Annotated in this window: 188 protein-coding genes, 2 pseudogenes and 3 riboswitches (2 of these 193 cut by a window edge); of the genes and pseudogenes, 64 read left to right on the top strand and 126 right to left on the bottom strand. The window is 64.8% G+C overall.

Annotation, left to right across the window (positions count from 1 at the left end; all coding sequences use genetic code 11):
- From AB7535_RS07515 to hydA (AB7535_RS07485), 7 genes are all read right to left on the bottom strand, one after another.
- Nucleotides 1-327, bottom strand: partial view of an ABC transporter permease gene (locus AB7535_RS07515; RefSeq protein ID WP_008131147.1) — the 5' end (the start) only. It extends 522 nt beyond the left edge of the window; the window shows 327 of its 849 coding nt (coding positions 1-327); it begins with the start codon at nt 325-327; its stop codon lies off the left edge, out of view.
- Nucleotides 324-1,358: an ABC transporter permease gene (locus AB7535_RS07510; RefSeq protein ID WP_085403153.1), complete on the bottom strand. Its 1,035-nt coding sequence runs from the start codon at nt 1,356-1,358 to the stop codon at nt 324-326. The genes AB7535_RS07515 and AB7535_RS07510 overlap by 4 nt, the downstream gene beginning before the upstream one ends.
- A gap of 28 nt (nt 1,359-1,386) precedes the next feature.
- Nucleotides 1,387-3,006, bottom strand: a complete 1,620-nt coding sequence (locus AB7535_RS07505) for an ABC transporter substrate-binding protein (RefSeq protein WP_085403152.1) — start codon at nt 3,004-3,006, stop codon at nt 1,387-1,389.
- A 107-nt stretch (nt 3,007-3,113) separates the two neighbouring features.
- The gene (locus AB7535_RS07500) at nt 3,114-4,550 is read right to left on the bottom strand and encodes an NAD(P)-binding domain-containing protein (protein ID WP_085403151.1); all 1,437 of its coding nucleotides are present in this window, start codon (nt 4,548-4,550) and stop codon (nt 3,114-3,116) included.
- The gene (locus AB7535_RS07495) at nt 4,547-5,296 is read right to left on the bottom strand and encodes an SDR family oxidoreductase (RefSeq protein WP_085403150.1); all 750 of its coding nucleotides are present in this window, start codon (nt 5,294-5,296) and stop codon (nt 4,547-4,549) included. Before AB7535_RS07495 ends, AB7535_RS07500 begins: the two co-directional genes overlap by 4 nt.
- Nucleotide 5,297: 1 nt before the next feature.
- Nucleotides 5,298-6,272 (bottom strand): NAD-dependent epimerase/dehydratase family protein, encoded by a 975-nt coding sequence (locus AB7535_RS07490; protein ID WP_085403149.1) that lies wholly within the window; start codon nt 6,270-6,272, stop codon nt 5,298-5,300.
- A 16-nt stretch (nt 6,273-6,288) separates the two neighbouring features.
- A complete protein-coding gene (hydA, locus tag AB7535_RS07485; protein WP_085403213.1) occupies nt 6,289-7,758 on the bottom strand; it encodes a dihydropyrimidinase in 1,470 nt (489 codons plus the stop codon).
- 56 nt (nt 7,759-7,814) lie between these two features.
- On the opposite strand from hydA (AB7535_RS07485), the gene AB7535_RS07480 reads away from it, so the two are divergent.
- The gene (locus AB7535_RS07480) at nt 7,815-8,477 is read left to right on the top strand and encodes an aspartate/glutamate racemase family protein (RefSeq protein ID WP_085403148.1); all 663 of its coding nucleotides are present in this window, start codon (nt 7,815-7,817) and stop codon (nt 8,475-8,477) included.
- On the opposite strand, the gene AB7535_RS07475 is transcribed toward AB7535_RS07480, so the two are convergent.
- From AB7535_RS07475 to AB7535_RS07420, 12 genes are all read right to left on the bottom strand, one after another.
- Nucleotides 8,474-9,142, bottom strand: coding sequence for a flavin reductase family protein (locus AB7535_RS07475; RefSeq protein ID WP_201266220.1), 669 nt, complete (start codon nt 9,140-9,142; stop codon nt 8,474-8,476). The genes AB7535_RS07480 and AB7535_RS07475 overlap by 4 nt on opposite strands.
- A gap of 5 nt (nt 9,143-9,147) precedes the next feature.
- Nucleotides 9,148-10,080: an N-carbamoyl-D-amino-acid hydrolase gene (locus tag AB7535_RS07470; RefSeq protein ID WP_028148445.1), complete on the bottom strand. Its 933-nt coding sequence runs from the start codon at nt 10,078-10,080 to the stop codon at nt 9,148-9,150.
- 106 nt (nt 10,081-10,186) lie between these two features.
- On the bottom strand, nt 10,187-11,869 hold the full coding sequence (locus tag AB7535_RS07465) for a long-chain-fatty-acid--CoA ligase (RefSeq protein WP_354075049.1): 1,683 nt from the start codon (nt 11,867-11,869) through the stop codon (nt 10,187-10,189).
- Complete coding sequence (locus tag AB7535_RS07460) at nt 11,866-13,161, bottom strand: class-III pyridoxal-phosphate-dependent aminotransferase (RefSeq protein ID WP_085403212.1); 1,296 nt, start codon at nt 13,159-13,161, stop codon at nt 11,866-11,868. The genes AB7535_RS07465 and AB7535_RS07460 overlap by 4 nt, the downstream gene beginning before the upstream one ends.
- 10 nt (nt 13,162-13,171) lie before the next feature.
- On the bottom strand, nt 13,172-14,752 hold the full coding sequence (locus AB7535_RS07455; protein WP_085403146.1) for a hydantoinase B/oxoprolinase family protein: 1,581 nt from the start codon (nt 14,750-14,752) through the stop codon (nt 13,172-13,174).
- Nucleotides 14,749-16,758, bottom strand: coding sequence for a hydantoinase/oxoprolinase family protein (locus AB7535_RS07450; protein ID WP_085403145.1), 2,010 nt, complete (start codon nt 16,756-16,758; stop codon nt 14,749-14,751). The genes AB7535_RS07455 and AB7535_RS07450 overlap by 4 nt, the downstream gene beginning before the upstream one ends.
- A 425-nt stretch (nt 16,759-17,183) precedes the next feature.
- Nucleotides 17,184-18,731 (bottom strand): MocR-like pyridoxine biosynthesis transcription factor PdxR, encoded by a 1,548-nt coding sequence (gene pdxR, locus AB7535_RS07445; RefSeq protein WP_085403144.1) that lies wholly within the window; start codon nt 18,729-18,731, stop codon nt 17,184-17,186.
- Between the two features lie 153 nt (nt 18,732-18,884).
- Nucleotides 18,885-20,318: an NAD-dependent succinate-semialdehyde dehydrogenase gene (locus AB7535_RS07440; RefSeq protein ID WP_439037256.1), complete on the bottom strand. Its 1,434-nt coding sequence runs from the start codon at nt 20,316-20,318 to the stop codon at nt 18,885-18,887.
- Between the two features lie 179 nt (nt 20,319-20,497).
- On the bottom strand, nt 20,498-21,907 hold the full coding sequence (hydA, locus tag AB7535_RS07435; RefSeq protein WP_085403210.1) for a dihydropyrimidinase: 1,410 nt from the start codon (nt 21,905-21,907) through the stop codon (nt 20,498-20,500).
- An 11-nt stretch (nt 21,908-21,918) separates the two neighbouring features.
- The gene (locus tag AB7535_RS07430) at nt 21,919-22,659 is read right to left on the bottom strand and encodes a maleate cis-trans isomerase family protein (protein ID WP_085403143.1); all 741 of its coding nucleotides are present in this window, start codon (nt 22,657-22,659) and stop codon (nt 21,919-21,921) included.
- A 121-nt stretch (nt 22,660-22,780) separates the two neighbouring features.
- Nucleotides 22,781-24,202, bottom strand: coding sequence for a PepSY domain-containing protein (locus AB7535_RS07425; RefSeq protein ID WP_085403142.1), 1,422 nt, complete (start codon nt 24,200-24,202; stop codon nt 22,781-22,783).
- 12 nt (nt 24,203-24,214) lie between these two features.
- Nucleotides 24,215-26,587 (bottom strand): TonB-dependent receptor, encoded by a 2,373-nt coding sequence (locus tag AB7535_RS07420; protein WP_439037255.1) that lies wholly within the window; start codon nt 26,585-26,587, stop codon nt 24,215-24,217.
- Between the two features lie 115 nt (nt 26,588-26,702).
- Nucleotides 26,703-26,904, bottom strand: a riboswitch (cobalamin riboswitch).
- A gap of 71 nt (nt 26,905-26,975) precedes the next feature.
- Here AB7535_RS07420 and AB7535_RS07415 point away from each other — a divergent pair.
- Nucleotides 26,976-27,548, top strand: a complete 573-nt coding sequence (locus AB7535_RS07415; RefSeq protein WP_085403140.1) for a histidine phosphatase family protein — start codon at nt 26,976-26,978, stop codon at nt 27,546-27,548.
- Nucleotides 27,549-27,554: 6 nt separating this feature from the next.
- Here the strand turns inward: AB7535_RS07415 and cobT are convergent, their stop codons facing one another.
- The 8 genes from cobT to cbiT form a co-directional block, all read right to left on the bottom strand.
- Nucleotides 27,555-28,607, bottom strand: a complete 1,053-nt coding sequence (cobT, locus tag AB7535_RS07410; protein ID WP_085403139.1) for a nicotinate-nucleotide--dimethylbenzimidazole phosphoribosyltransferase — start codon at nt 28,605-28,607, stop codon at nt 27,555-27,557.
- 10 nt (nt 28,608-28,617) lie between these two features.
- Nucleotides 28,618-29,367: a precorrin-6A synthase (deacetylating) gene (gene cobF / locus AB7535_RS07405; protein WP_085403138.1), complete on the bottom strand. Its 750-nt coding sequence runs from the start codon at nt 29,365-29,367 to the stop codon at nt 28,618-28,620.
- A 46-nt stretch (nt 29,368-29,413) separates the two neighbouring features.
- Nucleotides 29,414-30,091, bottom strand: coding sequence for an energy-coupling factor ABC transporter permease (locus tag AB7535_RS07400; RefSeq protein ID WP_063984424.1), 678 nt, complete (start codon nt 30,089-30,091; stop codon nt 29,414-29,416).
- A 37-nt stretch (nt 30,092-30,128) separates the two neighbouring features.
- A riboswitch (cobalamin riboswitch) is annotated at nt 30,129-30,346 on the bottom strand.
- An 18-nt stretch (nt 30,347-30,364) separates the two neighbouring features.
- A complete protein-coding gene (gene cobA, locus AB7535_RS07395) occupies nt 30,365-31,123 on the bottom strand; it encodes a uroporphyrinogen-III C-methyltransferase (RefSeq protein WP_085403137.1) in 759 nt (252 codons plus the stop codon).
- Nucleotides 31,120-32,430, bottom strand: a complete 1,311-nt coding sequence (locus AB7535_RS07390; RefSeq protein WP_085403136.1) for a cobyrinate a,c-diamide synthase — start codon at nt 32,428-32,430, stop codon at nt 31,120-31,122. Before AB7535_RS07390 ends, cobA begins: the two co-directional genes overlap by 4 nt.
- Nucleotides 32,430-33,212, bottom strand: a complete 783-nt coding sequence (cobM, locus tag AB7535_RS07385; RefSeq protein ID WP_085403135.1) for a precorrin-4 C(11)-methyltransferase — start codon at nt 33,210-33,212, stop codon at nt 32,430-32,432. Before cobM ends, AB7535_RS07390 begins: the two co-directional genes overlap by 1 nt.
- Nucleotides 33,209-33,577 carry a cobalamin biosynthesis protein gene (locus AB7535_RS07380; RefSeq protein WP_085403134.1) on the bottom strand — a complete coding sequence of 123 codons (369 nt, stop codon included), beginning with the start codon at nt 33,575-33,577 and terminating at the stop codon, nt 33,209-33,211. Before AB7535_RS07380 ends, cobM begins: the two co-directional genes overlap by 4 nt.
- Complete coding sequence (gene cbiT / locus AB7535_RS07375) at nt 33,574-34,755, bottom strand: precorrin-6Y C5,15-methyltransferase (decarboxylating) subunit CbiT (RefSeq protein ID WP_085403133.1); 1,182 nt, start codon at nt 34,753-34,755, stop codon at nt 33,574-33,576. The genes AB7535_RS07380 and cbiT overlap by 4 nt, the downstream gene beginning before the upstream one ends.
- On the opposite strand from cbiT, the gene AB7535_RS07370 reads away from it, so the two are divergent.
- A complete protein-coding gene (locus tag AB7535_RS07370; RefSeq protein WP_439037254.1) occupies nt 34,754-35,500 on the top strand; it encodes a cobalt-precorrin-6A reductase in 747 nt (248 codons plus the stop codon). The two genes, cbiT and AB7535_RS07370, sit on opposite strands and share 2 nt — an antisense overlap.
- Here AB7535_RS07370 and cobJ read toward each other — a convergent pair.
- From cobJ to AB7535_RS07335, 7 genes are read right to left on the bottom strand one after another with little or no spacing between them, the layout of a single operon-like run.
- Entirely contained in the window at nt 35,476-36,210 is a 735-nt protein-coding gene (gene cobJ, locus AB7535_RS07365) for a precorrin-3B C(17)-methyltransferase (protein WP_085403131.1), read from the bottom strand. The genes AB7535_RS07370 and cobJ overlap by 25 nt on opposite strands.
- Entirely contained in the window at nt 36,207-36,938 is a 732-nt protein-coding gene (locus AB7535_RS07360; protein ID WP_085403130.1) for a precorrin-2 C(20)-methyltransferase, read from the bottom strand. The genes cobJ and AB7535_RS07360 overlap by 4 nt, the downstream gene beginning before the upstream one ends.
- A 2-nt stretch (nt 36,939-36,940) precedes the next feature.
- Nucleotides 36,941-37,570, bottom strand: a complete 630-nt coding sequence (locus AB7535_RS07355; RefSeq protein WP_085403129.1) for a precorrin-8X methylmutase — start codon at nt 37,568-37,570, stop codon at nt 36,941-36,943.
- Nucleotides 37,570-38,733 (bottom strand): precorrin-3B synthase, encoded by a 1,164-nt coding sequence (gene cobG, locus AB7535_RS07350; RefSeq protein WP_085403128.1) that lies wholly within the window; start codon nt 38,731-38,733, stop codon nt 37,570-37,572. The genes AB7535_RS07355 and cobG overlap by 1 nt, the downstream gene beginning before the upstream one ends.
- Nucleotides 38,730-41,978, bottom strand: coding sequence for a cobaltochelatase subunit CobN (gene cobN / locus AB7535_RS07345; protein WP_085403127.1), 3,249 nt, complete (start codon nt 41,976-41,978; stop codon nt 38,730-38,732). The genes cobG and cobN overlap by 4 nt, the downstream gene beginning before the upstream one ends.
- On the bottom strand, nt 41,978-43,027 hold the full coding sequence (gene cobW, locus AB7535_RS07340; protein WP_085403126.1) for a cobalamin biosynthesis protein CobW: 1,050 nt from the start codon (nt 43,025-43,027) through the stop codon (nt 41,978-41,980). The genes cobN and cobW overlap by 1 nt, the downstream gene beginning before the upstream one ends.
- Nucleotides 43,024-43,398: a DUF1636 family protein gene (locus AB7535_RS07335; RefSeq protein ID WP_028148471.1), complete on the bottom strand. Its 375-nt coding sequence runs from the start codon at nt 43,396-43,398 to the stop codon at nt 43,024-43,026. The genes cobW and AB7535_RS07335 overlap by 4 nt, the downstream gene beginning before the upstream one ends.
- Before the next feature lie 96 nt (nt 43,399-43,494).
- Nucleotides 43,495-43,716, bottom strand: a riboswitch (cobalamin riboswitch).
- 40 nt (nt 43,717-43,756) lie between these two features.
- Here AB7535_RS07335 and cobO point away from each other — a divergent pair.
- On the top strand, nt 43,757-44,392 hold the full coding sequence (gene cobO / locus AB7535_RS07330) for a cob(I)yrinic acid a,c-diamide adenosyltransferase (protein WP_354075063.1): 636 nt from the start codon (nt 43,757-43,759) through the stop codon (nt 44,390-44,392).
- Between the two features lie 23 nt (nt 44,393-44,415).
- Entirely contained in the window at nt 44,416-45,864 is a 1,449-nt protein-coding gene (locus AB7535_RS07325; protein WP_085403124.1) for a cobyric acid synthase, read from the top strand.
- Here AB7535_RS07325 and cobD read toward each other — a convergent pair.
- Complete coding sequence (cobD, locus tag AB7535_RS07320; protein WP_439037253.1) at nt 45,853-46,818, bottom strand: threonine-phosphate decarboxylase CobD; 966 nt, start codon at nt 46,816-46,818, stop codon at nt 45,853-45,855. The genes AB7535_RS07325 and cobD overlap by 12 nt on opposite strands.
- Nucleotides 46,819-46,829: 11 nt before the next feature.
- Nucleotides 46,830-47,771, bottom strand: a complete 942-nt coding sequence (cbiB, locus tag AB7535_RS07315) for an adenosylcobinamide-phosphate synthase CbiB (RefSeq protein WP_085403122.1) — start codon at nt 47,769-47,771, stop codon at nt 46,830-46,832.
- 121 nt (nt 47,772-47,892) lie between these two features.
- Here cbiB and cobU point away from each other — a divergent pair, with 121 nt between their 5' ends.
- The 3 genes from cobU to bluB are packed head-to-tail and all read left to right on the top strand — an operon-like array spanning nt 47,893 to nt 49,815.
- A complete protein-coding gene (gene cobU / locus AB7535_RS07310; protein ID WP_063984439.1) occupies nt 47,893-48,399 on the top strand; it encodes a bifunctional adenosylcobinamide kinase/adenosylcobinamide-phosphate guanylyltransferase in 507 nt (168 codons plus the stop codon).
- Nucleotides 48,396-49,178, top strand: a complete 783-nt coding sequence (cobS, locus tag AB7535_RS07305) for an adenosylcobinamide-GDP ribazoletransferase (RefSeq protein WP_085403121.1) — start codon at nt 48,396-48,398, stop codon at nt 49,176-49,178. Before cobU ends, cobS begins: the two co-directional genes overlap by 4 nt.
- A gap of 4 nt (nt 49,179-49,182) precedes the next feature.
- Nucleotides 49,183-49,815: a 5,6-dimethylbenzimidazole synthase gene (gene bluB / locus AB7535_RS07300; protein WP_085403120.1), complete on the top strand. Its 633-nt coding sequence runs from the start codon at nt 49,183-49,185 to the stop codon at nt 49,813-49,815.
- A 164-nt stretch (nt 49,816-49,979) separates the two neighbouring features.
- Here bluB and AB7535_RS07295 read toward each other — a convergent pair whose 3' ends face one another.
- The 3 genes from AB7535_RS07295 to AB7535_RS07285 form a co-directional block, all read right to left on the bottom strand.
- Nucleotides 49,980-51,674: a ShlB/FhaC/HecB family hemolysin secretion/activation protein gene (locus AB7535_RS07295; protein ID WP_085403119.1), complete on the bottom strand. Its 1,695-nt coding sequence runs from the start codon at nt 51,672-51,674 to the stop codon at nt 49,980-49,982.
- Between the two features lie 11 nt (nt 51,675-51,685).
- Nucleotides 51,686-68,719: a leukotoxin LktA family filamentous adhesin gene (locus AB7535_RS07290; RefSeq protein ID WP_439037252.1), complete on the bottom strand. Its 17,034-nt coding sequence runs from the start codon at nt 68,717-68,719 to the stop codon at nt 51,686-51,688.
- 71 nt (nt 68,720-68,790) lie between these two features.
- Nucleotides 68,791-69,546, bottom strand: a complete 756-nt coding sequence (locus AB7535_RS07285; RefSeq protein ID WP_085403209.1) for a hypothetical protein — start codon at nt 69,544-69,546, stop codon at nt 68,791-68,793.
- Nucleotides 69,547-69,842: 296 nt separating this feature from the next.
- Here AB7535_RS07285 and AB7535_RS07280 point away from each other — a divergent pair, with 296 nt between their 5' ends.
- Nucleotides 69,843-70,874, top strand: coding sequence for an ABC transporter substrate-binding protein (locus tag AB7535_RS07280; protein WP_085403118.1), 1,032 nt, complete (start codon nt 69,843-69,845; stop codon nt 70,872-70,874).
- Nucleotides 70,871-73,561 carry a hybrid sensor histidine kinase/response regulator gene (locus AB7535_RS07275; protein WP_085403117.1) on the top strand — a complete coding sequence of 897 codons (2,691 nt, stop codon included), beginning with the start codon at nt 70,871-70,873 and terminating at the stop codon, nt 73,559-73,561. Before AB7535_RS07280 ends, AB7535_RS07275 begins: the two co-directional genes overlap by 4 nt.
- Before the next feature lie 105 nt (nt 73,562-73,666).
- On the opposite strand, the gene AB7535_RS07270 is transcribed toward AB7535_RS07275, so the two are convergent.
- Nucleotides 73,667-75,814: an adenylate/guanylate cyclase domain-containing protein gene (locus tag AB7535_RS07270; protein WP_439037251.1), complete on the bottom strand. Its 2,148-nt coding sequence runs from the start codon at nt 75,812-75,814 to the stop codon at nt 73,667-73,669.
- A gap of 158 nt (nt 75,815-75,972) precedes the next feature.
- Nucleotides 75,973-76,884, bottom strand: coding sequence for a LysR family transcriptional regulator (locus AB7535_RS07265; protein ID WP_085403115.1), 912 nt, complete (start codon nt 76,882-76,884; stop codon nt 75,973-75,975).
- A gap of 129 nt (nt 76,885-77,013) precedes the next feature.
- Between AB7535_RS07265 and AB7535_RS07260 the strand changes: the two genes are divergently transcribed.
- Both AB7535_RS07260 and AB7535_RS07255 read left to right on the top strand, forming a co-directional pair.
- Entirely contained in the window at nt 77,014-77,952 is a 939-nt protein-coding gene (locus AB7535_RS07260) for a ring-cleaving dioxygenase (RefSeq protein WP_085403113.1), read from the top strand.
- Nucleotides 77,949-78,575, top strand: a complete 627-nt coding sequence (locus tag AB7535_RS07255) for an alpha/beta hydrolase (protein ID WP_085403112.1) — start codon at nt 77,949-77,951, stop codon at nt 78,573-78,575. Before AB7535_RS07260 ends, AB7535_RS07255 begins: the two co-directional genes overlap by 4 nt.
- Before the next feature lie 57 nt (nt 78,576-78,632).
- On the opposite strand, the gene AB7535_RS07250 is transcribed toward AB7535_RS07255, so the two are convergent.
- Nucleotides 78,633-79,811: a glycosyltransferase gene (locus AB7535_RS07250; protein ID WP_349642910.1), complete on the bottom strand. Its 1,179-nt coding sequence runs from the start codon at nt 79,809-79,811 to the stop codon at nt 78,633-78,635.
- 479 nt (nt 79,812-80,290) lie between these two features.
- Between AB7535_RS07250 and AB7535_RS07245 the strand changes: the two genes are divergently transcribed.
- A complete protein-coding gene (locus AB7535_RS07245) occupies nt 80,291-81,259 on the top strand; it encodes a glycosyltransferase family 2 protein (RefSeq protein ID WP_085403208.1) in 969 nt (322 codons plus the stop codon).
- A gap of 245 nt (nt 81,260-81,504) precedes the next feature.
- Here the strand turns inward: AB7535_RS07245 and AB7535_RS07240 are convergent, their stop codons facing one another.
- Nucleotides 81,505-83,079, bottom strand: coding sequence for a winged helix-turn-helix domain-containing tetratricopeptide repeat protein (locus tag AB7535_RS07240; RefSeq protein ID WP_085399438.1), 1,575 nt, complete (start codon nt 83,077-83,079; stop codon nt 81,505-81,507).
- Nucleotides 83,080-83,237: 158 nt separating this feature from the next.
- Here AB7535_RS07240 and AB7535_RS07235 point away from each other — a divergent pair, with 158 nt between their 5' ends.
- A complete protein-coding gene (locus AB7535_RS07235) occupies nt 83,238-83,480 on the top strand; it encodes a DUF1127 domain-containing protein (RefSeq protein ID WP_085399443.1) in 243 nt (80 codons plus the stop codon).
- Between the two features lie 222 nt (nt 83,481-83,702).
- Here AB7535_RS07235 and AB7535_RS07230 read toward each other — a convergent pair whose 3' ends face one another.
- Both AB7535_RS07230 and AB7535_RS07225 read right to left on the bottom strand, forming a co-directional pair.
- The gene (locus tag AB7535_RS07230) at nt 83,703-85,130 is read right to left on the bottom strand and encodes a DUF1254 domain-containing protein (protein ID WP_063984452.1); all 1,428 of its coding nucleotides are present in this window, start codon (nt 85,128-85,130) and stop codon (nt 83,703-83,705) included.
- Between the two features lie 387 nt (nt 85,131-85,517).
- Nucleotides 85,518-86,219, bottom strand: coding sequence for an alpha/beta fold hydrolase (locus tag AB7535_RS07225; RefSeq protein WP_085399436.1), 702 nt, complete (start codon nt 86,217-86,219; stop codon nt 85,518-85,520).
- Nucleotides 86,220-86,372: 153 nt separating this feature from the next.
- On the opposite strand from AB7535_RS07225, the gene AB7535_RS07220 reads away from it, so the two are divergent.
- Nucleotides 86,373-87,275 carry a LysR family transcriptional regulator gene (locus AB7535_RS07220; protein WP_063984453.1) on the top strand — a complete coding sequence of 301 codons (903 nt, stop codon included), beginning with the start codon at nt 86,373-86,375 and terminating at the stop codon, nt 87,273-87,275.
- A gap of 74 nt (nt 87,276-87,349) precedes the next feature.
- Here AB7535_RS07220 and AB7535_RS07215 read toward each other — a convergent pair whose 3' ends face one another.
- The 7 genes from AB7535_RS07215 to AB7535_RS07185 form a co-directional block, all read right to left on the bottom strand.
- A complete protein-coding gene (locus tag AB7535_RS07215; protein ID WP_135214992.1) occupies nt 87,350-88,990 on the bottom strand; it encodes an amidase family protein in 1,641 nt (546 codons plus the stop codon).
- A 262-nt stretch (nt 88,991-89,252) separates the two neighbouring features.
- Complete coding sequence (locus tag AB7535_RS07210; protein WP_085399435.1) at nt 89,253-90,749, bottom strand: ABC transporter substrate-binding protein; 1,497 nt, start codon at nt 90,747-90,749, stop codon at nt 89,253-89,255.
- A gap of 54 nt (nt 90,750-90,803) precedes the next feature.
- A complete protein-coding gene (locus tag AB7535_RS07205) occupies nt 90,804-91,808 on the bottom strand; it encodes an ABC transporter ATP-binding protein (RefSeq protein ID WP_085399434.1) in 1,005 nt (334 codons plus the stop codon).
- The gene (locus tag AB7535_RS07200) at nt 91,805-92,818 is read right to left on the bottom strand and encodes an ABC transporter ATP-binding protein (protein ID WP_167768070.1); all 1,014 of its coding nucleotides are present in this window, start codon (nt 92,816-92,818) and stop codon (nt 91,805-91,807) included. Before AB7535_RS07200 ends, AB7535_RS07205 begins: the two co-directional genes overlap by 4 nt.
- A 2-nt stretch (nt 92,819-92,820) precedes the next feature.
- Nucleotides 92,821-93,714, bottom strand: a complete 894-nt coding sequence (locus AB7535_RS07195; RefSeq protein WP_085399432.1) for an ABC transporter permease — start codon at nt 93,712-93,714, stop codon at nt 92,821-92,823.
- Nucleotides 93,711-94,661, bottom strand: a complete 951-nt coding sequence (locus AB7535_RS07190; RefSeq protein WP_085399431.1) for an ABC transporter permease — start codon at nt 94,659-94,661, stop codon at nt 93,711-93,713. The genes AB7535_RS07195 and AB7535_RS07190 overlap by 4 nt, the downstream gene beginning before the upstream one ends.
- 84 nt (nt 94,662-94,745) lie before the next feature.
- Nucleotides 94,746-96,167, bottom strand: coding sequence for an amidase (locus tag AB7535_RS07185; protein WP_354112458.1), 1,422 nt, complete (start codon nt 96,165-96,167; stop codon nt 94,746-94,748).
- Between the two features lie 134 nt (nt 96,168-96,301).
- Between AB7535_RS07185 and AB7535_RS07180 the strand changes: the two genes are divergently transcribed.
- Nucleotides 96,302-97,189, top strand: coding sequence for a LysR family transcriptional regulator (locus tag AB7535_RS07180; protein WP_063984460.1), 888 nt, complete (start codon nt 96,302-96,304; stop codon nt 97,187-97,189).
- A 12-nt stretch (nt 97,190-97,201) separates the two neighbouring features.
- Here AB7535_RS07180 and AB7535_RS07175 read toward each other — a convergent pair whose 3' ends face one another.
- The 15 genes from AB7535_RS07175 to AB7535_RS07105 all read right to left on the bottom strand — a co-directional run bounded on the left by AB7535_RS07175 (nt 97,202) and on the right by AB7535_RS07105 (nt 112,379).
- Complete coding sequence (locus AB7535_RS07175) at nt 97,202-98,137, bottom strand: carbohydrate kinase family protein (RefSeq protein WP_085399429.1); 936 nt, start codon at nt 98,135-98,137, stop codon at nt 97,202-97,204.
- 5 nt (nt 98,138-98,142) lie between these two features.
- Nucleotides 98,143-99,789 carry an FGGY-family carbohydrate kinase gene (locus tag AB7535_RS07170; protein ID WP_135214994.1) on the bottom strand — a complete coding sequence of 549 codons (1,647 nt, stop codon included), beginning with the start codon at nt 99,787-99,789 and terminating at the stop codon, nt 98,143-98,145.
- Nucleotides 99,790-99,827: 38 nt separating this feature from the next.
- Nucleotides 99,828-100,601 (bottom strand): SDR family NAD(P)-dependent oxidoreductase, encoded by a 774-nt coding sequence (locus AB7535_RS07165; RefSeq protein WP_085399427.1) that lies wholly within the window; start codon nt 100,599-100,601, stop codon nt 99,828-99,830.
- Nucleotides 100,602-100,641: 40 nt separating this feature from the next.
- The gene (locus AB7535_RS07160; RefSeq protein WP_085399426.1) at nt 100,642-101,649 is read right to left on the bottom strand and encodes an ABC transporter ATP-binding protein; all 1,008 of its coding nucleotides are present in this window, start codon (nt 101,647-101,649) and stop codon (nt 100,642-100,644) included.
- Nucleotides 101,650-101,664: 15 nt separating this feature from the next.
- Nucleotides 101,665-102,495, bottom strand: coding sequence for a carbohydrate ABC transporter permease (locus tag AB7535_RS07155; protein ID WP_085399425.1), 831 nt, complete (start codon nt 102,493-102,495; stop codon nt 101,665-101,667).
- A 3-nt stretch (nt 102,496-102,498) separates the two neighbouring features.
- A complete protein-coding gene (locus AB7535_RS07150) occupies nt 102,499-103,371 on the bottom strand; it encodes a carbohydrate ABC transporter permease (RefSeq protein WP_085399441.1) in 873 nt (290 codons plus the stop codon).
- A gap of 95 nt (nt 103,372-103,466) precedes the next feature.
- The gene (locus tag AB7535_RS07145; protein ID WP_441254555.1) at nt 103,467-104,720 is read right to left on the bottom strand and encodes an ABC transporter substrate-binding protein; all 1,254 of its coding nucleotides are present in this window, start codon (nt 104,718-104,720) and stop codon (nt 103,467-103,469) included.
- 347 nt (nt 104,721-105,067) lie between these two features.
- Nucleotides 105,068-106,018 (bottom strand): sugar-binding transcriptional regulator, encoded by a 951-nt coding sequence (locus AB7535_RS07140; protein WP_085399423.1) that lies wholly within the window; start codon nt 106,016-106,018, stop codon nt 105,068-105,070.
- 6 nt (nt 106,019-106,024) lie between these two features.
- Nucleotides 106,025-106,687 (bottom strand): HAD family hydrolase, encoded by a 663-nt coding sequence (locus tag AB7535_RS07135; protein WP_085399422.1) that lies wholly within the window; start codon nt 106,685-106,687, stop codon nt 106,025-106,027.
- Nucleotides 106,688-106,761: 74 nt separating this feature from the next.
- Nucleotides 106,762-108,681, bottom strand: a complete 1,920-nt coding sequence (locus AB7535_RS07130) for a nitric oxide reductase activation protein NorD (protein WP_354112457.1) — start codon at nt 108,679-108,681, stop codon at nt 106,762-106,764.
- Nucleotides 108,682-108,691: 10 nt separating this feature from the next.
- Entirely contained in the window at nt 108,692-109,504 is an 813-nt protein-coding gene (locus tag AB7535_RS07125; protein ID WP_085399420.1) for a CbbQ/NirQ/NorQ/GpvN family protein, read from the bottom strand.
- A 59-nt stretch (nt 109,505-109,563) separates the two neighbouring features.
- A complete protein-coding gene (locus AB7535_RS07120) occupies nt 109,564-110,910 on the bottom strand; it encodes a cbb3-type cytochrome c oxidase subunit I (RefSeq protein WP_085399419.1) in 1,347 nt (448 codons plus the stop codon).
- 67 nt (nt 110,911-110,977) lie between these two features.
- Nucleotides 110,978-111,430 (bottom strand): c-type cytochrome, encoded by a 453-nt coding sequence (locus tag AB7535_RS07115; RefSeq protein WP_085399418.1) that lies wholly within the window; start codon nt 111,428-111,430, stop codon nt 110,978-110,980.
- 110 nt (nt 111,431-111,540) lie between these two features.
- Nucleotides 111,541-111,801, bottom strand: coding sequence for a cytochrome C oxidase subunit IV family protein (locus AB7535_RS07110; RefSeq protein WP_085399417.1), 261 nt, complete (start codon nt 111,799-111,801; stop codon nt 111,541-111,543).
- Nucleotides 111,802-111,803: 2 nt separating this feature from the next.
- Nucleotides 111,804-112,379, bottom strand: coding sequence for a cytochrome c oxidase subunit 3 family protein (locus AB7535_RS07105; RefSeq protein ID WP_135214996.1), 576 nt, complete (start codon nt 112,377-112,379; stop codon nt 111,804-111,806).
- Nucleotides 112,380-112,551: 172 nt separating this feature from the next.
- On the opposite strand from AB7535_RS07105, the gene AB7535_RS07100 reads away from it, so the two are divergent.
- Entirely contained in the window at nt 112,552-112,707 is a 156-nt protein-coding gene (locus tag AB7535_RS07100; RefSeq protein ID WP_085965373.1) for a hypothetical protein, read from the top strand.
- A 29-nt stretch (nt 112,708-112,736) separates the two neighbouring features.
- Here AB7535_RS07100 and AB7535_RS07095 read toward each other — a convergent pair whose 3' ends face one another.
- The 18 genes from AB7535_RS07095 to AB7535_RS07010 all read right to left on the bottom strand — a co-directional run bounded on the left by AB7535_RS07095 (nt 112,737) and on the right by AB7535_RS07010 (nt 132,275).
- A complete protein-coding gene (locus tag AB7535_RS07095; RefSeq protein ID WP_085399415.1) occupies nt 112,737-113,942 on the bottom strand; it encodes a sensor histidine kinase in 1,206 nt (401 codons plus the stop codon).
- Nucleotides 113,943-114,106: 164 nt separating this feature from the next.
- Nucleotides 114,107-114,310, bottom strand: coding sequence for a hypothetical protein (locus tag AB7535_RS07090; RefSeq protein ID WP_038941914.1), 204 nt, complete (start codon nt 114,308-114,310; stop codon nt 114,107-114,109).
- A 104-nt stretch (nt 114,311-114,414) separates the two neighbouring features.
- Nucleotides 114,415-115,605 carry a multiple monosaccharide ABC transporter permease gene (mmsB, locus tag AB7535_RS07085; protein WP_085399414.1) on the bottom strand — a complete coding sequence of 397 codons (1,191 nt, stop codon included), beginning with the start codon at nt 115,603-115,605 and terminating at the stop codon, nt 114,415-114,417.
- Nucleotides 115,602-117,179, bottom strand: a complete 1,578-nt coding sequence (mmsA, locus tag AB7535_RS07080; RefSeq protein WP_085399413.1) for a multiple monosaccharide ABC transporter ATP-binding protein — start codon at nt 117,177-117,179, stop codon at nt 115,602-115,604. Before mmsA ends, mmsB begins: the two co-directional genes overlap by 4 nt.
- Before the next feature lie 101 nt (nt 117,180-117,280).
- On the bottom strand, nt 117,281-118,354 hold the full coding sequence (gene chvE / locus AB7535_RS07075; protein WP_063984479.1) for a multiple monosaccharide ABC transporter substrate-binding protein: 1,074 nt from the start codon (nt 118,352-118,354) through the stop codon (nt 117,281-117,283).
- A gap of 73 nt (nt 118,355-118,427) precedes the next feature.
- Nucleotides 118,428-119,306: an SMP-30/gluconolactonase/LRE family protein gene (locus tag AB7535_RS07070; RefSeq protein ID WP_085399412.1), complete on the bottom strand. Its 879-nt coding sequence runs from the start codon at nt 119,304-119,306 to the stop codon at nt 118,428-118,430.
- Nucleotides 119,306-120,382 carry an aldose epimerase family protein gene (locus AB7535_RS07065; RefSeq protein ID WP_085399411.1) on the bottom strand — a complete coding sequence of 359 codons (1,077 nt, stop codon included), beginning with the start codon at nt 120,380-120,382 and terminating at the stop codon, nt 119,306-119,308. The genes AB7535_RS07070 and AB7535_RS07065 overlap by 1 nt, the downstream gene beginning before the upstream one ends.
- 2 nt (nt 120,383-120,384) lie before the next feature.
- On the bottom strand, nt 120,385-121,311 hold the full coding sequence (locus tag AB7535_RS07060; protein WP_085399410.1) for a Gfo/Idh/MocA family protein: 927 nt from the start codon (nt 121,309-121,311) through the stop codon (nt 120,385-120,387).
- The gene (locus AB7535_RS07055) at nt 121,308-122,060 is read right to left on the bottom strand and encodes a FadR/GntR family transcriptional regulator (protein ID WP_028150313.1); all 753 of its coding nucleotides are present in this window, start codon (nt 122,058-122,060) and stop codon (nt 121,308-121,310) included. Before AB7535_RS07055 ends, AB7535_RS07060 begins: the two co-directional genes overlap by 4 nt.
- The gene (gene yjfF / locus AB7535_RS07050) at nt 122,057-123,037 is read right to left on the bottom strand and encodes a galactofuranose ABC transporter, permease protein YjfF (RefSeq protein WP_071915510.1); all 981 of its coding nucleotides are present in this window, start codon (nt 123,035-123,037) and stop codon (nt 122,057-122,059) included. Before yjfF ends, AB7535_RS07055 begins: the two co-directional genes overlap by 4 nt.
- Entirely contained in the window at nt 123,034-124,026 is a 993-nt protein-coding gene (locus tag AB7535_RS07045; RefSeq protein WP_085399409.1) for an ABC transporter permease, read from the bottom strand. The genes yjfF and AB7535_RS07045 overlap by 4 nt, the downstream gene beginning before the upstream one ends.
- Nucleotides 124,023-125,567: a sugar ABC transporter ATP-binding protein gene (locus AB7535_RS07040; protein ID WP_085399408.1), complete on the bottom strand. Its 1,545-nt coding sequence runs from the start codon at nt 125,565-125,567 to the stop codon at nt 124,023-124,025. Before AB7535_RS07040 ends, AB7535_RS07045 begins: the two co-directional genes overlap by 4 nt.
- Before the next feature lie 119 nt (nt 125,568-125,686).
- The gene (gene ytfQ / locus AB7535_RS07035; RefSeq protein WP_063984486.1) at nt 125,687-126,652 is read right to left on the bottom strand and encodes a galactofuranose ABC transporter, galactofuranose-binding protein YtfQ; all 966 of its coding nucleotides are present in this window, start codon (nt 126,650-126,652) and stop codon (nt 125,687-125,689) included.
- A gap of 458 nt (nt 126,653-127,110) precedes the next feature.
- Nucleotides 127,111-128,283 (bottom strand): fumarylacetoacetate hydrolase family protein, encoded by a 1,173-nt coding sequence (locus AB7535_RS07030; protein ID WP_085399440.1) that lies wholly within the window; start codon nt 128,281-128,283, stop codon nt 127,111-127,113.
- Between the two features lie 130 nt (nt 128,284-128,413).
- Entirely contained in the window at nt 128,414-129,391 is a 978-nt protein-coding gene (locus tag AB7535_RS07025) for a HEAT repeat domain-containing protein (protein WP_071915514.1), read from the bottom strand.
- 2 nt (nt 129,392-129,393) lie between these two features.
- A complete protein-coding gene (locus tag AB7535_RS07020; RefSeq protein ID WP_008141081.1) occupies nt 129,394-129,627 on the bottom strand; it encodes a 4Fe-4S dicluster domain-containing protein in 234 nt (77 codons plus the stop codon).
- A 31-nt stretch (nt 129,628-129,658) separates the two neighbouring features.
- Nucleotides 129,659-131,401 (bottom strand): fumarate reductase/succinate dehydrogenase flavoprotein subunit, encoded by a 1,743-nt coding sequence (locus tag AB7535_RS07015; RefSeq protein ID WP_085399406.1) that lies wholly within the window; start codon nt 131,399-131,401, stop codon nt 129,659-129,661.
- 100 nt (nt 131,402-131,501) lie between these two features.
- Nucleotides 131,502-132,275: a ferredoxin--NADP reductase gene (locus tag AB7535_RS07010; protein ID WP_085399405.1), complete on the bottom strand. Its 774-nt coding sequence runs from the start codon at nt 132,273-132,275 to the stop codon at nt 131,502-131,504.
- Nucleotides 132,276-132,482: 207 nt separating this feature from the next.
- On the opposite strand from AB7535_RS07010, the gene AB7535_RS07005 reads away from it, so the two are divergent.
- The 5 genes from AB7535_RS07005 (at nt 132,483) to AB7535_RS06985 (ending at nt 137,140) form a co-directional block, all read left to right on the top strand.
- A complete protein-coding gene (locus AB7535_RS07005) occupies nt 132,483-132,779 on the top strand; it encodes a gamma-butyrobetaine hydroxylase-like domain-containing protein (protein WP_085399439.1) in 297 nt (98 codons plus the stop codon).
- A gap of 223 nt (nt 132,780-133,002) precedes the next feature.
- Entirely contained in the window at nt 133,003-133,776 is a 774-nt protein-coding gene (locus tag AB7535_RS07000; RefSeq protein ID WP_085399404.1) for a Crp/Fnr family transcriptional regulator, read from the top strand.
- Between the two features lie 165 nt (nt 133,777-133,941).
- Nucleotides 133,942-135,363 carry an ABC transporter substrate-binding protein gene (locus tag AB7535_RS06995; RefSeq protein ID WP_439037250.1) on the top strand — a complete coding sequence of 474 codons (1,422 nt, stop codon included), beginning with the start codon at nt 133,942-133,944 and terminating at the stop codon, nt 135,361-135,363.
- Nucleotides 135,360-136,271, top strand: a complete 912-nt coding sequence (locus AB7535_RS06990; protein ID WP_187387763.1) for an ABC transporter permease — start codon at nt 135,360-135,362, stop codon at nt 136,269-136,271. The genes AB7535_RS06995 and AB7535_RS06990 overlap by 4 nt, the downstream gene beginning before the upstream one ends.
- Complete coding sequence (locus tag AB7535_RS06985; protein WP_085400672.1) at nt 136,268-137,140, top strand: ABC transporter ATP-binding protein; 873 nt, start codon at nt 136,268-136,270, stop codon at nt 137,138-137,140. The genes AB7535_RS06990 and AB7535_RS06985 overlap by 4 nt, the downstream gene beginning before the upstream one ends.
- A gap of 205 nt (nt 137,141-137,345) precedes the next feature.
- On the opposite strand, the gene AB7535_RS06980 is transcribed toward AB7535_RS06985, so the two are convergent.
- From AB7535_RS06980 to AB7535_RS06950, 7 genes are all read right to left on the bottom strand, one after another.
- Nucleotides 137,346-138,404 carry a YeiH family protein gene (locus AB7535_RS06980; protein WP_038941923.1) on the bottom strand — a complete coding sequence of 353 codons (1,059 nt, stop codon included), beginning with the start codon at nt 138,402-138,404 and terminating at the stop codon, nt 137,346-137,348.
- Nucleotides 138,405-138,514: 110 nt separating this feature from the next.
- Nucleotides 138,515-138,733, bottom strand: coding sequence for a hypothetical protein (locus AB7535_RS06975; RefSeq protein WP_063984492.1), 219 nt, complete (start codon nt 138,731-138,733; stop codon nt 138,515-138,517).
- Between the two features lie 165 nt (nt 138,734-138,898).
- On the bottom strand, nt 138,899-139,612 hold the full coding sequence (locus AB7535_RS06970) for an ABC transporter ATP-binding protein (protein WP_085400670.1): 714 nt from the start codon (nt 139,610-139,612) through the stop codon (nt 138,899-138,901).
- The gene (locus AB7535_RS06965) at nt 139,609-140,364 is read right to left on the bottom strand and encodes an ABC transporter ATP-binding protein (protein ID WP_085400669.1); all 756 of its coding nucleotides are present in this window, start codon (nt 140,362-140,364) and stop codon (nt 139,609-139,611) included. Before AB7535_RS06965 ends, AB7535_RS06970 begins: the two co-directional genes overlap by 4 nt.
- Nucleotides 140,365-140,366: 2 nt before the next feature.
- Entirely contained in the window at nt 140,367-141,386 is a 1,020-nt protein-coding gene (locus AB7535_RS06960) for a branched-chain amino acid ABC transporter permease (protein WP_085400667.1), read from the bottom strand.
- Nucleotides 141,383-142,285, bottom strand: a complete 903-nt coding sequence (locus AB7535_RS06955) for a branched-chain amino acid ABC transporter permease (protein ID WP_085400665.1) — start codon at nt 142,283-142,285, stop codon at nt 141,383-141,385. The genes AB7535_RS06960 and AB7535_RS06955 overlap by 4 nt, the downstream gene beginning before the upstream one ends.
- A 90-nt stretch (nt 142,286-142,375) precedes the next feature.
- A complete protein-coding gene (locus AB7535_RS06950; RefSeq protein ID WP_085400663.1) occupies nt 142,376-143,635 on the bottom strand; it encodes an ABC transporter substrate-binding protein in 1,260 nt (419 codons plus the stop codon).
- A gap of 173 nt (nt 143,636-143,808) precedes the next feature.
- Here AB7535_RS06950 and AB7535_RS06945 point away from each other — a divergent pair, with 173 nt between their 5' ends.
- The 4 genes from AB7535_RS06945 (at nt 143,809) to AB7535_RS06930 (ending at nt 148,634) form a co-directional block, all read left to right on the top strand.
- Entirely contained in the window at nt 143,809-145,302 is a 1,494-nt protein-coding gene (locus AB7535_RS06945) for an AMP-binding protein (protein ID WP_085400661.1), read from the top strand.
- Nucleotides 145,299-145,940, top strand: coding sequence for a TetR/AcrR family transcriptional regulator (locus AB7535_RS06940; RefSeq protein WP_071915527.1), 642 nt, complete (start codon nt 145,299-145,301; stop codon nt 145,938-145,940). The genes AB7535_RS06945 and AB7535_RS06940 overlap by 4 nt, the downstream gene beginning before the upstream one ends.
- A complete protein-coding gene (locus AB7535_RS06935) occupies nt 145,937-147,847 on the top strand; it encodes a flavin-containing monooxygenase (RefSeq protein WP_085400659.1) in 1,911 nt (636 codons plus the stop codon). The genes AB7535_RS06940 and AB7535_RS06935 overlap by 4 nt, the downstream gene beginning before the upstream one ends.
- A 151-nt stretch (nt 147,848-147,998) precedes the next feature.
- Entirely contained in the window at nt 147,999-148,634 is a 636-nt protein-coding gene (locus AB7535_RS06930) for a 2-hydroxychromene-2-carboxylate isomerase (protein ID WP_085400657.1), read from the top strand.
- Between the two features lie 3 nt (nt 148,635-148,637).
- Here the strand turns inward: AB7535_RS06930 and ald are convergent, their stop codons facing one another.
- On the bottom strand, nt 148,638-149,753 hold the full coding sequence (gene ald, locus AB7535_RS06925) for an alanine dehydrogenase (RefSeq protein WP_085400655.1): 1,116 nt from the start codon (nt 149,751-149,753) through the stop codon (nt 148,638-148,640).
- A gap of 141 nt (nt 149,754-149,894) precedes the next feature.
- Between ald and AB7535_RS06920 the strand changes: the two genes are divergently transcribed.
- The 6 genes from AB7535_RS06920 to AB7535_RS06895 all read left to right on the top strand — a co-directional run bounded on the left by AB7535_RS06920 (nt 149,895) and on the right by AB7535_RS06895 (nt 157,274).
- Complete coding sequence (locus AB7535_RS06920; RefSeq protein WP_028150288.1) at nt 149,895-150,374, top strand: Lrp/AsnC family transcriptional regulator; 480 nt, start codon at nt 149,895-149,897, stop codon at nt 150,372-150,374.
- 143 nt (nt 150,375-150,517) lie between these two features.
- Entirely contained in the window at nt 150,518-151,009 is a 492-nt protein-coding gene (locus tag AB7535_RS06915; RefSeq protein WP_085400654.1) for a (2Fe-2S)-binding protein, read from the top strand.
- On the top strand, nt 151,006-152,022 hold the full coding sequence (locus AB7535_RS06910; protein WP_085400652.1) for an FAD binding domain-containing protein: 1,017 nt from the start codon (nt 151,006-151,008) through the stop codon (nt 152,020-152,022). The genes AB7535_RS06915 and AB7535_RS06910 overlap by 4 nt, the downstream gene beginning before the upstream one ends.
- 7 nt (nt 152,023-152,029) lie before the next feature.
- Nucleotides 152,030-154,234, top strand: a complete 2,205-nt coding sequence (locus AB7535_RS06905; RefSeq protein ID WP_085400651.1) for a xanthine dehydrogenase family protein molybdopterin-binding subunit — start codon at nt 152,030-152,032, stop codon at nt 154,232-154,234.
- A 97-nt stretch (nt 154,235-154,331) separates the two neighbouring features.
- Nucleotides 154,332-156,689 carry an Orn/Lys/Arg decarboxylase N-terminal domain-containing protein gene (locus tag AB7535_RS06900; RefSeq protein WP_085400649.1) on the top strand — a complete coding sequence of 786 codons (2,358 nt, stop codon included), beginning with the start codon at nt 154,332-154,334 and terminating at the stop codon, nt 156,687-156,689.
- Nucleotides 156,690-156,695: 6 nt separating this feature from the next.
- Entirely contained in the window at nt 156,696-157,274 is a 579-nt protein-coding gene (locus AB7535_RS06895; RefSeq protein ID WP_085400679.1) for a GNAT family N-acetyltransferase, read from the top strand.
- Between the two features lie 3 nt (nt 157,275-157,277).
- Here AB7535_RS06895 and AB7535_RS06890 read toward each other — a convergent pair whose 3' ends face one another.
- The 3 genes from AB7535_RS06890 to AB7535_RS06880 form a co-directional block, all read right to left on the bottom strand.
- Nucleotides 157,278-157,490 carry a hypothetical protein gene (locus tag AB7535_RS06890; protein ID WP_028150282.1) on the bottom strand — a complete coding sequence of 71 codons (213 nt, stop codon included), beginning with the start codon at nt 157,488-157,490 and terminating at the stop codon, nt 157,278-157,280.
- Between the two features lie 140 nt (nt 157,491-157,630).
- Nucleotides 157,631-158,080: a flagellar basal body rod protein FlgC gene (locus tag AB7535_RS06885; protein ID WP_135215001.1), complete on the bottom strand. Its 450-nt coding sequence runs from the start codon at nt 158,078-158,080 to the stop codon at nt 157,631-157,633.
- A gap of 116 nt (nt 158,081-158,196) precedes the next feature.
- Entirely contained in the window at nt 158,197-159,246 is a 1,050-nt protein-coding gene (locus AB7535_RS06880; protein ID WP_063984507.1) for a hydroxyacid dehydrogenase, read from the bottom strand.
- Nucleotides 159,247-159,490: 244 nt separating this feature from the next.
- Here AB7535_RS06880 and AB7535_RS06875 point away from each other — a divergent pair, with 244 nt between their 5' ends.
- The 3 genes from AB7535_RS06875 to AB7535_RS06865 all read left to right on the top strand — a co-directional run bounded on the left by AB7535_RS06875 (nt 159,491) and on the right by AB7535_RS06865 (nt 161,102).
- Nucleotides 159,491-160,057 carry a thiamine pyrophosphate-binding protein gene (locus tag AB7535_RS06875; protein WP_085400646.1) on the top strand — a complete coding sequence of 189 codons (567 nt, stop codon included), beginning with the start codon at nt 159,491-159,493 and terminating at the stop codon, nt 160,055-160,057.
- Between the two features lie 8 nt (nt 160,058-160,065).
- Complete coding sequence (locus tag AB7535_RS06870; RefSeq protein WP_085400644.1) at nt 160,066-160,662, top strand: thiamine pyrophosphate-dependent enzyme; 597 nt, start codon at nt 160,066-160,068, stop codon at nt 160,660-160,662.
- A 77-nt stretch (nt 160,663-160,739) separates the two neighbouring features.
- The gene (locus tag AB7535_RS06865; RefSeq protein WP_085400642.1) at nt 160,740-161,102 is read left to right on the top strand and encodes a VanZ family protein; all 363 of its coding nucleotides are present in this window, start codon (nt 160,740-160,742) and stop codon (nt 161,100-161,102) included.
- 60 nt (nt 161,103-161,162) lie between these two features.
- Here AB7535_RS06865 and AB7535_RS06860 read toward each other — a convergent pair whose 3' ends face one another.
- The 11 genes from AB7535_RS06860 to AB7535_RS06810 all read right to left on the bottom strand — a co-directional run bounded on the left by AB7535_RS06860 (nt 161,163) and on the right by AB7535_RS06810 (nt 174,294).
- A complete protein-coding gene (locus AB7535_RS06860) occupies nt 161,163-161,546 on the bottom strand; it encodes a DUF1236 domain-containing protein (RefSeq protein ID WP_014496647.1) in 384 nt (127 codons plus the stop codon).
- A 112-nt stretch (nt 161,547-161,658) separates the two neighbouring features.
- Nucleotides 161,659-162,546, bottom strand: a complete 888-nt coding sequence (locus AB7535_RS06855; protein ID WP_085400641.1) for a 2-hydroxy-3-oxopropionate reductase — start codon at nt 162,544-162,546, stop codon at nt 161,659-161,661.
- A gap of 12 nt (nt 162,547-162,558) precedes the next feature.
- Nucleotides 162,559-163,344 (bottom strand): hydroxypyruvate isomerase, encoded by a 786-nt coding sequence (hyi, locus tag AB7535_RS06850; RefSeq protein ID WP_085400639.1) that lies wholly within the window; start codon nt 163,342-163,344, stop codon nt 162,559-162,561.
- Between the two features lie 13 nt (nt 163,345-163,357).
- Complete coding sequence (gene gcl / locus AB7535_RS06845; protein ID WP_085400638.1) at nt 163,358-165,148, bottom strand: glyoxylate carboligase; 1,791 nt, start codon at nt 165,146-165,148, stop codon at nt 163,358-163,360.
- Between the two features lie 152 nt (nt 165,149-165,300).
- Nucleotides 165,301-167,103, bottom strand: a complete 1,803-nt coding sequence (locus AB7535_RS06840) for an adenine deaminase C-terminal domain-containing protein (RefSeq protein WP_085400636.1) — start codon at nt 167,101-167,103, stop codon at nt 165,301-165,303.
- An 85-nt stretch (nt 167,104-167,188) separates the two neighbouring features.
- Nucleotides 167,189-167,989: an NYN domain-containing protein gene (locus tag AB7535_RS06835; RefSeq protein WP_038931674.1), complete on the bottom strand. Its 801-nt coding sequence runs from the start codon at nt 167,987-167,989 to the stop codon at nt 167,189-167,191.
- Nucleotides 167,990-168,043: 54 nt separating this feature from the next.
- On the bottom strand, nt 168,044-169,543 hold the full coding sequence (locus AB7535_RS06830; protein ID WP_085400634.1) for a tripartite tricarboxylate transporter permease: 1,500 nt from the start codon (nt 169,541-169,543) through the stop codon (nt 168,044-168,046).
- Nucleotides 169,543-170,025, bottom strand: a complete 483-nt coding sequence (locus AB7535_RS06825) for a tripartite tricarboxylate transporter TctB family protein (RefSeq protein ID WP_085400632.1) — start codon at nt 170,023-170,025, stop codon at nt 169,543-169,545. Before AB7535_RS06825 ends, AB7535_RS06830 begins: the two co-directional genes overlap by 1 nt.
- Nucleotides 170,022-170,990: a Bug family tripartite tricarboxylate transporter substrate binding protein gene (locus AB7535_RS06820; RefSeq protein ID WP_085400631.1), complete on the bottom strand. Its 969-nt coding sequence runs from the start codon at nt 170,988-170,990 to the stop codon at nt 170,022-170,024. The genes AB7535_RS06825 and AB7535_RS06820 overlap by 4 nt, the downstream gene beginning before the upstream one ends.
- A gap of 115 nt (nt 170,991-171,105) precedes the next feature.
- Nucleotides 171,106-171,948: an IclR family transcriptional regulator gene (locus tag AB7535_RS06815; RefSeq protein WP_063984517.1), complete on the bottom strand. Its 843-nt coding sequence runs from the start codon at nt 171,946-171,948 to the stop codon at nt 171,106-171,108.
- A 216-nt stretch (nt 171,949-172,164) separates the two neighbouring features.
- Nucleotides 172,165-174,294: an acetate--CoA ligase family protein gene (locus AB7535_RS06810; RefSeq protein ID WP_028150267.1), complete on the bottom strand. Its 2,130-nt coding sequence runs from the start codon at nt 174,292-174,294 to the stop codon at nt 172,165-172,167.
- A 347-nt stretch (nt 174,295-174,641) separates the two neighbouring features.
- Here AB7535_RS06810 and AB7535_RS06805 point away from each other — a divergent pair, with 347 nt between their 5' ends.
- From AB7535_RS06805 to AB7535_RS06790, 4 genes are all read left to right on the top strand, one after another.
- The gene (locus AB7535_RS06805) at nt 174,642-175,337 is read left to right on the top strand and encodes a GntR family transcriptional regulator (RefSeq protein ID WP_166105920.1); all 696 of its coding nucleotides are present in this window, start codon (nt 174,642-174,644) and stop codon (nt 175,335-175,337) included.
- Nucleotides 175,338-175,411: 74 nt separating this feature from the next.
- Nucleotides 175,412-177,145 (top strand): oxalyl-CoA decarboxylase, encoded by a 1,734-nt coding sequence (gene oxc, locus AB7535_RS06800; RefSeq protein WP_085400629.1) that lies wholly within the window; start codon nt 175,412-175,414, stop codon nt 177,143-177,145.
- A gap of 66 nt (nt 177,146-177,211) precedes the next feature.
- Nucleotides 177,212-178,489, top strand: coding sequence for a formyl-CoA transferase (frc, locus tag AB7535_RS06795; protein ID WP_085400627.1), 1,278 nt, complete (start codon nt 177,212-177,214; stop codon nt 178,487-178,489).
- Between the two features lie 350 nt (nt 178,490-178,839).
- Complete coding sequence (locus AB7535_RS06790) at nt 178,840-180,117, top strand: MFS transporter (protein WP_201266164.1); 1,278 nt, start codon at nt 178,840-178,842, stop codon at nt 180,115-180,117.
- A gap of 250 nt (nt 180,118-180,367) precedes the next feature.
- Here AB7535_RS06790 and bioB read toward each other — a convergent pair whose 3' ends face one another.
- On the bottom strand, nt 180,368-181,354 hold the full coding sequence (bioB, locus tag AB7535_RS06785; protein ID WP_085400626.1) for a biotin synthase BioB: 987 nt from the start codon (nt 181,352-181,354) through the stop codon (nt 180,368-180,370).
- Nucleotides 181,355-181,658: 304 nt separating this feature from the next.
- Here bioB and AB7535_RS06780 point away from each other — a divergent pair, with 304 nt between their 5' ends.
- Nucleotides 181,659-181,841, top strand: a complete 183-nt coding sequence (locus AB7535_RS06780; protein WP_063984522.1) for a hypothetical protein — start codon at nt 181,659-181,661, stop codon at nt 181,839-181,841.
- A gap of 206 nt (nt 181,842-182,047) precedes the next feature.
- Here AB7535_RS06780 and AB7535_RS06775 read toward each other — a convergent pair whose 3' ends face one another.
- The 3 genes from AB7535_RS06775 to AB7535_RS06765 form a co-directional block, all read right to left on the bottom strand.
- Nucleotides 182,048-182,272: a hypothetical protein gene (locus AB7535_RS06775; protein ID WP_028151477.1), complete on the bottom strand. Its 225-nt coding sequence runs from the start codon at nt 182,270-182,272 to the stop codon at nt 182,048-182,050.
- Nucleotides 182,273-182,326: 54 nt separating this feature from the next.
- On the bottom strand, nt 182,327-182,569 hold the full coding sequence (locus AB7535_RS06770) for a hypothetical protein (protein WP_063984523.1): 243 nt from the start codon (nt 182,567-182,569) through the stop codon (nt 182,327-182,329).
- Nucleotides 182,570-182,666: 97 nt separating this feature from the next.
- Nucleotides 182,667-182,876 (bottom strand): cold-shock protein, encoded by a 210-nt coding sequence (locus tag AB7535_RS06765; RefSeq protein ID WP_028151479.1) that lies wholly within the window; start codon nt 182,874-182,876, stop codon nt 182,667-182,669.
- A gap of 554 nt (nt 182,877-183,430) precedes the next feature.
- Between AB7535_RS06765 and AB7535_RS06760 the strand changes: the two genes are divergently transcribed.
- Nucleotides 183,431-184,120, top strand: a complete 690-nt coding sequence (locus tag AB7535_RS06760; RefSeq protein WP_085400676.1) for a hypothetical protein — start codon at nt 183,431-183,433, stop codon at nt 184,118-184,120.
- A 152-nt stretch (nt 184,121-184,272) separates the two neighbouring features.
- Here the strand turns inward: AB7535_RS06760 and AB7535_RS06755 are convergent, their stop codons facing one another.
- Both AB7535_RS06755 and AB7535_RS06750 read right to left on the bottom strand, forming a co-directional pair.
- Nucleotides 184,273-184,515: a helix-turn-helix domain-containing protein gene (locus tag AB7535_RS06755; RefSeq protein ID WP_071917595.1), complete on the bottom strand. Its 243-nt coding sequence runs from the start codon at nt 184,513-184,515 to the stop codon at nt 184,273-184,275.
- An 11-nt stretch (nt 184,516-184,526) separates the two neighbouring features.
- The gene (locus AB7535_RS06750) at nt 184,527-185,093 is read right to left on the bottom strand and encodes a DUF2975 domain-containing protein (protein WP_063984524.1); all 567 of its coding nucleotides are present in this window, start codon (nt 185,091-185,093) and stop codon (nt 184,527-184,529) included.
- Nucleotides 185,094-185,231: 138 nt separating this feature from the next.
- Here AB7535_RS06750 and AB7535_RS06745 point away from each other — a divergent pair, with 138 nt between their 5' ends.
- Nucleotides 185,232-185,669 carry a DUF2147 domain-containing protein gene (locus AB7535_RS06745; RefSeq protein WP_071915551.1) on the top strand — a complete coding sequence of 146 codons (438 nt, stop codon included), beginning with the start codon at nt 185,232-185,234 and terminating at the stop codon, nt 185,667-185,669.
- Between the two features lie 196 nt (nt 185,670-185,865).
- Complete coding sequence (locus AB7535_RS06740) at nt 185,866-186,309, top strand: SRPBCC family protein (protein ID WP_085400624.1); 444 nt, start codon at nt 185,866-185,868, stop codon at nt 186,307-186,309.
- Nucleotides 186,310-186,478: 169 nt separating this feature from the next.
- Here the strand turns inward: AB7535_RS06740 and AB7535_RS06735 are convergent, their stop codons facing one another.
- On the bottom strand, nt 186,479-187,810 hold the full coding sequence (locus AB7535_RS06735; RefSeq protein ID WP_135215005.1) for an Hsp70 family protein: 1,332 nt from the start codon (nt 187,808-187,810) through the stop codon (nt 186,479-186,481).
- Between the two features lie 347 nt (nt 187,811-188,157).
- On the opposite strand from AB7535_RS06735, the gene AB7535_RS06730 reads away from it, so the two are divergent.
- The 13 genes from AB7535_RS06730 to AB7535_RS06670 all read left to right on the top strand — a co-directional run bounded on the left by AB7535_RS06730 (nt 188,158) and on the right by AB7535_RS06670 (nt 203,609).
- Complete coding sequence (locus tag AB7535_RS06730) at nt 188,158-188,295, top strand: hypothetical protein (protein ID WP_166098301.1); 138 nt, start codon at nt 188,158-188,160, stop codon at nt 188,293-188,295.
- A 245-nt stretch (nt 188,296-188,540) separates the two neighbouring features.
- Nucleotides 188,541-189,833, top strand: a complete 1,293-nt coding sequence (gene oxlT / locus AB7535_RS06725) for an oxalate/formate MFS antiporter (RefSeq protein WP_071915554.1) — start codon at nt 188,541-188,543, stop codon at nt 189,831-189,833.
- A gap of 260 nt (nt 189,834-190,093) precedes the next feature.
- Entirely contained in the window at nt 190,094-191,431 is a 1,338-nt protein-coding gene (oxlT, locus tag AB7535_RS06720; protein WP_085400621.1) for an oxalate/formate MFS antiporter, read from the top strand.
- 179 nt (nt 191,432-191,610) lie between these two features.
- Nucleotides 191,611-192,039 carry a CBS domain-containing protein gene (locus tag AB7535_RS06715; protein WP_063984529.1) on the top strand — a complete coding sequence of 143 codons (429 nt, stop codon included), beginning with the start codon at nt 191,611-191,613 and terminating at the stop codon, nt 192,037-192,039.
- Nucleotides 192,040-192,138: 99 nt separating this feature from the next.
- Nucleotides 192,139-193,158: a 2-dehydropantoate 2-reductase gene (locus tag AB7535_RS06710; RefSeq protein ID WP_085400619.1), complete on the top strand. Its 1,020-nt coding sequence runs from the start codon at nt 192,139-192,141 to the stop codon at nt 193,156-193,158.
- Nucleotides 193,158-193,943: a fumarylacetoacetate hydrolase family protein gene (locus AB7535_RS06705; protein ID WP_085400618.1), complete on the top strand. Its 786-nt coding sequence runs from the start codon at nt 193,158-193,160 to the stop codon at nt 193,941-193,943. The genes AB7535_RS06710 and AB7535_RS06705 overlap by 1 nt, the downstream gene beginning before the upstream one ends.
- Before the next feature lie 615 nt (nt 193,944-194,558).
- Entirely contained in the window at nt 194,559-195,965 is a 1,407-nt protein-coding gene (locus AB7535_RS06700; RefSeq protein ID WP_085400616.1) for a hypothetical protein, read from the top strand.
- 272 nt (nt 195,966-196,237) lie between these two features.
- Complete coding sequence (locus AB7535_RS06695; protein WP_063984531.1) at nt 196,238-196,441, top strand: hypothetical protein; 204 nt, start codon at nt 196,238-196,240, stop codon at nt 196,439-196,441.
- A 60-nt stretch (nt 196,442-196,501) separates the two neighbouring features.
- A complete protein-coding gene (locus AB7535_RS06690; protein ID WP_071915558.1) occupies nt 196,502-197,152 on the top strand; it encodes a hypothetical protein in 651 nt (216 codons plus the stop codon).
- A 287-nt stretch (nt 197,153-197,439) separates the two neighbouring features.
- Nucleotides 197,440-198,435, top strand: a complete 996-nt coding sequence (locus AB7535_RS06685; RefSeq protein ID WP_063984534.1) for an NAD(P)H-dependent flavin oxidoreductase — start codon at nt 197,440-197,442, stop codon at nt 198,433-198,435.
- Nucleotides 198,436-198,460: 25 nt separating this feature from the next.
- Complete coding sequence (locus tag AB7535_RS06680) at nt 198,461-199,429, top strand: quinone oxidoreductase family protein (protein ID WP_085400614.1); 969 nt, start codon at nt 198,461-198,463, stop codon at nt 199,427-199,429.
- Between the two features lie 256 nt (nt 199,430-199,685).
- Nucleotides 199,686-201,059, top strand: coding sequence for a cation-efflux pump (locus AB7535_RS06675; RefSeq protein ID WP_085400612.1), 1,374 nt, complete (start codon nt 199,686-199,688; stop codon nt 201,057-201,059).
- 219 nt (nt 201,060-201,278) lie between these two features.
- A complete protein-coding gene (locus AB7535_RS06670; RefSeq protein WP_085400611.1) occupies nt 201,279-203,609 on the top strand; it encodes a PAS domain-containing sensor histidine kinase in 2,331 nt (776 codons plus the stop codon).
- A 215-nt stretch (nt 203,610-203,824) separates the two neighbouring features.
- Here AB7535_RS06670 and AB7535_RS06665 read toward each other — a convergent pair whose 3' ends face one another.
- Nucleotides 203,825-204,718 carry a LysR family transcriptional regulator gene (locus AB7535_RS06665; RefSeq protein ID WP_014496684.1) on the bottom strand — a complete coding sequence of 298 codons (894 nt, stop codon included), beginning with the start codon at nt 204,716-204,718 and terminating at the stop codon, nt 203,825-203,827.
- Nucleotides 204,719-204,942: 224 nt separating this feature from the next.
- Here AB7535_RS06665 and AB7535_RS06660 point away from each other — a divergent pair, with 224 nt between their 5' ends.
- The 5 genes and pseudogenes from AB7535_RS06660 to AB7535_RS06640 all read left to right on the top strand — a co-directional run bounded on the left by AB7535_RS06660 (nt 204,943) and on the right by AB7535_RS06640 (nt 210,910).
- Nucleotides 204,943-205,419 (top strand): formate dehydrogenase subunit gamma, encoded by a 477-nt coding sequence (locus AB7535_RS06660; RefSeq protein WP_354112452.1) that lies wholly within the window; start codon nt 204,943-204,945, stop codon nt 205,417-205,419.
- Nucleotides 205,416-206,968 (top strand): annotated as a pseudogene (locus AB7535_RS06655) (formate dehydrogenase beta subunit). Before AB7535_RS06660 ends, AB7535_RS06655 begins: the two are co-directional and overlap by 4 nt.
- A 10-nt stretch (nt 206,969-206,978) precedes the next feature.
- Complete coding sequence (fdhF, locus tag AB7535_RS06650; protein ID WP_028155556.1) at nt 206,979-209,852, top strand: formate dehydrogenase subunit alpha; 2,874 nt, start codon at nt 206,979-206,981, stop codon at nt 209,850-209,852.
- 4 nt (nt 209,853-209,856) lie between these two features.
- Nucleotides 209,857-210,687 (top strand): formate dehydrogenase accessory sulfurtransferase FdhD, encoded by an 831-nt coding sequence (gene fdhD / locus AB7535_RS06645; protein ID WP_085400606.1) that lies wholly within the window; start codon nt 209,857-209,859, stop codon nt 210,685-210,687.
- Nucleotides 210,674-210,910, top strand: a complete 237-nt coding sequence (locus tag AB7535_RS06640; protein ID WP_028151503.1) for a formate dehydrogenase subunit delta — start codon at nt 210,674-210,676, stop codon at nt 210,908-210,910. The genes fdhD and AB7535_RS06640 overlap by 14 nt, the downstream gene beginning before the upstream one ends.
- Here AB7535_RS06640 and AB7535_RS06635 read toward each other — a convergent pair.
- Complete coding sequence (locus AB7535_RS06635; protein ID WP_085400604.1) at nt 210,867-213,854, bottom strand: bifunctional [glutamine synthetase] adenylyltransferase/[glutamine synthetase]-adenylyl-L-tyrosine phosphorylase; 2,988 nt, start codon at nt 213,852-213,854, stop codon at nt 210,867-210,869. The genes AB7535_RS06640 and AB7535_RS06635 overlap by 44 nt on opposite strands.
- Nucleotides 213,851-215,305, bottom strand: a complete 1,455-nt coding sequence (locus AB7535_RS06630; protein ID WP_085400602.1) for a sensor histidine kinase — start codon at nt 215,303-215,305, stop codon at nt 213,851-213,853. The genes AB7535_RS06635 and AB7535_RS06630 overlap by 4 nt, the downstream gene beginning before the upstream one ends.
- 919 nt (nt 215,306-216,224) lie before the next feature.
- Between AB7535_RS06630 and AB7535_RS06625 the strand changes: the two genes are divergently transcribed.
- The 3 genes from AB7535_RS06625 to fcl all read left to right on the top strand — a co-directional run bounded on the left by AB7535_RS06625 (nt 216,225) and on the right by fcl (nt 220,631).
- Nucleotides 216,225-218,534, top strand: a complete 2,310-nt coding sequence (locus tag AB7535_RS06625) for a polysaccharide biosynthesis tyrosine autokinase (protein ID WP_201266163.1) — start codon at nt 216,225-216,227, stop codon at nt 218,532-218,534.
- A 68-nt stretch (nt 218,535-218,602) separates the two neighbouring features.
- The gene (gene gmd, locus AB7535_RS06620; RefSeq protein WP_085400598.1) at nt 218,603-219,673 is read left to right on the top strand and encodes a GDP-mannose 4,6-dehydratase; all 1,071 of its coding nucleotides are present in this window, start codon (nt 218,603-218,605) and stop codon (nt 219,671-219,673) included.
- The gene (gene fcl / locus AB7535_RS06615) at nt 219,654-220,631 is read left to right on the top strand and encodes a GDP-L-fucose synthase (protein ID WP_439037249.1); all 978 of its coding nucleotides are present in this window, start codon (nt 219,654-219,656) and stop codon (nt 220,629-220,631) included. The genes gmd and fcl overlap by 20 nt, the downstream gene beginning before the upstream one ends.
- A gap of 30 nt (nt 220,632-220,661) precedes the next feature.
- Here fcl and AB7535_RS06610 read toward each other — a convergent pair whose 3' ends face one another.
- From AB7535_RS06610 to AB7535_RS06570, 9 genes and pseudogenes are all read right to left on the bottom strand, one after another.
- Nucleotides 220,662-221,024, bottom strand: coding sequence for a helix-turn-helix domain-containing protein (locus AB7535_RS06610; RefSeq protein ID WP_085402783.1), 363 nt, complete (start codon nt 221,022-221,024; stop codon nt 220,662-220,664).
- Nucleotides 221,025-221,168: 144 nt separating this feature from the next.
- Entirely contained in the window at nt 221,169-222,707 is a 1,539-nt protein-coding gene (locus tag AB7535_RS06605; protein ID WP_439037248.1) for an undecaprenyl-phosphate glucose phosphotransferase, read from the bottom strand.
- A 224-nt stretch (nt 222,708-222,931) separates the two neighbouring features.
- Nucleotides 222,932-223,972, bottom strand: coding sequence for a peptidylprolyl isomerase (locus AB7535_RS06600; RefSeq protein ID WP_085402781.1), 1,041 nt, complete (start codon nt 223,970-223,972; stop codon nt 222,932-222,934).
- Nucleotides 223,969-224,562 (bottom strand): hypothetical protein, encoded by a 594-nt coding sequence (locus tag AB7535_RS06595; RefSeq protein ID WP_085402780.1) that lies wholly within the window; start codon nt 224,560-224,562, stop codon nt 223,969-223,971. The genes AB7535_RS06600 and AB7535_RS06595 overlap by 4 nt, the downstream gene beginning before the upstream one ends.
- A gap of 2 nt (nt 224,563-224,564) precedes the next feature.
- Nucleotides 224,565-226,382, bottom strand: coding sequence for a putative porin (locus tag AB7535_RS06590; RefSeq protein WP_439037247.1), 1,818 nt, complete (start codon nt 226,380-226,382; stop codon nt 224,565-224,567).
- Nucleotides 226,383-226,434: 52 nt separating this feature from the next.
- On the bottom strand, nt 226,435-227,154 hold the full coding sequence (locus AB7535_RS06585) for a TonB C-terminal domain-containing protein (protein ID WP_247308523.1): 720 nt from the start codon (nt 227,152-227,154) through the stop codon (nt 226,435-226,437).
- 9 nt (nt 227,155-227,163) lie between these two features.
- Nucleotides 227,164-227,564: pseudogene (locus tag AB7535_RS06580) on the bottom strand (ExbD/TolR family protein).
- Nucleotides 227,565-227,568: 4 nt separating this feature from the next.
- A complete protein-coding gene (locus AB7535_RS06575; RefSeq protein WP_085402777.1) occupies nt 227,569-229,509 on the bottom strand; it encodes a DUF2341 domain-containing protein in 1,941 nt (646 codons plus the stop codon).
- Nucleotides 229,510-230,686: the 3' portion of a ShlB/FhaC/HecB family hemolysin secretion/activation protein gene (locus tag AB7535_RS06570; protein WP_245344179.1), read on the bottom strand. Its footprint extends 617 nt past the window's final position; only the last 1,177 of its 1,794 coding nucleotides appear in the window; the start codon falls outside the window, past its right edge; it ends in the stop codon at nt 229,510-229,512.

The raw sequence follows: 230,686 nt of genomic DNA, 5'->3' as shown, positions 1-230,686 counted from the left end.
GCCGCCGGCATAGCCGCAGAACGCGCCGACGACGGCGCCGATCACGAAGGAGATGCCGACCGCGGAAACCGCAATGGCAAGATCGAGGCGCGCGGCGATGATGAGGCGGCTGAAGACGTCGCGCCCGAGCTGATCGGTGCCGGCGAGATGCGCCGCGCTCGGCGGCAAAAGAGCCTCCGAGACATTGGAGACCACGGGATCATAGGGCACGATCCACGGCCCGAAGATCGCAATCAGGACGAACAGCGCAACGCCGGCCGCGGCAACGGCGGTGAGCGGGTTGCCGCGCAGGATCCAGACCGAATGGCGGAGAGTTGCGCTGGTCATTCGATCGACACCCTGGGATCGGCGATGCCGTAGCAGATGTCGACCACGAGATTGACCAGCACGAACAAGCTGGCCATCAGCAGCACGAAACCCTGCACCGGCGCATAGTCGGAGGATAAGAGCGCATCGAGCGCATAGGACGCGACGCCCGGCCAGGAGAACACTTTCTCCACCAGGACATTGGCGCCCAGCATGGTCGAGAACACGATGCCGGCGATGGTGATGACGGGCAGGATCGCGTTCCGCAGCGCATAAGTGACGACCACCTTGTGCCAGGACAATCCGACTGAGCGCGCAGTGCGCACGAAATCGCTGCCGAGCGAAACCAGCATCGAGGCCCGCGTGATCCGCGCCAGCGGCGCGATCACGAACAGGGCCATGCTCACCGCCGGCAGAATCAACTGCTTGCAGGCCGCCCACCAGCCCTCGACATCTCCGGCGAGCAGGAAATCGATCGACAGGAACCCGGTCCGTTGCGGCGGCAGCGAAGTGAACACGTCGATCCGCCCGGTCGGATCAGGCGCCAGCCCGAGGAGATAGTAGAACACATAGATCAGCAGCAGGCCCGAGACGAAAGTCGGCACGCAGACGCCGAGCGCGCAGAACAGCCGCACGCCGTGATCGACCACCGAGCCGGGCTTCAAGGCTGCGACCACGCCGAGCGGTACCGCCGCGATCAGCGCGATCAGGAGCGCCGTGAAGGTGAGCTCCAGCGAAGCCGGCAGCCGTTCGCGCAGGTCCTTCAGCACCGGCTGTCCCGTCATCATGGAGCGGCCGAGATTGCCGTGGCCGATGTCAGAGAGATAGAACACGAGCTGCTCCGGCACCGACCTGTCGAGCCCCATCTGCTTGCGGATCTGCTCGATCTCCTCCTTGCCGGCATTAGGCCCCGAGGCGAAGAACACCGCGGGGTCGCCGGGCAGCACGCGCATCAGAAGAAAGGTGAACACCAGCACACCGAACAGCGCCGGCAGCGACGACAGAAGCCGCCTGCCCGCCCGCACCATGGTTGCACCAAGACCGGTCGTCACCTTTCGGAGCCTCTCTTGTTTGCCGCCATCACTTGCGGCTGACGTCGCGATAGTCGACCTGGCGGTGGAACTCGTAGGTGTAGCCTTCGACCGACGACGCCATCACCGCATCCTGGTTCGGCTGCCACAGCATGATCTGCGGCATCAGATCGACATGCATCGCGTTGAGCTTGCGGCCCGCTTCCTCATACTTCGCCTTGTCCGGCTCGAAACGCGCCTCCTGCGCGATCGCGGCAAGATCCGGGTTGTTGATCGAGCTGTAATTCCAGCGCTGATTACCGGTGTAGAAGTTGCGGTAGAAGTAATCGGTCGACGGCAGCCAGGCTACGATGCCCTCGGTGTAGAAGGGAAGCTTCTTCTCGTTGATCTGCGTCGACATCTGTGCATCCGGCAGCTTCTGGATGTCGACCTTGATCCCGATCTTGCCGAGCGATTCCTTCACCAGCGCGGCCATCGGCTCCGCGGTCGAGGACTGGCCGACGTTGAAGCTGAAGGTGGTCGAGAAACCCTCGGGGAGCCCGGCCGCCTTGAGATATTCCCTTGCCTTGTCGAGGTCGAGCTTCACCGGCTGCTGGAACGGATAGATGCCATTCAGCGGCTTGCCGTCCGGCCAGGTCGCGCCGAACAGCGGCGCGCCGCGGCCGAACAGCGCGGCCTTGAACATGTCGTCATAGGGCAGCGCGTAAGCGATGGCGCGGCGGACATTGACGTTGTCGAATGGCGGCATCTGGTTGTTCATCGAGACATAGGTGATCGCATTGTACTGCGGGGTCGAGACCACCTTGAGCTTGCCCTTGGCTTCGAGCGACTGCACGTCGCTGGCCTGGAGATCGACGACGAGGTCGGCATCGCCGCGCTCGACGAGATTGGCGCGGGTCGCCGGCTCCGGCACGGACTGAATAATCACGCGCTTGAAGAATGCGGGCTTGTTGGCCGAACCGCGGTTCCAGGTCTCGTCGCGCTTGAGGATGACCTGCTCGCCCGGCTTGAAGGTCTCGACCACATAAGCACCACTGCCGGCGGTATGCTCCTTCAGCCATGCGGTGGCCCAGGGATCATCCGGCGTCGCGTGCTCTTTTGCCACCTTCGAGTTGATGACCAGGGGATAGACGGTGGCGAGATTGGGCAGCGCGAGCTTGTCGGGTTTCGGCAGCGTCACCTCGATGGTGAGGGGATCGATCACCTTGAACTGGTCGGCCGACGTCAATGATCCCGTCAGGAGCTGGGCCTTGCCGAGGATCGGCGCGGTGACGCAGCGATCGAGCGACCATTTCACGTCCTCCGCCGTGACAGGCGAACCATCCTGGAACTTGGCGTCCTTGCGCAGACGGAAGGTCAGCTTCAGGCCATCGGGGCTGACGTCGTAGGATTCAGCGAGCTCGCCGGTGATCGTGTCGAGGTCGAACACCCATTTGCCGTTGAGCTGCTTGCGGCCGAACGCCACCAGCCGATCGTAGGTGCTCATGCTCAGCGCGAAGGATTCGCGCGTCGATCCGGGGATGTTGGGATCGAGCGTGTTGACCGCTGATCCCGTGACGTAGCGCAACGTCTCCGCCCTGGTCTGTGCCTGCGACGGCGCGGTGGCAATGAGCAACAGCGCAGTGGTGGCGAGGACTGAGGCCGCGGGCCTGAAAGACACAAAACGCATTCGTTTTCCCCAAAATTTCGGCAAGAACGCCAGCAAGGCAGGTCAAGAAAGAAGCAAGTTGCGCGCCAATCCCGCAGAGGCGCTTCGTCGCGGCGGTGCATGGATGATCATCGCGATTCTCCTATGTTTCGCGCGGGCCGCGCAACCACGGCCTGCGGCACGTCGTAGGCGCTGAGCGAAGCCCAGTGGCGTTCAACATCGGCGCGAAACAAGCCGCGCGTCAGGCCATTGACCAGCTTGGGAATGGCCGTCGTCATTGCATTGATCGACGATCCCGACGGACCAAAACTCATGGTGGAGGCAATGGCGAACAGATGGATGTCTGAGATCCACGACGTCTCGCCCGGCACACGTTCGGTGAAGGCGTAATCGTCGGCGAGATAGGGAAAGCGGCCGAGCCGCGCGTTGTGCTCGCTCGAAGGCGGCTGATAGCGATCGGCCCAGGTCGCGATATTGCCGGCAAAGCGGCGCAGCTCGCCGCGGCCAGCAAAGTTCATGTCGATGCCGGTGCCGCAAATGACGAAATCCGCCGTGATCGTGCCGCGTGGCGTGTGCAATTCGACACCGCCATCGGTCTGCCTGGTGCCCTCGACCGGCGCACCCTCGTGCAGCGTGAAATTGGCGTGACGCGCGCAGCGATCATAAGTCGGCTGCGGAAAGCCTTCGCGCATCTCGAGGATCTTGCGCATGAAGCGCCAGCGCCAGGCATCGTCGAGATCGCTGAGGTGGCGCAGGAAGCCGCGAAAGGTCAGCCAGCGATAGGGCTGGATCACCTGGATCTGAGCGCGGCGGCAGAGCAGATGCACCTCCGCCGCGCCTGCCTCCAGCGCGGTCGCCGCATTGTCGAAGGCGGACGCGCCGGCGCCGATCACCGCGACGCGCTTGCCGCGCAGGCTTTCGAAGTCGATGTCGTCGGCAACAGTTGCGACCGAACCTGCCAGCAGATCGCGCAGGGGCTCGGGAATCATCCAGTCGCCCATGCCCTCCTGCCCCGTCGCCAGCACGATCTTGCGTGCGTAGAGCGTCTCGATGGCATCGGCCCGTTTCACGCGTGCGGCGAGCAGACCGTCTGACGCAGGCGCGATCTCCAGAAGCTCGCAGCCGTTGCGCACGGGCAGACCGATCGTGCGTCGCAGCCAGAGCAGATATTCGGCCCAATGCTCTCTCAGGATCAGGTTCAGCTCCTGCCAGCTCTCCTTGCCGAGGCGGGCTTCGTGCCAGGACTGATAGGTCAGGCTGGGGATATCGAGGTCAGGTCCCGTATAGTCCTTCGGGCTGCGCAGCGTTGGCATGCGGGCGTAAGTGAGCCACGGGCCCTCCTTCCCCTCCTCGGCCTTGTCCAGCAGCAGGATGCTGCTGACGCGCGAGCGCATCAGGCCGAAGCCGATGGCGATGCCGGACTGGCCGGCACCGACGATCAGCACGTCGAGCGCGGGCTTGCCGTCCGGTCCCGTCTTCGGCTCGAGCCAGGCGGCGCCGGGATGCGCGATCATCGCGAGATCGGCGCGCACGGTCGCTTTAAGCTTTGCCAGCGCGTCGCTCATGCCGCGAGCCAGCCTCCGTCGACCACCATCACGGTGCCGGTCGTGAACGAAGACGCATCACTGGCGAGATGCAGCGCGGTCTGCGCGATTTCTTCCGCCTGACCGAAGCGCTTCATGGCGTGGCGGTTGCGGGAGGCTTCGCGCACCTCGTCCGAATTGGCGTGGCGGGCAAAGCTGCGGCGAAGCATCGGCGTGTCGATTGCGCCGGGCGCAATCGCGTTGACACGAATGCCGTCGGTCGCGAAATCGACCGCCATGGTGCGCGTCAGGCTGACGATCGCGCCCTTGGCGGCGATATAGGCACTGTTGCCCTTGCCGCCGGCGATCGCAAGCTGCGACGCCAGCGTGATGATCGAGCCGCTCTTCTGCTGCTGCATCTGCGGCACTGCAGCCCGCGCCCACAGCCAAGTGCCACCGACATTGGCGCGGAACACCGCGTCCCAGTCTTCCGGGCTCGTCGTCAGCACCGTGCCGCCACAGGAAAAGCCGGCGGCAGTCATGAGGACATCGAGCCGGCCGTGCCGCGCGATCACCTCGCCTACAACTGTTTCGGCGAAACCGGCATCGCCGACGTCCCCGACATGCGTCGTGGCGTTGCCCACAAGGCTCAGCGTTTCCTGAAGGCCCGCGGCATCGCGATCGACCAAAGCTAGATGCGCGCCCTCCTCCGCAAACAGCTTCGCGCTTGCACGACCGATGCCCGAAGCTGCTCCTGTGATGATGGCCGTGCGCCCCTGCAGCCGCATCTCAGATCCACTCCTTGTGCTGGGTCAACCAGGCGCTCATCGCGGCGGCGGATTCAGCGCAGCCGAGCTGCGCGCGCCAGCCGAACTCATCCGCCATCCGCGTCACCGACAGCGGCGCGCGATAGGATCCATGCAGCTTGATGGCCGTCTGCTCGCCGGGCGCCGCAAGCCGGCATTGCAGGCCGGGATGCAGCGCCGCAAAGGCCTCGCCCCATTGCAGCGCTGGCCATAGCCCACCGCGGGAGATGTTGTAGAGCCGATGGCGCGGCCGCTCCGCTTCGATGAGCAGTGCGACGGCTTCGGCCGCATCCGGCGCGTAGATCCAGTCTCTCATGCCTGCTTCAGGCATGACCGCCGGCTCGCCGCGCGCAAACGCAGCCAGGATCTGGTACTGGAGACTTGGCGTGTCGCGTACCGAGCCGGGCCGCTCCCATGGACCGAACACGGCGCTCAGACGCACGCTCAGGAAATCGCCGCCAAAGAGTTCGGCATGGCGAGCGACAGAGCGCTCCGAGGTGAACTTGCTGATCGCATAGAACGAGATGGGATCGCAGGGCGTCTCCTCGTCCAGAATGTCCACCCGCCCACCGGATGCGCCATAGGCCGATGCCGACGACAGATTGACGACACGGCGAACGCCATGACGGATCGCCGCGAGCAGGATGGGGATTTGCGCCATCACGTTAATTTCGAGAACGCGCGAGGTCGACGCTCGCTCGAGTTTATCGCCGGCCGTCACCGCCGCGCCCAGCGCGATCGCATCGCAGCCCGCGGCAATGAGGGCGTCGATGGCGTCTGCGTCGGTGATATCCCCCTGCACGGCTTTGAGCCGTGCACCGTAGTCAGCAAGCGATCGCCGCGCGGATGGCGGCAACTCCGCGCGGTCATACAGCGTGACGTCATGCCCGCGCGCGAGCAGTACCTCGGCAAGATTGAGGCCGACAAAGCCGGTGCCGCCGAAGATGACGATCTTCATCGCGCGCGATCTGCCGTCACAGCAGCTTTGCCCCAAAATTCCGCTCCGGATCCATGTCGGCGACGAGCCGCCCCGTCGGCTTTGCCGCCTCGCCGCCGCCGCGCGCCAGGAATTTGCCGCTGCCGGCCTCCGCGAGGCACTTGTTGCCGTCGATGATCACCCGGCCGCGCGAGAGAACGCTAACCGGCCAGCCCTTCAGCTTGCGGCCCGCGAACGGCGTGTAGCCGGCGAGGTCGTGCATCATCTCGTCGGCGATCACAGTCTCGCGATTGGGATCCCAGATCGCGATATCGGCATCGGCGCCGACCGCGATCGAGCCCTTGCGCGGATGCAGATTGTAGATTTTTGCCGGCGCGGTCGAAGTCAATTCGACGAACTTTTCCAGCCCGAGCCGGCCCTTCGACACCATCGCGTCGAACAGCAGCGGCAGCCGCAGCTCCAGCCCCGGCAGGCCGTTGGCCACCTGCTTGAAGTTCGGATTGGGACCGGCGCGCAGCTTGCCGGTCTCGTCGTAGCGATACGGCGCATGGTCCGACGAGATGGTCTGGAGATCGCCGAGCGACAGCGCCTGCCACAGCGCCTCCTGATCCGCATGCGTGCGCGGCGGCGGGCTGCACATCCACTTGGCGCCCTCGGCACCCGGCTTGTCGAGATCGTTTGCGGTGAGGAACAGATATTGCGGACAGGTCTCGGCGAAGACCTTCAACCCCTGCCCGCGCGAATCGCGGATGACCTTGGCGCCTTCGGCCGTGGACACATGGAAGATCATGATGGGCTGGTCGATCAGCGCCGCCATGCCGATCAGCCGGGTAAAGGCTTCCGCCTCCGACACGCGGGCATGGCTGACGGCGTGGTATTTCGGCATGGTGTAGCCGCGCGCAAGCAGGCGCTTCACCATCCAGGCGATGATGCCGTGATTTTCGGCATGGGCGCACAACATCGCGCCGGACTGGCGTGCGGCCAAGAGAATGTCGAGCAGCGGCTCATCGTCGACCTTGAGCCGGTCATAGGTCATGAAGATCTTGATCGAGCCATGGCCCTGCTTCACCAGCGCCGGAATGTGCTCCTCGACCGTCTCCTTGGTCGCATCCGCAATGATCATGTGGAAGGCGTAGTCGATCACGGCGCCCTTCTTGGCCAGCGCGTGATAATCCTCCACCACCTGCGGCAGCTTCATGCCGACATGCTGGGCAGCGAACGGGATCACCGTGGTGGTGCCGCCGAAAGCGGCAGAGACGGTCGCGCTCTCGAAGGTGTCGGCATTCATGATGCCGGCCGCGGACAACTGCTCGATATGGGCGTGGCTGTCGACGCCGCCGGGCAGCACCAGCTTGCCGCGCGCGTCGATCTCGCGCTTCGCCGCAGGCAGCCCGCGGCCGACGGCAACGATCGTCTCGCCGGAAATGGCGACATCGGCCTCGAACACGTCGGTCGTGGTGGCAACGCGGCCGCCGCGGATGATCAGGTCGTAGGTGGGTTCAGTCATGAGGCACTCCATGATATGCCTGAGCTACGTGATCGCCATTTCAAGGGAAGACCAACATGCCCCGGCCGCGCATTCTCGTCATCAATCCGAACTCCAACCCTGCGGTCACGCAAGGGCTGGAGGATGCGTTGAAGCCGCTCGGCTTCGAGGGCGGGCCGGAACTGGTCTGCCAGTCGCTGGCCGAAGGTCCGTTCGGCATTGAAAGCCAGGCCGACGTCGACGGCGTCGCGATGCAGCTGCGAAAACTGGTCGAAGGCGACAACAGCTCGGCCGCGTTCGTCATCGCCTGCTACAGCGATCCCGGGCTTCAGGTCTGCCGCGAAGGCACCGACCGGCCCGTGTTCGGCATCGCCGAGTGTGGCGTGCTGACGGCGCTGGCGCGTGCCGAAACCTTCGGCGTCATCGCGATTGCCCAGCGCTCGATCCCGCGTCACATGCGCTATCTCAGGCAGATGGGACTGACCGAGCGCCTTGCAGGCGAACGGCCGCTCAACATGAGCGTCGCCGAAACCGCCTCGGGCGAAGGCACGCTGGCGAAGATGATCGAGGTCGGCCGCGTGCTGCGCGACGAGGACGGCGCCCACGCCATCGTGATGGGCTGCGCCGGCATGGCGCGCCATCGCCGTCCGCTGGAAGAAGCGCTTGGAATTCCCGTGATCGACCCGACACAGGCGGCCGTCACCATGGCACTGGGTACGGTGCAGTTCTCGGCTCACTAGGCGTCCTTCAGCTCGTTGGCGTCCTGCCGCGCGAGCCATTGCGCGTGGCTCTCGCGCACAAGCGCAAACGTATCCCGCTGCGTCGTGTAGAGATTGCCGAACATGCGCCCGATCGGCCGGTAGGCGTCGAGATCGACATACATGTTGGTCTCGTCGACGAGGCCCTCCCGGGCATGAACCCGGAGCACCTCGCCGACCAGCAGTTCGCGATCGGGCGAGAAATTCAGTACGACGTGACGGCGGCATTCGAGAGCAAATGGTGCAGCCGCAAGGCGCGGCACCTTCACGTCAACTGAGGGAAACGTCGCAAGCCCGGTCGCCGCGACCTCGCTGTCACCAGAGGGAAAATCGACCGCGCAATCATTCATCGCGGCAGACAGCGCCTCATCCACCATGTGAACCACGAACTCGCCGTCGCGATGGATGTTGCGGGTGGTGTCCTTCGGGCCGTGATCCGGCTTGTGCTGGAGCCCGAGCACGATCAGTGCAGGGCTTTCGGAGAAGACATTGAAGAAGCTGAAGGGCGCGGCATTCACCGCTCCGTTCGCGTCCAGCGTCGTCACCAGCGCGATCGGCCGCGGCACGACCACGCCGCAGAGCAGCTTGTAGCGGTCGCGCGGATCGAGCTCGCGCAAGGAAATGCCGGATGTGCCCTTGTCCGCCATCGGCGTCACTTCTCCGGCGGCGGCACCGCGCCGGTCTGGCTGGTGATCAGGCCGTAATGCTCGATGCGGCGATGCTGGGCAAAATTGAAGATCGTGGTCTTGCCGAACGTCGTGGCGTCGAGATCGCAGGCGTGAACCAGGACTTCGTCGCCCTCCGTCTTGGCCTCGGCGACGATCTCGCCATCGGGATCGACGATCAGGCTGCCGCCGAACAGCGGATGGCCGTCCTCGACACCCGCCTTGGCCACCGCGACCACCCAGGTCGCGTTCTGATAGGCGCCGGCCTGCACCGAGAGACGGTTGTGGAACAGCCGCTTCTCGACGCCCTCCTCGCTCTTCTCCGCATTCACCGACGGCGTGTTGTAGCCGATCAGCACCATCTCCACGCCCTGCAAGCCCATGACGCGATAGGTCTCGGGCCAGCGCCGGTCGTTGCAGATGGCCATGCCGATGATGCCGCCCAGCTCGCGCCAGACATTGAAGCCGAGATCGCCCGGCTCGAAATAACGCTTCTCCAGATGCTGGTGCGACCGCTTGGTGTCGTAGTCCACATGCCCTGGCAGATGGACCTTGCGATATTTGCCGACGATCTTGCCGGACTTGTCGGTCAGGATCGCGGTGTTGAAATGGTGGCCGTCCGGCGTCAGCTCGGCATAGCCGAAATTCATCGCCATCTGATGCTGCGCCGCACGCTCGAACAACGGCTTGGTCGCTGCGTTCGGCATCTCGCGCTCGAACCAGATGTCGGCCTCCGCCCGGTCCTCCGAATACCAGCGCGGGAAGAACGTCGTCAGTGCCAGTTCCGGGTAGACGATCAGGTCGGCGCCTTTGGCTTTCGCCTCGTCCATCAGCGCGATCATGCGCCTGACCACGGCCTCGCGGCTGTCGGCCTTCTGGATCGGGCCCATCTGGGCGGCGGCAACAGTGACGATACGCATCAGCGAGTTCCTGATTTCTTGGTGAGGCTGGGGATCGCAGCTTGAGGGGCGTGCCGGCGCGCGCAGCATAACGCGGTCCTGCGCCGTTTTTCCAGCCAAGCAGCTTTCATGCCGTCCGCCCCCATTCGGCATCCTGCAAAAGCCGCCAGTTGATCTTGTTGCTGGCGGTGCGCGGCAGCTCATCGACGAAGACGACGGCGCGCGGCGCCTTGTAGCTGGCCATCGCGCCGCGAGCCCAACCGACGATGTCGTCCGCCGAAATCGTCGCGCGCGCGGCTTCATCGAGCACCACCAGCGCCTTGACGGTCTCACCGCGGTAGTCGTCGGGGGTCGAGACGATGCAGCATTCCCGGATGGCGCGGTTCTGGTACATCGCGGCTTCCACTTCGGCCGGCCACACCTTGAAGCCGCTGACATTGATCATCCGTTTGAGGCGATCCACCGCGAAGAAATAGCCTTGGGCATCGCGATAGCCGAGATCGCCGGTGCGCAGGAACCGCTTTCCCGAGCGCTCGATGAAGGACTCAGCGTCGGCCTGCGGCCTGTTCCAGTAGCCTTGCAGCACCTGCGGCCCGTGCACGACGATCTCGCCGACGACATTGTCGTCGAGCTCGATCAAGGTCTCGGGATCGACGATCCTCGCATCGGTCTCCTGCACGGCAATGCCGAGACACTGCCGCTTCGGGGCCGCCATCGGATTGAGATGGGTCGGCGACATCGTCTCGGTCATGCCGTAGCCCTCGACGAAATCGAGGCCGAAGCGGCCTTTGAGCCGTTCGGCTACCGCGGTCGGCATTGCCGCACCACCTCCGGTCAGCACCTTGAGTTTCGCAAAGCACCGATCGCGGAACCGGACGCTTGCGAGCACGTCGACGATCATGGTCGGCGCGGCGTTCCAGAACGTGACGCCGTAGGTCTCGAACAGATCCGGCAGCAGATCCTTGTCCCAGCGCGCCATCAACAGCAGCGTGGCGCCTGTTACCACCGCGGCGTTCATCGAGCCCTGCATGCCCGCGACATGGAACAGCGGCATGAAGCCGGTCATCACGTCGCTGCCGTCGAGTCCATACCAGCGTGCCTGCAGGACTGCGGTGAACAGCGCGCTGCGATGGGTATGCATGCAGGCCTTGGGCTTGCCTGTTGTCCCCGACGTATAGGGCAGGATCATGAGATCGTCCGGCCCCGCGCTCATTGCGCCTGGCTGCAAACCTTGCGCGATCGCAGATGACCAGGAATGCCAGCCTGGCGACGGCGGTATCTTCGACGGCGCCTCGGTGATGCATGAAGGCAGCGTATAGGGCGTGGCGGCCGGCACTTCGTCGCGATATTGTGCGACGATCGTATGGGAGATGGCTTCGCCCACCAGCGGCACGAATATTTCGCTCAGTTCGCTTCCAATGATCGCGACCCTGGCGCCGCTGTCTTCGGCAAGATACGCGATCTCAGCCGTCTTGTTCATCGGATTGACCGGCACGATCACGGCGTCCGCCCGCATCACCGCGTAGTAGGCGATGACATATTGCGGCGAGTTTTGCAGCGCGATCATGACGCGATCGCCGCGCTTCACGCCGCAAGCGTTCTGCAGGAAGCCGGCCAAGGCATCGACCCGTGCGCGTAGCTCGGCATAGCTCAGGCTCGCACCATAAAACACCGTCGCCGGGTGCGACGGCCGATCCTTCGCCGCGCGTGCCAGCGCGTCGTACAGCGTCCCCTCCGGCATCGCGAGATGCCAGGGCTCGTCCGCCGGCCAGGCCGGCGAGCGGTAGGACGCTGCGGGGTCTGCGCTCACCCGTGCTCCTCGTCTGCGATGTCGAGGCCGTGGTCGAGCGCATCCAGCAGCCGCTCGGCTTCCTGCTCCGAGATCACCAGCGGCGGCGCCAGGAACAGCGAAGTCTGCTCACCGCTGGTTCCAATCACGGCGCCCGCCTCCAGTGCGCGCTCCGCCACGCGCGAGGCGATCGGGACCTCCGTGGTGTCGGCATGCCAGGAGCGCCAATCCGGACCGTGCAGCTCCACCGTCCAGTGCAGCCCCTGCCCCGCCACGCGCTGCACACTCGGATGTTTTTGCGCGATCGCGAGCAGCCGGCGAGTGAACAACTTTTCCAGGCTCGCCACGCGCTCGAGGATTTTCTCTTCGCTGACGACCTTCAGGTATGCGCTGACGGCGGCCATGCTGATGGGATGGCCGCGCAGCGTGCCGTAATTCTGCCAGCTCGTGCCCTTGAGCCGCTCGATGATGTCTTTCGACACCACGACCGCCGCGACCGCAGCCGCTCCGCCGCCGAGCGATTTTCCGAGCGTCACGATATCGGGGCGGCTTTCAGCGCCCTGGAACGCGAACCAGCGGCCTGCGCGGCCCGCGCCGGTGACGACCTCATCCGCGATCCAGTACGATCCCGCTTGCCGGGCGTGGCGCGCCACCTCGTCCTGATAGGCGCCGTCGTAGTAGATGCCGCCCTGGGTGTAGTCGATGATCGTCGCCGCGGTGTCCGACAGCAGCCGCGTGGCATCCGTCAGATATTCGCTGGGCGGCGTGTTGTTGGCCGGCGCGCCATAGATCGCGCCATCCGGCGCCGGGAGAATCCGCACCGGTGCCATCGGCGCCGGTAGCTTCGAGCCGCCCGCGTGCACCGCGAGGCCGCCGTGCCATTGCGGCTGCACCGTCATGCTGCGCGACAGGCCGGTGATGCCGTGATAGGCGCGCTCGCGCGTCGCCAGCGCAGACCGCTGCGTCAGCGCCTGGCAGAGCGACAGCGCCATGTCGTTGGCCTCACTGCCGCTGATGCAGAAGCGCACCGCGCCGACCCAGTCGTCTTCGCCTTTGAATGCGGTGATCATCAGGTCGTCGGCGGCCTGTTCGCGGCCGACCCAGGTCCAGCCTTCGTTCACGACGGGCGTATCGGCCGCGCGGCGGATCGCCTCCACCATCGCGGGGTGACGATGGCCGAGGCCGCCGCCGGTGTTGCTGCCGTCAATCAGCTTGCGGCCATCGGACAGGTGAAAGTAGACGCCCTCGCCGCCGACGACGGCCATGGGCGCGCTGTCGCCCGCGTTCAGCCCGGTTCGCAACAATCTGCTCATCGCAATCCCCTCACTCCGCGGCCGCGGCGCCATAGCCGCCGCCGCCGCACATCTCGATCGTGACGAGATCGTCTTGCTGCAACACCAGGTTCGATTTGCCGTCGATGGCGACGTTCGCGCCCTGCCTGATCAGCGAGATGCGGCAGGCCTTGCCGGCTTCGCCGCCCTGCATGCCGAATGGCGGGATCACCATGCGCTCGATGCAGGTGGTCAGGTGCATCGAAGGCGCGAGGATGCGATAGGTGCGAACCGAGCCGTCACCGCCGCGATGCGCGCCCGCGCCGCCGGACTGCCGGCGAATGGCCTGCTGCTCCAGGCGGATCGCGTAGCTCGCCTCGATCACCTCGACCGGCGTGTTCGACGTATTGGAGAGATGCACGCGCGTCGCCGACATGCCGGCCCGATCATGCCGCGCGCCCTCACCACCGCCGTGAACCTCGTAGAGCATCTTCCACGAGCCGTTCTGACGCGGCTCGGCAAAGAACAAGACGCCCGCGGTGGTCGCGCCACCGGCTGACAAGCGCTCCGGAATAGTGTCCTGCATCGCGCGAAAAATCGCATCGACGATGCGCATGGACGTCTCGTGGTTGCCGGCGGCAACGGACGCCATCCAGCCCGGCTCCAGGATCGAGCCCGGGCGTGTGATGATGGTCAAAGGCCGGAGCGCGCCCGCATTCTGGTGCATGTCGCGGCCGCTCATGATGCGTGCGGCATAGGCGACAGCTGAGCGCGCCATGAACGGCGTCGTGTTGCAGAAATTGGAGACGCGATCGCAACTGCCGGAGAGGTCGAAGGTCGCCTCGTCGCCGCGAATGGTGATTTTCACATGGATGCGCGCAGGTGCATTGTTGACGCTGCCGTCGTCGAGATAATCTTCGCCCTCGTAGACGCCATCGGGCAGGTCGCGGAGCGCCTCCCGCATCTCGATTTCGGAGAGATCGTGCAGGCGCGATTGCGTCGCCGTGAACACCGCCTTGCCGTGCTCGCGGCAGAGTTCGACGATGCGCCGCTCGCCGGCCTTGGTCGCGGCGATCTGCGCGAGCAGGTCGCCCTCACAGGATTCGGGATCCCGGACGTTGGCCTTGAGCAGCTGCACGATCGGCGTATTGACGCCAGCTGACGTGGCGATCAGCACCGGCGGAATCCGCATCGCCTCCTGGAAAGTGTCGATCGCCTTGGCAAAATAGCTGCCGGGCCAGGTGCCGCCGATGTCGGGCCAATGCGCGAGGCTCACCGCGAACGCCACGATCTCGCCGTCGACAAAGACGGGACGCACGACCTTGACGTCGTTGAGGTGATTGCCGCCGAGCGCGCCGACATTGTAGATCAGCACGTCGCCGTCGTTCAGGCTCTCGACCGGAACGACCTTCAAGAGTTCGGGGATCGTGTAAGCCATCGCGCCGAGATGGATCGGGATGTCGCGGCCCTGCCCGACCAGGCCGCCGCGGCCATCCGTGATTGCTGATGAGAGATCGCCGGCCTCGCGCAGCAGCGGCGAGCGCGCCGAGCGCGTCATCACCAGGCTCATTTCCTCGGCCGCGGCCGAGAGCCCGTGCCTGATAACCTCGACGACGAACGGATCGAGCTTCATGCCGCCCTCCGCGTCAGGAACAGATTGCCTGATACATCGGGTTTAGCTTGCCAGCCCGGCGGGACCACCACCGTTGACCATGCGTCTTCGATGATCGCGGGGCCGCTGACGACATCGGCCAATTTGGCGCGATCGATGATGGCGGTCGGGATATCGTGGAGGCCGTCGAATGAGCAGGCTCGCTTGCCTGATGAAACCGCCCTCACCGCAGTCGCCGGCCGGCTCACCACCGTCGTCGACGGGCGCCGCGCCTGCATGCGCACGGATTCGATGACGCAGGGCTCGCTGGTCGCATAGCCGAACAGTTCGTGATGCCGCGCCAGAAAGTCCTTCTTCAGCTTGGTCACGTCGAGCGGCAACGTGAACGGCACCGGAATGGCATCGTTCTGCGCCGCGTAGCGCATCAGCGCCACCAGCTCGACCTGGATCTCCGCCTGCGCAACGCCGTTGGCGATCAGCGGCGCCGACGCATCGTCCATCAGCGTCCCGATCCGCTCCGACACCCGGGCGAGATCGATACCGTCGAGGGCGGCGCGTAGCGTCTGCTGCTGGAGGAAGCTGAAATCGGCGGTGAGACAGCCCAGCGCCGAGAATGCGCTCGAAGCGCTCGGCACGACAACCTCTGCAATCCCGTAGAGATCGGCAAGGCCCGCGGCATGCATCGGACCGCCACCGCCGAAGGCGAGCAGCGTGCAGTCGCGTCCGTCGATACCACGTTCGACCGTGACGCGGCGAAGCGCACGGGCCATCGTCGCATTGGCGACCTTGATGATGCCGAGCGCGGTTTCGGTCAGACTCAGCCCCAGGGCGCGCGCGATCGGGTCGATGACGCGTTCCGCGGCCTTGATGTCGATGCCGATGCGGTCGCCAAGCTTGGTCTCGGGATTGAGATAGCCGAGCACGGCATTGGCATCGGTGATGGTCGGCTCAGTGCCGCCGCGGCCGTAGCAGGCCGGCCCCGGCTCGGAGCCGGCGCTCTCCGGCCCGACCGTCAGGCCGCCGGGACCGTTTCGCACGATCGATCCGCCGCCGGCCCCGATGGAATGGACCGCAAGCATCGGCTGACGCAGCGGCTTGTCGCCGAGCATGCGGCCGTCGGTCATCTCGGCCTGACCGTCGACGATCAGGCAGACGTCCGTCGTGGTACCGCCCATGTCGAAGGTGAGCATGCGCGATGTGCCGAGCTGGCGCGCGATGCTGACCGATGCGGAGACACCGGCGGCCGGCCCCGACATCGCCATCACCAGCGGCCGCCGCTTCACGGCCGAGATCGGGACCATGGCTCCGGCCGAATGAAACACCTGCAAGCCGGCGCCGATCGGCAGCCGCTGCTCCAGCTCGCTGAGATATTCCACCGCGATCGGCATCGCGGCCGCGTTGAACACGGTCGCGGACGTCCGTTCGTATTCGCGCGCCTCGGGATTGACCTCATGCGACAGCGAGACGTGGGCGACGACGCCCTTGAGGCGCTCGCCCAGCATCTTTTCGTGCACGGGATTGGCGTAGGCGTGAAGCAGTGCGACCGCGACGCTCTGCACGCCGGTCTGCTTCAGCCAGGCCACCAGACGCTCGATCTCGGTCTCATCCAGCGCCTTCAGCACCCGGCCCTCGTGATCGAGGCGCTCGGCGAGCCCAAAGCATCGTTCGGGCGGCACCAAAGGCGGTGATTTCGGCGGAATGTCGAGACGATAGAGATCGCGGCGGCGATAGCGCGCAATCTCCAGCACATCGGCGAACCCTTCGGTCGCGACCAGCGCCACCTTCGGCAGCCGGTTCTCGACGATGGCGTTAGTCACGCGCGTGGTGCCGTGCACGAAGCGCCTGACCTCGCTCTTGCGCAGGCCCACCGCCTCGATCGCCTCCAGCATCGCCTGAACCGGCGCGTCGGGGCGCGACGGCACCTTTGCGATCCGCGCCTCCGCGGAGTCACGCCTGATGGCGATGATGTCGGTGAAGGTGCCGCCGATATCGGTGCCGACTTCCCAGTGATTTTCGGAGGAACTCATGTGCGGGGTCAGTTACGGATGACGTCCGAACCGGACGCCGGGTGCTTGCCGTCCATCGCAACGTCCAATGCCAAACCGAGAGCGCTCATCATCATCCCCTGTCATGCCACCGCCTGCGAGCGTGCGACAGAGCGATGGGCTCGGGATAGGGCCAGAGTTGTCGCAAACCACTAGACCAGCGCAGGACCGACATCATGCAGCGCAACACCGGCTGCACGTTTTGGTGCAGCCATGCCCGCGCAGAGAGCACACGAACGCGAACCGTTCCACGCGACAAACGTGCAGCGCACCACGGATTTCTCCGCGCAAATCGTGACGCCCGCTGCACTGCAATCGGAGCACTCAAAAACGTCTGTCTAATTTCCAGGCGATTGAACGGCGTTGCGGGATAGCCGCATGCCTACGAGCTATGCACGACGGTCGGCTCAGCTTCTCTTTATTGTACGAACAGTAAGAGAGGATATTGCCGGGTCGGATGGTGCGTCGCGGCGACCGCTGCCGATGCAAGCCGCGATTCTCGCAAGCAGCGGCGCGGCATCCTCGACCCGCAGCCGCCCGTAGCCGAACACCAGGCCCTGCCGCGTCGGCTGCTCCAGAAAGTTTTGCGAGAGCGGCTGGACGTGGATGCCGGCCTGCTTCAGGACCGCGGCCGCTTCTCGGTCGCTCCTCCGTGCCTGCATCGCGTCAGTGAACAGCGCCACCAGATGCAATCCGGTGACGGCGGAGGATACGGTGAGATCGTCAGGCATCAGCGCTGTGATCGCATCGATCAGTGCCTTCCGGCGCGCGGCGTAGATCCGCCGCATCCCGCGCAGATGCCGCAGCAGGTGCCCTTCCCGCATGAACTCGGCCAGAGCGAGCTGTCCGATGCCGGAGGTATGCACATCGATGCGCGCGCGGCCCCTGGAAAAGCCCTCGATGAAATGCCTGTTGGCGACGATGTAGCCGAGCCGCAAATTCGGCATCATGATCTTCGAGAAGGTACCGAAATAGATCACCCGCCCCTCGCGATCGAGCGAGCGCAGCGAGGCGATCATGCTGTCCTGGTGCCTGAACTCCGAATTGTAATCGTCCTCGATCACCCAGACGTCGTTCTTGTTGGCCCAGTCGAGCAGTTCGAGCCGCCGCTCCAGCCCCATACTGACGCCGAGCGGATATTGATGCGACGGCGTGACCACGATCAGCTTCGCGCCCGGTGCGCGCCGGATTCCTTCTGAGACGACGAGGCCCTTGTCATCGACCGGAATTGGAACGAGCTTCGCGCCGGCGGCCGTGAGCGCCCACCGGGCCTCGACGAAGCCGGGCTCCTCGACCCAGACCTCGTCGCCGGGATCGAGGATCATCCGGCTGCAGAAATCAAGCGCGCCCGATGTGCCTGAGGTGACGACGACCTCTTCCGGCGAGCAGACGAGCCCGCGCACCGAGCCGAGGAAGTTCGCGATCTCGCTCCGCAAGCGCGGATGGCCCTCCGAGGGAAGATCGAGACACTCCTGCTCTCTTGGATTTTGCCAGGACTGGCGCAACAGGCGCGACCAGTCCTTGAATGGGAAGGTCGAGATGTCAGGCGCGCCCGGGCTGAATTCCGACGGCCAGTTGGTCTCGTAGTCGAAGGCAAGCAGCGAGCGCCAGCGCTCCGACATGTGGGCGGGCTTGGCCGCAGGCGACGTCGCGGACGAAGGCGCGGCATGTGGGGTCGCCACTGACGCCACCATGACACTGCCGCGCGGCATCGATGCAAGATAGCCCTCGGCGTAGAGCAGATCCCAGGCGGTCAACACCACCGTGCGCGAGCAGCCCAATTCGCGCGCGATCTCCCGGGATCCCAGAAATTGCGTTCCAGCCGGAAAGACGCCGCGCAAAATGCCGTCGCGGATGTGCGCCGCGATCTGCAGATGCAGCGGCACGGCCGAATTCCGGTCGATATGCATCCCGGCAAGGGACACGCGCTTGCTCGGGTGACGGCTGTTGTCCATGTCTCGCCCGTCAGGCAACGCAGGTCCTATCCACCGTCATTCCGGGGCGCGCCACTTGGCGCGAGCCCGGAATCCATTTTCCCTCTTTACGTGCGGCGCGATGGATTCCGGGTTCGCGCTTCGCGCGCCCCGGAATGACAACGCGACTCTTCCTTACGCGCTCGCCTGGGTCACGAACTTCGTGTTCAGGTAACCCTCGATCGCCTCGAGGCCGCCCTCGGAGCCGTAGCCGGAATCCTTGATGCCGCCGAACGGCACTTCCGGCAGCGCGAGGCCATGGTGGTTGATCGAGACCATGCCGCTCTCGATATCGGAGCCGATCGCCTGCATCGTCTTGCTCGAGGTCGTGTAGGCATAGGCCGCAAGGCCGTACGGCAGGCGGTTCGCCTCGGCCACCACCTCGTCATAGCTGCGGAACGATGTGATCGGGGCAAGCGGTCCGAACGGCTCCTCGTTCATGATGCGGGCATCGCGCGGCACGTCGGTGATCACAGTCGGCTCGAAGAAGAAGCCTTCGTTGCCGATGCGCTTGCCGCCGGCCTGCACCTTGGCGCCGCGCTGCACAGCGTCGGAGACCAGACCTTCCATGGCGTCGACGCGTCGCGGGTTTGCCAGCGGGCCCATGCGGGTGTCCTTGTCGAGGCCGTTGCCGACCTTCAGGTTCTTGGCCGCGGCGACGAACTTGTCGACGAAGGGCTGATACACGCTCTCATGCACCAGGAAGCGCGTCGGCGAGACGCAGACCTGGCCGGCATTGCGGAACTTGTTGGCCGAGAGGATCTTGGCGGCGTTGTCGAGATCAGCGTCCGCGAACACGATTGCCGGCGCGTGGCCGCCGAGCTCCATGGTGACACGCTTCATGTGCAGGCCCGCGAGTGCGGCCAGATGCTTGCCGACCGCGGTCGAGCCCGTGAAACTGATCTTGCGGATGATCGGGTGCGGAATGAGATATTCCGACACTTCCGACGGCACGCCGAACACCAGCTGGACGACGCCGGCCGGAATGCCCGCGTCGGCGTAGGCGCGCACCAGCTCCATGCAGCTTGCCGGGGTTTCTTCCGAGCCCTTGACGATGATCGAGCAGCCGGCGGCGAGCGCGGCCGAGATCTTGCGGACCGCCTGGTTGATCGGGAAATTCCAGGGCGTGAACGCGGCGACCGGGCCGACCGGCTCCTTGGTCACGAGCTGGGAGACATTGCCCATCCGCGGCGGCACGATGCGGCCATAGGCGCGGCGGGCCTCCTCGGAGAACCAGTCGATGAGGTCGCCGGCAAGCATGGTCTCGCCTTGGGCTTCCACGACCGGCTTGCCCTGCTCCATGGTCATCACGGGTGCGATCTCGGCGGCGCGCGAGCGGATAATGTCGGCGGCCTTGCGCATCAGCTTGTAGCGGTCGAACGGCGAGGTCTTGCGCCAGATCTCGAAGCCGGCCTTGGCGGCCTCCAGCGCGCGGTCAAGGTCCTGGCGCGAGGCGTGCGGGGTCTTGCCGATCGGCTGGCCGGTGGCGGGGTTGAGGATGTCCTCCGACTTGCCGGAGGTGCCGTCGGTCCACTCGCCGGCGATGAACATCTGAACTTTCGGGTACATCCCTGGTGTCTCCTGCATGATTTCGGCGGCGATCAGCATTGGCGCCCGGCCGCCTCATAAGTGAGCGCAGAGCTACACCGAAAGGCGGCCGGCGAAAAGAGATCAATGATGCCGCAGCAGCGCGAGGATGGTATGCGCAACAGACGACATGGCGTCGTCCCGATACGATTATTTTTCCGTCACACCAGGCTCGACTTGCCGCGGCTCAGCACCTCGCCCGCGCCCTTGTCGCCGACGATCCTGCCCTGCTCGTACACCACGCGGCCCCGCGCGATGGTGGTGACAGGCCAGCCGGTGACGTCAAAGCCCTCCCACGGCGTATAGTCCGCGCCGTGGTGCAGGTCGGCCTGCTGAATCGTCTTTGTCAGCTTCGGGTCCCACAGCGCGATGTCGGCGTCGAAGCCGACGCCGATCGAGCCCTTGCGCGGATAGAGCCCGTAGATCCGCGCATGATTGGTCGCAGTCAGCTCGACGAATTTCTGCAAGCTGATCCGCCCCTTCGAGACGCCTTCGGAGAACAGGATCGGCAACCGGGTCTCGACGCCCGGGATGCCGTTCGGCACCCAGCGGAACGAGGTGCGTGCATTCGGCGTCAGCTTGCCCTTGGGGTCGTCGTAGCGGAACGGGCAGTGATCGGACGAGAAGGTCTGGAACACACCGGTGGTGATGCCTTCCCAGATCGCCTGCTGGCTTTCGGCATCGCGCGGCGGCGGCGAGCAGACATACTTTGCGCCTGACATGTCCATGTTCAGGCCCTTCATGTCGTCGGCCGTCAGCGTGATGTATTGCGGACAGGTCTCGGCATGCACCGGCAGTCCGCGCTGCTGGGCCCAGCGCACCTGCTCCATCGCCTCGCGGCCGGAGACGTGGACGATCATGATGGGGACGCCGATCACCTCGGCATGGCTGATGGCGCGATGCGTCGCCTCGCGCTCGACGGCCTCCGGCCGCGACACGCCGTGATAATAGGGCGCGATATGGCCCTCGCGTTCGAGCTTGGCGGTGAGGAAACGGATCGCGTCGTAACCCTCGCAATGGACCATGACCAGCGCCTCCTCGCGGCGCGCGACGTCGAACACTTCCAGCAGCTGCTTGTCGCTGAGCACGAGGTCGTCATAGGTCATGAACACCTTGAACGAGGTGTAGCCATCCTTGACGAGAGCCGGCAGCTCCTGCCCGAGCACGACTGCGGTGGGGTCGGAGATGATGAGGTGGAAGGCGGTGTCGATGTAGCACTCGCCCTCGGCGAGCTTGCGGTAGTTCTCGACGCAGGTGCGCAGCGACGTCCCCTTCTCCTGGAGCGCGAAGGGTAACACCATGGTGTTGCCGCCGGCCGCCGCCGCGCGCGTTGCCGAAGCAAAATCGTCGGCCATCACGACGTCGGGGCCAGAGGCCTGGGAGATGTGGACGTGACTGTCGATCCCGCCCGGCAGCGCCAGCAGCCCCGTCGCGTCGATCTCGCGCGCCGCGCCTTCAATGCGGTCGGCGATGCTGACGATGCGTCCGTCGCGAATGCCGATATCGGCGCGAAATTCGTCGCTGGCCGTCACGATGGTGCCGCCGCGAATGGCGAGATCTAGCTGCGTCACAGGTGTCTCCGTCACTTGATGATCGCTGATGTCTGGAAGATCCGGCCCCACGCCGTAAGGGCCGCGATGTCGCCACCGGCGAGTTCGAGCGTCCGCCACAGCGTGACCGCGACCGAGTCCAGCACGGCGATGCCCAACTCCCGTTCGAGTGCTGCAGCCAGCGCGGCGCCGTCGAGATTGGTGCAGAGAATGACGACGGCATCGGCGCCGTCCGCCGCGACCGCGCGGATCATGTCGGCGATCGTCGCGGGCGTGACCTCACCGAAGGAAAAGTTATCGCGCAGGCCGAGATGCCGCTCGGCGTGAGGGGCGATCCCCTCCTCGGCCCAGACATCGCCGATACGCCGTTGCACGTCGTCCGTATAGGGTGAGACCAGGCCGACGCGTCCGGCGCCGAGCGCCCGGACGGCGTCGATGCAGGCGAGCGTGGAGGTCGTCGCCGGGATATCGGTCCGCGCCGCGATCGCTTCGCACAGGCTCCGGTCGCGGCCGGTACCGAGCCAGCTTGCCGACGTGCCGTTCCAGGCAATGGCATCGACCTTGGCGTCCGCCAGCAGATCCGCCGCCGGCAGCATCACCGAGGCATCGAACTGGTTCAGCGCCGCGGCATCGAGCGCGATCTCGGTGACGCGGAAGCGCGAGAAATGAACGGTGACTCCGGCCACGCCATGCAGCATGGAATTGGTGACGGGCTCCAGCACCGAGTTGGACGACGGGGTAATCATGCCGAGGCGCTTGCGCTGAATTGACATCGATCACGATCGCCCCATTGAGAGAGCGCACCGCTGCGCCCCCTCGGAGGATCATCCGCGCCTGCCATCGCCCGCGCAACCCGCAATTTGCATGGCGCATATGATTTGTTCGATACGCAGCTCAAGCCGCGAAGGTCGACCGCAAGCGCCGCCAGCCGATGACGATGCCGGTGACGGAAAATGCCAGCCCCAGCAAGCAGAGCCCGACGACCAGGATATCGCGCAGACGCGGATGCGCCATGAGAACGGGAAAATCGAGCGTGTGAAGCGCGCTATAGAACCAGCGATAGGCGCGCCGCGAGGCATCCAGTCTTTGCAGCACGCGGCCGTCGGCACCGTCGATGTCGAACCAGAGGTCGCCGCATCGGGAGCGATAGACGGGCGCTCCGGGGACAACGGAGTGCGCGGGATAATCGTCATTGTCGGCTAGAACGGACGGGGCGCCACAGCCCGGCGCAAGGCGCGTCGTCAGGTCATGGACATCCCTCTCGCCGAGGAATGCCACCTGGCGGCTGCGGATCGCCTCCCCCGTTTTGGTCAAGGCCTGACTGGCGAGGCCGGTACGGTCGCGCCGGTAGACAACACCGTTGACGGCGAACCATTCGACTTCGCGAGCCGACGGCTGACCGACCGGTGGGGCCGTCGTCCAGTCAGGCGCGGCATACACCACGCCCGCTTCGGTCGGGGTCAGTTCCCCGCGCGAGAACAGCCGGCCGTGATCCATCGAGAGCCAGCCACTGAAACTCCAGGTCAGCACGAAAACGGTCGCGACGAGACCAATGATGTGATGCAGGGCGTGCCAGCCGCGATAAGGCGACGAAACCCCGCGCCCTCGAATCCTGATCCTGATAGTTCCAAGCACCGCGCCGAGCGTCGCGGCGATAAAAGCCACCAGCGACAATGTCGAGACCACCCGATCCCAAAGGGACCAGTTGCTCCTCAGGACCGTCGGATAGATCCAGTGCAGGACGCTGCCGGCCCAATTCCAGCCGCGTTCGCTGCGGGTCGTATCCAGCACGACTTCGCCGGTGCGCGAGGAGACATAGACCTCGGTTCCGGCCGCATCGCCAAGAGCGACGCGCAACAGAGGCCGGTGTCGATCAAAGCCGTTGGGTACGCTCCATTGATCATAATCCGCGCCCGAAATCATCGACGCCCGCGCGGCATCGAGCCCGCGTTGCCGGGCATGATCCCGCGCGATACCGACCGCGACGTCGGCGGACGTCACCGATGCATCCCGTCCGTCGGAGGCATGGACCGCACGCACACGCGACGGGTTCGACACGACATAGACCGGCCCGTCGCTCCGCTGGACCAGGCGAACGCGCGTGGCGTCCGCGATCCCGCTCGCGGCGACGGCCTCCGCGACCGCAATCCTCACCGCTCCGCCAGCCACCGGCGCGAGCCCGGCAAAACGTTCCGCTTCCGCCAATGACGGAAACGGGACGAAGTGCATCACGATTCCGCTCGCGAACCACATCGCGAACAGCAGGCAGAACGCGATCCCGAGCCAGCGATGCAGCAGCACGATCGCGTTCATCATGTGGTCAGCGCCCTACCATTTGAACGCGGCCGAGAGCTCATAGGTCCTGGGCGCACCGAGCAGGATCTGGTCGGGATAGAACGGATCGCCCCAGATCGCGTAGCGCTTGTTGGTGATGTTGCGCACGCGGAAGCCCAGACGGGCCTGGTCGACCGCGTTGAACACCGTCTTCGGGATGTCGACGAAGGCGTAGACGTCGGCGACGGTGTAGGCCTTCATCGTCACGACGTTGGCATCGGTGTTGTAGCGGTCGCCGACATAGCGGCCCGTGATGCCGAGCTCCACCGGCCAGGGCGTGAAGAACCGGTACGACGCACCGGCATTGGCCACGACACGCGGCACGTTCGGCGGCGTGTTGCCGGAGAACGAACCACCGGCAAAATTGTAGTCGGCATAGCGTGCATCGACATAGGCGATGTTGCCCCAGAGCCGCAGGGGATCGATCGGGCGTACGGCCGCGGCGAGCTCGACGCCCTTCGACTCCTGCCGTCCCGCGATGTTGAGCTGCATGCCGCCAGCCGCCGCATAGACGTTCTTGCGCTCGATATCGTAGGCCGAGAACGACCATTCCGCCCTGTTGTTCCACAACAGATGCTTGACGCCCGTCTCATAGGTGCGCGAGGTCGTCAGGTCGAGCGGCTGGGCTGGCCCAAGCAGGAAGATGTTGTTGGCTGAGACGTCAGCACCGGTCGCGTACTGACTGAAGAAGGTCAGGCCGGGAACGGCGTCCCAGGTATAGCCAATGCGACCCGTCGTCGGGACCCAGGACTTCGAGAACGGGAAGTTCGCCTTTTCCAGCCCGGCGGCGTCGGTCGAGTTGCGGTCAAGCCCGATATGCTCGACGCGGAGGCCGCCGACCAGCGCGAAGGTTCGCGTGAGCTTCACCCGGTCCTCGAACGACAGCGCCTCGTTGTCGATGCGCGCGGTCTGCTGCTGCGTCGTGAGCAGGCCGTAAAGGCCACCGTCGGGATTGACGAGCGAGACGTAATCGTCCGGGAAGTTGGCCGCGCCTGGCCTGACGAAATCGAGATAGCTGGACGAAAGTGTCGTGACCAGGCGGTTGTCGAAGCCTGCGATATTAGCGTCCCAAATCAGGTCGGTAATGTTGCCGACAAGGCGTTGGCTATGTGCAACATAGAAGCGCTCGCGATCGACCATGTTCGAGTTGGGCAGGCCCGTACTGGCATTGAAAGCCTCGATCTCGTTGTTGAACCAGGTACGCTCCGCGCCATAGGCATAGGCTTGGCTCTTCAGCGTCAGGTCAGGCGCCAGCTTCAGTTCGAAGCCGCCGCGCAGCCACACCTCTTGTGCCACGTTGCGGTTGTCGAGAACGTTGTAATTGGTGTTGAAGGTACGATCGTCGATCGTGATCGCACCGAGATTCGTTTTGTTGAAGTTCGAGACGTAATTGCCCGAAACAATCCCGCTCGTCGCATGCGAACTGCTGAAGGCGACCGGTACCAGCGGTGCGCCCCAATAGGCCTTCGAGCGATCTTCCCGGTACTCGATCGCGCCCCAGATCTTGAGGCTGTCGGAGATGCGGTAATTGAGCTGGCCAGACACATCCAGCGTCTTGGTATTGGTGTCGTCGGCAAAGCCATTGAGCGAGGCGCGGCTGATGTCGAAGCGGTAGTCGAGCCCCTGCAAATTGGTGCTGCCGCCCGAGCCGTAATGGACGCCGAACGAGTTGAGCGAATCCCAGGAGAAGTCAGCGTCATTCCGGATCGGCCCGGTGTGTGGCTGCTTCGTGATCAAGTTGATTGCGCCACCGGCGGCACCTTCGCCCGACATTAGCGAGGCCGGACCTTTCAAAAATTCCACGGCTGCGAGATTGGCCGTATCCGTGATCCGCGAGGTCATGTTCTGCGGACCGATCTTGATGCCGTTGTAGAGCATGTTGATCTGGCTGTTGGTGAAGCCACGCATGGAGAAAGCCGCGGGCTCGGCCGGATTGTCGCCGGAGGTGACACCGACCGCGCCCTGCGCAACCTCCGACACGGTGCGATAGCCCTGCTCCCGCGTGGTCTCGGCCGAGATGACCTCGACGGTCGCGGGTGTCTCCTGCACGGTCAGGCCGAGGCGCGAGGCGCTCTCGGCAACCACATTGGTGTTGAGCGGCGTCTGCGCCGCCGCGGTCGGCACGACGGGCTTGGCCGCGGCCGATGCGGCCGCTGGCCTGCGCGATGCTGCGCGGCGTGGGCTCTGCGCGTCCCGGGCCGCCGGCTTTGCCGGTTTGCGGGATTGGGCGGGCGACACCTCGACCGGCGGCAGCGGCTCGCGGGCCTGCTGCGCCAGCGCTGCGGGCAGATCGGCGACTGCAAATGAAGTAAGCGCGGCGGAAGCGAGCAGGAAGCAACGCGGTCGTACAAGACGAATGGAAGACACAGTTCGGGACCTCGGTATGACGTCAGTGGCACGTCACAGCGAACCAGGTCCCACCTCCGGCCTTTGAGCCTTCCGATGAAGCCGAATGTCTGTACTCCCCGACCGACATCTTCGCGTGTGACCACGGCTGACGGCAGGTCTCCTGGCTCGCGGGTCAGTACCTTGCATCGCCTTCCCGGGACCGAGATACCCAGTGGCTCGTGACGCAAGATTCGCCGCTTACAGTTGCGGGGGCAGCCGCGGCATTGGGGACAAAATCCCCGCACCGCATTCCCTTTTCATCCCCACTCGGGGAAACCGTCAAAGCCATCTAGGATTACCGACAAGACAGAGTCAATGTGCCGGTGCGACGTTATTACCACCGCGACCAACTTCCTTGGAGATAGGTATGGAAGGCGAGACCTTCCTCTGGCTGATACGGCATGCGCCCGTCGACGGCGTCAAAGGGACGATCCATGCGGCCGACGCGCCCGCCGATCTCGGCGATCGCGTGCAACTGGAGGCGTTGCGGCAGAGGCTTCCGCCAGATGCTGCGAGCTTGGCGAGCCCGGCGCGACGTACGGTTGAGACGGCGCGCGCGCTGGGACTCGAACCCGCGTTGGTGCCCGAATTAAGTGAGCAGGATTTTGGCGACTGGACCGGCCGGCGGCATGACGAGCTCGCGGCGACCGGCGGCGAGACCTATGCGCAGTTCTGGAGCGATCCGGCGCACGGGCGGCCGCCGGGCGGCGAAAGTTTTGAGGATCAGGTCGTGCGCGTCCGGCTGGGTCTCTCGCAAATCGGCGCCGGCTCGGCAACGCTCGTCGTTCACTCCGGCACCATCCGCGCCGCGCTCTGCATTGCGCTGGATCTGACACCACAAGCGGCCCTGCGCTTCGTGATCGATCCGTTGTCACTGACCCGGATCGACCGGCTCGCCACCGGCTGGCGCGTCGTCGCGGTCAATCAGCGCGCGGCTTGAGCCGGGTCAGGCCGGGCGATCCGGCACATTGGCCTGCGCGAAGGTCGCCATGCCGTTGTGAAGGCTGCACGCGAGCCGCACCAGCGGCAGCGCGATGGCCGCACCCGATCCTTCGCCGAGCCTGAGATCGAGGCTGATCAACGGCTGCACGTTCAGCGCACGCAACACCAGCCGATGCCCCTGCTCCGCCGATTGATGCGACGGCAGCAGGAATGGCTGGCACGACGGGTTCAGCCGTACCGCCGCCAGCGCCGCCACCGATACGATGAAGCCATCGATCAACACGGGAACGCGGGCTTGCGCAGCCGCAATGATGGCGCCGCAAATCGCCGCGATTTCGAGGCCGCCGACGGCGCACAGGATTTTTTCCGGCGAAGCGCCCGCAATGCCGTGATGCGCAATCGCCGCATCGATCACACCCGCCTTGTGCGCGCGGCCGGCCGCGTCGACGCCGGTACCGCTGCCCGCGATCTCCTCGGCACTGATGCCGAGCAGGCTCGCCGCAATCGCCGCCGACGTCGTGGTATTGCCGATGCCCATCTCGCCGAAGATCAGGAGATCGGGCCTGCCGGCTGCCGCGCGCGCGACTGCGCGCTGACCGGCTTCGAAGGCGAATGCCAGCTCCGTGGGGGTGAGCGCTGCTTCCACGCTGAAGTCGCGCGTGCCGCTGCGCGGCTTGTCGGTGACGATTCCTGCCATCTCCTCCTGTGCCAGCGTGCCGGCGTCGACGACCTCCAGGCCTGAGCCAAGCTCACGCGCCAGCACCGAGATCGCGGCACCGCCCGAGGCAAAATTCGCCATCATCGCGATGGTCACTCCTTGCGGATAGGCCGACACGCCCTGCGCGACGATGCCGTGATCGCCGGCGAAGACGATGATCGGCACTCGCGCAGCGCGCGGTTGCTCGGTCGCCTGCAGGCCCGCAAGCTCGACCGCAAGCTGCTCCAGCCGGCCGAGCGCGCCGGCCGGTTTTGTGAGTTGCGCCTGACGCGCGAGCGCCGCCTCGCGATGGACAGCGGAGACCTCGGGGCATTTCCGGGTGACCCATTCGGGGAGCATGCTGCCTCGCTTACGGCCTGCGCTTGAGAATGTAGCTGTCCATGATCCATCCGTGCCGCTCGCGCGCATCCTGTCGCGCGGCGACGATGCGCGGGCCGATCTCGGCCAGAACGCCCGACATGACGATCTGATCGTGCATACCGAGATAGGCGCCCCACCAGATGTGCAGCCCGGCTGGATCGAGCGACTGGAAAGCCGTGCCGCCGTCGAGCATCACCACCACGGTATCGACGCCCTGCGGCCAGCCGCCTTCGCGCAAGCGGCGCCCCGTCGTGACCAGGAAGGGCTCGCCGATGTCGTTGAGCGGCAGCGCATGCGCCGCGCACAGCGCCTGGATCGAGGTGATGCCCGGCACGACCTCGATATCAGGCAAGGGATCGAGCCGCCGCGCAATGCGCAGCGAGGAATCGTACAGCGAGGGATCGCCCCAGATCAGCAGCGCGACCTTGCCTTTACCTTCGAGATGGCTGGCGATCGTCCGCGACCACGCCGCGGCCACGGCATCGTGCCAGTCGTCCACGCCCTTGTGATAGTCCGCTTCACCGGCATCGCGCACAGGAAGATCGAACTCGGCAATGCGCGTCGTTGGATTGGTGAGTACATCCGCGCAGATCGTCCGCCTGAGATCTGCGAGATCGGACTTCGCCGTCCCCTTGCGCGGGATCAGGATGAGATCGGCCGCGTTGATGGCTTGAACGGCGGCGCGCGTGAGCTGCTCGGGATCGCCGCAACCGATGCCTATCAGGGAGAGTGTCAGCATCGTGAGTGCGAAGGGCGGCCATCACGGCCGCCCGTTCGCTTGTCTCTCAAGCCGCGTTATGCAAACGCGGGGTAACGAGGCCGGGCGCGGTGACGCCGCGCAGCGACTTCGCCAGCGCCAGCACACCGAGGTCGGCCAGCGGCTCGATCACGATGACGAGCGCGTAGGAGGCCGCGAAGGTCGCGATGTTGACGAGGTTGGTCGCACCGAAGCCCGAGCCATAGAGCGCCCAGAACGCAACCCAGGCGATGACGCCGGCCTGATACGTGGTCGACAGCGCCAGCGCCTGGCGATACCTGAGATCGACATAGGCGGTGTTGCGGGCAATGATCCGCGCGGCGATCGCCTGGATCCCGAACAGCGGCACCAGCAGCGTGGTGACGTTCATGCCGAATTGCGGCAGATCGGGCGGCTCGAAGAAGATGCCCTGGAACAACAGTCCGAACGCAAGGCCGAAGGCCGCGGGCGCTGCCCCAAACAGCAGGAACAGGGTCGAGCCGAGGATGAAGTGCACCTCGGAGACGCCCACCGGGAAGTGCGGCAGGATCTCGAAGAAGACGAAAACGAGGCCCGTGGTGGCGAGCGTCCGCGCCGCGAACGACGTGATGCCCTGCTCGCGCACGGTCTCGACCGCGAGCTTCAGCGCAACGCCGCCGACTGCGATGCCGGTTGCGTAACTCAACACGAGCTTGGCGCCCGATACGACTCCGGGTTCGATATGCATGGTTCAGTTCCTTCCTGCCGTCACACCCGACGGCCTTGGCCACAAGACATGCACGGCCGGTCTCCTGGCTCGCGGTTCACTGGGGTTCTCCGGCCTTCCCGGGCCTTGCGGCCCAGTGGCTGATCGGAGTCCCTCACCGCTTACAGTCGCGGGGGCGGCTGGGGTTTTGGGCGGCGCAACTGTCCGCCCACCCCCATTCCCGATTATGCTCCGGCGGTTTGCGCCGCCTCGAGCACCATGCGTCTCCTGTGTGCCCCTTTCGCCAGCCGGGCGTCAAGGGGCGAAGGGCGGCCGGGACGGTCCTGACGGATAATCGCCCGCCAGCGCGCCAAACAGGATCACCGCCGCCGTCGAGGCCGCGCCGCCCCGCGCAAGCTGTTCCGCCAGCTCGGCAATGGTGGTGCGGACCAGCCGCTCGTCGGGACGACCGAGGGATTCGGCGAACAGCGCCGGGGTATCAGGGGCGAGGCCGTGCTCGATCAATTTTGCGACAAGCGCCGGAAAGGTGCGCCGGCCCATATAGACGACGGTGGTCGCTTCGGGATCCGCCAGCGCCGCCCAGTTCAAATTCTGCGGCAGCTCGCCGGTGACATCGGCCCCGGTCACGAACTGCACCCGGCGCGAGGTGTGGCGCCGGGTCAGGGGAATGCCGGCTTGCGCGGCGGCGACACAGGCCGAGGTGATTCCGGGAATGATCTCGTAGCCGATGCCGGCTTCGCGCAGAGCCTCCAGCTCCTCCTCGAGCCGGCCAAAGATACCGGCATCGCCCGATTTCAGCCGCACCACACGGACGCCGGCCGCGGCGTAATCGATCAGCAGGCGGTTGACGTGGTGCTGCTTGGTCGAGGGCCGCCCTGCCCGCTTCCCGACCGCGACGAGATTGGCGCCGGGCCGGGCCAGATCGAGGATCGCGCCCGAGGCGAGGTCGTCATAGAGCACGACGTCGGCATCGCGCAGCCGCGCGGCGCCTTTGAGCGTGAGGAGCTCGGGGTCGCCGGGGCCGGCCGAGATGAAAGTGACAAAACCGCTCACCGATCCTCCGCGATCAGATGGAAGAACGTGCCGGTGGCTTGTCCCCGCCGCGAGCCGGTCTCGGCGATGATCGCGCCTGTTGCATCGTGCACGACCGCCAGCGGCGTATCCGGCTGCGCGACAATCGTCGAATAGTGGAACTCGTGACCGCGCAGGCGCGCGCCGACCTGATGGCCCGGCATCGGCGCGGCGAGCGCAGCGAGACGATAGCCGAGATGCATGCGGCGCTTGGCAAAGCTCGTCTCCAGTCCGAGCAGGCCCGTCATCTCATGACGGACGCCGTCGGCGTCGGTCAGAGCGGTTCCCAGCACCATATAGCCTCCGCATTCGCCGTGCACCGGCCGTGTGTCAGCGAAGGCGCGCAAGCCGCTGCGAAAGCGCGCATTGGCCGCGATCGTGCCGGCATGCAGTTCGGGATAGCCGCCGGGCAGCCAGCAGACATCGGCGCTCGCGTCAGGCGCTTCATCGGCAAGCGGCGAGAATGTCGAGATCTCGGCGCCGGCCGCGCGCCAGGCCTCCAGCATGTGCGGATAGATGAAGGAGAACGCGGCATCGCGGGCCAACGCAATGCGCTGCCCGGGCGGCGTCACGTTCATGCCGTTTGCCGCCGGTTGCGGCGAACAGCTTGCTGCCGCCCGCAGCACCGCATCGAGATCGACATGCTCGGCGACGAAGCGCGCGGCTTCGTCGATCAGCTTGCCGATCTCGGCCTGCTCTTCGGCCTGCACCAGGCCGAGATGCCGTTTCGGCAGGCTGATTTCTGCATGACGCGGCAGCGCGCCGAACACGGCGATGCCGGCGTCGTTCAGTGCACGCCGCACGAGATCTTCATGTCGCGGGCTGGCGACGCGATTGAGCACCACGCCGGCAAGGCGCACGCCGGCACGATAGTCGCGAAGGCCTGCGGCGATCGCCGCCGCCGTCTGCGCCTGTCCGGAAGGATCGATCACCAGCAGCACCGGCCAGCCCAGCATCTCCGCAATGTCGGCGGTGGCGCCGGTGCCGGAGACGCCGCGCGCGGCGACGCCGTCGAACAGGCCCATCGAACCCTCCGCGAGCACGACATCGGCATCAGTGCCGCGACCCACGAGATGAGCAATCGTCCCGCGATCCATCGCCCAGCTATCGACGTTGACGGAAGCGCGCCCCGTCGCAGCGGCATGGAAGGCGGGATCGATATAGTCGGGCCCGCTCTTGAAGCACTGCACGTTCAATCCGCGATTGCGCCAGGCGCGCGCCAGCGCCAGCGTCAGCGTGGTTTTGCCGACGCCGGAGGCCGGCGCCGAGATGACAAGCCCTGCCGGCATCACGATGCCTCCGGAAAGCGCGGATCGGCGCCGACCGGCCGATAGCGCCGATCGTAATCGGCGGCATAGAGGCGGCTCTCGTCAAAATCCGCCGCTCCAAGCGTCTTGCCAACCAGGATCAGCGCGGTGCGCTCCATCTCGGTGCCGACGGCGGCATCGAGCGTCGCCAGCGTGGCGCGAACGATGCGCTGGTCCGGCCAGCTCGCGCGCCAGACGATCGCGACGGGGCAATCCGCGCCGTAATGCGGCGTGAGCTCGGCGACGACCTTGTCGAGCAGATGGATCGACAGATGGATCGCGAGCACCGCACCGGTGGCGGCGAACGCCGCGAGCTTTTCGCCCTCAGGCATCGCGCTGGCGCGGCCCGGCGTGCGCGTCAGCACGACTGACTGGGCAAGACCGGGCAGCGTCAGCTCAATCTCTAGTGCAGCTGCTGCAGCCGAAAACGACGGAACACCTGGCGTGACCGTGTAGGGAATACCGAGCGCGCGCAGGCGACGAAGCTGCTCGCCCATCGCCGACCAGATCGAGAGATCGCCGGAATGCAGGCGGGCAACATCCTTGCCGGCGGCATGCGCGGCGGCGATCTCCGCGATGATCTCGTCAAGCGACAGCGGCGCGGTGTTGACGATCCGTGCACCGGGCGGGCAATGCGCCAGCACGCCCTCGGGCACCAGCGAGCCCGCATAGAGGCAGACCGGACAGGCCGCGATCAGGTCGCGTCCGCGCAACGTCAGCAAATCCGGAGCGCCCGGCCCTGCACCGATGAAGTGCACCGTCATGCGCCGTCTCCTTCCGCGATCGCGGCGGTCGCGGTGCGATCCCGCGAGACCGCCCGCGTCGCAATCAATCGCGCGCGAGGACCAGCGGCAACGAGCGCCGCGGCTTCGGCGACCGAGCCCGTGCCGAACTTCTCCGCGACGAGCTCCGATTGCGTCGGCGTCTCGATGCCGGCCAGCATGTCCGCCGGAACCGGCTTGATCGGCACGCCGCATTCACGCGCGAGCTGTTTGAGCGGCTCCGCGTCGGCCTTGTCGCTGACAGTCGCGACCGCCGCAAGGCCCTCGGGACCACCCGCCGCCAGCAGCGCCTCGCGCAGCGAAGCCAGCGTGACATCCTTTTTGAATCCGAGTCCGGCGACTTTCATCGAACCGCACTCCATTGCACCACGGGCCGCGACGCTTCCCAGGACCGGTAGCGGCCGAGCGGCGCGGCATGGGCAATCTCGACCCGCATCAATTCGCCGCCGTGGCGCTGGTGCAGTTCGCCGAGCAGCGCCTCCGTCTCCAGCGTCACCGCATGCGCGACGAGCCGCGCACCCGGCGCAAGCCGCGGCCAGATGGCATCGAACATCGCGATATCGAGACCGCCACCGATGAAGACGGCATCCGGCGCTTCCAACGCAGCAAAAGCTTTCGGCGCGCTCCCCGTGATGACAGTGATCCGATGCGCCAATCCGAACGCTGTTGCATTGCTGCGGATATTCGCGGCACGATCCTCGCGCGCCTCGATGGCGGTCGCCGTCCCGCCGCACAGCGCCCATTCCACAGAGATCGAGCCAGAACCCGCGCCGATATCCCACAGCCGCTCGCCGGGTCGCGGCGCCAGCGCCGAGAGCGCCAGCGCACGCACCGGCCGCTTGGTGATCTGGCCATCATGCATGAAGAGATCGTCGGTCAGGCCGGAGCTGCGGGGAATGCCTTGCCCGCCCCTCGCCTCGACGGCCACTGCGACCAGGTTTTCGGCGAGATCGCCCGCAAAGCTGTCGGCACGATGCTCAGCGATGCTTTCGCGCGGCCCGCCGAGCGCGGCGAGAGTCCAGAACGCCGAGGCGCCACAACCGCGCTCGCTCAGCCATTTCGCGAGATCACCGGCGGCCTTGCCGTCACGCACGAGGCAAATGATGCGCGCACCTTGCACGAGATGCGGTACGAGACGCTCGAACGGCGCGGCATGAAGCCCGAGACAGGCGATGGCTTCGAGGCGCCAGCCGAGCCGCGCGGCGGCGAGCGAGAAGGTCGATGGCGCCGAATGCGCGATCCACTCGTTGGCATCGAGCTTCTCGGCGACACTTGCACCCGCGCCGTGCCAGAACGGATCGCCGGAGGCGAGTACCACCGTCGGCCGGCCGCGGCAGCTCAGCACGATGTCTGCGTCGAACGGCACCGGCCACGGACGACCGCGCCCCTCCACGTCAGCAAACGCGAGATGACGCTCGCCACCAAAAACAGTTTCTGCCTTGGCAAGCGCCTTTCGGCTTGCCTCGGACAGCCCGGCAAGGCCATCTTCGCCGATACCGATGATGGTCAGCCAGGGATCAGCCATGACGCGCGCCCTCATTCTGGGCGGAACCGCCGATGCGAGCTTGCTCGCCGCGGAAGTCGCACGCGCGCGCATCGACGCCGTGTATTCCTATGGCGGCCGAACCCGCGCGCCCGCCGATCAGCCGCTGCCGACCCGCATCGGCGGCTTCGGCGGCGTGAGCGGGCTTGCCGACTATATTCGCCGTGAGCGCATCACGCATGCGATCGACGCCACGCATCCCTTCGCTGCCGAGATGAGCCGCCACGCGGTCCAGGCGTGCGCGCAAACGGGAACGCCGCTGATCGCGCTCGAGCGCGCGCCTTGGACGAAGGCGCCCGGCGACACCTGGATCGAAGTCGCCGACGTCACCGCCGCGCTCGCTGCGCTGCCCGAGACGCCGGCAAAAATGTTCCTCGCCATCGGCCGGCAGCACATCGCGCCCTTCGCGAGCAAGCCACAGCACACCTACACGCTGCGGTTCGTCGATCCGCCCGAAGCACCGCTGCCCTTCGCTGCGGACGTGATCGTGTCGCGCGGGCCATTCACGTTCGACGGCGAGCTCGAAATGATGCGCACGCGCGGCATCGCATGGATTGTCGCCCGCAATTCCGGCGGCGACGGCGCACGCGCCAAGATCGACGCGGCCCGCACGCTCGGCCTGCCCGTGATCATGATCGCGCGGCCAAAACTGCCCGAACGGTTGCGGGTTGAGAGCGTGGCCGAGATCATGCAGTGGCTCGGTCATCGCGCCTGCCTCGGGGCATAGACCCAGCGGCCGACGCGGCGCGTCTGCGAGTTGCCGACGATCACAAGCGTGCGCATGTCGGCCATCTCAGGCGTCGCTTCGTTCAGCGTGACGGTCTCGATCCTTTCATCAGCGGCGCTGATCGCGCGCGCGAAGATCACGAGGCGCTCGCCGCAGCCGGTGTCCTTCAACACCGCAAGCGCGCGGCCAAAACCCTCCGGCCGGCTTGCCGAGCGCGGATTGTACATCGCAATGGCAAAATCGGCTTCCGCGGCCAGCCGCAGGCGCTTCTCGATCACCGCCCACGGCTTGAGATTGTCGGAGAGATTGATCGCGCAGAAATCATGGCCGAGCGGCGCGCCGGCGCGCGCGGCCGCCGCCAGCATCGCTGTGATACCGGGCAAAACGCGAATGGGAAGCTCGCGCCATTGCGGCGCCTGTTCGAGCGCCTCGAACACGGCCGACGCCATCGCGAAGACACCGGGATCGCCGGAGGAGACGACGACGACCTGCCCGCCTTCGGCCGCAAGCCGCAGGGCCTCGCTCGCGCGCTGCAGCTCTTCGCGATTGTCGGAGGGGTGCAAGGTGAGCCCTGCCCGCGGCGGCACGCGCGCAACATAGGGCGCATAGCCCAGAATGTCGGTTGCGGCGGCAAGGGCGGCGGAGACCTCGGGCGTCACCAGCGCATCGCTGCCCGGCCCGAGGCCCGCGATGATCAGCGTGCCCGTCATTCGGCGGCGTCCAGATGCCGGCCCTTGCCGTGCACGAGCACAATCGCAAAATAGGGACAGTCGGCGGCATCGATATCGGCGAGCCGCACCACGCGCTCGCCCGGCATGGTGCCGCGCTCGACCAGCCAGGCATCGTCCAGCCGGCCGGCGGACGCCAGCGCGCGACGCACCTTTGCGAGATTGCGGCCGGTCTTCATGATGACCAGCGCATCGGAATCGCGCATGCGCCGCTCGAGTTCGTCTTCGGCGAGCGTCCCCATCAGCACCGTCGTCACGTCGTCGCCAAGCGCGATCGGCTGTCCGACGCCGTTCCAGCAGCCGACCATGCCGGGAATGCCGGCGATCACCTCGATCTCGACACGGCCTTGCAGGCGCGTGTGCAGATGCATGAAGGAGCCGTAAAAGTAAGGATCGCCCTCGCAGAGCACGACGACGTCCACCGCACGCGAAAGCCGCGCCAGCCGTTCCGCCCATTCGTCGTAGAAGCCGGCCAGCAGCTGCACATATTCCGGGCTATCGAAGGCGAGCTCCGTCGTAACAGGATATTCCATTGCGTATTCGGTGACGTCGGAGGCCAACATGCCTTCGACGATGCGGCGCGCCTGGCCGGGCCGGCCCTTCTTGCGAAAATAGGCGACATGCTTCGCAGCCCGCACCGTCCGGTCAGCGCGCACGCTCATCATATCAGGATCGCCGGGGCCGAGACCGCAGCAGATGATGCGTCCCATGGCTATTCGCTCCGGCTCGCCAGTGCATTCACGGCGGCGACCGTGATCGCGGAGCCGCCGAGGCGGCCCTCGACTGTCAGCGCCGGCACCGGCGGATCGGCCATCAGCGCGGCCTTGGATTCGGCCGCGCCGACGAAGCCGACCGGGCAGCCGATGATCGCTGCGGGCCGCGGGCAGCCCGGGTCCTCGAGCATGTTGAGGAGATGAAACAGCGCGGTCGGCGCGTTACCGATCGCAACGATTGCGCCGTCGAGATGCGGTCGCCACAACTCCAGCGCCGCAGCCGAGCGCGTATTGCGCATGGACTGCGCGAGCGCGGGAACGGCCTCGTCGCCGAGCGTGCAGATCACGGCGTTGGCCGCCGGCAGTCTCGCGCGCGTAATTCCTTCCGAGACCATGCGCGCGTCGCACAGGATCGGGGCGCCTCTCTGCAAGGCCGCGCGCGCAGCAGTCGCCATGCCTGATGTGAAGCGGATATGCGCCTCGAGGCCAACCATGCCGGCGGCGTGGATCATCCGCACCACCACCTGCTCCTCGTCCGGCGAGAAGCGCGCAAGATCCGCCTCGGCCCGGATGGTCGCGAAGGATTGCCGGTAGATCGCCGCGCCGTCGGTCTCGTAGGTGTGCGGCATCAGTGGCCTCCGACCAGGATGGAGGGATCGCTGACGATGTCGGCACCGTTGAGGCCGCGCAGAACCGGCTCGTCGCGGGTCGAGCCGTCGCGGACGAGATCGAATCCGGCGCTGGTCGCAACCAGCGTCACCGCGGACGCGCCGGAACGCGCGCAGCCCTTGGCGCAGCCGGAGACGTGAAGGCGCGTATCGAGGGCGATGCGCGGCGCAAGGGCGGAAGCGAGTGCGCGGGTGTCGGCATGCGCCTCGCGGCAACGCGGGGCGCCGCTACAAGCAATCACGCGCAACGCCGGATCGTAAGGCTCGGTGATGAGGCCTGCCCCGCTCGGCATCTCGCGCTTGCCCTCGCTCAACACCATCCGCCATGGCGTCATGCGCAGCGCATGTCCGCAGCCGGAAAATTGATGGAGCGTCGTGTGCAGCATCTGCCCGAACGCCACGCCGACCAGGGCGCCATGCGGATAATGCCCGGGTCGTGACGCGGCCATGACCGGAGCAGGCTCGGTTTCGCCGCTCAAAGACTCAGGCAATACCGAGCCTACCGCGATATGAGCTGCCATGCGCCCTCGCCCGCCCTTCGCGCCGCCGGACGAGATGAACCAGTTCGCGAGCGCGAGGGCCGTGCTTACGGTCTCACCGCGCGCGACCGAGCGGCCCAGCCTTGCGCCATCGGCCCGCACCAGGAGCCGGCCGCCGTGATCGCGCTCGATGCGCACGTCGGCGGAATCGCCGGCGAGTACGCGCGACTTTCCATCGTCGATGGCGAAGCCGAACTTTGTGGGGAGATCGAGCGTGCTGTCGGCGAGCGCTTCCTCAAGCTCCGCGGCGAGCGCCTGTGTCTCATCACCGCTGTTCCAGAACGGCGTCACCAAAATGTTGCGCCGGGCTTCGATGTCGGTATCGGGGTCGAGCAGCCGCAGCAACGCGAGTCCATCGAGCAGCCGGCGATGGCCTTGCTCGCTGACGCCTCTGATCTGGAGGTTGGCGCGGCTCGTCACATCGATGAGACCATTGCCGTAGCGTTCGGCGAGCTCAGCAAGCCCGGCGACCTGTGCAGCTTCGAGGCGCCCGCCGAACGGGCGCACGCGAACCACCAGCCCGTCGCCCGATTGCATCGGGCGCAACGCGCCGGGACACCAGCCCTTGATCGCGGCCGCACTCATGAAGCCTCCTTCAGCGCAGCCGCGATCGAATTGCGGCGCGTTCGCCAGAGCGAGGCTTCGTGCAGGCGTGTGAAGCAGGTCTCCATCGCGGCGAGCGCCGCCGGATTCTCGCGGGCCATGAAGGTGCGGACATCGGCGTCGCCGAGCGTCGCATCGTAGTAGAGATCGAACAGATGCGGCGGCACGGCGCCGGCCAGATGCGCGAAGGCGGCCATGTGCTCCAGCGTCGCGGTGATCTCGGCGGCACCGCGAAAACCGTGCCGCATCATGCCGGCGATCCAGGCCGGATTGGCCGCGCGTGCGCGGACGACGCGGGAGATTTCCTCGGTCAGCGTCCGCGCGTGCGGCTGCTCGGGCCGCGTCGTATCGAGGTGATAGAGCGATGGTCCTGCCGCACCGAGATGCGCTGCGGCCGCCGCGATGCCTGCTTCATGCGCGGCGTAATCCGCGGCGAGCAGAAGATCGGTCTCCGGCAAGTCCTGGACGTGCACGAAAGCATCGGCGGATGCGAGCCGCGTCTCGATGCCGGCCCGATCCGGCTGCATCGCACCGTCCGCGGAGAACGCCCAGGACGATGCCGACAGCCAGGCTTCGCCGGCGGCATCACGCGTCTCGGCCGTAAAGGCATCGGGGATCGCGGACAGACCCACGCCGTATTGGCCGGGGCGCGGCGCGAACACACGCGAGGCGCGGTGACGATAGGGATTCTCGTCGCCCTCCTCCTCGCGCGTTGCGAGCGCCTCGGCGGCGGCCTCGAACAATTGCGCAAGGCCGGAGAAGACATCGCGGAACAGGCCCGACACGCGCAGCGTGACGTCGATACGGGGGCGCCCGAGCTCCGTCGGTGCGATGATGTCATAGCCGGTGACGCGGCCGGAGGCGTGATCCCAGCGCGGCGCAAGGCCGGCGAGATGCAGCGCCATGGCAAACTCCTCGCCGGCGGTCCGCATCGTCGCGGAGCCCCAGAGATCGACCACGAGGCCTTTCGGCCAGTCGCCGTGATCCTGCAAATGGCGACGCAGCAGCTCTTCCGCGAGCCTGATGCCTTGCGCATGCGCCGACGGCGTCGGCACCGCGCGCGGATCAACGGCAAAGAGATTGCGTCCGGTCGGCACCACGTCCTGGCGTCCGCGATACGGCGAGCCCGATGGCCCCGGCGCAACGCGCTGTCCCGCTAGCGCGGCACGCAACGCATCGCGCTCCGCGTCGGCGCAGGTGCCGCGGCCGAACACGTGCAACCCGTCGCCGAACTGGCTCTCCTTGAGATCGCAGACGAAGCGATCGATCCGCGGGATCGCTTCCGCCGGTGCAGCCGATGCATCGAGACCGAGATCGTCTTCGAGCCCTGCCGCACGCGCTTCGTCGCGAATCGCGGCGATCAGACGCTGACGTCGGGCGGGGTCGAGACCATCGGCGGTCGAATATTCGTCCAGCAAACGTTCGAGCCGGCGCAGGCCGTCCGGCACCGCGGATTGTTCCAGCGGCGGCGGCAGATGGCCGATGGTGACGGCACCCAAGCGCCGCTTGGCCTGCGCGGCCTCGCCGGGATCGTTGACGATGAAGGGATAGATGACCGGCAGATCGCCGATCAGGGCTTCCGGCCAGCAATGTGAGGACAGCGCCACGGATCTTCCGGGCAGCCATTCCAGCGTGCCATGCGCGCCCATGTGCACGACGGCGTCAAAACCCTGCTGCCGGAGCCAGAGATAGAACGCGACATAGGCGTGGCGTGGCGTGCGGGCGAGATCGTGATAGTCGGCATCGCGCGTGGTCGCATCGCCGCGCTCGGGCTGAACCGCGATGATCGATTGGCCACTTGCGATGGCCGCGAACTGAAATGCACCGTCGCGACAGCTCGGGTCATCCTCCGGCGCGCCCCAGGCCTGCGCGAGATCATCCTGCAAGGCTTGCGGCAAGCGCGAGAGCGCCGCGCGGTAGTCGGCGACGCTCCAGGTCAAGTTCTGCTTGAGCAGCGTCTCGCCGAGCGCCTGAACCGGCGCAACATCGATGCCGGACTCGGTCAGGTCAGACAGCAATGCCTCGACCGACGCCAGCGCATCGAGACCAACCGCATGCGCGATCTGATGCGGACGGCCCGGGTAGTTCGAGAGCACGAGCGCCACCCGTTTCTCGGCGGCTGGCGTCTCCGCGAGGCGCCGCCAGGCCGCAACGCGCGCGGCGACGGCGTTCACGCGCTCCTCGTCAGGGCGGTGCGCCAGATGCGAAAATTGCAGATCGGGATCGCGCTCCGCCGCCGATTTGAAACTCACCACGCCCGCGAACAGGCGGCCGTCGACCTCCGGCAGCACCACATGCATCGCGAGATCGCCGGGCGACAGGCCGCGCAGCGACTCCGCCCAGTCTTCGCGCCGTGCCGATGAGAGCGCGACCTGGAAGACGGGACATGATGCAGCATCGAACGGTGTCGTGCCGTCGTCGCCCATCGCCGAGAACGCCGTCGCGTTGACGATCGCGGCCGGAGGATTCGTCGCGAAATAGGTCCGCAGCCAGTCCGCAACGCCCGGAGCCTTCAGCGAGGTGACGAACGCGCCGTACGCGTCAAAGCCGCGCTCGCGCAGCGCCGCGATCAGGGCGTCGACCGGCCCGGTATCCGCGGCGGTGAGATAGGAACGATAGAAGGTCACGAACGCGAGCGGCTTTCCCTCGCCTGCCATCGGCGCAGCAATGACGCCACGCGCGGGATCGTAAAAGCCCATCTCAGGCAGGTTCATCTCGCCGACGACCGGGCCTGCGTAAAGGCCCGAGGCCAACGCGAGCTGCGCGATCGCGGCCTGGGCTGCAACAGGACCGCCGGTGTCGCAGAGCACCTTGAGCCGGCGCAGCGTCGAAACCGGCAGGGTCGAGTAGGCATCGAGCCGCGTGTCGTCGCGGCCGTCGGCCGGCAGCACGGCCAGCACGATGTTGCGGTTCTTCGCAAGCTGCTGCAGGGCCGCGAGCCCGTACGGCCAATAGGACTCACCGCCGATCAGGCGCACCAGGATGCCGCGCGCCTGCGACAGCGTGCGCTCGATATAGGTGTCGACCGACAACGGATGACGCAGCTCCGCGAGATTGGCGAGCCGCAGCGACGGCAGGCTGTTACGGCCGCGCCGCCAGCCGGCCGCGAACGCGGCAAGGTCGGAATCCGAGTACGAGAGCACCACGAGATCGGCCGGGTCCTGGCCGATGTCCCTTGGCGTCGCGGTCTCCTCGAGACCGCGGCTCTCGCGGAAGACGACGTGCATCAGATACCAGATCCTGAAAGCCCAAGTCCGACCTTGATCGCGGCCTCGTCGATATCGCCGTGCTCGCCGATCACGACAAGCTTCGACTGCCTGAGAGCTGCGCCCCAGGGCTTGTCGAACTGGTGGCGCACGCGCTCGCCGACCGCTTGCAGCAACAGGCGCATCGGCTTGCCCGCGACCGCGATATAGCCCTTGACGCGCAGCACGTTCTGCTCGCGCGAAAGACGCTGCACCGACGCGACCAGTGCGTCGATGTCGCTGATTTCAGGAAGATCGATCACAACGGAGGCGAAATCGTCGTGCTCGTGATCCTCCTCGCCGTCGTGATGCGAGGGGCGCGCGGCGAGATCGTTCTCTGCGGCGGCGCCAAGGCCGAGGATGACACGCGCATCGATCGCGCCATCGGTGACGGATAGCATCGGCACGCGGCGCGGCATCTCGGCGGTAATGGCGGCCTTGGCGGCTTCGATCCCTGCGGCCCCCGCAAGATCGGCCTTGGTCAGCAGCACGATGTCGGCGCAGGCGATCTGGTCCTCGAACACTTCCGACAGCGGCGTCTCGTGATCGAGATTTCCATCCGCTGCGCGCTGCGCTTCCACGGCAGCCGGGTCCGGCGCAAAACGGCCGGCGGCAACAGCCTCGGCATCGGCCAGCGCGATCACGCCGTCGACCGTGATCCGCGAGCGGATCTCCGGCCAGTCGAACGCCTTCAGCAGCGGCTTCGGCAGCGCCAGGCCCGAGGTCTCGATCAGGATGTGATCGGGCCGCACCGGCCGCGCCAAGAGCTTTTCCATGGTCGGAATGAAATCGTCCGCAACGGTGCAGCAGATGCAGCCATTGGCGAGCTCGACGATGTTCTCCTCCGGGCAATTCGCATCGGCGCAGGATTTCAGGATCTCGCCGTCGACACCCTCGCTGCCGAACTCGTTGACCAGCACGGCGAGCTTCTTGCCGTCAGGGTTTGCGAGCAGATGCTGGATCAGCGTGGTCTTGCCGGAGCCGAGAAAACCCGTGACCACCGTCACAGGGACTTTTGCGAGCGAGTTCATTCGGCGGCCTCCGGCAACACGGCAATGGGGGGAATGCGGGCAAGCGACTGCTTGCGGAAGATTTCGGGACGGCTGCGCCAGGGCACGAGGCCGTCGGGCGCGGCGGCATAGGCCGCAGCACCCGCGACCACGTCGCTCGCATGGGCCTCTGACAGACGGCCATAGACATAGGACCAGCGGCCGGGCGCGCTGAGCGCAACCGAGCAACCCTGGCTGCATGCCGACAGGCATTCGACGGGAACCACATTGACGCCCTCGGGCACGCCGGCGTCGAGGATCGCACCATGCAGGCGCTTGCCGGGCGTCGTCTCACCCTCGTCGAGCGTCTGGCCGGCACGGCAGGTAATACAGACGTGAAGTGTGACGGTCATCGCCTCTTCCAGGATAAACAGCGGGAGGCGAAGAGGCACACGGACCATTCCCCCGAAGGTCCGTTTCCCCGTCGCGGAACACCCCGTCCGCCGGTCCAAAACTCGTCCGCGCTGGCAGGTCTCCCGGCTTGCGGAGCAGGGCTTTTGGCCCTTCGATCCCCGCCTTCCCGATCCCCTGGGGGATCAGTGGCTTCGGGCATCTCTCCGGTCACGGTCGCGGGGGCGGCTGCAGTTTGGAGCCGAATCTTGTCGATTCGGACCCTATCGCATTCCCTCTTCGCCTGTCATAGGACAGGAACCAACGCCGGGCCACCATTTGCCCCCGGCCGCCTCTTGTCAAGCCGAAGGACCCTGTCAGATGACGCCTGAACCGGATACCCAAACGGCCGAGGAAACCGACGCCCGCCACGCCGCGAAAATGGCGAAAATCAAGGTCGCCCGCGACAAGATCATGGCGACCAAGAGCGGCGAAAAGGGCCTCATCATCGTCCACACCGGCGCCGGCAAGGGCAAGTCCACCTCCGCCTTCGGCATGATCGTCCGCTGTGTCGCCCATGGCTTCCCCTGCGCGGTCGTGCAGTTCATCAAGGGCGCCTGGGACACCGGCGAACGGCGCCTGCTCACCGGCCATTTCGGCGAGCTCTGCCAGTTCCATGCGATGGGCGAAGGTTTCACCTGGGAGACGCAGGACCGCGCCCGCGACATCGCCGCAGCACAGGCCGGCTGGGCGAAGGCCAAGGAGCTGATCTCAGATTCCAATCTGCGCATGGTCGTGCTCGACGAGATCAACATCGCGCTGCGCTACGACTATCTCGACATCGCCGAGGTCGTCGACTTTCTGAAAACGCACAAACCGCCGATGACGCATGTCGTGCTCACCGGGCGCAACGCCAAGGACGAGCTGATCGAGATCGCCGATCTCGTCACCGAGATGACGCTGGTCAAGCACCCCTTCCGCTCCGGCATCAAGGCGCAAGCCGGCGTCGAGTTCTGACGACGCCAGATTCTGAAAACACCATGGCGCGCGCATTGATGATCCAGGGGGCCGGCTCGGACGTGGGCAAGTCGCTCATCGTCGCCGGCCTCGCGCGCGCCTTCACGCGGCGCGGCCTGCGCGTGCTGCCCTTCAAGCCGCAGAACATGTCGAACAACGCGGCCGTCACCGTCGACGGCGGCGAGATCGGTCGCGCCCAGGCGCTGCAGGCGCTGGCCGCCGGCGTCGAGCCGCACACCGACATGAACCCGGTGCTGCTGAAGCCGGAGACCGATGTCGGCGCACAAATCATCGTCCAGGGAAAGCGCATCGCGACCGCGCGGGCGCGTGAATATGCGGCGATGAAACCGTCGCTGATGGGCGCGGTGCTGGAAAGCTTCGAGCGGCTGAAAGCGCGCGCCGATCTGGTGCTGGTCGAAGGCGCCGGCAGCCCGGCCGAGGTCAACCTGCGCAAGGCCGACATCGCCAATATGGGCTTTGCACGCAAGGCCGACGTGCCGGTCGTGCTGGTCGGCGACATCGACCGCGGCGGCGTCATCGCCCAGCTCGTCGGCATCAAGACGGTGATCAACCCCGACGATGCCGCGATGATCGAGGGTTTCGTCATCAACAAGTTCCGCGGCGACCCCTCGCTGTTCGACGACGGCTACAAGCTGATCGAGCAGAAGACCGCGTGGCGCGGCCTTGGCGTGCTGCCCTGGTTCGCGCGCGCCGGCGAGCTGCCAGCCGAGGATGCGCTGGGGCTGAGCGACGCGCGCAAGCCGGGCCAGTGCAAGATCGCCTGCCTCGCGCTGTCGCGGATCGCCAATTTCGATGATCTCGATCCGTTGAAGCTCGAGCCTGGCGTCGATCTCGTGATGGTGCGGCCGGGCGAAGCCATCCCCGGCGACGTCCGCCTCGTCATCATCCCCGGCTCGAAGTCCACCCGCGGCGATCTCGCCTTCCTGCGCGCGCAGGGCTGGGACATCGATCTCCTGGCGCATCACCGCCGCGGCGGCCATGTGCTTGGCCTCTGCGGCGGCTATCAGATGCTCGGGCGCAACGTCGCCGACCCCGATGGCATCGAAGGCCCTGCCGGCGACACGTCGGGTCTCGGACTTCTGGACGTCGCGACCATGATGAGCCCGCAGAAGACACTGACGCGCGTCGCGGCCGTGCATGCCGCCACGGACCAGCCGATCGACGCCTACGAAATCCACATCGGCCGCACCGACGGACCGGATCGCGCCCGCCCGTTTGCGAAACTGAACGGCGAGCCCGAAGGCGCGATCTCACGCGATGGCCGCGTGCAAGGCAGCTATCTGCACGGCCTGTTCACGTCGGATGATTTCCGCAAGGCGTATCTCGCAAAGCTCGACATTCCGGCAGGCGACGAGCCTTATCACAGCAGGGTCGAGAGCGCGCTCGACGCCCTCGCCGATCACATCGAACAGCATCTCGACGTCGGCGGCCTGCTCGCGCTAGCGCGCTAGCGCCTCGGCAAGGCGCGTCCATTCGGCTTCGCTGCCGGGAAGCCCGAGGCGCAGCCATGCCGGCTCTTTCGCGAATACGCGCGACCAGATTTGGCTACGCGCCAGTTTCTCCTGCGCAGCAAGCGCATCAGGCGTCTCGTAGAGACGAAACAGCGGCGCACCACCGACGAGCCGCCAGCCTTGCGACTGCACGATGTCGTCGAGGCGGGCACAGTCGCGTGCGAGCCGCGCGGACGTGGCCTCGGCCCAGGCGTCGTCGCGCAAGGCGCGGCAGCCGATCGCGATCGCAGCTCCCGACACCGGCCATGGCCCCGACATCGCCGCGAGCTTGGCGATGTCGGCCGCACGGCCGAGCGCAAACCCAAGCCGCAGGCCGGCAAGACCATAGAACTTGCCGAAGGAGCGCAGGACCAGCAGTCCAGGCCGATCCGCCTCGGATGCGAGCGACAGCTGCGGGGCGGCATCGGCAAAACTCCCGTCGATGACGAGACGGCCGACGCGCGGCAGCAGCGCCAGCAAATCCTCTGGCGCAAAACGCCGGCCATCGGGATTGTTGGGATTGACGACGACGGCGAGATCTGTGCCCGCCAGCGCGTCGAGCTCGCCGACCTCCTGGACATCCCAGCCTGCAGCCGACAAGACCCCGGAATATTCGTTGTAAGTCGGCCCGAGGATGCGCGCGCGGCCGACTGGCGCGAGTTGCGGCAGCAATTGAATGGCGGCCTGCGCACCGCCCATTGCGACGATCGGCGCGCTTGTGCCGTAGGCATGCTGTGCCGCCTGATGCAGGCTCTCGATCTCAGCGCGCGACGGCAGCGCGTTCCATGCGCGCGGGCTCACCTCACCCACGGGATAAGGCAGGCGGTTGATCCCGGTCGACAGATCGATCCAGTCCTCCGCGCGCCCGCCAAAACGCTGCTGGGCCAGATCGAGATTTCCACCGTGCTCGCGCATGCCCCGTTCTTTCACGCGAAGGCCAGGATCGCAAGGAGGCCGGCGAGCAGCAGCATGGCGCGGCGGTAGATCGTTAACCCCTGGCTGATGTCCGCGGCAAGCGGATCGCGCGCGCCTTCGTTGAGCCAGGGCTCATCGGTCGCGCTGCCGCGATAGATGCGGGGGCCGCTGAGCCGCACGCCGAGCGCGCCCGCCATCGCCGCTTCCGGCCAGCCGGCATTGGGCGAGCGGTGACGGCGGGCATCGCGCGTCATGCACGACAGCGCCTCCGAGCGCCGCGACGCCAACAGGACGAACAGAAAGCCGGTCAGCCGCGCCGGAATGAAGTTTGCGACGTCGTCGATGCGTGCCGCGGCCCAGCCAAAAGCTTCGTGGCGTTCGCTGCGATGACCGATCATGGAGTCCAGCGTGTTGATCGCCTTGTAGCCCAAAATGCCGGGCAGTCCGAACAGCGCGCCCCAGAACACCGGCGCCACGATGCCGTCGGAGGCGTTCTCGGCGAGGCTCTCGATCGCCGCGCGCGCGATGCCGGCTTCGTCGAGCGTCGCGGGATCGCGTCCGACGATGCGCGACACCGCTGCGCGCGCAGCGGCGATGTCGCCCGCCTGTAAGGGCTTCGCGACGGCAGCGACATGATCATGAAGCGAGCGCAAGGCGACCAGCGGCCAGGCCAGCACACCCACGAGTATGATCTCTATCCATCCCCAGGGGAGCAAGGACTGAAGTACCCAGCCGATTGCGACCGAGATCGCAATCACCAGAAGCGCTCCAGCCACGCCCGCAGCACGGCGAAATGCCGGCGGATCGGACGCGCGATTCCAGGCGGCGTCGATGGCAGAGATCAGCCGGCCCAGCCAGGTCACGGGATGACCGATCCGCGCGAACAGCCACGACGGCCAGCCCAGCAGGGCATCCACCGCCATCGCCACCGCCATCGCCCCCGCAAAACCCACGCACGCCTCCTGTCCCGCCCCTGTTGCGCAAAGCGAAGGCGGAGCGCAAGCCCCCGGCCGCCTGATTTCGGCTTTGTCTTTGGCCGCGATTGGTGATTAGTCAGGCCCACAGGAGAACTTTATGGCCGTCATCTTGATCACGGGCGGAGCACGATCGGGCAAGAGCGCCCACGCGGAAAAGCGCGCGCGCAGCTTTCCGGGCCAGCCCATCTACATCGCGACGGCCGAGGCGCTCGATGCCGAAATGGAGGTGCGCATCGCCAAGCATCGAGCCAAGCGCGCGGCCGTCGACTGGATCGAGCGAGAGGTACCACTCGATCTCCTGCAAGCTCTGATCGAGACCGATGGCGCCGGCCCAAGGCTGGTGGATTGCCTGACCTTGTGGCTCTCCAATATCATGCATGCGGGGCGTGACTGGGAACACGAACTCATGAAGCTCGCCGCTTTCATGGGCGGCCAGAAGAGCCCCGTCATTTTCGTCACCAACGAGGTCGGCCTCGGTATCGTGCCCGACAACGCGCTGGCGCGCAGCTATCGCGACGCCGCCGGAATCATGAACCAGGTCATCGCGGCGGTTTCCGACGAAGTCGAGTTCGTCGTGGCCGGCCTGCCGATGAAACTGAAATGATGCCGCGCGCCGAGCTTTTCAAAGAGATTATCGCCGATCTCAGGATGGCGGCATCGTTCGTCACGATTCTGCCGGTGGCATCGTCGAAGCCCGCAGGCGAAGGCGCCATCGCGCGCGCGACCTGGGCACTCCCCGTCGCGGGACTGCTGGTCGGCCTCGCGGGTGCCTTGGTCTACAAGGTTTCCAGCCGGTTCGGACTGACACCGAACCTCGCCGCCCTGCTCACGCTGGCCGCGACCGCGCTCATCACCGGCGCGCTGCATGAGGACGGCCTTGCCGATACCGCCGACGGGCTCGGCGGCGGCCGGACGCGCGAGCGCAAGCTCGAGATCATGCGCGACAGCCGGATCGGCACCTATGGCGTCTGCGCGCTGATCCTGTCGTTCGGTCTGCGCTGGAGCGCGCTCGCGGCGATCGCCAATCCCTGGGCCGTCGCGCTCGCGCTGTGCGCCGCGCACACTGCCGCCCGCGCGGGCGTGCCGGCTTTCATGTCGCTGGTCCCGCCGGCACGATCTGATGGACTGTCGGCAAGCGCGGGATCGCCGCCGGGCCGCAGCGTCGCCATCGCTTTCGCTGCTGGAACGCTCGCCCTCGCCCTCGCGCTCGGGCCTGGCAAGGCGCTGGTCAGCCTGATCCTGCTGTCGCTCGCCGGCTTGATGCTGGCGCGGCTTGCCATCCGCCAGATCGGCGGGCAGACCGGCGACATCCTCGGCGCATTCGAGCAGACCGGCGAGATCCTCATTCTGCTGGTGGCGGCATCCTTCCGGATGGGAGGCTGATCTCATGGTCGAGTTCGACGACACCTTCCGTCAGCACTTGCGCGAGCTGTTCGTGTGGCGCCGCGACGTGCGCCGCTTCCGCGCCGATCCGCTGCCGGCCGGCGCCATCGATCGCCTGATCGAGACCGCCTGTCTCTCACCCTCGGTCGGCCTGAGCCAGCCCTGGCGCTTCGTTGTCGTTGAAGATGCCGCACGACGCCGCGACGTGATCGACGACTTCAGGGCATGCAACGCCGATGCGCTGAACTGTTACTCCGGCGAACGCGCCGCGCGCTATGCCACACTAAAACTGTCCGGTCTCGAACAGGCGCCCGGTCACCTCGCCGTGTTCGCGGACAAGGCGAGCGACATCGGCCACGGCCTCGGCCGCGCGACCATGCCGGAGACGACGGAATATTCCGTGGTCGCCGCGATCACCGCGATGTGGCTCGCCGCGCGCGCCGACGGCATCGGCATCGGCTGGGTGTCGATCCTCAATCCGGAGCGCGTTCGCACCACTCTCGACGTGCCCAGCTCCTGGAAGTTCATCGCCTATCTCTGCATCGGCTATCCGGAAGTCGAATGCGACCAGCCGGAGCTGGAGCAGGCGAAATGGGAACACCGGCGCGGCGCGGAGGAATTCACGCTGCGGCGTTAATCGCCGCGCCCCCGCTCCATCCTCCGTCATTGCGAGCGTGGCGAAGCAATCCAGGCTGCATCCGCGGAGGGATTCTGGATTGCTTCGTCGCACCAGCGCAAAATTGCTTTGCAATTTTGTCGCGGGCTCCTCGCAATGACGACGGAGAGAGCGGCGGCTTGTCGCTACGACCTGCTCTTGCCGGCGGCAGCCGCCACCGGCGCGGGGCTCTCCGGCTTCTGGAACATCAACAACGGCCGGAAGATGACGCGGCCATAGGCCTCGTAATGGTTCTGGGTCGAGACGGCCATCTTCAACGGCGTCGCGTAATTCGCCTCGAACGTCATGAACGACGCATAGGTCCATGAGAAGCCGACGCCGACCGAAGCGAGCTCGGTGATCCCCGGGAATGTCGAATAGACCGCACCCCAGTCGGTGAAGATGTAGGTGTCGAACCCCTTGAGCCACGACGACCAATTGTAGTGCAGCTCGGCGTTGAAATAATAGCCGCTGTCGCCGGATGCGGAGTTGGAGGGATAGCCGCGCACGGTGGTGGGACCGCCGATCGAGAAGATCTGGTCGCCCGGCAGCAGCTTCTCCTGCGTGTACTGCCAGCTCGCCAGCACGTTGGCGCTGAAATTCTGCGGCCCCGCCGCGCTGGTCGCGATCAGCGAGCCGGTATAGGTGTTGAACGCGCGGTTGTTGCCGAGCACATAATCATGCCAGGTGATGTAGTTCACCGCCGGCGAGACCGTGATCGAATAGGTGTTGCCGGAATTGGTCACCGAGAGCCCGGCGGTGGCCTTGTCGTAGTGGTCGTCGGTCACGGAGACCGTGGCGAAGCGGCTGACCGTCTTGCCCTCGGTCTCGGCGGCGTTGAGCAATATCAGCCAGTTCTGCGTCACCCAGACCGGCTGGCTGAAATTGACCGCGGCCTGGCTCGAGCGTCCGGTGACGTCGAGCGCGACGAACGGTCCCTGGATGATCTTGATCTTGCCTTCGGTATAGCTGACGCCGACGCGGCCACCCCAGGGATTGACCGGAATGCTGTAGGCGGCGTTGCCGTTGAGATTGCCGTCGGCGCGGACGCCGTAGAAGGTCAGGCGGTCGTCGACGCCGAACAGGCCGTGGCGCTTGTAGAAGGCTCCGCCCTCCCAGCGCCCGGTGTTCTCCGCGCCCTGGTTGTCGGTGAAGAGTTGCAAGGTGTCGACCGGCGGCTCGATCACGGCGAACTGGAGATCGGTCAGGCCAAAACTCGTGCCAGGCTGGAGCAGCGCCTTGATCTGCACGTCGTTGGTCCGGTTGAACCAGATCACGTCGCGATTGAGTTTTGGAACGTCGAGGACCTCGCCTTCGGGCTCCTTCACGCGCTGAAGGATGTAATCGGTGCGGGTCTGCTTGTTGCCCTCGATGGTCGTCTTCTGGAGCCGGCCCTCGGTCAGCTTGATCTTGACCACACCACCTTTGGCGTCTTGATCGGGCAGCGTCGCGATGCCCGTGACGATGCCGCGCTCGGTGTAGATGGCGTTGATGTCGGCAACGAGCTGCAATAGCGCGGCGATGTCGACGTTCTTGCCGACATATTTCTTCGCGATCTCGTCCAGCTCTGCCGGCGTGATGAACTTGGATGCGTCGAACTCGACCTTGCGCAGGCGGAATTTCGGCCCCCCCGGCTTCAGCAGCTGGGACTTTTCCCGCTCACCGCCGATCACCGCGGGACCGGTGAGCTTGGGCGGCGCGCTCTGCCGTTCGAGCTGGCGGCGCTGCCGGTCGACGTCGTTCTGGATCACGCCGGGATTGATCGAGGGCACTTGCGCGCGCGAAGGGGCGATGCAGCAAGCTGCAAGCCCCACCCCCAACGCTGCCCCCCAAATCCGCATCCCGAATCTCGTTACCATGCCTGTGCGAGACGGCCAACGGACGGCTTCGCCGTCTCGACCGCCGCATCCTTCCAGCCCGGGCGACCCACGCGCTGCCCCTGACGGCGCAGCTTGCGCAGGTCGCTCAGTCCCTCGATGTTGACGGCGGGACCGGAGCCGATGGTCTCGACCGGACGCGGCGTCAGCAGCGCATCGAGCCGCGCCTGGCCGGAGAGACCGAGCAAATAGAACGTCCCGCCATCCTTCTTCGCGAGCCAGGTCTCGATGCTCTCCTTGCCCTCGCCGTCGACCGGGATGTTGCGCACCATGCTGGCGCCGGTGAAGTCGTAGCAGCAGGTGTGCGTCGGCCCGTAATTGGTGACGCTCGCCGAGACGTCGCCGGTGTAGAACACCACGTAGGCGTTGCTGACATTGGCGTTGCCGATCTGGCTCATCGTGAACACGCCGCCCGGCTGGTAGAGCTGGAGCGTCGGCCCGTTGGTCGGCACCAGCGTCCGGTTGTTCAGGAACACCTGCTGGGTGGCGGTGGTGAGCATGAGCTGGCCCGGGACATAGCCGTTCAGGATCGTGACCGCATGCGCGTCGGTCCAGAAGTTCGCGTCCACCACCCTGAACTGGTTGACGATGATGCTGTCCGGGTCGATCGAGATGTTGGCGGACTTCGCGACGCCGCCGTTATAGCCGGTGATGTTCATGATCAGCGGGATCGCCGGATTCGAACGGATCTGCTCGCCCCTGACGTTGATCGTGTCTGCCGCCAGGTCGAGCTCCCGGACGACGCTGACCCAGTTGATCGTCAGGTCACCCGACGACGTCATCTTGACGATGTCGCCACTGATCCGGTCGAACGAGACCGATCCGGCCACATCGAAACGCGTCTCGCCGTTGGCGGTGATCGATCCGCCGCGGAGCGAGCCCGTGTCGGACTTGACGTAGAGGTCGCCGGCATCGCCCGGGATACCGGTCGAGGTGAGCTGGCTGAAGACGATATCGTTGACGGCATGCAGGGTCTGCGTGCCGCCGCTGATGGCGGTGCCAACGGTGATCCCTCCGGCCGTCGCGGTGACGTCGAGCGTGCCGCCCGCGCTAAGATTATCCCAACGAACGACGGTGCCGCTCAGGACTGCGTTGCCGGTCGTGGCCGTGAGGTTATGACCGGTGTTGGTCCCCGCCGCGATCAGCCTCGCCGAGCCATTGGCGGAGACCGAGCCCAGCGTTGGCACGCCGCCCGACATCACCGTTTGCGCCAGGATGAAACCGTTATCCGCATTGACGTTGACGCTGCCGGCGTCGCCGTTGATGCCCGTCGCCGTCAGCGCGTTGAAGGTGACGTTGTCGTGGGCGTGAATGGTCTGCGTGCCGCCGCTCTGCGCCGTCTGGAACGTGATGCTGCCCTGGCTTGAAGTCACGCCCAGCGTCGTGCCGACATTGAGGACATTCCAGTTGACCGGACCGCTCGCGGTCAGCAGGCCCGAGCCGGTCGTGGCGGCGAGCGTGTTGCCGGTGATGGTCGTGGCCGCAAGCAGCGTCGCCGAGCCGTTGGCTGAGACCGAACCCTGGCTCGTCACGCCGCCAGCCGTCACCGTCTGCGCGAGGATGAAGCCGTTGTCGGCGGTGACGTTGATGCTGCCGGCATCGCCCGTGATGCCGGTCGTCGTCAGCGCATTGAACGTCACATTGTCATGGGCGCGGAGGGTCTGCGTGCCGCCGCTCTGCGCGGTCTTGAAGGTGATGCTGCCCTGGCTTGCCGTCGCGCCCAGCGTCGTGCCGACGTTGAGCGTGTTCCAGTCGATCGGGCCGGTCGCGGTCAGCACGGCCGAGCCGGTCGTGGTGGCGAGCGTGTTGCCGGTGATGGTCGTCGCCGCGAGCAGCGTCGCCGAGCCGTGGGCCGAGACCGACCCCAGCGTGGTCACGCCGCCCGACGTCACCGTCTGCGCCAGGATGAAGCCGTTGTCGGCGGTGACGTCAATGTTGCCGGCATCGCCGGCATTTCCGGTCGTCGTCAGCGACTTGAACGTCACGTTCTGGCTGGCGTGGACCGTCTGCGAGCCGCTGCTGTCGGCGGTCCCGATGACGATGCTGCCGTTGTTCGCGACGGCACTGAAGCTGCCGCTCGCGCCGGTCGCCGTGCCCGCCAGCACCTGGTCGAGCGTCAGCGCGCCGGTGCCGATGATGTCCACGTTGCCCTTCACCGCGGAGAGCAAGCTCGCCTCGGTGTCGGTCAGCGCCTTCAGGTAGATGCCCCCGGCGCTCGCGCTCGCCGACAATTGTACGGCGTTGAAGGCGAGCCGGCTCGTGGCACTTCCGATACCGTTCGATGCACTCAGCGACAGCTCGGCGCCCGCGCCGGACGCGACGAACCTGGTCTGGCCGTCGCCATTGTCGAGGATCGCGCCAAGCGAGGCGACGCCACCGGCGGTGACAATGATCGAGGGCGCGTTCGAGGCCGCCGCATAGGACAGCGATGAATTCAGCTGGCCGATCGTCGCATCGCCCGTGGTGGTCACCGAGATCAGGCCGCCCGCGTTGATGGCCGAATAGGCGCCCATCGTCAGCGTCGCGGCAACCAGGGTGACGCCGTCCGAACTGCTGGTCGCAACCACCGGCGCAGCGCTGGTGCCGGCAGCGAAATTCATGCCGCGGTTGGCAAGCAGCTGCATCAGGCCGCCGCTGGTGATGTCGGCATTGACGGTGAGTCCGCCGCGCGCAGCGTTCAGCGTCAGCGCACCGCCGGCCGTCAGCGTCCCATAGGTGCCGCTCGTGCCGACTATGAGATCGCCGGTGACGGCGAGGATGCTGAGGTCGCCGACCGCCGAGCCGGTCACCGCGCCGGAGATATTCACCTGCAGCGGCTGGAAGGTCGAGCCGTTGAAGCCGATGTTGCCGCCGGCGCGCAGATCGAGGTCGGCGCCGAGGATATGGATCGCCGAACGGTCGGTGAAGCCGGCTTCGGCATAGATGCTGCCGGTCGCAGCGAGCTGGATCGCATTGCCGGCGGCAATGTTGCCGAGAATGAGATCGCCGGTGGTCTGCTTCAGGTAGATGCCCTGCGCCGACGAAACCTGGTCGAGCTGGTCGTTGGACGGATCCGCGAACGCGATCTGGAGCGCGTTCGTATTGTTCGCGGGGTTGCTTCCGGCGGTTCCCGAGGGGGCACCGACATTGCCGTGCTCGGCGATCAGGGTCAGGTTGCCGATATCACCTGATATCACGGCCCCGCTTGCGTTGGCGGAGATGCTGTTGACGGCGTCGAGCTTGACGTCGCCGCGGCCGGTCACCTCGATGCCGTTGGCCTGCGCGGCCGCGATCGGGCCGTAGTTCGCAGTGACGCCGCCGAGCGCGAGGCTGTTCTTGCTGCCGAGATAGATATTCGACAGCGCCTTGGCCGAGATCGCGATCGGGTTGTCGACGACGACGAGGTTCTGCTGCGACAGGCTGACCGTATAGGTCGTGACATGGGTCGTCGGGTCCGTGACCGCGCCGACGGTGAGCTGGCCGGGACCGGCCGTGGCGAGCAATCCCCTCTGCTCCGGCGTCAGCGACGAGGAATCGACGCTGGTGAAGGTGAACGTCTGGGGCGCGGCCGAATTGCCGACCGAGCCGCGCGGCGCGTACAGCATGATCTGGTTGGCGTTGACATTGGCCACGACGTTCTCGTCGATCGGCGGCGGCGCCGCGCCGACGGCCGACGACGACACCGTGTAGGCGAGCTGGCTCTGCGTCCACTGCGAGCCCGCGGTGATGATGCTATAGACCCGCTCGGTCGACGCCAGCGTATAGCTGTAGCTCGCATTGTAGGTATTGAGCGCCGTTTGCAGCGCCGTGTTGCTGGGCATTCGCTGATTGGCGGTTGCCACGCCGTCGAACAGTTTCGTGAACAGCGTCGTCGAAAGCGAAGTGCCGAACACCGTCCCCAGCGGATCCGCCGGCGCGGTGCCGAGCAATGTCGTCAGCGAGCTCTTGAGCTGGTCGGTGGTGATCTTGCCGAGCAGAAACTGGTCCCGCAGGAACCGCGTCGTGGCCTCGACCTGCATCTGCGTGGTCGTGACATTGGCGGGATCGATGATGCCGAGCTTGGCAGCCACCTGCGCCCGCAGCACCGTCAGCCCCACCGAGGTCGGATTGTAGGTGCTGCCGTCCTGGAACGCGATGTTCTTGAGCTGGAAGTAGTCGTTGTAGGCCGACGTCACCATCGACTGGTAGCTGTTGACGGCATTGGTGGCGGCGTTGCCGCTCAGCAGGTCGAGGCTCGCCCAGACGTCCTGCAGATGCTGGCTCTGCGCCTGGGTCAGACCAACCGCCGCGCGTCCGTTCAGGATGTTGGCTTGGTTGCCGTCGGAGCCTGCCGCCTCGAGGAACACCGGACCGCCGGTCGACTGGACCGTGCCGAGGCGCAGATCGCCCTTGGACTGGATGATGTAGGTGCCGGTGGCCGAGGCGCTGTCGAGAACGCCGCCATCGACAGTGCTGTTGGCCTGGACCGTGCCGGTCGCCTGGATCACCAGCGGATTGATGTTGGTCAGGGTGGACGCGCCGTTGACGACGGCGCTCTTCGCGCCGATCGCGCCGGAGGTGGAGTTGATCTCGATGTTCTTGCCGATCACGACGGGATTGGCGATGTTGTAGGCGGACGCCGAGTTGATGTCGCCGGTCGCCGAGAGGAAGACGCTGCCTTGCGGCGTGGTGCCTGCCGAATTCACCTTCACTTGATTGATCGACAGCGCGCCGATCGCCGAGATCGCGATGTCGCGGTCGATCGAGCTCGCGGTCAGGCTGCCGCCATAGAGTTGCACCTGGACGGGCGCCTTGGTGGTGCCGAGCGTGCCGATACCGCCGTCACCCCGAAGCGTCACGCTCGTCCCCGAGATCACCGGGTTGTTGGCATTGGCGGCGACCGTGATGGACGAGTTGGCGCCGGTGGCGGCAAGCGTCGTCGTGCCCTGCTGGTTGTTGATCGACCCGTTGATGACGATGCCCGAGGTCGAATTGACCACGACGTCGCTGCTACTGCCGCCGATGAACTTGATGTTGATCGGGTTCGACGCCTTGACCGTGTTGGTCAGCGTGAGCGTCAGGTGATCATAGATCGCCTGGTACCAGTTGTACTGGGCGTCCGCGCCGCAGCACGCGTTGGAATGGGTGTTGAGTCCAACGGGGCTCCCATCCGGGTTCACGCCTCCCGCCCAGTGATAGCTGCCTGTGGCGGTGGTGACTTTCTGATAGTTGCTGCTCTGCGTGCCTGAAACCAGGTTGGTCGAGCGGGTCCAGTTCTCGCCGGTGACCTGATTGGGCGTGAAGCTCCAGCCGTAGTCGAACTGCGTGCTGGTGGGTAGACGATCCAGCGTCGCGGTGTCGACCCATTGATAGAGCATGTTCTCCTGCGTCCGGTACTGGACGCCCGCCGTACCGGTCCTGGCCGTAAGCATCGACGGGTCGATCGCGGCCGCAGTGACACTGTTGGTCTCGTACCGCGACACCTGCTGACTGCTTGCAGCCTTGGGATCGTAAACCCACCACGTCGTCTTCCCCTTGAGCTGGTCGACGATCTCGACCACGCTCTGGGCAGTGACGCTGGTATTGATGGTGTTGGTGACCAGCTGGAGCCCGCTGGTGTTGTTGACGGTGACCGTGCCGGCGCCGCCTTTGATCTCGATGTTACCCTGGGTCTGGGTGCTGTCGGTCGAGGTCGAGATGATCTTGCCGTTGAGGTAGACGTAGCCGCCGGCGCCCTGCGCCACGCCATTCAGGATGAGCTGGTCGGTGAGAGCGTTGTACCTGACCCCGATCTTGGCGTCGCCGCTGGCCGACGCCGTCACGGAGCCCGAGATGTCGTAATAGACGCCGTTCCGCGCATTGGCCTGGGCCGCGGCAAAATCCGCGCCGCCGTTGCGGTTCTTGAGGCCGTTGCTGCCGTAGATGGCATCGTACGCCGCGGCGCCGATGTCGACCGAGTAATTGCTGCTCGAGCCGGCCTGGATGGTGCCGTTGATGTTGATCACCGACGCCGAGATGATGACCGCCTGGCCGCTGATGGTCCGGGTGGCAGTCGCGGTGGCCGGCGCGTCCGCGGTCTTCGGCGTGATCGCATCCGGCTGGATGTTGATCACCTGGAAGAAGCCCGAGCTGTCGCAGGCTGACGCACAGTTGAACGGCGTCTTGTACGGACCGCTATCGGTGTAGACGTTGCGGCCGTCATAAGTCGTTTTCTTCCACTGCGCGAGCACGACATTGGACGAGTCTTGCGACTGCCCCTCGATGATCTTGAGGGTCGCGATGTCAGGCACGCTGCCGGCATCGGGAGTGCTGGTGTTCCCAGGCGTACCCCTGCCCACCGGCAGGAAGATCGATGAATAGAGCGAGGTGCCGTCGTAATACGTCATCAGCATGCGCGCGGTGAAGATCGTGCTGGCGTCGGCGTTGCCGACGGGTTGATACACGCCGTGGCTGCCGTCGGTGCAGCAGTAATAGAAATAGGGGTGATCGGTTCCCGAAGCGATATGCGGAGCGGTATAGTAGTCGCCGTAGGCGCCGAGATAGGTCGCCGCCGTCATCACCGCGGTCAGCGTGTCTTCCGGCCTGTTTTCAGTGGTGGCCCATTGCGAGGTGACCGCGCTGCCGCTGTCGTAGAAGCTCCCGATACCGCCGAGGAAGGTGAAGGTGCCTTTGGGCACCACGATCTGGACGGTCGCGGCACTGAGCGACTGCGATGCGACGACGCTGCCGAGATTGTTGATGATCTTGAGCAGGCCGTTCGCGTTGTTGACGGCGCCGTTGAAATAGATGTCGGGCGTGCGGGTCAGCACGTTGCCGTTCTGGTCGATGCCCTGGCCGCTATCGGGATCCAGGCGGTTGTAGGTGGCCGAGACGTCGATGACCGGCGTCGCGCTCGGCATCGCGGTGAAGGTCACATTGGAGTGCGAATCCGGGTCGACATGGTCGATCTGGCGGTAGGTGATGTTGCCTCCGGTCACATCGGTGACCGTGAGGTTGGCCAGGCTCATGAAGTCGAGACCCTTGTTCTCGATCTTGATCAACGGCGAGCTGCGCGCGATGACCGCCGGTGCCGCGGGATTCGATCCGCTGTTGCCGGTGAGCTTCTGGGCCAGGATTGAGACGTTGCCGGCGGACACCATGATGTCGCCGAACGCGAAGGCGTTGCCGGGCGCGTCGGAGGTAAACGGCGCCTGCTTGATCAACGTGTCGATCTGGCGCTGCTTGTCGCCGGTCGGATCGGTGCCGGACGGCAACATGCTGGCAGGCGACGTGGGCGTCGCCGCCGCGAGCTGGGAGCGGACCTGCGACTCGGTCAGTCCGGTCAGCGACGCCAGCTGGTTGACCACCAGCTGGTAGGGATTGAAGTTGCCGACGACGGCGTACTGGACCGTCTGGTGGTTCCAGCTCATCACCGGGCTCAAGTGATTGACGTCGGAGACGAGCTCAAGGACCGATGAAGAGCCGTTTGTCAGCAGGGAATAGGGACTGGTCGTGCTCAGTGTCGGCGCGGTCGCACCGAGTTCGATCGTGATCGTCAAATCGTTATTGACGCCCGCCACCACCTGGCCGTTGAGCGCGACATCGCCGGTTCCGCTGGTGTGGCTGTGGTTGTCGCTGTTCTTGGCGCTGAAGATGTCCAGATACGGATTGTAGTTGCTGCCGTTGCCGGCCGCCGTGACCTGCCCTTGCGTTGCGCCGAGATAGATGTCACGCGCGCCGAGGATGCTCGAGGTGGGGGCCAGCGTCAGGCTCGTGGTGTCGTCGGCATTGGCCGTGCCGCGATAAAGCGTGGAGATCGGAACGGCGGTGTTGTTGTAGACGACCGTCGTCGCCGTCGCCTGCACGCTGCTGAAGACGGTGCCGTCGCCAGCGAGGCCCGCGTAGATGGTGATGTCGCGCCAGGCCGCGATCTTCGCGTTGTCGCCGACATTGACGGACTGGTTGGCGTGGACCCAGCTGTTGGTGCTGGCACCGACGCCGGCGATCGCGCCGTAGAGGCTGGCATTGGCGTTGTTCGCCGCCGCCATCTTCGCGGCCGTGCCGATATAGATCTTGCCCACGCTGAACAGCTCGCGGGCATTGATGTTGACCGCGAGCGTGGCATTCGCCGTCATGTTGGATTCGGCGCCGCCGCCGGCGAAGAAGCTGGCCGTGGCGAGGCTCGCCGTATCGTTGGTGTTCAGCGTGTTGTAGGCCTCGATATTGATGAACGCCGCCGACGTCCGCGGATCGCCGTTGAGGCTCAGGACCGTGCCGGCCCCGATATTTGTGTTGACGTGCTGGGTGACGGTCGACGTGCTGAGTGCGGCTGCACCCGAGAACGAGCCGCCGGAGCCCGACCGCGCGCCGCCGCCCCCCTGGTTGACGATGTCGTTGGCGATGACGACCATGTTGCCGCCCGCCGAATTGATGATCAGGTGCGTTCCGATCTCGGCAGTGGTGGTGGAGTCGACGTCGTTCTGCGCCTTGCCGGCGGAGACACCGGCCGTCGAGGCCTGATAGGCGTCGCCGCTGGCGGCGTAATTCGTGGTGTGCTTGGCATTGATGCGGAGGCCGCCGAAATAGAGCGTGTCGTCCGTCGCGCCACCGTCGAACCGTGCGTTGGTCACGGCGGTCGAGCTGGTGGTGGCGACCGCTGCCGCGCCGGCATAGGTGCCGCCTGCGCCGACCGTCGCGTTGGACACGTTGGTATCCGTGCCGGTGGCCGTGATCCGGAGAATGCCCGTGCAATTGCCGTGATTGAGATTATCCATATCGGCGGGCGCACCCAGATAGGCATAGGTGTGCGCGTTCGACGACGTTTGCGCGACCGTCGCACCGAGCGCCAGGAAGCCGCTCGAAAGGCCCGTCCCCTCGGCGTATTGGGCGCTGTCGTTCTCGGCCGCGATGGTGACGTCGGCGTTGGGAAGCCGGATCCCCATCCCGCCATAGGCGCTCACCGTCGCGTTCTCGGACGCCACGGCAAGGCTGCCCTGTGCGCCGATCAGCGAGCCGCCGCCGCCAGCGAGCGCCTTGGCCCACGTCGTGGTGCCGACGGTCGGAACCAGCGCCATGGCGGTTACCGCGAGCGCACCGCCCGAGAAGCTGACGTTGTCGCCGACATCGGCCGTCACCGTGGCGCCGACCGTGGACTTGGCGATGGCGACGCCGACGGCACCGCCACCGACCGAGACGCCGATTGCCTCGCTCGACAGGTTGGGCGCGATCGACGCCGACACCAGCGTGCCGACGCCGGCCGCCGACGTCGTGATCGAGGCACTGCTGCCGATCTCCGCCAACACGGACGAGTTCTCGTGGGCCTCCGCATCCGCACCGACGCCCGCGACGATGCCGCCACCAAGTGCTGTGGACGTCGTGGTCAAGGTGCCGGCGCCGCTTGCTCCAACTGCCAGAGTCGTGACGTTGACGGTGGAGCCGTTCAGAACCCTCGCAGCGACCGAGCTCGTTCGGCTTGCCGTTGCGACCGAAGCGCCGACAGCCACGGCGCCGCCGGTGACGCCGCCGGTGAAGACCACCTGGGTCGTCGAATCCTGCGCCATGACCGCGGCGCCAGTGCCGGTGCCGCCCGTGCCGGTGATCTGGCCGCCAAGCATCGCCACCACGGAGTTGCTGACATTGCCGACCGCGACAGCCGCATCGGCGCCGAAGTAAAGCGCCGCACCGCCGGCGATCGCCTCGGTGTCGATGGTCTTGCCGGCATAAGGTCCGGTGGTCGCGTCCTTGACCACCGCCGCAACGGTGACAATCGGTGCCGAGACGGCCAAAGGCGTATCTGCGGCCACCAGCACGCCGGAGCCGTTGCGTCCGTAGTCACTCAGATTGGCGAGCACGGTGCTGTTGACGCTGGTGTAGCCAATGCCGGCCCCGATGCCGACATTTTTCGCAAAGCCTGCGCCGAGCAGATACATCTTGGCCGCATTGGCGCTGGTGGCAGTGACATTGACCTGCGTGCCCGTGACGTTGCCGCCAGCGATCTGCGCGACGACGGCGTCGTTGCCGCCGCTCAGCACGCTGCTGACGTCGTAGGTCGAGCTGACGTTGGCGCTGTTCGGATTGCCGGCCGTGCCGCTGGCGACCGCGTTGCTGCCTTGCGTATGGTTGGTGCCGTTGTTCACGGACGCGATGGTGCCGTTGTTGCCCTGATTGAGCTGGCCGGTCTGCTGGCCCTGGGTGTCGGCATCGGCGGTGTTGGTGCCGATGATGATGACGCCGACCGTCGCGCCGATACCGACGCTGCCGCCGATGCCCGCGGTGACCGCGTAGGACAGCACCTCCTTGGTGCTGAGCGCATTGACGTTGATCGCGCCAGCCGAGTTCAGATTGCTGTTGCGGCTTTCCGCAATGGTCTGGCTCTTGAAGCTGATGACGTTGGCGGCGGCGCCGATGCCGACCCCTGCCCCGCTGGCGCCAACCGCGAGCGCCCCCGCGATCTCCTTGATCGCCACGTCCTCGGTCGCGTTGATGGTGACCGCGCCAGCCGCACCACCCGTCACCGATTGCAATGTGGTGTCGTAGACACCGGCGATGGTGGTGTTGTTGGCGATCTCGATGTTCGCCATGCCGGCGATCGCCGCCGTGCCGGTCGAGAGCGCACCGCCGATCGCATAGGCCTCGAAGCGGTTCTTGGTGGTGGCCTCGACGTCGAGCGCGCCGCTCAGATTGAGCGCGGTCGTGTGTGCAGCGCCATTGCCCTGATAGTGGAATTCGTCGCCGACATAGGCCTCGGTCCGGTTCGAGGAGACCTGGACCAGGAACGCCGCGCCGATCGCGGCCTGGCTGCCATAGGCGCCGGAGCCGTTCGCGGAGAAGATGCCGGTGTTGTTGGTGGCGTTCACCGTCAGCGATGCGGCCGTCAGCGCGCCACCGTCGACATAGGCTTCAGTCGTCGCCTGGAAGACGTTCAACCCGACCGAGCCGGTGTTGAAGCCGATCGCGATCGAGGATGCATCCTGCTCGGCATTGGCCTTCACGGTGACGGCGCCGACCGTCGGGCTCGACGACTGCGCGCCGCCGACAGTCGAATTGGTGATGTAGGCAAACGTACCGCGCTGCATCGTGGTGCTGATGATGGTAGCGCCGCCGCCGCCGTTGCCGGTCGGAGCCACGATGCCGGCACCGAACGCGCCGGAATAGGAGAAGCTCGACGCGGCGACCTCGATCTGCGGCGCCAGCGTCGACGAGGTCAGGCGCGTGTCGATGGAAGCGCTGTCGATATAGGCCCGGGTCTGCCCGCTCATCACATTGGTGATCGGGTTGATCATGATGGCGATGCCGCTGCTCGCGGCAACCGACGCGACGTTGGTCACGACCGCCTGGTGCGAGCTCGCGACCACGGTAAGGCCGCGCACGGTGTCCTGGGTCTCGGTGAGGTCGGGCGTGGTGTCGGTCGGGGCATGCGCGGTGCCGAGATCGAAGGCATGGACGAGCGAGCCGCTGTTGACCGACAGCGTGTCGGTGGTGCTGGTCCCGAGCGCATCGACCTTGGTGTTGGCGCCGCTGATATAGGCCGCGGTGGTTCCCGTGATCTGGTTGGTGACCAGCGAGCCGGCACCGCCGGCAGCGCCCTTGCTGATCGACACGGCACCCGCAAACACGGCCGCCTTGTCGTTGTTGCCGGCGATCACGGCGACGTTGTTGGTCGCGGTGACGTCGGCGCCGTTGATCCCGTTGGTGCCGGCGGCGGTGATGCTGGCGGTGACGTTGGTCCCCATCAGATTGGTGGCGACCGAACCGGCCAGCCCGACCTGCGAGGACATCGCGATACCGACGGCGACGGTCGAGATGCTGGCGTTCGAGTTCGCACCGACCGCGACGCTGCCCGAGGCGGTCAGCTTGGACCCGGTCACGCCAGCGCTGACATTGTTGGCGATGCTGCTGTAGACGAGTGCCAGGCCCGCGGCGCTGCCTTGCGTCGAGGCTCCCGCGACGGCGGCGGTTCCGGTGATGCTGGAATTGTCGGTCGCGTTGACGGAAATGTTCTTGGCCGTGACGGACGATTGCGTCGCGCTGGACTGGCCGTTGCCGATGGCCGCCGTAACGGTATTGGAGATGCTGCTGATCGTGGTACCGCCGACGCCCGCAAACTGTCCGGTCGCCAGACCAAAGCCGATCGTGACCGCCTGGATCTTGGAGGAGTCGACCGCGCTCACACTGACATTGCCGTTGCTGCCGGCGGTCATCAGGACGTTGGCGATATAGGCCGAATGCGTGGTTGCGATGGTGTTGTAGACGATCGAGGCGCCGACATTGTTCTTGCCCGCCTGGATGAGACCCGCAACGGAGACGATGCTGGCTCCCGGACCGTTGCCCGTGCCGCCGTTGAGCGCAGCCGCGCTGAAGTCGATGCAGTTCTGCCCGCCCGTGCCACCGGCGACCGTGCAGGTATCCGACGCGAGAAGATTGTTGTTCGACTTCTTGACGAGGTTGCCGAGCGCAGTGTCGAGCGCCGACACCGCGCCGCTGTCCGCCAGCACCGTCACGCGGCCGACATTGATGCTCACCGTCGAGCCGCTGTTGATATAGGCTGTCGTGGTCGGCGTGATCTCGCTGACGACGATCGCGCCGGCAAGTCCGTTGGCGCTGGCCCCGCCCCCGCCTGAGGCCGCACCGGCCGCAATCACGCTGGCGCTGTCGGCCATCACCAACAGGGTGTCGTAATTCGAGATCGCCGTGCTGCGGATATGCGCGTCGGTCGCGTTTCCGCCCGTGGGATCGGCGATCGAGGCATAGGTCAGCCCGATGCCGACTCCGGCCTGGCCGCCCGATATATAGAGAGAGCCGCCGCCGATCGCGATGTTCGTGGTCTGGTAGGCATCGACCTCGAGCGCCCGGTTGACGCCGGACGCCTGCCCCGTGATCGTCGAGCTCTCGATATAGGCGTTGGCGCTGTCAGTGATGATGCCGACGGAGGCCGACAGCGACGCTGAATTGGATTTCGATCCCGCCACGCCGATGGCAACGACGGTCTCCGAGCCGCCATTGAGCGCCTGCACCGTCACCGAACTCTGGTTGTTCATGGTGGTGCCGTAGATATAGGCGAGCGTCGCATTGTTCGACATCGCCGCCGCGATCGCGCCGCCGATCGCAGCCCCCGTGGCAGACCCTCCGGCCAGATTGAGCGCCGCGGAGCCGGAACCATTGTTGAGCATAGTGTCGTTCAGCGCCTGAACGATCGTGTTGGTCAGCACGGCGCCGGTCGTGGTGTACTTGTTGACCGTCGTGTTCCTGATATAGGCGCTGGTGCCGAGCGAGACGTCGCTCACCGACGAGCTGCCGGCGAGATCGAGGCTGAAGCCGCTTGTGCTCGATCCCGAGGTCGAACCAATCTTGCCCGCCGCCGTCGTCACGCCGGCGGTGCCTCCGGTCGAGGCGGCGCCGGCAGCGCCTGCCTTGTCGGAGAAACTCGACGACGCCGGGTCGGAGACGGCTGCCGCGACGGCGGCCGCCGTGATGCGTCCCGAAGTGGTCGCGCTGAGTGTCAGATTGTCGACATTGACCGCCCCGCTTCCGCCGCTGGTGCCGGCGAACGGATCGTTGGCGCTGAACACGCCGGGCCGGATGTCGGAATGGTTGTCGCCGATATAGGCGGAGGTGTCGGTATTTGCGCCGAGATAGGCGACCGACAAGCCGACCGCCGAACCGCCGCTCCCGTTATAGCTCATCGCGCCGGACAGCGTCACGACCGACAGATCCTGCTGCGCCAGAATGCCGACGGTCGGGGCATAGACGGTGGCCTGGCTCGAGATCGACGCGTGCGTCGTGTTGTTCAGGAAACCGAGCGAAGTGATGCCGTTCAGCGCCAGCGTGCCGGCAGCCTTGCCGGACGACGGTGCGACAGCGACGAACCGGTCGGAAGTGATCGCGTTGACGGCGATGTCGTCCGCAGCACGCAGCGTCGCACGGTCCGAAACGCCGGCGATGGTATTGGTGTTGAACTGGACGAGATTGAGCGCGCCGCCGACGGAGGAGCCGCCCGAGGTGTTGCCGAACAGGAAGCCGAGCGTGCCGACATTGCCGGCGGCGTCGATCGACGCCGTGGTCGTGGTGGCCGCGATCTGGAGGCTGGCGTTGTAGGTATGGACGTCGCCATTGTCCATCCCGACCGACCAGCCGGTGCCACTGCCGCAGGCCGCGGTCGCGCAGGTTGCCGTCAGGCTCGCGCTGCCGGCCACCCACGCCGTCGTGTTGTTGTTCACGACGAAATGGTTCAGCGAACCGGCGATGCCGATCGTGTCGCCAGCGTCCGCGGTGGCATTGGCGTAGCTGGTCAGGATGTTGCCGCCGACGCCGAGATTGCCGTTGAGGTGGCTCAGCACCGCGCCCAAACCATCCCACTTCAGCCAGGTGTTGGTGATCGGCAATTCGGTGGTGGCATCGACGGCGATATTCGCCGCGTTGACCAGGGTTCCGCCGCCGATATAGGCGTTCGAATTGTGGGTGAAATTGCCCCAGGCGACGGCCGCGCTGATCGCGGTGCTCTCGCCGGACACCGGGTCCTTCGTGATCGCGCTGGACGTCGCATTGCTGCGAACGCCGCGATCGATGACGTTGCTGGCGACGGCGACGTTGCCGCTGGCATAGATGCTCGGCGCGCCGCCGCTCGGATTCTGCGCGATCGCAGCGGTTGCGCTCTGCGTGCTGTTGGCCAGCGAGAGCGCGCCTGCGACTTTGAAATCGAAGCTCAACGGCATCAGCGAGCCCATATGGTCCCTGATGATCGACGTCGGCGCGGTGACGGCACGCAGTCCTCTTTCGATTGCCGCGATCAGTGCCGGGAGGCCGGCGATGGACGAAGCCATCGTGGAATTGAGCGTGGTATCGGACGTCGCTTCGACCAGAACGGACCCGTTCATCCGGTTGGCGGTATCGGTTCCGAGCGATGCGCCGAGCGTCGCGGTCGCGGACGTCGTGATGTCGCTGATGGCGAACGCGCCGCCGACAGCACCGCTCGCCCCCGTTCCGGGCGCCGCAACCGACGTTGCGCTGGTCGAGAACGAGTTGTTGTTGATCGCGCGCACCTTCAGGGTGCTGCCGCTCGTGTTCACCGTGCCGGCAGCAATATGCGCGCCGGTCGCGACGTTGGCGGTCGTCGTCACCGATCCCGTGGAATAGGCCACCGTCGGGACAATCTGCGCGCTCGTCGACGCCGCGAGGGCCGAGATGGCGATGGTCGCATCGTTGAGCGCCTTGATCTCGAGGTTGCCGCCGGCGTTGACCGTCGCGCCCGAGGCCACGTTGGTCGTGGCAGTGCCGTCGATCTTGCCGACGACCACGCCGGCCGCGACCGGCGTGAGGCTGCCGAGCAAGGTGGAGGCGACCGCCGGATCCGACGCGGTCTCCGTGGCATGCGCGGAAATGGTGACGTCGCCACGGCCGTTGATGTCGGCATGGCTGTTGATGTTGATGGTCGCAGTCGCGCTTGCCGCGACATAGCCGCCATTGAGCCCGAGCAGCGAGGCGGCAAGCGTCGAGCCGACAAGCGCGAAATCACCGGCCACCGAACCGTTCAGGAAGCTCGACACGGCCGTCGAGGTTGCGGTGATCGAGACGATGCCGCCGGTAATCTTGCCGTCGACCGTGATCGCCGTCGCGGCGGTGGCCTGGCCGGACAGCTTGATGTCGCTCGCCGTTGCCCTCAGCGTCACGTTGCCGTCGGCGTAGGTGGTCCCGCCGAAGTTGACCGACTGGGCCAGGATCTGCGCGCCATTCATGATCTCGATGTTCGGCGCGTCTATGATGACGTTGTTGGCGTTGCCGGTCGAATGGCCGGAGCCATCGAGACGGCGGGCATCGATCATCGCATGCGCGGCGAGCGTGATGGAATGATCGGCCTGGATGAGGTAGTCGGCACCGGCGCTGAGCCCGGCGAGCGCATTCACGATGGAGCTGTTCGACAGCGTCACGCCGGTGTCGCCCTGAGCGGCATCACCCACGACCACGTCGGTCGGGTCGATCAGCAGCGTGCCGGCCTTGCCGTTGTCCGCACTGAGATCGACCTTGATGCCTTTCCCAATGTCGATGATCCCGTTCGCGCTGAAGTCGACGAGACCGGCATTGCCCGTCTTCGCACTGGCATCGAACCTGGCGCCGCCCGCGACGGTCAGGTTCTGCGCCGCCTTCAGGCGGATCTCTCCGGCATTGCCGTTTGCGCTTGCGATGTTGAGATTGGCCTTCTTGCCGACATCGATGTTGTTGCCGGCCTGAACCGTGATGTTGCTCGGCGTCGCGCTCTTGCTCTGCGCAGTGAGGCGTCCGTTGATCCTGGCGTTGTTGACGGCGCCGATATGGATCGAGCCGTTGCTCACGGTGATCGCGCTGGCGCTGCGCAGGCCCTTGGAGTTGACGGAGGCTGCGAACTTCGCGGCGTGGTCGAGATTGGCGATGTCGCGCTGGCTGGCGCCGCCGACAAAGACGTTCTGCCCGGTCAGGCGCACACCGTCGATCGCGTTGATGCGGCCATAGATACGGATGTTGCCGTCGGGCGAGACAGGGAACGAGCCCGCCATCAGATTGCCGACCGCCGACTGGTTGATCTGCCCGCCTGCGCCGATCAGGCTGTCGGTGAACTCGCGTGTCGGCGTCGAGACGTTGAGGCTGCCGACATTCACCGTGCCGCTGCGGCCGACCACGAACCCCTTGGGGTCGGCGAAATAGACGTTACCGCCGATCGCGCCGTTCATGTAGGAGTTCAGCGTGCCGTTGACGTAGACCGGGGCGTCGCGAACGATGTTGACGAGGTTCTGCGTGCCGGTCGGCAGCTGCAGATTGACGGTGTTGCCCTGCCCGACGCTGAACTGCGAGAACGAGTTGAAGGCGTTGTTGCCCGAAATCGTCGACGTCGTGACGTTGGTCACGCTGCCTGATGTCTGAAGGCTCGTCCCGGTGCGGCCGTCCGGGGTGATCACGTTCGCCGTCTGCGCCTGCAGGCGGACGCTGAACACCGGCAGGAAGACCATCTGCATCGCGCAGAGCAGCGACATCGAGCGGAAGCGTGCCAGCCTCCGCAGCGTCGTCAGCTCGTCATTGTGTCGCGTCGCAGATGGTCCGCGCATTTCATATCCTCTTCATCGGCATTCGCGCCGATCCACAACCGGGTGGGAGAATGTCGTGAGGTCGTCCGGCATCAGAACTGGCCGGGCGGCAGCTTGAAGATGTCGGGGCTCTTGGCGTCCGCGACGTAGAACAGCAGCAGGCTGGTCGGGGTCAGCACACGCTGGTTGTTCTCCTTGTTCTCGAACGTGCCCTGCAGAAGCAGGATCACCGAGCGATCCTTGGCGTCGCTGCCACGGAACATCACGATGCCGCCGGCGACGGGCATGTTCATCGCGATCGAATCGGGCTTGAAGCCTTCGCCCATGAAATGGGCGCGCAGGATGTTGGCGTTGGAGAACAGCTTCTCCGGCGTCATCGCCGTGTCGGTCCCCTTCGACCAGACCGAGCCGACCTGGATCAGCGACTTGGACTTGTAGCCGAACACATAGGAGAGCTCGGCGGTGCCGCCGTTCGGCAGCAGCTCGGGAACGGAGAGCAGCAGACTGTGCGTCAGCTCGGACGCGTTGTCCTGCGCCCTGATCGCGTCGGGCTTGGCGCTGAAGTCCTTGGTCATCGCCGCGCGCACGTCGGATTCGTTCATGCCGAATTTGGCGGAGCGGAAGCCGTCGATCGCCTTGGTCGTCTTGTCGTCCGCACCGGCGGCCGGCGTCTCGGTCGCAGCAGCGACCGGCGCACCGGCGGCGGCAGCTGGCGCCGCACCGGCAGCGGCGGCTCTGGGTGCCGGCGCAGCCTTCTGCTTCGGCACCACTCCCTGAGCCGCGAGCGGCCCGGCTGCAACAGAGGTCAGCAGGCCCACGAGGGCCGGAAGAAGATAGATTTTGCGCATCGACAACCTTCGAAACAAACCTGAAACAACGCTTCAAAAAATCAGCCGCTCAGAAATCGACTTCTCCGAACCGTCGTCTCAACGAGACGGGAAATGTTGCAACGCCACAATGCGTTGCAGATCGTCACGGAGCAGACAAAGCTCGAAACAGCGACTCTTTGGCCGGGTAGGAATACGGTATCGGACTGCCGAATGCTGCGAATGAACATTCATAAGCGCATTTTTTCATCAATTGTGGACACCGCCCTTTCGCGTTAAGCATCCGGCTTGGGACAGACCATCGTGCAAAGAATTCCATGACCGAACGGCCTTCCGCGTTCGCGCTCGATCGCCGCGGCTTCATTCGCCTCGCGGGCACAACCGCTGCAGGATGGATTGCGATCGGCGCAACGTCAGATCGCATGCGGATCGTTGCCTCGCTGACGGGATTGCCGCTCGACGACGAACTGACCAGACGGAGCATGACCGACAGCCCGACCTCCCGCCTGGGTGGTCTCATCGTCGGCTTGAGGCAGCGAGGCTGGGTCGAAGGCGTCAACTTCCGCCTCGAACTTCGTTCGACCTTCGGCGGACCGGACAAGCTCAAGACCGCGGTCCAGGAGTTGCTCGAGCTCAAGCCGGACGTGATCCTGACCGGCTCGACCATCGAAACCGCCGCAGTCTTTGCCGCCACCAAAACCATCCCGATCGTTTTCGCGACCGCCAACGATCCCGTCGGCAACGGCTTCGTCGAAAGCCTCGCGCATCCGGGCGGCAACGTCACCGGCTTCACCAACAGCACCGCCGAAATGGGCGGCAAATGGCTTCAGCTCATCAGGGAGGCGGTGCCGGGTCTCGCGCGCGTCGGCGTCCTTTTCAACCCGGCGACCACGCCCCGCGCCGGGCGCTTCTTCCTCGAATCGATCGAGCAGGAAGCTGCGACATCAGGGGTGTCCGTGGCCCCCGCGCCCGTTAACGCGCCAACGGACATCGACGAAACCATCAGGCGCTTTTCCGAACCGCCCAAGGCGGCGCTGGTTGCGCTGGTCGACAGCTTCCTCGTGGTCCACCGTCAGGCGGTCGTGGCGGCGGCGGCCAAGCATCGCGTCCCCACGATCTATCCGTTCCATTACTTCATGGATGCGGGCGGACTGATGAGCTACGGGCCGACGCTGGAGGTGCGCTCGGCCGATTACGTCGATCTCATCCTGCGCGGCACCAAGGCCGGAGATCTGCCGGTGCAATCGCCGCGGAAATACGAGCTCCTGATCAACCGCACTGTCGCCCGCTCGCTCGGATTGAACATTCCATTCACGCTGCTGGCGCGCGCCGACGAGATCCGCGAGTGAACGAGGCGATCGACCAGGGACATTTGCGGACGCCCCCGGGCCGGTTGTTCCGAAAATATCTCTACTCGATCGTCGCCCTCGCCTTTGCCGCACTCGCCATCAACACCGGCTTCGACGTCTGGTTCTCCTATCGCGAGCAGAAGCAGCTTCTCGCGGCGACCCAGCGCGAGCAGGCAGCAAGCGCGGCCATCCAGATCGGCCAGTTCATCGGCCAGATCGAAAGCCAGATCAGATGGCTCTCGCGGCTGCCTCCGGAGCTGTCGAGCAACGAAGACGACCGCCTGAACGCCATCCGGCTCCTGCGCCTCTCGCCCGCGATCGCGGAAATTGCCGAGCTCGATTCGCAGGGCCGCGAGCAGGTGCGCGTGTCGCGCCGTGTCGCGGACAGAGTCGGCAGCAAGGCCGATCTCTCGGCCTCGCCGGCCTTCCGCGGTGCCAATGAAAGCCGGGCCTATTACGGGCCGGTCTACTTCCTCGGCGACACCGAGCCGTTCATGACGCTCGCCACGCGCGGGACCGGACGGAATCCCAATGTGATCGTAGCCGACGTCAATCTGCGCTTCATCTGGGACCTCGTCGCCGGGATCAGGGTCGGCAACACCGGCAAGGCCTATGTGGTCGACCGCATGGGAGTCCTGATCGCGCATCCCGATCTGTGGCCGGCGCTGCAACGGACCGATCTCTCCGGGCATGCCGACGTGCGCGCCGCACTCGATGGCGTGGGGCCGCCTTCGGGCGGCCTGGTCAAGGGGGATCTAACAGGCCTGCGCGTGCTCTCGACCTATGCGACGGTCCCCTCGCTCGGCTGGCTGGTGTTCGTCGAGCTTCCGCTCAGCGAAGCCTACGCCCCGATCTATGCATCGATCGGACGCGCGACGTTTCTCCTGGTCGTCCTGCTCGCCTGCGCGGTCCTGGTGTCCCTCTGGCTCAGCCGGCGCATGACCGTGCCGATCCAGATCCTGACGCAGGGCGCGCGGCGGATCGGCAGCGGCGATCTCGGCTTGCGGCTCGCGATCAAGACCGGCGACGAGCTGGAAGCGCTCGGCGACCAGTTCAACCGGATGGCCGCTCACTTGCGCGACTCCTATGCGACGCTCGAGCGCAAGGTCGTCGAGCGGACCGCCGAACTCGAAAAGACCCGCGATCAGGCCCTGGCCGAGCATGACGCGGCCGAGCGCGCGCGCAGGGCCGCCGTGCTGGCCAACGAGACCAAGTCGCGCTTCCTCGCCGTCGTCAGCCACGAGCTGCGCACGCCGCTGAACGGCGTCATGGGCGTGCTGCAGCTGCTCGACGACGGCAGCCTCGGCGAGGCCCAGCGCCGCCACCTCGCGACTGCGGAGGCATCGGGCGAAACGCTGATCGCGCTGGTCGATGCCATCCTGGAATATGCCCGCCTGGAGGCCAGCACCGAAACGCTGGAGACGCGCGACTTCCGCCTCCACCAGCTGATCGAGACCGCAGCGGAGCTGATGTGTCCGCAAGCCTTCGGCAAGGGCCTGACCTTCGACCTCGCCTGCGATGCGACGGTCGACACATCGGTGCACGGCGATCCGGTCAGGCTCAACCGCATCCTGCTCAATCTGATCGGCAATGCCATCAAGTTCACCCCGCACGGCGGAATTGCGCTCGCGGCGGCCGCCGAGCAACGCGACGATCATGTCCTGCTGCGCATCACCGTTCGCGATACCGGCATCGGCATCGCGCCCGACATGCACGAGCGCATCTTCGACGATTTCGTCCAGGCCGACGACAGCATCGCGCGGCGGTTCGGCGGCACCGGCCTCGGACTCGCGATCGCGCGCCGGCTCACGCGCCTGATGCGCGGCGAGCTGACGGTGGAGAGCACGCCGGGCGCGGGCAGCACGTTCACGCTTCAGGTGCCGCTCGGCCTCGCCGCAAGCGGCGTCGCGCAAGGCGCGGTCCCGCCGCCGTCGCGGCAGCTCCGGGTGCTGCTGGTCGACGACGATCCCGTCAATTGCGAGGTCGGCGAGGCGATCCTGAACCGGCTCGGCCATCGCGCGACGATCGCGAGAGACGGCGCGTCGGCCATCGCGCTCGCCCGCGATCAGGCATTCGACATCATCCTGATGGATCTGCACATGCCCGACATGGACGGCGTCGAGGCGGCATCGCGAATCGGCAAGCTCGGTCTGCCGAAAATGCCGCGCATCATCGCCGTGACCGCCGACGTGTCCACCAGTGCCCGCGAGCGACTCGCAAGCGCCGGCATCGCCAAGGTCGTCAGCAAGCCGATCCTGATCAACGCGCTGCGCGAGGCGATCGAGGACGCCCCGGATGAGCCGGCCGCACCACAACTCGCCGCGGGCGCATTGATCGACCTGCATTTCCTCGACGACCAGCGCGAGCTGCTCGGCCCCGCGCAAATCGAAAAGCTCCATCATTTGCTGGGGGAGACCAGCGGCAAGCTGATCGCAGACATCGCCAAGGCGGCAGCGATTGGCGATCACAAGCAGCTTGCGCGGCTCACGCACCAGCTCGGCAGCGCCGCCGGCGCGCTCGGCCTCGTCCGCTTGTTCGAGCGCAGCCGTGAGATCGAACTGGCGGCGCCCTCGATGTCCCCATCCGAATGCCAGAGCGCCGCGCGCGATCTCACCGCACTTCGTGATGCCTCGATGAGTGCGCTGGACGATCTGCTCCGGCCGGCCGAGCAGCGTTCAGTCAGTTAGGGATGCTCAGACCAGTTTGCCGAGCCCGGATTTGGCCTGGCGGACCATCTGATCGCTAGCGCCTTCCGCTTGCGACCCGAAGCCGAACTCCGCGGTGGACCGTTGTCATTCCTCAGGTAGCCCGGCTTTACGCAACGCGCTCGCCATTTTTTCGCGGAACGAAGGTTCGAGGCAGTACGTCCGAAAGAAGCTGTTTGCCTCGCGTATGGAGAACTCAGGCTCAAGTTTCAATAGCTTGGTAACATGGGCTTTTGCTTCGTCGAGCCTGTCGAGGGATGCGAGCGCGTAAGCCATGTTGAGATGACTAAGCCAAAGACCCTCGACGTAACCACGGCGAAATGTTTCGTAAGCTTCCTGATGTTCACCTCTAGACCAATGTCGCTTTGCGGGCGCATACCACCACAAGCTCGGTGCACTCGCTCCCATTAAGCCAAGCGCTTTTTCGGCCATGGCCGCGCCAGCATCCCAATGTCCCGAAAACGCCAGGCTAAGCCCCAACGAACCTATCGCGTAGGCATCATATGGATTGAGTGCAATCGCCCTTTCAGCTTCGTACTGCAGCAAGTCGGTCTGACAATTGGCGAAGTATCCAATGGCCAGGCGAAAGCGAACGAAGCTATCATCCGGCGCTAGCTCGGCCGCACGCAGTGATGCCTTCAAGATCGCTTCGTTGAGATAGAGCCGCTTGTCGATGCTTCTCGCTTCGTCTTGAGGCAATCCGAACCCAAACGACCGCTGATTGAGCATAACGCCAGCCAATACTGCCCAGGCAGTGGCGTTGGCGGACTCCTCGCGGGTGACGCGATCGAGACATTCGCGCGCTCTGATCACCGCTGCGGGTGTGCCGACCGTTCCTGCAAGTACGCCTTGGATAATGCACTCATAAGAGCTGAGCTCGCCGGTCGGCTTCGCCTGCACCCGCTTGTACTCGGCGGTCGCAATAGCACCCGGATAGGCAGCGATTAACGTTGCAGCTTGACCAGCGAGTTCGTCTTGAAGCGATGTCGACGAGATAATTTCGGAGCCAACCTCAAAGTTCCTTGACCATACCGAACTCGCCGCGAGCGCATCACTCAGTTGAATACTGATAGCCATGCCTTTGGCCGAACCTCTCAGACTGCCACCAATGACATACTGGGCGCTCGTTTTTCGTGCTAGTTGCCCGTATTCGGTCGTCGTCATTGGTTCAGCGAGGGAGCGCTCGATGACACGCAAGGAAGAGAACTTGCCAATCGAGGCGCCAATATGCTCGGTCAAGATCGAGGCAACTGCATCATATCTTGGGTCTCCAGTATTATTGATGAGAGGGAGGATCAGAACTATCGGCCCCTGAGAGTGGGTCGGCTTGATCACTGAGCCCGTCGGCGTGCGCGGTGCAGTACTCGCGTGCACAAGCTCGGTGCGAGCCGGTTTCCAGGTCGTCCAATAGCCAATCAATCCAACGGCCAAAGCGCCTACCGCTGCCAGTAAGAACATCATGCCGAGTACGGTATTGGGACCAGATTTGATGTTGGCCAGTAGATGCATTGCTCGGCGAGCAGCGGTTTCTTTTACCGCGCTGTGGCCGATCAGGCCCGTTTCCTCGTGGCTTCTCACAATCCTGAACGGACCAAACGGGTACTTCCTTTGGCGAACATGCGAGACTGGCTCGCTACCGTGGCCAAGTATCGTGGGCGACGTGGACGCAGTTGAGGCCCGTGTCGCTTGGCTAGGCGTCTCCCAGACCACGGCGTAGGATCTGATGGGACAAGCAATGTTCTTGAGGTTTTGCTCGCCCAAATCAGCGAACTGTACCCCGACCTTGCCTCGGATTTGATCGTAGGCAGAAGACGCGATGCATATGCCGCCCGGCTCCGCGATGCCCTCAAGCCGAGCCGCGATGTTAACGCCATCCCCAAAGATGTCGTGGGGTTCGACGATTACGTCGCCGATATTGATACCCACGCGCAAAGCAATGCGCGTGTCTCCTAATTCGTCGATCGTTATCTCCTTGATACGGGTCTGGAACTGCACGGCCCCGCGGACCGCTTCGACCGCGCTTGGAAACTCTGCCAGGAATCCGTCGCCGGTATTCTTGACGATGCGGCCGCGGTGTTCGGCGATCGCCGGGTGGACAGCCTCCGTTAAAAGGGAAGTCAGTCTAGCGTGTGTGTCCTCTTCGTCGCGATGCATGAGTCGCGAATAGCCAACCACGTCGGCGGCCAAGATAGCCGCTAACCTGCGCCCAACCCGGACTGGCCGCTCCTGCGCCATGGTACGCAATTCCAAGCCGCCCCTATTCTACAATGGGTTGCAAGGATTGCCCATCCGTTTGTGCCGCCTTCTGGCCCAAAGGCAAAATACCCCGCTTCTCGGCCGCTGTTCGGGGCCAAGCAGACATCGGCCGGCCGCTTGATGAGCCCGCGCCTACCTCAGCGCGTCCGCACACCCGCCTCCTCCTCGCGCCCAAACCGCTCAACCAGAAAATCGATGAACAGCCGCACCTTCACCGACAAATGCCGGGTCGGCGGATAGACCGCATAGAGCGCCAGTGGCGGCGCGGAATATTTGTCCAGCACCGTCCGCAGCTCGCCCTTCTTCAACGCATCGGCGGCAATGAACTCCGGCAGCAGCGCGAGCCCCCTGCCCTTGATCGCGACGTCGCGCAGCACTTCGGCATTGTTGACGCAGAGCGACCAGGCCGGCTGGATCCAGTGATCGCCGTCGCTGCCCGTGAGCTTCCACTGATTGCCTGTCAGCAGGAAGCCGTAGGTCAACGAGACATGCTCGCGCAGGTCCTGCGGATGCTTTGGCGTGCCGTGACGCGCGAGATAATCGGGCGAAGCGCAGATCATGCGCGCCACCGGCATGATTTTTCGCGCGATCAAACTCGAGGATTCCAATTCCGCAATCCGCAGCGTCACGTCAAAGCCGTCCTGGACGGGATCGAGCAGATCGTCGCTGAGCACGATCTGGAGCTGAAGCTCGCCATAGCGCGCCATGAAATCGGCCAGCACAGGACCGAGCCGCATCGTGCCGAACGACATCGGCGCGTTGACCCGTAGCAGGCCGCGCGGCGCCGACTGGGCCTGCGCCACCGCCTGATCGGCGGCCTCGATCTCCGAGAGGATCACGACCGCGCGCTCGAAGTAGCGCTGGCCGTTCTCGGTCGGGCTTGCGTGGCGCGTCGTCCGGTTCAGAAGCTGGACGCCGAGGCTCTCCTCGAGGTCGGCGATGTATTTGCTGATCGCCGAGCGCGACAGCCGCAGCTGCCGGCCCGCCTCGGCAAAACTGCCGCTTTCGACCACCTTCACGAAGGCCCGGAGGCTGGCGACCTTATCCAAGGGCCGGCCCCGGCGATTGTTTCCAAATCGTAGACATAGATGTCATATTTGCATGGATTGTCTCCAATCCAAAGCGGAACGATATTTCCACCCAGAGCAAGACCGCTCCCCGAATTCTGGAGGACGACAATGTCTGGACTGCACCACGTCACCGCGATCGCCGGCGATCCCATCCGCAATTTCGGCTTCTACACCCGGGATCTCGGCCTGCGCTTCGTCAAGAAGACGGTCAATTTCGACGATCCCGGCACTTACCACTTCTATTACGGCGACGAGACCGGCCGCCCCGGCACCATCCTGACCTTCTTCCCCTGGGCCGGCGTGCCCGCCGGTCGCCGCGGCGTCGGCGAGACCCATCAGACCGCCTTCCGTGTGCCGCAGCGCTCGCTCGGCTACTGGACGCAGCGCTTCACCGAGAAGGACATCGCCTACGAGGCGCTGGAGAAGCGTTTTGGCGAGTCCGTGCTGCCGTTCACCGACCCTGACGGCATGGCGCTCGCGCTTGTGGGTGTCCCCGGTGCCGAGAACGAGCCCGGCTGGAGCAATGGCGACGTCCCGGCCGAGCACGCGATCCGCGGCTTCCATGGCGTGACCTTGCTGCTCGACAGCGCGGCGAAGACGGCTTCCGTGCTCACCGACGTGTTCGGCTTCAAGGAGACCGGACGCGAGGGCTCGGTGATCCGCTTCAAGGCGCCGGGCGATGCCGAAGGCAGCGTCGTCGACATCTACGAGGCCAAGGGCTTTTTGCGCGGACATCAGGGCGGCGGCTCCGTCCATCACATCGCCTTCCGCGCGGCCGACGACGCCGAGCAGGGCCGGATGGCGCAAAAGCTCGTGAGCAATCACGGCCTGCATCCGACCGAGCAGAGGGACCGCAACTACTTCCGCTCGATCTACTTCCGCGAACCCGGCGGCGTGCTGTTCGAAATCGCGACCGATATCCCCGGCTTCGCCGTCGACGAACCGGTCGCAACGCTGGGACGTGATCTGAAGCTGCCGAGTTTCCTCGAAGCGCAGCGCAAGCAGATCGAAAATGTTCTGCCGAGCCTGGAAGAAAGCGCGTCATGACCGAGAGCACATTCATCCATCGTTTCGAGCCCGCGACCAGCGCGGGCTCCCCTCCGATGCTGCTGCTGCACGGCACCGGCGGTGACGAGAACGACCTGCTTGGGCTCGGCAAGATGATCTCGCCCGGCTCCGCGCTGCTCTCGCCGCGTGGCCGCGTGCTCGAGCACGGCATGCCGCGCTTCTTCCGCCGTCTCGCCGAGGGCGTGTTCGACGAGGACGACGTGCGCCGGCGCGCGCTGGAGCTCGGCGACTTCGTCGCGGATGCGCGGAAGCAATACGGCATCGCCGCGCCGGTTGCGGTCGGCTTCTCCAACGGCGCCAACATCGCAGCCGCGCTGTTGCTGCTGAAGCCGGACGTCCTGGCAGGCGCAATCCTGCTGCGTGCCATGGTGCCGCTGTCGGATCCGCCGAAGGCAGAGCTTGGCGGCAAGCCGATTCTGCTGCTGTCCGGGCAGGCCGATCCGATCGTGCCGGCGAGCAATTCGGCAACGCTTGCGGCGCTGTTGTCGGAAGCCGGCGCGCGTGTCGACCACAAGGTCCTGCCGGCAGGCCATCAATTGTCGCAGGCCGACGTCACGCTGGCCCGCAACTGGATCGGCAGCGTCGACGCCAAAGCGGCATGAACCAACGAGCGGCGCATCGTTCACGAACGGTGCGCCGCTCATTCGCCTTGCGATCCGTCAGGCAGATTTTCGAAGCGATTGTTTCTTCGGTTGCGGTCTCGCCGCGCGGCCAATGGCGGCGATCGCCTCCATCTCGTCGACGAGGCCGGACCGATCGATATCGACTTTCATGGCCTCGCCGAGCAGACAGGCCGCCTTCCTGAATTGCGGCTCTGCAATCAATCGGTTCACCGCCGCGGCAATTTCCGCTTCGGAGGCGGTTGGAGGCAATTGAAGCCCTGCCCCCTTCGCTTCGACGCGCGCGGCGTTGGCAGCCTGGTCTCGCCCCATTGGCAGGATGAGCTGCGGCAGTCCGTTGATGAGTGAACGCGTGGTCGTTCCGTGGCCGCCTTGCGAGATCACCACGGAAACATCCTTCATGACGAGGTCATGGGGAGCGCCCCGGACCAAATGCACGTTCTTCGGAGCCCGGAGATCGGCGACGTCGACATTGGGACCGGCTGTTGCAAGGGCATCGATCTCGACCGCCTCCATCGCGTTGATAATGCGCTGAAACAGCTCGCGCTGACCCTGCGCGCCCGTGCTGCATGCGATCAGCCCGCGAGGACGATCCGACTGAGCCGACCATGGCGCTCGCCACGCCTCCGTCTGCCGAGATTTTGACCAGTTCGGTACATCGAGCAGCGGTCCGACATAGCGGAAATTGTCGGGCAGCGCGTCCGCTTGAAAGTCGAACGCTCGACTGGTCGCGAGCAAAAGCCGGTTGGCCCGATCGAACAGATCGTAGACATCTGCCAGAAGCGGAAGACCCAGATCGGCACGCGCGCGGTTGAGACTTGGCAGAAACACATTGAGTGTTTCGGTAAGCCTGGCATTGGCGGCGTCGACTTCGGCGCGCTCTTCCGGCGTTTTCGGTTGCCTCAACCCGCTGGTGGCCGGCGGCATTCCCGGCAGGGGCCGAATGCTGACATGAGGGGACAGCAGAGCGAAAGGCACGCCTGACGCCTCCGCCCCGAGCGCAGCTCCAAACAGCACGTCAAGCACGAGAACGGCATCCGTCGGCATACGGCCGATCTCATCCCGTACATCGGCCGCATAGAGCGCAGCAGGATCAAAGACGGCCTGGCGTAGAAAGTCTTTCACATCCGAGACGTCCACCGGATCCGCAGCCTTTCCGGTCGGGGCGCGGCGCCATGCGACAAATGCAAAGCCGGAGGCCTCGACTTCCGAGCGCATCGCCGGATCCGCCATCACCCGGATATGATGTCCATTCCGGTGCAATCTCCGCGCCGCAGTCAGCAGCGGGCTCAAATTCCCGAGGGTCCCCCACGACGCCAGCAGAAAATTATAAGACATCGTAGAACCCTTTCGTCACGGTTGCGAATGCGCTGTCGCAATCCATCCTGCGCAACCCAATGCAGGCTTCCGGACGGACGCGTGGCTGCGCTTGTGTTCGCGCGGGCCACGCCAAGAATGGAGCGGCGCGCGCTACCGAACGATGTCTCCCCGGAGGGAGATGGTTACAGCCGTAAGGAGAGGAAGGCCGCTTATGGGCCAACGCGGACATTGGAGCTGATGGCCAGGTCCGCTAAGCGGCAAGAGCGGTCCAACTGTTCAGGACGCGGATTTGTCCGCTAAGGGCCACATCCGGACATCTAGGATGTTGCCGCTCCCCGAGAACTGTTATTGTTGAGCGGTCTTGCGTCTAGGGGATGATGATTGTGTCTCCAGCAGAACTGTCGAACAGCGAGGCGGAACTCCGGTCGTTCATTTCGGTCGCGATCCCAACCTTTCGACGTCCTTTTGGGCTGCAACGCGCGATCGAAAGCGTGCTGCAGCAGGACTTCTCCGATTGGGAAATGGTGATCAGCGACGACGAAGGGTTAGTGGGCGAGAGTTGTCGCCTCTTGTCCGAATATGTCAGCACAGAACCGCGCATCCGAGTCGTCGAGAACCGCAGAGGCCGTGGTCAGGTCGAGAACACGAACAATGCGATGCTTGCGTGTCGCGGTCCCTGGATCAAATTGTTGCATGACGACGACTGGCTCGCGCCAGGGGCGCTTACGTCTTTCGCGAGACTTGCGTTGGCCTACCCCGCCGCGGCAGTCATCACCTCCACAAGCCATCTGGTGCAAGACAAAGGCATAAAGTACCGGCAAGGGGGTGAGATTTACGTGTATTCGGGCCAACAGTGCCTGACTGATCTCTATTTGGTGGGCAAAACGCGGTCGCTCGGAATTGTCCCATCGACGCTGTTGGTCAATAGCAACGTCGTCAAAGCCGGCTGCCTGATGCGAAACTACAAGTCGATAAGTTGGGGGGTCGACCAACTGTTCTTCATTGATCTGGCCTGCCATGGTGACATGGTAGCGATAGACGATGGTCTTATCTTTTACGACATGACCAACCACCCCTGCATCACGGCAGACGGGTCGTTCACTCACATTGACCAAGAGACAGTCGATCTCAAACGCCTCACTTGGAGCCTTTTGGAAGATAAAGGAGAACTTCCCGATCCTGAAACGGTCGTGCGTGCGTTGCGGGTTGCTCGACTACGCGGACGGATCGGCCGGCAGCCACTCGGCGCAACGATCCGTGACGCAATCCAAATCCTGCGCCCCTCGGTCCTGATGGCTCTCAACAAGATCATCCGTGCTCGGGCGCGCGCGCCGGGTGCAATTTAATTCATCCTTTCTGCGGGAACGCTCTGATCTGATAGCGCAGCTAACTGACCGCCGCTCGAAATGGCAAGGTCCCCTATGGGTCAAAAGCCGACACCGCGCCAACGCCCAAACACGTCAGCTTAGGGTCACAAGCCGAAATCAGCATTGAGCAACGCCACGTCTGCGAAGGGCCACAAGCCGACATTGCATACTGCGCCGTTGATGGGAATTGGAATGAGACCAGTATTTCCCGGCAACCGCAGCACTCATGGGGGGAGACCCATGATGGGGCAAGCTCGCGCTATCCTTTCGAGGTGTTCCGGCCTGTAAAATCGAGCGAGCTTTGGAACGAGTGTGGAGACGCGCAGAGCCGGCCTCGCTTCCACCAGGCGTGCACCGATCATCCGGGCTTCCTCGACCCTTCCAGACATCGCGTGGCATGCCGCCAGAATAAATTGTGCGTTGAGATAGTTGGGCCGGTGCAGCACAGCCGACTTGGCCCATGATGACCCGTCCTCGTATCGATCCGTCAAGAAATGCGCAAACGCTATGCCGGTCTGCAGCAGAAAAAGAAACGGATCCATGGGGCTTAAACGCCCCCCGGCGTGGAACTGCTTGAGCGCCGCCTCTATGTCACCGCGCCGTATGTGTTCCCAGCCGATCGTATACCGTGCGACAGCCAAGTTCGGGTTAAGCTCATGCGCTCGGGAGACGAGGGCCACGCCATCGTCCATCTCGTATAATACGGCGCCAATTGCCTGCCCGGCTCTCACGAGTACGGTTGGATCATCCTTATCGAGCTCGATCGCACGCCTTGCCAACCGTCGGGTGTCGTTCAGTTCCTGATCCGCGTCGATCGTCCAGCCGAAGATCTTTCGTTGCAGATAGCAATAAGCACCAAGCGCGTATGCTGAGGCCAATCCGGGATCGATCTCGACAGCAAGCCGGATCAGTCTGAGGGCTTCAATGTTTTGTTCGCGGGTGAATTCATAGAAGCTCGAGAGTGCACGCAGATAGTAGTCGTAGGCCTGAAGATTTTCAGTTGGCTTGCGTTTTGCGCGCTCTATCTCGGCGCGCTCCAATTGAGGAAAGAGCGCGCTAATCACGCTACTCGTCACTTGGTCCTGCAGATCGAAGATATCTTTGAGCTGGCTGTCGAACCGGTCCGCCCAAAGATGAGCACCCGTCGTGGCCTCGATCAACTGCCCGGCAATGCGAACTCGATCGCCGGATTTGCGCACACTGCCTTCGAGCACATACCGAACGCCCAGCTCGCGCCCGACCTGCCTGATGTCGATAGCCTTGCCTTTGTAGGTAAAAGTGGACTGTCGCGCGATGACGAACAGCGATTTGGACCGTGAAAGGCCGGTGATGATGTCCTCGACCATGCCGTCGGCGAAATACTCCTGCTCTGGATCGGAGCTCAGGTTGGTGAATGGCAGAACGGCCAGCGACGGTTTATCGGGAAGTGGGAGGGCGGGTTTAGCCGTCTCCCTCTGGATTTCTGTGACCGCCACAGTGGGGGCGCCGTCAGCCTCCTGCACCTTACCGATAAAGCGATAGCCCTTCCTTGGCAGCGTCTTGATCAACCGCTGTTTCTCCCCGGAATCGCCAATTGCGGACCGAGCGGCATTCAGGCGGGTCGTCAGCGCGGCATCCGACACGCACCGCCCCTTCCAAATGGCTGTGATGAGCTCATCCTTGCAAACCACGCGCTCGCGGTTGCGGATGAGGTAGTCCAGAAAGTCAAAGGTCTGTGGCGCCAGGGCAACGACGCTTGTGTCGCGGTACAGCTCGCGGCGGCCGGAATCCAGTTCGTAGTCTTCGAAGAGATAGCGCAAGACGCGAAATCCCTTGGACGGTCTCCGGTCAGGCCCGGCAACACTTGGAAAACAAAGAATAAGCTGTCCGTAAGGAAAATGTAAGCAGCAGATCAAGCGTGCCGGGCCGGATTTTGGCAGCATGCCAGGGTGGAAACACGGTGCCCGAGGATACTGCGATGAGCATGATTTATCAGACAACGGGCTTGGTCCAGACGGCAGACTCCCAGCGACGCAATGTCAGCGTTTTCAAGAATTGCTGGAACGCTTTTCAAGAGTGGCGGAAATGGGAGCGGCTGCGGCGCGATCTTTGCCACCTAAGTGATCAGGAGCTGAAGGATATCGGGATTACGTATGGCGAGATCGACTACGTGGCCTCGAACCGACATACTGACCCGCGAGGCATACGATCGGTCGGATGACGTCGACCTCCGGGAGCGGTGGACGGTCCGTTGGAAATTGGTCGACGCGAGCCGCTTGGCGGCCCAGATACCGGCTTGCGCTTAGGGTCAAAGGCCGACACCGCGCCAACGCCCCAACACGCCAGCTTGGGGTCACAAGCCGAAATCAGCATCGAGCAACGCCACGTCTGCGAAGGGCCACAAGCGGACCTTGGCCAGCATCACTCGATCACCTCAGATTGCTTAGTTGGCTGCGCGCACAACGGCCGGTGGCTGCCATGAGCCCCCACCGGCCGGCAGGATCGAAGGCGCCGTTGTCTTCGGCCAATATAAACGCATCACGAGGTAGATTTCGTCATTCGGCGCCGGCAACCAATTGGATTCCTTGTCGACGCCGGGCGAATCTTTTTGGATATACAACGTGAGAGAGCCGTCGGCATTCTTCTTCATGTCCGGCAGCATCGGCGAGTTGATCAGGTAGCGGTTGATCGGATTCTCGATCAGCAATTGGCTCTTGCCATCATACATCGTCACCGACCAGAAAGCCTCTACCGGCGGGAATTGTCCGGCGGAAAAAGTGATTGTGTACTTGTACTTGGAACCATCGAGCACCTCGCCATCAGCAAGCGCCTTCGTCATTGGATAGACGGCCTCGATTGCGTCGTTGCCATAGATGCCGCCCTTGGCTGCGGCAGCGCGCTTCAGCCAGTCGCCGCTGTAGAATTGCCGGTCTCCGAACAGCGATCCGATTTTCCAGCCATTTACGTCTTTCTGTCCACTAGCAAGATACTTTTCAACTTTCTCTTCGCCGTCCTTCATCCCCAGCCCGATTTCAATCTTGTGGGTCAGCGGAAGATCCTTGAAGTCGAAGGTCTTTCCGGGGCCGACGCCGATGCGCGTGAGCTTGGCGCGGATTTCCTTTTCCTCCGGCCCGGCCGGCGCAAATTGGAGAGCGAAGTCGAGATACTCGAAGAAGTTCTTCTTCACCAACTCCGCATTAGCCTTGGGAAAGTCGACGGCCGCTGCGGCGGGGGGCGCGGGCTGCTTGAGATAGGCCGACAGGGGCTGCACCTTATAGCCGGCCTGGACCTTCTCAACGTTCGGCATATCTGCCGGATGGAAGAGCTGGGTGCGGTAGGCGGCGGCGGAAAATTGTGTCGAGGAGCGAAACATCTTCTTGATGCCAGGCGGAGTGGCACCCTGCCAGTTCGGCCCAACCACCATATAATCTCCGGCCTCGCTTCCGGTCGCGCGGCTACCGATATAGCCGTAATTGAACGTGTTGCCGTCGCAAAGCATCACTGAATAGTAGCGACTCTTGTCAACAGCCGGCACGGAAAGAACGATCGGCTCGGCGCGCAGATCGAGCCATAACAGCGAATAGGGCGTGTCGCTATTGGGAGTTATTACGGCCGTGTCTTTGTATGTATAGACACGCGCCTCGTTTTTGATCTGGTTGAACGGCGCCTTGAATTGCCCAGAGTTCCTGTCGACGGCATATTCGTACATGACGGCGTAGTTCATCACGATCGGCAGCCCGTAGATGAAGCCTTCCTCGGCGATGGCCTTGGCCTCGCGGATGTCAGGCCATTCCGCCTGCGACACACTTGGCGTCAGTGCGAATATCGAGCCCGTCAGAGCGGCGGCCAATACACTTGATCGAATGTTCATGTGAACCACCCACGCGCGAAAGGGCGCCAAATAGACACCCGGGAAGCTGGGTCATCATTTCACGAAATAGTCTCAGCGGACTACGGAAAAACGAACAGCTTGCAGCTGTCAGGCCAAATCGCGCTGAACTACAATCGAAATCCGATTTCATGAGCATTTTCCAATACGTTGATGCTCATTCGTTCGGAAAATGTCCGCTTCGGGTCAAAAGCCGACACCGCGCCAATGCCCCAGCACGCCAGCTTGGGGTCACAAGCCGAAATCTGCATCGAGCAACGCCACGTCTGCGAAGGGCCAAGAGCGGCCGTCGCACGCCAGCCCATGAATAAGAGAGGTCGCCTCGCGAACGACCTCTCCTTCGTGTCCGGCAATGTATCTTATTTGCGATCAGCTTTTTTGAACGGCGGCCGCGGCTTTGCGTATCACGTCGATAACCACATTTGGCTGGGAGAGCATCGGCACGTGGCTGCTCGCCACTTCGGTGACCGTCGCTCCCATGCGCTTCGACACCCAGCGTTGCAGATCCGGATGCACGGTATGGTCTTGCGTGGCCAGAATGTACCAGCTCGGCTTCGACCGCCACGCGATCTTGTCGGCGCTGAGCTTCTGTTGCTGGAACAGATTGTAGACGGGCGCATATTGGGTGGCCCAAACCAGCTTCTGGTCTTCCGCGGAGAGGTCTCCTGCGAAGAACTCGGTGCCGCTCGGAAGCATCCAGGCACGCCCATCGGCGACCTCGACGCGTGAGAAGATATCCGACGGATACTTGTCGAGCCGGTCCTGTACGGTCTCGCCGGCATCCGGAGCGACCGCTGCAATGTAGACGAGACCGACCACGCGTTCATCGGTGCCCGAGCCCGTGATGGTGGCGCCGCCATACGAATGGCCGACGAGAAGGACCGGGCTGCCAACACGATTGAGTGTGCGCCTCACCGTCGCCAGGTCCTCCTCAAAGGAGTCCAGGCCATATTGAACGGCGATCACTTCGTACCCGTCGGCCTGCAATGCTGGAATGACTTTGCTGAAACAGGAGCCATCGGCCCAAATGCCGTGACAGAAAACGATCGTTGGCTTGATTTGCGCAGACATACTGCTTTTCCTTTTTTGCACGAGCTTCAGCGATGAAGGGCATTGGAAGACCAACTCGGTTGTCGGGGCCTCCATTGCGAAAGTCAGACTATTCGTTCATAAATGGCCGATTAGCCGTCTTTCGTTCGGTTCTTTCGCGATCCAAAGTCCTGAATGACAACGATTCTAGAAAGAACGGCCGGTCTGCTGGCCTTCGTGCGGACGGTTGACGCGGGTTCTTTCGCCGGCGCCGCGCGATCGATCGGCGCCAGCCCCTCGGCGGTATCGAAAAGCGTTTCGCGCCTCGAACAACGCCTCGGCGTGCGCTTGCTGCAGCGCTCAACGCGCACACTCAGCCCAACGTCCGAAGGCGCCGCTTACTACGAGCACGTCGCTCCCCATCTGCGCGCGATAGAGGAAGCCGACGACGTCGTGCAGGTTCCGGGAAACGTCCGTGGCGTGCTTCGGGTCACTGTGCCGAGTACATTTGGACGCCCGTTGATTTCCGCATGGGCGGGCTCGTTCCTGGAGCGCTATCCGGACATCAAGCTTGATCTCAGCGTCACGGACCGCCGTGTCGATCTCATCCGCGAGGGTTTCGACCTCGCTGTCAGAATTGGCGAATTGGAAGACACAAACCTGATCGGCCGCTCGTTAGGTGTCCTGCAATATGTTCTGGGCGCATCGCCGGAATACCTTCAGCGACGAGGAATCCCGCAGTCGATCGACGATCTCACTCAGCATGCCTGCCTTCGCCATCTGCTTGGTGGCCGGCCGCAAGCATTTACTTTTGCGGACGGCACACGGGTCATCCCCAATGGCCCCTTCGATAGCGACGATGCCCAGTCGTTGATTGAGGCGGTCATAAAAGGCGTTGGCATCACGCAGTTCATGCGCATCGCTATCGAGGACGAGCTTGCCGCCGGACGATTGAATGTCGTGCTGCCGGGCATACCGATGTTCACCACACCGGTCTACGTCCTGCACGCATTCGGACGACAACTCCCCCTGCGAGCCCGCCTGTTCATCGATTTTCTTGTCGACGCCTTGGGCGTGTCGCGCAATTTGTCACTCTGAACTTTAGGAACTGGCCAGAAACGGGTCCGACGCGCGAGCAGGGATTTCCGCCTGATCCTCTCGGCCAGTGACATCTAAAGCGCGGGCAAGCCGGGCGGCGGCTTGCGCATGTCGGTCGCCTGCTCATAGGCGTAGGCCAGACGCAGCAGCTTGTGCTCGCTCCAGGCACGGCCTGCGAAGGTTACGCCGAGCGGATAGTCAGGCGTGTCCTTGTCGTCTGCTCCCGAAATGAAACCGCCCGGCACCATGACGCTGGGATAGCCCGCCTTCGCTGATATCACGCAGCCGGCGGCGCCGGGAAACAGCACCGCGTCGAGCTTGTACTGGTTCATGTAGGCGTCCATGCCGCGCGTCTTGGCGGAGAGCAGGTCCATGGCCCGCGCCGATTTGTACTCGCGCTCGCTGAGATCGCCTCTGGTCATGTTGGCGGCGAGGAACAGGTCCTGGCCGAACCGCAGCGCCGTCTCAGCGTTCGCCTCGTTGAAGGCCACGATGTCGGCCATGGTCTTCATCTCTGTGTTCGTCGCCCAATCGCTGAGGTAGAGATTGAGATCGTGCTTCAGCTCGTAGAGGAAGACGATCGGCGGCGTCGCCAGATTACCCTTGTTGCGACTCAGGGGATTGCGATTGAGCACGTTCATGCTCGTACCCGGCCCGCCGATCCAGCCAGATGTTGGCATGTTGGCACGCACGATGATGGCGCCCAGATCCTCCAGCACCTTGATCGCGTCGACCATCACCTTGGCCGACCTGGGCGGCAGCTTGCCGTAATAGCGATCGTTGAGCGGGTCGGTCGAGTCGCTCGGCACGCCGATGCGCGCGCCCTTCATCGCGTCGGTCGCGAGGTCGGCGGTGTAGTCGACCGGCCGCCGCTGCCGCTCGGTCGCGGGGTCGAGTGGGTCTTCGGCCGCGAACACGTTCAACAGCATCGCCGCGTCGCGCACCGTGCGCGTCATCGGCCCTGCAGTGTCCTGGCTGTGCGCGATCGGCAGGATGCCGGCGCAACTGACCAGCCCAACGGTCGGCTTCACGGTGACGAGGCCGTTTTGGCTTGCGGGATACAGCAGCGAGCCCGACGTCTCGGTGCCGATCGAGGCCGAGCACAGGCCGGCCGCCACCGCGACCGCCGAACCCGCGCTTGATCCGCCTGGCTGCACGACCGGAATGCCGTGATCGCCCATCAGCGCCGGCGCGTAAGGGTTTTTCACTTGGCCGCCGAGCGACGAATAGCCCGAGGGCATGTCGGCCGCGAGAATGTTGGCGAACTCCGTCAGGTTCGCCTTGCCCAGGATCACCGCACCGGCCTTTCGCAGCAGCTTGACGATTGTCGCGTCTCTCCTGGCGCGCGCGCCCTCCAGTGCCAGCGAGCCCGCCGTCGTCGGCTGCTTGTCGCCGGTCGCGATGTTGTCCTTCACCAGGATCGGGATGCCCGCCAACGGCCGCTTGGCCGATGGTTTTGTGTCGTCGAGCTCGCCAGCGATCCCGAGCGCGTCGGGATTGATCGCGCGCACGGAGTTGAGCGCGGGCCCGTTGCGGTCATAAGCTTCGATGCGCGCGAGGTAAGCTTTGGTCAGCGCCGTGGCAGTGACCTGTCCGCTGGCCAGCGCATGAGCGATATCGCTCATCGGCGCATTGTCGAGCTTCAGAGTGATCGGTGCTTCAGCGCTGACGGCAGCCGCGGCGATGCCGGCATCGCGGCGGGATGGCTTCTTCATGGCGTGCCTCGCCTGACGGCGCGTCCCGAACCATGACGCCGCGATGATCGTATATTGCCGGTGTTTTGCCCGACGGGTCAACCGCATCGCATGGCTCAGCAAGCCATCGAGCGGACCGTGCAAGCCATTGAAATATCTAACCCCGGCTACTGTGCATGGGGTTGTTTTTCAGGTTTTTGTTTTGGGTTGCCCAAAAAGATTGACCTCTCCTCCGATGGGGAGAGGTCAACGTTGCAGCAGGTTCGACTTGATCGAACGGCCCCTACTCCCAGGACCAGGTCGAGAAATCGTTCTCGTATTGCGGGACGTCCTTCCAGACGCCCTTCAGCTTCTTGTTGGTGATGGTGATGAGCTGGGGCTGGTACAGGAAGCCGGCGACCGCGTCGGTGGCCAGCATGCGCTGGGCATCGCCGAGCAGCTTTGCGCGGCCGGCCTCGTCAGGCGTCGACACGATCTGCTTGTAGAGCGCGTTGAAGGCCTCGTTGTTGTAGCCGAGGTAGTAGTCCGGCTCGGTGATCTTGACGAGGTCGAACGGCTCGACATGGCTGACGATGGTGAGGTCGAAATTGTGCGGGCCGTTGCCGGCGAACACCTGCGACAGCCACTGCGCCCATTCGACATTCTCGATCTTGGCGATGATGCCGACCTTGGCGAGCTGGGCCGCGAGGATCTCGCCGCCCTGCCGCGCATAGGACGGCGGCGGCAGCTTCAGCGACAGTTCGAGCGGCGTGGTGACGCCGGCTTCCGCCAGCAGCTTCTTGGCCTTCTCGGGATCGTAGGGGTTGATGCCGGTGGTGTCGACGAAGCCGAGCGCGCCGGGCACGTAGAAGCTGCCGATCGGCGTGCCGAAACCATCAGCCGCGCCGTCGACCATCGCCTTGCGGTCGATCGCGGCGAGGATGGCACGGCGCACGCGGACGTCGTCGAGCGGCTTCTTGCGCTCGTTGATGCCGACGATGGTCTTGGCACGGGAGCCGCCGACCATGACGTTGAAGCGCGGATCGGCCTTGAACTGTCCGATGGCGCGCGCTGCCGCAACGCGCGGGAACGCATCGACGTCGCCAGAGAGCAGCGCCGCGGTCTGCGCGGCCGGGTCGGAGATGAAGCGGATCGTCACCTTCGACAGCTTGATCGCGGCGGCGTTGCGATAGTCGGCCCATTTGGTCAGGGTGATCGAGGAGCCCTTGGCCCAGGCCCCGAGCTGATAGGGCCCGGTCCCGACCGGCTGCGTGCCGTTGGTGGCTGCACTCTTCGGCTCGACGATCGAACCGCTCGCCTGTCCGAGCAGGAACGGCAGGTTCGGCTCGGAATACTTCACCGTGATCACGACGGTGTCGGCGTCGGGCGCGTCGACCTTCTCGAAAGCCTGGAACAGGCTCTTGTCCTTGTTGGTGCTGGTCGCGATCGCGTTGCGCTCGAACGAGAACTTCACCGCCGCGGAATCGAACGGCTCGCCGTTCTGGAATTTGACGCCCTTGCGCAGCTTGAACGTGTAGGTCTTCAGGTCGGGCGAGGCGGTCCAGCTCTCCGCCAGCAAGGGCGAGACGGAGCCGTCCTCGTTGATCTTGGTCAGCGTCTCATAGATGTTGTAGAGCGTTACTTCGGCGATCGCGGCCGCGGCGGCGATGGTGGGATCGAGCCCTGGCGGCTCTAGCGCCATCGCCATGACGACGCTGTCCTTCTTGCCCTGCGCCAGCACCGGCAGCGGTGCTGCGACAAGCGCGGCGGCAAATGCGACGATCGATAATTTCCTGAACATGCGTAACTCCCCGGCCTTCTCTTGTCTCAGCCTACGCCAATTCCATGGGGGACACTAACCTTCCATGACCGCGTGCGGCAATGCCATCACGGCCTCCGCCTTGTGGCAGGCGGCGAGATGGGCTTCGCCGACCTTGCGTAGCAAGGGCGGAACCTCGCGGCAATGCTGGTCGGCGAGCGGACAGCGCGCGACATAGGGGCATCCGGCAGCAGTCACCGATTGCGAGGCGATCGCCTGGGCCCCGCGCCGCCGTCGGCCGCCGCCGGCGCGCGCCCGCGGCACGGCATCCAATAGCGCCCGCGTATAGGGATGGGCACAGCGCTCGAACAGGTCCTCCGGCCTGCCCTGCTCGACGATCCGGCCGAGATACATCACCGCGACCTCGTCGCAGAGATAGTCGACCACGGCGAGGTCGTGGCTGATCAGGATGTAGCTCAGGCCGAACTGCTCCTGGAGGTCCTGCATCAAATTGAGCACCTGCGCCTGCACGGAGACGTCGAGCGCGGAAACCGGCTCGTCGGCGACGATGAGCTTCGGCTGGGTGATCAGCGCGCGCGCGATCGCGATGCGCTGGCGCTGTCCGCCGGAAAATTCGTGCGGATATTTGTCCATGTCGGCATCGCGCAGGCCGACCTGCCGCAGCACCGCAGAGACGCGGGCGCGAAAAGTGGTGCGGTCGGCATCTTCCAGCACGGTGAGCGGCTCGGCGACGATGCGCGCGATGGTCTGGCGCGGATCGAGCGATCCGTAAGGATCCTGGAACACCATCTGGAAATCGCGGCGCGCGCGGCGCAGCTCGTCGGGCGAGATGCGGTTGAGATCGCGCCCGAGCAGCGCGACCTGCCCCGACATCGGCCGCTCCAGCGCCATCACCACCCGCGCGAAGGTCGACTTGCCCGAACCAGACTCGCCGACGACGCCGAGGCTCTTGCTGGCATCGACCCGCACGCTGACGCCGTTGAGCGCGCGCACCTGGCCCGGCGGGCGGAACAGGCTTTCGCGCGGCAGCGTGTAACGCTGCTCAAGATTCTTGACGTCGAGAAGCGGCGCTGCGGTCATGCGGGCAGCGCTCCGACATTCGCGGCCATGGAGACATCGGTGCGCACACAGCGCACGCCGTGACCGGGACCGACTTCGATCATCGGCGGCAGCGCCACGCGGCACTTGTCCTCGACCAGCGGACAGCGGTCGCCGAACGTGCAGCCGGCAGGCAATTCCGCAAGTTCGGGCACCGTCCCCGAGATCGTCGTCAGCCGCGTCCCCTTGCGCGCGCCGAGCTTCGGCCGGGCGCGGAACAGGCCCTGCGTGTAGGGATGGCCCATCCGGCGGAACACCTCGTCGGTCGGCCCGCTCTCGACGACCGTGCCGCCATACATCACCATCATGCGTTGCACGTTCTCGGCGATAACGCCGAGATCGTGCGAGATCAGGATCATCGACATGCCGCGCTCCTCGACGAGATCGGCGATGAGGTCGAGGATCTGGCCCTGGATAGTGACGTCGAGCGCCGTGGTCGGCTCATCCGCGATCAGGAGGTCGGGCTCACAGGCCAGCGCCATGGCGATGGTGACGCGCTGGCGCTGACCGCCGGAGAACTGGTGCGGATAGGCGTCGATCCGCCTTGCGGGGTCGGGCAATCCGACGCGGTCGAGCAAGGCGATCGCTTCACGCCGCGCCTGCGCCGCCGAATATTTCTTGTGACGCCGCAGCGGCTCGGCAACCTGATGGCCGATCGTGTGCATCGGGTTGAGCGCGGTCATCGGCTCCTGGAAGATCATGCTGATACGGTTGCCGCGCAGCTTGCAATAATCCGCATCCGACAGACCGGCGAGCTCGCTGCCGTCAAGCCTGATGCTGCCGGTCACGACAGCACTGTCTGGCAAGAGGCCCATCAGCGACAGCGCCGTCACCGACTTGCCGCAGCCGGATTCGCCGACGAGACCCAGCGTCTCGCCGCGCTTGAGGGTGAAGCTGACGCCGCGCACGGCCTGCGCGGGTCCGCGGCTGGTGTTGAGGCGAACGCCGAGATTGGCGACCTCGATCAGCGGCAGGGTTGAGCGCTCCCCCATCGTCATCGCTCCCGCGCCAGTCGCGGATCGAGCAGATCGCGCAGTCCGTCGCCGAGCAGATTGAGCCCGAGCACCGCGATGGCGATCGCCGCGCCCGGATAGACCGCAAGCATCGGCGACTGGAACAGCAGCGTCTGTGCGTCGTTCAGCATCCGTCCCCAGGACGGCTGCGGCGGCTGCGTGCCGAGACCGAGATAGGACAGCGCGGCTTCGGCAAGGATGGCGAGCGCGAACTGGATCGTGACCTGCACGATCAGGATCGACAGGATGTTGGGCAGCACATGCTCGATGGTGATGCGGAATTTGCCCTTGCCCGACGCGCGCGCGGCCAACACGAATTCGCGCGCCCAGATCGCGTTGGCCGAGCCGCGCGTCAGCCGGGTCAGCGTCGGGATCTGGAAGATGCCGATCGCGATGATCGAGGTCACCATGCCCGGCCCGACGACCGCGGCTAGCATGATTGCGGAGAGCACCGCCGGAAAGGCGAAGGTGAAATCGGAGAAGCGCATGATGATCTCTTCGGTCCAGCCGCGCTTGGCCGACGCGACCAGGCCGAGGCAGACGCCGAAGGTGAGACCGATGCTCACGGCGATGATGCCGACCAGAATGGTCGAGCGCGCGCCTGCGAGCAGCAGCGAGACGATGTCGCGGCCGAAGGAATCGGTGCCGAGCCAGTGCGCCGCCGACGGCGGCCGGAGCTTCGAGGCGATGTCGATCTCATAGGGCGACCACGGCGTCCACACCAGCGACAGCAGCGCCGAGGCGAGCACCAGCAGGCTCAGCGCTCCGCCGAGCACAAAGCTGCGGTGACGCAGCGCGCGGGTCCAGAAGGTGCGGGCCGGCAGCGGACGCGTTGCGACCGGGGCGTCAACCGAAGTGGCCAGGGGCGCGCTCACAAATCGTGGACCTTGATGCGGGGATCGATGAAGGCGTAGAGCACATCGACCACGAAATTCACGATGACGACCATGGCCGCAAGCAGCATCACGCAATTACGCACCACGATCAGGTCGCGGTTGGCGATCGACTGGAAGATCAGGCGGCCGAGGCCCGGCAGGTAGAACACGTTCTCGATCACGATGGTGCCGGCGAGCAGATTGGCGAATTGCAGCCCCATCACCGTCATCACGGGGATCATGGCGTTGCGCAGCACGTGGCTCCACAGCACCTCGCGCTTGCCGAGACCCTTCGCGCGCGCCGTGCGGACGAAATCTTCGCGCAGCACTTCGAGCACGGCCGAGCGCGTGACGCGCGCGAGGATCGCGGCCTGCACCACGGCGAGCGAGATCGCCGGCAGCAGCAGCGACTTGATGCCGAGCCAGATGCCATCCTCCCAGCCGGGAAAGCCGCCCGCCGAGAGCCATTGCAGCCGCACCGAGAACAGCAGGACCAGCAGGATCGCGAACCAGAAATTCGGCAGCGCGATGCCCACTTGCGTCAACGACATTACGCCGACGTCGCCGAGCTTGTTGTGGTTGGCCGCGGTGTAGATGCCGGCCGAGAGCGCCAGCGTCACCGTGATCAGCATCGACATGATCGCGAGCGGAACGGTCAGCACCAGCCGCTCCGCGATCAGGCTCGCGACCGGCGTGCCATAGACATAGCTGTTGCCGAGATCGCCGACGAGGAGGCCCTTGATCCATTGCAGATAGCGAACCGCCAGCGGCTGGTCGAGCCCGAGCTTGACGGTGAGCGCACGCACCGCGTCGGCCGAGGCATCGGCGCCCATCAGCATCTGCGCCGCGTTGCCCGGAAGAGCGTCCAGCACCAGGAAAATGATCACGGATGCGCCGACCAGCGTCGCCAGCAAGGTAAACAGACGTCGAAGAAAGAATACGCTCATGCGCGCTCGGCTTCAGGGCTCATCCGCCGCACGATCAACATGTCCGGGCGCCGGAGGCAAGTCCTTTGCGGCATGTACCTCACCTCAGCCGGGCCGGCGGGACAGAAGATCGTGCGAGGCCTCGAACAGCGCGCTCACCCGCAGCAATTCGGCATCGGCACGGAAGCGCCCGACGAGTTGGAGCCCGATCGGCAGGCCGTCGCCGCCGAAGCCGCTGGGAAGACTGATCGCGGGGTGTCCGGTCATGTTGAACGGCATGGTCCAGGGGAACCAGTGCGGCCGGACGCTGTCGAAGTGCTTGCCGTCGATCTCGATGGTGCCGAACAGGTCCTGGTCGATCGGCAGCGCGGTGCGGGTAAGGGTCGGCATCGCCAAAAGATGCCCGCGCGCAAGCAGGGATTGCACACGGCGGAACAGCACGGTGCGCGCGAACATCGCCTCCTGATAGGCGATGCCGCTGACATTGGTCGCGAGCGCGACCTGCTTGACGAAGGCTTCGCTGAGGACGGCGCCGTGCTCGGCCACCAGCTTGGCGAAACGCGTGCGCCAGACGGTGTGGTTGATGGCGCGCCAGATCGGCTCGATGTCAAACCCCTCGCCGGAGAACTCCTCGAGCTCGGCACCGAGACCGGCCAGCCGGTCGAGGCTCGCCTTGAAGCTGGCCGCGACATCTGACGACACCGGGCGGCCGGGCGGCGACGCACAGAACAGGATCCTTTGCCCGCGCAGATCGCCGCGCGGCGCGGCGGTGCCGATGAAATCGGGCACGGGCACGCCGATCGACCAGGGATCGCAGGAATCCTCACCGGCCATCGCCTGCATCATCAGCGCGGTGTCGGCGACCGTGCGCGTGGTCGGCGTGACATAGGTCTGGTTGCCGAAGGCGTCGAGCGCCTGGCTGTGCGCGATCACGCCGTTGCTCTGCTTCAGCCCGACCACGCCATTGCAGGCTGCGGGAATTCGCGTCGATCCGCCGCCATCGGTCGCAATCGCAAGGGGCGCGATGCCGCTCGCCACCGCCACCGCAGCGCCGCCGCTGGAGCCGCCGGAGGAGCGCTCAGCGCTCCACGCGTTGCGGGTGCGGCCGAACAGCGGCGAGTCGGTCAGGCATTTGCTGCCGAATTCCGGCGTGGTCGTTTTGCCGATCAGAATCGCGCCTTCCGCGCGCAGCTTTGCGACTGCGACGGCGTCCTCGGTGGGCACATTGTCCTTGTAGGGAACGGCGCCAAAGGTGGTCCTCACACCCTTGGTGTTGACGATGTCCTTGACGGTGACCGGAAGCCCATGCAGCAGGCCGAGCGGCTCGCCGGCCATCGCCTTGCGCTCAGCCGCACGCGCCTGCGCCATCGCCTCGTCGCCGCAGAGCGTGATGAAACAGTTCAGCTCGGGCTGAAGCGCCTCGGCGCGCGCGAGCACGGCGCGGGTGACTTCGACAGGCGAAATCTTCTTCGTGGAAATGAGGCCGCGCAACTCGGTTGCGGACAGCAGGCAGGGATCGCCGTTCATCGTCAAATCATCGCTCCGAAGCCGGCCCTCGTTGGCCCAAGCATTGACAAGGCATTGACAGCGAGAATGACACTTCTGTTAACTCAGCGTCCAATACCATTTTGGTGGTCAACCCATACGTTTTCGGTATGCCAATGGATCTTCACCGGCTTCGCTACTTCGTCGCCGTGGCCGAGGCGCGCAGCGTCGGCAAGGCCGCCGAACGGCTGCGGATGGCGCAGCCGCCGCTGTCGGTCCAGATCCGCAAGTTAGAGGCCGAGGTTGGCGCGCCGCTGTTCCGCCGCGGCACGCGCGGCATGGACCTGACGGAAGCCGGCCAGGCCCTGCTGGTGCGCGCCGGCGAGGCGCTGGCGCTTGCGGCCGACGGGGTCGAAGCCGCGCGGGCGGTCGCGGCCGGCAGCCGCGGGCGGATTTCGGTCGGATACATGTTCGTGCTGGCGAACGCCATGCTGCCGCGCCTGATCCCCGAGCTGCGGCGATCCATTCCCGGCGTCGACCTCGACTTCGCCGAGCTCAGCGCCTCGACGCGCGAGGCGCGGCTGCTCGACCGCAGCGTCACCGTCGCGCTGTGCATGCCGGCGATCCACCATCCCGAGATCCAGGTGGCGCGGATTGGCGCACAACCGTTCATGCTGGCGATGCCGAAGCGCTCGCCGCTTGCGCGCCTGAGCGCGGTGCCGATGGCTCGACTCCAGGGCCGCCCGCTGATCGCGCTGCCGCCGCCGGAGCAAGACCCCGCCTCCTCCGCGGTCGCAGCCTTGCTGCGGCGGCATCAGATCGTGATGCCGATCGCGAGCCGGGTGGAGACGGTGCATTCGGCGATGAGCCTCGTTCTCGCCGGCGAGGGGCTTGCGATCCTGCCGGCCTGCGCGAAGCTTGGCGCGCCGCAGGGCATCGTGTTCAGGCCGCTGCGGGATGCCGCCGACTCCATCGATATCGCCGTGTGCTGGCGGCGGGATTCGCAGAGCCCGCTGATCCGCACCTTCCTCAAATGCGCCGAGAAGGTCGTGGCACGGCTGTGATGCGGACCCGGGCTAGACATTCCAGGTGACTTCATGGCTCCACGGCGGATCGGCGCCCGGGCGGGTACAGGTCAGGCCGGCGCAATTGGCGGCAAAGGACAGCGCGCGGCGAAGCTCGTCCGCGCCGATGTCTTTCAGCTGCTGCCGGCTGATGCGGCCCTGCTTGTGCAGGGCGAACAGGAGCGCAGCCTGAAAACTGTCGCCGGCGCCGATGGTGTCGGCGATCTCGACCTTCGGCGCCTGAACTTCGACCTGCCCTGCGCTCGCGTGCCAGGCAATGGCCCCGTTGTTGCCGCGGGTGATGACGACGAGGCTCGTGCCCTGCCCCAGCAACGCGTTCGCGCGTTGCTGATATTGCTCCTCGCCGAAGAGATACGCGAAATCGACATCCGACATCTTGATGAGATCGGCTTGGCCTGCGAACTCGGCCATGCGCGCGAGATAGGCCGGCTTGTTCTTGACCAGATTGGGGCGGCAGTTCGGATCGAAGGAGATCGTCGACGACGCGCGCGCGTCCGCGATCAGGGCTTTCGTCTCGGCGGCGCCCTGGTCGTTCACCAGCGTGGTCGAGCCGACATGAACGGCCTCGATATTCGCGAACGGAATCGCGCCGCGCCGGTAGGTCCAGTTCCGTGTCGCGGTTTCGGCATCGTAGAAGGCGTAGTGCGACTCGCCCGCGACGATGCGCACGAAGGCGAGCGTCGTCTGGCGGTCGCTGCGGGTGGCAAGCCCCAGCTCGACGTTCGACGCGGTGGCGTGGTCGACGATCATGCGCCCGAACATATCGGTCGAGACGCCGCCGACAAATCCTGTCGGCGCGCCCAGCCGCGCCATGCCGATCGCGACGTTGAGGCAGGAGCCGCCGACCGCAGGCATCACCGCCTCTCGCCCCTCGGTGTTTCGCGTCGGGACGAAATCGATCAGCGCATCGCCGCAGGCAATCAACATCCGTTTCAACCTCCGGCACCCTCGCGCATCGCTTCACGGCTGCTGCGATCGACCTCGCGCAGCAGCTTGTAGACCTCGCGCTTGCGGGCATGAAACGCGGCCATGCCGAGCGCGGTCGGTTCGCTCTTCCGTCCCAGCGCCGACATCTTCGCCATGGTCTCGCCGATCGAGGCATAGGCACCGCCGGCCACCGCGCCGAGCATCGCGGCGCCCAGCAGCACGGGTTCTTTCGTTTGCGGCAGCGCGACGGTGAGCCCGGTGGTATCCGCCATGATCTGCCGCACCAGCGGACTGCGGCTCGCGCCGCCGCCCATGATCATGATGCTGGAATGGACGCCATGCGCGGCAAAGGCCTCGATCACCTCGGCGAGGCCATAAGCCAGACCGCAGAGGCCGGCGACGAACAGCCGCTCCATCGCACCAACGTCGCTGTCGAGATCGAGGCCCGCGATCACCGCGCGGGTGTCGGGGTCGGCGTAGGGAGAGCGGTTGCCGATGAATTCGGGAAGCACATGGACGTCGCGGGCGAGCAGCGCGGCGCGGCTGGCGTCACCGGCGCGCGCGATGATGCGCCGCTCGAGGTACTCGATGAGGTCGACACCCTCGTTGCGCGCCGCCGCGCCCGCCTCGGCATGGCCGGGATGCGACTTGAGGAGATGGTCGATCGCCGCACCCGCAGCCGACTGGCCGCCCTCGTTGAGCCAGAAGTCCGGCACCATGCCGGAATAATAAGGGCCCCATACGCCGGGCACGAAGCACGGCTCCTTCGTCGTCGCCATGATGCAGGCCGACGTCCCCATGATGTAGGCGAGACGGTCGCTGACATCGCTCGTTCCGCCCGATCCGTCGCGTCCGCCGATCGCGCCGATGCCGCCGGCATGGGCATCGATCAGCGAGGCGCCGACCGGCGTGCCCGGCGACAGGCCGAGCTCCGCAGCCGCAGCTCGGGTGAGGCCTTCGCCGAGCCGCGTGCCGGGCGCGACGATCTCGGTGCCGATGCGGGCGTATTTCTCGCTGACGAAATCGGAGAGGCCGATGCGCTTGAAGAACGGCGCGCTCCAGCCGCCGCCGTCGTGTGCGAGGTAGTTCCACTTGCAGGTGACCGTGCAGGTCGAGCGCTGCAGCGACCCGGTCGCGCGCCAGGTCAGATAATCTGCCAGATCGAAGAAATGACCGGCGGCATCGAAGCTCGCGCGCATGTGCCGCTTCAGCCACAGCAACTTCGGCATCTCCATCTCGGGCGAGATCGAACCGCCGACATAGCGCAGCACCGCGTCCCCGGTCTCGTTGATCAGCCGTGCCTCGGCCGTAGCGCGATGATCCATCCAGACGATGACATTGCGCTGGCGGTCGCCGGAGGCACTGACGGTGACCGGCTCGCCTTGCCGATCGAGGACGACCAGCGAACAGGTGGCGTCGAAACCGATGCCGCCGACGCTGTCGGGCGCGATGGCAGCTTCCGCCATCGCCGCTCGCACCGACTTGGCGCAGGCCTCCCAGATGTCGGACGACGATTGCTCGACGATGTCGCCGGCCTCGTGCCAGATCCGGATCGGATGCTTGGCGGTGGCAAGGAGGGTGCCCGCCTCGTCAAACACCCCTGCCCGCGTGCTCGTGGTCCCCACGTCGACGCCGATATACGCTCGCGGCATTGTCGCTCCCGGTCGCTCTCGTCAGTTTTGACGCAAGCCTACCAGCAAGTGTAGCCGCCATCCACCAGCACGATGCTGCCGGTCATCAGGCTCGCGGCCTCCGAGGCCAGGAACAGCACGACGGAGGCGATCTCCTCGACCTGCCCCATCCGCGCCATCGGGGTTCCGCCGATCCAGGCGTCATACATTTTCGGGGTGCTTTTCACGAAAGCATTGAGCGGCGTGTCGATATAGGTCGGCGCCACCGCGTTGACGCGGACGCCGCGCGCGCCCCATTCGGCGGCCAGCGACTTGGTCAAATGGTGCACGCCGGCCTTGGAGGCGTTGTAGAAGCACTGCTCCTGCGGCTTGTTGACGATGAAGCCCGACATCGAGCCGACATTGACGATGGCGCCGCTCTTGGCCTTCAGCATGTGCTTGCCGAATTCGCGGCAGCACCAGAAGGTGCCGTTGAGATTGACGTCGATGACGTTGAGCCAGTGCTCGTCGGTGACGGTCTCGGCCGGCGTCTCGCTGCGGGCGATGCCGGCATTGTTGACGAGGATGTCGACCTTGCCGTGGCGGGCGACGAGGTCGGCCGCGACCTCCGCCACGCGCTTCGTGTCGGTGACATCCATGATCGCCGTCTCGACGTCAAAACCCTTCGCCTTCAGGGTTGCCTTCGCGCTGTCAGCAACCTTGCTGTCGCGATCGCCGATGATGACCTTCGCGCCGGCCTCGGCCAGCGCTTCCGCGCAGGCAAGGCCAATGCCTTGCCCGCCGCCGGTGATGAACGCGGTCTTGCCGCTCAGCTTGAATTTTTCGAGGTACATGGTGGTCTTTCCGTTTCTTGCCGTCTCTTGCCGTTTCTTGTCAGCCCCGAAGCGCGTTGCCGCTCTCGTCGAAGCGATGGATGCGCGCGGGATCCGGCACCAGCGACACGTGGTCGCCGGCATGCAGGCTCAATTCACCGATGTAGCGCGCCGTCAGCATGCCGAGCGGTCCGGCATCGACATAAAGGAAGGTGTCGCTGCCTAGATGCTCGGCGACCGCGATCGTTCCCTGCCAGCCGCCGGCACCATCGCGCTCGATCTTGAGATGCTCCGGCCGCACGCCGATCGTCGCCGCCCCCTTCTGCAAGGCGTGCTCGCCAGTGACGAAGTTCATCTTCGGCGAGCCGATGAAGCCGGCGACGAAGAGATTGGCGGGCCGCTCATAGAGCTCCAGCGGCGAGCCATATTGCTCGATCTTGCCACCATTGAGCACGACGATCTTGTCGGCCATGGTCATGGCCTCGACCTGATCGTGGGTGACGTAGATCGCGGTGGTACCAAGCTGCTTCTGGAGCCGTGTGACTTCTATCCGCATCTGCACGCGCAAGGCCGCGTCCAAGTTGGACAGCGGCTCGTCGAACAGGAACGCCTTGGGCTCGCGAACGATGGCCCGTCCGATCGCGACGCGCTGGCGCTGGCCGCCGGAGAGCTCGCGCGGCTTGCGATCGAGATAGGGCGTGAGGTTCAGTGTCGCGGCCGCCGCCTCGACCTTGCGGTTGGTCTCGTCCTTGGAAAGCCCAGCCATCTTCAGGCCGAAGCCGATATTGCCGCGCACGCTCATGTGCGGATAGAGCGCGTAGGACTGGAACACCATCGACAGCCCGCGCTTGGCGGGCGGCGTGTCGACGACGTTCTTGCCGTCGATCAGGATCTTGCCGCCAGACACGTCCTCGAGCCCGGCGATCAGGCGCAGCAGCGTGGTCTTGCCGCAGCCGGACGGTCCCACGAACACCACGAAGGAGCCGTCCGCGATCTCGAGATCGGCGCCCTTGATGATGTGAACGGGGCCGAAGGATTTCTGTACGTCCTGAAGTGTGATCTGACCCATGATCCGCCAGCCCCTTTACTTCACCGCGCCGAAGGTGAGCCCGCGCACGAGCTGCTTCTGGCTGAACCAACCGAGGACGAGAATGGGCGCGATCGCCAGCGTCGAGGCCGCCGACAGCTTTGCCCAGAACAGCCCTTCCGGGCTCGAATAGGAGGCGATGAACGTGGTGAGCGGCGCGGCGTTCGAGGTCGTCAGGTTGAGCGTCCAGAACGCCTCGTTCCAGGCCAGGATCAGATTGAGCAGCATGGTCGACGCCAGCCCCGGGATCGCCATTGGCGTCAAGACGTAGATGAGCTCGCGGCCGATGGTGGCGCCGTCCATGCGCGCGGCTTCGAGGATGTCGCGCGGGATCTCCTTGAAATAGGTGAAGAGCATCCAGATCACGATCGGCAAATTTCCGAGGCACAGGATGAAGACGAGGCCGATGCGGGAATCGAGCAGGCCGAAGGTCTTGAAGATGAGATAGATCGGCACCAGCACACCGACCGGCGGCATCATCTTGGTCGAGAGCATCCAGAGCAGGATGTCCTTGGTGCGCTTGGTCGGTGCGAACGCCATCGACCAGGCCGCGGGGATTGCGATCAGCAGCGCGATCAAGGTCGAGCCGCCGGCGATGATGATCGAGTTCATCGCGTGGTGGAAATAATCGCTGCGCTCCTGCACGGTCGCGTAGTTTTCCGTGGTCCAGTGGAAGAACAGGAAGGACGGTGGAATGGCGAAGGCCTCTAACTCGGTCTTGAAGCTCGCCAGCACCATCCAGAGGATCGGGAAGAAGATCAGGAAGCCGAAGAACCACGCTCCGATCGTCGAGACCACCACCCGCTGCGTCGTCGCCATCCGCGCCATGTTTCAAGCCTCCAGATTGCGGCCGACGATGCGGACGAGGAAGAAAGCGACAACATTGGCGATCACGACCGCAACGAGGCCGCCTGCGGAGGCGCTGCCGACGTCGAACTGGATCAGCGCCTGCGAATAGATCAGGAAGGCGATGTTGGTGGTTTGCAGGCCCGGTCCGCCACCGGTGGTGACGAAGATCTCCGCGAACACCGTGAGCAGGAAGATAGTCTCGATCAGGATCACCACGGTGATGGGACGCGCCAGGTGCGGCAGCGTGATGTAGATGAAGGCGGAGACCGCGCTGGCGCCGTCCATCTCGGCGGCCTCCTTCTGCTCCTCGTCGAGCGATTGCAGTGCGGTCAGCAAAATGAGCGTCGCGAAGGGCAGCCATTGCCAGGCGACGATCAGGATCACCGCGAACAGCGGCGCGTCGGTGAACCAGTCGATCGGTGTCAATCCGACCAGCTTGGCGAGCCAGGCGAACAGGCCGGAGACCGGGTGCATCAACAGGTTCTTCCAGACCAGCGCGCTCACGGTCGGCATCACGAAGAACGGCGCGATCACCATCAGCCGCACGATGTTGCGGCCAATCACGGGCTGATCCATCAGCAGCGCCAGGGGGATGCCGAGCAGGATCGTCAGCGCCAGCACCGAGCCGACCAGCACCAGCGTGTTCTGGAGCGAGGCGAGGAAGGCGGGATCGGTGAGGAAGTAGCGGAAATTCTCCAGCCCGACGAACGCCTCGGAGCCGGGATCGAGCAGGCTGTAATGCAGGGTCGAGAAATAGATCGTCAGCGCCAGCGGAACGATCATCCAGATGAACAGCAGCCCGACCGCAGGCGTCAGGAGCGAGCGCGCAAGAAACTGCGTCTGCCGGGTTGCCATCCTTGGCGTCTCCGCTGGGAGGAAGAAGGCGGCCATCCATTCGGGGCTGGCTGGTGGATGGCCGCCAGTTTGAGCTCAGGAGGGAGAGCTCGGGTTCACTTGATGTAGCCGGCGCGCTTCATCTCGCGCTCGGTGGCGGACTGCGCCGCGGCAAGCGCGGCATCGACCGTCATCGATCCCGCGAGCGCGGCGGAGAATTGCTGGCCCACCTGCGTGCCGATGCCCTGGAATTCGGGGATCGCCGCGTATTGCACGCCGACGTAAGGCACCGGCTTCACGGTGGGCTTGTTCGGGTCGGCAGCATCAATCGAGGCCAGCGTCAGCTTCGCGAACGGCGCGACTTTCAGATAGTCCTCGTTCTGGTAGAGCGAGGTGCGCGTGCCCGGCGGCACGTTGGCCCAGCCGTCTTTCGACGCCACGAGCTTGGTGTAATCCTTGCTGGTGGCCCAGGCGATGAACTTTTCGGCGGCTTCCGTCTTCTTGGAGCCGGCGGGGATCGCGAGGCTCCAGGCCCACAGCCAGTTGGCGTTCTTGCCGAGCCCAGTGTTCGGCGCCAGCGCAAAGCCGACCTTGTCGGCGACCTTGGACTCCTTCGGATTGGTGACGAAGGACGCCGCCACTGTCGCGTCGATCCACATCGCGCACTTGCCGGCGTTGAACAGCGCCAGATTCTCGTTGAAGCCGTTCGAGCTCGCGCCGGGAGGGCCGGCCTCCTTCATCAGATTGACATAGGTCGTGAGCGTCGTCTTCCATTCCGGCGTGTTGAACTGCGGCTCCCACTTCTCGTCGAACCAGCGCGCGCCGTAGGAATTGGCCATGGCCGACAGGAACGCCATGTTCTCGCCCCACCCGGCCTTGCCGCGGAGACAGATGCCGTAGGTGCCGGCGCTCTTGTCGGTGAGCTTCTTGGCGGCGTCGATAACGAAATCCCAGGTCGGCTTTTCCGGCATCTTCAGGCCGGCCTTCTCGAACAGGTCGGTGCGATACATCACCATCGAGCTCTCGCCATAAAACGGCGCGGCGTAGAGCTTGCCGTCGACGGAGACCGCGTCCCTGATCTTCGGCAGCAGGTCGGCGATGTCGTAATCGGCGCCGAGATTGGCGAGCGGCACCAGCCAGCCCTTCTTGGCCCAGATCGGCACCTCATAGGTGCCGATGGTCAAAACGTCGAACTGGCCGCCCTTGGTGGCGATATCCGTGGTGACGCGCTGGCGCAGCACGTTCTCCTCCAGCGTCACCCATTTGACGGTGATGTCTGGATTTTTCTTGGTGAATTCGCTGGTCAGCCCCTGCATTCGGATCATGTCGCCATTGTTGACGGTGGCGATGGTCAGGGTCGTTTCGGCCATCACAGGGACGGCCAGCAACAGGCAAGACGCGCCGCAGACGGCGCCGAGGACGTGTTTCACGGTGACCTCCCTAGGATCGCGCTTCTGAGCATATGCCCACGCGTTGGGCGTATGTTCGGCCGAGGTACATCGCTTGTCAAGCAGGCGCGCGGGCGTTCCCGCAACTTATGAGTGCTGCGGTGCGGGAGGGCCGGAGCTTTTCCTCCGCCTTCGCTGTCATGCCCCGCGAAAGCGGGGCATCCAGTACGCCGTGTCGTGGGTTGGTTTTGCTCCGGATAGGCCGCGGCGTACTGGATCATCCGCATTCGCGGATGATGACATTGGCGCAAGTGGCTGTAGCGCCCGCCCTACCGCTCCAAAATCGCCCTTGCCGTCGCCTCGTCCGTGATCAGGCCGTTGATCAGGTGCCCGTTCAGCGCGGCCGAGATCGCCGGCACCTTGGCCGCACCGACCGCGGCGCCGATCGTCGTGGTCTTGGCCGGCACCTCCGGCGGAATGCTGGTGAGGCGCTTGTTGGTACCGGCCTTGAGCAGGCGGCCCTTGGAATCATATGCCCAGCCGGTGATTTCGCCGATCGCCCCCTGCCGCATCATCTCGAACAGTTCGTCGCGGGTGACGAAGCCGTCGATGTGGATTTGCGCTCTCTGGTCCATCTGGCCGATACCGACGAGGCGCAAGTCCGCCTTGGCCGCGACCGCCTTGACCTTCGCGATCGGCTCGATCCGCACCATCTTGTTGCGCTCGTCTTCCGACGACATCAGGAACGGCAGCGGCATCGGATAGTGCCGCGCACCGGTGCGGTCGGCGAGCCGGCCGACAGTGTCGTAGAAGCTCGCCGAACCGTCCGCGGAGATGTTGCCGACCAGCGAGACGATCTGGTGGTTGGGCCGGTCGATCGGCGTCACGCGCTCGACCGCGGCGCGCACCGCCCGCCCCGTGCCGAGCGCGACGATGACGGGCGTTTCCGACCGCAACGTCGAATCCAGCAGATTGGCGCAGCGTTCGGCGATGCCCGCCGTGGCCTGCGGCGCGGCAGGGTCAGCCGGCACCACCTCGCAATGGCTGAGGTCGAAGCGCGCCTTCAGGCGTGCCGCCAGTTCCATGCAGGCGGCGATGGGATGTTCGAGACGGAATGTGATGAGACGCTCGGCGAGGCACAGCGAGACCAGCCGCTGCGCGGAGGCCCGCGAGACCTGGAGCATCTTTGCGATCTCGTCCTGGGTGTGACCGGCAATGAAATAGAGCCAGCCGGCACGCGCGGCATCGTCGAGCCTGGACTTTTCGTTCTCGACGGCCATGGCGGCCTATGCCTCCCAGAATTCGCTCATGTGCGCGAAGACCCGATCGGCCCCGGCGCCGGACAATATAACCTGGCCGTCGCGCCCGCGATAATGGCTGCCGCCGACAAATCCCCAGACGGTCATGCCGGCAGCCTTCGCGGCCAGCACGCCACTGACGCTGTCCTCGATCACCAGTGCGCGCGCAGGGAGCGCGCCCATTTTCTCCGCCGCGTGGAGAAAGAGATCCGGCGCGGGCTTGCCGTGCGTGACCATCTGCGCCGTGTAGATCCGGTCGCCGAAATGGGGCGCGAGACCGGTCACCCTCAGCGACAGCGCGACGCGGTCGAGATCACTCGACGAGGCCACGCAACTCGGCACGCGCAGTCCGGACAGGACGGTATCCGCATCGGGAATCGGATGGAGCGCCTTCTCGAAGGCGGTCAGTACGCGCGACTTCAGCCGGACGGGAAAATCGGCCGGCATCGCCTGGCCGAGTTCGCGATAATGTTGCGTGACCGCGCTCGTGCTTCGTCCGAGGAACAGCTCGAGCGCCTGCGCGAGTGTCAGCGAAATCCCAAATCCGGACAGCTCGTCTACCAAGCACTGGCAGCTCAAGAGTTCGCTGTCGACGAGCACGCCGTCGCAGTCGAAGATGACGAGATCGGGCCTTTGCCGGCTTCGGTCCATCCGGCCATTCGATCATATACCCATGCTTTGAGCAATAGTTCACCCGGTGGAGGACATATGCGGATTCTCCGGGGTCAATGGGCGACCTGTCGATAGATCGCCGGCAACGCCGCAGGCAGTCGACGGATGTTGCCGACGATGGCGTAGCCGCTGCGGCCGAACAGCGTCGGGACGTAGGATTGCGCCGTCGCATCGACCGTCACGCCGAAGACCGCGATGCCGAGCCGCCGCGCCTCCTGCACGGATTTGCGGGTGTCCTCGACCGCGAAGCGGCCCTCATAATGATCGACGTCATTCGGCTTGCCGTCGGTGAGGACGAGCAGTAGCTTCTTGCGCTGCGGCTGGCGCGCCAGCTCGGCCGAGGCGTGACGTACCGCGGCACCGATCCGTGTGTAATAGCCCGGCTTCAGCGCGCCGATCCGGCGCTCGATCGCGCCACTCATCGGCTCGCCGAAGGCCTTGACCGTTTCGAGCCGCACCCAGGAACGCCGGCGCGAGGTGAAGGTGAGGATGCTGTGGTGATCGCCGCAGGCCGACAGGCCGTGCGCAAGCACCAGCAGCGCCTCCTTCTCGACGTCGAGCACCCGATAACCATCGACCCAGGCATCCGTCGAGAGCGAGACATCCACAAGCAGCGTGACGGCAAGATCGTCCCCTCGCGGTCGCATCGCCACATGGACGCGATCGAGACCGCCCCCGCCACTTCCGGCGCGGAGATCGCACCGCGCACGCACGAGCGCGTCAAGGTCGAGGTCGTGCCCATCGGCTTGGGCGCGCATCAATTCATGACGCGGCCGCAACACCTCGAAGCGGCGGCGCACCTGGCGGATGTGCCGACGCATGGCGTCATCGGGCATCCAGCCCTCACCCAGCTCGGAGGCCGCACCCGCGAGCACGCGGCAATGATCGGGCAGATAGGAGCCGCTGCGATAATCCCATTCGGGATAGCTCAGGTCCGCGTTCAATCGCGATACATCGAGGGCTTCCGGCGGCAGGTCGAGATCGAATTTGAGCCGGCTCGCCGGCTTGCCGCTACGGCGGCTGAGCGTGATCTCCTCGAGGTCGTCGGCTGCCTTCCGCGCGTCCTCGTCCTCACTGTCGTCAGCCGGGCGGTCGACATTGATCATCTCGGCCATCGCGAGAATCTTTTCAAAGCGATTGAGTACGAAAGGATCGCGGCGATTGGTACCGTCCTCGCGCTCGCGGACGGCGAAACGCTTGCGATCGTCTGATGGCGCTGGCGCAGCGGTCGACGCCCAATCGTCGTCGCCTTCATGTGCGGGCGACAGCTCGCGCGTCCAGCAATCGCCCCAGAGCGGGCATGGCAGGATCGAACGGTAACCCGGCGGCGCCTTGTCCGGCAGTGGCCCCGTCCCCATCATCGCCGGCCACAGCTTTCCCACCGGCGGCGTATCGGCGCCGAGCAGAGTAAGCACGATCTGCTCCATGTCCTGCTCGATGCGCGGCAATGGCCGGTGCGGCCGCGCCATGGCCGTGGCCGCGGCCAGCCGGGCGTAGTCCTCGGCAAGGCCGGGACATTCCGTCAGCACAAGCACCGCGACTTCGCTGGTCCGGCGCAGCGTCAGCAGATCGCGCCGCAGCGGATCGGCCTCCGCGATCACTTCGACCGGTGCAAAGGCAAACCACGCGGCCAGCCACCGGTACAGCGCAGCATTCAGCCCGCGATCGGCGAAGATCGCGATGTTGTCGGGCAGGAAGATCGTCGCGGCATCACGCCCGGGTTGCGCGAGCCGCTCGTCGCCAAGCCCGATGCGCTGCCGCCATCCGAGCCGATGCCCAGTCCGGCGGGCACTCGCGCTCGCGATCTGCACGCCCGTCTCCCCGCCAAGCGCGCGGAACATGATCGCGATCCGGCCGCGCACCTCCGCGAGCGATACCGCGTGTTCGGCATGGACCGGATAGCTCGCGGTGCCGCCGACCAGGCGATGCCAGGCGCGGCCGACGGTTTCTTCAAGCTCGAGGAAATCGAGCATCGCATCACCCTCAGGAGATCACGGCGCGTGCGACGTAGAGCAGCGCCGCCTTGACGTCTGCATCATCGGTGAGCGGTTCGATCATGCCGGCCAGCACCGCATCCGTAATTGAGGCTCCGGCCGCAATCAGGGTGGCGCAATAGACCACGAGACGGGTCGAAACGCCCTCCTCCAGGTCGTGCCCCTTCAGCGCGCGCAGCCGGCCGGCCAGCAGGACCAGCGGCCGCACATAGTCGGGCGCGAGCCCGCTCTCGGCCGCCACCACCGCGATCTCCTGCTCCGGCGGCAGGAAGCCGAACTCGATGGCAACGAAGCGCTGACGCGTCGACGGCTTCAACGCCTTCAGCAGCGTCTGGTAACCGGGATTGTAGGAGACCACCAGCATGAAGCTCTTCGGCGCGACCAGCTCCTCGCAGGTCCGCTCCAGCGGCAGGATACGGCGGTCGTCGGTGAGCGGATGCAGCACCACCGTGACGTCCTTGCGCGCCTCCACGACCTCGTCGAGATAGCAGATGCCGCCTTCCCGCACCGCCCGTGTCAGCGGACCGTCGGTCCATACGGTGTCGCCGCCCCTCAGCAGGTAGCGGCCGGTAAGATCGGCGGCGGTGAGATCGTCGTGGCAGGCGACGGTATGAAGCGGCAATCCCAGCCGCGCCGCCATGTGAGCGACGAAGCGCGTTTTGCCGCAGCCGGTCGGTCCCTTCAACAAGACCGGGAGCTGATGCCGCCAGGCGTGCTCGAACAGCGCGCATTCGTTGCCGCTCGGAACGTAAGCCGGGAGCACGAGCGCGGGTGCCGACAAGGCGTGAAGTGCTGCTGTCATGGTTTTTCTCCGGAAATCATTCGGGAAAGGCGGCCGCGACTTGCGCGGCCGCCTTGTGTTTATTCGGCCGGTTGCAGGGCGCCTGGGATAGTCGCCTGCTTCTCGCGGCCGGGCACCAGCACCGCCCAGACGAACATCAATGCTGAGATCGCGACGAACACGCCGGAGCCGAGCCGCACCCAGTAGAAGAAGGCAAGCTGGTCCTGCACGTCCATGTAACTCTGGCCAAGTACGCGCTGGAGATGGACCTGAATCACGCCGGCAAAGGTCAGCGCGAAGGTCATGGTCATCATCGCCGTGCACATGATCCAGAAGCTGGTCATGCTGAGCCACTGGTTATAGGGCGCACGTCCCTTGATTTGCGGGATCGCATAAGCCATCACCGACAGGTTCAGCATCACATAGGCGCCGAAGAAGGCGAGATGGCCATGTGCGGCGGTGACCTGCGTGCCGTGGGTGTAGTAGTTCACCGACGACAACGTGTGCAGGAAGCCCCAGACGCCGGCGCCGAGGAACGCCATCACCGAGCAGCCGACCGACCACAGCAGCGCGGCGCGGTTCGGATGCTTGCGGCCGGCCTTCCAGGTCATTTGCACCGTGAAGATCACCATGGTGAAGAAGGGTGCGACCTCGAGCGTGGAGAACAGCGAGCCGATCCACTGCCAGTAACCGGGCGCGCCGATCCAGTAGAAGTGGTGGCCGGTGCCGAGAATCCCTGAGAACAGCGCAAGGCCGATGATGACGTAGAGCCACTTCTCGACCACCTCGCGGTCGATGCCGTTGAGCTTGATCATCAGATAGGCGAGCACGGACGCCATGATCAGCTCCCAGACGCCCTCGACCCAGAGATGAACGACATACCACCAGTACATCTTGTCGACCGCGAGATTGGCGGGATTGTAGAAGGCGAACAGGAAGAAGATCGCGACGCCCCACAAACCGAACAGCAGGATGTTGGTGACCGTGGTCTTGCGCCCCTTCAGCGCCGTCATCGTCACGTTGAACAGGAACATCAGGCAGACGACCACGATGCCGACCTTGATTATGAAGGGCTGCTCGAGGAATTCGCGGCCCTCATGGTAATGGAAGAGATAGCCGACCACGGCCACCCCCGCCGCGCCAAAAAACATCCAGAACTGGATCTTTGCGAGCAGCGGGCTGTACAGCTCGGTCTCGGTTTCCTCCGGTAACAGGAAGTAGGTCGCGCCCATGAAGCCGATCAGCGACCACACGATCAGCGCGTTGGTGTGGATCATCCTGACGATGTTGAACGGCAGCAGCACCGACAGCGTGTTGGGCAGAACGTAGATGGTCCCGGCGAGGAGGCCGAACAGGACCTGCGCCAGGAACAGGGTCAGCGCGCCGTAGAAATACAGCATCGCGACTTTCTGGGTCTGATATTTCATTTCGGGTTCTCTCTGTCTTGAAAGAGGCAAGGCCTTGAAGGAGGCAAGGCCCTGAAAGAGGAAGGCGTCAGCCGGCCTTGTTCGGCGGCCACTCCTGGCGCTTGATCTTGCTGGTCCATTGCAGGAAGTCGGCGAGATCGTTGAGCTCCTGGTCGGTGAGATTGAACTGCGGCATCTGGCGCCGGCCCTCCGCGCCCGAGGGCTGTGACTGCATCCAGGCCTTCAGTGTCTCGCGCGCCGCGGCCGGATCCTCATTGCCGCCCCAGCGATCCCAGACATTGCCGACTTCAGGGGCGAAATACGCGCCCTCGCCCAGCAAGGTGTGGCAATTGATGCAGGAGTTCTTCTCCCAGACATGCTTGCCGCGCGCGACCGACGATGTCAGCGTCGTCGCGTCCGTCGAGGTCGTCGCCATATAGTAGTGGCTGTGCGCCGTCAGCCCGATGAAGATGGCGAAGAAGAAAGCCGAGCCGCCGTAGAAGACGTTTCGCGCCGCCGACTTGGTCAGGCGTTCAGCCATTGCCAGTCCTTTCCGTTGTGAGTCCAGTAATGAGGAGCAGTGATGCTGTATCTTGCCGATCGGTGCCGACGGGTCTTTGTTCGGGCGCAATGAGCGCTGCGTTGGCGGCGTCAGATCAATGCGACGACGGCGGAGGCGAGCCAGGCGAACAGCACGACGATGAAGATCCATGCGCTGACGAGGCCGCGCCAGAGCGCCGGCACCGCCCGAAGGTCCATGAAATCGAGCGCGATTCGGCGGCCCTTGATGGCGGCAAGGACCAGGAGAAGTGCATTGGCGAGCAGCGGACGCGGCATCAGTGGCGGAAGCAGGATCGTCGCGAGCGCGAGGCCGATCAGCACGAGCCAGGTGATGTCGAGACGGCCGGGCATGATCAGCGCACCAGATAGAGGATCGGGAACATGACGATCCAGACCAGATCGACCATGTGCCAGAAGGCGGCGCCGGTCTCGACGCCCGAGATCTCGGCGCGGCGGCAGACCACGGCAAGGATGATGATGCCGAGGCCAACATGCAGGAGATGGAAGCCGGTCAGGAGGAAGTAGAGCGTGAAGAACGGGCTGGTCTCCAGGCCGATCCCGCGACCGATCTCTTCGGCATATTCGGTCAGCTTGATCGCGATGAAGAGGCCGCCGAGCGCCATGGCAATCAGTAGCCAGCGGCGCGAGGCCTGCTTTTCATTGGCGCGCGCAGATCTGGTCGCCCTCGCCGCGGCCCAGCCGCTGGTCACCAGCACGATTGTGTTGAGGCCGGCGAGATTCGCGTTGAGCGCCGCCTGCCCCGCCGCGAACACAACGGGATGGATCGCCCGGGCAACGACGAAGGCGCCGAGGAACAGGCCGAAGGCGACGAGCTCGCTGAAGATCAGCACCCAGATCATGGGATCGCCGGGGAGATCTTCCAAGATTCCCCAGCCGGTTCCCTGTTGTTCGCAATCGGCCGCAGACATCGTCTTTCCGGATCAGGACACCGGCCAGACCTAGCTCAACCGTCCAGTTCGGAATTTGTCGCAGGACAAACTGGGGGGCCACCGGCGGAGATGTTTGCGCCGACGCAACGTCTCGCTCGCCGGAGCGCGGTACGAACAGACTCAGGGTTCGCAAAGAGCGGTGAGCAATGACATGAGCGATGCACAGATCGGGCTAATGACCGCGACACCCATCATCATCGCCTTCGCCATCGCGCTCCGGCGCATGGGCGTGCTGTCGACGGTGGCGACGGTATCGGCGGTGAGCCTCTCCGTCGCGATCGCGACGGTGCTGTTCACGACGCAGTAGCCGGGCACTACCGATGAGGAGACGATCAGCTATCGCCGGTCGGGCGCTATTCTCGGCAGGATGAGCTGAAACCGCGTCCCCGCGCCGGGCAGGCTCTCGAGCCGGAGCTGCCCACCCAGCCGGTCGACGACGATGCTGTGCACGATATGCAGACCGAGTCCGCTGGCGCCGTCGTGTCGGCGCGTGGTGAAGAACGGGTCGAAGGCCCGCCGTTCCACATCGGGAGCCATGCCGCAGCCGTCATCAGCAAACAGCAGCTCAACGTGGTCATCATTGACCGCACGGAGCGAGACGTTGATCGTCCCGGTCTCACCATCGGAGAACGCGTGCGTCATCGCATTGACTGCGAGGTTGGTGAGCACTTGGCCGAAAGGCCCGGGATAGCTGTCCATGGCGAGATTCGTTTCGCAGTGGAGGCTGAACGCGATGTCGCGCACCCGTAACTGCCGCTCGAACTGCGACAGAACCTGGCCGGTCAGCTCGCCTGCGTCGAAGCTGCGCCGAAGTGACTCGGTCTGGTCAGCCGCCACCTGCTTGAAGGATTGCACCCGCTCGGCGGCGCGACCGAGATTCGTGACCAGCTGCGCCGACGCATCGCTGACCAGTTCCAGAAACCCTGTCAGTGTCGAGCGCTTGAGATTACCCCGCGCGACCTCCGCCGCGAACTGCTCCGCCTTGCGCTGGAGCGTCGATGCCACCGTCAGACTGCTGCCGAGCGGCGTGTTGATCTCGTGCGCGACACCGGCAACCATGCGCCCGAGCGCCGCCAGCTTTTCCGCCTCGATCAAGGTGTCCTGGATATCGCGCAGATGGCGAAGCGCGGTCTCAGCGGCGTCCCTGGCGCTGCGAATCTCCCGCTCGGCGCGCTTGCGTTCGGTGATCTCCTCCGCTGCCACGTTGACCGCGACAATCTCGCCGTCCGGCATTCGCAGCGGGTGCCAATAAGTAACCCAGGAACGCTCCTCGACCTGATCAGCCCGTTGCCCCGCCACCTCGATACCGATCACGGGCTCGCCCGTCGCGACGATCGAGCGCACAATCTGCTCGACGGAACCCGCCAGGGCCGGCACGCAGTCCCTGACCGTATGTCCAAGATGGCCTTCGATGGATATGCCGCAGATCTCGGTCAGACGCTGGTTGATCAGCAAATAGCGGCAGTCCGGCGACAGACAGGCCAACCCGATCGGGGCGGTGTCGTAGATCAGCTGCAACGCCGGCAAAGTCGAGACCAGCATCACTTCCGAAGCCGGCGATGACCTCACTGTACTCGTCACTCAGGTTCCCCGTGGTCCCTTGCGTCGACCACATGAGATTAGCACGGAATTGGCGATCGGTTGATCTAGATCAAGAAGACGCGCCGGCGCCTCTCGTTCCGAGGCTCTGGCGTGAATCGCCTCGTTCAAAACAGAACAAAGGCCCCGATCAATAAACCTGCAGCAAAGGAGCCTAGCCCGAGGGTGCAGACGGAAACGATGCGCAAGAGGATGCGAAGCCGGCCCTCAAATTCATCGTCTGTCATCTCGTGGATATGAGCCGCCACTGGTGCTGCCCTGCCCGTGCCCTGCTCGGCACCCCCCGGATCTAGTCCCCAAATCATGGTCATCGCGAGGCATCGGTTCCGGTCGCGATGCCGTGATCGAAATTGACGAAAATGGTAGTCGCCTGGCGGGGCGGCGCCAGAGCCTCCCCCGCGACGTGATTTTGCGCCTACCGCCGCTGGTTATACACGTCGATGCACACGGCCCCGAGCAGCACCAGGCCCTTGATGACCTGCTGATAGTCGATGCCGATGCCGAGGATGGACATGCCGTTGTTCATCACGCCCATGATCATGGCACCGACCACGGCGCCGCCGACGCGCCCGACGCCACCATAGGCCGAGGCGCCGCCGATGAAGCAGGCGGCGATGACGTCGAGCTCGAAGCCGAGGCCCGCTTTCGGCGTCGCGGTGTTGAGACGCGCGGCAAAGACGAGGCCGGCAAGGGCTGCGAGCACGCCCATGTTGACGAAGGTGAGGAAGGTCAGCCGCTCGGTCTTGATGCCCGACAGGCTTGCCGCCTTGGCGTTGCCGCCGACGGCATAGATCTGCCGGCCGATCACGGTGCGGCGTGTGACGAAGCCGTAGAGCGCGATCAAGGCGCTCATGATCACCAGCACGTTCGGCAAGCCGCGATAGGTCGCGATCAGGTAGGTGAAGTAGAGCACGGCGCAGGCCAGCACCACGCTCTTGCCAAGGAAGAACGCGTAAGGCTCGACCTCGATGCCGTGCGACTGCTCCCGCGCGCGGCTCTTGGCGCTGGCATAGACCAGCCCCAGCGCCAGCACCGCGCCGATCAGCATCGAGGTCGGATGCAGCGTGCCCGCTTCGGGCAGGAACTCCGGAATGAAGCCCGACGACAATTTCTGGAAGGTCGGCGGAAACGGCCCGAGCGACTGCCCCTGCAACACCGCGAGCGCAAGTCCCTTGAATACGAGCATGCCGGCCAGGGTCACGATGAAAGACGGTATCTTGAAATAGGCGACCCAATAGCCCTGCGCCGCGCCGATCGCAGCGCCGACCACGAGGCAGGCGATGAAGGCGAGTGTATAGTCGACCTTGTACGTCACCATCAGCAGAGCGGCGACCGCGCCGACGAAGCCCGCGACCGACCCCACCGAGAGGTCGATATGGCCGGTGACGATCACGAGCAGCATGCCGAGCGCCATGATGACGATGTAGCTGTTCTGGAGCACCAGATTGGTCAGGTTGAGCGGCTGGAGCAGCGTGCCGCCGGTCATGACCTGGAAGAACAGCATGATCGCGATCAGCGACATCAGCATGCCGTAATTGCGCAAATTGTTCTTGATGAAGCTGCCGTGCCGGCGCTCCTCGGGCAGCGACACCGTCTTGTCGGTCATGGCTGCGATCCTCCCATCTCCGCGGCCTCAGGCACGCTGTTTCCGTTGCTTCGTTCGTTGCGCATGATGGCGCGCATGATCTTCTCCTGCGTCGCCTCTGCGCCCTTGAATTCCCCGACGAAGGCGCCGTCGTTCATGACGCAGATGCGGTCGCAGATGCCGAGCAGCTCGGGCATCTCCGAGGAGATCACCACGACGCCGCGCCCGGCCTCCGCAAGCTCGTTGATGATACAGTAAATCTCGTATTTGGCACCGACGTCGATGCCCCGTGTCGGCTCGTCCAGGATCAGGACCTTGGGATCGGTCATCAGCCATTTCGACAGCACCACTTTCTGCTGGTTGCCGCCGGAGAGCTGGCCGGTCTCCTGGTACACGTCGGAGCAGCGGATGCGCATGCGGCTCCGGTAGTCGCTGGCAACCTTCAGCTCGGCGATGTCGTCGATCACCCGGCCGGGTGCGACCTGGTCGAGGCTGGCGAGCGTGATGTTCTTGCGGACGTCATCTGCCAGGATCAAGCCGAGCTGCTTCCGGTCCTCGGTGACATAGGCAAGGCCGGCGTCGATCGCGGCCGCAACGCTCGGCAGCACGATCTCATGGCCCTCGAGCTTGATGCGGCCGCTGATAGTGGTGCCCCAGGAGCGGCCGAACAGGCTCATGGCAAACTCGGTGCGACCGGCGCCCATCAGCCCGGCAATGCCGACGACCTCGCCGCGCTTCACGCCGAAATTGACGTTCTTGATCACCTGCCGCTCGGGATGAATGGGGTGATAGACCGACCAGTTCTCGACGGTCAGGACAGGCCCGCCGATTTTCGCGCTGCGCTCGGGAAAGCGATGGGCGAGATCGCGGTTGACCATGCTGCGGATGATGCGGTCTTCCTGGATCGGCTCGCTGCGGCAGTCGATGCTGTCGACGGTGCGGCCGTCGCGCAGCACGGTGATGTGGTCGGCGACCTTGGCCACCTCGTTAAGCTTGTGCGAGATCAGGATCGAGCCGATGCCCTGCTCGCGGAAAGCCATCAGGCGTTCGAGCAGCGCGGCGCTGTCGGCCTCGTTGAGGCTCGCGGTCGGCTCGTCCAGGATCAGCATCCGCACCCGCTTGGACAGCGCCTTCGCGATCTCTACCAGCTGCTGCTTGCCGACGCCGAGGTCGGTGATCAGCGTATCCGGCGATTCCTTCAGGCCGACCTGCGCCAGCAGCTCGCGCGTGCGCCGGTAGACCTCGTCGCGATCGATGACGCCGAATTTTGACGGCGGATGCGACAGGAAGATGTTCTCCGCGATCGACATCAGCGGGATCAGCGCCAACTCCTGGTGGATGATGATGATGCCGAGCGCCTCAGAATCGTTGATGTCGCGGAAGCGGCGCTCCTCACCCTCGAAAACGATGGTACCCTCGTAGCTGCCGGCCGGGTAGACGCCGCTGAGCACTTTCATCAGTGTGGATTTGCCGGCACCGTTCTCGCCGACAAGCGCGTGGATCTGCCCGGCCTCGACCGAGAAGTTCACGTCACGCAGAGCCTGCACGCCTGAAAAGCTCTTGCTGACGTTGCGCATCTCCAGCATGGCGGTCATGATTTCACATCCCTCGATCGCTGCTAGTTCACCTCTCCCCGCTTGCGGGGAGAGGGAGAAGAGGCTCTCCCCGCAAGCGGGGAGAGGGGAAAGAAAGAAGCTTACTGGAACTGCGACTTCTTGTAGTAGCCGCTGTCGACCAGAGTCTTCTCCCAATTGTCCTTGTAGACCACGACCGGCTTCAAGAGATAGGACGGCACCGTCTTGGCGCCGTTCTCGTAGGTCTTGGTGTCGTTGACGGTGACCTGCTTGCCGGCGAGTGCGGCGTCGACCATGTCGGCGGTCACCTTGGCGAGGTCGCGGGTGTCCTTGAAGATGGTCGAGTACTGATCGCCGCGCAGCATCGCCTTGATCGAGGGCACCTCGGCATCCTGACCCGAGATAACAGGCATCGGCTGGCCGGCGCTGCCATAGCCCACGCCCTTCAGCGATGAGATGATGCCGATCGAGAGGCCGTCATAGGGCGACAGCACCGCGTTGACCTTCTTGTTGCCGTAGTAGGCGCTGAGCAGATTGTCCATGCGCGCCTGTGCGGTGGCGCCGTCCCAGCGGAGCGTCGCGACCTTGTCCATGCCCATCTGGCCGGAGACGACGACGAGCTTGCCGCTGTCGATGTACGGCTTCAGCACGCTCATCGCGCCGTTGTAGAAGAAGTAGGCGTTGTTGTCGTCGGGCGAGCCGCCGAACAGCTCGATGTTGAACGGGCCCTTGCCGTCCTTGAGGCCGAGCCCCTGCACAAGCGACTCCGCCTGCAGCACGCCGACCTGGAAATTGTCGAAGGTCGCGTAATAGTCGACGTTCGGCGTGCCGCGGATCAGGCGATCATAGGCGATCACGGTGATGCCTTTTGCTTTCGCCTGCTTGAGCACGTCGGACAGCGTGGTGCCGTCGATCGCCGCGATCACCAGCGCTTTCGCACCCTTGGTCACCATGTTCTCGACCTGCGAGAGCTGGTTCGGGATGTCGTCCTCGGCATATTGCAAGTCGGTGTTGTAGCCGCGCTCCTTCAGCACCTTGACCATGTTGTTGCCGTCGTCGATCCAGCGCGCCGACGATTTGGTCGGCATGGCAATGCCAACCGTCGCCTTGTCCTGGGCGGAGGCAGTGACGCCTGAGGCCATCGTCGCTGCGCCGGCAAGCGCCAGCGCGAGGAATGTCGTCTTCAGTTTCAGCATGTTTTACTCCCTTGGGTGTCAGACTGTTTCTTCGTTTCGTCGAGAACGTTGGTCGTGTGCGGCTTCGAGCCTCCTATGCGAGCTTGACGTCAGGCTCCGCGCGGCCACGCGCAGATGCCTGCAACAGGAAAGTACAGCCGGCTTGCGGATCGGCAGCGCGCGCCGCCGCGTCCATATCCTGCCAGGCCGAGGTGACGAGGAGGCGTGACAGATCAGGGCCGACGAAGGCCGGGCAGCTCGATTGCCTTGCCGGCACGCGCAGCGAGCGCAGGCGCTCGCCTTGCGGAGAGTAGACATCGATCCGGCCCGCACCCCAGCAGGCGTTCCAGATCCGCCCGTCGGCGTCGCACACCGAGCCGTCGAGCCCCCCGATGCCGGTGTGGCGCAACAGAACGTCCGGCTCGCCTCGCGGCAAGCCGGTCGCCGGATCAAGCGGAACGGCGTAGAGCACGGCGCGCGCGGTGTCGGCGAAGTAGCCGGTCGCACCGTCCGGTGAAAAGCAGATCGAATTGGGAATGGTGATGCGGGGGAACAGCATCGATATCTTGCCGCGATGGAACGCGTAGATCGCGCCCGCTCCTGCCTCCGCATTGCGGCCCATGGTGCCGATCCAGAACGTGCCGGACTGATGCACACGGGCATCGTTGGAGCGCGTCGCGGGATTGTCGGCTTCAAGCGGACAGACCAGCGTCAACGCGCCGTCGGCGAGCTTGCGGATGTAGAGGCCGTCTTCGGCGACGATCAACTGGCGCTCGGCGTCGATGCGCCCGAGACCGCTCGCCATCCGGCCGAGCGCGTGGACGCGAATGCTGCCGCTGCCGAGATTCGCCTCGAACAGCCGCTCCTCGCGGATATCGAACCACCAGGCCGTGTCGGTGCTCAAATCATAGGTCGGCCCCTCGCCGAGGTGGCACGGATCGTCCGAGAGAACCGAGGTCGGCACCTCTTCCATCATGGCGTCCTCACTCCAAAGCGATAGACCGTGTGATGACGGTAGACCTCGCCGGGATTGAGGCGCGGGCTCGGGAAATCCGGCCGGTTCGGCGCATCCGGCCAGATGTGCGGCTCGAGACACATGGCATCCGACTGCCGGATGAGCTTGCCGCCCTTGCCCGAAATCGTGCCGTCGAGATAGTTGCCGGAATAGACCTGAAGGCCGGGCTGATTGGTCAGGAGCTCCATGATGCGCCCTGAACGCGGCGCCTCCAGCCGGGCCGCGAAAGCAAGCTTGCCATCGCGCCCGAGACAGTAGGTATGGTCGTAGCCCTTGCCGTTCCGCAATTGCTGATCGCTCTCGCGGATGCGCGCGCCGACGGCTTCGCCGTCGCGGAAGTCGAACGGCGTTCCGGCCACCGCGCGCGGCGGCTCAGCCAACGGAATGGCGGTGGGATCGATGGCAAGGAAATGCTCGGCGGCGACCGTCAGCTTGTGGTCGATAATGGGCGTGCCTGAGGTCGCGCCTTCCAGATTGAAGAAGCTGTGATTGGTCAGGTTGACGATGGTCGGCCGGTCGGTTCGCGCCTCCATCGTCAACGACAGCTCGGCCGGGCCGGTGACGCGATAGGTCAGGCGCACGTCGAGCCGGCCGGGATAGTTTTCTTCGCCATGCGGGCTCGAATAGGTGAGCGTGACGCCCGGCTCCGCGCCGTCGTCGATGGCGGCGATCTCCCAGAGCTTGCGATCGAACCCGTCGAGGCCACCATGCAGCGCATTCGGACCGTTGTTGACCGGAAGCTGCACCGTTTCGCCGTCCAGCGAAAATCGTCCGTTGGCAATGCGGTTGGCGTAGCGGCCGACGGTGGCACCGAAGAACTTTCGTTCGGCGCGATAACCGGCGAACGCGTCATGGCCGAGCACGACGTCGTCGTAACCGCCTTTGGCGTCCGGTGCGATGAGCGCCTGGATCACCGCGCCATGGGTGATGATGCGGGCTTCGAACCCGCCCTCCCCGCGCAGCACGATGCGCTCGACGTTGCGGCCGTCCGGCAGCGTTCCGAAGATGTCTTTTGTTATTCTTGAGCCAGCCATGTTCAGTCCACAAACGGTTCGACGATGTTACGCTTGCCGAGCAGGAAGGCATCGGCAACGAGACGCAGCGGCGCCAGGTCGACGTCGCGCGCGCCGGTCGCGGTGAGCTTGACGAAGCGCCCGTACAGCTCGCGATATTCCTGATCGGGCGCCTCGGCAATGGTCTCGCCGTCGATCGCCATGCGCCGGCCGCCGCCCGACAACGTCATTCGGCCCTCGTCCGTTTCGACGAGGATATCCCAACTCTGCGGTCCGGTCTGGCGGAAATCGAACTCGGCGGTCACAGGCAGGCCGCCGATGTCGGTCAGCGTCAGGTTCGCGGCGATCGGGGCCTGGCAATTGGCTGGAAAGGCCAACTCGGCCGCGGTGACGAACACCGGCCGCGGCAGAATACGGGTCAGGATCGAGAGCGCGTTGATGCCGGGATCGAACACGCCGAGCCCGCCCGGCTCCCAGATCCAGCCCTGCCCGGGATGCCAGACGCGAACGTCTTCCTTCCAGTTGATGTGCACAGACTTGATCTGCCGCGTGAGAAGCCACTCGCGCGCCGGCTCGACCGCGGGCGCATAGCGCGAATGCCAGGTCGCAAACAGCGTTCGCTTGGCTTCCTCCGCCATCGCGATCAGCGGGTCGAGCTCGGCGACGCCGGTGCCGGGCGGCTTCTCCAGCATCACGTGCTTGCCGGCAGCGAGCGCCGTGGCGGCCTGGGCACGCCGTACCTGCGGCGGCGTGCAGAGCGAGACGGCATCGATCGGCGGTCCCTTTTCCAGCAATTCCTCGATGGTCGCAAAATTCGGCACGCCCGGCAGCGATGCGTTGCGGCTCGCGACGGCCGCGAGCGTCGCGCCCGCCGTCGCGGCAATCGCACCGACATGCTGGTCGCGCGCGATCTTGCCGAAGCCGACGATGGCAATGCGAAGTTCGGTCACGCTTTTTCTCCAATATCCGCGGACGGCAGCGCCTCGGCCTCGTGGCGGCGCATACCGTTGTGAATGACATAAACCATCGCTTCCGAGGCGGTCTGGGCGTCGCCGGCGGCGATGCCATCGACGATCTTCTGGTGCCAGAGCAGCACGGTGTCACGGTCCTCCGGCTCGACCGGTGCGCTGAGCAGGAAGGAGGCGCGCAGGGCGGCCTCGATGACGTGGCCGATCGAGCGCATGAACAGATTGCCCGAAGCGCGCGCCACCGCAACATGGAGCGCGAGGTCGGCGTCGGCAAAGCCGACGGAATCGGAAGCCTCAAACCGCATGCGGTCCATGCAACGACGGAGCTCGGCGAGGTCGTCCTCGGACCGCTGCGCCGCCGCCAGCATGGCCGCGCGCGGCTCGACCGCGAGGCGAATCTCGGCGAGGTCGTTGAGGAAGCGCTTGTCGATGCCGGCGTCGAGATGCCAGGCCAGCACGTCAGCGTCGAACATGTTCCAGGCGGCGCGCTCGCGTACGACGGTGCCGACGCGGGCCTTGGTGGTGAGCAGACCCTTGGCGACCAGGGTCTTCACGCTCTCGCGCAGCACCGGTCGCGACACGCCGAACATTGCAATCATCTCGGCATCGCCAGGCAGGCGCGTTCCCTCGGCGTAGCGGCCGGCGATGATGTCGACGCCGATCGAGCGGGCCACTTCCGCATGGTTGGAGTGAGCCCGGCGCGTCGGGATGACGACGATGCGCGACGTCATGTGGCTGCTCCTGCGCGCTTCGCCGCCGGCCGCCGCGCGAGCGCGACCAGCCCCTGCTGCAAGGCGATGAAGGCGAACAGTAGCACGCCGGTCGCGATCTTGGTCCACCAGCTCGACAGCGTTCCGTCGAAATTGATGTAGGTCTGGATCAAGCCCTGGATCAGCACGCCGAGGAAGGTGCCGATCACCGAGCCCTGCCCGCCCGTGAGCAGCGTACCGCCGATCACGACAGCCGCGATGGTGTCGAGCTCGACGCCGACCGCGGAGAGCGAGTAGCCGGCGCTCGTGTAGAAGGAGAACACGATGCCGGCGATGCCCGCGAGCAGGCTCGACAGCATGTAGATCCTCACCGTCATCTTGCCGACGGCAACGCCCATCAGGCTCGCGGTCGCCCGGCTGCCGCCGAGCGCGTAGACATTGGCGCCGAACCGGGTGAGATGCAGCAGCAAGGCGCCGCCGATCACGATCACGAGCATGATGATCGCGATCGCCGTCAATCGCCCTCCACCGGGCATCCGCAGCGCGAAGTCCGACACGGTGGAATAGACCGGCGCGGTGATCGGCACCGATTCCGTCGAGAGCAGGAAGCTCGCGCCACGGGCCAGGAACATCCCCGCCAGCGTCACGATGAACGGCGGCAGGTCGAAGACATGGATCACCGCGCCCATCGCAGCTCCGAAGGCCGCCGAGAGCGCGAGGATCGCGACGAAGGCAAGCAGCGGCGGCACGCCCCAGCGCTCGATCGCAAGCGCGACGAACACCGTGGTGAAACCAATCACCGAGCCGACCGAGAGGTCGATGCCGCCGGAGATGATGACGAAGGTCATGCCGGTCGCGACGATGCCGAGAAAGGCGTTGTCGGTGAGGAGATTGCCGACCACGCGGGTGGAGGCGATGTTGGGGAATTGCACGGCGCAGAGCGCAAAGCCGGCAACCAGCACGATAGCGGTGATGAGGACGGGCGGCAGGCCTTTCATGCTTTGGACCTCCGCAGCCGCGCGGCGATCCCGGCAATCCCCGAAAATTTCGGCGATTGCAGCAGCAGCACCGTCATCACCACCACCGCCTTGACCAGCAAATTGAACTCCGGTGGATAGCCCGACAGCAGAATGCCGGTGTTCATGGTCTGGATGATCAACGCACCGAGCACGGCCAGCACGAGGCTGAAACGGCCGCCGAACAGGGAGGTGCCGCCGATCACCACCGCGAGGATGGCGTCGAGCTCGAGCCAGAGGCCGGCATTGTTGGCATCCGCGCCCATGATGTCGGCCGCCGCGATCACGCCGGCGAGCGCGGCGCAGATGCCGCACCAGACGTAGACAGCCAGGATCATCGCACGCGTGCCGACGCCGGCAAGCTCGCTCGCCCGCGCGTTGCCGCCGGTTGCCTCGATCAGCAATCCGAGCGCCGAACCGCGCACCACCGCTCCGGTGAGAATCAGCATGCCCAGGGCGATCACGACCGGCATCGGCACGCCGAGCACCGCGCCATTGCCAAGCCAGACCAGATCCGGCGAGGAGAAGGTCACGATACGCCCCTCGGTAATGAGCTGCGCGATGCCGCGTCCCGCCACCATCAGGATCAGCGTCGCCACGATCGGCTGCATGCCGAGCACCGCGACGAGAAATCCGTTCCACAATCCGCAGACCAGGCCAGCGCCGAGCGCGGCCGCAAGGACCACAGGCAGACTGTGCGTGTCGGCAAGGCTCGCCGCGATCGCGCCCGAGATGGCCATGACCGCACCGACCGACAGATCGATGCCGCGCGTCGCGATCACCAGCACCATGCCGAGCGAGAGCAGCGCCACCGGCGTGCCGCGGTTGAGCACGTCGATCAGGCTGCCGAACAGCCGGCCGTCCTGGAGACGCAGATCGAAGAATTGCGGCGACACGATGCGATCGGCCGCCAGGATGACGATCAACGCGAGGATCTGGGCAAGGCCGCGGCGCGGCAACAGCGCTGTCATGCCCGACCCTCATGCGCGACAGCGGCGCCATCGGCGGCGATGGCCGCGAGAATGTTGCCGACGTCGATCGTCTCTCCCGCGAGCTCCTCGACATGGGCACGGTCGCGCAACACGACCACGCGGTCGGAATAGGTCACGATCTCATCCAACTCGGAGGAGATCACGAGCAGCGCCAGCCCGTCGTCGCAGAGCTCGCGGATCAGGCGGATGATCTCGGCATGCGCGCCGACGTCGATCCCGCGGGTCGGCTCGTCCAGCACCAGGAGGCGCGGCGAGGTCGCGAGCCAGCGCGCCAGCAGCACCTTCTGCTGATTGCCGCCGGACAGCAGCCCCACGGCGCGCTCCGGATCGGGCGGGCGGATGTCGAGCATCTTGACGTAGCGGCCTGCGATCTCGTCCTGCTCGCGGCGCGACAGCGGCCGGTGCAGGCCGCGCTTGGCCTGGAGCGCGAGCACGATGTTCTCGCGCACGGTGAGCTCGGCGACGATGCCGTCGGTCTTGCGTTCCTCCGGGCAATAGCCAAAGCCGTGGCGCACGCCGTCGCGCGGCGACTGCAGCCGCACGGGCGCCCCCTCCACCCTCGCCTGCCCGCCATCGGCGCGCTCGGCACCGAACACCAGCCGCGCTGTTTCGGTCCGGCCCGAGCCGAGCAGGCCGGCGAGACCCACGACCTCGCCATGGCGCAGCTCGAGATTGAACGGCGCGACATAGCCGGCCTTGCCGTAGTTCTCGAAACTCGCGCAGACCTCGCGCGCCCGATGCTCTCCCGCCGACGCGCGGGCGCTGGTGGTCTCGGCCAGCTCGCGGCCGAGCATCATCCGGATCAGCTCGAGCCGCGGCAGCGAGGCGGTCTCGCGCTCGCCGACCAAGCGGCCGTTGCGCAACACCGTGATGCGGTCGGAGATCTCGTAGACCTGATCGAGGAAGTGACTGACGAATACGATGCCGATGCCGCGCTTGGCGAGCTGGCGCATGATGCCGAAGAGGATCTCGACCTCGTGGCGGTCGAGGCTCGCCGTGGGCTCGTCCAGGATCAGCACGCGCGCGGAGAGATCGACGGCCCGCGCAATCGCGGTGACGTGCTGGATGGCGACGGAATAGCTGCCGAGCGGCGCGGCGACGTCGATATCGAGGCCGAAGTCCGTGAGAAGCGCCTTGGCGCGACGCCGCATCTCGCCTTCACGTACGATGCCGAAGCGCATCGGCTGTCGGTCGAGGAACAGGTTCTGCGCGACCGAGAGATTCGGTAGCAGATTGACCTCCTGGTAGACCGTGGCGATGCCGGCCTGGAGTGCGGCCTTGGCCGAGCGCGGCGCGACCTCTTCACCGCCAAGCCGGACGATGCCGGCATCGCGCGGGAATACGCCGGTGATCACCTTGATCATCGTGGATTTGCCTGCGCCGTTCTCGCCAAGCAACGCATGAATCTCGCCGGCACGAAGCGTGAAGTCGACCTCCTGCAACGCACGCACAGCACCGAAGCTTTTGCTGATCCCGCGCACCTCCAGCAGGGAAGGAGCAGGATCGGGGCTGTTCTCCATAACGACGTCACTCCCACCGGCGTCCGCTTATGCTGCGGACACCCAGCCTATTCGTTCGCGCAACGGTTTCGAAGGGGGATGCGCCGGACCACGGGGGAGCGGTCCGGCGCTGCGCCGCCTCAGTAACCGAGGCCCTTCTTGCTGTCGTAGATCTTCTGCGGATCGTCAGCCGCTGTATAGAGCTTGGAGTCGGTCTGGATCCACTTGGGCGGAACGGTGCCCTTGTCCTTGAAGGCCGCGACGGCATCGAGCGCGGGGCCGGCCATGTTCGGCGTCAGCTCGACGGTGGCATTGGCCTCGCCGGCGGCCATGGCCTTGAAGATGTCGGGGACTGCGTCGATCGAGACGGTGAGGATCTCCTTGCCCGGCTTGAGGCCGGCTTCCTTCATCGCCTGGATCGCGCCGACCATCATGTCGTCATTGTGCGCGTAGACCGCGCAAATCGACTTGCCGCCGCCTTCGGCCTTGATGAAGCTCTCCATCACCTCCTTGCCCTTGGCACGGGTGAAGTCGCCGGTCTGGCTGCGCACCACCTTGAGGTTCGCATGCTTGGCGATGGCGGTGTCAAAGCCCTTCTTGCGGTTGGCGGCGACGCTGGCGCCGACCGTGCCCTGCAATTCGACGACGTTGCAGGCCTTGCCGCCGACGGTCTTGGCCAGCCAGTCGCCGGCAACCTCGCCTTCGTGCACGCTGTCGGAGGTCACGGCGGTGAGATAGAGCTCCTTGCCGGAGGGATCGATGTCGCGGTCGAGCAGCACGACCGGGATCTTGGCCTCCTTGGCCTCCTTCAGCACCGAGTCCCAACCGGTCGAGACTACGGGTGCAAGGAAGATCGCATCGACGTTCTGCGCGATGAAGGAGCGGATCGCCTTGATCTGGTTCTCCTGCTTCTGCTGCGCGTCGGCGATCTTGAGATTGACCTTTCGCTTGGCAGCCTCCTGCTTGGAGACCGACGTCTCGGCCGCGCGCCAGCCGGATTCCGATCCGATCTGCGAGAAGCCGATGGTGAGCTCGGCGGCGCTGGCCGGCAGCGCGAGCAGCAACGCGGCCGTGGCGCTGGCCGCAAAGAGGGCTTTGAGGGTCATCAGGCGTATCTCCCAAGAAGTCATCTTGTGTTATCTCGAGTGCCGATCGGTAGCATGGCACCCGCAGGCCGGCCTTTGAGGCGGCGGGAGGGACTATTTCACGGAAGATGAGTTCCGACTAGTCATATTATTTGACTATTCGCGCGAAACTTCGATTTGGCGGGAAGGACGGTTCAATGACACGCCCAGCGCGATTTTGTTCCGTGGATGCAACGGGGAGATGAAGGAATATGTGCGGCCCGCAATCTCTCCTCCGCGTCATTGCGAGCGCAGCGAAGCAATCCAGAAACTGTCCACGCAGGGACTCTGGATTGCTTCGCTGCGCTCGCAATGACGGTGTGGATAGAGTTCGGCGTAGGTCGACCAAATCGACTCGCGGAGAGTCCGCGTCACCCGGATTGCATCTTCGATGCAATCCGGCTCTCCCCGCGTGCGGGGAGAGGCGAAGGGTAGCGGAGCTAAATCAGCTTCCGTTGCGCGAGGTTCTTCATCAGCGCGCCGATTCCAAACGTCCAGGGCTCGCACTCGTCGCTGGTGCGCATGCGGTTGATGAGCTTGCCGAGCTGGGGTGCTGCGATCGTGACGATGTCGTCGCGCTTGTGGGTGAACCCCTGCCCCGGCGCATCGCGATCCTTGACGGGTGCGAACATCGTGCCGAGGAACAGCACGAAGCCATCGGGATATTGATGCACCTTGCCGATCGTCTGCTCGACGAGGTCCGTGGGATCGCGACTGATCATGCTGATCGAGGAATGGCCGTCGAGAACGAAACCGTCCGCGCCCTTCACGTTCAGGCTGATGTCGAGCTTGCGGGCGTCGTCGAGTGTGAAGCTGTCGTCGAACAGACGCAGCAACGGGCCGATCGCGCAGGAGGCGTTGTTGTCCTTGGCCTTCGACAACAGCAGCGCCGAACGCCCCTCGAAGTCGCGCAGATTGACGTCGTTGCCGAGTGCGCCGCCGACGATCTTGCCGCGGCTCGAGACGAACAGCACCAGCTCGGGCTCGGGATTGTTCCAGGTCGATTTCGGATGCAGCCCGGCATCCATGCCGGTGCCGACCGAGGACAAGGTCGGAGCCTTCGTGAAGACCTCGGCATCCGGACCGATGCCGACTTCGAGATATTGGCTCCAGGCGTTCTGATCGATCAGCACCTGCTTCAAATGCATCGCCTGGTCGGAGCCCGGCTTGAGCTTCGACAGATCGTCGCCGATCAGCCGCGTCACTTCTTTCCGGATCGCTTCGGCCGATGCCGGATTGCCCTTGGCCCGCTCTTCGATGACGCGCTCCAGCATCGAGATGGCAAAGGTGACGCCGGCGGCCTTCAGGGTCTGGAGATCGAGGGGCGCAAGCAGCCACGGCTTTTTCGGATCGCGCCCATCCGGCGCCGTGTTGGCCACGATCGCTTCGAGATCGCCGATGCGCTCGCCCTTGACCGAGGCGAGCGCCTTGGCCGGATTGTCTTCCTCGCAGAGCGCGCTGACGGTCGGAAACTTGGCGGTGACGTCGAAGACGCCGTCTCCACGGACGGCGACAACGGCCGGGCCGTTCGCCTGCGGCAGCCAGACGCGGCCGACCAGCGTCCCCTTCGTTCCATCCTCGGGGAGAAGATCTCTAACAGACAGTGTCGTCATGGCCGCGTCCTCGCTCTTTCTCGGATCGGCCGCGTTCACAGCAGCCGATCCCATTGGCGAAGACCAATAAACGTCTGGCAGGGGAAGTCCAGACCGGCAGCGAAGAGCCGCTATGCCCCTGCCCGGGCCTTTATGCGCCTGCTCGCGCTTTGCGCGCCGCGATCTGCTGGAGCGCCCAGCGCGCGTTCTTGCGAACGTCGGGGTCGGCATCGTCGGCGATGACCGCCAGGAACGCCTCGCCGTCGGGATGGGCGATCTCGCCGAGCGCGGCCGCCGCCTCCTTCCGCAAATTGGCCTGGTCGTGGTTGATGCAATTGCCGATCGGGCGTACCGCGCGCTCGATCTTCATCTTGCCGAGGCTGCGGATCGCCTTCAGCCGCACCTGCCAGAATTCATCGGCGAGCGAGCCGACAAGCTGATCGGCCGCGAGCGAACCGTTGACGTTGAGGCCCAGCGTTTCCGCGGCCATCTCGCGCACCATCCAGTCCGAGTCCTTCAGCCCGCGTGTGATCGTCTCGGCCGCGGGCTTCAGCTGCGAGAAGGCCAGCGCGCTCACCGCGGCGCGGCGCACATGGGCGTCGGGATCATTGATCAGCGCGGTCAGCGCGGGGATGGATTCCTCCAGCTTGAGGAAACCGATCACGCCGATCGCCTGCACGCGAACGGCCGCATCTTGATCCAGGAGCGCTTCCAGCGCCGGCTTCAGCGTGTCCTTGCAGCGCAGCTCCTTCAGCGCGCGCAGCGCGCCCATGCGGACGAAGGCATGGGCGTGCTTGACCAGCGGCAGGATGATCTCGGCGCAGGCCGGATCCTTGAACTCGGCCATGCTGTCGGCCGCGGCCGCCGCCACGATTCTTTCGGGATCGACCAGCAGTTTGACCAGCCCATGCGCGGCCTCCGGCCCGTCGAACTCGCCGAGCGCCATCGCGACCTGCTGGCGCACACCGGCGTCGGGATCGGCGACCATGTTGGCGAGATGCGCGACGGCTGCGGGATCGCCGGAGTGACCGAGCGCGATGATGGCGACGCGGCGCTCGGCGGGATCGGCGGCTTGCAACCGCTCATCGGCGTCTTCGAGGTCGTCATAGGACTCGAACGGGCTCGACATGATCACCTCAACAGATAGGGAATATTGACGGTGACGGCGCCGGTCGGGCAATCGGCCTCGCAAGGCATGCAGTACCAGCACTCGTCATAGGCCATGTAGGCCTTGCCGGTCATGTCGCTGATGCGGAGCACATCGAGCGGACAGACGTCGACGCATACGGTGCAGCCCTTGTCGGCGATGCATTTGGCGTCGTCGACGACCACCGGAACCGATGTCTGATAGGACGCGAGAGGCATTTTATGTCTCCTGTTGCGATGTTGCGGTGGATCAGGCGGAGGCGCGGATGCGCTGCTTGTCGTAGAGGTCCTTCTCGTCGTCGGCGATCGGCACGACATAGGGCTCCACGGCGCGCTTCTCGCTGGTCATCTTGCCGTTCTGCTTGGAGAGCAGCGTGTGGCAGAACCAGTTCTCGTTGTCCTTCTCCGGGAAATCCGTGCGCCAGTGATAGAGGCCCCAGCGGCTCTCCTCGCGGTACAACGAGGCGTGCACCGCCATGTCGGCGCAGTCCATGATCGACTGCACTTCGAGCGCACGAAGCAGCTCGTGCGCATTGCGCGCGATCATGTGTTCCTGCATGTCCTGCCGCGTCTCGGCGAGGCGGCGCATGCCGAGCTCGTATTTGCGCGTGACCTTCGGCGGCTGGAGATAGTCGTTGACGAGGCGGCGGGTCTTGTACTCGACCTGGTTCGGCGGAATGCCGTCCTCGCGCTTCGTTGGCGCCAGCACGCGATCGCGCTCCCTGGCGACATCGGCGGCGTCGAATTCCGCGAAGTCGTGGCTGTCGGCGAACTCCATCGCGTCGATGCCGGCGACCGATCCGTTGGTGAAGGCGCCCAGCATGTAATTATGCGGCACGCTCGCCATGTCGCCGGCGGCGTAAAGGCCGGGCACGGTGGTGCGGGCATTGTCGTCGACGAACACGCCGGAGGCGCTGTGGCCGGAGCAGAACCCGATCTCGGAGATATGCATCTCGATCGACTCGCTACGATAGTCGACCCCGCGCCCCTGCTGGAACAGGCCGCGCGTGGGACGCTCGACCTTGTGCAGCGTGGATTCGATCTCCGAGATCGTATCAGGATGGAGATGCTTGAGCTGGAGGAACACCGGGCCCTTGCCTGACAGCAGCTCGTTGTAGAACTCCAGCATCATCTGGCCGGACCAGTAGTCGCATTCGATGAAGCGCGATCCCTCGTTGTTCGCGGTAAAGGCGCCGAAGGGACCGGCGACATAGGCGCAGGCCGGGCCGTTATAGTCCTTGATCAGCGGATTGATCTGGTAGCATTCGAGGTTCGCGAGCGCGGCGCCGGCGTGATAGGCCATCGCATAGCCGTCACCGGAATTGGCGGCGTTCTCGTAGGTGCCGAACATGTAGCCGGAGGTCGGCAGGCCCAGGCGGCCGGCGGCGCCCATGCAGAGGATCACGGCCTTGGCTTTGATCACCAGGATTTCGGCGGTGCGAGTGTTGACTGAGATCGCGCCGGCGATGCGCCCGTCCGACGACTTCAGCAGCCGCGTCGCCATGTAGCGGTTGGAGATCAGGATGCGGGCGCGGCGGAGCTGGCGGTACAGCGCCTTCTTCACGGTCTCGCCGTTCGGCATCGGAAGCACATAGGTGCCGATGTGGTGCACCTTCTTGACGGCGTAATCGCCGTTCTCGTTCTTCAGGAAGCGGATGCCGAAGCTGTCGAGCTCCTCGATAATCTTGTAGCAATTTTGCGCGTATTTATAGACCGCCTTCTGATCGACGATGCCGTCGTTGGCGATGGTGATTTCCTTGGTGTACTGCTCCGGCGTCGCGTAGCCGGGGATGACGGCGTTGTTGAGCCCGTCCATGCCCATCGAGATCGCGCCGGAGCGCTTGACGTTGGCCTTCTCGAGCAGGACGACATTGGCCTTCGGGTTCTTCAGTTTTGCCTTCAGCGCCGCCATCGGGCCGGCCGTACCGCCGCCGATGACGAGCACGTCGCAGGAAACCTCCGAAAGTCCGTCGACGATCTCATCTAGTGCCATCACTTGCTCCTGGTTCGCCGGTCCGGCGCCTTTGCATCAGATTTGTTCAGGTGGTTGTCCGGCGATAGCAATTAGTTGTCGCCGGGACGCGATTTGCGCCTCAGCGCTCGACGAAGGCCTTTTCAACGACGAAATGGCCGGGCTGGCTGTGGTTACCCTCGACAAAGCCGCGCGCGGCAAACATCGCGGGGAGTTCCTCGAGCATCGCCGGGCTGCCGCACAGCATGATGCGGTCGGTCTCGATATCGAGACCTGTTAGCCCGATGTCGTCGAACAGCTGATTGGAGGCGATCAGGTCGGTGATACGGCCGCGGTTTTTGAACGGCTCGCGGGTGACGGTCGGGTAGTAGACGAGCTTGTCGCGGATCAGGGGGCCGAAGAATTCGTGATTGCGCAGGCCGTCGACGAGGTGCTCACCATAGGCGAGCTCCGAAACCTGGCGGCAGCCATGGGCGAGCACGATGGTCTCGTAATTCTCATAGACGTCGGGGTCCTTGATCAGGCTGGCGAAGGGCGCGAGGCCCGTGCCGGTCGAGAGCAGCAGCAGGCGCTTTCCAGGGATGAGGTTGCCGGTGATCAGCGTGCCCGTCGCCTTGCGGCCGACCAGGATGATGTCGCCCTCCCGGATCTTCTGGAGGCGCGAGGTCAGCTGGCCGTCCTGCACCTTGATCGAAAAAAATTCGAGCGCCTCCTCGTGATTGGCGCTCGCCATGCTGTAGGCCCGCATCAACGGCTTGCCCTCGACTTCGAGCCCGATCATCGCGAACTGGCCGTTCAGGAAACGGAAGCCCGGATCGCGCGTCGCCGTGAAGCTGAACAGGCTATCGGTCCAGTGCCGGACCGACAAAACCGTTTCCTTCTGAAATGCGCTCATGCTCTCTCCTCAGCCGTCGTTGGCGCACAAGGTTTCGGAGAGAGCAGAGCCCGGCAATTCGGAAGTGAAATTCCCGGTCGATTAGTTTCACATTTAGTGGGCGGTGACTGAAGAGGAGGCCGACGGCCACGCGTTCGCGCTGGCAATTAGTTGCTATTCGTGCGCGCCCGCGCCGACATAGAAGGAAGCTGGAGGTTCGTCATGACCATGACCTTGGTGGCGCCGACTGTGGCGGCCTATGAAGCCAGCGCCGATCTCGCGACGCTCGTCGTGCGCACCACGCAGGACGACGTGGTCGGGATCGCTGCCGAGCAGCTCCGACTCTCCTGCAAATGCGCCCATTGCACCCGTGCCCGCTTCGACGATCGCTTCCCCGAACGCTTTCCCGGCATCGCCATCACCGAGATCGGCGATCTCGGCTACGGGCTGAACATCTCGTTTTCGGATGGGCATAACAGGGGGATTTATCCGAAGCCGTATCTGCTGAGCTTGGCGGGGCGGTAAGCCTCGATCCCGCTACACGCACACCGCTGTCATTCCCCGCGAAAGCGGGGAATCCAGTACGCCGCGGCCCCTCCGTATGTCACTGAAGTCTCTGGAATACTGGATCGCCCGCCTTCGCGGGCGATGACAGCGGAGTGAATGGCGGCGGCCTGCCACGAGCTCCCCCCATCTGGCACGGACATTGCTCCTCTTTAGAACGATTTGAACGTTCCGGAGGCAGACGATGTTGCAGGCGGCGAATGCGGTTCGCGGGACGGTTCCCGCAACGGTCCGGCCTGCCGGCGGCTCCTCGCTGCTGCTGACCGAGAACCAACAATGGATCGGCGGACCGCCGCCGCTGATGGACAAGCTGTCACCGCGCGAGCGGGAGCTGGTGCTGAAGCAGGGCCGGCGAAAGGTGCTCAACCGCGGCCAGACGCTGTTCAGCCAGGGCGGCAAGCATGACGGCATCTGGCTGATCGAGAGCGGCCGCATCCGCGTGTTCTACACTTCGCCGCTCGGACGCGAGATCACGCTGGCCTATTGGCACGTCGGCAATTTCGTCGGTGGGCCCGAAGTGTTCGAGGGCACCGTGCATCAATGGTCCGGCGTCGCATCCAGCAATTGCAGCGTCGTGCACCTGCCCGGAAAGGAACTGCGGTCCCTTGCCGTGGAGATCCCGAACCTCGCCATCGGCCTCATTGAAGGCCTTACCTTCAAGGGCAAATGCTATTCGGCGCTGGCGCAAATGCTGGGAACACGTTCGATCACCCAGCGCCTCGCGCATCTTCTGCTGCATCTGGTCGAGCTCTACGGCGTCGAGGATGCCGACGGCCGGGTGATCGCGGCGGCCTTCACCCATGCCGACATCGCCCACATGGTCGGCGCGACCAGGCAATGGGTCACGATCAGCCTGAAACGGATGCAGGAGAAGGGAATCGTCGTCACCAAGCGCTCGCAGATCGTGGTGTGCCGGGCCGACGCTCTCGAGGAGATGCGCGGCCAGAGCGGCGACTAGGGTCGATGCACAGGCAAGTGGCTTTATAGTGCAGGACTGCCCAAGGAGTATGCAATCAGCTTTTCCCGGCAACTAATCGACTGCGGCGGTCACTCCGGATTTGCCCTGCCCGCGGCCTCACCCAATCATGGCAACCACAGCACATCCAACCGAATGAGGATGAGAATGGTCCGCCATCTTCCCACGCTCTCGATCGCGATGTCGGTGACCTCGCTGGCGCTTCTGATCGCGCAGCCGGCCCTGGCGGAAACCGTCACCCTCGGCATCGGAACGCAGGACACCACGACCAACACGGTGACCGCCGGCGTCGTCATCCGGCAGCTGCATCTCCTCGAGAAATATCTGCCGAAGGACGGCAAATACGCCAATATCAAGTTCGAGCTGGAGTGGCAGAACTTCACCTCAGGCCCGCCCGTCACCAATGCGATGATGGCGAACAAGCTCCAGATCGGCATGATGGGCGACTATCCGCTGATCGTGAACGGCTTCACCTTCGAGAGCAATCCGGAGAGCAAGAGCCGCCTGATCGGCGTGGCCGCCTACAGCCTGTCTGGCTCCGGCAACGGGCTCGTGGTCCACAAGGACTCGCCCTATTACGATCTCGCCGATCTCAAGGGCAAGCTCGTCAGCGTGCCGTTCGGCTCGGCCGCGCACGGCATGGTGCTGAAGGCGATGCAGGACCGCGGTTACGCCTCCGACTTCTTCCAGCTCGTCAGCCAGAGCCCGGAGGTCGGCTCGACCAATCTCCAGGAGAAGAAGATCGACGCGCACGCCGACTTCGTCCCCTTCGCCGAGCTGCTGCCGTTCCGCGGCTTTGCGCAAAAAATCTTTGACGGCGTTGAGACCAACCTGCCGACCTTCCACGGCATCGTGGTCCGCACCGATTTCGCCGAGAAATACCCCGAGGTCATCGTTGCCTACTTCAAGGCGCTGATCGCCGCCAACCAGTGGCTGCGCGACGATCCGAAGCTCGCGGCCGAAAAGATCCAGGAGTGGACCGGCATCAACAAGGAAGTCGTCTATATCTTCCTCGGTCCCAGCGGCAACATGACCACCGATCCCACGGTGAAGCCGGCGCTGATCGATGCAGCCGCGACCGACGTCAAGGTTTTGCAGAATCTCGGCCGCATGAAGGAGTTCGATCCGAAGAAGTGGGTGGATGATTCCTACATCCGCAAGGCCTATGCCGAGATGAAGCTCGACTATGACACCCAGCTTGCGAGCACCAGAAATTACGAGATCGCGGGCGAAGATTCCTTCTGCAAGAAGCCGATCACCGACCCGCGCAAGGCCGGCGAGGTCTGGGTCGACGAAGCCGGCATCCTGCCGTTTGCGTCCGCAGCGTGCACGTTAGGGGCCTATGCCGACTACAAGGCCAAGGGCAAGAAGATCAACGTCGCCTACGTCTTCGACACCACCCGTGGAATCAAGCTGTTCGCCGACCAGGCCTTCTTCGCGGTCGGCAACGGCGAGGTCGCGCCGTTCCTGCTGAAGAAGGACGCCGAAGCCCATGCCGCCAAGATCAATGGCAAGGTGCTCGGCTTCGACGACGCGGTGAAGGCGGCGGTCGGCGGAGGCAAGACGTGAGCAGTCCCGCCCTCGCCAGACATCCCGAGGACAGCATGCCGGCAGCAACTGCAATCGCCGAGGCGGGCCCCGTGCCCGCCCCCTTCCCGCCCGCGACACCGCCTTCCTTCGGCACGCTTGCGCTGCGCTGGTACCGGCTCAATCGAGCGGGGCTACGCGCGACGGCGATCGGCATCATATCGCTGCTCGCCTTCCTGCTGGTCTGGCACCTGCTCACGACCTATCGCGTCGTGTTCTTCGTGCGCTTCACCAACGTGCCCTCGCCGCTCGCGGTCTATGCGAGCTTCACCAAGGCGATCCACGATCCGAAATTCCTGCTGCACATCCTCTTGAGCTGCCGGCGCATCTTGTTCGGCTTCTCGCTCGCGGCGGTGGTCGGCGTGCCGCTCGGCCTGATCATGGGCCGCTTCAAGCTGGTGCACGAAATCATCTTCCCGGTCGCCGAGGTGCTACGGCCGATCCCGGCAATCGCCTGGGTGCCGATGGCAATCATGCTTTGGCCGACCAACGAGCAGAGCATCGTCTTCATCACCTTCCTCGGCGCATTCTTCCCGATCCTGGTCAACACGCTGCATGGCATGTCGCTCGTCGACCCCGTGCTGGTGCGCGCCGCGCAATGTCTCGGCGCGCGCGAGCGCTCGATCTTCCGCGAGGTGTATTTTCCGGCTTCGATGCCGCACATCTTCACCGGCCTCACCGTCGGTATGGGCGTGGCCTGGGTGTCGCTGATCGCCGCCGAGATGATCTCGGGCCAGTACGGCATCGGCTACTTCACCTGGGAGGCCTATTCCCTTGTCCAATATGCCGACATCGCGCTCGGCATGATCGCGATCGGCGTGCTTGGCCTTGGATCGAGCCTGCTTATCAGGGGCGCCGGGCAGTTGGTGATGCCGTGGAGGCTAAAATGAACGAAATCCTGACCAAAGCACCGCAAGGCCATATCGAGGTCAGGAATTTCTCCCTCAGCTATGAGAGCATCGAGGGACCTGTGCAGGCCGTCACCGATACGCAGATTCATGTGAAGCCCGGCGAGTTCGTCTCGATCGTCGGGCCCTCCGGCTGTGGAAAGTCGACGCTGCTCAATGCTGTCGCCGGCTTCCTCAAGCCGACCACCGGTGTAGTCACGGTCGACGGCGAGCGGGTCAACGGCCCCAGCGCCGAGCGCGGCATGGTATTTCAGCAATATTCGCTGTTTCCGTGGAAGACGGTGCGGGAGAACGTCGAGTTCGGCCTGAAGATGCGCGGCATGGCGCGCTCCCAGCGCGAGCGCGCCGCGCGCACGCTGCTCGGGCTCGCGGGGCTCGAAGCGTTCGAAAAGCATTATCCGGAAAAACTCTCCGGCGGCATGAAGCAGCGCGTCGGCATCGTCCGCGCGCTCGCGACGGGACCGAAGGTGCTGCTGCTCGACGAGCCGTTCGGCGCGCTCGACGCGCAGACGCGCGTGATCATGCAGCAGATCCTCACCAACATGTGGCAACGGCTGAAGATCTCGGTGCTGTTCGTCACCCACGACATCGACGAAGCCATCTTCCTCTCCGACCGCGTCTACTGCATGACCGCCCGCCCCGGCTCGATCAAGGCGGAGATCCCGATCCCGCTGGAGCGGCCGCGGCAGCAATCGATGATGATGTCGTCGGAGTTCCTGGCGCTCCGCCGCGGCCTGATGTCACTGATCCGCGAGGAGAGCCTGAAGGCGATGGGCGGCGAGATCAGCGACATGGGCATGCAAGGGCTTAACATCGAGCTGCATGGGCATTCGCTGGCGGATGTGATCTAGCGCCCCATCTCGACGATTGCGCTCTTACTTCCCTTCTCCCCTTGTGGGAGAAGGTGCCTTGCCGAAGGCAAGGCGGATGAGGGGTCTGCTTCGGCAAACTCCCCTCTCATTTCGGACTCGCGGATAGAACCCCTCATCCGGCGCTTCGCGCCACCTTCTCCCACAAGGGGAGAAGGAAGAGGAGTTCGCAGTCGCTGTGCTCCCCTCACTTGAACCAGTGCACCAGCGCGATGCTGATGCCGAGGAGCAGCATCAGCGACAGTGTCACGGCAGCCGTCACCCGGCCCCCGACATTCGCCAGCACCTTCACGTCGACGCCGAGGCCGAGCGCGGCCATCGAGACCACCGTCAGGAAGCTCGTGATCTTCGTCACCGGCCCGACCACCGTGCCCGGCACGATCTCCAGCGAGCGCAGGGTCGCCAGCGCAAGAAAGCCGAGGATGAACCAGGGGACCAGGCGGAAGAAGCCGACATTGGATTTCTTGGCGCCGGTCTGCCAGCGCGAGGCGACCAGGGAGAGACCGACGACGACGGGCCCGAGCATCAACACGCGCATCAGCTTCACGAGCGTGCCGATCTGCGTCGAGACGAGCCCGGCCGGGACCGTTGCCGCAAGCACCTGCGGCACGGCGTAGACGGTGAGGCCTGCGAGGATGCCATATTGCGTGGCCGACAATTGCAGCAGCGGAATCAGCAGCGGCAGGCCCAGCACCATCATCACGCCGAGGATCGCCGTAAAGGAAATCGAGGACGCGATCTCGTCGTTGTTGGCGCCGATGATCGGCGCCACGGCGGCGATCGCGGAATTGCCGCAGATGGAATTGCCGCAGGCGATCAGGATCGAGAGCCGCGTCGACAGGCCCAGCATGCGACTGAGGCCGAAGGAGACGCAGAGCGCGATCACGACGACCGCGGCGATCGATGCCAGCAGCGCCACGCCGGAAGCCGCGATGGCGGCGAAGCTGATCGAGGCCCCCAGCAGCATGACCGCAACTTCGAGCAGCTGCTTGGCGCTGAAGGCGATGCCGGCCTGCCAGCGCGGCGCCGGTTTCCAGAAGCTGCGCAGCGCCATCCCGAGCAGGATCGCCATCACCAGCGCTTCGACATAGGGGTGCTCGAAGACACCCAGCTCGGCCCGTTCGAGCAAGGCCGAGATACCGGCCACGGCGATGCACAGGAGGATTCCCGGAATCAGCGCCGCAATACGGCTCACGACAGTGGTAGGCTTGGCGTCGGCCGGGTTGGATGCTTGATTCTGCGACACAAATCTCTCCCAGAGGAGAAATATTTATACGCAGTGCTGGCCGATTGGGGAATAAGTTTTCAGCATATCAGGGCCGAGGGAAGTTCTATCCTCAGCCCGGAATAATCGGCTCAGAAGATCAGGCTTTTGGCGAGCGAGGCGACGCGGCTGAAGCTGTCATAGACGCCCGGCTCAAAGAAGGCCGCACGCGCGAGCACGATCCCCGCGACCAGCGACCAGAACACCGTGGTGCCGGCCCGCAACAGGAGCTTTGACGCGCGCGATCGCGGCTGGGTGTCCGTTGCGGACACCAGCTGCTCGCCGAAGGGCTCAAATCCAGTGCGTTCCATGGCTACGCCGATCCATCAAATTCTGAATGGAATGTCGTCGTTTCGGCCCCAAACGGCAATGGAAGCGATTGGCGTTTTTGGCCCTCGATGGGGAAACTCCTTCCGTCTGGCGAACCCGAGGCAATAGTTTTCTTCTTTGGGCCGGTTTGGCGGTCCGGAACCCGGTTAAAGCGCCAGATAGCGGCGACGGATCGCGTCGTTGGCCTTCAGCTCGTCGATTCCGGCGGCATAGACGATCTGGCCCTTGTCGATGACAGTGGCGTGGCTCGCAAGCCCCAGGCAGAAATGCATGTTCTGCTCGGCGATCAGCACGGTCGATCCGAGCTGTCGGAGCTGCCGCAACAGCTCGCCGATCCGCTGCACGATGATCGGCGCGAGGCCCTCGCTCGGCTCATCGAGCAGCAACAGCGCCGGGTTGCCCATCAGCGTGCGCGCGATGGCGAGCATCTGTTGCTCCCCGCCCGAGAGACGTCCGGCGATGCGATGGCGCAGCGGCTCCAGCAGCGGGAAGACGTCGTAGATCCGCTTGATCGGCCACTCGTCCTGGCCTTCCGGCCCCTTCTTGCGACCGATGACGAGATTGTCCTCGACCGTGTGCTCCGGAAAGATCTGGCGATCCTCCGGCACGAAGCCGAGACCGGCGCGCGCGATATGGTGCGGCCTCTGGCCCGAGATCACCGCGCCGCGCAGGCTGATCCTGCCCCGCCGCGGCGGCGCCAGCCCCATGATCGCCTTCATGGTCGTCGATTTGCCCGCGCCATTGCGGCCCAAAAGCGCCATGGTCTCGCCCTGCCGCACCGAGAGGCCGACGCCGAACAGTATCTGGCTGGTGCCGTAGTAGACGTCGAGATCGGCGACTTCGATAATGGTCGCGCTCATGCGGCGGCCCCCGCATGTTCAGTGCCGAGATAGGCCTCGATCACGGCGCTGTTGCTTCGGATTTCGTCGGGCGTGCCGGTCGCGAGGATGCGGCCGTAGCAGAGCACGACGATCTTTGGGGCGATCTTGAACACGATGTCCATGTCGTGCTCGATGAAGACGACGGTGATTTTCTGCGTCTCCCAGAGCTCGCGCACCTTGTCGATCATGCGCCAGCGCTCTTCCGGGCCCATGCCGGCAGTCGGCTCGTCCAGCAGCAGAACCTTTGGTTCGAGCACCAGAGCGAGCGCAATGTCGAGCAGCTTCTGGTCGCCATGCGACAGCGTTGCGGCCGTGCGATTGCGCTTTCCCGCGAGGCCCAGCAGCTCCATCACGTGCTCGGCGCGGTCGCGCGTCTCGGGCAAGGGAAAGCGCTTGTGCAGCACCGCGGACGAGCGCTGGTCGGCGCTGACGGCGGCAAGCATGGTCTCCTGCACCGTCAGCGATTTGAAGATGCTCGCGACCTGGAAGGCGCGGCCGATGCCGTGCCGCACGATCTCCGGCGGCGAGCGGCCGGCGAGATCGATGCCGTCGAGCAGCACCTGGCCGGAATCCGGCCTCAAGGCGCCGGTGATCAGGTTGAAGAACGTGCTCTTGCCGGCGCCGTTCGGGCCGATCACCGCCGTGAGCGAACCGTCGGGGAAGTCGAGCGTGACGTCGTTGGTCGCCTTCACGCCGCCGAAGGATTTTGCGAGGTTGCGGATCTCGAGCATCGCTAGCGCCCCTCGCCTGCGTCACGCCGGTGCGCGAACCAGTCGGCAACGAAATCCAGCAGGCCTTTGCGCAGGCCCAGCGCGAAGAACAGGATGACCACGCCGAGCACGATGCCGTGGTATTCGGTGAAGCGCGTGACGGTGTCGTTGAGCAGAAGCAGCAGCACGGTGCCGACCATCGGCCCCAGGAAGGTCGAGACGCCGCCGAGCATGTTGATGAAGATGCCCTCGCCCGAGATCGTCCAATAGGCGAATTCCGGATAGGCACCGGAGACGAACAGCGCCATCACCATGCCCCCCATCGACGCAAACAATGCCGCCAGCACGAAGACTGTCAGCTTGGCCCGCCAGACGTCGATGCCGAGGAAGCTTGCGCGCGCGGCATTGTCGCGGATCATGCGCAACGTGTAACCGAACGGCGATTGCGCGATCTGGCGCATCGCGAGCAGGCCGAGGATGAGAAGCGCGCAGCTCGCGACATAGAGATGGATGTGGTTCGCAAGATTGATGCCGAGGAATGTGGGGCGCGGAATGCCGCCACGCAGGCCCTGGTCGCCGCCGGTGAAGGAGGCCCAGGACAGGATGGTCGAGTGGATCAGCATCTGAAACGCGAGCGTGACGAAGGCGAAATAGATATCCTTCAGCCGCACGCAGATCGCGCCGATGACGGCGGCGATTACCGCCGTGATCGCCAGCGTCGCGACGAAGGCCACGGGAATCGGCACGCCCAGCTTCTGCATGATCAGGCCAAAACTGTAGGCGCCAAGGCCGAAGAACATGCCGTGGCCGAACGAAGTCAGGCCGGTGTAGCCGACCAGCAGGTTCAGCGAGGTCGCGAACAGGCCGTAAGCCGAGCAGCGGATGACGAAATCGAGCAGCGCCTTGCTGCCGGTGAACAGCGGCAGGCTCGCCAGCACGGCAAAGGCGACGAGCGCAATCAGGACGTCGCGATAGCGTTGCAGCGCCACACCGCTACGCACCGGCGCCAGCGTCTCGGCGCGTCCGGCCTCGAGCTCGGTCATGCCGCCTCCTTGCCGAACAGGCCGGTGGGCTTGGAGACCAGCACGATCACCATGAACAGGTACATCAGGCCTTCCGTGAACAGGGGAAAGCCGAGCGAGCCGAAGGAGCGGATCAGACCGATTAGCAGCGCTCCGATCAGAGCGCCCAGGATCGAACCCATCCCCCCGATCACGGTGACGATGAAGGATTCGATCAGTACCGAAAATCCCATGCCGGGTGTGAGCGAACGCACGGGCGCCGCGAGCGCGCCGGCAAGGCCCGCCAGCATGCCGCCGAGCGCGAACACGCCCCCATAGATCAGACCGGTATTGATGCCGAGCGCCGAGACCATGCCGGGATTATGTGCCGCCGCCCGGATCACCTTGCCGATACGGCTGCGCGACAATCCGATGCCGAGCACGATCGCTGCGACGAGCGCGACGCCGATCAGCAGCAGGTAATAAGGCGGCACTACGCCGCCGGCGATGAACAGCGGCATCACCTGGAATGCCGCGGGCATGCCCATCGACCTGAATTCCGGCCCCCAGATGATGCGCACGACATCGTCGAAGATCAGCACGAAGGCGTAGCAGACGAGCAGCTGCATCAGCACGTCGGCGCCATAGACGCGGCTCATGAAGACGCGCTCGAAGATCATACCGAGAATCGCGGTCCCAGCCGCGCCCGCGAACATCGCCAGCGCGAAGCTCCCGGTGAGCTGATAGGCCGTCATCGCGAAATAGGCGCCGAACATGTAGAAGGCGCCGTGGCTGAAATTGACGACCTTGAGCACGCCGAAGATCAGCGTCAGCCCGACTGCGACCAGGAACAGGAGCATGCCGATGATGAGGCCGCTGGTGGTTTGCGTCACCAGGCAGGCGGAACTGGAGAGGCAGCCGGCGAGCGCGTCGAGATCCACGGGAGCACTTTCATTGCGACGCGCCGGACTTGGCGCGGAGAACCAAATAAAAACGGCGGAGACGGTCGCCCGTCTCCGCCGCGCGTCACATCAGGTGTAGCCCTTGCTCTTCTTCCACTCGGCCTCGAGCTCGAAGATGGTCTTCCAGTCGCCGGCCTTGACCTCGGGCACGTAGGGCTCCTGCGGGATCGTGGTGCCCCAGCCGATCGCGTAGCCGACCAGCGTGTGGTCGTCGCCGCGCATTGTCACGGTGCCGTCGGCGCCGAACGGGCACTTGATGGTGAGGCCCTTCAGCACCTCCGCGATCTTCTTGCCGTCGGTGGTGTTGGCCTTCTTCGCGGCCTCGGCGAGGAACATCACGGCCGTCGCGTTCTGCCACGACCAGTTGGTCGGATATTCGTTGTACTTCGCCTTGTAGGCATCGCCCCAGGCCGCGTTCTCCGGCGTGGTCGGGAAGGTCTTGATGTAGCGGTTGCCGGAGTGGATACCCTTGGGCAGGTTCTTCACCACGGTGAGCGCGGTGTAGTCGGCCATGTTGACCGCGAACACCTCCATCTGGCCGAACATCGCATAGATGTTGGCCTGGTCGATATAGGAGGTGAGATCGCCGCCCCACAGGCAGGAGTACAGCGCCTGCGGCTTGGCCTGGAGGATCTTGGTCACGACTTCGGTGTAGTCGGGCTGGAACAGCTTTGGCCAGGACTCGCTGATGATTTCGACGTCGGGCGCAAAGCGCTTCAGGTACAGCGTGAACTCGCCGGTGGTGTCGCGGCCATAGGCATAGTCCGGCGAGCAGGTCGCCCATTTCTTCAGGCCCTTGGCTTTCGCGATCGAGGCGGCATAGCTGCCGCCGACGATGGAATCGTGGATGCCCTGGCGCACGCAACGGAACGCGTTCGGGATGTGCTGCTTCGGATCGGCCGTGAGCGAGGACGCTTCCGAACAGGTGTGGACGCAGAGCACACCGAGATCGCGCGCCACTTCGTGAACCGCAAACGATCCGGACGACGCCTCGCCGTCGATCAGCCACTCGCAACCATCGGTGTTGACGAGCTCGCGCGCGACGCGGGCGGCTTCCTGCGGCTGGCCCTTGGAGTCACGGATCACCATCTCGATCTGGCGGCCGGCAAGTCCGCCGGCGGCGTTGACCTTGTCGACCTCGAGCATCACCGCATTGCGCGACGACGTGCCGAGCTGCGCAACGCGGCCCGACAGAATCGTCGGCATGCCGATCTTGATCGTCTTGGCTTGCGCGCGCGCCACCCACGGTGCGGCAACACTCATCGCACCGGCGCCCATCAGCGCCAGCGTTGAACGGCGGCTGATGCCCGGCATGCGGGTTCTCGTCATTTTCCCCTCCCTCTTTCGGGTCGGCGTTTCCTGGTCCCTTGCCGGAGATCGTCTCGTCTCCGTGTTCCCAACAATTTCAGAGGCAGGGGGGTGACGTCAAGCCAAAGATGAATTACGAGTCATAATTCATCAAAGGAGGAAACGAGGCCGGTAATCGGCCCAAAACCCGCAAAATGATCAATCTTTCGAGCTTCATCACCTTTCATGCCCGGCGCACGCCGGACCGGCCCGCGCTGAAATATCGCGGCGAGGAGATCTCCTACGCCGATTTCGATGCGCGCATCCGGCAAGCGGCCGGCTGGCTCGCCGCGCAGGGCATCGGCGCGGGCGACGTCGTGGCCGTGCTGATGAAGAACAGCGCGGCGTTCCTGGAGCTCGTCTTCGCCACCAGTCATCTCGGCGCGGTGTTCTTGCCGATCAATTTTCGACTGTCGCGCGACGAGGTCGGCTACATCGCGGGCAATGCCGGCGCGCGGTTGTTGATCGTCGATGAGGAACTCGCCGCGAATGCAGCGGGCGCGAAGGTTGTCGTGCTGAACGAAGTTGCGCAGCAAAGCATCACGCACCTCGCGGGCGAGGCCGTGCCCGCGCCGATGCACGTCCGCGCACCGTCCGACCTGATGCGGTTGATGTACACCTCGGGTACGACCGACCGCCCCAAAGGCGTGATGCTCACTTACGATAATTTTTACTGGAAGTCCGCCGACCAGACGATCGCGCTCGGCATCGGTGCCGAGACGCGACTGCTCGTTGTCGGCCCGCTCTATCACGTCGGCGCGCTCGACCTGCCCGGCATCGCCGTGCTCTGGCACGGCGGCTTCATCCGCATCGAGCGCAATTTCGAGCCGGAGACCGCGCTTGCGGCGATCGCGGAGGACAAGCTGAACGCGGCATGGTTCGCGCCTGTGATGACCACCGCGATGCTCACCTGCCCCACCCGCGATCGCTACGACGTCTCCAGCCTGAGATGGGCGATCGGCGGCGGCGAGAAGACGCCGGAGGTGCGCATCCGCGCGTTCTCGGAGTTCTTCCGCAATGCGCGCTACATCGATGCCTATGGCCTCACCGAGACCGTCGGCGGCGACACTTTCATGGAAGCCGGCCGCGAGATCGAGAAGATCGGCTCGACCGGCCGCGCCATCGCCCATGTCGAGATCGAGATCCGTGACGAGGACGGCAAGACGCTGCCGCCGAACGTCAATGGCGAGATCTGTCTGCGCGGACCGAAAATCACGCGCGGCTATTGGAAGGATCCGGAGAAGACGGCGGCGGCCTTCTTCGGCGACTGGTTCCGCAGCGGCGATGTCGGCTATCTCGACGAGGAAGGCTTCCTGTACCTGACCGACCGCAAGAAGGACATGATCATCTCGGGCGGCGAGAACATCGCTTCCTCCGAAGTCGAGCGCGTCATCTACGACTTGCCCGAGGTGCGCGAAGTCGCGGTGATCGGCCTGCGCGATGCGCGCTGGGGCGAGCGGCCGGTCGCGATCGTCGTGCTGGCCGAAGGCGCGAGCCTTGCGCTCCCTGCCCTCACCGAGCACTGCCGTACGCGCCTGGCGAGCTTCAAGGTACCGAAACAGCTCGTTATCCGCGACGGCCTGCCGCGCAACCCGAGCGGAAAAATCCTCAAGCGCGTGCTGCGCGCCGAGCTGGAGACCTCTGAATGACGCAAGCGAATGCCAAGGTCACAAAGCTTAACCGCGTCGAGCGCAACGCCTGGACCAAGCAGAAGATCTTTGACGCCGCGACCAAGGTCGTCGGCAAGCATGGCTATGCCGAAGCCTCCGTCGCCCGCATCACGGAAGAAGCCGGCGTCGCGCAAGGCACCTTCTATAATCATTTCGAGAACCGCCAGGAACTGCTCGACCAGTTGCTGCCGAAGATCGGCCTCGACATGGTCGAGTTCATCCGCGCACGCACCGGCACCGCCGATGCCGCGCGGCAGGAGATCGCCCGCTTCTCCGCCTTCTTCGACTTTATCCGTGAGGTGCCGGAGTTCCTGCGCATCCTCAACGAGGCCGAATTCTTCGCGCCCATCGGCTACCAGAAACATCTCGACAACATTTCGGTCGCCTATGTCCGCATTTTGCGCCGCGCACGAGCGGCAGGCGCGATCGAGGATTACAGCGACGAGGAATTCGAGGCCATCGTCCACATGCTGATGGGCGCGCGCGGCTATCTCAGCCGCCGCTACTCCTATTCGGCCGGCGGCGTCACCGCCGTCCCCGACCACGTCATCTCCGCCTATCGCAAGCTGATGACGCGCGGCCTCTTCAGTGCATCCGGAGATCAGGACACGCCATGAACATCGCATCTCCACAAAAGCCGCTCGATCTCGTCTCCGCGATCGCCGAAGGCGATATCCGCTGTTTGCTGATGGTGCTGGTGCACATGACCGGCGATGAGCGCTGGCTCGAGCCGCCGTACTTGCCCAAGCGCGACATCCGCCTCATTCCCGATCCAGAAGCCGGCGTGCCCCGGGAGGTCCAGGACGAAATCCGTGCCGCAGTGGTCAAGCTGTTTGCCGGCGGCACGCCAAAACCCGTCATCACCGATCCCGGCGAAGAGCTGCTGCTCAAGATGATGCGCGCCTGCCTCGGCGAGAACGTCGCACCGGAATATGCACCGCTGATGCGCGAGGAGATGGGATTTGTAGCGCGCGAGCCGCAATGGACGAAGCGCCCCTCCGCCGAGAAGCTTGCCGGCCAGCACGTGCTGATCGTCGGCGCCGGCGTCTGCGCCATCGCGCTCGGCGTCGCACTCGGCCATCTCGGCATCCCCTACACCATCGTCGAGAAGAACGCCGAGCTCGGGGGCACCTGGTGGATCAACCGCTATCCCGGCTGCGGCGTCGATACGCCGAACCATTCCTATTCCTACTCGTTCGGCTCGGGCAATGCATGGACGCGCTATTTCTGCCAGCGCGAGGAGCTGCTTGCCTATCTGCTGAAGGTCGCCGAGGAATACGGCATCCGCGAGCATCTGCGGGTCAATACCGAGCTGACAGCGTCGCGCTGGGACGAAGGCAAGCGACGCTGGATCTCAACGCTGAAGACGAAGAGCGGCGAAGAAACCTTTGAATCCACCGCGCTGGTCTCGGCCATCGGCCAGCTCAACGATCCCTCTCGCGCCCGCTTCAAGGGCGAGGAAGACTTCAAGGGCACGATCCTGCATTCGGCCCTGTGGTCGGACGACATCAATCTCGACGGCAAGCATGTCGCCGTGATCGGGACCGGCGCGACATCGATGCAGCTGGTGCCGTCGATCGCCGGCCGCGTCGCGTCCGTCACGGTCTATCAACGCAGCGCGCAATGGGCGCGGCCCGTTAAGGGCTATTCCGATCCGATCAGCGACGGCGCGCGCTGGCTGCTCGCGCATCTGCCGTTCTATGTGCAGTGGTACCGCTTCAACATGTTCTGGCGCTATGGCGACGGCCTGTTGCCGTTCCTGCGCAAGGACCCGGCCTGGCCGCATCCGGAGCGCGCCGTCAACAAGGGCAATGACCGGCATCGCCAGGAGCTGACCGATTTCATCCTCACCGAGCTGAAGGATCGGCCCGACCTGATCGCCAAATGCGTGCCGACCTATCCGCCCTATGGCAAGCGCATCCTGCTTGACAACAACTGGTTCAGGACGCTCACGCGGGACAATGTCGAGCTCGTCACCGACACGATCGATCATTTCGATCGCGACGGCATCGTCACCGCAGACGGCGAGCACCGCCCCGCCGACATCGTCGTGGTCGCCACCGGCTTCAAGGTCACGGAGATGGCGGCGCGCCTCAACATCAGCGGCCGCGGCGGCAAGGATCTGCGCGAGGCCTGGGCCAACGACAACCCGACGGCGTTCCTCGGCCTCACCGTCCCGGACTTTCCGAACTTCTTCTGCATGCTCGGTCCGAACTCCGGCCCCGCCCATGGCGGCAGCGTCATCTTCCAGTCGGAATGCCAGAGCCGCTATATCTCCGCCTGCCTCGCCGACATGATTGAGCACGACGTCGCCGCCATCGACGTCCGCAGGGAGGTGCTGGACGACTACGTCCAGAAGGTCGATGCCGAGCACGAGGCGATGATCTGGACCCATACCGGCATGAGCACCTATTATCGCAATTCGAGCGGCCGCGTGTTTTCGGCGATGCCCTGGCGGTTCGTGGACTACTGGCGCATGACGCATGATCCGGATCTGGGGCAGTACAGGTTGACGAAGGCGTAAACCTCACCTCGTCGTCATTGCGAGCGCAGCGAAGCAACCCAGAATCTTTCCGCGGAGATACTCTGGATTGCTTCGCTGCGCTCGCAATGACGGAATTCGCGGGTTAATCTCCCGCACAACCGGGAGCGCCGTACGCCGAGGGAAGCCGCCAATGCCCAAGCCGCTTGTCCGCGTCTACACCGACTACAAGAGCCCTTACGCGTTCGTGGCCAACAAGCGGCTATTTTCGCTCGAGGAGGCGCACGGCGTCGAGCTCGAATGGCTGCCCTATACGCTGCGCGTCGCCGAATTCATGGGGACGGTCGAGGAGCGCACGCCGCATTTCTGGCGCAAGGTGCGTTACGCCTATATGGACGCGCGGCGCTATGCCAATGCGCAAGGGCTCGTCATGAAGGGGCCGCGTCGGATCTACGACGCCTTCTATTCCAGCGTTGGAATGCTGTTCGCACAGCGGCACGGCTTCTTCCGCCCTTATCACGACACGGTGTTCCGCAAATTCTGGAGCCATGAGCTCGAGATCGACGATCTCGCCGCAATCACGGACGTCATCACCGCGTGCGGCGGCTCGGCGAGCGAGTTCGAAGCCTACGTCAACGGCCCTGCCCGCACCGAGCACGACCGCATCATCGACGAAGCCGAAGCACTCGGCGTGTTCGGCGTGCCGACCATGGTGTTCAACGGCGAGCTGTTCTGGGGCGGTGATCGCATCGACATGCTGATCGAACGGATCGAGCGTCCGGAAACGATCGAGGCCGCGCTCGACAGCCGCCACCGCAAATCAGTGTAGCCGTCAAGCGGCGAGGCCGCTCTCGACCGGAGCAAATTCCAGCCCGAGGCTCTCGGCAACCGCCTTGTTGGTTATGCGGCCACGATGCACGTTCAGTCCGTTGCGCAAATGCGGATTTTCCAGGACTGCAGCAAAGCCCTTGTTGGCGAGCATCAGGCCGAATGGCAGCGTTGCGTTGTTCAGCCCCTGGCTCGACGTCACCGGCACCGCGCCCGGCATGTTGGCGACGCAATAATGCACGATGCCGTCGACCTGATAGGTCGGATCGGCGTGCGTGGTCGGATGCGATGTCTCGAAGCAGCCGCCCTGGTCGATCGCGACGTCGACCAGCACGGCGCCCGGCCGCATCGACTTGAGCATCGCGCGCGTGACGAGCTTTGGAGCGCTGGCGCCCGGCACCAGCACCGCCCCGATCACGACGTCGGCGGCGAACACCTCGTCCTCGACCGCTTCGATGGTCGAGAAGCGGGTGCGCACGCGCCCGAGAAACACATCGTCCAGCTCGCGTAGACGGGGAATCGAGCGGTCGATCACAGTGACTTCCGCACCGAGGCCCGCCGCCATGCGCGCGGCCTGCGTTCCCACCACGCCGCCGCCGAGCACGACGACGCGCGCCGGCTGCACGCCGGGCACACCGCCGAGCAGCACCCCGCGGCCGCCGGCCGATCGCTTGAGCGCGGCGCCGGCGGCTTCGACGGCGAGGCGGCCGGCGACTTCGCTCATCGGCGCAAGCAGGGGGAGGTGACCGGCCGCGTCGGTGACGGTCTCATAGGCGACCGCAGTGCAACCGGAAGCGAGCAGACCCTTGGCCTGTTCGGGATCCGGCGCGAGATGGAGGTAGGTAAAGAGGATCTGGCTTTCGCGAAGCTGGGCCCATTCGCTTTTCTGTGGCTCCTTCACCTTCACGATCATGTCGGAGCTGGCGAAGATGTCGCGGGCGTTCTCCGCGATCGCGGCCCCTGCCCGCTGGTACACCTCGTCGGACGCGCCGATGCCGCTGCCGGCGCCGGTCTCGACCGTCACCTGGTGCCCGGCCGCGACATATTCGCGGACCGCGCCCGGGGTGAGCCCGACGCGATATTCCTGCACCTTGATCTCCTTGGGCACACCGACGCGCATTTTGGGCTCCTTCCAACGTCCTGATTCACCCCGCCATCGTAGCGATCGGGCCAGTTTGGTTTCGTGCAAATATCCGCTAGCTTCGACCTCCCCGCGCCGGTTTCCGGCGTGCAAACGCCCTTTCACGCTGGAAACGAAACCTTGGCCCTCGACCGGAAAGATCTCGCCATCCTCGCGGAACTCACCACCAATGCGCGGGCCAGCCACACCGAGCTCGCCACCAAGGTCGGGCTATCAAGCACGGCGCTGGCGCGGCGGCAGAAGGCGCTGGAGGACGACGGCTACATCCAGGCATACCAAGCCGCGCTTGATTTGGCGCAGTTCGGCCTCACCACGACCGTGCTGGTGCGCATTGCGCTGGAGAGCCAGAGCGACGAGGCGCTGAAGGCGTTCGAGGCCGAGGTGGTGAAATGTCCGTCCGTCGTGCGCTGCTTCCTGATGTCGGGCACCGACGACTACATCCTGATCGTGCTCGCCCGCGACATCCAGGATTTCGAGCGCATCCACCGTACCGAGTTGTCGCGCCTGCCGCGCGTGGCGCGGGTCCAATCGAGCTTCGCGCTGCGCGAGATCGTCAACCGCGCGGTGCCGACGGTGGTCTTCGGCGAAGCCAAGCGCTGACACTGTGTCGCGGGCGCCATAATTCCCGGCAGGGAACCAAGCGGCCGATTGTAAGTTGGAGGCCATTGGCAAGCGGAGGCAACGGTGCCTCCGCGTCAGCTCGGCTGACGTCTCGGCTCAGTCGCCGTCGCAGGGAGCAGGACATGAGCGATGTCACGCACGAGATTCCCGAACGCATTCCAGTTCATATCGTCGTCAATGGCGTCGGCCACACGCTCGATCTCGTGCCCTGGACCACGCTTCTGGATGCCCTGCGTGACCATCTTGCGCTGACCGGCACCAAGAAAGGCTGCGATCACGGCCAGTGCGGCGCCTGCACCGTGCTGATCGACGGACGGCGCGTCAATTCCTGCCTGACGCTCGCCGTCATGAAGGACGGCGCCGAGATCACGACGATCGAAGGGCTTGCCAAGGACGGAACGCTTCATCCCGTGCAACAGGCGTTCATCGACCACGACGCCTTTCAGTGCGGCTATTGCACGCCGGGACAGATTTGCTCGGCGGCGGGCCTTTTGGCCGAAGGCCGCGCCCGGGATGCCGACGAGATCAGAGAGCTGATGAGCGGAAATCTCTGCCGCTGCGGCGCCTATCCGAACATCGTCGCCGCGATCCAGCAGGCAATGGGCCGGCCATGAACAACTTCCAATATTCCCGCGCCACCGACGTCGCCGATGCGATCCGCCTGCTGGCCGCCGATCCCGACGCCAAGCTGATTGCCGGCGGGACCAATCTGATCGACCTGATGAAGGAAAATGTCGAGCGGCCCTCCCGGCTGATCGACATCTCCCGCCTGCCGCTCCGCGACATCGAGGAGACGTCCGACGGAGGGCTGCGCATCGGCGCCTTGGTACCGAATTCGGACCTCGCCTACCATCCGCTTGTCGAGCAGCGCTACCCCCTGCTCGCCGGCGCCATCCTCGCCGGCGCTTCCGCGCAATTGCGCAATATGGCCTCCGTTGGCGGCAACCTGATGCAGCGCACGCGCTGCGCCTACTTTTATGACACGGCGACGCCCTGCAACAAGCGAGAGCCCGGCAGCGGCTGCTCGGCAATCGACGGCCTCAACCGCAACCACGCAATCCTCGGCACGAGCGCGTCCTGCATCGCGACCAACCCGTCCGACATGAGCGTCGCACTTGCCGCGCTCGGTGCGCTCGTGCACGTCGCAGGTCCCTCCGGCCAGCGCACGATCGCATTGGCCGATTTCCATCGACTCCCGGAGGACAAACCTCATGTCGATACAAATCTCGGCATCGGCGAGATCATCGCGGCCGTCGAACTTCCCAAGCATGGCTTTGCCCGTAACTACAGCTATCTGAAAATCCGCGACCGGCTGTCCTATGCTTTTGCTTTGGTCTCGGTCGCGGCCGCGCTCGAACTGGATGGCAACGCGATCAGCGAAGCCCGCCTGGCGCTCGGCGGCGTGGCTCACAAGCCCTGGCGCAGCCTTGAGGCCGAAGCGGCGTTGCGCGGCCAGGCAGCGACGCCGGACCACTTCTCGCGCGCGGCCGATCTGCTGCTGCACGGGGCAACGGCGCGCGCACATAACCGCTTCAAGATCGAGCTCGCACGCCGCACCATCGTGCGTACGCTGATACAGGCCGCGATCGCCACGCCACAATCACAGGCTCACAAGAAAATCGCGTGAGGGACCGATGAACGCCTATGTCGGAACGCCAACGTCCCGCGTCGATGGCCGCGCCAAGGTCACCGGAGCCGCCAAATATGCCGGCGAATTCCCGGCAGACGGCCTCCTCCATGGCTTCGTCGTCGAGGCCACGATTCCGCGCGGACGTATCGCTCGCCTCGACGCCAGCGACGCGCTGCAAGTGAAGGGCGTGGTCGACGTGCTTACGCATGCGCATCGTCCGCCCCTCGCCGACAATGACGATGCCTGGAAGGACGAGGTGGCGCCGGAGAAGGGCTCGCCTTTCCGCCCGCTCTATGACGACAGGATCTGGTTCAACGGCCAGCCGATCGCGCTCGTCGTGGCGGATGACTGGGAAACCGCCAAATTCGCCGCGACCCGCGTGCGCGTTGAATACGACCGGGAGGCATTTGCGACCGACCTCGAATCCGAACATGGCAAAGCCGGCAAAGTGGATCGGCCGCACAAGCCGCGCGGCAACGCCGCCGCAGCGCTGGCTGGGGCCGCTGTGCGGCACCAGGCGGATTACGTCCTGCCGACCGAGCACCACAACCCGATGGAGCTCTATGCGACCACGGTGGTCCGCGACGGCAGCGGCAGGCTTACCGTCTATGACAAGACGCAAGGTGTCCAGAACGTCCACAAATATCTATGCAGTGTGTTCAACAAGAAGCACGATGACCTCCGCGTGGTCTCGCCCTATGTCGGCGGTGCCTTCGGCTCCGGATTGCGGCCGCAATACCAGGTGGTGCTGGCGACGCTTGCCGCGCTCGAACTCAAGCGATCCGTTCGTGTCGTCCTGACACGGCAGCAGATGTACGGGCTCGGCTATCGGCCGATGACCATCGAGCGCGTCGCGCTCGGCGCAAGGCCCGACGGCACGCTCGATGCCGTCGCGCACGAAGCCACTGCTATGACCTCGCGCTACGAGGATTTTTCGCGCAATGACAGCGGCTGGGCGGAACAGCTGTACAAGAGCCCGAACAGCCTCTTCTCCCACAAGCTCGTCGATCTCGACGTCTCCACACCCTGCGACATGCGCGCGCCCGGCGCCGCCTCCGGCGTCTGCGCGCTCGAATGCGCCATGGACGAGCTGGCCGTCGCGCTCAAGCTCGACCCGATCGAGCTGCGATTGAAGTGCTATTCGGACCGCGACCAGAGTGAAGACCTGCCCTACACCAGCAAGCAGCTGCGCGAATGCTACGCCCGCGGCGCGGAAGCGTTCGGCTGGAGCCGGCGCAATCCTGCTCCGCGCTCCATGCGTGATGGCAAGGACCTGGTCGGTTGGGGCATGGCGACGGGGGTATGGGAGGCGCTTCAGATGCCGGTCGCCGTCCGCATCGTGTTGACGTCGAACGGCCATGCCGAGGTATCCTGCGCCGCGTCCGATATCGGCACCGGCACCTACACCATCGTGGCCCAGGTGGCCGCCGACGCCCTCGGGCTGCCGATCGAGAATATCGACGTGAGGCTTGCCGATTCGACCTTGCCGCAGGCCCCCGTCGAAGGCGGTTCCTGGATGGCGGCGTCGGCCGCGCACGCCGTGCTGGGCGCGGCCGAAGACATTCGCCAGGAGCTCGCACGGCTCGCCAAGGCGATGCCCGCCTCGCCCCTCGGCGGCGTCGATGCGCCCGATGTGATCCTGGTCGACGGCACGATCGCCAAGGCCGGCGACAAGGCCCGTGCCGTCTCGATCGCGGACGCGATGCGTCACGGCAAGCTCGAGCGGATCGAGAAGCAGAAGCTCAATCATTTCGCGGAGGACAAGTCGCACGCGCGCAACACCCATTCGGCGGTCTTCGCCGAGGTCAAGGTCGACGAAGACCTGGGCGTCATCCGCGTCACGCGCGTCGTGAGCGCGGTCGCAGCCGGACGGATCCTCAATACCAAGACCGGCCGCAGCCAGATCATGGGCGGCGTGGTCTGGGGCATCGGAATGGCGCTGCACGAGGAGACGGTGATGGATCACCGCTTCGGCAGGATCATGAACGCGAACATCGCCGAGTACCACATTCCCGTGAATGCCGACGTTCACGACATCGACGTCATCTTCGTCGACGAACCCGACGACCGGATCAACAAGCTGGGCGTCAAGGGCATTGGCGAAATCGGCATCGTCGGCGTACCTGCGGCGATCGCGAACGCAGTCTATCACGCCACCGGCAAGCGCATCCGGCGCTTCCCGATCACGCTGGACAAGTTGCTGGATTGATCGCCCGTCACACGATCCCCGCTGGATCGGGCGATTGTCATAGAACTGTCATCGAAAGTGCAGAGACCTGCCAGTCTCTGTAGATTCGGGACACACCATGGATTATTTCAAGCGCTTCAACTTCCTGTTCGCCGCACCTGTGTTCGACGCCGACGATCTGGAAGGCATCCGCTTCAACCAGATTATCGAGGAGATCCAGCGCTCCGGCTTCGAGGTCGTGAGGGCCCGCAGGTTGGAGGACGCGGAGATCGCGGTGCAGACCGACGCCGCGATCGGCTGCATGGTGGTGGACTGGGGCAAGAAGGGCCTCGAGGGGAAGACCTCGGCGCTGATCAACCTGATGCGGCGCCGCGGCCTCGACTTCCCGATCATCCTCCTGATCCGGCGCAAGCGCTTCGAGGATTTGCCGGTCGAGGTGCTCGACTTCATCGACGGCTATGTCTTCCTGTCCGAGGAGACGCCGACCTTCATCGCCAAGAATTTGATCAGCCGGCTCAAGCAATATGCCGAGACGCTGAAGACGCCGTTCTTCGGCGCACTGGTCGATTATGCCGAGGAAGGCAACCAGCTCTGGACCTGTCCGGGTCACAATGGCGGCGTGTTCTACAACCGCAGCCCGATCGGCCGGGTCTTCGTCGAGCATCTCGGCGAATCCGTGTTCCGCGACGACCTCGACAATTCCGTGCTCGACCTCGGCGACCTCCTCACCCACGAGGGTCCCGCGCTGAGGGCGCAGAAGGAAGCTGCCCAGATTTTCGGCGCGGAGAAGACCTATTTCGTGCTCAACGGCACCTCGACCTCGAACAAGGTCGCGCTCGGCGCCCTCGTCACCGACGGCGACCTCGTGCTGTTCGACCGCAACAACCACAAGGCCGCCCATCACGGCGCGCTGATGATCAATGGCGGCGTCCCGGTCTACGTCCCGACCATCCGCAATGCCTGGGGCCTGATCGGCCCGATGCGCTGGGACATGCTCGACGAAAAGGCCCTGCGCGAGGCGATCCGGAACCATCCGCTGGTGACGGACAAGGACGCCTGGCGCAAGGCGCGGCCGTTCCGCGTCGCCGTCGTCGAGCAGTGCACCTATGACGGCTCGATCCACAGCGCCGAGATGATCCTGAAGCGCATCGGCCATCTCTGCGAATACATCCTGTTCGACGAGGCCTGGGCCGGCTTCATGAAATTCCACCCGCTCTATGCCGGCCGCTTCGCCATGGGGCTGGCGAACCTTCCCCCCGAAGCACCCGGCATCATCGCGACGCAGTCTACCCACAAGCAGCTCGCGAGCTTCTCACAGGCCTCCCAGATCCACATCAAGGACCGCCATATCCGCGGCCAGAAGCGGCGCGTCGAACACCGCCGCTTCAACGAGAGCTTCATGCAGCACGCCTCGACCTCGCCGTTCTACCCGCTGTTCGCCTCCCTCGACGTCGGCGCGCAGATGATGAAGGGCCGCTCGGGCGAGGTGCTGTGGGACGACACGATCCGGCTCGGCATCGAGCTGCGCAAGAAGATCCGCGCCATGCGCCGGGAGTTCGAGGAGAAGGAGCAAAATCCGGATCGCCGCTGGTTCTTCGAGCCCTTCGTGCCCGATCGCGTCGCCATTCCCGACGTCAGCCGCCCCGGCGCCGCGCACAACGTCGCCTGGGAGACCCTCTCCACCGACGAGCTCGCCACCAATCCGGCGCTGTGGCAGCTCTCGCCAGATACCAACTGGCACGGCTTTCCCGATCTCGCGGAGGGCTTTGCCATGACCGACCCGAACAAGCTGACGCTGCTGACGCCCGGCTTCGATCGCACCACCGGCGCCTATGCCGAGCACGGCATTCCCGCGCCCGTGGTCGCGCAGTATCTGCGCGAAAACCGCATCGTCCCTGAGAAGAACGACCTCAACTCCCTGCTCTTCCTGCTCACTCCCGGCGTCGAGGCGAGCAAGGCCGGCACGCTGATCTCCGGGCTTGTCGCATTCAAAAGGCTGCATGACGACAACGCGTTGCTGGCCGACGTCATCCCTGAATTCTACCAGCGGCGGCAGGCGCGCTATGCCGGCGTGCGGCTGCGCGATCTCTGCGGCGACATGCACCGCTTCTTCCGCGCCGCCGATGTCAGCGCCCTCCAGGCCCGGCAGTTCATGCCCGAGCACATGCCCGAGATCGCGATGTCGCCGCGCGATGCCGCGCGCTATCTGTTCAAGAACGACGTCGACTATTTGCCGATCGAGGCGATCGCGGGCCGCATCGCCACCACGCCGTTCGTGGTCTACCCGCCCGGCATCGCCACCATCGTCCCCGGCGAGCGGCTGACGGAGCGGGCCAAGCCCATGGTGGATTATCTCAAAATGTTCGAAACCTGCTTCAACACGTTCCCGGGGTTCGATGTGGAAATCCAGGGCGTCTACAAGGAGATCGATGCACAGGGCCGCATCGGCCTCTATACTTACGTCGTTGCCGAGTAGGTGCCGATGAACGAAACAGCGATTGCGCGTACAGATGACGAACCGGTTCTGGTCCGCCCCTCACGGGAGAGCGATGTCGAGGCGATGCTGGCGATCTACCGCCATCACGTCCGCAATGGCGTGCCGCGCGACGTCGAGGGAACCGGCGCGCCCGAACCGGACGATCTGCGCGACCGCCGCAAGAACCTGAAGCAGACCCGCCTGCCGCATCTGGTCGCGACCTATCGCGGCGAGGTGGTCGGCTATGCCTATGCGGTGCTGTTCCGCAAGCGCCCGGCCTACCGCTACACGGCCAAGCACTCGATCTACGTCCACCACGAGCATCTCGGTCGCGGCGTCGGACGGCTGCTGCTCCAGGGAATGATCGATGCGTGCGCGGCGGCCGGCTTCCGCCAGATGATCGGCTATATCGATGCCGACAACGCGCCCTCGCTGGCGCTGCACGAAAAGTTCGGCTTCGCGCGCGCCGGCGTGCTCTGCGGCGTCGCCTATCGCCACGGCCGCTGGTCGGACACGGTCATGGTGCAGCGATCGCTCGGCGCGGGCATCACCGCGCCGCCGACGCTAACGGCACCGGGCCGTTAAACCTTACGAGGGAAAGTCAGCCGGCTTGACCTGGATCCGGTCGGCATGCAGCGACCAGTGATGCAACGCCTGGTCCTTGCAAAACCTCGCCTTCGCCCGCTCCCTGGCTTCGTCCTCGTCGGTGGCGTCGATTTCGAGCGTGCCCTGGCAAACCTCGATCTGCCGGCCGTACTGGCCGAGCACGTCCTTCATGAACCTGACGACATAAGTTGACATGGGACCTCCTGCCTGCGCCAGCGTGCCCCGGCGGCACTTTAATCCCATTTAGCCTGAACCGGGAAAGGAGATTTTGACGCGGATCAAGATCGGTGACGGTTCCCGCCGCCAACGCAGGCGTCGATACAATCCGTCAGCGATCACGTCTTGATATCGAGGAGGGTCTGTTCTGTCTCGGCGTAGGCTTGAATGACCTTCGCATTGGCAATGAAGCTGTACTTGGCGGCCGCCATTTGAACGAACTCGCTGGCGAGATCGACGTTCGGCGCGGCGACAAGGCCGTCCTCGTTTGCGAAGGCAGCGCCGGGGTCGGATTGTGCGGTATAGCTCGGCGAAACCGTCGACACGGTCGCGACCGTACCGCCTGGCGTCGAGCCGCTCGATTGGGAGACCTGATCGATGCGCAACGGCACATAGGCCGCTGGAAATGTCGGGCCAATGCTCGAGCTGCCCGCACCGGCCGATGTGCTCGATCCGCTTGAGGCGGGTAGCGGGCCGGTCGTGCGGACATTGGCGATGTTGCTCGCGGCCACGTTCACGCGCAAACTCGCCGCGGAAAGTCCGGATGTCGCAATCGAAAATATGCTCATGGACTTCAACTACAGGACAAGTGATACGCGTTCATTCACGCCATCAGTAAAATCCGCCGCTTTCTGTTTTCATCCGCGTAACCAACGATCGGAGCGCGATCAGGCTTCGCACGCCCCTACCCCGGCGTCACGCCGAACGCCTGCTTGAAGCGCTCGGCGTAGCGCGGCCAGACCTCGGGATTGATGATGCGCGGCGGGCGTTTGCCGTCGAGCGTGTCCAGCACCTGCTCGGCGGCGATGCGGCCCATGTTCTGGCGCGCCTCGATCGTCACGCCTGCGGTGTGCGGGCTCGCCAGCACGTTGTCGAACTGGAGCAGCGGATGCTCGGGCGGCGGCGGCTCCTTCGACCAGACGTCGAGGCCGGCACCGGCAATGCGCTTGTCGCGGAGCGCCTGGAGCAGCGCATCCTCGTCGTGGATGAAGCCGCGCGCCGTGGTGATGAAATAGGCGTGCGGCTGCATCAGCGCGAATTCGCGCGTGCTGATCATGTTGCGGCTTTTCTTGTCGAGCGGACAGGAGATCGAGACGAAATCGGCGCGGCGCAGCAGCTCGTCGAGCTCGACCTTCTCCCCGCCCCGCTCGGCCATCACCTCGGCCGACAAATACGGGTCATAGGCCAGCACCGTCATGCCGAGCAGGCCCTTGCACAGCGCGGCAATGCGGCGGCCGACATTGCCGAGGCCGATGATGCCCACGGTCTTGTGCTCGACCTCGTTGCCGACGAGCTCGTTGCGGTTGACGTTGGCCTCCCTGCGGAGCTTGCGGTCGGACTGGATGATGCGCTTGGACAGCGTCAGCATCATCGCCAGCGCATGCTCGGCGACGGAATGCGCGTTGCCACCGGACTGGTTGACGACCAGCACGCCCGCATCGGTGCAGGCCTCGACATCGACGGGATCGAAGCCCGCGCCATTGCTGGAGACCAGCAACAGGTTCGGCGTGCGCTTCAGGAAGGCGGCATCGACATGGAAATGCGGGGCAAGTTCGTCGCGGGCGGCTCCGATCTGGTAAACATGCGCCGCGTTCAGGATCGGGGCATAGAAATCTTCCGGGCTCTCGTTCTCGATGCGATCGAGCCGGACGTCGGACCGCGCCTTCAGGATGTCGATATAGATCGGATTGGCCAGGTATTTGACGTAGAAGACACGCTTGCTGTTGACGGACATCAGGACCCTTCCGGCTCTCTCAAGGAGACCCGCAAGGCCAGCGCACCCCGCGCTCCGTCCATGCGTTCCTCCCGTTTTTGCATTATCGCCGCTTATGACATGGCGGTGCCGGCCACGACAGGCCGTCTGGCGCAGATCACGGTGCTGGCCCGGACATGTTGACAATCCCGCTGCCTGCGTCAAGTTCGGCAGACCGCCGCGACGACCAGAACCAAGAAGCATGCGCGGCTCAAGGGAGAACGCAATGGCGCTTGCGGAACAGCAGACCTCGCCCCAGGCGGCACAAGGCGCCGGCGACAGGAGCTGGCACGGCATCGTCCTGCAGACCCTGAAGCGGAACGAGATCAGCCTGATCCCTTACGTGCCCGACCGCGTGCTGACGCCGCTGATCAAGAACCTGCACGCCGACCCCTTCTTCACCACCTTTGCCACCGCCCGCGAGGAGGAGGCCGTCGGCATCGTCTCCGGCGCCTGGATGGGCGGACGTCGCGGCGCGGTGCTGATGCAGACCTCCGGCTTCGCCACGCTCGCCAACGTGCTGGCCTCGCTCGCGGTGCCCTACCAGATCCCGCTGATCATGTTCGTCTCCGAGCGCGGCACGCTTGGCGAGTTCAATTACGGGCAATCGCTGGTCTGCCGGACCATGCGCCCGGTGCTGGATTCGCTCGCGCTGGAGCACCACACCATCACCCGGCTCGACGAACTCGAATTCATCGCCGACCGCTCGATCAAGCAGGCCGTCACCACGCAAGCGCCGGTGGCGTTAATCCTCAACCCGCTGCTCACCGGCGGCAAGACGTTCGACAAGTGAGGTCGGCGATGAACACGCGCAATACCAAGGTCATGAACCGCTTCGACGTTACCTCGCGCCTGATCGGAAAGCTCAAGCACGAGGAAGCCGTGGTCGGCGGCATCGGCAACACCAATTTCGATCTCTGGGCCGCCGGCCATCGCCCGCAGAACTTCTACATGCTCGGCAGCATGGGGCTGGCTTTCCCGATCGCATTGGGCGTCGCGCTGGCCCAGCCCGATCGCCGCGTCTTCGCGCTCGAAGGCGACGGCTCGCTGCTGATGCAGCTCGGCGCGCTCTCGACGATTGCGGCGTTGAAGCCGAAGAACCTCATCATGATCGTGATGGACAACGGCATCTACCAGATCACCGGTGCGCAGCCGACGCCGGCCGCTGGCGTCGCCGACATCGTCGCCATAGCCACAGGCTCGGGACTTGCCAACAGCGCCTGGGCCGCGGACGAGGAGGATTTCGAGCGGCTGGTCGACGAGGCCATGTCCGCCTCCGAGCCGAGCCTGATCGCGGTCCGCATCGACGACAAGCCGGGCGTGGGTACCACCCGCAGGGATCCCGTCCAGATCCGGGAACGCTTCATGCACGGCCTCGGCGTACGCGAGCCACTTTAACGTTTCGTCATTAACTACACGGCGATCTGATCCCTGCCCCGCAACAGGCCGTTGCAAATCCGTGCTATCGGCACCGGATGCCCATTTTTATTCGCTTTTTTGCCTGGCTCCTCGCGGCCGCCGTCACTTTCGCAACCCTCGGCCCGCCCGGCCTGCGGCCCCATTCCGACCTCGGCCAGGACGGTGAGCACGCCCTCGCCTTCATCCTGGTGGGACTGGCCTTCGGCCTCGCCTACCGGAATCGCCGCTGGGCCATCGCCGCCATCGCGGTGGTCCTGATCGGCGTGCTCGAGCTGATGCAGTTCTGGGCACCGGGACGGCATGCACGGCTGGACGATTTTCTGGTCGATGCCGGCACCGCCTGTATCGGCTTTGCGCTCGCCGCCGTCGCCGATTGGATCATGGCACGCCTCCGCGCCAATTCGGCCCTGACGAACTAGGGCCCCGCGGAGTGACGCTCCGCGGGGCCCGGCTCTTCAAAGCCTTCACGCTCTGACCGATCAGTCGATGATCTTGACGACGCGGCGCGTGCGCGGTTCGACGATGACGCGGCGATCGTTCACGACCGCGTAGCGATACTCGGTATAGTTCGGCACGGGGCGCAGCACCACGGTCGGGGGCAGCGGCTCGCCGACGACGACGCGCTCGTGGATCACGACGGAATCGTCGCGCGGGATTCCGCCGAGCACGGCATTCGGAATTTCGAGGCCCGCGCCGACGGCCGCACCGACGGTGCCGCCGACCATCGCGCCGATCGGTCCGCCGATGTCGCCACCCGCACGTGCGCCGTCCCTGGCGCCCTGTTCGGTCGTCGACTGGGCAAAGGCTGCACTCGACGCCAGCAGCGACACGGCAGCCAGCGAAATCGCAAGACGGGTCTTCATGTCCACACTCTCCAGTGATTGTTCTGCGCCTTCAACCGCGGGGGCGGACCATTGTTCCGGTTCCCGCACGACGAAAGACAGACCAGATCTGGAGAGTGTTACCGCGTAACACTTACGCTGCGGCGATCTCGTGTCCCGCCATCAGTTCCAGTGCCCGCACCATCGCGGAATGATCCCAGGCCTTGCCGCCATGCGCGGCGCAGGACGAGAACAATTGCTGCGCCAATGCCGTGCTCGGCAACGACAGGCCGAGCGCGCGCGCACCTTCGAGCGCGAGGTTGAGGTCCTTCTGGTGCAGCTCGATGCGGAAGCCCGGCTCGAAATTGCGCTTCACCATGCGCTCGCCATGCACTTCGAGAATCCGCGACGATGCAAAACCGCCCATCAGCGCCTTGCGCACGAGAGCGGGATTGGCCCCCGCCTTGGATGCGAACAGCAGCGCTTCGCTCACCGCCTCGATCGTCAGTGCGACGATGATCTGGTTGGCCACCTTCGTCGTCTGACCATCGCCATTGGCGCCGACATGCGTGACGTTCTTGCCCATCTTGTCGAAGATCGGCTTCATGGTGCCAAAGGCCCGCTCCGGCCCGCCGACCATGATGGTGAGGGTCGCGGCCTTGGCCCCGACCTCGCCGCCCGACACCGGCGCGTCGAGATAGTCCGCGCCTAGCGCCTCGATCTTCTTCGCGAATTCTTTGGTCGCCAGCGGCGAGATCGAGCTCATGTCGACGACGATCTTGCCCTTGGAGATCCCGTTAGCAACGCCGTCCTTACCGAACAGCACCGCCTCCACATGCGGGGTATCAGGCACCATGATGATGACGGCATCCGCCTCCTCCGCGACCTCCTTGGCTGACTTGCAGGCGATGCCACCCGCGGAAATCAGCTCAGGCGCGACCGGCGCGACGTCATGTAGGAGCACGCGATGGCCTGCGGCCAGAAGGTGGCCGGCCATCGGCCGTCCCATGGTGCCAAGTCCGATGAAGCCGATATCGATCATGTCTACGTTTCCTCAGGTCTCAAATGTCTGCGCGGCGTGCCAGGACAGGCCTTCCAGCGTCGTGGTGCGCGGCTTGTATTCGCAGCCGATCCAGCCGCGATAGCCGATCGCGTCGAGGTGGCGGAACAGGAAGGGGTAGTTGATCTCACCGGTGCCGGGCTCATGGCGACCGGGATTGTCGGCGAGCTGGATATGGGCGATCTGCGGGAGATATTCCTGCATGGTCCGGGCGAGATCGCCCTCCATGATCTGCATGTGGTAGATGTCGTACTGGATGAACAGATTGTTCGACCGCACCTCGGAGATCAGCTGAACCGCCTGCTCGGTGCCGTTGAGGTAGAAGCCGGGAATGTCGAGCGTGTTGATCGGCTCGACCAGGAGCTTGATGTTCTCGCGCGCCAGCGTCGAGGCGGCAAAGCGAAGATTGCCGACCAGCGTTTCGTTGAGCTCGCGCGGGTCGGCATCGGCAGGCGCGATGCCGACGAGGCAATTGAGCTGCTCGCAATCGAGCGCCTTGGCATAGTCGATGGCACGGAACACGCCGTCGCGAAATTCACTGACGCGATCGGGCAGGATCGCGATGCCGCGCTCGCCCGCCGCCCAGTTGCCCGCTGGAAGATTGTGCAGCACCTGCGTCAGCCCGTGAGCTTCGAGCTGCTCGCGCAGCAACGCCTTGTCGAAATCATACGGGAAGAGATACTCGACCCCGGAGAAGCCCGCCGCTTTCGCCGCGGCGAAACGGTCGATGAACGGCATCTCGTTGAAGAGCATGGTGAGGTTGGCGGCAAATTTCGGCATGATGCTGTTCCCCCTATTCCGCCGGCTGAAGCACGCCGGGCCGCGCGGTCGAGACCTCGTCGAGCGGCAGATCCAGCACCTCCTCGAACTCGACGATGTTGTCGATCTCCGTGCCCATCGCGATGTTGGTGACGCGTTCGAGAATGAACTCGACCACGACGGGCACGCGGTGCTTCGCCATCAATTCACGCGCGGTCGCAAACGCCGCCTGCGTATCCTTGGGATCGGTGACGCGGATCGCCTTGCAGCCCAGGCCTTCGGCGACCGCGACATGGTCGACGCCGTAGCCACCGAGCTCCGGTGCGTTGACGTTCTCGAAGGAGAGCTGGACGTGGTAATCCATGTCGAAGCCGCGCTGGGCCTGGCGGATCAGGCCGAGATAGGAATTGTTCACGACGACGTGGATGTAGGGCAGATTGAACTGCGCGCCGACCGCGAGCTCCTCGATCAGGAACTGGAAGTCGTAATCGCCGGACAGCGCGACGATCTCGCGATCCGGGCATGCCGCACGCACTCCGAGCGCGGCAGGCAGCGTCCAGCCGAGCGGGCCGGCTTGCCCGGCATTGATCCAGTTGCGCGGCTTGTAGACGCCCAGGAACTGCGCGCCGGCGATCTGCGACAAGCCGATCACGGTGACATAGGTGGTGTCGCGGCCGAAGGCCTTGTTCATCTCCTCATAGACGCGCTGCGGCTTGATCGGGACGTTGTCGAAATGGCTCTTGCGCAGCATCGTCTTCTTGCGATCGCGGCAGGCCGCGGCCCACGCCTGGCGCTCGCGGAGCCTGCCTGACCGGCGCCACTCCCTGGCGACGGTGACGAAGAGCTCGAGCGCGGCCTTGGCGTCCGAGACGATGCCGAGATCCGGATTGAACACGCGCCCGATCTGGGTCGGCTCGATGTCGACATGCACGAAGGTGCGACCCTTGGTGTAGGTCTCGACCGAGCCGGTGTGACGGTTGGCCCAGCGGTTGCCGATGCCGAGCACGAAGTCGGATTCCAGCATGGTCACATTGCCATAGCGGTGGCTGGTCTGCAGGCCGACCATGCCGGCCATCAGCACGTGGTCGTCGGGGATCGCACCCCACGCCATCAGCGTCGGCACGACCGGCACGTTGGCGATCTCGGCGAATTCCACCAGCAGGTCCGAGGCGTCGGCGTTGATGATACCGCCACCGGCGACGATCAGCGGCCGCTCGGCGGCGTTGAGCATCTCCAGCGCCTTCTCGACCTGCTTGCGCGTCGCGGTGGGCTTGTAGACTGACAGCGGCTCATAGGTCTCGTCGTCGAACTCGATCTCGGCGAGCTGCACGTCGAGCGGCATGTCGATCAGCACCGGACCCGGCCGGCCCGAGCGCATGATGTGAAAGGCCTGGCTGAACACACGCGGCACCAGCGCCGGCTCGCGCACGGTCACAGCCCATTTGGTGACGGGCTTTGCGATCGACTCGATGTCGACGGCCTGAAAATCTTCCTTGTAGAGCCGTGCGCGCGGCGCCTGCCCGGTGATGCAGAGGATCGGAATGGAATCGGCGATCGCCGAATAGAGCCCGGTGATCATGTCGGTGCCGGCCGGCCCCGACGTGCCGATGCAGACGCCGATATTGCCGGCCTTCGCCCGCGTATAGCCCTCGGCCATATGCGAGGCGCCCTCGACATGGCGCGCGAGAATGTGGCGGATCGACCCGCGCTTCTTCAGCGCCGAGTACAGCGGATTGATCGCGGCCCCGGGAACGCCGAAGGCAGTCGAGATGCCTTCCTTCTCCAGAATTCGCACGGCAGCATCGACGGCTCGCATCTTCGCCATATCGGACCTCGCTTGAGTTGCGTCAGCGAGCGCGATCATCGGGCGTGCAAGATGCGATCTCAACGAGATCGATTTTATTTTCCACGATGCGGCAGCCGTGGAAAAACCGCGGCGGTCTCAAGCGGTTAGATCGACATCGGCGTGAAAGCCGCTCACTCGAACAGTGGCGCGAGCTCCATCTGCGGCACCAGCACGAGGCCCTTGTCGGTGATACGAATTTCCGGAATGACCGACAGCGGAATCAAATTGAAGCCCATGTAGGGGATGGTGCAGCCGGCTTCGGCCCATTCCTTCTTCAGTACCTTGACCGCTTCGGCGACCTCGGTGACCCGTTTGTCGGAGAGCAGGCCTGCGATCGGCAGCGGAACCAGCGCCCTCACCTTGCCGTCGGCGACGACGCAAACGCCGCCCTGCTCCGCCTTGATGGCCGATATCGCCGCCTGCATGTCGCCCTCGTTGGTGCCGGCGACGATGATGTTGTGGCTGTCGTGCCCGACGCTGGAGGCGACCGCCCCGCGCTTCAGGCCGAAATCCTTCAGCAGGCCGTAAGCCACATTGCCGGCCGACTTGCCGTGGCGCTCGACCACCGTGACGAAGCACAGGCCGTAGCGCTCAAACAGCGACGGCCAATCCTTGGCCGGCTCGATCGCGACCTTCTCATGAATCAGCGTAATGCCCGGCAACGCGGTCTTGATAGCGTTGACGGTACACGCCTTCGCCGGCAATTCCGGCGTCAGCTTGACCTTCTCCGGCAGCTTCACCGTCGCATAGGCCGCCTTCGGATATTGATAGCGCTGCGACAGCGCCTGATCGAGCCGCGGCGTAATCTTGCCATGCTCGACCACCAGCTCGCCGCCATACCAGGTGCATTGCGGCTTGAGCTGATCGTCCATCAGCACGAGATCGGCGCGGCGGCCGCCGCCGAGCCCGCCGATATCGCCCTCCATGCCGAAGCGTATGGCGCCATGCAGCGAGCCCATCGACCAGGCCTGTTCGGGCGACATGCCGGCCTTTACGGCCTCGCGCACCACCCAGTCGAGACCGAACAGCAGAAGATCGTCGGCATCACGGTCGTCGGTGCACACGGCCGTACGTTTGTGCGACGCCCCGAGTTCGGTGATGGTGCGGATCGCCTGCGGCAGCGAATGCCAGGGCGTGGTCGGCGGACCGCCGCGCAGGAACACCCAGACGCCGGCGTCGAGCAGATCGTCGGCGATATCGCGATCGATCGCCTCATGGGTGTCGGTGACACCGGACGCCGCATAGGCCGCGACGAATTCACGGCCGTAAACGTGTCCGGACACCGGCCGCCCCCGCTTCAAGGCAGCGGCAAGAATGGCATGGCTGCGCTCGTCGCCCATCGTGACAGGCACGAAATCCATCTTCTCGCCGAGCGCGACCGCTTCGGGCCAGCGGTCGAACAGGCCGGCGATCTTGTCTGGCGTGAGGTCGCCGCCCGCGGTCTCCAGTTCCGCCGACGTGGCCGGCACCGTGCTCGGCACCGTCAAAAAGATCGAGAGCGGCGCCTCGCGCGCGTCCTCCAGCATCGCCTCGACACCGGCGACATCCATGACGTTGCCGATCTCGTGGCTGTCGCAGAAGATCGTGGTGGTGCCGTTGAGGAGCGCAGCCTCGGCATAGGCGCAGGCCGTCACCATGGAGGATTCGATGTGGATGTGCGGATCGACCAGCCCCGGCGCGATGATGCCGCCGGCGGCGTCGTAAAGCGGCACCCCGCCCCAGACCTTCTTCGCCGCCCCGGCCGGTTTCACCGCTGCGACGCGGCCACCGGTGATCCAGACCTCCCGACCGGGATGGATACGTTCCGAATAGGTCGAAAGCACCCGGGCACCCGTGACCACGAGATCCGGTGCGACGCGCGCGGAGGCGACATCGGCCAGACGCCGGGTCATCGAATGCAGCGGTGCGACGGCGAAGCGGCTAAGTCTGGTCATCGGGACCCTCGCGTGGCGTTACGGCCCGGCGATGGTTACGCCCTGCGCTATAGCGGGCAAGCGCAAATATAACGGCAGGCCCTGCTTACGCCTTAGGCGCCGAACTGCCCGTCGCCCCCGCCCTTGCGGGCCTGCGCGGGTTCCGCCTTCTCGGCGGTGCTGCAGCAGCGGGCTTGACCCGAATTCGCATCGACCGGCCCTTTGGCTCATCGATCTCGAACGAATTCGTCTTGCGTACGAGGTCACTCAGCTTGCGGAACCCGAACGTTCTCGGATCGAAATCGGAGGCCAGATTGGCGAGCTGCCGGCCGACTTCGCCGAGCGCGACCCAGCCGTCCTCGCTCTCCATCTGGGTGATGACCTTCTTGATGATGGGCGTGGCGGCATCGGGCGGCTGAAGCGACGTCGATCTTGAGGCGGCATCCTGGGTGGTCGCCGGGACGGAGACCAGGTTCTCGGTGTAGACGAACCTTCGGCAGGCCTGCCTGAAGCTCTCCGGCGTCTTCTGCTCGCCGAACCCGAACACGTCGACGCCCTGCTCGCGGATGCGGGCGGCCAGACGGGTAAAGTCGCTGTCGGAGGAGACCAGGCAGAAGCCGTCGAACCGGCCGCTGTGAAGCAGGTCCATGGCGTCGATCACCAGGGTTATGTCGGAGGCATTCTTTCCCGTCGTATAGGCGAATTGCTGCTGCGGGATGATGGCGTGCTTCGACAGAATGTCGGCCCAGCCCCTGGACCGTGCATTGGAGAAGTCGCCATAGATGCGGCGGACGCTGGCCTCGCCGATCTTGGCAATCTCCTCGAACAGCCCATCCGCGATCTTCGCAGAGGCGTTGTCGGCATCGATCAGGACGGCGAGACGGGGCGAGCGAAGTTCCGACGGCATGGCGTTTCCTCAACGAGCTGGACGCAGCATTAGAGGACGCGCGCGCCGGGACGGCTAGTCCTCGTTCGCCTTGAAGCGCCCCATCCCCTTCAGCACGAACGGGGCCAGCAGCGCAACCAGCGCAATGCCGAGCAGCGTCGCCGAGATCGGGCTCTGGAGCAGCGTCATGGGATCGCCGAGGCTGATCGCGAGCGCGCGGCGCAGCTGGCTCTCGGCGATCGGACCGAGGATCAGGCCGACGACGACCGGCGCGATCGGAAAGTCGAACCGGCGCATCAGGAAACCGAGCACGCCGAAGCCGGCGAGCATCGACAATTCGACCACCGACGGCTTTGCGGCGATGGTGCCCATGGTCGCGAACACGAGAATGCCGGCATAGAGCCAGGGCTGCGGGATCGCGAGCAGCCGCACCCACAGGCCGACCAGCGGCAGATTGAGCACCAGCAACATGCAATTGGCGATGAAGAGACTGGCGATCAGGCCCCAGACAAGGTCAGGCCGCTCGGCAAACAGCAGCGGCCCCGGGTTGAGGCCGTACTGCTGGAACCCCGCCAGCATCATCGCGGCCGTCGCCGAGGTCGGCAATCCCAGCGTCAGCAGCGGCACCAGCGTGCCGGCGGCGGAGGCGTTGTTGGCGGCCTCCGGTCCCGCGACGCCTTCGATCGCGCCCTTGCCGAATTCTTCCGGATGTTTTGTCAGCCGCTTCTCAGTGGAATAGGACAGGAAGGTCGGGATCTCCGCGCCGCCAGCGGGCAGCGCACCGATCGGGAAGCCGAACATGGTGCCGCGCAGCCACGGCTTCCACGAACGCTTCCAGTCTTCTTTCGTCATCCACAGCGAGCCCCGCACCGGCTCGAGCTTTTCCTCAGTGTGGTGGCGGCGCGATGCGACGTAGAGCGCCTCGCCCACCGCAAACAGGCCGACAGCAAGTGTGGTCACCTCGACGCCGTCGAGCAGCTCGGGGACGCCGAACGCAAGCCGCGCCTGACCCGTCAGCTTGTCGATGCCGACGAGGCCCAGCGTCAGGCCGATGAAGAGGCTGGTCAGGCCGCGGACCGGGGAATCGCCGAAGGTTGCCGACACCGTGACGAAGGCGACGCACATCAGCGCGAAGTAATCCTCGGGGCCAAAGCGCACGGCGAAATCGACCAGCCACGGCGCGAGAAACGCAAGGCCGATGGTGGCGATGGTGCCGGCGACGAAGGAGCCGATCGCGGAGGTCGCAAGCGCCGGCCCGCCGCGGCCGGCCTTGGCCATCTTGTTGCCTTCGAGCGCAGTCGCCATCGAGGCACTCTCGCCGGGCGTGTTGATCAGGATCGCCGTGGTCGATCCGCCATACATGCCGCCGTAATAGATGCCCGCGAACATGATCAGCGAGCCGCCGGGGTCGAGCTTGTAGGTCACCGGCAGCAGCAGCGCGACCGTCAGCGCCGGGCCGATGCCCGGCAGCACGCCCACTGCCGTGCCAAGAAACACGCCGATCAGCGCGTAAAGCAGGTTCATCGGCTGGACGGCGACCGCCATGCCGTGGGCCAGCGCCGCAAAAGTGTCCATCACAGCAGTCGCTCCAGCGGGCCGGTCGGAAGGCTCAGCGTCAGCAGCCGGTCGAACGCGAGATAGATGAGAGTCGACATCACGAGGGCGATGATGCTGTCGACGAGGATGGCACGGCGCCCGAAAGCTGCCGACGTCGTCACGAACAGCGCCGACGTCGCCAGGATGAAGCCGCCGCCGAAGCCGATGATGGCAATGAGGAGCGCAAGGCCAACGAGGATCAGAACCACAGGCACGGGATCGGCGCTCTCGCGCGCCGGCAGATTGCCGCGCAGCGCGTCGATGAAATTGCCGATCGCGAGCAGCGCAAGGCCGGTGGCGACCACGACCGGCATTGCCTCCGGTCCCATCCCGTACATCGAAGTGGATTGTAGCCCGCGCGCGTCCCAGACCAGCACCGCGGCGAGACCTGCGAGCAATACAGCGATGACGATGCCGGCGCGATCGACGCGCCGCGGCTGGGCGGGATCGCCTGAGGTCATGACTTGACCAGGCCGACCGATTTCAGCACGTCGGTGACGCGCACGGTTTCCTTCTTCAGGAAGTCGACGAAGGCGTCGCCGCCGAGATAGGCATCCTCCCAGCCCTTCTGCTTGAGGATCTCCTTCCAGGCGTCCGACTTCACCATCTTCTCGACCGCATTGCTCAGCGTCTTGCGCTGCTCCGGCGTGATGCCGGGAGGCGCGACCACCGAACGCCAGTTGGCGATCACGAGGTCGATGCCTTGCTCCCTAAAGGTCGGGATGTCGCTGCCGGCGATGCGCTTCTCCGAGGTCACGCCGATCGCGCGCAGTTTGCCGGATTTGATCTGCCCTTCATATTCGCTCAGCCCCGAAATGCCCGCGGTGACCTTGCCGCCGAGGATTGCCGCCAGCGATTCGCCGCCGCCGGAGAACGGGATGTAGTTGATCTTCTTCGCGTCGGCGCCGACGGCGCCCGCGAACAACGCGGCCATGACGTGGTCGACGCCGCCGGCCGAGCCGCCGGCGAAGGTCACCTTGGCGATGTCGGCTTTCACCGCGGCGGCGAGATCCTGCGCGGTCTTGATCGGCGAATTCGCCGGCACCACGATCACCTGGATTTCCTCGGTGAGGCGCGCGATCGGCGTCACCTGCTCGAGCGTGACAGGCGATTTGTTCATGGCGAGCGCACCCACCATGACGAAGCCGTTGACCATCAACTGGTTGCCGTCGCCCTTGGCGCCGTTGACGAACTGCGCGATGCCGACGCTGCCGCCGGCGCCGGGAACGTTGACGACCTGCACGCTGCGCGCGACGCCCGAAGCGACCAGCGCCTGCTGCATCGAGCGCGCGGTCTGGTCCCAGCCACCGCCCGGGGCCGCCGGCGCCATCAGCTTGAGCTCGAGCTGCTGGGCGAAAGCGGGCGCAGCTGCCGCAAGGGTCAGCGCGACGGCTGCGCCGACAAGGCGCGCGGGAAATTTGAACATGGGGGGCATTCTCCAGGGCTCGTGCGGACGTCGTTGATCGGTTGCCGCATTGTGTCGTTTGGTCGCATATCAGCCAAAACGGCCGATGCTGTCCAGCGACAGGCCCGGTTCCTTGTTAGCCAGATTTCGGCATCACCCCGCCGAGCGCGACGGTCAACTCGCCGGCGACTTCGCGCACGATTTGGCCGATTTCCGGCAATCTGTCGTCGGTCAGGCGGCTGGTCATGCCCGAGACGGAAATCGCCGCGAGCGGCTCGGCGCAGTCGTTATAGACCACTGCGGCAATACAGCGCAGGCCCATACAGGCTTCTTCATCGTCGAGCGCAAAACCCTGCTTGCGTATCTTCTCGAGCTCCTTGAACAGGTCGCCCGGCCGCACGATCGACTTCTCGGTCAGGCGGGGCATGCCGTGATGGCGGATGACCGCGCCGACGTCCTCGTCCGAATAAGTCGCGAGCACTGCCTTGCCGACGCCTGACGTCACCATAGCGACGCGGCCGCCGACCTGGGTCAGCGAGCGCATGATCTCGCGGCTCTCCATGCGGGTCAGCACGATGATGAACTCGTCGTCGACGACAGCGAGATTGGCGGTCTCGCGAGTGAGATCGCGCAGCTTGCGCAAGTAAGGAATCGCCTGCGTGGAGAAATTACGCCGCCGGGCAAAGCTCGCGCCGACCGTGAAGCTGCGCACGCCGACATGCCATTTGGACTGGGCACGGTCGAACTGCACGAAGCGGCGGCTCTCCAGCGTCGCCAGCAGGCGGTGCACGGTCGAGGCCGACAGGCCGGTGCGCACGGCGAGGTCGCTGAGGCGATAGCCTTCGTCGTCTTCGGCCAGCGTTTCGAGGATCGATAGCGCGCGGTCGACGGACTGCACGCCGCCATCGCGCGCGTCGTGGTCGGCCTCCGATGGCGATCGAGGCTCGAGCGATTTGCGCCGGATCACGTTCTTGCTCATCGCGACCTGACCGTTCTCCCTCGCCCTATTCTTATTTCCCTCTCCCCGCTTGCGGGGAGAGGGTCAGGGTGAGGGGGAGTCTCCGCAAGGACGGTGACAGTTAGACTCGTGGAGAGTCCCCCTCACCCGAATTGCTTCGCAATTCGACCTCTCCCCGCGCGCGGGGAGAGGTGAATAACCACCCGCTCCGGATCATACCGAAGCGTCTTCGTCGTCTCAGAGCAGCCCCGCGCCGCGCGCCCACTTGTACTTGGCGCCGAGCACCTCGACCGGCAGCTCGGTGGAGTACGCGTAGGCCGGGATGCCGTTCTGGTAGAGATATTCGGCGGCTTCCTCGACCTCGACGTCGCCGGCGAGCGAGGCGACGATCGGCTTCACGAAGCCCTTGGCCTCCATCTCCTTCTTCACCTCGACCATGTTGCGGGCGAACACCATCGGGGGCGTGACGATGGTGTGCCAGTAGCCGAGGATCAGCGAATGGATCCGCTCGTCCGACAGGCCGAGCTTCACCGTGTTGACGTAGGTGATCGGCGGCTCGCCGCCGGTGATATCCACAGGATTTCCGGCCGCACCGAACGGAGGGATGAACTTGCGGAAGGCCGCATCCAGATCCGGCGGCATCGACATCAGCGACAGGCCGTTGTCGACGCAGGAGTCCGACAGCAGCACGCCCGAGCCGCCCGCACCGGTGATGATCAGCACGTTCTCGCCCTTCGGCGTCGGCAGCACCGGCACGCCACGGGCGAATTCGAGCAGCTGCCGCAGCGAGCGGGCCCGGATCACGCCGGACTGCGCCAGGACGTCCTCGTAGATCTTGTCGTTACCGGCGAGCGCGCCGGTATGCGACGAGGCCGCCTTTGCGCCGGCCGAGGTGCGGCCGGCCTTGAGCACGATGACCGGCTTCTTCTTGGAGACGCGCTTGGCGGCTTCCGCGAAGGCGCGGCCGTCCTTGAGGTCTTCGCAGTGCTGCGCGATCAGGTTCGTGTTCGGATCCTGCTCGAAAAAGGCGAGCAGATCGTCCTCGTCGATATCGGACTTGTTGCCGAGGCCGACGATCGCCGAGACGCCCATCTTGGCCGAGCGCGAGAAGCCGATGATGGCCATGCCGATGCCGCCCGACTGCGACGACAGCGCGGCGTGGCCCTTGACGTCATAGGCCGTACAGAAGGTCGCGCAGAGATTGGCCGGCGTATAATAGAAGCCGTAGATATTCGGCCCCATCAGGCGGATGTCGTACTTCTTGCCGACCTCGACGATCTCGGCCTGAAGCTCCGGCGCGCCGGCTTCGGCGAAGCCCGACGGAATCAGAACCGCACCCGGGATTTTCTTCTCGCCGCATTCGGTGAGCGCCGCCGCGACGAACTTCGCGGGGATCGCGAACACGGCCGTGTCGATCACGCCCGGCACGTCCTTCACGCTCTTGTAGGCCTTGTAGCCGAGGATCTCGGCGGCCTTGGGGTGGATCGGATAGATGTCGCCCTTGTAGCCGCCGTTGATGAGGTTCTTCATCACGGAGTTGCCGATCTTGCCGTCCTCGGCGGAGGCGCCGACCACGGCGACCGCCTTCGGCTGCATGATGCGGCTCATGGCCGCGACGATCTCTTCGGTCGGGCGCGGCTTCGGCTTGGGCACATAGGCGAAGTCGACGACGATGCGCACGTCGGCGGCGATCGCGTCCTTGGCCGTCGCGAACACCGGGTTGAGATCGAGCTCGACGATCTCGGGGAAATCGGTGACGAGCTGCGAGACCTTGACGATGACGTCGGCGAGCGCCGTACGATTCACCGCCTCGCCGCCGCGAACGCCCTTCAAAATCTCATGCGCCTGGATGCCGTCGAGCATCGACAGCGCGTCTTCCTTGGTCGCGGGCGCGAGGCGGAAGGTAATGTCCTTCAAGACTTCGACCAGCACGCCGCCGAGGCCGAAAGCGACCAGCTTGCCGAACGAGCCGTCGGTGATCGAGCCGACGATGACCTCGGTGCCGCCGGCCAGCATCTGCTGCACCTGGACGCCCTCGATCTTGGCATCGGACTTGTACTTCTTGGCGTTGGAGAGAATGGTCTCGTAGGCCTTCTCGGCATCCTCGGCCGTCTTGAGGCCGACGATGACGCCGCCAGCTTCGGTCTTGTGGAGAATGTCCGGCGAGACGATCTTCATCACCACTGGGAAGCCCATCGAGGAGGCCATTTTGCCGGCCTCACCCGCCGACCTGGCCACGCCCTCCTTCGGCACCGGAATGCCGTAGGCGTCGCAGACCAGCTTGCCTTCCGGCGCGGTCAGGCTGGTGCGGTTGTCCGCCTTGACCTGGTCGAGCACTTTGCGGACGGCATCTTTGGAATTGGACATATGGCTTCTCCCTTGACCTCAGTTCGTTCTTTCAAAGCGCGCGCGTGTAGCGGCTGCCCGTGATGCTTGCCATTCGCCGCGCTCTGTTCCATGTCGCGGAACGGAGTGGCATAAAGCCCACATTACTCCGCCGCTTTGGATCAAAAATGGCTGGCGATGGCATTTGGTATGCCAGAAGCCAACTTGTCAAGCTGCTGCATGACTTAGAACGCCGCAAAAAATAGCCAGCTTGACATTCTGGCATGTGGTATGCCAAAAACTTTCCAGTTAATAATCCTGTAAAAGACGACTCCCACTGGAGGAGATTCGTCGTGTCACTGCGGAAACCAACCAAGGCGTTGCCGAACATGACCGAGGCAGATATCGCAATCGTTCGTATTGCCCCGGAGAGCAGCTTCAAGAACAAGGCGTATGACGCCTTGAAGGAAGCCATCCTCAAGATGGACATCTACTCGACGCCCGAGCCGGTGATGCTCGACGAGCGCGCGCTGTCCGAACGCCTGGGTGTCAGCCGCACCCCGATCCGCGAAGCCATCGCGATGCTCGAGCAGGACGGCTTCGTGAAGACGGTTCCGCGCCGCGGCATCATGGTGGTGCGCAGAACCAAGAGCGAGATCGTCGACATGATCCGCGCCTGGGCGGCGCTGGAGAGCATGGCGGCCCGCCTGATCACCACCACCGCACGCAAGAAAGACATCACGGCGCTGCGCGACTACTTCAAGGATTTCGGCAAGGACCGCCTGCCCGAGGATCACGTCGAGGAATATTCGCGCGCCAACATCGCCTTTCATCAGGCGCTGATCTCGCTGTCGGAATCGCCGGTGCTGGTCGATCTCACCAACGACCTGCTGCTGCACGTGCGCGGCTACCGCCAGCTCACCATCGGACGCAAGGATCGCACCGCCACTTCGCTGCCCGAGCATCTCAGCATGATCGAAGCACTGGAAGCGCGCGACACCGAGCTCGCCGAGAAGCGCGCCCGCGACCACACCCTTGGCCTTGCCGCTTACGTCGAAGCGCACGGTCAAGAACTGTTCACCTAGCAACGTTCACCAGAAGGGCGAGCCATTCGCCCACAAAGCCTAAAACGGCATATGAGACCAGGGAGACAAGGCCCATGCTGAATACCGCGACCAAGTCCGAAGCACCGGGCACCGAGCAGGAATTGACGGATGGCTTTCATCTCGTCATCGACGCGCTCAAGCTGAACGGCATCAACACCATCTATAATGTGCCGGGCATCCCGATCACGGATTTGGGCCGCATGGCGCAGGCCGAAGGCATTCGTATGATCTCCTTCCGCCACGAGCAGAACGCCGGTTACGCCGCAGGCATCGCCGGTTACCTCACCAAGAAGCCGGGCATCTGCCTCACGGTGTCGGCGCCCGGCTTCCTCAACGGTCTCACCGCGCTCGCGCACGCCACCACCAACTGCTACCCGATGATCCTGATCTCGGGCTCCTCCGAGCGCGAGATCGTCGACCTCCAGCAGGGCGACTACGAAGAGATGGACCAGCTCGCGATCGCCAAGCCGCTGTGCAAGGCGGCCTATCGCGTGCTGCACGCCCAGGACATCGGCATCGGTCTCGCCCGCGCCATCCGCGCCGCGGTCTCGGGCCGTCCGGGCGGCGTCTATCTCGACCTGCCGGCAAAACTGTTCGGCCAGGTGATGAACGCCGATGCCGGCCAGAAGTCGCTGGTCAAGGTGATCGACGCCGCGCCCGCACAGATCCCCTCGCCCGCTTCGATCAAGCGCGCGCTCGACGTGCTCAAGGCGGCGAAGCGTCCGCTCATCATCCTCGGCAAGGGCGCGGCCTACGCGCAGGCCGATGAAGAGATCAAGTCGTTCGTCGAGAAGAGCGGCGTGCCGTTCCTGCCGATGAGCATGGCCAAGGGCCTCCTCCCCGACACGCATCCGCAATGCGCTGGCGCCGCGCGCTCCACGGTGCTGAAAGAATCCGACGTCGTGCTGCTGATCGGCGCCCGGCTGAACTGGCTGCTCTCGCACGGCAAGGGCAAGAGCTGGGGCGAGACCCCGAAGAAGTTCATCCAGGTCGACATCGAGCCGCGCGAGATGGACTCCAACGTCGAGATCGTCGCGCCCGTGGTCGGCGACATCGGCTCGGTCGTCTCCGCCTTCAATCAGGCGATCAGCACGGGTTGGACCGCGCCGCCGGCCGAATGGACCAAGGCCATCGTGTCCAAGCGTGACGAGAACGTCGCCAAGATGGCGCCGAAGCTCATGAACAACAAGTCGCCGATGGACTATCACGGTGCGCTCGGCGTGCTGAAGAACGTGATCAAGGACCATCCCGAGGCGATCCTCGTCAACGAGGGTGCCAACACGCTCGACCTCGCCCGCGGCGTCATCGACATGTACAGGCCGCGCAAGCGCCTCGACGTCGGCACCTGGGGCGTGATGGGCATCGGCATGGGCCAGGCGATCGCGGCTGCGCTCGAGACCGGCCATCCCGTGCTCGCGGTGGAAGGCGACTCGGCCTTCGGCTTCTCCGGCATGGAGGTCGAGACCATCTGCCGCTACAACCTGCCGATCTGCGTCGTCATCTTCAACAATGACGGCATCTATCGCGGCACCGACATCAACAGCGTCAATGCCGATCCGGCGACGACCGTGTTCGTCAAGGGCGCGCGCTACGACAAGATGATGGAAGCCTTCGGCGGCGTCGGCGTGAATGCCACCTCGCCCGACGAGCTCAAGCGCGCCGTCAACGAGGCGATGGCCTCGGGCAAGCCGACGCTCATCAACGCGGTGATCGATCCGGCCGCGGGCTCGGAGAGCGGCCGCATCGGCAACCTCAATCCGCAGAGCGTTCTGCAGAAGAAAAAGTAAGTCCTCCCCTTCAACCCTTAATTCCCTGCGGTTTGCGGGGGCAGACAGAGTATACGGAGCAACACGATGACCAAAGCGCTCAAGGGCGTTCGCATTCTCGACTTCACCCACGTCCAGTCCGGACCGACCTGCACGCAGCTGCTGGCATGGTTCGGCGCCGACGTGATCAAGGTGGAACGTCCGGGCGTGGGCGACATCACCCGCGGCCAGCTGCAGGACATCCCGAACGTGGACAGCCTGTATTTCACCATGCTCAACCACAACAAGCGCTCGATCACGCTCGACACCAAGAACCCCAAGGGCAAGGAAGTCCTCACCGAGCTGATCAAGAAGTGCGACGTGCTGGTCGAAAACTTCGGCCCCGGCGTGCTCGACCGCATGGGCTTCCCCTGGGAGAAGATCCAGGCGATCAACCCGAAGATGATCGTCGCCTCGATCAAGGGCTTTGGCCCTGGCCCCTACGAAGACTGCAAGGTCTATGAGAACGTCGCGCAGTGCACCGGCGGCGCCGCCTCGACCACCGGCTTCCGCGACGGCCTGCCGCTCGTCACCGGCGCGCAGATCGGCGACAGCGGCACCGGCCTGCACCTGGCGCTCGGCATCGTCACCGCGCTCTATCAGCGCACGCATTCGGGCAAGGGCCAGAAGGTCACCGCCGCGATGCAGGACGGCGTGCTCAACCTCGCCCGCGTCAAGCTGCGCGACCAGCAGCGCCTCGCGCATGGTCCGCTCAAGGAATACAGCCAGTTCGGCGAAGGCATTCCGTTCGGCGACGCCGTGCCGCGCGCCGGCAACGATTCCGGCGGTGGCCAGCCCGGCCGCATCCTGAAGTGCAAGGGCTGGGAGACCGATCCTAACGCCTACATCTACTTCATCACCCAGGCCCCGGTCTGGGAGAAGATCTGCGACGTGATCGGCGAGCCCACCTGGAAGACCGATCCGAACTACTCCAAGCCGGCCGTCCGCCTGCCGCGCCTCAACGAGATCTTCGCCCGCATCGAACAGTGGACGATGACCAAGACCAAGTTCGAGGCGATGGAAATCCTCAACAAGGACGACATCCCCTGCGGCCCGATCCTGTCGATGAAGGAGATCGCCGAGGACCAGTCGCTGCGCGCCACCGGCACCGTGGTCGAGGTCGATCACCCGACCCGCGGCAAGTACATCTCGGTCGGCAATCCGATCAAGCTGTCGGATAGCCCGAGCGAGGTGGAGCGCTCCCCGCTGCTCGGCGAGCACACCGACGAGATCCTGCGCAGCGTGCTCGGCTTCAGCGATCACCAGGTCGCCGACATCCACAAGTCCGGCGCGCTCGAGCCGCCGCAGAAGCAGGCCGCTGAGTAAGCCGCACCACGTTGAACGAGACGAAAGGGCCGCCCGAAGGGGCGGCCCTTTTTGCTTCAGAAGACCGTGCGGTCGCGGCTGTGACTAAAAAATGGAAAAACAACCCCATGCACAGTAGCTAACCTGTTGGCTTTAAACGATTTCGTATTTCACGAAACCTCTTTTGACACGTCGGGCAAAACAGGGGTATTATGCCATCATCCGAAAAGTGAATGTTTTGCGCGGCGACGAGCACTTCGCAGCACGATCGAGGTGATTATCTCGAGACAAAAGGCCGCCGGTTTCGTCGGCGAGCTCCGGCATAGCCTTCGGCTTTTTCAGAAAATTCATTTCATCGAAGGGATTTGGCCATGCTTGCTGAATTCATCGCACGGCATGCGGCAGCGCGAAACATCCATTACGGCTGGGTGATGGCTGCACTGGGATTTCTCTATTCGCTATTTGCAAGCTCGGCGCTCGGCGTGCCCAGCGTCCTGATGCGGGAGATCGCTTCTGACATCGGCGTCAGCATGAGCGAGTTGTCTGCATCGCAAGGACTTCGCTTCGCGCTGTTCGGACTGGCGGCGCCGTTCGCCGGCGGCTTGATGCTCCGCTACGGTCCGCGGATGATGCTGTCGATCGCCGGAACGCTGGCGCTGGCCGGACCGCTGCTGACGATCGTCATGACGAACCGGTTCGAAATGTGGCTCGGCCTCGGGCTTATTCTCGGCATCGCGCCGGGGCTCACGGCCCTGCAACTTGCCGCGGTCATCTCGGTACGCTGGTTCACGACCCATCGGGGATTGGTGGTCGGCCTCCCGAACGGATCAATCGCAACCGGCACTTTGATCTTCATGCCGCTGGGCGCGTGGATCGCCGAGAATTGGGGCTGGCGCGTCGCGCTTGTTCCGTCCGGATTCGGTCTTCTCGTCTCGCTCGTCCTCTTTCTGCTGCTCGGGAAGGACCGCCCCCAGGAATTGGGGCTGGCGCCACTCGGAGAGACGGCGATGCCGCCGGTGCCCGCAATTCCCGCGCAGAACTTTGCGGCAATCAGTTTCCGGGGCCTGCGCCTGGCATCAACCCGTCTGGTGTTCTGGGTGCTGGCGCTGACGTTCCTCATCTGCGGTGTATCCAGCTACGGGCTGACATCGACACACTTCGTGCCATTCTGCGGCGATCTCGGCTTGCCGGTCGTGACATCAGCAGGTTTGCTCGCCATGATCGGGGTGTTCGATCTGATCGGTACGATCGGATCGGGATTGCTGTCCGACCGCTACGACAACCGATGGCTGCTGGCGATCTATTACGGCTTTCGCGGACTTGCGTTGATCTGGCTCGTGGAGTCCAACGCAACGTTGGGAGCGATGAGCGCGTTCGCGATACTCTACGGCCTGGATTTCATCGCGACTGTTCCGCCTACGGTGAAGTTGACGGTCGGTACGTTTGGGCGGGAGATGGGGCCGGTGGTCTTCGGCTGGATTTTTGCCGCCCACCAGCTCGGCGTTGGCCTGATGGCATTTGCCGCGGGCGTCAGCAGAGATACGCTAGGGACTTATGTGCCGGCGTTTCTTCTCGCCGGGCTCCTCTGCCTTTTGGCCGCTGCAGCCTTTGCGCTGGTGAAGGATCCGGCGGTTCCGGCTCCCGCATAACGGACCTCTCTCGCCCCGCCGCAGAAGCAGGCTGCTGAGTAAGCGGGACCATCAGAGAAGACGAAGGGCCGCCGATTTCGGCGGCCTTTCTTTGTCTGGCGTTGGCTAGAGTCTTTCCCGTTCCGATGGAATCGGAACGGGGCTCTAGATTCTTGTTTTGATGCGTTTTCTTGACGCGAACCGGCATCCACTTCGCTCGAAAACGCTCTAATCCGGAAAGCGCACAGTGGCTTTCCAGAGGGATCACGCTTCAGAGCGCCTCCAGTCCGAGCCGGCGGAACAACTTTCGATCGGCTTCGTCCTGCGGATTGCCCGCCGTCAGCAGCGTGTCGCCGACAAAGATCGAGTTTGCGCCGGCAAAGAAGCACAGCGCCTGCATCTCGTCGGTCATCGCCGACCGCCCCGCCGAGAGTCGCACGAATGAGGCCGGCATCATGATACGCGCCAGCGCGACAATGCGCACGAACTCGATCGGACCTATCGGCGTCGCCTTCGCCATCGGCGTTCCCGGAATCGGGATCAGCATGTTGATCGGCACGCTCTCCGGCGCTTCCGGGAGGTTGGCGAGCGTGACCAGCATGTCGACGCGGTCCTGTTCGCTCTCACCCATGCCGAGAATTCCGCCGCAGCACACTTTCATGCCGGCCTCGCGGACATGCTCCAGCGTATCGAGACGATCGGCGAACGTGCGGGTGGAGGTAACGCTCGGATAGAAGCGCTCCGAGGTATCGATATTGTGATTGTAGTAATCAAGCCCGGCAGCACTCAGCCGGTCGGCCTGATCCCGGTCGAGCATGCCGAGCGTCATACAGGTCTCGAGCCCGAGCTCCTTCACGGCTCCGACGACCTCGACAATGGCATCCATGTCGCGCGGCTTCGGATTGCGCCAGGCCGCGCCCATGCAATAACGCGTCGCGCCGCTGTCTTTTGCCTTGCGTGCCTCGGCAACGATCTTCCCGACCTCCATCAACTTGGAGGCTGCAAGAGCGGTCGCATGATGCGACGACTGGCTGCAGTAGCCGCAGTCTTCCGGACAACCACCTGTCTTGATGTTCAGCAGCCGGCTCAACTGCACGCGATTTGGGTCAAAATGCTCCCGATGTACGGATTGTGAACGGAAGAGCAGATCGTTGAAGGGAAGCTGGTAAGCCGCCCATGCATCTTCACCGGTCCATCTTTGAGACCTTTGCGGCCTTTCCTTCGCGGGGATTGTCTCCCCGTCGTTCACACCGAGCATTACACATCTCCTGACATTGCGGCGGGACAATCGCACTATCGCAAACCTGGCGCCAGTCCGCAGGGTCCTTGGAACAAAAGCGGCGGCGTGCCATTGTTGTCTAAGCCGGCGTGCTATCCCGACGTACGAGCAACGCAGCCGCCAAGGCGAGTGACTGAAACACATCGCAAAAGCATCTGCGCAACGCTGCAGAATTGGCCTTCTTCTCGCCCCGAAAGGTAGCAAGCCTACGCACAGCGTTTGCGGTGGGAGGCGTCGGCCAGCACCTGTCCTGTCACAGCTTGTTGATCAAAACGAGGTCGAAATGTTGAGAGATCAATCCTCGGATCGGGCCAAGCGTGAAGCCAACAAGGCGTTCAAGCCTGTCAAAACGCAGAAGCCGATCAATGACTATGCGAAGGACCAGCACTCCTTCAACGAGAATCGCGAGCGGCTGAAAGCGGAGCGACTGGCCCGCGAGGCCGAGCCGAAGGACCGCTCTGAATAGGACGCGTTCCCTGCCGGGTCACGATGTTGCATCCGCGCGATGAAGGCTGGCGCTGAGCGCGTCGCGTCGAAATCGACGCCTGACCGAAAGCGCGATGAGATCGGAATGAATCGTCAACGCGCTTTAGGTTATTGTTTGAGCATGATCTTTTCGGAAAACCGCTTCGCACTTTGCGCTAACGCGGCCCTTCGGGTCCGGGTCATGCTTTAGAGCATCGAAAGCACGACGATCCCGTCTTCGAGCTCCCCGGAGGCCAATCGGCTCCGCGCGATGCGCTCGAATTCCGTCCGGTATTTCTGAAGATAGCTGAAGGCCTGCTTCTGCGTCTGGAACGTGGTCGCAAGGCGGCACATCTGCCGGCCTGCGCCAAGCGCGAGAAAGAAGGTGATTGTGCCGCCGCTGTCCGACTTGATCCTAGGCACGATCCGCACTCTTTGGCATGTGACCGGCCCTCTCCAGATTTTCGTCGACGCAGTTGAATTCGACTATCGCGTCAGCTTTCTCTTGCGCTTCGTCAGGGTTGGTGCCGGCAGCGATGCTTGAAGAGTTGCGTCGGCCGCTTCCTTGGCTTCGCGCAGTTCGCGAAGCCGCGCCATGTTCTTGCGAACATCGACGGCCTGTCTCTCGACGTCCGCCATTGCCCGCGTTCCCTCCTCGGCAGCCAAACGCTGACGGTTGGTACGCGCAATGCTTTGGGGTGACGGTTCAGCCGACTTCTTGCCGCTCATGCTTCACCCACTCCCGCAACGGACAAAACCCGCTCAATCCCTGGGATCGAGCGGGCAGCGTGGCCGTTTCAGTACATCCGTGAAACGGCGCAGGATCTTAGGCCAGCGATAGATTCTCTGCGCTGACCTTGCCTCGCATCTTGTCGGTCTTGGCCTCGAAGTTGACCTTCTGGCCCTCGGCGAGACCTGAGAGACCAGCCCGCTCGACTGCGCTGATGTGAACGAACACATCGTTGCCGCCGTCGTCGGGCTGAATGAATCCAAAGCCCTTTTGGCCGTTGAACCACTTCACGGTACCTGTCGTCATTATTCTTCTCCAAAGCGCATACGCGCACATTCCGCGTGACACTCACGCAGAACCAGATTCAATTCGTCGATGTCTCTGGAAAAGGAGCCCGCGGGCGCATTCAACAAGGCACAGCGGCTGAACGAACAGCACCAACGTATACCTCATCGGCGCCAGTTGCAAGGCTTGGCGGGATTTAATGCCTCATGGGCTTCGGCGGAACAATTCGGACTTTGCGAATTCAGGCCCGAAAGGCGCCTGAGGCAAGGTGAGTTGCGCGTTCGCAGCCGCGATTTAGTGTCGGCTAACTGTGCTGGCCCGAGAGCGTCGATGCGATGCCGCGCTATCGAGCGCACACCGTACGCCGCCGGCAAGTTGCTCGCGGAAGACCCGCACCACTCTCCCTCCAGCCAATCGACTGTGTGCACCGAAAGACTGCCAAGCTCCACACGTGCCGGCTCCGCCCCGAAGGGATAGCAGATCACACCTGACAGTACGGGGTCGGATTGGAAGCGTGAACGACTTGCTTCCTCCGTTGGCGTCAAGGCAAAGTGCTGGAAAACAGGGAGGTCAGCATGTCACTGCTTGGCAAGGCCGCCGTCGCGATGTGGTGGAGCGTCCGCCCCGAGCAGCGCGCGGAGTTCGGCGACTGGCATTCCCACGAACATTTTCCCGAGCGGATGAGCATTCCCGGCTTCCGGCGCGGATCGCGCTGGACCAGCACGACGGACACTGACGGCTTCTTCGTGCTGTACGAGCTGGAGCGGTACGAGGTGCTCACGTCGAAGGGATATCTCGACCGGCTCAACGCGCCGACGCCGTGGTCGACCAAGATGATGCCGCACCATCTCGGCATGGTGCGCAGCCAGTGCCGCGTCGCCGCCAGCTTTGGCGGTGGCGTCGCGACCTCGCTCGCCACCGTCCGGCTTTCGCCGGAGGCCGGGCGCGAGGTGGAGTTGCAGACACATCTCTCGGAGACGCTCGGCACATTGGCGCAGATGCGGGGACTGACGGGCGCGCACCTCCTCCTGACCGACACGCCCCGGACCAGCTCGCCCACCACCGAGCAGCAGATCCGCGGCAAGGACGGCGCCGCCGACTGGATCATGCTGCTGTCGGGTTACGATGCCGACGCGATCGAGCAGGTGACCGCCGACCGACTTTCGCCGGCGGCGCTTGGCGCTCTGGGCGCGCAGGACAATCCGACGATCGGCCGCTACCGGCTCGCCTTCACGATGACGCCGCAGGATGTGGCAACGATCTGACGGATCGGTCGTCCGGCCGGCCGCGAGGTAGATCTCGCACCAGGCGAGCTCGATTCAATTGAGCGCGCAAACGGCCAACCGTTGCACATGGGGGATGTGTTTCAGGTTCTCGCGTGCAGCACGAAGGCGGACAAGGCTCGCCAGGTGTGAGCTCAGCTCCCCTCGCCTGCATCCTCATCGCTGCCCTCCTCGCCTGCGACATATTCGAGGATGTCTCCGGGCTGACAATCGAGCTCGCGGCAGATCGCGGCCAGGGTCGAGAAGCGCATCGCCCTCGCCTTGCCCGTTTTCAGGACCGACAGGTTCTGGATGGAAATGCCGATTGCGTCGGCGAGGTCCCCGAGGCGGCGCTTCCGCTTCGCAAGCATGACATCGAGGTTCACGACGATCGGCACAAGCATTCACCTCAGATCGTCAGCTCGTTTTCGGACTGCAGCAGGATGGCGTGCTCGATGACGAATTTCAGCGCCATCAGGAACATCCCGCCCGCGATCGTGCCGATGTCGACGTTGTAGGACGGCAGGAAGAACTTGACGTCGCCGATCTCGTGCAAGGCATAAGCCACCGCGTTGCTGGTGATCAGGTCGATGAACGGCCAGATCACCAGAATGATCCCCATCCACCACACGCCCTGAAGCGTCTCGGACGCGAAGATCCGGCCGCGTGCGAATCGGTGCACCATACGGTGCAGGATGCCGATCAACACGGCGAAGAACGAGAGCTGAAGCGCAAATAGCGTCCAGAACAACAGCTGTCCCGGGCGCGACATCTCGAGTGGATTGGCGACAAGGCCTGCGCATTTCACCTGGTCGGGCCCAAGGCTCGCCGCGATCGAGGCGGAGGCGGTCGTGCTCCGGAGATAGGCGAGCCACACCACCACCGGCAGTGCCGCCCAGATCGCCCAGAACGCAAGATCGAGACGCCGGAACCAGCTCTGCCGGGCCTCACGTACCGATATCTCCACCACACCCATCTACAAGCACTCCGCAATTTCCAGGCAACCACCCACCCCCAATATGCATGTTCCGCGCGATTGACTCAACCTTAAGCGCGATATATTGATCGTTTATCATGAAATATTTCATGACAATTGATCCAATATGGAGCCCCCATGCGTTCCACCCTCGTCCGGCACCTGCTCGCAGCGCTGTTGTCCATCTCCCCGCTTGGAAACGCCGAAGCCGCAACGGCCAGCGGTCCCGCCGGCGTCTGGCTGACACAGTCGGGCGACGCGAGGATCAAGGTGAGCCGTTGCGGCAATGCGCTATGCGGCCGGGTCGTCTGGCTGAAGGAGCCGATCGATAAGAAGACGGGCAAGGCGCAGCTCGACGACCATAACGCCGATCCTGCATTGCGCGCCCGGAAGATCGTCGGCATCTCCCTGTTCATCGACATGCAGGCGGCCGGCGCCAATCAATGGTCGGGCAGGATCTACAATGCCGACGACGGAAAGACCTATGCGAGCACCGTCACCTTGCTGCCATCCGGCAGTCTCAACGTCCGGGGCTGCATGGGAACGTTGTGCGCGGGTGAAGACTGGACGCGGTGAGCGGCAAACCGATCCAAAACAACGTCCAAGATAAGTTCCAAGACGACAACAAAAACAGCATCAAGGGCCGCCGGTTTCGGCGGCCCCCGTTTATCTGCAACGCCATGTCGGATCGGCGGCATCCCGGTCGTCCTTGAGACATGAATGGGCCGTAGACGCCAAGGTCGGACCCATCGATGCAAGAGGATGAAGGAACATGCCCAGCACTGTACGTCTGCACCGCGTTCTCTCGACCAGTCCGGAGAAAGTCTATCGCGCCTTCCTCGAGGCGGATGCGCTGGCGAAATGGCTTCCGCCGAACGGCTTTACCTGCACCGTCCATCACCTCGAGCCCAAGGTCGGGGGCACGTTCAAGATGTCGTTCCGGAATTTCACGACGGGCAACAGCCACGCCTTCGGCGGCGAATATCTCGAGCTCGTCCCCGGCGAACGTCTCCGCTACACCGACAAGTTCGACGACCCAAATCTACCCGGCGAAATCCAGGTGACCGTGATGCTGAAGAAGGTCTCGGTCGGCACCGAGGTCGACATCACCCAGGCCGGCATCCCTGACGTCATCCCGCCCGAGGCCTGCTATCTCGGCTGGCAGGAATCGCTGCGAAGCCTCGCAAGGCTCGTGGAGCCGGAGATCAATCAGTAGCGGCGAAATCAGTATCGTAGGGTGGGCAAAGCGCAGCGTGCCCACCGATGCTCTCTCAACCTCGGAAAGATGGTGGGCACGGCGCTCCGCGCCATTGCCCACCCTACGGCACTGATGACAGCTCTCCGTCGTCATTGCGAGCAGCCAAGCAATGGCGGCTGTTGCTGGGCTACGCGCCCGCCTTCGGCGTAATCCCACCGCTTGCGGTCCATCGATCGGGGTCGGGGCTGTGTCCGATCAGCGCAAGGCCGTAGGCGATCGACTCGAACTGGTCGCCCGACATCAGCCGTTCGTTACCGAACCGCTCGGCAAACAGCTTTCTGACGGCCGGAACGAAGGAAGTCCCGCCGGTCAAGAACACCTTCTCCACCTCGCGCGCGGTGATGCCCGCTTCGCTTAGCACCTTGTCGACGGTGGCACCCAGCCGGGCGATGTCGTCGGCAATCCAGGATTCAAAATTCTTCCGTGTGATGGTCGCACCGATGTCGACGCCGCCCCCCTTGAAGCGGAAGTCCACCTCGTCCCGCGCCGACAGCGCGACCTTGGCGTCGGATACCGCGCGGTAGAGCGAAAAGCCGAGGTCGAGATCGACGATGGTGATGAAATCTTCAAGGAGCTTCGGCTTCAGCGCGCTGCGCGCAAGCTCCCGAAGCTCGCGCAGATCGCCATTGCTCTTCATCATCGCGAGCTGATGCCAGCGCGCGAGGTTGGTGTAGTGGCCGGTGGGGACCGGCAGCACCTTGTCGAACGAGCGGAAGCTGGAGCCTTTTCCCAGCCGCGGCGAGACGACGTGGTCGACGATGCGGTAATCGAAGGTGTCGCCGGCAATGCCGATGCCGGCGTGTCCAAGCGGCTCGGCGCGCAAGGCTCCTCCCGCGCGCGAAAAGCGCATCACCGAGAAATCGCTGGTGCCGCCGCCGAAATCCGCAACCAGCAGGGTGGCATCACGCTCCAGCCGTCGGGCGAAGGAGAACGCCGCGCCCACGGGCTCGTAGACATAGCGCGCGTGGCCGGCGCCGAGGCGTTCGAACGCGGCCCGATAGCGCTGCATCGCCAGCGCTTCGTCGGGATTGCCGCCGGCGAACCGCACCGGGCGGCCGACTGTGATGTTGGACGTCTCGAAGCCGAACTTTTCGCCGCCATGGCGCGCCAGCGTGCGCAGGAACGCCGCCAGAATGTCCTCGAACTTGAAGCGCTGCCGAAACACTTGCGTGGTGTTGAAGCTGGAGCTCGCCGCAAACGTCTTGAACGACTGCAGGAAGCGGTAGACGTGGCGGCCTTCGAGGAACGTCTCGATGGCCCATGGACCGCCTTCGGCCTGGGCGCCGGCGCCCGGCCGATCCTCCCAGAAGCACAGCGCCGAGACGTAGACGCTGTGGCGCTGGCCGCCGTGATCGAAGCGGATGGCCTCGACCCGGCGATCGTCCGCCGCGATCGCGACGACCGTGTTGCTGGTCCCAAAATCGATGCCGATCGAGACGGCGGGCGAGGCGCTCGACATGAACCACTCTGACAGTTGATTGGAAAAGGGGGCAGACCACTAACGGCTTTGGCTGGGCCTGCCAAGACCTTGAATGTTGCGGTGCGGTTGGATTTGGAACCCGCGCGCCGCTCTGTCCGCGCTCTTTTGCCTCCGTAATGGGGGCCTTTTGGGGCCGATCTCGCAATTCCAGCAGCCCGGCTGGCAATTTTGAGCTCGGTTCGGTCCCTTTAACGGATCACTATGCTGCAATGCGGGAGCATGCATGCTGCTATGCAATGGCATGCATGGACACTGGCATCTGGTATACGTAGATTGCCCTTCGAAATGAGACAGCATCACTGACCGTCTCGAGAAAGGGAATTCAGATGTCCAAGACCGCTTCCGTCGCGCTCGCCCCCTCCGCCTCGCTGTTCACCCGCTTCCTGGCCGCAGTCGATCGCTTCCTGATGGCGAGCGCCGAGATTTCGAATCACAACGGCGACCTGCCCCGCTTCGGCCTGTAAGCAGCGCCTCCCGCGCGGCAAGCGCGACGCGCCGGTTTCAGAACCGTCCACATACTACTTTTGATGAATGGCCCCGCAGGACGGGGCCATTTCTATTTGCGTTGTCCCGAGTCACAGCCGCAACCGATGAAGGTCCTGCGGCATTTGCGCACGGTGATCGGACCAGCGCTTGAACCTTGGCATAATGAATACAAGAATGCCCCTCCAGCGCTCGTAGAAAAATTAGAGGCGCCACGGGAGGCTTTATGACGGACATGGTGCAGGCAACGGTTCCAACCGCCGCGCGGGTTAGCGACACGTATCGCTGGACGCAATTGGCGGTCGGTGTAGCGGCGATGGTGATGATCGCCAATTATCAATACGGCTGGACGTTCTTCGTCCCCGACATCCAGAAAAAGTTCGGCTGGGATCGCGCCTCGATCCAATGGGCCTTTACGCTCTTCGTACTGTTCGAGACATGGCTGGTGCCGGTCGAAGGATGGTTCGTCGACAAATACGGCCCGCGCATCGTCGTGCTCGTCGGCGGCGTGCTCTGCGCCATCGGTTGGGCGATCAATGCGCAAGCCACCACGCTCAACGGCTTCTATCTCGGCATGATCATCGCGGGCATCGGCGCCGGCGGCGTCTACGGCACCTGCGTCGGCAATGCGCTGAAATGGTTTCCCGACAAGCGCGGTCTTGCTGCCGGCATCACGGCGGCCGGTTTCGGCGCGGGCTCCGCGCTCACGGTTGCGCCGATTCAGGCCATGATCAAGGACAGCGGATTCCAGACCACCTTCCTGTATTTCGGGCTCGGCCAGGGCATCATCATCTGCATCCTCGCCTTCTTCCTCTACGCGCCGAAGGCCGGACAGGTGCCTCCCGTTGTGCAGAACGCTGCGTTGCAACAGACCCGCCGCAACTATCAGCCGACCGAAGTGCTGCGCCAGCCGATCTTCTGGCTGATGTACTTCATGTTCGTGATCGTCGGCGCCGGCGGCCTGATGGTGACGGCGAACCTGAAGCCGATCGCAGTCGACTGGAAGGTCGACAGCGTTCCGGTGACGCTGATGGCGGTGACGATGACCGCGGTGACGTTCGCAGCCACGATCGACCGCGTGCTCAACGGTCTGACGCGTCCGTTCTTCGGCTGGATCTCCGACATGATCGGCCGCGAGAACACGATGTTCATCGCCTTCGGCATGGAAGGCTTCGGCATCTGGATGCTCTACCTCTGGGGACACGACCCGCTCTGGTTCGTGTTGCTGTCGGGCTTCGTGTTCTTCGCCTGGGGTGAGATCTACTCGCTGTTCCCCTCGACCTGCACCGACACGTTCGGCGCCAAGTTCGCGACCACCAATGCGGGCCTGCTCTACACCGCAAAGGGCACCGCCGCGCTGCTTGTCCCGATCGCCAACTACATGCAGCAATCGTCGGGCACGTGGGACAGCGTGTTCATCATCGCGGCCGGCGCCAACATCCTGGCTTCGCTGCTGGCGATCATGGTGCTCAAGCCCTGGCGCAAGGTCGTGGTCGCGAAATCGACCGCCGCCGCCTGACGCACTCCACCACTCCTTCAAGCACGACGCCCGGCCTCACGGCCGGGCGTTTTCGTTTTTGCAGAACCCGCCTTGGCTACCGCTGACGTGAAGGGAACCGCGCACTTTTCTTGCGCTGCGTCACAAGATTGGGCTTGCCTTCTGGAATATGGTATACCAATGTCCCCGCCGCGCTTGCGACGATAAGCCACAATATTTGCGACACTGGGTCATCTTGCAATCCCAGGTCGCATTCAATCAGGCGCGTTGGGAGGTTATTGATGATTTCCAGCACGGACGGCGCCGTCACAGCTGCGCCTCTTCGCACCGGTTTCCGTTGGTTCCAGCTCGCCATGGGCATCGTCTGCATGGCGATGATCGCCAATCTGCAATACGGCTGGACGTTGTTCGTCGATCCGATTGACGCCAAGTATCATTGGGGCCGCGCGGCGATCCAGCTCGCTTTCACCATCTTCGTCGTCACCGAGACCTGGCTGGTGCCGATCGAGGCCTGGTTCGTCGACAAATACGGTCCGCGCATCGTCGTCATGTTCGGCGGCGTCATGATCGCGCTGTCCTGGGTGCTCAACTCCTACGCTGACTCGCTCGCCCTGCTTTACGCCGCCGCGGTCGTCGGCGGCATGGGCGCCGGCGCGGTGTACGGCACCTGCGTCGGCAACGCGCTGAAATGGTTTCCCGATCGCCGCGGCCTCGCCGCCGGTGCGACCGCCGCCGGCTTCGGCGCGGGCGCCGCGCTCACCATTGTGCCGATCGCGACCATGATCGTAACGAGCGGCTACCAGCACGCGTTCCTCACCTTCGGCATCGGCCAGGGCCTGATCGTGTTCGTGCTCGCCTTCTTCATCCAGCCGCCGCGGATCTCCATCCCGCCGAAGAAGAAGCAGCTCAATCTGCCGCAGACCAAGATCGACTTCACCCCGCCGCAGGTGCTGCGCACCCCTATTTTCTGGGTGATGTATCTCGTTTTCGTCATGGTCGCCTCCGGCGGCCTGATGACCGCGGCACAGATCGGCCCGATCGCGCACGACTTCAAGATCGCCGACACGCCGGTGACGCTCGCGGGCTTCCAGATGGCGGCATTGACGTTCGCGATCTCGCTCGACCGCATCTTCGACGGTTTCGGACGTCCCTTCTTCGGCTGGGTCTCCGACACGATCGGCCGCGAGCACACCATGTTCATCGCGTTCGGCACCGCGGCGGTGATGCTGCTGACGCTGTCGGCCTATGGAAACATCCCGATCGTGTTCGTGCTCGCGACCGCGGTGTACTTCGGCGTGTTCGGCGAAATCTACTCGCTGTTCCCCGCCACCTGCGGCGACACGTTCGGCTCGAAATACGCAACCACCAACAACGGCATGCTCTACACCGCGAAAGGCACGGCATCCCTGCTCGTCCCGCTCGCCAGCGTGATCTCGGCAACGTACGGCTGGAAGGCCGTGTTCGTGGTCGCAGTGGCGCTGAACGCGACGGCGGCGCTGACGGCGCTGTTCGTGATCAAGCCGCTGCGCCGCTCCTTCATCCTCGGCAAGGAAGCCGAGAGCGCCAACGCCGCGACCGACACCGCCAAGACCGGCAACGCCAAGACCGAGACAGCGTAGCGACCACACGCCTTTCAATCGGTCGAAAGGGGCGCAGCGATGCGCCCCTTTTCCTTTTTGGCACGATGACAAACGTCAGTATTGCTGCCGCAAGAATTTTCGGATCAGCCAAATCGAATGCTTGACGATTGGCATTATGTATACCACACTTCCCCTGTCATTCACCTAGGGAGGTTGCAATGCTGGTCGGAGACATTCTGCGCAAGAAGACACCGCGCGTTGTCACGGTGCGAATGAACGAAACGGTGGGTATCGCCGCCAAGCTGATGCGCGCCAACAATATCAGCGCGCTGGTGGTCAAGGACGTGGTCCGCTCCGAAGGCAACACCGCGGTCGGCATGTTCACCGAGCGCGACGTGGTGCGCGCCGTCGCCGAGCATGGTGCCAACGCCATCAACGTCAAGGTCTCGCAGCTCGTGTCGGTGCAGCAGCTGGTGTCCTGCAGCTCCTCAGACACGATCGAGCACGTCCGGCATCTGATGAACCGCAATCACATCCGTCACCTGCCGGTCATCGACGATTACAGCCTCGTCTCCGTCATCAGCATGCGCGACATTGCTGCTGCCGTTGACGAAGCGATCAACGGCTCGCCGCAAGCAGCAGCTTAAAGCGTCACACTTCCCCTGCGACTACCGGCCCCGGCTCGGACCTCTCCGAGCCGGACCGGATCTTTTCGTCCCAAAATTCCGGACACCCGCGAGGATTTCATGAAGATCTGCATCTACGGCGCCGGCGCGATCGGCGGATATCTCGGGGTTCAGCTCGCACGCGCTGGCGCCGACGTCAGCCTGGTCGCGCGCGGCGCCCACCTTGCCGCGATGCGTGAGCGCGGGCTGACCCTGCTCGCGGGCGAGGAGAAGCACACCGTGCATCCGCGCTGCACCGACGATCCCGCCGAACTCGGCGTGCAGGACTACATCATCATCACGCTGAAGGCGCATTCGATCACCGGCGTGATCGAGAAGATGCAGCCGCTGCTCGGGCAGCACACCCGCATCGTCACCGCAGTCAACGGCATCCCCTATTGGTATTTCTACAAGCACGGCGGCCAATACGAGAATTCGACGCTGGAGAGCATCGACCCCGGCGGACGGCAGTGGCGCGAGATCGGCGCCGAGCGCGCCATCGGCTGCATCGTCTATCCCGCCACCGAGATCGAAGCGCCCGGCGTGATCCGCCACGTCTACGGCAACAATTTTCCGCTCGGCGAGCCCTCCGGCGAAATCACCTCGGACGTGCAGCGCCTCGCCGATCTCTTCGTCACCGCCGGGCTGAAAGCGCCGGTGCTCGACCGCATCCGCGACGAGATCTGGCTGAAACTCTGGGGCAATGTCTGCTTCAACCCGATCAGCGCACTGACCCATGCAACGCTCGACGTGATCTGCACCGATCCCTCCACGCGTGCGCTGTCGCGCGCGATCATGGTGGAGACGCAAGGCATCGCCGAGACGTTTGGCGTCAAATTCCGCGTCGACGTCGAGCGCCGTATCGAGGGCGCCCGCAAGGTCGGCGCGCACAAGACCTCGATGCTCCAGGATCTCGAGCGCGGCCGTCCGATGGAGATCGACCCGCTCGTCACCGTGGTGCAGGAGATGGGCCGCCTCACCGGCATCGCCACGCCCGCGCTCGACTCGGTGCTGGCGATGGTGACCCAGCGTGCTCGCATCGCCGGCCTCTATGACGGCGTCTCCGCGCCCGCCGATCCCCGTGCACTGGCGGTGGCGTGATGGCGGGCGAGATGAAGCAATGGCTGCGCTTCCGCCATGCCGGTGCGACCGGCTTCGGCACCCTGACGCCATCAGGCATCAGCGTGTATGAGGGTGAGATGTTCGGCCGCCATGCAGCCACCGGCAAGGTGCTGGCGCTGTCGGAGGTCGAGCTGCTCGCGCCCTGCGCGCCCAGCAAGATCGTCGCGCTCTGGAATAATTTCCACGCGCTCGCCGCCAAGCTGAACCAGCCCGAGCCGCCGGAGCCGCTCTATCTGCTGAAGGCGACCACCACCATCACGACGCCGGGCGCCGTGATCCGCCGCCCCTCTTACTACGACGGCAAGACCACCTATGAGGGCGAGCTCGGCATCGTCATCGGCCGGACCTGCGCCCGCGTCTCGCCGGCGGAAGCGGACAGCTTCATCTTCGGCTACACCTGCGTCAACGACATCACCGCCAACGACATCCTGACCAGCGATCCCACTTTCCCGCAATGGGCCCGCGCCAAGGGCATCGATGATTACGGCCCGTTCGGCCCCGTCATCGCAACCGGCCTCGATCCGGCCAAGCTTGTTGTGCGCACCATCCTCAACGGCGCGGAGCGGCAGAACTATCCGATCTCGGACATGATCTTCACCGCGCAGGAGCTGGTCAGCAAAATCTCCCACGACATGACCCTGCTTCCCGGCGACCTCATCGCCGTCGGCACCTCGGTCGGCGTCGGGGTGATGAAGGAGCCGGTGAATTCCGTGACCGTCGCGATCGACGGCATCGGCGAGCTGACCAACGAGTTTCGGCTGTAACTCGCTGCGTCATTCCTAGGCCGCAAATCCATCGTGGGCCCGGAATGAAGGCTCGCCGGCCATTTGCGCCGCAGCCCGGCAAAAATTGATCCTGCGCAAATCGGCGGTCGCGGCTGCCGCTATCCTTCCCGGCAACAGATCGATTTCTGATGCAAGGGAGGATGTCATGTCGAACGCCAGTAATGCACTTCTCTGGGCGGCTCTGTACTTCGCTCTTTCGTTCGCTGCGATCTTCGTGGTCTGGTTCGCCGACAAGATGCGCACGAACTTCCTCGGGAAATGATAGCCCGAGGCTCGCCGGCTCGCGCCGACGCCTGCTGCTAGCCTCCCCGAAAGGGGCCCACGCAGTGCCGTAGCCCGGATGGAGCGAAGCCTAATCCGGGACGGGCGTTTCTGCGCGCGCAGACCCCGGATTGCGCTTTGCTCCATCCGGGCTTACAGGCCTTGCCCCGCTCCCCGGGAAAACCTGGCACCCTGCTCTCCGCCAATCGACTGACGCAACCGGCAGTGGATCGCGCGACCGGAAACATCTGGCAACCCCGCCCGCCCCTTGATCTCGGTTCCGCTCTCCAATAGCAACTATGGCGAGAATGTGTCCCGGGTGGGGAAGTCACGATGTGGCTGTTTTTCGTGGTTGCCTGGTTTGTCCTGCTAGCCGCCATCGCGATCCTCGCCCAACAGGCGTTTGGTTATGACGTCGCGCACTTGCCTGCCCTGTTTGCGGACCTGCCTATGCCGCAGCGTATCGCAACCGGCGCGATCGTGACGCTCGGGCTGGCGCTGATCGGCGCCCCCGCCTGGCGGCTCTCGCGTCAGGATCGCCGCCTCAATACCCTGCGCGACCGCCTCAAGAAGACCCGCGAGGATGTCGTCGTCGCCCACGCCCTGCAAAACCACCTCGACGCCACCGTCCAGCACCTGATCGAAAGCGATCCCCGCGAGGCCGTCTCCGCCCTCCACGACAAGCTGGGCGAGACTGAGCAGCGCGCCCTACTCCAGCAGGGCCGAAACGAATCCACCGACATGCACGACCAGCTCGCCGAGATCCGCCGGCGCCAGCAGGGGGTGCGAGAGATGGTCGGCAAGGTCGCCGACCAGCGGCGCGCGGTCGAGCCTGTTTTCACCGAGATCCGCGACCGCCAGAACCAGCTCGAACGCTCCCTGCTCGACCTCGAGACCGACGACCGCAAGAATAACCTCGCCGACCGCCTGAAGGACGTGGCGCGCGACGTATCGGCGCTGCTGTCACGGGTGAACGCGGTCCAGGACACTTTCGTGACCCTCAACCAGTACAAGGAAGATCTGGCGAAATCCCATGCCGAACTGGTCCCGCTGCGCTCATCGGACGCCGGCATCAATGCCCTGATCGGCGAGCTCGGCCTCAGCCATGACCGTCTGGCCAAGAGCATCGACGAGCTCGAGACCGGCGGCGAGGCGCCGCTCGACACTCGCGTCGAGACGCTCTCGAAGAACAAGATCGAGATCGCGCAGCGCCTCGCCCGCATCGACGACAGCTTCAATATCCTGAAAGCGATCCGGCTCGATTTCGAGGAACTCGGCCAGCGCCAGGCCCAGCTCGAACGCTCGCTCGCCGACGTCGAAACCGACCCCGAGGGCAAGACCCTCGTCGACCGCCAGAACGCGCTGAACGATTTCGTCCTCCAGTCGCGCCAGCGGCTCGGCGCGTTGCAGGAGACGCTGGCGACGCTGAACGCCTTCAAGACGGAGTTGTCGAAGTCGCAGGCCGACCTCGTTCCGCTGAAGGCGCCGGTGTTCGGCATCGAGGCCATGATCGCCGAGGTCGGCGCCACCCGCGATCTCCTTGCGAACACCGTCGGCGAGATCGAGGCGAACGGCGACGTCACCCTCGCCTCGCGCGTCGATGCCCTCGCCAGGAGCAAGCGCGAGGTCGAAGACCGCCTCGCCCGCATCTTCGACAATTTCAACGCGCTCGATGCCTTGCGCAAAGACATCGGCGGCATCTTCTCGACGATCAGGAACAGCCTGAACCGAATCGGGTGAGAAGCCCGAGCTGCGTAGGATGGGTAGAGCGCAGCGAAACCCATAACCACGATCACCGTGGAAAGGGTGCGATGGGTTTCGCTTCGCTCTACCCATCCTACAGCCCGCAATCACGCCGCGCCGAAACATCCAGACACATCATATCTCCGCGCACCCGATCAATGCCGCCAACATGTCCCGCGGGTGCCGCAACTTGGACGCATTCGGCCGCCTTCTATGAGGCGTGTCTGGGGGCACGGCCGTGCCGTGTTTGGACCAAACCTTCTAGGGGTATGACTGTGAAGAAAATTGTAATTGCTCTGGGTGCGACGCTTGCTCTGGTGACGGCTGCGAACGCTGCGGATCTGCCGCGTCGCCAGCCCGTTCCCGTCTATCCTGCGGAGCAGGCGCCGATCGGCAAGATGCCGATTGGCAAGAGCCCGATTGGAAAGGCCCCGATCGGCAAGGCGCCCGGCCCGGTCGCTGCGCGCTACTGACGCGCAACGGAAATACGCGCAAGAAATCTGCGTAAGCGGCCGGTAGTCGAGGGGCACAACGTGACGAACACATCTGATCGATCGGGATCCTGCATCCTCGCGGGATTCGCTCTCGCGGCGATGCTCGCCTGCACCACCCCCTCGGCCTCGGCCCACGAAGCGAACAAGCGCGTTGCCGACGCCAATGCGCTTGCTACGACCGACGCCGCATCACGACCGGCGCCGCAATCGACGCGGCGCTCCGTCGCACGCGCAGAGAAAGGTCCCTACTACGTCGACTTCCGCGCGCGGACGGCGGCGAGCTGGGGCCATGCGTTCGTCTGGTACGGCAAGACCAGCGAGCGCGCCGTCGAAGTCGCGGGCCTCACGCCCGCCGGCGACACTTGGGCCTATGTGCTCGGTCACCTCACCTGGGTGCCAGCCGAAACCGGCGCGAGCTACGGCGATCTCGATCCGGACTATCTGACCGCGAACTACCGCGTCTATCTGAGCGAAGCCGACGCCAAGCGCGTCTTCGCCTATATCAAGAAATTGCAGGCGAGCTCGCCGGTCTGGAACGCTGAGACCACCAACTGCACCGGCTTCATCGGCGACATCGCCGAGTTCATGGGCCTGCAGGTCCCCTACCGCTGGCAGCGCCCGGAAAAATTCGTCAACAGCCTCAAGGAAATGAACGGCGGCCGCCAGATGGTGCGGCTGTCGGCGGAGTAGTTCTACCGTCATTGCGAGCGCAGCGAAGCAATCCAGAGTCCCTCCGCGGAGACAGTCTGGATTGCTTCGCTGCGCTCGCAATGACGGTGTTGAAGCAGCGGGGCTAAGAACCGACTCAGCGGTGCCGGCCTGACGGAAACCGGCGTCCAATTATCCGCCCTGCGGAATCACCCTCATCGCTCGCATGACGCCCCGCACGCCCGGCTGATAGACTTTTCCTACCCCCGGCGGCATCCTGCCGCCATCAACCGATAACAGAGCGCCACGCGAGGCGGGGGAAACAGATCATGCTGCAGACACGGTTCACAAAGCTCGTCGGCGTCGAGCACCCGATCGTCCAGGGCGGCATGCAATGGGTCGGACGCGCCGAGCTGGTCGCCGCGGTCGCGAACGCTGGCGCGCTCGGCTTCATCACGGCGCTGACCCAGCCGACCCCGGAAGACCTGACCAAGGAGATCGCGCGCTGCCGCGACCTCACCGACAAGCCCTTTGGCGTCAACCTCACCATCCTGCCCGCGATCAAGCCGCCGCCCTACGCCGAATACCGCGCCGCCATCATCGAGGCCGGCATCACCGTGGTCGAGACCGCCGGCAACAAGCCGCAGGAGCATGTCGATGAGTTCAGGAGGCATGGCGTCAAGATCGTGCACAAATGCACCAGCGTCCGCCACGCGCTCTCGGCCGAGCGCATGGGCGTCGACGCCATCTCGATCGACGGGTTCGAATGCGCCGGCCACCCCGGCGAGGACGACACCCCCGGCCTGATCCTGATCCCGGCCGCCGCCAACAAGATCAAGATCCCGATGATCGCCTCGGGCGGCTTTGCCGATGCCCGCGGCCTCGTCGCCGCCCTGGCGCTCGGCGCCGAGGGCATCAACATGGGCACCCGCTTCATGGCCACCAAGGAAAGCCCGATCCACCAGCTCATCAAGGAGAAGATCGTCGCCAATGACGAGCGCGAGACCGAGCTGATCTTCCGTACCATGCGCAACACCTCGCGCGTTGCCAAAAACGACATCTCGACCAAGGTCGTCGCCATGGAGAAGGAAGGCGCGAAGTTCGAGGACATCCGCGAGCTGGTTGCGGGCGCCCGTGGTAAGATGGTCTATGCGACCGGCAATTCGGACGAAGGCATCTGGTCGGCGGGCCAGGTGCAGGGCCTGATCCAGGACATCCCGAGCTGCGCCGAGCTGATCTCCCGCATCGTGCGCGAGGCCGAAGCCATCATTCGCAGCCGGCTCGAAGGCATGATCGCTCATCCGAGCGCACAAGCCGCTGAATAATCACTGCAAGAAGCGAGAGTAATTCATGAAGGCTTATGTCTACGGCCCTGACGGCGCTCAGATTTCCGACGTCGCTCAACCAAAGCCTAAGGGCACGCAGGTGCTGGTCCGCGTCCGCGCCTGCGGGCTGAACCGCGCCGACACCGGCATGCGCAAGGGCCACGCCCATGGCGCCGCCGGCGGTGCCGGCACCGTGCTCGGCATGGAATGGGCCGGCGAGGTCGCCGAGCTCGGACCGGATGCCAAGGGCGTGAAGGTCGGCGACCGCATCATGGGCTCGGGCGGCGCGGCGTTCGCCGAATACACCCTGGCCGATCACGGCCGGCTGTTCCGCGCGCCATCGAACATGAACTTCGAGGAAGCCGCCACCCTGCCCGTCGCGCTCGCGACCATGCACAACGCGGTCGTCACCGTCGGCGGCATTCAGCCCGGCCAAGCCGTGCTGATCCAGGGGGCGAGCTCCGGCGTCGGTCTGATGGCGATGCAGATTGCGAGGCTCAAGGGCGCCAAGCTCGTGATCGGCTCGTCGACCGATCCCTATCGCCGCGGCCGGCTTAGGGAGTATGGCGCCGACCTCGCCGTCGACTCCTCCGACCCCAAATGGGTGGACGAGGTGCTGAAGGCGACGAACGGCGAAGGCGTCGACCTCATCGTCGACCAGGTCTCGGGCAAGGTCGCGAGCCAGAACCTCGCCGCCACCAAGGTCAAGGGCCGCATCGTCAATGTCGGCCGGCTCGGCGGCACCCATGCCGATTTCAACTTCGACCTGCATGCCGCACGCCGGATCGACTATGTCGGCGTCACCTTCCGCACCCGCACCATCGAGGAGGTCCGCGAGATCTTCGACGAGGTCCGCAAGGACATCTGGGGCGCGGTCGAGTCACGCAAGCTGCAGCTGCCGATCGACAAGGTCTATGCCTTCGCCGACATCGACAAGGCGTTCGAGCACATGGAGGCGAACAAGCATCTGGGGAAGATCGTCGTGACGCTGTGATGCCTGGCCGGGCGACGAGCGCGCGGTCTCGTAGGGTGGGCAAAGCGAAGCGTGCCCACCACAGCGGTTGATCAGGAGACACTTGTTGGTGGGCACGGCGCTACGCGCCTTTGCCCACCCTACGAGACTGAGCCAGTGGCATAAGCGAGCATTCAATTCGGAAGCATTCGCAATAGTTTCGCTCCTGCAACTCACTCGCGACTACAGCTGTGGATCGTCGCTTGATGTTCAGCCCTAGGCTGCTAAATCCCCGGCCATGAGCGCACAGCACAACAAGACCTCGGTCGCCGCAATCTCGATCTTCGCCAGCGGCGGCATGGCAGCGGCCAAGTTTGCGGTCGGGATCGCGATCGGCTCGCTGGCGCTGATTTCGGAGGCCCTGCATTCCTCGATCGACCTGGTCGCGACCATCATCACCTGGGCGGTGGTGCGGGTGTCCGACAAGCCGGCCGACGAAGAGCACCATTACGGCCACGGCAAGCTGGAGAGCATCTCCGCGCTCGGTGTCACCGCCCTGCTCTACGTGCTGGCCGGGGGCATCCTGGTCGAATCCTACAGCCGCCTGCGCGAGGGAACTCCGCCGCCGACCATCTCGGCCGTACCGTTCGTGGTGCTGGTGATCGACATCGTCGTGAACTTGTGGCGTGCCCGCGCCCTGCACCGCGCCGCACGGGAAACGCGCAGCCAGGCGCTCGCGGCGGACGCGCTGCATTTCGCCTCCGACGTACTCGGCTCGTTCGCCGTGATCATCGGCCTGATCCTGGCCGCCCTCGGCTTCTGGTGGGGCGACGCCGCGGCCGCTGCCGCCGTCGCCGTGATGATCGCCCTGCTCGGCCTGCGCATGGCCGGCTCGACCGTGCAGACGCTGGTCGATCGCGCCCCCGAGGGCGCGCAGGAGAAGGCCACGGCCGCGATCCTTGGCGTGCCCGGCGTGATCGACGTCGAGCGGTTGCGGCTGCGCATGGTGGGCGCGACCATGTTCATCGACACCATCGCGAAGGTGCCGCGAACCTATCCGATCGACCGCGTCGAGGAGATCAAGCGCAAGGCGCAGGCGGCGGTCGACAAGGCATTCGGCGACGCCGACCTTACCTTCACCGCCGTCCCCGTCGCGCGCGACAACGAGACCGTGCGCGACCGGATCATGGTCATCGCACACAATTCCGGCCTCGCCATCCACCACGTCACGGTGCACGACCTCGGCGCCAAGCTCATCGTCGGCATCGACCTCGAGGTCGACGCCGGGATGCAGCTCGACGCCGCCCATGACATCGCCAACACGCTGGAGCGCAGCATCCAGGAGGAGTTCGGCGCCGACGTCGAGGTGGACGTCCATATCGAACCATTGGAACCGGAACTGCCGTTCGGGGTCGATGCCGTGCCGGAACGGGTGCGGGCCATCGCCTCCGCCCTGACGGAATATGCCGCCGGCGGCGAGATCTACGACATCCACAATGTGCGTGTCCGCAACACCGACGCCGGCGAGATCGTCAATTTCCACTGCCGTGCCACGCCCTCGATGAGCGTGATCAAGGTGCACGAGCATGTCGACGCGATCGAGCGCGCGCTCCGCCGCGCGTTCCCGAGCGTGAAGCGCGTGATCAGTCACGCCGAGCCGCCGCGGGCGTGACGCGAAATGTGCGGGGAGTCACATGTTCTCGTTTCGGACTCGCCACGCACGTAAGTTTGCGGACGCAAAGTGCGCGTTGGATAAGAATAAATTCGCGTTAACGATTCGTTGACTCTCGACAGCCTGCGAAAACTGGATTCAAATCGGTCATGATTCGGAAGCGATGTGGGGCTGCTTCCGAACTTAAGTTGCAAGCAGGTTTTCCAGGGGGCAGAAGGCATGTCGCGTGCAGACGCCGCGAACGTGCGCGTCCAATCCGATTCGATCAAGGGATTGGCGCAATCGATCGCGAAACCTGCCTATCATCGGCTCCTGATCGCGGAGCCGGCGCTGCGCCGCGCCGTGCCGACGCTGATCATCGCGTTCCTGGTCACGATCTGTCTCGGCGCGTTCGTGCAGGTCGTCGATCAGACGCGCCAGAAGCGGCAGGTGCTCCGCCACGACATCTCGGCGCTGGCCGACCTGCTCGCAGAGCGGATCGATCGCCTGACCTCGTCGCGGCAGGAGCGGCTCAAGAACATCGAGAACCTGCCGACGCTGCTGCCCGATCTGATCCCGTCCTGGGGCACGGCCTCCGGCCGCCACGTCGTCGTCACCTCGGCCGGCGTCGACCGCCGCATCCTCGCCCGCATTCCGATCGACCGCGACCCCTCAGGCAACGACCGCCTGCTCGATGCGATCACCACGGCGCAACTGGTCGCGGCGCCGCCGCGCGACAACAACGTCTCCGACATGACGCTGCCGAACGGCAACGCCGCGATGGTGACCTCGCGGCAGATCAAGTCGCTGCCGGGCCTCGTCACCGTGATCCAGGAGCGCAACGAGCCGATCTGGGGCTCGGACGCCGCGCTCTCGGTGACGCTGTCGGCGACCACCGGCTTCGTGGTCCTGATCCTCGGCTTCGCCTTCCACTGGCAGTCGACCCGCGCCCGCGAGGGCGACCTCATCAACGACGCCGTGCGCGGCCGCATCGACACCGCGCTCAACCGCGGCCGCTGCGGCCTGTGGGACTGGGATCTGTCGCGCGGCCGGATCTTCTGGTCGCAGTCGATGTTTTCGATGCTCGGCCTCGACGGTCGTAACGAGCTCCTCACCTTCGGCGAGGTCAACGCGCTGGTGAAGTCCGACGACATCGACCTGTTCGAGATCGCCGACCAGCTCATCTCCGGGAAGATCGACCATATCGACCAGACCTTCCGCATGCAGCACGTCGACGGTCACTGGATCTGGCTCCGCGTCCGCTGCGAGAAGACGCACGGGGCGACCGATTCCAGCGTGCACCTGATCGGGATCGCCGTCGACATCACCGAGCAGAAGAGCCTCGCCGAACGCACCGTCGAAGCCGACCTCCGCCTGCGCGACGCCATCGAGACCATTCCGGAGGCCTTCGTGCTGTGGGACGCGAGCGACCGCCTCGTGCTCTGCAACTCGCACTTCCAGCGCCTGCACAAGCTGCCCGACAGCGCCGTCATCCCCGGCACCTCCTACGAGACCGTGCTCGAAGTCGGCCGCATGCCGGAGGTGCGCACCCGCCACAACGAGACGGCCAGCCAGGGTCCGGGCGCACGCACCTTCGAGGCGCAGCTCGACGACGGCAGCTGGCTGCACATCAGCGAGCGCCGCACCAAGGACGGCGGCTACGTCTCGGTCGGCACCGACATCACCCGCATCAAGGAGCACGAGCAGAAGCTGGTCGACAACGATCTGCGCCTGCGCGCCACCGTCATCGACCTGAAGCGCTCCCAGGCGGCGCTGGAGCGCCAGACCAACGAGCTCGCCGACCTCGCCGAGAAGTATCAGCGCGAGAAGACCCGCGCCGAGGAAGCCAACCAGACCAAGTCGAAATTCCTCGCCAATATGAGCCACGAGCTGCGCACGCCGCTCAACGCCATCATCGGCTTCTCCGAGATCATGGGCTCGGGCATGTTCGGCGAGCTCGGCTCGGAGAAGTACCAGGAATACTGCCAGGACATCCTGACCAGCGGCCATTACCTGCTCGAAGTCATCAACGACATCCTCGACATGTCCAAGATCGAAGCCGGCCGCATGAAGCTCGACATGGAAGAGCTCGACCTCGGACAGACGCTCGCGGAGTCCCTCCGCGTCGTCTCCGGCCGCGCGCAGGACAAGCATCTGACGCTCGACGCCGGGATCGAGAAATCGATCTCGGTCGTTGCCGACCGCCGCGCGACCAAGCAGATCATCGTCAACCTGCTCTCCAATGCGGTGAAATTCACGCCCGACGGCGGACGCATCGTGGTGCGCAGCCGACAGCTCGACGACAAGATCGTGCTGTTGATCGCCGACACCGGCATCGGGATCGCGCCGCATTCGCTGGCACGGCTCGGCCGCCCGTTCGAGCAGGTCGAGAGCCAGCTCACCAAGACCTACCACGGCTCCGGACTTGGACTTGCGATCGCGCGCTCGCTGGCGCAGCTCCACGGCGGCTCGATGCGGCTGCGCTCGAAGATCGAGGTGGGCACCGTCGTCCGCGTGACCCTGCCGCGCGATGCGATCAAGGCGGCGTCCGGGATGTCGGCTGCGGCCTAGAGCATGGCGGGAAGCTCGCCTGCGGCCATCCTTCGAGACGCCCGCCTCCGGCGGGCCCTCAGGATGAGGGCAGAGTGCGCAGCAGCAGTTTCAGCGAACACCGATACAACGGAGCCTCATCCTGAGGAGACCGCGAAGCGGTCGTCTCGAAGGACGAGGCGCTTGCTCGGGCCCTGCCGAACCGGTATCCACTTCGCTCGAAAACGCTGTAGACCCTACAATTGCAGCGACGGCGCCACTTCGCGCGCGACGTTGACCAGCGCCGCGATCAGCGGCGTCATCGGATCGCGCTGCGGGATCACCATGCCGATGCTGTAATTGACATCAGGATCGGTGATCGGGATCGAACGCACCGTATCGGACAGGCCGAGCGTCTCGGCAAGCTTGGCCGGCATCACGCTCGCCCAGCGCCCCGTCTTCACATGCGTGAACAGCACGAGCAGCGAGTTCGAGGTCAGGGTTGGCGTCGCCTCCGCGCCGACCGAGCGGAGCGCGCGGTCGATGATGCGGCGGTTCTGCATGTCGGGCGTCAGCAGGCACAGCGGCACCTGCCCGACCTCCTTCCACGTCACCGTCTCGCGATCGCCGAACATTCCATCCGGCGCGGTCAGCAGGCGATAGCTCTCGTTGTAGAGCGGAATGGTGCGCACCTTGCCGATCGGCTCGTTCTCGATATAGGTCAGCCCCGCATCGACCTCGAGATTTTCGAGCAGCCCCAGCACCTCGGATGAGGTGGTGGACTGGATGCGAAATCGCACCTCGGGATGCTTGGCGCGGAACGGCGTCGTCAGCTGGGCGACCATGCCGAGCACGGTCGGGATCGCCGCGATGCGGATTTCGCCGGAGAGCTGATGCTTCAGCCCGTTGATCTCGTCACGCATGGCGCGGGCATCGCCCACGATCCGCCGCGCCCAATCCAGCGCGCGCTCGCCCTCGGGGGTAAAACCCTGGAAGCGGGAGCCGCGCTGGACCAGCATCACGCCGAGGATCTCCTCGAGCTGCTTGAGCCCGGTCGACATCGTCGGTTGCGTCACGCCGCAGACTTCTGCAGCGCGTCCGAAATGCCGCTCCTTCGCCAGCGCCAGCAGCAGTTCAAGCTTGTCGATCAACCGGTCGTCCCCTCGGATGCCATCGTGGCATGCAAGCTAGCACGGCAGGTCATTACCAACACGGAAAAACCGGCAAGCGGAACGCGATTAATTGCATTTCCGTATCGCCCGATTGCGCTTCCAGATCGATCAGAATTCGCAATCGCAGCATGAGACAGCTTTATTGATCTTCGAACGATTCCAAATAGTTTGCGATCAAGGGACGCTCAATCTGAGAACAAAGAATGACAGCGGTTTACGAGCCTTGGGACGAGACGCGCGGCGCAGAGATCATCGCCGAACATGCGAAGCAAGAGGGCGCGACGCTGGTCATCCTGCACGCCCTTCAGAAGGCGTTCGGCTATGTGCCGGAGGCGGCGATCCCCATGGTGGCGCAGGCGCTGAATCTGTCGCGCGCCGAGGTGCATGGCGTGTTCACCTTCTACCATGATTTCCGGCACAAGCCGGCCGGACGTCATGTCCTGAAGCTTTGTCGCGCGGAAGCGTGTCAGGCTGCGGGCGGCGATGCTCTCGCTGCGCGCGCCGAGGCGAAGCTTGGCGTGCCCCTCGGCAACACGACCGCCGATGATCGCGTCACGCTGGAGCCGATCTACTGCCTCGGGCTGTGCGCGACCGCACCGTCCGCCATGCTCGACGGCCGCCTCATTGGCCGGCTCGATGAGAAGCGCCTCGATGCACTGGTCGCGGAGGCACAGCGATGAGCATGCGTCTATTCGTCTCACGCGATGCGGGTGCGATTGCGGTTGGCGCCGACGAGGTTGCGCTGGCGCTGGAGCAGGATGCGGCCAAGCGCGGCGTTGCAGTCGAGATCGTCAGGACCGGCTCGCGCGGCATGTACTGGCTGGAGCCGCTGGTCGAGGTTGCGACGCCGCAGGGCCGGATCGCGTTCGGCCCGGTCACCGAGGCCGATGTGCCCTCCCTGCTCGACGCCCTCGCCAGCAACACGCCGCATCTGCTGCGGCTGGGCGCAACCGACGAGATCCCCTGGCTGAAGCGCCAGACCCGTCTCACCTTCGCCCGCTGCGGCGTGATCGATCCGCGCTCGCTTGACGACTACCGCGCCCATGGCGGCTACAAGGGCCTCGAGCGCGCGCTGTCGCTCGGCTCGGATGCGATCCTCGCCGAGGTCACCGCATCCGGCCTGCGTGGCCGCGGCGGTGCGGGCTTCCCCACCGGCATCAAGTGGAAGACCGTCGCGCAAGCGAAGGCCGACCGCAAATTCATCGTCTGCAACGCCGACGAAGGCGACAGCGGCACCTTCGCCGACCGCATGATCATGGAAGGCGACCCCTTCCTGGTGATCGAGGGCATGACGACCGCCGGCATCACCGTCGGCGCGACCAAGGGCTACATCTACATCCGCAGCGAATACCCGCACGCAGTCGAAGCGATGAACGCGGCCATCAAGGCAGCAAAGCGCGGCGGCTATCTCGGCGACAAGATCGGCGGCTCCACCTACAGCTTCGATCTCGAAGTGCGGGTCGGCGCCGGCGCTTACGTTTGCGGCGAAGAGACCTCGCTGCTGGAAAGCCTCGAAGGCCGCCGTGGCCTGGTCCGCGCCAAGCCGCCGCTGCCCGCGCATCACGGCCTGTTCGGCGAGCCGACCGTCATCAACAACGTGCTGTCATTCGCCGCCATCCCCTTCATCCTCGCCGAAGCAAGGCCTACGCTGATTTCGGCATGGGCCGCTCGCGCGGCACGATGCCGATCCAGCTCGCCGGCAACATCCGCCATGGCGGGCTGTTCGAGACGGCGTTCGGCGTGACGCTCGGCGAGCTCGTCGACGACATCGGCGGCGGCACGTTCACGGGCCGTCCGGTTCGCGCGGTGCAGGTCGGCGGCCCTCTCGGCGCCTACTTCCCGCGCGCGCTGTTCGACACCCCGTTCGACTACGAAGCCTTCGCCGCACGCGACGGCCTGATCGGCCATGGCGGCATCGTCGTGTTCGACGACAGCGTCGACATGCGCAGGCAGGCGCGCTTCGCCATGGAATTCTGCGCCATCGAATCCTGCGGCAAGTGCACGCCCTGCCGGATCGGCTCGACCCGTGGCGTCGAGACCGTCGAAAAGATCATCCGCGGCGAGCGCGTGAGCGAAAATCTCGCGCTCGTCGAAGACCTCTGCAACACCATGAAATTCGGCTCGCTCTGCGCACTCGGGGGCTTCACGCCCTACCCCGTGCTCAGCGCGTTGAAGCATTTCCGGGAAGATTTCATCCCGGCCCCGACCACGCTTCAGGCCGCGGAATAGGAGAACGACGATGTCTCTGATCGAAGAAATCGACTACGGCACACCGCGCTCCAAATCGACGACGATGGTGACGCTGACCATCGACGGCAACCAGGTCACGGTGCCCGAGGGCACCTCGATCATGCGGGCCGCGATGGATGCAGGCCACCAGATCCCAAAACTCTGCGCGACCGACATGGTCGACGCGTTCGGCTCCTGCCGTCTCTGCGTCGTCGAGATCGAGGGCCGCGCCGGCACGCCGGCCTCCTGCACGACGCCTGCCATGAACGGCCTCGTCGTGCACACCCAGAGCGAACGGCTGAAGAAGCTGCGCAAGGGCGTGATGGAGCTCTACATCTCCGACCATCCGCTTGACTGCCTCACCTGCGGCGCCAATGGCGATTGCGAATTGCAGGACATGGCCGGCGCCGTGGGCCTCCGCGACGTGCGCTACGGCTATGAGGGCGAGAACCACGTCTTCGCAAAATCCCATGGCGAGATCAACGCCGCCTGGATGCCGAAGGACGAGTCCAATCCTTACTTCACCTACGATCCCTCCAAGTGCATCGTCTGCTCGCGCTGCGTCCGCGCCTGCGAGGAAGTGCAAGGCACCTTCGCACTGACCATCTCGGGCCGCGGCTTCGACAGCCGCGTTTCGCCCGGCATGAGCGAGAGCTTCCTCGGCTCCGAATGCGTCTCCTGCGGCGCCTGCGTGCAGGCTTGCCCGACCGCGACGCTGACGGAAAAGTCGGTGATCGAGATCGGCCAGCCCGAGCACTCCGTCGTCACCACCTGCGCCTATTGCGGCGTCGGCTGCGCCTTCAAGGCCGAGATGCGCGGCGAGGAAGTCGTGCGCATGGTGCCGTACAAGGACGGCAAGGCCAATCGCGGCCATTCCTGCGTCAAGGGCCGCTTCGCCTGGGGCTACACCAACCACAAGGAGCGCATCCTCAACCCGATGATCCGCGAGCGGATCGAGGATCCCTGGCGCGAAGTGTCCTGGGATGAGGCGTTCTCGTTTGCCGCTGCCAAGATGCGCGGCATCCAGAAGAAATACGGCCGTGACGCCATCGGCGGCATCACCTCGTCCCGTTGCACCAACGAAGAAACCTATCTGGTGCAGAAGCTGATCCGCGGCGGCTTCGGCAACAACAATGTCGACACCTGCGCCCGCGTCTGCCATTCGCCGACCGGTTATGGTCTGTCGCAGACCTTCGGCACGTCGGCCGGCACGCAGGACTTCGACTCGGTGGAAGATACCGACGTCGCGGTCATCATTGGTGCAAATCCCGCCTCCGCTCACCCGGTGTTCGCTTCGCGCCTGAAGAAGCGGCTGCGCCAGGGCGCAAAGCTGATCGTGATCGATCCGCGCCGCACCGAAATGGTGGAATCGCCGCACGTAAAGGCGTTGCACCTGCCGCTGATGCCCGGCACCAACGTTGCCGTCGTGACGGCGCTGGCGCATGTCATCGTCACCGAGGGCCTCGCCAACGAAGCCTTCGTGCGCGAGCGCTGCGACTGGGCCGAGTTCGAGGAATGGGCCGCCTTCGTCGCCCAGCCGAAACACAGCCCGGAAGCCACCGCGATCCTCACCGGCGTCGATCCGCAGGTGTTGCGTGAAGCCGCGCGCATCTACGCCACCGGCGGCAATGGCGCGATCTATTACGGCCTCGGCGTCACCGAGCACAGCCAGGGTTCGACCACCGTGATCGCGATCGCCAACCTCGCGATGGCGACCGGCAATATCGGCCGCCCCGGCGTCGGCGTGAACCCGCTGCGCGGCCAGAACAACGTGCAGGGTTCCTGCGACATGGGCTCGTTCCCGCACGAGCTGCCCGGCTATCGCCACATCTCGGGCGACGCCGTGCGCGACCAGTTCGAAGCGCTGTGGAACGTCAAGCTCAACCCGGAGCCGGGCCTGCGCATTCCCAATATGTTCGACGCCGCGATCGAAGGCACGTTCATGGGCATCTACGTGCAGGGCGAGGACATCCTCCAGTCCGATCCCAACACCAAGCACGTCGTGGCGGCGCTGTCGTCGATGGAATGCGTCATCGTTCACGACCTCTTCCTGAACGAGACCGCAAACTACGCCCATGTCTTCCTGCCCGGCTCGAGCTTCCTCGAGAAGGACGGCACCTTCACCAACGCCGAGCGCCGCATCCAGCGCGTCCGCAAGGTGATGACGCCGAAGAACGGCATGGCCGACTGGGAGGTCACCATCGCCCTCGCCAAGGCCATGGGTTTCGAGATGAACTACAGCCATCCGTCCGAGATCATGGACGAGATCGCGGCACTGACGCCGACGTTTACCGGCGTCTCCTACGCCAAGCTCGACGAACTCGGCTCGGTGCAGTGGCCCTGCAACGAGAAAGCGCCGGAGGGCACCCCGGTGATGCATATCGGCGGCTTCGTCCGCGGCAAGGGCAAGTTCATCGTCACCGAATATGTCGCGACCGACGAGCGTACCGGCCCCCGCTTCCCGCTGCTGCTCACCACGGGCCGCATCCTCAGCCAGTACAATGTCGGCGCGCAGACAAGGCGCACCGAGAACGTGGTCTGGCATGCCGAGGACCGGCTCGAGATTCATCCGCACGACGCCGAGCAGCGCGGTGTGCGTGACGGCGACTGGGTGCGGCTCGCGAGCCGTGCGGGCGAAACCACGCTGCGCGCGGAGATCACCGACCGCGTCTCACCGGGCGTCGTCTACACCACCTTCCATCACCCGGACACGCAGGCCAACGTCATCACCACCGACTATTCGGATTGGGCCACCAACTGCCCCGAATACAAGGTCACCGCGGTGCAGATCTCGCCGTCGAACGGCCCGTCCGACTGGCAGAAGGCCTATGACGCGCAGGCGCAGCACTCCCGCCGCATCGCGCCGGCCGAGGCAGCGGAGTAACGGCATGCACGTGCCGGTCCAGGCCATCGACCGCGAGATCTGGCGCGACGGAGTCGCGTCCGAAGGCGCGCGCCTGATCCCGGAGGAGACGCCGCTGGCGCTGACCTATAACGGCGGCAGCTATGCCGTCATGATGGGGACTCCACAGAACCTCGAGGATTTTGCGGTCGGCTTCAGCCTGGACGAAGGCATCATCAGGTCGGTCGACGACATCAAGTCGCTCGAAGTGGTCCGCCTCGACGACGGCATCGAGCTGCGCATGTGGCTGGCGTCGGAAGATGCCGCGCGCATCAGCGAGCGGCGGCGGCACATTGCCGGCCCGACCGGCTGCGGCATTTGCGGCATCGATTCAATCGCCGAGGCCGTGCGGCCCGCGGCCGTCGTCCCACCAGGGTCCAGCTTCACGCCGCAACAGATCATGACGGCGATGCAGGCGATCGCGCCCCTGCAATCGATCAACATGCAGACGCGCGCGGTCCACGCTGCAGCCTTCTGGTCGCCATCGAATGGCATTGTGGCCCTGCGCGAGGACGTCGGCCGCCATAACGCGCTAGACAAGCTCGCAGGTTCGCTGGCGCGCAGCCGGACGGACGCTAGCGTGGGCATGGTGCTGCTGACGAGCCGTGTCTCGGTCGAGATGGTGCAGAAGACGGCCGCAATCGGCGCCCCGGTGCTGGTCGCCGTCTCGGCGCCCACCGCGCTCGCGGTTCGCACCGCGGAGGCCGCCGGCATCACGTTGATCGCGATTGCCCGCAGCGATGGGTTTGAAGTATTCACGCACCAGAGTCGCGTTACGGCTCATCGTGCTCAGGAGATTATCGATGTCGTCGCCTGACCGCCTCGTCTACATGGCCAACCAGATCGGTACCTTCTTCAAGAGCCAGGGCCACGACAAGGCCGTGCCGGGGATCGCCGACCACATCAAGAAGTTCTGGGATCCCCGGATGAAGCGCGCGATCTTCGCCCATCTCGACGCGGGCGGCGCCGGCCTGGAGCCGAACGTGCGCGAGGCTCTCACCTCGCTGAAGCAGACGACGTCCCTTCCAGCAGCGCCGTAAATACGCGCCTCACCTCGCTCTGCGTTTCCTTCACGCGCGCCTCCAGCGACGAGAAGTCGGGCGCATCGCCGGCGCGCGCCATCACGCGCTGAAGGTCGGTGCCGGCGGTCTCGGGCTTGAAGCCGTCGCTGACGCAGAGACGCAGGATCTGCGTCAGGTCGTGATAGAGCCGCGCCGCCGCGCGAAGGATCTCCGCCTCCGATTGCGGGAGCACGTTGAGCTTGGCGGCGTTGTCCAGAACCTGAAGGGTGCTGACGTCGAGAATTTCAGGCTTGTCATGGGCGTGCACGAGCTGGAGATATTGCGCGATGAAGTCGATATCGACCATGCCGCCTGCGGCGTATTTGAGATCCCAATGGTCGCTTTCGCCCTTCTCCTGCGCGATGGCGCGCCGCATGTCGGCGACGTCGTTGGCGATGGTCGCCCGATCGCGGCGGCGGGTCAGGACATCGCGGATGATACGCTCGATCCGCTCACGGAATTCATCCGAGGCCGATACCACGCGGGCGCGGGTCAGGGCCATGTGCTCCCAGGTCCAGGCCTCGTTGGCCTGGTAGTCCGCGAATGAGACGAGGCTCGACGCCACCGGACCGGCGCGTCCCGACGGGCGCAGCCGCATGTCGATCTCGTACAGCACACCGTAATTGGTGCGTGTGGTGAAGGCACTGATCAGGCGCTGGGTGAAGCGCGCGAAGTAGTGGGCGCCCTGAAGCGATTTGGCCCCGTCGGAGTCCGGATTGTCGCCGTCGAAATCGTACAGCAGGATCAGGTCGAGATCGGACGATGCCGTCATCTCGCGGCTGCCGAGCCGGCCCATCGCGATGATCGCGGTCTCCTGATCCTTGATACGTCCGTGTTGGGCGGCGAAGCGTTCGGCGACAAGATCGTGCACGGTGTGGACGATGCCTTCGGCGACATCGGCGAAAGCCGTGCTGGCCTGCTGCGCCGAGACCGTACCGGAGAGAATGCGCGTGCCGATCAGGAACAGGCTCTCCTGCCCGAACAGGCGGAGACGGTCGAGAAACTCCTCATAGGAGTCGGCGTCGCGCACCGTCGCGGCCAATCGCGCCGACAATTCCTGCTTGTCCGGCATCGCGCCGAAGAATCTGGGATCGATCAGGCCATCCATGAGCTGCGGCTTCCGCGCCAGCATCTCGCCGAGCCGCGGCGCCGCGCCGAGCACCAGCGCCACGAGCGCGACGAGATCGCGGTTCTGGCCGAGCAGCGTGATCAGCCGCCCGCCAAGCTGGAGTGCCTGGAGGAACTGATCGAACGCCACGACGGCGCGATCCGGCTCCTCGGCCCGCGCGAGGCCGTCGATCAGGGCCGGCACGAACTCGACGAAAGCGCTTCGCGTCTGGTCGTTGCGGAACACGCGGTAGTCGCCGGTGATCCAGTCACGTATGGTCTGCGCGAGCGCGGCCGGCTTCTTGAAGCCGAGCGTCGTCAAATATTGCAGCAGGCGCGGATCGTCAGGACCTGCACTGTAGTCGAGCGCCGGCAGCTTTGCTGTGCCGGTCGGGTCATCGCCCTCGAACAGTTTTTCGTAGTGTCCTTGCACGATCTGGAGCTGCCGCAACAGGTCGCGCGCAAAGGCTTCGCGATCCGGATAGCCGAAGAAGCGCGCAAAGCGCTCGACCGCCTCCTTGTCGTCGGGCAACGCATGGGTCTGCTCGTCGGCGATCATCTGGAGGCGGTGCTCGACACGGCGCAGGAATTCATACGCAATGGTCAGCTCGTCACGCGCGGCAAAGGTGATCCAGTTGCTGGTGGCGAGAATATCGAGCGCGGCGAGCGTCGGCCGCACCCGCAACTCCGGATGGCGACCGCCGGCGATCAGCTGCTGCGTTTGCGCGAAAAATTCGATCTCGCGAATGCCGCCGCGGCCGACCTTGACGTTGTGCCCCTCGACCGCGATCTCGCTCTGGCCGCGATAGGTCTGCATCTGCCGCTTCATGTCGTGGACGTCGGCAAGCGCGGCGAAGTCGAGATGCTTGCGCCAGACGAAGGGCGCGATTTCGGCGAGCAGCGCCTCGCCCGCTTTGGCATCGCCGGCGCAGGCACGCGCCTTGATCATCGCAGCACGCTCCCAGGTGCGCCCTTCCCGCTCGTAATAGTTCAGCGCGGCGTCTCGCGAAATCGCCACTTGCGTCGAGGACGGATCGGGACGCAGGCGCAGGTCGACGCGGAAGACGTAGCCGTCATAGGTACGCTGCTGGAGAATGCGCGCCACGCCCTGCGTCACCCGCACGAAGAACGGCTGCGGCTCGATGTCGGGCGCGAGCGTCGTGGCATCGGGATCGAAGAACACGATGAGGTCGATGTCGCTGGAATAGTTCAGCTCGCCCGCCCCCATCTTGCCCATCGCGAGCACGATCAGGCCGCAGCCCTCTTCCGGAGCTTCGGGATTGGGCGGCAGGATCTTTCCACGTGCGGCTTCCTGCCGCAGCTGGTACTGGAGCGCCGCCTGCACCGAGGATACCGCGACATCGGTCAGCGCCGCCGTCACCCGCATCACCGGCCAGACGCCACCGATATCGCACAGCGCAGTGAGAAGCGCCGCTTCGGCCTTCATCCTGCGAAGCAGCCGCATCACCTCGGCTTCGTCGCCTGCCGCGAGCACCGCGTCCCTCGCCTCCGCGATCAGCAGGGCGAGATGCGCATCCGGATCGCATTCCAGCAACCGGATCAGCCGCAGCGGGTCAGTGCGCACCAGATCGAACAAATAGAGCGAGAATTCTGCGATGCCGGCCAGAATATCCCGCGCGAAGGGATGAGCCAGCGACACGCCAAGACGGGCCGATTGCGCCGGCTCGAGCTCGGCCAGCCAGCTTTCAAGACGTCGTTCGTCGGTGGTGGAAGCGGCAATATGGGGAGCCTCCGCAAAGCGCGCGGCGAGGCTCTCACCAGTCTTGTCCGCGTTTCCCGGCGCGGAGTGGTTCATGCCACCTTCTGTGGCACATCCTGCATTGGCGGAGCAACCCTGTCGCCGGCGCGCGCCGGGAGCACCAGCGTGGCGACGAGGCCGGGCTGGGCATCACCCAGCCGCAATTCTCCGCCATGCAACGTCGCAACCGCGGCGGCAAGGCTGAGACCGAGGCCGGAGCCCGGCAGCGTGCGGCTGGCTTCAAGCCGCACGAATCGCTCGACGACATGCTTGCGGTCGGCTTCGGGGATACCAGGGCCGCGATCGGTGACGCTGAGCAGCACCTGGTCGCCCTCGCGCTTCGCCTCGATGATGATCTGCCTGGAGTCCATGCTGACCACGGTTCCACCGGTCTGCGCGACCGGCTTGCCGTACTTGATCGCGTTCTCGACCAGGTTGGCGAGCGCCTGGCTGATCAATTCGCGGTTGGCGTGAACCGGCGTCGGCTCGGCCTTGACCTTCAAGGTCATGCCATCGTCCTCGGCCAGCGGCTCGTAGAGCTCGTGGATGCCGCCCGCGACTTCGGCGGCGTCGAAATCATCCATGTTGCCGCGCGCCTGGCCGGACTCGGCGCGCGCGATCATCAAGAGCGCATTGAAGGTGCGGATCAAGCCGTCGGATTCCTCGATGGTCCGCTCCAGCGCCGCTCGGTAATCGGTCTCGCTGCCCGATTTCGCCAGCGCCTCCTCGGCGCGGTTGCGCAGACGCGTCAGTGGCGTCTTGAGGTCGTGGGCGATGTTGTCGGAGACTTCCTTCAGCCCCGCCATCAGCGCCTCGATCCGCTCCAGCATCGCATTGAGGTTTTCCGCAAGACGATCGAGCTCGTCGCCGCTGCGCCCCACCGGCAGGCGCCCGCTGAGATCGCCGGTCATGATGCGCTGCGCGGTGCCGGTCATCGCATCGATGCGCGTGAGCACGCGGCGCGCGACGAAGATGCCGCCGCCGAGGCCCAGCACGACCACGATCAGGATCGACCATTGCGCGGCCTTGGCGACGATCCCGAACAGGCGCCGCCGCTCGTCGAGGTCGCGGCCGATCAGGAGGCGGAAACCGTTTTCGAGCTCGGTGACGCGCACCAGCGCGCGATGGTCGCGCTCGTCGGCGTCCTCGATCCGCTTGTAGGCCGTCTCCGACCAGCCGCGCGTCGCCATTACGCCCGGCGCCAGCGAGCCGACATTGCCGGCGATCGCCTGCCCGGTCGGCGTGGTCACGAGATAGAGGTTGGCGCCCGGCCGCAGCGCCCGGTACTCGATCGCGAGCACGAGGCCGCGCAGGCCGCGACGGCCGTAGATCTCGTTGATCTCCGAGGTCTCGGCATTGACCGTCTGCGTGATTTCCTCGGTGATCAGCCGCCGCGTATTCCAGGCGAAATAGCCGAGCAGCGAGGCCGCGAAAATCGCAAACAGGAACAGGTAGACCAGCGTCAGCCGGAATGCCGTGGTGCGGACGAGTTTACCGAATGCCGTCACGGATCCGGTACCCAATCAGAGCGCTGCGCGTGCTATCACCGGTCATCGCAACTTCTCTTATTCCCTTTTGTTTCAAGCAGTTACCGCATCTTTTGCCGCCTAGTTCCCGGCCGTCTCTGGCGAAAAAGCGGCAAGTTGGCGCAACTCTCTTCCGAGGCATCTGGTCAGCAGAATGGAACGTTAAAGTGGCACTCAATTGGAACCAAGTTAAATCCCTGCAAGCTAGCGTTCATGCGGACGGCGGGCTATCTGGTCATGGGCGGGAGCGGCGATCGGGTGTGGCCTTCCGCTTCACTGACCTTGACGGTAAACGGCGCGCAAATGGCGTTCGCCAGGACCGGTGAACGCGATAGCACCGCCGCGGACGTACCGACGTTGAGCGGCGCGTCCAACCATGCCCGCGAATACAAGGTCACCCTGAAGTGCGATAGCGTCGTTCCGCGCGTCGAGACGCAGCCCGGCAAGACGCGAGGCATGGACCGCAAGCCACTGAACCTTGCGAGATCACGGAACGGTACCCGCCCCGGCCGATGCGCCATTTCCATGACATGCCGACGCGAAACGACGGCGCGTGACATCCGGCGTCGCCCGCCGCGATAACACATAACATATCGAACGACGCACCTACATCAGTTCATATCAAACTGTTGCAAATGTGTATTATTTGTTCGCTAGAGAAAGCCATCAACGTTACGGGGGCTGGCGTCACAACTCGGCGGGCCGGGCTCGGTCATGGCAAGACCATGAGTCGAGATACTCCTAGCTGGGTAGAGTTATGCGACGATCAATGCCTCTCCCGCTGCCCTTGGGACCAGACAGGGTGAGATGCCCCGGTCAGGTGGAATTTCGCTGCGGTCGTGGTAGCGCCTTTTTGCTCCGAGCAACCGCCCGCCCACCGAGGATGTGATCGACGATGGACATGCCGTTGCACAGAACCCGCGTCAACTATAGCGGTGGGCGGGAAGAAGCTTCGTCCTCGATGTCGGCCTTGATCGACCAACTGTCCGGACTGGCCCGGCGACAGTATCGGGTCATTCTCATCGTGCCCGCCGTGGCCATAGCCATCGGCCTGCTCTATCTGCTGGTCACTCCCTCGCAATACACCGCGACCGCTACGCTTTTGATCGACAGCAGCACGCTGCGGGTCCTGCAGAACCAATTGCAGCCGCAGGGGGATATTCCGCTCGACACGCTTCAGGTGGGCTCCCAGGTCGAAATTCTCGCCTCGCGCAAGCTGGGACTCGACGTTGTAAGAAGCCTCAAGCTCGCCGACGATCCGGAATTCGCCGGTGGCTGGAGCCTGTTCTCGCGTCCGGACGTCACCTCAAACACGGTGGAAGAACGTGAGCAGAAGGCGCTCGATGAGTTTCTGGCTCACCGCTCCATCACGCGCGGCGACAAGACTTATGCGCTGAACATCTCATACACGTCGCGTAGCCCCGAGACCGCGGCCAAGGTCACCAACGCGATCGCGGAGGCCTATATCGACGACCAGCTCGGCGCAAAATACCAGACAGTCACCCGCGCGGGCGCCTGGCTGCAGGACCGGATCAACGAGCTGAAGTCGAAGGCGGCGACAGCCGATCGCGCGGTCCTGGAGTTCAAGGAAAAGAACAACATTGTCGACCTCGGCGGACCGAACGTATCGGCCGGCAGCGCGAGCCGGCTCATCGGCGAACAACAGCTGTTCGAACTGAACAGCCAGCTCGCCGCCGCGCGCGGCGCCACCAGCGAGGCCAAGGCCCGGCTCGACCGGATCGAGCAAGTCCGGAAAATGGACGTCAGCGAAGGCGCCGTCGCAGATATCCTGAAAAACGAGGTCATTACGCGGCTCCGCAATCAGTATGTCGACCTGTCTGCGCGCGAGGCCAACATCTCGACGAGATATGGTGCGGACCATACGGCCGCGATCAACCTGCGCGACCAGATGGAGGAAACGCGCCGAAACATCCGCGGGGAGCTCGGACGGATCGCTGGCAGCTACAAGAGCGATTACGAGATCGCCAAGACGCGCGAAGAAAGTTTGGAGCGGTCGCTGGCCAGCCTGGTATCCGAGGGCCAGCTCACCAACCGCGATCGGCTTGGATTGGCCGAGCTCGAAAGCTCGGCCAAGGTATATCACACGCTCTACGACACTTTCCTGCAGCGTTATATGGAGGCGATACAGCAGCAGTCGTTTCCGATCACCGATGCACGCGTGATCAGTCCAGCCGTCGCGCCGAAGAAGAAGAGCAAGCCGGTGGCATCATTCGTCCTTGCCATCGCGCTCACAATGGGGCTGATGGCGAGCTTTGGAATTGCAGCCTGGCGCGAGGCGGTCGACGGCGTCTTCCGCACGGGATCGCAGGCCGAACAGGAATTGGGCGTCCGTTGTCTTTCGGTGATTCCGCTCGCGGCTGGACAGGCACCTCGTGCACCATCACCTCCGCGATCGATCGCGACCGGATTCGATGCAGAGGCCGGTCGACTGGGTCCGCCGCCGCAAACCGTGGAGAACGTGGCGGCTGATACACCCCATTACGCATTCATCGATCCGTTGAAGCGACGCGCAGTCGACGATCCGATCTCAGTCTTCACCGAAGCGTTTCGCGCAATCAAGATGAGAGCGTGGCTGGAATCCACCATCCGCGAGAACAGGCTGATCGGCATCACCTCGACCGTCGCGGGCGAAGGCAAATCCACTGTTGCCTCGAACCTTGCGTCGCTGTTGGCCGATGCCGGTCGACGCGTGATCCTGATCGACGCGGACCTTCGCAATCCTACGCTTGCCCGCTCGCTCACGCCACGGCCGTCAGCCGGATGGCTAGAGGTGCTGAGCGGCAAGATCGATCTCGCACAGGCCACGGGCCGAGACGCCGCCACGGGACTGGCGCTGCTGCCTCTGCTGCTGACCGAAGCTCCGGTCCATTCCGACGAAGTGCTGGCCTCGCAGGGATTTCGAACCCTGCTTGATCGACTGCGCGAAAGCTATGATTATGTTATCGTCGACCTTCCGCCGATCGCACCCGTCGTCGACGTGCGTGCGATCGTCCCGGTGATCGACTCCTTCGTGTTCGTGGTAGAATGGGGAAGCACCAGGATCAAGGCGGTGCGGCGCCATCTGCTAGCCGAGCCGGACCTTCACGATCGCCTGCTTGGCGTGGTGCTGAACAAGGCCGATCTGAGGGTTCTCGAAAAATTTGAGCAGCCGGGTGTTTATCAGAATGGATACTACAGAAGTGGCAGCTAGAGGTGCCGTTGAATTGATGCTGAGAGGGCGCCGCGCCGGATCCCCGCTGCGGCGGGACGAGCCCTAGGATGAGCAAGCGGATCGCTCTCATCACCGGCGTGACCGGTCAGGACGGCGCCTATCTCGCCGAATATTTGCTGTCGCTCGGCTATGTCGTGCACGGCATCAAGCGGCGCTCGTCCTCGTTCAACACCGCGCGCGTCGATCACCTCTACCAGGACCCGCATGTCGGCAACGTGCCGTTCCTGATGCACTATGGCGACATGACGGACTCGACCAATCTGATCCGCCTGGTGCAGCAGATCCGGCCGACCGAAATCTACAATCTCGCAGCTCAAAGCCACGTCGCCGTCAGCTTCGAGAGCCCGGAATACACCGCCAACGCCGACGCCATCGGCGTGCTGCGCCTCCTGGAAGCGATCCGCATCCTCGGCATGGAGAAGGAGACGCGGTTCTACCAGGCCTCGACCTCCGAGCTCTACGGCCTGGTGCAGGAGATCCCGCAGAAGGAGACGACGCCGTTCTATCCGCGCTCGCCCTACGGCGTCGCCAAGCTCTACGGCTACTGGATCACGGTGAACTACCGCGAAGCCTACGGCATGTTCGCGTCGAACGGCATCCTGTTCAACCATGAGAGCCCGATCCGCGGTGAGACCTTCGTGACCCGCAAGATCACCCGTGGCGTCGCGCGTATCGAGGTCGGGCTGGAACAGACGCTCTATCTCGGCAATCTCGAAGCCAAGCGCGACTGGGGCCATGCCAGGGACTATGTCGAGGGCATGCACAGGATCTTGCAGGCCGACAAGCCCGACGACTTCGTGCTCGCCACCGGCGAGATGCGCTCGGTGCGCGAGATGGTCGAGCTGTCCTTTGCGCATGTCGGCCGCCGCATCGCATGGCGCGGCAAGGGCGTCGAGGAGACCGGCGTCGATGAGGCGAGCGGCAAGACCGTGGTAAAGATCGATCCGACCTATTTCCGTCCGACCGAGGTCGATCTCCTCGTCGGCGACGCCAGCAAGGCGCGCGAGGTGCTCGGCTGGACGCCGAAGCGGAGCTTTGCCCAGCTCGTCGAGGAGATGATGACGAGCGACCTGGCGGAGGCAAAACGGGATGCGGCCAGTGGCAAACGCACCGTTTGAGCTGAAGGGCAAGAGCGTCTATGTCGCCGGCCATCGCGGCATGGTCGGAGCCGCACTGGTGCGCCGGCTCGCGCGGGAGGACGTCAACCTCGTCACGGTCGACCGGCGCGAGGTCGATCTCTGCAACCAGGCCGCCGTGTTCGACTGGTTCGCCAGGACGCGGCCGCAAGTGATCTTCCTCGCCGCGGCCAAGGTCGGCGGCATCGTCGCCAACGACACGCTGCGCGCCGAGTTCATCTACGACAACATCGCGATTGCCGCGAACGTGATCCAGGCCGCGCATCAAAACGGCGCCGAGAAGCTGATGTTCCTGGGCTCGTCCTGCATCTATCCGAAGCTGGCGCCGCAGCCGCTGCGCGAGGACTCGGTGCTGTCAGGCCCGCTTGAGCCGACCAACGAGCCCTATGCGATTGCCAAGATCGCCGGCATCAAGATGGCGGAGGCCTATCGCAGCCAGTATGGCAGCGACTTCATCAGCGTGATGCCGACCAATCTGTACGGCCCCGGCGACAATTATCACCCCGAATTGAGCCACGTCGTCGCCGCCCTGATCCGCCGCTTCCATGAGGCAAAAGTCGGAGGCGCAAAGAGCGTCATCGTGTGGGGCACCGGCACGCCGCGGCGCGAGTTCCTCTATGTCGACGACATGGCGGATGCCTGCGTGCACCTGATGAAGACCTATTCGAGCGCGGAGCTGGTCAACATCGGCACCGGCGAGGACATCACCATCGCCGAGTTCGCGCGGGTCGTAGCCGACATCGTCGGTTACGGCGGCGAGATCAGCTTCGACACCTCGCGTCCCGACGGAACGCCGCGCAAGCTGCTCGACGTCAGCCGGCTCGCCAAGCTCGGCTGGCGCGCGACGACCTCGCTCGAGGACGGCGTGAGGCGCGCATACGAGGCGTACCTGTCGAGCCATCCAGCCGCGGTACGCCAGCTGTCTGAGATCTTGCGCTAGACGAGTGGGGATCGTAGGGCGGTTCTGGCACTAGCCGCTGTCGGGGCGCCGCAAGCGCGTGCCTTGGCGCGCCCGAAGTTCCTCTTCGTATTTCAGCTTTTCCAGCAGCATGTCGGTCACAAGACGTCGCAATTGCGCGTTTTCGAGCTCTAACCGCTTGATTGTGTCCACACTGCTGGCGTCCGACGAACCGAGCGGCCGGCCATCGGCCTCGCCGCGCCGACCACCGACCGGCTCGGACGAGTCGGGCATCTTCTTCCAGCGGTGGTAGGTCATGATGCTGACGCCAAGCGCCTTCGATATTTCCCGCTGGGTCTTCCCCTTGGCCGCAAGTTCGTTGGCTTGCGCCAGCTTGGCCGAAATCTCCTCCGAGGCATGCCTCTTGCCAACCATCGTGGTCCTCTCCGGCCAGAATCTTGCCAGTCCGGACTTAGTAAGCGCGAATCGTGAACGTTTTCAATAGGCCGGCGAGAAATCCTAGACCGGCTATCGGCCGGCAGACCCGTCAGCGCATGCGCCCGCCGATGCGACAAGACATCATAAAGTGCGGTCCCATGCTCCAACCGGTCGCGCCACCGAACAGATCATTCCCAAATGTACCAATGTTAACTTTTGCGACGACACCGCTTCGAGGCCGATTGCGGCCGGGAAGCTCTGGTCAATAATCAATTCGAACGCCGTCTTCAGCATGATATGAATATCCAATATCAGGCTCCAATTATCAATATACCATAAGTCGAGTGCAACTCTCCGTTCCATGAGCTCGAGCCGCGGCGTGCCCCCGCGATAGCCTTGAACCTGCGCCCAGCCGGTAATTCCCGGCTTGACGTGATGGCGGAACGCGTAGTTCGCGATCATGCTGCCGTATTCGTAGTCGTGCACCAGCGCGTGCGGGCGCGGCCCGACGATCGACATATGGCCCTGGATCACGTTGAGCAGTTGCGGCAGTTCGTCGATGCTGGTCTGGCGGATCAGGCGTCCGACCCGGGTCACGCGCGGATCCTGCTTCGTCGCCTGTACAACCGTGCCGCCGTCCTCCTGGACACTCATGCTGCGCAGCTTGTAGATCACGAACGGCTTGCCGTTGAAGCCATGGCGGCGCTGCCGGAAGATCACCGGCCCCTTCGACTCCAGCTTGATCGCGACTGCGACCAGGATCAGTGCAGGAGACAGCACGACCAGGGACGTTGCCGCCACGATGATGTCGAGCAGCCGCTTGGTCAGGCGATCGAGAACCGACAGCGGCGCCGGCTGCACCTCCACCATGTAGAGCCGTTGAGGCATCGAGGTCTGGTGGCGCAGCACGGTCGACACCGCACGATCGGGTAACAGGCGCACCGGAAGCGGAATGACGCGCAACCGGTCCAGCAAGGCCTCGATGTCGCGGGGACCGGACCAGGACAACGAGAGCACGATCTCCTCGGCAGCGGCCTCCCGTATGCGCTTCATCAGCTCGTCTTCGTGCCTCCCCGGAGCAGAGAGTTTTGGCGCTTCGTCCCTCGGCAAAACGATGCGCTCGACCTCGTGCAGGCCAAATCTGGCGAGCAGGTCGCTCCTTCCGAACTGGGCCAGCTCGCCTTGGGTTCCGATCACCACCACACGCCGCCCGCGGATCGTGCCGGCGACAAGCGCCGAACGAAGGCGTCGTTTGCCCAGCCAGCGCGCGACGAGAAGGCCGGCGCCGCCGATCGCGAAGAGGCAGACGACCGAGCCACGCGATGCGTCGCCGCCGGATTTGAACAGAAACAGCACGACCGCGAGGACGAGAGCAGCAAGACACCAGCCGGCCAGGACCCGTCCGCCGTCGAGCTCGTCGTCCAGCAGCTGGTTCAACCGGTAGAGACCGAGGAAATGCGCGACCAGGACATAGGCGAAACTCGCCACCAAACCGAGCCCGGCATAGAAGGAACCGTCGGCGGTGCCACCAAGCGCGCGCTGATAGGCGATGCCGCCGATGGCGCCCGCTGCGACGATGATCGAGCCGTCGACGGCCGCGAAAGGGCTCGATGAAGCTGAACGGGATCGCCAGACGGACCCGCGATCGGCCCTCGAACGCCGATATCGGCCCACCCGCATTGGTCAGATCGGTCACAATTCGCCCCCGGGGTCGGTTCGCGATCCGGATACCACGGGCATTGTACCATAATTATGATACTTTTACTGTCGATTAACCAATGCATCATCCGTGGATGACGGTGCATTCGCCTCGTCATCCGACTGACATGAATTTGCAATCCGCCGTGTGCTCAAGCGCGATGAGATCAGGCTGAATCGTCATCGCGCTTCAGGTGATTGCTCGACTAGCGCGACGGCGCAGCGTCCGGCTTGGCGTCGGGTTTAGGCTCGATCAGCCTGGACAGCGCGATCTCGTTGACCACGGGCGGGGTCTGCTTCAAGAGCTCCGCCACATAGGCGCGGCGGTTGGCCTCGATGCGCTCGGCCCTCATCCGCTGCACGAGAGCGTCTCGCACGTCCGCCAGCGGCCGCGTATGCGACGCCTCGGTGTCGAGCAGCTTCAGGACGTGCCAGCCGTCCTCGAGCCGGATCGGATCGGCGATGCCCGACTTCGGCAGGCCGGTGACCTGCCCACGGATTTCGCTGCGCATGTCGGGCTCGGCGACCCAGCCGATCTCCCCTTCCCGCCCCGCGGTTGCCGCATCGTCGGACGATGCCTTCGCGATCGGACCGAACTCCGCGCCGGGCTGCTTGATCTTCCGCACGATGTCATCGAGCTTTTTGCGCGCGGTGTCCTCAGCCGCCTTGTCGGCGTCCTTGGCGAGGTTGACCACGATCTGGGCCAGACGGAAGCGGCGGGGAACAAGGAACGCGCTGGCGTTCGCCTCGTAGACGCTCTTGATGTCGGCCTCGCTCGGATAGCTGTCGCCGAGCGCCGTGACCGATTGCAGGTAGCTCTCGACGATCAAGGTGTCGCGTGCGCGCGCAAGCTGCGTCACGACGGCCGGCTGCTGGTCCCACTTCTTGGCCGCGGCCTCCTTGAGCACCAGGCGGTTGGCGAGGATCGCGCGCACGGTCTGGCTCAGCAGCGCCGGATCACGCGCCATCGCGGCCTGCTGGCGCGCATCGAGAAGCTGGATCGTCGCGCGCACTTCTTCCGCCGTGACATCGCTGTCCCCAACCCGAGCGATGATCTCGCCGCCCTTCACGGCTGTCGTGTCCTGCGTCGAGGGGCCCGGCTGGACCGCCGCGGGAGCTGCCGGAGCAGGTGTCGCGCGCGGGACAGCGGGCTGGGGCGGATTGCGCGTCTGCGCGAGTGCCGACGATGACGCCGCAGCGTGGAGCGTACCGGCTAGCAGCAGGAGCTTGAAAACGTTCCGGGTCATGGCTTGGCCTTCTGTTCGATGATCTGGTCGCGAAGATCCTGGGCGGCGTTCTGATGCTCGACCCGCTTGAACCCGATCACGGGATCGTGGTGGATCACCTTCTCCAGCGGATCCATCTTCTCATATTGCTTGACGGTATCGTCAGCGATCCTGACGAGACGGACATTCCTGGCCTCGCAGGCCTTGGCGCTCGCCTTCCACGTCGTCGCCTCGCCCTCGAACTTGGAGCGCTCCGCGTCCTTGGTCCGCGCAACGCTCGCCGCCTCACCATAGGCGGCCTTCCATTTCTCCAGGGAATCGTCGCGCTCGGCGATCCGCTCGTTGAAGTCCTTCACCGCCTGGCGATAGGCCTGCTCGGCCTCCTTGACCTGGGCGCGATAGCCCTCGATCTGCTTACGCAGACGGTCGCGCTCCTGCTCGGCCGCGGTCAGCTTGGCCTGGACCGCGGCCCGTTGATCCTCGGCGGCACGCGCCTGCGCGGTGGCGCTGCGCAGCGCCTCGCGCAAGCGATCGCTTTCCTGGTCGGCATGGGCGGCCGAGGCGACGACGAGCGCCAGTGCAGCAATTGACGACAGACGCAACAGCCGCATGATCAGAACCTCGCGTTGAGATCGAGCTGGACGATGTCGACTTTGTACGGCAGGCCGGCGATGTTGTTCGCGCTCATCCAGCGCACCGAGCCCCAGATGTTCTCGCCGAGGCCGACATTACCGCCGATGAAATAGCCCTTGAGATTGGTGCCACCGAGGCCGAAGTCGGAATCGACGAACGCGTCAACCATCGCGTCGGACTCGAGGTACTTGTAGCCGACATGCGCGTTCCAGTCCCAGAGATGCTTGATCTCCTTGTTGCCGACGGTCATGCGCGCGAGCCAACCCTGATTGCCGCCGTTGTACACGCTCGCGCTGCCGTCTGTCGTTGAGCCCTTATTGTTCACGGCGACGGAGGCGACTGCTGCGCGATCGAAGGCGGTGTTCCAGATGTATTCCGCATCGAGGATGACGTGGATCGGATTGAACTGAGCGAAATCGAGCTGAGCGCTCGCAACGATCGGCCGGAAGTCGCTCGCAAGGCCATAATACTGATAGTTCAGCGTCCCCGTGTCCTTGGCGTTAAGCGGCAGGATGACGGGGATATTGCGCAACTGCATATAGGTATTGCCCTTCTGCGCGAAGGGCGGCCGAAGCAAGTCGGTATCGCACGCATCGCTCGCGGCATAAACGATGCACGGGCTCGACAGGCGTCCGCGAACGTTGGTGAAATCATAATAGGCGACCGCCAGCGTCAGGTTGGTTTCGGGATCGAATGTCGCACCGAGCCCGCCCTGGGCACCGAACAGCCATTTGTCACGGCTGGCCGACTTGATAGGACCGGAAAGGTCTATCGTATTAAGTCCCGCGTTCAGATCGGTGTTGAACACCGGAAACGCGCCACCAACGAAGAACGGCGTGAAGCCCTCCGCCACCTCCTGTTTGGCCTGAATTGCAAAGCCGTCGAAGCCGATATCCTTGTACCAGACGAGATCGGTTGGCGACCAGAATGGGTTGTCGAAGCGGCCGACGGAAGCGACGAAGTCTTGCATCGGCTGATACTTGATGAAGGCGCGATCGAGCCAGACTGCGTACTTCGAGAAGTTACCGCCGTTTCCACCGAACGTTTGATTTGTCGAAACAGGTGAACTGCTCTCGCCGGTCGCGATCCTCAAGCCTGCGCTGAACCCGTCGAACAAGTCGACGTCGGCTCCCAATCGAGCGCGGAAGCGGAAGCGGTTGCGGTCCTGGGTGGTGTTATAGCTCGGTGGAAAGTAGGGATTGAGCGGCGCGTTGGTGTTCTCCTCGAGGAACGGGTTGCCGGTATTGATGGCGTTGTAGTTCTGAAGCGGACCGCTCCCGGCCGGGAAATAATCTCCCTCGTACCGCGCGCGGATGTCGCCGTAGAACCGGATCCGCTGCGCCCATTCGGGGTATTTCGCGGGCGACGCCCAGTTCTCCTTGTGAGCGCGGTCCATCACCTCGGCCCTGATCTCCTCGCGCAGCTGCTTCTTGACGATCTCGGGCACGTAGGTGACGCGCTTGGTGCCGGGCGGCGACGTCGCATCGGCGGCGCTGGTCGCCTTCTTCTCCGCGCCTTCCGCCTTGGCCGCGGCATCGCGCGTCGCCTGGCGGGCGACATAGGCTTCGTCGTCGGCCTGCTTGACCAGGACTGCGGCCTGTTCCTCGCTCAGCGTTCCCTGCTTCACGAGCAGATTGATCAGGTTGACCGTCGCGTTCGATGAAGGCGGCGCGTCGCGCGAGACGGTCGGACGCTTGCCCTGCGGCATCCCGTCGTCCTGCGCCGCGGCGGGGACTGCGAACGCAAGCAGCACCGCTGCCGTTGCTGCCAGTTCTCGCGTCTTCATTTCACGCCGCATGACATCACCTCTTCTGCTCTCAACTCACTCACAGTCACTCGTCTCACCGCACTCACCCCCGGTTCTGGCCCGTGAGGCGGATGATCATCGGCATCGGCATGTCCTTCGGCGGCGGCTCGCGTGCGCGCAGGCCGCCGACCACCTGGTCCCGGATGGCCACGTCGAGCGCATTGTCGCCCGTCGAAGGCGACAACTGCACGCGACTGACCCGGCCGGAATTGTCGAGCCACACCCTGGCGACGGTGCGGAACGCGGCGTCGCGAGATTTTTCATTCGCCTGGAGTCCCGCGTCGATCTGCGATTGCAGCATGCTCGCGTACCAGCCGAAGCGGCTGTTGCCGCCGCCTCCGCCGCCCCCGCGTCCCTTGCCCTGTGCAAAGCCGCCGCTGCCCGGCCCGGTGCCGAGACCGAGATCCGGCGGGCCCGGCGTCGGATCCGGTCCGGCATCGGGCGGCGCGTCCTTTGGAATGTCGACCGGCTTCTCCTCGGCGACATCCTTGACCGGCGTCTGCTCCATCACCTTTTGCTCGGGCTGCTGTTCCGGCTGCTGCTCGGGCGGGGGCGGCGGTGGTGGCGGAGGCGGCGGCGGCGGAAGCACCATCGTCACCTGAAGCTCGTTCACCTTGCGCGGCGGATCCTTGTCGCCACTCATGACCATGATGACGACGCCGGCCACCAACGCGATCACGACCAGCGCCGAACCGCCGAGCAGCAGATAGCGCCGCCATGCCGGCGGGCCGTCGTCGTCGTTGCTGTCGTCGTCCCACGCCATCGTCCAGTCTCATCGCGCCGACGGCTTGGTCGCCATGCCGACCTGGGTGAAGTTGAGGCGGCCGAGCAGATCGAGCACGTCGACGACGTTCTGGTACTGGGTCTGGCTGTCGCCGCGCACGACGATCGGGAATTCGGGCGTCAGCGCACGCTGCTGCACCAGTCTTCGAGCTCGGGCAGCGTCACGGGAATGGTGTCGAGGAACAGCTTGCCGTCGTTGGCGACCGTGATCGCCTTGGTGGTCTGCTGTGCGAGGCTCGGCGCCGCGCTCGCCTTCGGCAGGTTCACCTTCATGCCCTGCACGGTCGCCGTGGTCATGATGATGAAGATCACCAGAAGCACGTAGGCGAGATCGAGCATCGGCGTGATGTTGATGTCGTCGTACGGTTTGCTTTCGGACTGGACTTGCATGGGTTCACTCCGCCGCCTGCTTCACCGGCTCTTCCGGCAATTCGTAGGACTCAGCGATCCGCGTGATGAACTCATCGACGAAGACCTGCATCTCGCTGCTGACATCCTTGATGCGGATGGTCAGGTAGTTGTAGGCAAACAGCGAGGGGATCGCGACGCCGAGGCCTGCGACGGTGGCGACCAGCGCGGCCGCGATACCCGGTGCAATCGCATTGACGTTGACGTCGCCGCTGGCTGCGATCGCCGCGAAAGTGATCATGACGCCGACCACTGTGCCGAGCAGGCCGAGGAACGGGCCGCCCGAGATCGCGATCGTCAACATCACCATCAGGCGATTGAGGCGCTGGCTCTCCCGCACGAAGCCGCTGTCGAGCACGGCGCGGATCGACTGGATTGCCTGCGGCGACAGCCGGCGGTAACCGCCGCCCGCAAAGCGGCGCCGGATCTCCTGCGCACCGGCCGCGAACAGGCGGTAGAGCGGCGCGGCATGGACCACCTTGCGCTGCTTCTTGCCGAGCTCGCCCCCGAAGCCGGGATCATTCTCCTGGCTGTCGAGCTGGAGCAGCCCGCCGATGTCGGTCGAGGTCTCGCGAAAATGCTTGAGGAAGATCGTGTTGCCGGCCGAGACGCGGTTCAGATACGAGATGCGATCGACCATGACGTACCAGCTGATCAACGCCATGATCCCGAGCAGGCCGATGACGACCCAGCCATCGAGCGTCACCGAGCGCAGGATCACGCCGAAATAGCCGCCGCTGAACCAGCCCGCATTCTCCTCGTCGACGCTGAACGAGATCAGCTTGGCCTGGTCGGGCCCCTGCCCGACCGCCGAGAGCTTGATGAAACCGGCCGAGCGCGCGACCTTCGCGATCGCAAGCTCGTCGACGTCACCGGCAAAGCCGGCGGCAGAGCCAGAAGGCGCGGCCGCGGGCGCCGTCGCCTGGGCCGCGTCAGCCGCGGGCGCGGCTGCATCCGCGGCGGGAGCTGCCGCGGCAGCGGCGCGACCGAGTTGCGACACGCCGGTCATGGTGGGCAGGGCCGCAGCAAGCGTCGCGACCTGGCTGCCGTCGACGTAAAGGATGATCTGGGCGCCCTTCGCCGTGAATGCGACCTGGTGCCAGGTCCCGGCCGCGATCGCCGCCCCGCCGGCGGCACGCTGCGTATTGCCGCCGCTCGTGACCTCCACGAACGCCACACCGTTGTCCAGCCCAACCGTCAGCCCGTTCGCGCCCTCGCTACGAGAGAACAACACTGCGCCCGGCTGCACCGCAGTCATCTTGATCCAAAGCGACCAGCTCAGTTCGCCGCCTTCCGCGGTCACGAGCGAGGGCGAGCCGGGAAGCGTAAGCGCAGTCTGCCCGTCGAGGCGCGCGCCCTGCCCGATGATGGCGCCGTCAGCAGCCGGGACCGCGTTCTGGGCGGTGTTCGCCCAGGCGGTGATGTCCTGCGCCGGCGTCGAGCGATCGTTGAAATGATAGACCAGCAGGGTGTCGGGATCGTAGGTGCCCTTCGCGTCGACCGCGGTCGGCGCCTTCTGGTTTCCGTAGTAGAGCCAGATGTCGTTCTTGGTCCCCGGCTTCAGGTCGGGAACGCCGACCCAGACCAGCGCTTCGCCGAGCAGCGAGTCGTATTTCTCGACATGGTGCTTGAGCGGCGTCTTGTCGTCGCCGGCAACGAAGCGAAGGTCGCCGCCGTCCTCCTTCGCCCCACCGAAGCGAAAATTGCCGACATGCAGACGCACGAGAATCGGCGTGGTGCCGATGGCATCGCTGATCCCTGCGCCGGACGGACCGGTGTCGATCGTGATCTTCTTGCGCAGCGTCCACTGATCGTTCCACCACGCCGCCGCGGGCGACGGCCACAGCGCGGCGAGGAAGACGAAGGCGAGCATCACCGGCGCGCTCAGGCGAAGTCCGGGGCGTGATCCAAAGCGAAGGAGCGACATCTAGAATTCTCCCCAGACCCGAAAGCTGAACCGTGGATGATTGGCGACGGTGACCTGCTGGCTGGTCAGCGGCATACCGACGAAAACAATGCTGTTGAGGTAGCGAAGGGTTTTCATACGCATGCCGACTCCGTAGCTTGCGAGGTCGAAATGCGATTCCTGATCGATGAGCGGCTTGTGGATTCTGGTATTGCCGCCGTCAGCGAAAGCGAAGAAACGAACATCGTCGAAGGCGTTGTACTTGATGGATTCGCCGAGCGGATTGGGCAGCTTCTGCTCGAGATATTGTGCGAGATTGGGCGTGCGCAGCTCCAGCGTCCCGGCGACGCCGTAATCGCCGATCACCTCGGATTCGAGATAACCGCGCACCGTGTCCTGTCCGCCGAGGCTGAATTGCTCGCTGGACACGAGCGGCTGATCCGCCGCCTGTCCCTGCAGTTTTGCGTAGAGCTGGAACCCGCCGGCGAAATCCTGAGTGTGCGAGATGTCGGCATGCAGCGTGATAAAGCTCGCGGTCGCGTCGAAACGCTTGGCGTCGAACTCGTCGCGGCTGGAGCCGATGCCGCGCAAGCCTGCCGTGATCGTTGCGTTGAGCTGCGTGAGCCGCCCCTCGCCCTGCCAGGTTGCACCATAGGTGCCGACGAGCGGCACATAGGTCACGGGCGAGTCGAAGGCATCGGAGCCGAGCTTGAGCGACTGCTTGAAATCCTTGTAGTCGACCCCGAGGGACAGCGTGTGGAACAGTTCGCCCCTGGACGGCAGCGTCAGCACCGCACGTCCACCGACCACCTGACCGGGGCCGACAACGTTCGAGCCGCCGACGGTCGCGACCGAGCTGTCCGAGGTCAGGCCGTAGACCAGGACGCTGAGCCAGTCGATTTCGGTTCGCGCCAGGTACGACCCCGACACGACCATGGCGTCCTTCGGGTTCATCGGCGAGACCTGGTATGTCCAGGTCATGGAGTGACCCAGCTGCCAGAGATTGTCGTAGCGCATCGAGATGCTGGTGCGCAGCGGTGTGGTGCTCGGGCTCTGCTTGTTGTTCAGCTCGATGCTGCCGTGGAGCGGAAGCGTGTCCTCGATGTTGAGATCGACGTCGACGGTGCCGGGCGCGACGCCAGCTCGCAGCGCCGGCGTGACGCGCCGGTCCGGCCAGCGGTTCAGCGCGACGATGTCC

This window comes from Bradyrhizobium sp. 956_D2_N1_4, assembly GCF_052076025.1.
In the GTDB taxonomy this organism is placed as follows: domain Bacteria; phylum Pseudomonadota; class Alphaproteobacteria; order Rhizobiales; family Xanthobacteraceae; genus Bradyrhizobium; species Bradyrhizobium barranii.
The sequence above is the reverse complement of the archived record's forward strand: the minus strand, read 5'-3'. Positions and strand labels throughout refer to the sequence as shown.

Coding starts and splice junctions, on each gene's coding strand:
- AB7535_RS07505 (WP_085403152.1), bottom strand. CDS start 3,006: ATGCGTTTTGTGTCTTTCAGGCCCGCGGCCTCAGTCCTCGCCACCACT.
- AB7535_RS07500 (WP_085403151.1), bottom strand. CDS start 4,550: ATGAGCGACGCGCTGGCAAAGCTTAAAGCGACCGTGCGCGCCGATCTC.
- AB7535_RS07495 (WP_085403150.1), bottom strand. CDS start 5,296: ATGCGGCTGCAGGGGCGCACGGCCATCATCACAGGAGCAGCTTCGGGC.
- AB7535_RS07490 (WP_085403149.1), bottom strand. CDS start 6,272: ATGAAGATCGTCATCTTCGGCGGCACCGGCTTTGTCGGCCTCAATCTT.
- hydA (WP_085403213.1), bottom strand. CDS start 7,758: ATGACTGAACCCACCTACGACCTGATCATCCGCGGCGGCCGCGTTGCC.
- AB7535_RS07480 (WP_085403148.1), top strand. CDS start 7,815: ATGCCCCGGCCGCGCATTCTCGTCATCAATCCGAACTCCAACCCTGCG.
- AB7535_RS07475 (WP_201266220.1), bottom strand. CDS start 9,142: ATGGCGGACAAGGGCACATCCGGCATTTCCTTGCGCGAGCTCGATCCG.
- AB7535_RS07470 (WP_028148445.1), bottom strand. CDS start 10,080: ATGCGTATCGTCACTGTTGCCGCCGCCCAGATGGGCCCGATCCAGAAG.
- AB7535_RS07460 (WP_085403212.1), bottom strand. CDS start 13,161: ATGAGCAGATTGTTGCGAACCGGGCTGAACGCGGGCGACAGCGCGCCC.
- AB7535_RS07455 (WP_085403146.1), bottom strand. CDS start 14,752: ATGAAGCTCGATCCGTTCGTCGTCGAGGTTATCAGGCACGGGCTCTCG.
- AB7535_RS07450 (WP_085403145.1), bottom strand. CDS start 16,758: ATGAGTTCCTCCGAAAATCACTGGGAAGTCGGCACCGATATCGGCGGC.
- pdxR (WP_085403144.1), bottom strand. CDS start 18,731: ATGGACAACAGCCGTCACCCGAGCAAGCGCGTGTCCCTTGCCGGGATG.
- AB7535_RS07440 (WP_439037256.1), bottom strand. CDS start 20,318: ATGTACCCGAAAGTTCAGATGTTCATCGCCGGCGAGTGGACCGACGGC.
- AB7535_RS07430 (WP_085403143.1), bottom strand. CDS start 22,659: ATGTCAATTCAGCGCAAGCGCCTCGGCATGATTACCCCGTCGTCCAAC.
- AB7535_RS07425 (WP_085403142.1), bottom strand. CDS start 24,202: ATGATGAACGCGATCGTGCTGCTGCATCGCTGGCTCGGGATCGCGTTC.
- AB7535_RS07415 (WP_085403140.1), top strand. CDS start 26,976: ATGGAAGGCGAGACCTTCCTCTGGCTGATACGGCATGCGCCCGTCGAC.
- cobT (WP_085403139.1), bottom strand. CDS start 28,607: ATGCTCCCCGAATGGGTCACCCGGAAATGCCCCGAGGTCTCCGCTGTC.
- cobF (WP_085403138.1), bottom strand. CDS start 29,367: ATGCTGACACTCTCCCTGATAGGCATCGGTTGCGGCGATCCCGAGCAG.
- AB7535_RS07400 (WP_063984424.1), bottom strand. CDS start 30,091: ATGCATATCGAACCCGGAGTCGTATCGGGCGCCAAGCTCGTGTTGAGT.
- AB7535_RS07390 (WP_085403136.1), bottom strand. CDS start 32,430: ATGCCGGCAGGGCTTGTCATCTCGGCGCCGGCCTCCGGCGTCGGCAAA.
- cobM (WP_085403135.1), bottom strand. CDS start 33,212: ATGACGGTGCACTTCATCGGTGCAGGGCCGGGCGCTCCGGATTTGCTG.
- AB7535_RS07380 (WP_085403134.1), bottom strand. CDS start 33,577: ATGAAAGTCGCCGGACTCGGATTCAAAAAGGATGTCACGCTGGCTTCG.
- AB7535_RS07370 (WP_439037254.1), top strand. CDS start 34,754: ATGACGCGCGCCCTCATTCTGGGCGGAACCGCCGATGCGAGCTTGCTC.
- cbiT (WP_085403133.1), bottom strand. CDS start 34,755: ATGGCTGATCCCTGGCTGACCATCATCGGTATCGGCGAAGATGGCCTT.
- cobJ (WP_085403131.1), bottom strand. CDS start 36,210: ATGACGGGCACGCTGATCATCGCGGGCCTCGGGCCGGGCAGCGATGCG.
- AB7535_RS07360 (WP_085403130.1), bottom strand. CDS start 36,938: ATGGGACGCATCATCTGCTGCGGTCTCGGCCCCGGCGATCCTGATATG.
- AB7535_RS07355 (WP_085403129.1), bottom strand. CDS start 37,570: ATGCCGCACACCTACGAGACCGACGGCGCGGCGATCTACCGGCAATCC.
- cobG (WP_085403128.1), bottom strand. CDS start 38,733: ATGAGTGCGGCCGCGATCAAGGGCTGGTGTCCCGGCGCGTTGCGCCCG.
- cobN (WP_085403127.1), bottom strand. CDS start 41,978: ATGCACGTCGTCTTCCGCGAGAGCCGCGGTCTCGAGGAGACCGCGACG.
- cobW (WP_085403126.1), bottom strand. CDS start 43,027: ATGAACTCGCTCGCAAAAGTCCCTGTGACGGTGGTCACGGGTTTTCTC.
- AB7535_RS07335 (WP_028148471.1), bottom strand. CDS start 43,398: ATGACCGTCACACTTCACGTCTGTATTACCTGCCGTGCCGGCCAGACG.
- cobO (WP_354075063.1), top strand. CDS start 43,757: ATGACGCCTGAACCGGATACCCAAACGGCCGAGGAAACCGACGCCCGC.
- AB7535_RS07325 (WP_085403124.1), top strand. CDS start 44,416: ATGGCGCGCGCATTGATGATCCAGGGGGCCGGCTCGGACGTGGGCAAG.
- cobD (WP_439037253.1), bottom strand. CDS start 46,818: ATGCGCGAGCACGGTGGAAATCTCGATCTGGCCCAGCAGCGTTTTGGC.
- cobU (WP_063984439.1), top strand. CDS start 47,893: ATGGCCGTCATCTTGATCACGGGCGGAGCACGATCGGGCAAGAGCGCC.
- cobS (WP_085403121.1), top strand. CDS start 48,396: ATGATGCCGCGCGCCGAGCTTTTCAAAGAGATTATCGCCGATCTCAGG.
- bluB (WP_085403120.1), top strand. CDS start 49,183: ATGGTCGAGTTCGACGACACCTTCCGTCAGCACTTGCGCGAGCTGTTC.
- AB7535_RS07295 (WP_085403119.1), bottom strand. CDS start 51,674: ATGCGGATTTGGGGGGCAGCGTTGGGGGTGGGGCTTGCAGCTTGCTGC.
- AB7535_RS07290 (WP_439037252.1), bottom strand. CDS start 68,719: ATGCGCGGACCATCTGCGACGCGACACAATGACGAGCTGACGACGCTG.
- AB7535_RS07285 (WP_085403209.1), bottom strand. CDS start 69,546: ATGCGCAAAATCTATCTTCTTCCGGCCCTCGTGGGCCTGCTGACCTCT.
- AB7535_RS07280 (WP_085403118.1), top strand. CDS start 69,843: ATGACCGAACGGCCTTCCGCGTTCGCGCTCGATCGCCGCGGCTTCATT.
- AB7535_RS07270 (WP_439037251.1), bottom strand. CDS start 75,814: ATGGCGCAGGAGCGGCCAGTCCGGGTTGGGCGCAGGTTAGCGGCTATC.
- AB7535_RS07260 (WP_085403113.1), top strand. CDS start 77,014: ATGTCTGGACTGCACCACGTCACCGCGATCGCCGGCGATCCCATCCGC.
- AB7535_RS07255 (WP_085403112.1), top strand. CDS start 77,949: ATGACCGAGAGCACATTCATCCATCGTTTCGAGCCCGCGACCAGCGCG.
- AB7535_RS07250 (WP_349642910.1), bottom strand. CDS start 79,811: ATGCGCTCGGAAGTCGAGGCCTCCGGCTTTGCATTTGTCGCATGGCGC.
- AB7535_RS07245 (WP_085403208.1), top strand. CDS start 80,291: ATGATTGTGTCTCCAGCAGAACTGTCGAACAGCGAGGCGGAACTCCGG.
- AB7535_RS07235 (WP_085399443.1), top strand. CDS start 83,238: ATGAGCATGATTTATCAGACAACGGGCTTGGTCCAGACGGCAGACTCC.
- AB7535_RS07230 (WP_063984452.1), bottom strand. CDS start 85,130: ATGAACATTCGATCAAGTGTATTGGCCGCCGCTCTGACGGGCTCGATA.
- AB7535_RS07225 (WP_085399436.1), bottom strand. CDS start 86,219: ATGTCTGCGCAAATCAAGCCAACGATCGTTTTCTGTCACGGCATTTGG.
- AB7535_RS07220 (WP_063984453.1), top strand. CDS start 86,373: ATGACAACGATTCTAGAAAGAACGGCCGGTCTGCTGGCCTTCGTGCGG.
- AB7535_RS07215 (WP_135214992.1), bottom strand. CDS start 88,990: ATGAAGAAGCCATCCCGCCGCGATGCCGGCATCGCCGCGGCTGCCGTC.
- AB7535_RS07210 (WP_085399435.1), bottom strand. CDS start 90,749: ATGTTCAGGAAATTATCGATCGTCGCATTTGCCGCCGCGCTTGTCGCA.
- AB7535_RS07205 (WP_085399434.1), bottom strand. CDS start 91,808: ATGACCGCAGCGCCGCTTCTCGACGTCAAGAATCTTGAGCAGCGTTAC.
- AB7535_RS07200 (WP_167768070.1), bottom strand. CDS start 92,818: ATGGGGGAGCGCTCAACCCTGCCGCTGATCGAGGTCGCCAATCTCGGC.
- AB7535_RS07190 (WP_085399431.1), bottom strand. CDS start 94,661: ATGAGCGTATTCTTTCTTCGACGTCTGTTTACCTTGCTGGCGACGCTG.
- AB7535_RS07185 (WP_354112458.1), bottom strand. CDS start 96,167: ATGAACGGCGATCCCTGCCTGCTGTCCGCAACCGAGTTGCGCGGCCTC.
- AB7535_RS07180 (WP_063984460.1), top strand. CDS start 96,302: ATGGATCTTCACCGGCTTCGCTACTTCGTCGCCGTGGCCGAGGCGCGC.
- AB7535_RS07175 (WP_085399429.1), bottom strand. CDS start 98,137: ATGTTGATTGCCTGCGGCGATGCGCTGATCGATTTCGTCCCGACGCGA.
- AB7535_RS07170 (WP_135214994.1), bottom strand. CDS start 99,789: ATGCCGCGAGCGTATATCGGCGTCGACGTGGGGACCACGAGCACGCGG.
- AB7535_RS07165 (WP_085399427.1), bottom strand. CDS start 100,601: ATGTACCTCGAAAAATTCAAGCTGAGCGGCAAGACCGCGTTCATCACC.
- AB7535_RS07160 (WP_085399426.1), bottom strand. CDS start 101,649: ATGGGTCAGATCACACTTCAGGACGTACAGAAATCCTTCGGCCCCGTT.
- AB7535_RS07155 (WP_085399425.1), bottom strand. CDS start 102,495: ATGGCGCGGATGGCGACGACGCAGCGGGTGGTGGTCTCGACGATCGGA.
- AB7535_RS07150 (WP_085399441.1), bottom strand. CDS start 103,371: ATGGCAACCCGGCAGACGCAGTTTCTTGCGCGCTCGCTCCTGACGCCT.
- AB7535_RS07145 (WP_441254555.1), bottom strand. CDS start 104,720: ATGGCCGAAACGACCCTGACCATCGCCACCGTCAACAATGGCGACATG.
- AB7535_RS07140 (WP_085399423.1), bottom strand. CDS start 106,018: ATGGCCGTCGAGAACGAAAAGTCCAGGCTCGACGATGCCGCGCGTGCC.
- AB7535_RS07135 (WP_085399422.1), bottom strand. CDS start 106,687: ATGGACCGAAGCCGGCAAAGGCCCGATCTCGTCATCTTCGACTGCGAC.
- AB7535_RS07130 (WP_354112457.1), bottom strand. CDS start 108,681: ATGCTCGATTTCCTCGAGCTTGAAGAAACCGTCGGCCGCGCCTGGCAT.
- AB7535_RS07125 (WP_085399420.1), bottom strand. CDS start 109,504: ATGACAGCAGCACTTCACGCCTTGTCGGCACCCGCGCTCGTGCTCCCG.
- AB7535_RS07120 (WP_085399419.1), bottom strand. CDS start 110,910: ATGAAATATCAGACCCAGAAAGTCGCGATGCTGTATTTCTACGGCGCG.
- AB7535_RS07115 (WP_085399418.1), bottom strand. CDS start 111,430: ATGGCTGAACGCCTGACCAAGTCGGCGGCGCGAAACGTCTTCTACGGC.
- AB7535_RS07110 (WP_085399417.1), bottom strand. CDS start 111,801: ATGCCCGGCCGTCTCGACATCACCTGGCTCGTGCTGATCGGCCTCGCG.
- AB7535_RS07105 (WP_135214996.1), bottom strand. CDS start 112,379: ATGTCTGCGGCCGATTGCGAACAACAGGGAACCGGCTGGGGAATCTTG.
- AB7535_RS07100 (WP_085965373.1), top strand. CDS start 112,552: ATGAGCGATGCACAGATCGGGCTAATGACCGCGACACCCATCATCATC.
- AB7535_RS07095 (WP_085399415.1), bottom strand. CDS start 113,942: ATGCTGGTCTCGACTTTGCCGGCGTTGCAGCTGATCTACGACACCGCC.
- AB7535_RS07090 (WP_038941914.1), bottom strand. CDS start 114,310: ATGACCATGATTTGGGGACTAGATCCGGGGGGTGCCGAGCAGGGCACG.
- mmsB (WP_085399414.1), bottom strand. CDS start 115,605: ATGACCGACAAGACGGTGTCGCTGCCCGAGGAGCGCCGGCACGGCAGC.
- mmsA (WP_085399413.1), bottom strand. CDS start 117,179: ATGACCGCCATGCTGGAGATGCGCAACGTCAGCAAGAGCTTTTCAGGC.
- chvE (WP_063984479.1), bottom strand. CDS start 118,354: ATGCTGAAACTGAAGACGACATTCCTCGCGCTGGCGCTTGCCGGCGCA.
- AB7535_RS07070 (WP_085399412.1), bottom strand. CDS start 119,306: ATGGAAGAGGTGCCGACCTCGGTTCTCTCGGACGATCCGTGCCACCTC.
- AB7535_RS07065 (WP_085399411.1), bottom strand. CDS start 120,382: ATGGCTGGCTCAAGAATAACAAAAGACATCTTCGGAACGCTGCCGGAC.
- AB7535_RS07055 (WP_028150313.1), bottom strand. CDS start 122,060: ATGACGTCGCGCATCGTCGTCATCCCGACGCGCCGGGCTCACTCCAAC.
- yjfF (WP_071915510.1), bottom strand. CDS start 123,037: ATGAAAGGCCTGCCGCCCGTCCTCATCACCGCTATCGTGCTGGTTGCC.
- AB7535_RS07045 (WP_085399409.1), bottom strand. CDS start 124,026: ATGACAGCGCTGTTGCCGCGCCGCGGCCTTGCCCAGATCCTCGCGTTG.
- AB7535_RS07040 (WP_085399408.1), bottom strand. CDS start 125,567: ATGGAGAACAGCCCCGATCCTGCTCCTTCCCTGCTGGAGGTGCGCGGG.
- ytfQ (WP_063984486.1), bottom strand. CDS start 126,652: ATGACCCTCAAAGCCCTCTTTGCGGCCAGCGCCACGGCCGCGTTGCTG.
- AB7535_RS07030 (WP_085399440.1), bottom strand. CDS start 128,283: ATGACGACACTGTCTGTTAGAGATCTTCTCCCCGAGGATGGAACGAAG.
- AB7535_RS07025 (WP_071915514.1), bottom strand. CDS start 129,391: ATGTCGAGCCCGTTCGAGTCCTATGACGACCTCGAAGACGCCGATGAG.
- AB7535_RS07020 (WP_008141081.1), bottom strand. CDS start 129,627: ATGCCTCTCGCGTCCTATCAGACATCGGTTCCGGTGGTCGTCGACGAC.
- AB7535_RS07015 (WP_085399406.1), bottom strand. CDS start 131,401: ATGGCACTAGATGAGATCGTCGACGGACTTTCGGAGGTTTCCTGCGAC.
- AB7535_RS07010 (WP_085399405.1), bottom strand. CDS start 132,275: ATGAGCGCATTTCAGAAGGAAACGGTTTTGTCGGTCCGGCACTGGACC.
- AB7535_RS07005 (WP_085399439.1), top strand. CDS start 132,483: ATGACCTTGGTGGCGCCGACTGTGGCGGCCTATGAAGCCAGCGCCGAT.
- AB7535_RS07000 (WP_085399404.1), top strand. CDS start 133,003: ATGTTGCAGGCGGCGAATGCGGTTCGCGGGACGGTTCCCGCAACGGTC.
- AB7535_RS06995 (WP_439037250.1), top strand. CDS start 133,942: ATGGTCCGCCATCTTCCCACGCTCTCGATCGCGATGTCGGTGACCTCG.
- AB7535_RS06985 (WP_085400672.1), top strand. CDS start 136,268: ATGAACGAAATCCTGACCAAAGCACCGCAAGGCCATATCGAGGTCAGG.
- AB7535_RS06975 (WP_063984492.1), bottom strand. CDS start 138,733: ATGGAACGCACTGGATTTGAGCCCTTCGGCGAGCAGCTGGTGTCCGCA.
- AB7535_RS06970 (WP_085400670.1), bottom strand. CDS start 139,612: ATGAGCGCGACCATTATCGAAGTCGCCGATCTCGACGTCTACTACGGC.
- AB7535_RS06965 (WP_085400669.1), bottom strand. CDS start 140,364: ATGCTCGAGATCCGCAACCTCGCAAAATCCTTCGGCGGCGTGAAGGCG.
- AB7535_RS06960 (WP_085400667.1), bottom strand. CDS start 141,386: ATGACCGAGCTCGAGGCCGGACGCGCCGAGACGCTGGCGCCGGTGCGT.
- AB7535_RS06950 (WP_085400663.1), bottom strand. CDS start 143,635: ATGACGAGAACCCGCATGCCGGGCATCAGCCGCCGTTCAACGCTGGCG.
- AB7535_RS06945 (WP_085400661.1), top strand. CDS start 143,809: ATGATCAATCTTTCGAGCTTCATCACCTTTCATGCCCGGCGCACGCCG.
- AB7535_RS06940 (WP_071915527.1), top strand. CDS start 145,299: ATGACGCAAGCGAATGCCAAGGTCACAAAGCTTAACCGCGTCGAGCGC.
- AB7535_RS06935 (WP_085400659.1), top strand. CDS start 145,937: ATGAACATCGCATCTCCACAAAAGCCGCTCGATCTCGTCTCCGCGATC.
- AB7535_RS06930 (WP_085400657.1), top strand. CDS start 147,999: ATGCCCAAGCCGCTTGTCCGCGTCTACACCGACTACAAGAGCCCTTAC.
- ald (WP_085400655.1), bottom strand. CDS start 149,753: ATGCGCGTCGGTGTGCCCAAGGAGATCAAGGTGCAGGAATATCGCGTC.
- AB7535_RS06915 (WP_085400654.1), top strand. CDS start 150,518: ATGAGCGATGTCACGCACGAGATTCCCGAACGCATTCCAGTTCATATC.
- AB7535_RS06910 (WP_085400652.1), top strand. CDS start 151,006: ATGAACAACTTCCAATATTCCCGCGCCACCGACGTCGCCGATGCGATC.
- AB7535_RS06905 (WP_085400651.1), top strand. CDS start 152,030: ATGAACGCCTATGTCGGAACGCCAACGTCCCGCGTCGATGGCCGCGCC.
- AB7535_RS06900 (WP_085400649.1), top strand. CDS start 154,332: ATGGATTATTTCAAGCGCTTCAACTTCCTGTTCGCCGCACCTGTGTTC.
- AB7535_RS06895 (WP_085400679.1), top strand. CDS start 156,696: ATGAACGAAACAGCGATTGCGCGTACAGATGACGAACCGGTTCTGGTC.
- AB7535_RS06890 (WP_028150282.1), bottom strand. CDS start 157,490: ATGTCAACTTATGTCGTCAGGTTCATGAAGGACGTGCTCGGCCAGTAC.
- AB7535_RS06885 (WP_135215001.1), bottom strand. CDS start 158,080: ATGAGCATATTTTCGATTGCGACATCCGGACTTTCCGCGGCGAGTTTG.
- AB7535_RS06880 (WP_063984507.1), bottom strand. CDS start 159,246: ATGTCCGTCAACAGCAAGCGTGTCTTCTACGTCAAATACCTGGCCAAT.
- AB7535_RS06875 (WP_085400646.1), top strand. CDS start 159,491: ATGGCGCTTGCGGAACAGCAGACCTCGCCCCAGGCGGCACAAGGCGCC.
- AB7535_RS06870 (WP_085400644.1), top strand. CDS start 160,066: ATGAACACGCGCAATACCAAGGTCATGAACCGCTTCGACGTTACCTCG.
- AB7535_RS06865 (WP_085400642.1), top strand. CDS start 160,740: ATGCCCATTTTTATTCGCTTTTTTGCCTGGCTCCTCGCGGCCGCCGTC.
- AB7535_RS06860 (WP_014496647.1), bottom strand. CDS start 161,546: ATGAAGACCCGTCTTGCGATTTCGCTGGCTGCCGTGTCGCTGCTGGCG.
- AB7535_RS06855 (WP_085400641.1), bottom strand. CDS start 162,546: ATGATCGATATCGGCTTCATCGGACTTGGCACCATGGGACGGCCGATG.
- hyi (WP_085400639.1), bottom strand. CDS start 163,344: ATGCCGAAATTTGCCGCCAACCTCACCATGCTCTTCAACGAGATGCCG.
- gcl (WP_085400638.1), bottom strand. CDS start 165,148: ATGGCGAAGATGCGAGCCGTCGATGCTGCCGTGCGAATTCTGGAGAAG.
- AB7535_RS06840 (WP_085400636.1), bottom strand. CDS start 167,103: ATGACCAGACTTAGCCGCTTCGCCGTCGCACCGCTGCATTCGATGACC.
- AB7535_RS06835 (WP_038931674.1), bottom strand. CDS start 167,989: ATGCCGTCGGAACTTCGCTCGCCCCGTCTCGCCGTCCTGATCGATGCC.
- AB7535_RS06830 (WP_085400634.1), bottom strand. CDS start 169,543: ATGGACACTTTTGCGGCGCTGGCCCACGGCATGGCGGTCGCCGTCCAG.
- AB7535_RS06825 (WP_085400632.1), bottom strand. CDS start 170,025: ATGACCTCAGGCGATCCCGCCCAGCCGCGGCGCGTCGATCGCGCCGGC.
- AB7535_RS06820 (WP_085400631.1), bottom strand. CDS start 170,990: ATGTTCAAATTTCCCGCGCGCCTTGTCGGCGCAGCCGTCGCGCTGACC.
- AB7535_RS06815 (WP_063984517.1), bottom strand. CDS start 171,948: ATGAGCAAGAACGTGATCCGGCGCAAATCGCTCGAGCCTCGATCGCCA.
- AB7535_RS06810 (WP_028150267.1), bottom strand. CDS start 174,294: ATGTCCAATTCCAAAGATGCCGTCCGCAAAGTGCTCGACCAGGTCAAG.
- AB7535_RS06805 (WP_166105920.1), top strand. CDS start 174,642: ATGACCGAGGCAGATATCGCAATCGTTCGTATTGCCCCGGAGAGCAGC.
- oxc (WP_085400629.1), top strand. CDS start 175,412: ATGCTGAATACCGCGACCAAGTCCGAAGCACCGGGCACCGAGCAGGAA.
- frc (WP_085400627.1), top strand. CDS start 177,212: ATGACCAAAGCGCTCAAGGGCGTTCGCATTCTCGACTTCACCCACGTC.
- AB7535_RS06790 (WP_201266164.1), top strand. CDS start 178,840: ATGCTTGCTGAATTCATCGCACGGCATGCGGCAGCGCGAAACATCCAT.
- bioB (WP_085400626.1), bottom strand. CDS start 181,354: ATGCTCGGTGTGAACGACGGGGAGACAATCCCCGCGAAGGAAAGGCCG.
- AB7535_RS06780 (WP_063984522.1), top strand. CDS start 181,659: ATGTTGAGAGATCAATCCTCGGATCGGGCCAAGCGTGAAGCCAACAAG.
- AB7535_RS06770 (WP_063984523.1), bottom strand. CDS start 182,569: ATGAGCGGCAAGAAGTCGGCTGAACCGTCACCCCAAAGCATTGCGCGT.
- AB7535_RS06765 (WP_028151479.1), bottom strand. CDS start 182,876: ATGACGACAGGTACCGTGAAGTGGTTCAACGGCCAAAAGGGCTTTGGA.
- AB7535_RS06760 (WP_085400676.1), top strand. CDS start 183,431: ATGTCACTGCTTGGCAAGGCCGCCGTCGCGATGTGGTGGAGCGTCCGC.
- AB7535_RS06750 (WP_063984524.1), bottom strand. CDS start 185,093: ATGGGTGTGGTGGAGATATCGGTACGTGAGGCCCGGCAGAGCTGGTTC.
- AB7535_RS06745 (WP_071915551.1), top strand. CDS start 185,232: ATGCGTTCCACCCTCGTCCGGCACCTGCTCGCAGCGCTGTTGTCCATC.
- AB7535_RS06740 (WP_085400624.1), top strand. CDS start 185,866: ATGCCCAGCACTGTACGTCTGCACCGCGTTCTCTCGACCAGTCCGGAG.
- AB7535_RS06735 (WP_135215005.1), bottom strand. CDS start 187,810: ATGTCGAGCGCCTCGCCCGCCGTCTCGATCGGCATCGATTTTGGGACC.
- AB7535_RS06730 (WP_166098301.1), top strand. CDS start 188,158: ATGTCCAAGACCGCTTCCGTCGCGCTCGCCCCCTCCGCCTCGCTGTTC.
- oxlT (WP_071915554.1), top strand. CDS start 188,541: ATGACGGACATGGTGCAGGCAACGGTTCCAACCGCCGCGCGGGTTAGC.
- oxlT (WP_085400621.1), top strand. CDS start 190,094: ATGATTTCCAGCACGGACGGCGCCGTCACAGCTGCGCCTCTTCGCACC.
- AB7535_RS06715 (WP_063984529.1), top strand. CDS start 191,611: ATGCTGGTCGGAGACATTCTGCGCAAGAAGACACCGCGCGTTGTCACG.
- AB7535_RS06710 (WP_085400619.1), top strand. CDS start 192,139: ATGAAGATCTGCATCTACGGCGCCGGCGCGATCGGCGGATATCTCGGG.
- AB7535_RS06705 (WP_085400618.1), top strand. CDS start 193,158: ATGGCGGGCGAGATGAAGCAATGGCTGCGCTTCCGCCATGCCGGTGCG.
- AB7535_RS06700 (WP_085400616.1), top strand. CDS start 194,559: ATGTGGCTGTTTTTCGTGGTTGCCTGGTTTGTCCTGCTAGCCGCCATC.
- AB7535_RS06695 (WP_063984531.1), top strand. CDS start 196,238: ATGACTGTGAAGAAAATTGTAATTGCTCTGGGTGCGACGCTTGCTCTG.
- AB7535_RS06685 (WP_063984534.1), top strand. CDS start 197,440: ATGCTGCAGACACGGTTCACAAAGCTCGTCGGCGTCGAGCACCCGATC.
- AB7535_RS06680 (WP_085400614.1), top strand. CDS start 198,461: ATGAAGGCTTATGTCTACGGCCCTGACGGCGCTCAGATTTCCGACGTC.
- AB7535_RS06675 (WP_085400612.1), top strand. CDS start 199,686: ATGAGCGCACAGCACAACAAGACCTCGGTCGCCGCAATCTCGATCTTC.
- AB7535_RS06670 (WP_085400611.1), top strand. CDS start 201,279: ATGTCGCGTGCAGACGCCGCGAACGTGCGCGTCCAATCCGATTCGATC.
- AB7535_RS06660 (WP_354112452.1), top strand. CDS start 204,943: ATGACAGCGGTTTACGAGCCTTGGGACGAGACGCGCGGCGCAGAGATC.
- fdhF (WP_028155556.1), top strand. CDS start 206,979: ATGTCTCTGATCGAAGAAATCGACTACGGCACACCGCGCTCCAAATCG.
- fdhD (WP_085400606.1), top strand. CDS start 209,857: ATGCACGTGCCGGTCCAGGCCATCGACCGCGAGATCTGGCGCGACGGA.
- AB7535_RS06640 (WP_028151503.1), top strand. CDS start 210,674: ATGTCGTCGCCTGACCGCCTCGTCTACATGGCCAACCAGATCGGTACC.
- AB7535_RS06635 (WP_085400604.1), bottom strand. CDS start 213,854: ATGAACCACTCCGCGCCGGGAAACGCGGACAAGACTGGTGAGAGCCTC.
- AB7535_RS06625 (WP_201266163.1), top strand. CDS start 216,225: ATGCCGTTGCACAGAACCCGCGTCAACTATAGCGGTGGGCGGGAAGAA.
- gmd (WP_085400598.1), top strand. CDS start 218,603: ATGAGCAAGCGGATCGCTCTCATCACCGGCGTGACCGGTCAGGACGGC.
- AB7535_RS06610 (WP_085402783.1), bottom strand. CDS start 221,024: ATGGTTGGCAAGAGGCATGCCTCGGAGGAGATTTCGGCCAAGCTGGCG.
- AB7535_RS06605 (WP_439037248.1), bottom strand. CDS start 222,707: ATGCGGGTGGGCCGATATCGGCGTTCGAGGGCCGATCGCGGGTCCGTC.
- AB7535_RS06600 (WP_085402781.1), bottom strand. CDS start 223,972: ATGACCCGGAACGTTTTCAAGCTCCTGCTGCTAGCCGGTACGCTCCAC.
- AB7535_RS06595 (WP_085402780.1), bottom strand. CDS start 224,562: ATGCGGCTGTTGCGTCTGTCGTCAATTGCTGCACTGGCGCTCGTCGTC.
- AB7535_RS06590 (WP_439037247.1), bottom strand. CDS start 226,382: ATGCGGCGTGAAATGAAGACGCGAGAACTGGCAGCAACGGCAGCGGTG.
- AB7535_RS06585 (WP_247308523.1), bottom strand. CDS start 227,154: ATGGCGTGGGACGACGACAGCAACGACGACGACGGCCCGCCGGCATGG.
- AB7535_RS06575 (WP_085402777.1), bottom strand. CDS start 229,509: ATGTCGCTCCTTCGCTTTGGATCACGCCCCGGACTTCGCCTGAGCGCG.